General features: G+C 68.1%; 219 protein-coding genes and 2 pseudogenes (2 of these 221 only partly in view). 82 read left to right on the forward strand and 139 right to left on the reverse strand.

Annotated elements, in window-relative coordinates:
• The 9 genes from gyrA to dnaA all read right to left on the reverse strand — a co-directional run.
• Nucleotides 1–1527 carry the 5' portion of a DNA gyrase subunit A gene (gyrA, locus tag BR07_RS0113730; RefSeq protein ID WP_027505935.1) on the reverse strand. It extends 996 nt beyond the left edge of the window, so 1527 of the gene's 2523 nt are visible here — the first part of the coding sequence; it begins with the start codon at nt 1525–1527; its stop codon lies off the left edge, out of view.
• A 37-nt stretch (nt 1528–1564) separates the two neighbouring features.
• Nucleotides 1565–3604, reverse strand: a complete 2040-nt coding sequence (gene gyrB / locus BR07_RS0113735) for a DNA topoisomerase (ATP-hydrolyzing) subunit B (RefSeq protein WP_027505936.1) — start codon at nt 3602–3604, stop codon at nt 1565–1567.
• A 253-nt stretch (nt 3605–3857) separates the two neighbouring features.
• Complete coding sequence (locus BR07_RS0113740; RefSeq protein ID WP_051613423.1) at nt 3858–4952, reverse strand: PDR/VanB family oxidoreductase; 1095 nt, start codon at nt 4950–4952, stop codon at nt 3858–3860.
• Nucleotides 4953–4978: 26 nt separating this feature from the next.
• On the reverse strand, nt 4979–5842 hold the full coding sequence (locus tag BR07_RS0113745; protein WP_231476351.1) for a metal-dependent hydrolase: 864 nt from the start codon (nt 5840–5842) through the stop codon (nt 4979–4981).
• 154 nt (nt 5843–5996) lie between these two features.
• Nucleotides 5997–6542 (reverse strand): DUF721 family protein, encoded by a 546-nt coding sequence (locus BR07_RS0113750; protein ID WP_027505939.1) that lies wholly within the window; start codon nt 6540–6542, stop codon nt 5997–5999.
• Nucleotides 6539–7804 carry a DNA replication/repair protein RecF gene (gene recF / locus BR07_RS0113755; RefSeq protein ID WP_027505940.1) on the reverse strand — a complete coding sequence of 422 codons (1266 nt, stop codon included), beginning with the start codon at nt 7802–7804 and terminating at the stop codon, nt 6539–6541. The genes BR07_RS0113750 and recF overlap by 4 nt, the downstream gene beginning before the upstream one ends.
• Nucleotides 7805–8710 carry a phosphogluconate dehydrogenase (NAD(+)-dependent, decarboxylating) gene (gnd, locus tag BR07_RS0113760; protein ID WP_027505941.1) on the reverse strand — a complete coding sequence of 302 codons (906 nt, stop codon included), beginning with the start codon at nt 8708–8710 and terminating at the stop codon, nt 7805–7807. It abuts the gene before it with no gap.
• Nucleotides 8711–8756: 46 nt separating this feature from the next.
• Entirely contained in the window at nt 8757–9941 is a 1185-nt protein-coding gene (dnaN, locus tag BR07_RS0113765) for a DNA polymerase III subunit beta (RefSeq protein ID WP_027505942.1), read from the reverse strand.
• 498 nt (nt 9942–10439) lie between these two features.
• Nucleotides 10440–12002, reverse strand: a complete 1563-nt coding sequence (dnaA, locus tag BR07_RS0113770) for a chromosomal replication initiator protein DnaA (protein ID WP_027505943.1) — start codon at nt 12000–12002, stop codon at nt 10440–10442.
• A 549-nt stretch (nt 12003–12551) separates the two neighbouring features.
• Between dnaA and rpmH the strand changes: the two genes are divergently transcribed.
• The 9 genes from rpmH to BR07_RS0113815 all read left to right on the forward strand — a co-directional run bounded on the left by rpmH (nt 12552) and on the right by BR07_RS0113815 (nt 19153).
• A complete protein-coding gene (gene rpmH, locus BR07_RS0113775; protein WP_027505944.1) occupies nt 12552–12695 on the forward strand; it encodes a 50S ribosomal protein L34 in 144 nt (47 codons plus the stop codon).
• Between the two features lie 24 nt (nt 12696–12719).
• Complete coding sequence (gene rnpA / locus BR07_RS24585) at nt 12720–13142, forward strand: ribonuclease P protein component (protein ID WP_051613399.1); 423 nt, start codon at nt 12720–12722, stop codon at nt 13140–13142.
• Nucleotides 13143–13207: 65 nt separating this feature from the next.
• On the forward strand, nt 13208–13531 hold the full coding sequence (gene yidD, locus BR07_RS0113785; RefSeq protein WP_037186004.1) for a membrane protein insertion efficiency factor YidD: 324 nt from the start codon (nt 13208–13210) through the stop codon (nt 13529–13531).
• A gap of 4 nt (nt 13532–13535) precedes the next feature.
• A complete protein-coding gene (yidC, locus tag BR07_RS0113790) occupies nt 13536–14639 on the forward strand; it encodes a membrane protein insertase YidC (protein ID WP_027505946.1) in 1104 nt (367 codons plus the stop codon).
• Between the two features lie 71 nt (nt 14640–14710).
• The gene (locus BR07_RS0113795; protein ID WP_081821301.1) at nt 14711–15316 is read left to right on the forward strand and encodes a Jag family protein; all 606 of its coding nucleotides are present in this window, start codon (nt 14711–14713) and stop codon (nt 15314–15316) included.
• Between the two features lie 187 nt (nt 15317–15503).
• Entirely contained in the window at nt 15504–16208 is a 705-nt protein-coding gene (gene rsmG, locus BR07_RS0113800; protein ID WP_027505948.1) for a 16S rRNA (guanine(527)-N(7))-methyltransferase RsmG, read from the forward strand.
• Nucleotides 16209–16245: 37 nt separating this feature from the next.
• Nucleotides 16246–17241 carry a ParA family protein gene (locus BR07_RS0113805; protein ID WP_027505949.1) on the forward strand — a complete coding sequence of 332 codons (996 nt, stop codon included), beginning with the start codon at nt 16246–16248 and terminating at the stop codon, nt 17239–17241.
• Complete coding sequence (locus tag BR07_RS0113810; protein ID WP_027505950.1) at nt 17238–18230, forward strand: ParB/RepB/Spo0J family partition protein; 993 nt, start codon at nt 17238–17240, stop codon at nt 18228–18230. Before BR07_RS0113805 ends, BR07_RS0113810 begins: the two co-directional genes overlap by 4 nt.
• Before the next feature lie 212 nt (nt 18231–18442).
• Entirely contained in the window at nt 18443–19153 is a 711-nt protein-coding gene (locus BR07_RS0113815) for a hypothetical protein (protein WP_027505951.1), read from the forward strand.
• Between the two features lie 30 nt (nt 19154–19183).
• Here the strand turns inward: BR07_RS0113815 and BR07_RS0113820 are convergent, their stop codons facing one another.
• The 5 genes and pseudogenes from BR07_RS0113820 to BR07_RS24590 all read right to left on the reverse strand — a co-directional run.
• Complete coding sequence (locus tag BR07_RS0113820) at nt 19184–20368, reverse strand: N-acetylmuramoyl-L-alanine amidase (RefSeq protein ID WP_027505952.1); 1185 nt, start codon at nt 20366–20368, stop codon at nt 19184–19186.
• 187 nt (nt 20369–20555) lie between these two features.
• On the reverse strand, nt 20556–20888 hold the full coding sequence (trxA, locus tag BR07_RS0113825; protein WP_027505953.1) for a thioredoxin: 333 nt from the start codon (nt 20886–20888) through the stop codon (nt 20556–20558).
• 45 nt (nt 20889–20933) lie between these two features.
• Entirely contained in the window at nt 20934–21923 is a 990-nt protein-coding gene (gene trxB, locus BR07_RS0113830) for a thioredoxin-disulfide reductase (RefSeq protein WP_027505954.1), read from the reverse strand.
• Nucleotides 21924–22057: 134 nt separating this feature from the next.
• A complete protein-coding gene (locus BR07_RS0113835) occupies nt 22058–22735 on the reverse strand; it encodes a hypothetical protein (protein ID WP_027505955.1) in 678 nt (225 codons plus the stop codon).
• Nucleotides 22736–22795: 60 nt separating this feature from the next.
• Nucleotides 22796–23119, reverse strand: a pseudogene (locus BR07_RS24590) (sigma factor-like helix-turn-helix DNA-binding protein); the annotation flags it as partial.
• 246 nt (nt 23120–23365) lie between these two features.
• Between BR07_RS24590 and BR07_RS0113845 the strand changes: the two are divergent.
• Both BR07_RS0113845 and BR07_RS27390 read left to right on the forward strand, forming a co-directional pair.
• The gene (locus tag BR07_RS0113845; protein ID WP_027505956.1) at nt 23366–23563 is read left to right on the forward strand and encodes a hypothetical protein; all 198 of its coding nucleotides are present in this window, start codon (nt 23366–23368) and stop codon (nt 23561–23563) included.
• A gap of 14 nt (nt 23564–23577) precedes the next feature.
• A complete protein-coding gene (locus tag BR07_RS27390) occupies nt 23578–23919 on the forward strand; it encodes an SHOCT domain-containing protein (protein ID WP_197027803.1) in 342 nt (113 codons plus the stop codon).
• Between the two features lie 61 nt (nt 23920–23980).
• Here the strand turns inward: BR07_RS27390 and BR07_RS26640 are convergent, their stop codons facing one another.
• Nucleotides 23981–24226, reverse strand: a complete 246-nt coding sequence (locus BR07_RS26640) for a helix-turn-helix domain-containing protein (protein WP_081821303.1) — start codon at nt 24224–24226, stop codon at nt 23981–23983.
• Nucleotides 24227–24507: 281 nt separating this feature from the next.
• Between BR07_RS26640 and BR07_RS0113860 the strand changes: the two genes are divergently transcribed.
• Nucleotides 24508–25329, forward strand: coding sequence for a hypothetical protein (locus BR07_RS0113860; RefSeq protein ID WP_027505958.1), 822 nt, complete (start codon nt 24508–24510; stop codon nt 25327–25329).
• 809 nt (nt 25330–26138) lie between these two features.
• On the opposite strand, the gene BR07_RS0113865 is transcribed toward BR07_RS0113860, so the two are convergent.
• From BR07_RS0113865 to BR07_RS24610, 12 genes are all read right to left on the reverse strand, one after another.
• The gene (locus BR07_RS0113865) at nt 26139–26813 is read right to left on the reverse strand and encodes a DUF3800 domain-containing protein (protein ID WP_027505959.1); all 675 of its coding nucleotides are present in this window, start codon (nt 26811–26813) and stop codon (nt 26139–26141) included.
• A gap of 103 nt (nt 26814–26916) precedes the next feature.
• A complete protein-coding gene (locus tag BR07_RS27395) occupies nt 26917–27264 on the reverse strand; it encodes an HNH endonuclease (protein ID WP_051613401.1) in 348 nt (115 codons plus the stop codon).
• The gene (locus BR07_RS27400) at nt 27261–27506 is read right to left on the reverse strand and encodes a hypothetical protein (RefSeq protein WP_027505960.1); all 246 of its coding nucleotides are present in this window, start codon (nt 27504–27506) and stop codon (nt 27261–27263) included. The genes BR07_RS27395 and BR07_RS27400 overlap by 4 nt, the downstream gene beginning before the upstream one ends.
• 167 nt (nt 27507–27673) lie before the next feature.
• Nucleotides 27674–28297, reverse strand: coding sequence for a hypothetical protein (locus BR07_RS0113880; RefSeq protein ID WP_027505961.1), 624 nt, complete (start codon nt 28295–28297; stop codon nt 27674–27676).
• 26 nt (nt 28298–28323) lie between these two features.
• Entirely contained in the window at nt 28324–32862 is a 4539-nt protein-coding gene (locus tag BR07_RS27640; RefSeq protein WP_081821305.1) for a transglycosylase SLT domain-containing protein, read from the reverse strand.
• A 20-nt stretch (nt 32863–32882) separates the two neighbouring features.
• Nucleotides 32883–33287, reverse strand: coding sequence for a hypothetical protein (locus BR07_RS0113890; protein ID WP_155957039.1), 405 nt, complete (start codon nt 33285–33287; stop codon nt 32883–32885).
• On the reverse strand, nt 33277–33582 hold the full coding sequence (locus BR07_RS0113895) for a hypothetical protein (protein WP_027505964.1): 306 nt from the start codon (nt 33580–33582) through the stop codon (nt 33277–33279). The genes BR07_RS0113890 and BR07_RS0113895 overlap by 11 nt, the downstream gene beginning before the upstream one ends.
• 286 nt (nt 33583–33868) lie before the next feature.
• Nucleotides 33869–34804 (reverse strand): AAA family ATPase, encoded by a 936-nt coding sequence (locus tag BR07_RS0113900; protein ID WP_197027804.1) that lies wholly within the window; start codon nt 34802–34804, stop codon nt 33869–33871.
• A 272-nt stretch (nt 34805–35076) separates the two neighbouring features.
• Entirely contained in the window at nt 35077–35793 is a 717-nt protein-coding gene (locus BR07_RS24605; protein ID WP_051613402.1) for a bifunctional DNA primase/polymerase, read from the reverse strand.
• 365 nt (nt 35794–36158) lie between these two features.
• The gene (locus BR07_RS0113915) at nt 36159–36425 is read right to left on the reverse strand and encodes a hypothetical protein (protein ID WP_027505966.1); all 267 of its coding nucleotides are present in this window, start codon (nt 36423–36425) and stop codon (nt 36159–36161) included.
• On the reverse strand, nt 36425–36967 hold the full coding sequence (locus BR07_RS0113920; protein ID WP_155957041.1) for a hypothetical protein: 543 nt from the start codon (nt 36965–36967) through the stop codon (nt 36425–36427). The genes BR07_RS0113915 and BR07_RS0113920 overlap by 1 nt, the downstream gene beginning before the upstream one ends.
• 86 nt (nt 36968–37053) lie before the next feature.
• On the reverse strand, nt 37054–37230 hold the full coding sequence (locus BR07_RS24610; protein ID WP_155957042.1) for a helix-turn-helix transcriptional regulator: 177 nt from the start codon (nt 37228–37230) through the stop codon (nt 37054–37056).
• Between the two features lie 124 nt (nt 37231–37354).
• On the opposite strand from BR07_RS24610, the gene BR07_RS0113930 reads away from it, so the two are divergent.
• Together BR07_RS0113930 and BR07_RS0113935 are read left to right on the forward strand one after the other, a co-directional pair.
• A complete protein-coding gene (locus BR07_RS0113930; protein WP_027505968.1) occupies nt 37355–37933 on the forward strand; it encodes a helix-turn-helix transcriptional regulator in 579 nt (192 codons plus the stop codon).
• A gap of 1 nt (nt 37934) precedes the next feature.
• A complete protein-coding gene (locus tag BR07_RS0113935; RefSeq protein ID WP_081821307.1) occupies nt 37935–39104 on the forward strand; it encodes a tyrosine-type recombinase/integrase in 1170 nt (389 codons plus the stop codon).
• A 20-nt stretch (nt 39105–39124) separates the two neighbouring features.
• On the opposite strand, the pseudogene BR07_RS24615 reads toward BR07_RS0113935, so the two are convergent.
• The 4 genes and pseudogenes from BR07_RS24615 to BR07_RS24620 all read right to left on the reverse strand — a co-directional run.
• A pseudogene (locus BR07_RS24615) lies at nt 39125–39391 on the reverse strand (sigma factor); the annotation flags it as partial.
• A gap of 76 nt (nt 39392–39467) precedes the next feature.
• Nucleotides 39468–43406 carry a murein biosynthesis integral membrane protein MurJ gene (gene murJ / locus BR07_RS0113945; protein ID WP_027505970.1) on the reverse strand — a complete coding sequence of 1313 codons (3939 nt, stop codon included), beginning with the start codon at nt 43404–43406 and terminating at the stop codon, nt 39468–39470.
• 9 nt (nt 43407–43415) lie between these two features.
• Nucleotides 43416–45830: a DUF6049 family protein gene (locus tag BR07_RS0113950; RefSeq protein ID WP_027505971.1), complete on the reverse strand. Its 2415-nt coding sequence runs from the start codon at nt 45828–45830 to the stop codon at nt 43416–43418.
• Complete coding sequence (locus BR07_RS24620; RefSeq protein WP_051613403.1) at nt 45827–46459, reverse strand: NUDIX hydrolase; 633 nt, start codon at nt 46457–46459, stop codon at nt 45827–45829. The genes BR07_RS0113950 and BR07_RS24620 overlap by 4 nt, the downstream gene beginning before the upstream one ends.
• A 78-nt stretch (nt 46460–46537) precedes the next feature.
• On the opposite strand from BR07_RS24620, the gene BR07_RS0113960 reads away from it, so the two are divergent.
• Nucleotides 46538–47989, forward strand: coding sequence for a CCA tRNA nucleotidyltransferase (locus BR07_RS0113960; RefSeq protein WP_027505972.1), 1452 nt, complete (start codon nt 46538–46540; stop codon nt 47987–47989).
• On the opposite strand, the gene BR07_RS24625 is transcribed toward BR07_RS0113960, so the two are convergent.
• Nucleotides 47934–49274 (reverse strand): MFS transporter, encoded by a 1341-nt coding sequence (locus tag BR07_RS24625; RefSeq protein ID WP_231476355.1) that lies wholly within the window; start codon nt 49272–49274, stop codon nt 47934–47936. The two genes, BR07_RS0113960 and BR07_RS24625, sit on opposite strands and share 56 nt — an antisense overlap.
• A 73-nt stretch (nt 49275–49347) precedes the next feature.
• On the opposite strand from BR07_RS24625, the gene BR07_RS0113970 reads away from it, so the two are divergent.
• Nucleotides 49348–49953: a YqgE/AlgH family protein gene (locus BR07_RS0113970; protein ID WP_027505973.1), complete on the forward strand. Its 606-nt coding sequence runs from the start codon at nt 49348–49350 to the stop codon at nt 49951–49953.
• A gap of 14 nt (nt 49954–49967) precedes the next feature.
• Here the strand turns inward: BR07_RS0113970 and BR07_RS0113975 are convergent, their stop codons facing one another.
• Both BR07_RS0113975 and BR07_RS0113980 read right to left on the reverse strand, forming a co-directional pair.
• Nucleotides 49968–51344 (reverse strand): glutamate decarboxylase, encoded by a 1377-nt coding sequence (locus BR07_RS0113975; protein WP_027505974.1) that lies wholly within the window; start codon nt 51342–51344, stop codon nt 49968–49970.
• A gap of 49 nt (nt 51345–51393) precedes the next feature.
• Nucleotides 51394–52023: a UdgX family uracil-DNA binding protein gene (locus BR07_RS0113980; protein ID WP_027505975.1), complete on the reverse strand. Its 630-nt coding sequence runs from the start codon at nt 52021–52023 to the stop codon at nt 51394–51396.
• Nucleotides 52024–52096: 73 nt separating this feature from the next.
• On the opposite strand from BR07_RS0113980, the gene BR07_RS0113985 reads away from it, so the two are divergent.
• Both BR07_RS0113985 and BR07_RS26295 read left to right on the forward strand, forming a co-directional pair.
• Nucleotides 52097–52990: a glucose 1-dehydrogenase gene (locus tag BR07_RS0113985; protein ID WP_027505976.1), complete on the forward strand. Its 894-nt coding sequence runs from the start codon at nt 52097–52099 to the stop codon at nt 52988–52990.
• Between the two features lie 82 nt (nt 52991–53072).
• Nucleotides 53073–53474, forward strand: a complete 402-nt coding sequence (locus BR07_RS26295) for a hypothetical protein (RefSeq protein WP_027505977.1) — start codon at nt 53073–53075, stop codon at nt 53472–53474.
• On the opposite strand, the gene BR07_RS0113995 is transcribed toward BR07_RS26295, so the two are convergent.
• Nucleotides 53449–54447 (reverse strand): bile acid:sodium symporter family protein, encoded by a 999-nt coding sequence (locus BR07_RS0113995; RefSeq protein ID WP_231476357.1) that lies wholly within the window; start codon nt 54445–54447, stop codon nt 53449–53451. The two genes, BR07_RS26295 and BR07_RS0113995, sit on opposite strands and share 26 nt — an antisense overlap.
• Nucleotide 54448: 1 nt before the next feature.
• On the reverse strand, nt 54449–54862 hold the full coding sequence (locus BR07_RS0114000; protein WP_027505979.1) for an SdpI family protein: 414 nt from the start codon (nt 54860–54862) through the stop codon (nt 54449–54451).
• A gap of 66 nt (nt 54863–54928) precedes the next feature.
• Between BR07_RS0114000 and leuS the strand changes: the two genes are divergently transcribed.
• A complete protein-coding gene (gene leuS / locus BR07_RS0114005; RefSeq protein WP_027505980.1) occupies nt 54929–57784 on the forward strand; it encodes a leucine--tRNA ligase in 2856 nt (951 codons plus the stop codon).
• 11 nt (nt 57785–57795) lie between these two features.
• Here the strand turns inward: leuS and BR07_RS24630 are convergent, their stop codons facing one another.
• The 4 genes from BR07_RS24630 to BR07_RS0114025 all read right to left on the reverse strand — a co-directional run bounded on the left by BR07_RS24630 (nt 57796) and on the right by BR07_RS0114025 (nt 61779).
• Nucleotides 57796–58590, reverse strand: a complete 795-nt coding sequence (locus BR07_RS24630) for a DNA/RNA non-specific endonuclease (protein ID WP_037185960.1) — start codon at nt 58588–58590, stop codon at nt 57796–57798.
• A 155-nt stretch (nt 58591–58745) separates the two neighbouring features.
• Nucleotides 58746–60251, reverse strand: coding sequence for a tripartite tricarboxylate transporter permease (locus tag BR07_RS0114015; protein WP_027505981.1), 1506 nt, complete (start codon nt 60249–60251; stop codon nt 58746–58748).
• Nucleotides 60251–60799: a tripartite tricarboxylate transporter TctB family protein gene (locus BR07_RS0114020; protein ID WP_027505982.1), complete on the reverse strand. Its 549-nt coding sequence runs from the start codon at nt 60797–60799 to the stop codon at nt 60251–60253. Before BR07_RS0114020 ends, BR07_RS0114015 begins: the two co-directional genes overlap by 1 nt.
• Nucleotides 60796–61779, reverse strand: a complete 984-nt coding sequence (locus BR07_RS0114025; RefSeq protein ID WP_231476358.1) for a Bug family tripartite tricarboxylate transporter substrate binding protein — start codon at nt 61777–61779, stop codon at nt 60796–60798. The genes BR07_RS0114020 and BR07_RS0114025 overlap by 4 nt, the downstream gene beginning before the upstream one ends.
• A gap of 177 nt (nt 61780–61956) precedes the next feature.
• On the opposite strand from BR07_RS0114025, the gene BR07_RS0114030 reads away from it, so the two are divergent.
• The gene (locus BR07_RS0114030) at nt 61957–62343 is read left to right on the forward strand and encodes a universal stress protein (RefSeq protein WP_027505984.1); all 387 of its coding nucleotides are present in this window, start codon (nt 61957–61959) and stop codon (nt 62341–62343) included.
• A gap of 24 nt (nt 62344–62367) precedes the next feature.
• Here the strand turns inward: BR07_RS0114030 and BR07_RS0114035 are convergent, their stop codons facing one another.
• Together BR07_RS0114035 and BR07_RS0114040 are read right to left on the reverse strand one after the other, a co-directional pair.
• Nucleotides 62368–63039 (reverse strand): SDR family oxidoreductase, encoded by a 672-nt coding sequence (locus tag BR07_RS0114035; protein ID WP_027505985.1) that lies wholly within the window; start codon nt 63037–63039, stop codon nt 62368–62370.
• Between the two features lie 9 nt (nt 63040–63048).
• On the reverse strand, nt 63049–63507 hold the full coding sequence (locus BR07_RS0114040) for a MarR family winged helix-turn-helix transcriptional regulator (protein WP_027505986.1): 459 nt from the start codon (nt 63505–63507) through the stop codon (nt 63049–63051).
• Between the two features lie 99 nt (nt 63508–63606).
• On the opposite strand from BR07_RS0114040, the gene BR07_RS0114045 reads away from it, so the two are divergent.
• Genes BR07_RS0114045 through BR07_RS0114055 form a run of 3 tightly spaced genes read left to right on the forward strand, consistent with a single transcriptional unit; the run spans nt 63607 to nt 65571 of the window.
• Nucleotides 63607–64113: a VOC family protein gene (locus BR07_RS0114045; protein ID WP_027505987.1), complete on the forward strand. Its 507-nt coding sequence runs from the start codon at nt 63607–63609 to the stop codon at nt 64111–64113.
• Between the two features lie 45 nt (nt 64114–64158).
• Nucleotides 64159–64758, forward strand: coding sequence for an NAD(P)H:quinone oxidoreductase (gene wrbA, locus BR07_RS0114050; RefSeq protein WP_027505988.1), 600 nt, complete (start codon nt 64159–64161; stop codon nt 64756–64758).
• Nucleotides 64759–64788: 30 nt separating this feature from the next.
• The gene (locus BR07_RS0114055; protein WP_027505989.1) at nt 64789–65571 is read left to right on the forward strand and encodes a pirin family protein; all 783 of its coding nucleotides are present in this window, start codon (nt 64789–64791) and stop codon (nt 65569–65571) included.
• A 14-nt stretch (nt 65572–65585) separates the two neighbouring features.
• Here BR07_RS0114055 and BR07_RS0114060 read toward each other — a convergent pair whose 3' ends face one another.
• Both BR07_RS0114060 and BR07_RS26300 read right to left on the reverse strand, forming a co-directional pair.
• Nucleotides 65586–67016, reverse strand: coding sequence for an amino acid permease (locus tag BR07_RS0114060; protein ID WP_037185962.1), 1431 nt, complete (start codon nt 67014–67016; stop codon nt 65586–65588).
• A 23-nt stretch (nt 67017–67039) separates the two neighbouring features.
• Nucleotides 67040–67981 (reverse strand): universal stress protein, encoded by a 942-nt coding sequence (locus BR07_RS26300; protein ID WP_155957043.1) that lies wholly within the window; start codon nt 67979–67981, stop codon nt 67040–67042.
• 133 nt (nt 67982–68114) lie between these two features.
• Between BR07_RS26300 and ggh the strand changes: the two genes are divergently transcribed.
• A complete protein-coding gene (gene ggh, locus BR07_RS0114070) occupies nt 68115–69452 on the forward strand; it encodes a glucosylglycerate hydrolase (protein ID WP_027505991.1) in 1338 nt (445 codons plus the stop codon).
• A 27-nt stretch (nt 69453–69479) separates the two neighbouring features.
• Here ggh and BR07_RS0114075 read toward each other — a convergent pair whose 3' ends face one another.
• Nucleotides 69480–71534 carry a PhoX family protein gene (locus BR07_RS0114075; protein ID WP_027505992.1) on the reverse strand — a complete coding sequence of 685 codons (2055 nt, stop codon included), beginning with the start codon at nt 71532–71534 and terminating at the stop codon, nt 69480–69482.
• 153 nt (nt 71535–71687) lie between these two features.
• Here BR07_RS0114075 and BR07_RS0114080 point away from each other — a divergent pair, with 153 nt between their 5' ends.
• The gene (locus BR07_RS0114080) at nt 71688–72518 is read left to right on the forward strand and encodes an alpha/beta fold hydrolase (RefSeq protein ID WP_027505993.1); all 831 of its coding nucleotides are present in this window, start codon (nt 71688–71690) and stop codon (nt 72516–72518) included.
• Nucleotides 72519–72564: 46 nt separating this feature from the next.
• Here the strand turns inward: BR07_RS0114080 and fdhA are convergent, their stop codons facing one another.
• From fdhA to BR07_RS0114095, 3 genes are all read right to left on the reverse strand, one after another.
• Nucleotides 72565–73785 (reverse strand): formaldehyde dehydrogenase, glutathione-independent, encoded by a 1221-nt coding sequence (gene fdhA / locus BR07_RS0114085; protein WP_027505994.1) that lies wholly within the window; start codon nt 73783–73785, stop codon nt 72565–72567.
• Between the two features lie 112 nt (nt 73786–73897).
• Nucleotides 73898–74653 carry an amino acid ABC transporter ATP-binding protein gene (locus BR07_RS0114090; RefSeq protein ID WP_051613405.1) on the reverse strand — a complete coding sequence of 252 codons (756 nt, stop codon included), beginning with the start codon at nt 74651–74653 and terminating at the stop codon, nt 73898–73900.
• 3 nt (nt 74654–74656) lie between these two features.
• On the reverse strand, nt 74657–76480 hold the full coding sequence (locus tag BR07_RS0114095; RefSeq protein WP_037185965.1) for an ABC transporter substrate-binding protein/permease: 1824 nt from the start codon (nt 76478–76480) through the stop codon (nt 74657–74659).
• A gap of 190 nt (nt 76481–76670) precedes the next feature.
• Here BR07_RS0114095 and BR07_RS0114100 point away from each other — a divergent pair, with 190 nt between their 5' ends.
• A complete protein-coding gene (locus tag BR07_RS0114100) occupies nt 76671–78035 on the forward strand; it encodes an ammonium transporter (protein ID WP_027505997.1) in 1365 nt (454 codons plus the stop codon).
• 3 nt (nt 78036–78038) lie between these two features.
• Here the strand turns inward: BR07_RS0114100 and BR07_RS0114105 are convergent, their stop codons facing one another.
• From BR07_RS0114105 to BR07_RS0114120, 4 genes are all read right to left on the reverse strand, one after another.
• Nucleotides 78039–78806, reverse strand: a complete 768-nt coding sequence (locus tag BR07_RS0114105; RefSeq protein WP_027505998.1) for an LLM class F420-dependent oxidoreductase — start codon at nt 78804–78806, stop codon at nt 78039–78041.
• A 52-nt stretch (nt 78807–78858) separates the two neighbouring features.
• Complete coding sequence (locus tag BR07_RS0114110; protein ID WP_027505999.1) at nt 78859–79377, reverse strand: TIGR04338 family metallohydrolase; 519 nt, start codon at nt 79375–79377, stop codon at nt 78859–78861.
• A complete protein-coding gene (locus BR07_RS0114115) occupies nt 79374–80189 on the reverse strand; it encodes a DUF2786 domain-containing protein (protein WP_027506000.1) in 816 nt (271 codons plus the stop codon). The genes BR07_RS0114110 and BR07_RS0114115 overlap by 4 nt, the downstream gene beginning before the upstream one ends.
• Before the next feature lie 113 nt (nt 80190–80302).
• Nucleotides 80303–83752: an ATP-binding protein gene (locus BR07_RS0114120; protein WP_155957044.1), complete on the reverse strand. Its 3450-nt coding sequence runs from the start codon at nt 83750–83752 to the stop codon at nt 80303–80305.
• A 134-nt stretch (nt 83753–83886) separates the two neighbouring features.
• Between BR07_RS0114120 and BR07_RS0114125 the strand changes: the two genes are divergently transcribed.
• On the forward strand, nt 83887–84429 hold the full coding sequence (locus BR07_RS0114125) for a hypothetical protein (protein ID WP_027506002.1): 543 nt from the start codon (nt 83887–83889) through the stop codon (nt 84427–84429).
• Between the two features lie 67 nt (nt 84430–84496).
• Here BR07_RS0114125 and BR07_RS0114130 read toward each other — a convergent pair whose 3' ends face one another.
• From BR07_RS0114130 to BR07_RS24640, 4 genes are all read right to left on the reverse strand, one after another.
• The gene (locus tag BR07_RS0114130) at nt 84497–85588 is read right to left on the reverse strand and encodes an inositol-3-phosphate synthase (protein ID WP_027506003.1); all 1092 of its coding nucleotides are present in this window, start codon (nt 85586–85588) and stop codon (nt 84497–84499) included.
• A complete protein-coding gene (locus BR07_RS0114135; protein WP_027506004.1) occupies nt 85581–86219 on the reverse strand; it encodes a PadR family transcriptional regulator in 639 nt (212 codons plus the stop codon). Before BR07_RS0114135 ends, BR07_RS0114130 begins: the two co-directional genes overlap by 8 nt.
• 127 nt (nt 86220–86346) lie before the next feature.
• Nucleotides 86347–87186, reverse strand: coding sequence for a DUF1707 SHOCT-like domain-containing protein (locus BR07_RS0114140; RefSeq protein WP_027506005.1), 840 nt, complete (start codon nt 87184–87186; stop codon nt 86347–86349).
• A gap of 9 nt (nt 87187–87195) precedes the next feature.
• Nucleotides 87196–88011, reverse strand: a complete 816-nt coding sequence (locus BR07_RS24640) for a DUF1707 SHOCT-like domain-containing protein (protein ID WP_081821308.1) — start codon at nt 88009–88011, stop codon at nt 87196–87198.
• A 120-nt stretch (nt 88012–88131) separates the two neighbouring features.
• Between BR07_RS24640 and BR07_RS0114150 the strand changes: the two genes are divergently transcribed.
• From BR07_RS0114150 to BR07_RS24645, 3 genes are all read left to right on the forward strand, one after another.
• Entirely contained in the window at nt 88132–88551 is a 420-nt protein-coding gene (locus tag BR07_RS0114150; RefSeq protein WP_081821309.1) for a DUF5318 domain-containing protein, read from the forward strand.
• 655 nt (nt 88552–89206) lie between these two features.
• Nucleotides 89207–91297, forward strand: a complete 2091-nt coding sequence (locus BR07_RS0114155) for a transglycosylase domain-containing protein (RefSeq protein WP_081821327.1) — start codon at nt 89207–89209, stop codon at nt 91295–91297.
• Between the two features lie 125 nt (nt 91298–91422).
• The gene (locus tag BR07_RS24645) at nt 91423–92940 is read left to right on the forward strand and encodes a glycosyltransferase family 87 protein (protein WP_081821328.1); all 1518 of its coding nucleotides are present in this window, start codon (nt 91423–91425) and stop codon (nt 92938–92940) included.
• Here the strand turns inward: BR07_RS24645 and BR07_RS0114165 are convergent.
• From BR07_RS0114165 to BR07_RS0114195, 7 genes are read right to left on the reverse strand one after another with little or no spacing between them, the layout of a single operon-like run.
• Nucleotides 92903–93370, reverse strand: a complete 468-nt coding sequence (locus tag BR07_RS0114165; RefSeq protein WP_027506008.1) for a universal stress protein — start codon at nt 93368–93370, stop codon at nt 92903–92905. The genes BR07_RS24645 and BR07_RS0114165 overlap by 38 nt on opposite strands.
• 22 nt (nt 93371–93392) lie before the next feature.
• Nucleotides 93393–94622, reverse strand: a complete 1230-nt coding sequence (locus tag BR07_RS0114170) for a TerD family protein (RefSeq protein WP_231476359.1) — start codon at nt 94620–94622, stop codon at nt 93393–93395.
• Between the two features lie 38 nt (nt 94623–94660).
• On the reverse strand, nt 94661–95488 hold the full coding sequence (locus tag BR07_RS0114175; RefSeq protein WP_051613428.1) for a hypothetical protein: 828 nt from the start codon (nt 95486–95488) through the stop codon (nt 94661–94663).
• A gap of 44 nt (nt 95489–95532) precedes the next feature.
• Nucleotides 95533–96642: a cysteine protease StiP family protein gene (locus tag BR07_RS0114180; RefSeq protein WP_027506011.1), complete on the reverse strand. Its 1110-nt coding sequence runs from the start codon at nt 96640–96642 to the stop codon at nt 95533–95535.
• Nucleotides 96639–97913 (reverse strand): phosphoribosyltransferase family protein, encoded by a 1275-nt coding sequence (locus BR07_RS0114185; protein ID WP_027506012.1) that lies wholly within the window; start codon nt 97911–97913, stop codon nt 96639–96641. Before BR07_RS0114185 ends, BR07_RS0114180 begins: the two co-directional genes overlap by 4 nt.
• On the reverse strand, nt 97910–99094 hold the full coding sequence (locus BR07_RS0114190) for an HpcH/HpaI aldolase/citrate lyase family protein (protein ID WP_027506013.1): 1185 nt from the start codon (nt 99092–99094) through the stop codon (nt 97910–97912). The genes BR07_RS0114185 and BR07_RS0114190 overlap by 4 nt, the downstream gene beginning before the upstream one ends.
• A 16-nt stretch (nt 99095–99110) precedes the next feature.
• The gene (locus tag BR07_RS0114195) at nt 99111–100403 is read right to left on the reverse strand and encodes a hypothetical protein (protein ID WP_231476360.1); all 1293 of its coding nucleotides are present in this window, start codon (nt 100401–100403) and stop codon (nt 99111–99113) included.
• A 77-nt stretch (nt 100404–100480) separates the two neighbouring features.
• Between BR07_RS0114195 and BR07_RS0114200 the strand changes: the two genes are divergently transcribed.
• Nucleotides 100481–101056, forward strand: a complete 576-nt coding sequence (locus tag BR07_RS0114200; RefSeq protein ID WP_027506015.1) for a TerD family protein — start codon at nt 100481–100483, stop codon at nt 101054–101056.
• Nucleotides 101057–101226: 170 nt separating this feature from the next.
• Nucleotides 101227–102342, forward strand: a complete 1116-nt coding sequence (locus BR07_RS0114205) for a DUF475 domain-containing protein (RefSeq protein WP_027506016.1) — start codon at nt 101227–101229, stop codon at nt 102340–102342.
• A 10-nt stretch (nt 102343–102352) separates the two neighbouring features.
• Here BR07_RS0114205 and BR07_RS24650 read toward each other — a convergent pair whose 3' ends face one another.
• The 3 genes from BR07_RS24650 to BR07_RS0114220 form a co-directional block, all read right to left on the reverse strand.
• A complete protein-coding gene (locus tag BR07_RS24650) occupies nt 102353–102664 on the reverse strand; it encodes a helix-turn-helix transcriptional regulator (RefSeq protein ID WP_081821310.1) in 312 nt (103 codons plus the stop codon).
• Nucleotides 102665–102831: 167 nt separating this feature from the next.
• On the reverse strand, nt 102832–103413 hold the full coding sequence (locus tag BR07_RS0114215; RefSeq protein ID WP_027506017.1) for a GNAT family N-acetyltransferase: 582 nt from the start codon (nt 103411–103413) through the stop codon (nt 102832–102834).
• Complete coding sequence (locus BR07_RS0114220) at nt 103410–104819, reverse strand: glycosyltransferase 87 family protein (protein WP_027506018.1); 1410 nt, start codon at nt 104817–104819, stop codon at nt 103410–103412. Before BR07_RS0114220 ends, BR07_RS0114215 begins: the two co-directional genes overlap by 4 nt.
• Before the next feature lie 171 nt (nt 104820–104990).
• Here BR07_RS0114220 and rpsF point away from each other — a divergent pair, with 171 nt between their 5' ends.
• The 6 genes from rpsF to dnaB all read left to right on the forward strand — a co-directional run bounded on the left by rpsF (nt 104991) and on the right by dnaB (nt 112488).
• Nucleotides 104991–105278 (forward strand): 30S ribosomal protein S6, encoded by a 288-nt coding sequence (gene rpsF / locus BR07_RS0114225; protein WP_027506019.1) that lies wholly within the window; start codon nt 104991–104993, stop codon nt 105276–105278.
• A 79-nt stretch (nt 105279–105357) separates the two neighbouring features.
• Nucleotides 105358–105909 carry a single-stranded DNA-binding protein gene (locus tag BR07_RS0114230; protein WP_027506020.1) on the forward strand — a complete coding sequence of 184 codons (552 nt, stop codon included), beginning with the start codon at nt 105358–105360 and terminating at the stop codon, nt 105907–105909.
• A 47-nt stretch (nt 105910–105956) separates the two neighbouring features.
• Complete coding sequence (gene rpsR, locus BR07_RS0114235) at nt 105957–106199, forward strand: 30S ribosomal protein S18 (RefSeq protein WP_027506021.1); 243 nt, start codon at nt 105957–105959, stop codon at nt 106197–106199.
• Nucleotides 106200–106213: 14 nt separating this feature from the next.
• Complete coding sequence (rplI, locus tag BR07_RS0114240) at nt 106214–106666, forward strand: 50S ribosomal protein L9 (protein WP_027506022.1); 453 nt, start codon at nt 106214–106216, stop codon at nt 106664–106666.
• A gap of 338 nt (nt 106667–107004) precedes the next feature.
• Nucleotides 107005–109278 carry a bifunctional SulP family inorganic anion transporter/carbonic anhydrase gene (locus BR07_RS24655; RefSeq protein ID WP_051613409.1) on the forward strand — a complete coding sequence of 758 codons (2274 nt, stop codon included), beginning with the start codon at nt 107005–107007 and terminating at the stop codon, nt 109276–109278.
• A 570-nt stretch (nt 109279–109848) separates the two neighbouring features.
• Nucleotides 109849–112488 carry a replicative DNA helicase gene (gene dnaB, locus BR07_RS0114250; RefSeq protein WP_027506023.1) on the forward strand — a complete coding sequence of 880 codons (2640 nt, stop codon included), beginning with the start codon at nt 109849–109851 and terminating at the stop codon, nt 112486–112488.
• Here dnaB and BR07_RS0114255 read toward each other — a convergent pair.
• Nucleotides 112485–113045 carry a YceI family protein gene (locus tag BR07_RS0114255; protein ID WP_027506024.1) on the reverse strand — a complete coding sequence of 187 codons (561 nt, stop codon included), beginning with the start codon at nt 113043–113045 and terminating at the stop codon, nt 112485–112487. The genes dnaB and BR07_RS0114255 overlap by 4 nt on opposite strands.
• Nucleotides 113046–113086: 41 nt before the next feature.
• On the opposite strand from BR07_RS0114255, the gene BR07_RS24660 reads away from it, so the two are divergent.
• Nucleotides 113087–113794 (forward strand): YoaK family protein, encoded by a 708-nt coding sequence (locus tag BR07_RS24660; protein ID WP_197027806.1) that lies wholly within the window; start codon nt 113087–113089, stop codon nt 113792–113794.
• A 6-nt stretch (nt 113795–113800) separates the two neighbouring features.
• On the opposite strand, the gene BR07_RS0114265 is transcribed toward BR07_RS24660, so the two are convergent.
• Nucleotides 113801–115216: a GGDEF domain-containing protein gene (locus tag BR07_RS0114265; protein WP_197027807.1), complete on the reverse strand. Its 1416-nt coding sequence runs from the start codon at nt 115214–115216 to the stop codon at nt 113801–113803.
• Nucleotides 115217–115458: 242 nt separating this feature from the next.
• Between BR07_RS0114265 and yczE the strand changes: the two genes are divergently transcribed.
• On the forward strand, nt 115459–116154 hold the full coding sequence (gene yczE / locus BR07_RS24665; protein ID WP_081821313.1) for a membrane protein YczE: 696 nt from the start codon (nt 115459–115461) through the stop codon (nt 116152–116154).
• Here the strand turns inward: yczE and BR07_RS0114275 are convergent.
• Nucleotides 116097–116489, reverse strand: coding sequence for a hypothetical protein (locus tag BR07_RS0114275; RefSeq protein WP_027506026.1), 393 nt, complete (start codon nt 116487–116489; stop codon nt 116097–116099). The two genes, yczE and BR07_RS0114275, sit on opposite strands and share 58 nt — an antisense overlap.
• Nucleotides 116490–116624: 135 nt before the next feature.
• On the opposite strand from BR07_RS0114275, the gene BR07_RS0114280 reads away from it, so the two are divergent.
• On the forward strand, nt 116625–117326 hold the full coding sequence (locus BR07_RS0114280) for a type 1 glutamine amidotransferase domain-containing protein (RefSeq protein WP_027506027.1): 702 nt from the start codon (nt 116625–116627) through the stop codon (nt 117324–117326).
• 181 nt (nt 117327–117507) lie between these two features.
• On the opposite strand, the gene nuoN is transcribed toward BR07_RS0114280, so the two are convergent.
• The 17 genes from nuoN to BR07_RS0114370 all read right to left on the reverse strand — a co-directional run bounded on the left by nuoN (nt 117508) and on the right by BR07_RS0114370 (nt 134905).
• The gene (gene nuoN / locus BR07_RS0114285) at nt 117508–119037 is read right to left on the reverse strand and encodes an NADH-quinone oxidoreductase subunit NuoN (protein WP_027506028.1); all 1530 of its coding nucleotides are present in this window, start codon (nt 119035–119037) and stop codon (nt 117508–117510) included.
• Nucleotides 119034–120581 carry an NADH-quinone oxidoreductase subunit M gene (locus BR07_RS0114290; protein ID WP_027506029.1) on the reverse strand — a complete coding sequence of 516 codons (1548 nt, stop codon included), beginning with the start codon at nt 120579–120581 and terminating at the stop codon, nt 119034–119036. The genes nuoN and BR07_RS0114290 overlap by 4 nt, the downstream gene beginning before the upstream one ends.
• Nucleotides 120578–122464 (reverse strand): NADH-quinone oxidoreductase subunit L, encoded by a 1887-nt coding sequence (nuoL, locus tag BR07_RS0114295; protein WP_027506030.1) that lies wholly within the window; start codon nt 122462–122464, stop codon nt 120578–120580. Before nuoL ends, BR07_RS0114290 begins: the two co-directional genes overlap by 4 nt.
• Before the next feature lies 1 nt (nt 122465).
• Nucleotides 122466–122765 (reverse strand): NADH-quinone oxidoreductase subunit NuoK, encoded by a 300-nt coding sequence (gene nuoK, locus BR07_RS0114300; protein WP_027506031.1) that lies wholly within the window; start codon nt 122763–122765, stop codon nt 122466–122468.
• A complete protein-coding gene (locus BR07_RS24670) occupies nt 122762–123460 on the reverse strand; it encodes an NADH-quinone oxidoreductase subunit J (RefSeq protein ID WP_051613412.1) in 699 nt (232 codons plus the stop codon). The genes nuoK and BR07_RS24670 overlap by 4 nt, the downstream gene beginning before the upstream one ends.
• Entirely contained in the window at nt 123457–123981 is a 525-nt protein-coding gene (gene nuoI / locus BR07_RS0114310) for an NADH-quinone oxidoreductase subunit NuoI (RefSeq protein WP_027506032.1), read from the reverse strand. The genes BR07_RS24670 and nuoI overlap by 4 nt, the downstream gene beginning before the upstream one ends.
• Entirely contained in the window at nt 123974–125248 is a 1275-nt protein-coding gene (gene nuoH, locus BR07_RS24675; RefSeq protein ID WP_051613413.1) for an NADH-quinone oxidoreductase subunit NuoH, read from the reverse strand. The genes nuoI and nuoH overlap by 8 nt, the downstream gene beginning before the upstream one ends.
• The gene (locus tag BR07_RS0114320; RefSeq protein WP_051613414.1) at nt 125245–127620 is read right to left on the reverse strand and encodes an NADH-quinone oxidoreductase subunit G; all 2376 of its coding nucleotides are present in this window, start codon (nt 127618–127620) and stop codon (nt 125245–125247) included. The genes nuoH and BR07_RS0114320 overlap by 4 nt, the downstream gene beginning before the upstream one ends.
• Nucleotides 127617–128933: an NADH-quinone oxidoreductase subunit NuoF gene (gene nuoF, locus BR07_RS0114325; RefSeq protein WP_027506034.1), complete on the reverse strand. Its 1317-nt coding sequence runs from the start codon at nt 128931–128933 to the stop codon at nt 127617–127619. Before nuoF ends, BR07_RS0114320 begins: the two co-directional genes overlap by 4 nt.
• Nucleotides 128930–129778, reverse strand: coding sequence for an NADH-quinone oxidoreductase subunit NuoE (nuoE, locus tag BR07_RS24680; RefSeq protein WP_081821314.1), 849 nt, complete (start codon nt 129776–129778; stop codon nt 128930–128932). Before nuoE ends, nuoF begins: the two co-directional genes overlap by 4 nt.
• On the reverse strand, nt 129775–131085 hold the full coding sequence (nuoD, locus tag BR07_RS0114335; RefSeq protein ID WP_027506035.1) for an NADH dehydrogenase (quinone) subunit D: 1311 nt from the start codon (nt 131083–131085) through the stop codon (nt 129775–129777). Before nuoD ends, nuoE begins: the two co-directional genes overlap by 4 nt.
• On the reverse strand, nt 131085–131732 hold the full coding sequence (locus BR07_RS0114340; protein WP_027506036.1) for an NADH-quinone oxidoreductase subunit C: 648 nt from the start codon (nt 131730–131732) through the stop codon (nt 131085–131087). Before BR07_RS0114340 ends, nuoD begins: the two co-directional genes overlap by 1 nt.
• Nucleotides 131729–132283, reverse strand: coding sequence for a NuoB/complex I 20 kDa subunit family protein (locus tag BR07_RS0114345; RefSeq protein WP_027506037.1), 555 nt, complete (start codon nt 132281–132283; stop codon nt 131729–131731). Before BR07_RS0114345 ends, BR07_RS0114340 begins: the two co-directional genes overlap by 4 nt.
• Before the next feature lie 27 nt (nt 132284–132310).
• The gene (locus BR07_RS0114350; RefSeq protein WP_027506038.1) at nt 132311–132670 is read right to left on the reverse strand and encodes an NADH-quinone oxidoreductase subunit A; all 360 of its coding nucleotides are present in this window, start codon (nt 132668–132670) and stop codon (nt 132311–132313) included.
• A 178-nt stretch (nt 132671–132848) separates the two neighbouring features.
• Complete coding sequence (locus tag BR07_RS0114360) at nt 132849–133241, reverse strand: Rv3143 family two-component system response regulator (RefSeq protein ID WP_027506039.1); 393 nt, start codon at nt 133239–133241, stop codon at nt 132849–132851.
• 87 nt (nt 133242–133328) lie between these two features.
• Complete coding sequence (locus BR07_RS0114365) at nt 133329–133958, reverse strand: MSMEG_1061 family FMN-dependent PPOX-type flavoprotein (protein WP_027506040.1); 630 nt, start codon at nt 133956–133958, stop codon at nt 133329–133331.
• The gene (locus BR07_RS0114370) at nt 133955–134905 is read right to left on the reverse strand and encodes a ring-cleaving dioxygenase (RefSeq protein WP_027506041.1); all 951 of its coding nucleotides are present in this window, start codon (nt 134903–134905) and stop codon (nt 133955–133957) included. The genes BR07_RS0114365 and BR07_RS0114370 overlap by 4 nt, the downstream gene beginning before the upstream one ends.
• Before the next feature lie 48 nt (nt 134906–134953).
• Between BR07_RS0114370 and BR07_RS0114375 the strand changes: the two genes are divergently transcribed.
• Nucleotides 134954–135868, forward strand: a complete 915-nt coding sequence (locus BR07_RS0114375; RefSeq protein WP_027506042.1) for a DUF5996 family protein — start codon at nt 134954–134956, stop codon at nt 135866–135868.
• On the opposite strand, the gene BR07_RS0114380 is transcribed toward BR07_RS0114375, so the two are convergent.
• The 6 genes from BR07_RS0114380 to BR07_RS0114405 form a co-directional block, all read right to left on the reverse strand.
• Nucleotides 135844–136638 (reverse strand): SDR family NAD(P)-dependent oxidoreductase, encoded by a 795-nt coding sequence (locus BR07_RS0114380; protein ID WP_027506043.1) that lies wholly within the window; start codon nt 136636–136638, stop codon nt 135844–135846. The genes BR07_RS0114375 and BR07_RS0114380 overlap by 25 nt on opposite strands.
• A 14-nt stretch (nt 136639–136652) precedes the next feature.
• Nucleotides 136653–137090, reverse strand: coding sequence for a GNAT family N-acetyltransferase (locus tag BR07_RS0114385; RefSeq protein ID WP_027506044.1), 438 nt, complete (start codon nt 137088–137090; stop codon nt 136653–136655).
• Nucleotides 137091–137097: 7 nt separating this feature from the next.
• Nucleotides 137098–138339 carry a dihydrolipoamide acetyltransferase family protein gene (locus BR07_RS0114390; RefSeq protein ID WP_027506045.1) on the reverse strand — a complete coding sequence of 414 codons (1242 nt, stop codon included), beginning with the start codon at nt 138337–138339 and terminating at the stop codon, nt 137098–137100.
• 148 nt (nt 138340–138487) lie between these two features.
• Nucleotides 138488–139330, reverse strand: a complete 843-nt coding sequence (locus BR07_RS24685; RefSeq protein ID WP_037185966.1) for an SGNH/GDSL hydrolase family protein — start codon at nt 139328–139330, stop codon at nt 138488–138490.
• A 10-nt stretch (nt 139331–139340) separates the two neighbouring features.
• Nucleotides 139341–140141 carry a hypothetical protein gene (locus BR07_RS24690; protein WP_197027811.1) on the reverse strand — a complete coding sequence of 267 codons (801 nt, stop codon included), beginning with the start codon at nt 140139–140141 and terminating at the stop codon, nt 139341–139343.
• On the reverse strand, nt 140141–141226 hold the full coding sequence (locus BR07_RS0114405) for a PLP-dependent cysteine synthase family protein (RefSeq protein ID WP_027506046.1): 1086 nt from the start codon (nt 141224–141226) through the stop codon (nt 140141–140143). Before BR07_RS0114405 ends, BR07_RS24690 begins: the two co-directional genes overlap by 1 nt.
• Nucleotides 141227–141316: 90 nt before the next feature.
• Here BR07_RS0114405 and BR07_RS0114410 point away from each other — a divergent pair, with 90 nt between their 5' ends.
• On the forward strand, nt 141317–142357 hold the full coding sequence (locus tag BR07_RS0114410) for a type III polyketide synthase (protein ID WP_027506047.1): 1041 nt from the start codon (nt 141317–141319) through the stop codon (nt 142355–142357).
• 34 nt (nt 142358–142391) lie between these two features.
• On the opposite strand, the gene BR07_RS0114415 is transcribed toward BR07_RS0114410, so the two are convergent.
• Nucleotides 142392–144011: an AMP-binding protein gene (locus tag BR07_RS0114415; RefSeq protein ID WP_027506048.1), complete on the reverse strand. Its 1620-nt coding sequence runs from the start codon at nt 144009–144011 to the stop codon at nt 142392–142394.
• 147 nt (nt 144012–144158) lie between these two features.
• Here BR07_RS0114415 and BR07_RS0114420 point away from each other — a divergent pair, with 147 nt between their 5' ends.
• Entirely contained in the window at nt 144159–145397 is a 1239-nt protein-coding gene (locus BR07_RS0114420) for an APC family permease (protein WP_027506049.1), read from the forward strand.
• A 19-nt stretch (nt 145398–145416) separates the two neighbouring features.
• Here the strand turns inward: BR07_RS0114420 and BR07_RS0114425 are convergent, their stop codons facing one another.
• Nucleotides 145417–145785 (reverse strand): histone-like nucleoid-structuring protein Lsr2, encoded by a 369-nt coding sequence (locus tag BR07_RS0114425; protein WP_027506050.1) that lies wholly within the window; start codon nt 145783–145785, stop codon nt 145417–145419.
• Nucleotides 145786–146077: 292 nt separating this feature from the next.
• Here BR07_RS0114425 and BR07_RS0114430 point away from each other — a divergent pair, with 292 nt between their 5' ends.
• On the forward strand, nt 146078–147070 hold the full coding sequence (locus BR07_RS0114430; RefSeq protein WP_027506051.1) for an LLM class flavin-dependent oxidoreductase: 993 nt from the start codon (nt 146078–146080) through the stop codon (nt 147068–147070).
• A gap of 107 nt (nt 147071–147177) precedes the next feature.
• Nucleotides 147178–147603 carry a VOC family protein gene (locus tag BR07_RS0114435; RefSeq protein WP_027506052.1) on the forward strand — a complete coding sequence of 142 codons (426 nt, stop codon included), beginning with the start codon at nt 147178–147180 and terminating at the stop codon, nt 147601–147603.
• 21 nt (nt 147604–147624) lie between these two features.
• Here the strand turns inward: BR07_RS0114435 and BR07_RS0114440 are convergent, their stop codons facing one another.
• Nucleotides 147625–148605: a sigma-70 family RNA polymerase sigma factor gene (locus BR07_RS0114440; protein WP_027506053.1), complete on the reverse strand. Its 981-nt coding sequence runs from the start codon at nt 148603–148605 to the stop codon at nt 147625–147627.
• A gap of 91 nt (nt 148606–148696) precedes the next feature.
• Between BR07_RS0114440 and BR07_RS0114445 the strand changes: the two genes are divergently transcribed.
• The gene (locus tag BR07_RS0114445; RefSeq protein ID WP_027506054.1) at nt 148697–149107 is read left to right on the forward strand and encodes a DoxX family protein; all 411 of its coding nucleotides are present in this window, start codon (nt 148697–148699) and stop codon (nt 149105–149107) included.
• Between the two features lies 1 nt (nt 149108).
• On the opposite strand, the gene BR07_RS0114450 is transcribed toward BR07_RS0114445, so the two are convergent.
• Together BR07_RS0114450 and BR07_RS0114455 are read right to left on the reverse strand one after the other, a co-directional pair.
• Nucleotides 149109–151343, reverse strand: a complete 2235-nt coding sequence (locus BR07_RS0114450; RefSeq protein WP_027506055.1) for a heavy metal translocating P-type ATPase — start codon at nt 151341–151343, stop codon at nt 149109–149111.
• Complete coding sequence (locus tag BR07_RS0114455; protein ID WP_027506056.1) at nt 151340–151549, reverse strand: heavy-metal-associated domain-containing protein; 210 nt, start codon at nt 151547–151549, stop codon at nt 151340–151342. Before BR07_RS0114455 ends, BR07_RS0114450 begins: the two co-directional genes overlap by 4 nt.
• A gap of 148 nt (nt 151550–151697) precedes the next feature.
• Between BR07_RS0114455 and BR07_RS0114460 the strand changes: the two genes are divergently transcribed.
• Nucleotides 151698–152621 (forward strand): phosphodiesterase, encoded by a 924-nt coding sequence (locus BR07_RS0114460; RefSeq protein ID WP_027506057.1) that lies wholly within the window; start codon nt 151698–151700, stop codon nt 152619–152621.
• An 87-nt stretch (nt 152622–152708) separates the two neighbouring features.
• Here the strand turns inward: BR07_RS0114460 and BR07_RS0114465 are convergent, their stop codons facing one another.
• Both BR07_RS0114465 and BR07_RS0114470 read right to left on the reverse strand, forming a co-directional pair.
• Complete coding sequence (locus tag BR07_RS0114465; RefSeq protein ID WP_373425307.1) at nt 152709–154142, reverse strand: stealth family protein; 1434 nt, start codon at nt 154140–154142, stop codon at nt 152709–152711.
• Nucleotides 154143–154428: 286 nt separating this feature from the next.
• Nucleotides 154429–155127, reverse strand: a complete 699-nt coding sequence (locus BR07_RS0114470) for a FadR/GntR family transcriptional regulator (RefSeq protein WP_027506059.1) — start codon at nt 155125–155127, stop codon at nt 154429–154431.
• A gap of 188 nt (nt 155128–155315) precedes the next feature.
• Here BR07_RS0114470 and BR07_RS0114475 point away from each other — a divergent pair, with 188 nt between their 5' ends.
• Nucleotides 155316–156305, forward strand: a complete 990-nt coding sequence (locus BR07_RS0114475) for a malate dehydrogenase (RefSeq protein ID WP_027506060.1) — start codon at nt 155316–155318, stop codon at nt 156303–156305.
• Here the strand turns inward: BR07_RS0114475 and BR07_RS0114480 are convergent.
• On the reverse strand, nt 156277–156852 hold the full coding sequence (locus BR07_RS0114480; protein ID WP_027506061.1) for a hypothetical protein: 576 nt from the start codon (nt 156850–156852) through the stop codon (nt 156277–156279). The genes BR07_RS0114475 and BR07_RS0114480 overlap by 29 nt on opposite strands.
• Before the next feature lie 63 nt (nt 156853–156915).
• Between BR07_RS0114480 and BR07_RS0114485 the strand changes: the two genes are divergently transcribed.
• Both BR07_RS0114485 and BR07_RS0114490 read left to right on the forward strand, forming a co-directional pair.
• Entirely contained in the window at nt 156916–157515 is a 600-nt protein-coding gene (locus BR07_RS0114485; RefSeq protein ID WP_027506062.1) for a TetR/AcrR family transcriptional regulator, read from the forward strand.
• An 11-nt stretch (nt 157516–157526) separates the two neighbouring features.
• Nucleotides 157527–157907, forward strand: a complete 381-nt coding sequence (locus tag BR07_RS0114490) for a YchJ family protein (RefSeq protein ID WP_027506063.1) — start codon at nt 157527–157529, stop codon at nt 157905–157907.
• Here the strand turns inward: BR07_RS0114490 and BR07_RS0114495 are convergent.
• The 3 genes from BR07_RS0114495 to BR07_RS0114505 are packed head-to-tail and all read right to left on the reverse strand — an operon-like array spanning nt 157889 to nt 160811.
• Nucleotides 157889–158815 carry an alpha/beta fold hydrolase gene (locus BR07_RS0114495; RefSeq protein ID WP_027506064.1) on the reverse strand — a complete coding sequence of 309 codons (927 nt, stop codon included), beginning with the start codon at nt 158813–158815 and terminating at the stop codon, nt 157889–157891. The genes BR07_RS0114490 and BR07_RS0114495 overlap by 19 nt on opposite strands.
• A 41-nt stretch (nt 158816–158856) precedes the next feature.
• Nucleotides 158857–159933, reverse strand: coding sequence for a PDR/VanB family oxidoreductase (locus tag BR07_RS0114500; protein WP_027506065.1), 1077 nt, complete (start codon nt 159931–159933; stop codon nt 158857–158859).
• Nucleotides 159930–160811 carry a metal-dependent hydrolase gene (locus BR07_RS0114505; protein ID WP_027506066.1) on the reverse strand — a complete coding sequence of 294 codons (882 nt, stop codon included), beginning with the start codon at nt 160809–160811 and terminating at the stop codon, nt 159930–159932. The genes BR07_RS0114500 and BR07_RS0114505 overlap by 4 nt, the downstream gene beginning before the upstream one ends.
• 215 nt (nt 160812–161026) lie before the next feature.
• Here BR07_RS0114505 and BR07_RS0114510 point away from each other — a divergent pair, with 215 nt between their 5' ends.
• Nucleotides 161027–161623 carry an Rv1733c family protein gene (locus tag BR07_RS0114510; protein ID WP_027506067.1) on the forward strand — a complete coding sequence of 199 codons (597 nt, stop codon included), beginning with the start codon at nt 161027–161029 and terminating at the stop codon, nt 161621–161623.
• 23 nt (nt 161624–161646) lie between these two features.
• Here BR07_RS0114510 and BR07_RS0114515 read toward each other — a convergent pair whose 3' ends face one another.
• Entirely contained in the window at nt 161647–162522 is an 876-nt protein-coding gene (locus BR07_RS0114515; RefSeq protein WP_027506068.1) for an alpha/beta fold hydrolase, read from the reverse strand.
• A 56-nt stretch (nt 162523–162578) separates the two neighbouring features.
• Here BR07_RS0114515 and BR07_RS0114520 point away from each other — a divergent pair, with 56 nt between their 5' ends.
• The gene (locus BR07_RS0114520) at nt 162579–163058 is read left to right on the forward strand and encodes a MarR family winged helix-turn-helix transcriptional regulator (RefSeq protein WP_231476362.1); all 480 of its coding nucleotides are present in this window, start codon (nt 162579–162581) and stop codon (nt 163056–163058) included.
• Between the two features lie 18 nt (nt 163059–163076).
• On the opposite strand, the gene BR07_RS0114525 is transcribed toward BR07_RS0114520, so the two are convergent.
• A complete protein-coding gene (locus tag BR07_RS0114525) occupies nt 163077–163553 on the reverse strand; it encodes an alpha-isopropylmalate synthase regulatory domain-containing protein (protein ID WP_027506070.1) in 477 nt (158 codons plus the stop codon).
• A 239-nt stretch (nt 163554–163792) separates the two neighbouring features.
• Here BR07_RS0114525 and BR07_RS0114530 point away from each other — a divergent pair, with 239 nt between their 5' ends.
• Nucleotides 163793–164980: an AAA family ATPase gene (locus BR07_RS0114530; RefSeq protein WP_027506071.1), complete on the forward strand. Its 1188-nt coding sequence runs from the start codon at nt 163793–163795 to the stop codon at nt 164978–164980.
• Between the two features lie 82 nt (nt 164981–165062).
• Here BR07_RS0114530 and BR07_RS0114535 read toward each other — a convergent pair whose 3' ends face one another.
• Together BR07_RS0114535 and BR07_RS24695 are read right to left on the reverse strand one after the other, a co-directional pair.
• Nucleotides 165063–166271, reverse strand: a complete 1209-nt coding sequence (locus BR07_RS0114535; protein ID WP_027506072.1) for an acetyl-CoA C-acetyltransferase — start codon at nt 166269–166271, stop codon at nt 165063–165065.
• On the reverse strand, nt 166268–166873 hold the full coding sequence (locus BR07_RS24695; RefSeq protein ID WP_051613430.1) for a TetR/AcrR family transcriptional regulator: 606 nt from the start codon (nt 166871–166873) through the stop codon (nt 166268–166270). Before BR07_RS24695 ends, BR07_RS0114535 begins: the two co-directional genes overlap by 4 nt.
• 223 nt (nt 166874–167096) lie before the next feature.
• Between BR07_RS24695 and BR07_RS0114545 the strand changes: the two genes are divergently transcribed.
• The 4 genes from BR07_RS0114545 to BR07_RS0114560 all read left to right on the forward strand — a co-directional run bounded on the left by BR07_RS0114545 (nt 167097) and on the right by BR07_RS0114560 (nt 171576).
• On the forward strand, nt 167097–169343 hold the full coding sequence (locus tag BR07_RS0114545) for a putative bifunctional diguanylate cyclase/phosphodiesterase (protein WP_197027808.1): 2247 nt from the start codon (nt 167097–167099) through the stop codon (nt 169341–169343).
• Between the two features lie 92 nt (nt 169344–169435).
• A complete protein-coding gene (locus BR07_RS0114550) occupies nt 169436–170419 on the forward strand; it encodes an NADPH:quinone oxidoreductase family protein (RefSeq protein ID WP_027506074.1) in 984 nt (327 codons plus the stop codon).
• Between the two features lie 41 nt (nt 170420–170460).
• Nucleotides 170461–170802 (forward strand): carboxymuconolactone decarboxylase family protein, encoded by a 342-nt coding sequence (locus BR07_RS0114555; RefSeq protein WP_051613431.1) that lies wholly within the window; start codon nt 170461–170463, stop codon nt 170800–170802.
• A 9-nt stretch (nt 170803–170811) separates the two neighbouring features.
• Nucleotides 170812–171576 (forward strand): deoxyribonuclease IV, encoded by a 765-nt coding sequence (locus BR07_RS0114560; protein WP_027506076.1) that lies wholly within the window; start codon nt 170812–170814, stop codon nt 171574–171576.
• Nucleotide 171577: 1 nt separating this feature from the next.
• On the opposite strand, the gene BR07_RS24700 is transcribed toward BR07_RS0114560, so the two are convergent.
• From BR07_RS24700 to BR07_RS0114590, 6 genes are all read right to left on the reverse strand, one after another.
• Nucleotides 171578–172840, reverse strand: coding sequence for a multidrug effflux MFS transporter (locus BR07_RS24700; protein WP_037185969.1), 1263 nt, complete (start codon nt 172838–172840; stop codon nt 171578–171580).
• A 50-nt stretch (nt 172841–172890) separates the two neighbouring features.
• Nucleotides 172891–173376: a DUF309 domain-containing protein gene (locus BR07_RS0114570; protein WP_027506077.1), complete on the reverse strand. Its 486-nt coding sequence runs from the start codon at nt 173374–173376 to the stop codon at nt 172891–172893.
• Nucleotides 173377–173386: 10 nt separating this feature from the next.
• Complete coding sequence (locus BR07_RS0114575) at nt 173387–174334, reverse strand: aldo/keto reductase (RefSeq protein ID WP_027506078.1); 948 nt, start codon at nt 174332–174334, stop codon at nt 173387–173389.
• A 61-nt stretch (nt 174335–174395) separates the two neighbouring features.
• Nucleotides 174396–174914 (reverse strand): VOC family protein, encoded by a 519-nt coding sequence (locus BR07_RS0114580; protein ID WP_027506079.1) that lies wholly within the window; start codon nt 174912–174914, stop codon nt 174396–174398.
• A 175-nt stretch (nt 174915–175089) separates the two neighbouring features.
• Nucleotides 175090–176052 (reverse strand): DNA-3-methyladenine glycosylase family protein, encoded by a 963-nt coding sequence (locus BR07_RS0114585; protein ID WP_442970341.1) that lies wholly within the window; start codon nt 176050–176052, stop codon nt 175090–175092.
• Entirely contained in the window at nt 176042–177073 is a 1032-nt protein-coding gene (locus tag BR07_RS0114590) for an oxidoreductase (RefSeq protein WP_231476363.1), read from the reverse strand. The genes BR07_RS0114585 and BR07_RS0114590 overlap by 11 nt, the downstream gene beginning before the upstream one ends.
• A gap of 136 nt (nt 177074–177209) precedes the next feature.
• On the opposite strand from BR07_RS0114590, the gene BR07_RS0114595 reads away from it, so the two are divergent.
• Complete coding sequence (locus tag BR07_RS0114595; RefSeq protein ID WP_027506082.1) at nt 177210–177695, forward strand: ribonuclease H family protein; 486 nt, start codon at nt 177210–177212, stop codon at nt 177693–177695.
• Nucleotides 177696–177704: 9 nt separating this feature from the next.
• Here BR07_RS0114595 and BR07_RS24705 read toward each other — a convergent pair whose 3' ends face one another.
• On the reverse strand, nt 177705–177971 hold the full coding sequence (locus BR07_RS24705; RefSeq protein WP_056695702.1) for a hypothetical protein: 267 nt from the start codon (nt 177969–177971) through the stop codon (nt 177705–177707).
• Nucleotides 177972–178019: 48 nt separating this feature from the next.
• Nucleotides 178020–178577, reverse strand: coding sequence for a DUF4190 domain-containing protein (locus BR07_RS24710; protein ID WP_231476364.1), 558 nt, complete (start codon nt 178575–178577; stop codon nt 178020–178022).
• 118 nt (nt 178578–178695) lie between these two features.
• On the opposite strand from BR07_RS24710, the gene BR07_RS0114610 reads away from it, so the two are divergent.
• The 4 genes from BR07_RS0114610 to BR07_RS0114625 all read left to right on the forward strand — a co-directional run bounded on the left by BR07_RS0114610 (nt 178696) and on the right by BR07_RS0114625 (nt 184436).
• On the forward strand, nt 178696–179511 hold the full coding sequence (locus BR07_RS0114610; protein WP_027506083.1) for an alpha/beta fold hydrolase: 816 nt from the start codon (nt 178696–178698) through the stop codon (nt 179509–179511).
• A gap of 43 nt (nt 179512–179554) precedes the next feature.
• Nucleotides 179555–179950 (forward strand): OsmC family protein, encoded by a 396-nt coding sequence (locus BR07_RS0114615; RefSeq protein ID WP_027506084.1) that lies wholly within the window; start codon nt 179555–179557, stop codon nt 179948–179950.
• 192 nt (nt 179951–180142) lie between these two features.
• Complete coding sequence (gene lon, locus BR07_RS0114620; RefSeq protein ID WP_027506085.1) at nt 180143–182461, forward strand: endopeptidase La; 2319 nt, start codon at nt 180143–180145, stop codon at nt 182459–182461.
• Nucleotides 182462–182561: 100 nt separating this feature from the next.
• On the forward strand, nt 182562–184436 hold the full coding sequence (locus BR07_RS0114625) for an ABC transporter ATP-binding protein (protein WP_027506086.1): 1875 nt from the start codon (nt 182562–182564) through the stop codon (nt 184434–184436).
• 10 nt (nt 184437–184446) lie between these two features.
• On the opposite strand, the gene BR07_RS0114630 is transcribed toward BR07_RS0114625, so the two are convergent.
• The gene (locus BR07_RS0114630; protein ID WP_027506087.1) at nt 184447–185655 is read right to left on the reverse strand and encodes a lipase family protein; all 1209 of its coding nucleotides are present in this window, start codon (nt 185653–185655) and stop codon (nt 184447–184449) included.
• 193 nt (nt 185656–185848) lie between these two features.
• Nucleotides 185849–188122 carry an ATP-dependent DNA ligase gene (locus BR07_RS0114635; RefSeq protein ID WP_027506088.1) on the reverse strand — a complete coding sequence of 758 codons (2274 nt, stop codon included), beginning with the start codon at nt 188120–188122 and terminating at the stop codon, nt 185849–185851.
• 109 nt (nt 188123–188231) lie between these two features.
• On the opposite strand from BR07_RS0114635, the gene BR07_RS0114640 reads away from it, so the two are divergent.
• Both BR07_RS0114640 and BR07_RS24715 read left to right on the forward strand, forming a co-directional pair.
• On the forward strand, nt 188232–188660 hold the full coding sequence (locus BR07_RS0114640; RefSeq protein WP_027506089.1) for a type II toxin-antitoxin system Rv0910 family toxin: 429 nt from the start codon (nt 188232–188234) through the stop codon (nt 188658–188660).
• 3 nt (nt 188661–188663) lie between these two features.
• A complete protein-coding gene (locus BR07_RS24715) occupies nt 188664–189035 on the forward strand; it encodes an SdpI family protein (protein WP_155957045.1) in 372 nt (123 codons plus the stop codon).
• 51 nt (nt 189036–189086) lie between these two features.
• Here the strand turns inward: BR07_RS24715 and BR07_RS0114650 are convergent, their stop codons facing one another.
• Genes BR07_RS0114650 through BR07_RS0114660 form a run of 3 tightly spaced genes read right to left on the reverse strand, consistent with a single transcriptional unit; the run spans nt 189087 to nt 190800 of the window.
• Complete coding sequence (locus BR07_RS0114650; RefSeq protein ID WP_027506090.1) at nt 189087–189518, reverse strand: hypothetical protein; 432 nt, start codon at nt 189516–189518, stop codon at nt 189087–189089.
• On the reverse strand, nt 189511–189891 hold the full coding sequence (locus BR07_RS0114655) for a hypothetical protein (protein ID WP_027506091.1): 381 nt from the start codon (nt 189889–189891) through the stop codon (nt 189511–189513). Before BR07_RS0114655 ends, BR07_RS0114650 begins: the two co-directional genes overlap by 8 nt.
• A 12-nt stretch (nt 189892–189903) precedes the next feature.
• The gene (locus tag BR07_RS0114660; RefSeq protein ID WP_027506092.1) at nt 189904–190800 is read right to left on the reverse strand and encodes a DUF3626 domain-containing protein; all 897 of its coding nucleotides are present in this window, start codon (nt 190798–190800) and stop codon (nt 189904–189906) included.
• A gap of 170 nt (nt 190801–190970) precedes the next feature.
• On the opposite strand from BR07_RS0114660, the gene BR07_RS0114665 reads away from it, so the two are divergent.
• From BR07_RS0114665 to BR07_RS0114700, 8 genes are read left to right on the forward strand one after another with little or no spacing between them, the layout of a single operon-like run.
• On the forward strand, nt 190971–191495 hold the full coding sequence (locus BR07_RS0114665) for an MSMEG_0572/Sll0783 family nitrogen starvation response protein (RefSeq protein ID WP_027506093.1): 525 nt from the start codon (nt 190971–190973) through the stop codon (nt 191493–191495).
• Nucleotides 191496–191507: 12 nt separating this feature from the next.
• Nucleotides 191508–192611 carry an MSMEG_0568 family radical SAM protein gene (locus tag BR07_RS0114670; protein WP_051613417.1) on the forward strand — a complete coding sequence of 368 codons (1104 nt, stop codon included), beginning with the start codon at nt 191508–191510 and terminating at the stop codon, nt 192609–192611.
• A gap of 1 nt (nt 192612) precedes the next feature.
• Entirely contained in the window at nt 192613–194010 is a 1398-nt protein-coding gene (locus tag BR07_RS0114675) for an MSMEG_0567/sll0787 family protein (protein WP_037185974.1), read from the forward strand.
• Nucleotides 194007–194915 (forward strand): carbon-nitrogen hydrolase family protein, encoded by a 909-nt coding sequence (locus tag BR07_RS24720; protein ID WP_037185976.1) that lies wholly within the window; start codon nt 194007–194009, stop codon nt 194913–194915. The genes BR07_RS0114675 and BR07_RS24720 overlap by 4 nt, the downstream gene beginning before the upstream one ends.
• Complete coding sequence (locus BR07_RS24725; RefSeq protein ID WP_037185978.1) at nt 194908–195192, forward strand: MSMEG_0570 family nitrogen starvation response protein; 285 nt, start codon at nt 194908–194910, stop codon at nt 195190–195192. The genes BR07_RS24720 and BR07_RS24725 overlap by 8 nt, the downstream gene beginning before the upstream one ends.
• A complete protein-coding gene (locus BR07_RS24730; protein WP_037185980.1) occupies nt 195189–196442 on the forward strand; it encodes an MSMEG_0569 family flavin-dependent oxidoreductase in 1254 nt (417 codons plus the stop codon). The genes BR07_RS24725 and BR07_RS24730 overlap by 4 nt, the downstream gene beginning before the upstream one ends.
• Nucleotides 196443–196449: 7 nt before the next feature.
• Nucleotides 196450–197313 carry a carbon-nitrogen hydrolase family protein gene (locus tag BR07_RS0114695; RefSeq protein ID WP_027506096.1) on the forward strand — a complete coding sequence of 288 codons (864 nt, stop codon included), beginning with the start codon at nt 196450–196452 and terminating at the stop codon, nt 197311–197313.
• Nucleotides 197295–198398: an MSMEG_0565 family glycosyltransferase gene (locus tag BR07_RS0114700; RefSeq protein ID WP_027506097.1), complete on the forward strand. Its 1104-nt coding sequence runs from the start codon at nt 197295–197297 to the stop codon at nt 198396–198398. The genes BR07_RS0114695 and BR07_RS0114700 overlap by 19 nt, the downstream gene beginning before the upstream one ends.
• On the opposite strand, the gene BR07_RS27015 is transcribed toward BR07_RS0114700, so the two are convergent.
• Nucleotides 198399–198548 (reverse strand): hypothetical protein, encoded by a 150-nt coding sequence (locus BR07_RS27015; protein ID WP_155957046.1) that lies wholly within the window; start codon nt 198546–198548, stop codon nt 198399–198401. It abuts the gene before it with no gap.
• Between the two features lie 199 nt (nt 198549–198747).
• Between BR07_RS27015 and BR07_RS0114710 the strand changes: the two genes are divergently transcribed.
• Complete coding sequence (locus BR07_RS0114710; RefSeq protein WP_027506098.1) at nt 198748–200163, forward strand: sugar porter family MFS transporter; 1416 nt, start codon at nt 198748–198750, stop codon at nt 200161–200163.
• A 37-nt stretch (nt 200164–200200) separates the two neighbouring features.
• On the forward strand, nt 200201–200557 hold the full coding sequence (locus BR07_RS0114715) for a universal stress protein (protein ID WP_027506099.1): 357 nt from the start codon (nt 200201–200203) through the stop codon (nt 200555–200557).
• Nucleotides 200558–200582: 25 nt separating this feature from the next.
• Here BR07_RS0114715 and BR07_RS0114720 read toward each other — a convergent pair whose 3' ends face one another.
• Together BR07_RS0114720 and BR07_RS0114725 are read right to left on the reverse strand one after the other, a co-directional pair.
• Nucleotides 200583–201188: a lipocalin family protein gene (locus BR07_RS0114720; RefSeq protein WP_027506100.1), complete on the reverse strand. Its 606-nt coding sequence runs from the start codon at nt 201186–201188 to the stop codon at nt 200583–200585.
• The gene (locus BR07_RS0114725; RefSeq protein WP_231476366.1) at nt 201185–203317 is read right to left on the reverse strand and encodes an MMPL family transporter; all 2133 of its coding nucleotides are present in this window, start codon (nt 203315–203317) and stop codon (nt 201185–201187) included. The genes BR07_RS0114720 and BR07_RS0114725 overlap by 4 nt, the downstream gene beginning before the upstream one ends.
• Before the next feature lie 183 nt (nt 203318–203500).
• Between BR07_RS0114725 and BR07_RS0114730 the strand changes: the two genes are divergently transcribed.
• Complete coding sequence (locus BR07_RS0114730; RefSeq protein ID WP_051613432.1) at nt 203501–203932, forward strand: MarR family winged helix-turn-helix transcriptional regulator; 432 nt, start codon at nt 203501–203503, stop codon at nt 203930–203932.
• On the opposite strand, the gene BR07_RS0114735 is transcribed toward BR07_RS0114730, so the two are convergent.
• The 9 genes from BR07_RS0114735 to BR07_RS0114775 all read right to left on the reverse strand — a co-directional run bounded on the left by BR07_RS0114735 (nt 203933) and on the right by BR07_RS0114775 (nt 214166).
• A complete protein-coding gene (locus BR07_RS0114735; protein WP_027506103.1) occupies nt 203933–204367 on the reverse strand; it encodes a VOC family protein in 435 nt (144 codons plus the stop codon).
• Nucleotides 204368–204376: 9 nt separating this feature from the next.
• Nucleotides 204377–205822, reverse strand: a complete 1446-nt coding sequence (gene thrC / locus BR07_RS0114740) for a threonine synthase (RefSeq protein ID WP_027506104.1) — start codon at nt 205820–205822, stop codon at nt 204377–204379.
• A 110-nt stretch (nt 205823–205932) separates the two neighbouring features.
• On the reverse strand, nt 205933–206775 hold the full coding sequence (locus BR07_RS0114745; RefSeq protein WP_027506105.1) for a type IV toxin-antitoxin system AbiEi family antitoxin domain-containing protein: 843 nt from the start codon (nt 206773–206775) through the stop codon (nt 205933–205935).
• Nucleotides 206776–206866: 91 nt separating this feature from the next.
• Nucleotides 206867–207670 carry a DNA-formamidopyrimidine glycosylase family protein gene (locus BR07_RS0114750; protein WP_027506106.1) on the reverse strand — a complete coding sequence of 268 codons (804 nt, stop codon included), beginning with the start codon at nt 207668–207670 and terminating at the stop codon, nt 206867–206869.
• Between the two features lies 1 nt (nt 207671).
• Nucleotides 207672–208763: a spore photoproduct lyase family protein gene (locus tag BR07_RS0114755; RefSeq protein ID WP_027506107.1), complete on the reverse strand. Its 1092-nt coding sequence runs from the start codon at nt 208761–208763 to the stop codon at nt 207672–207674.
• Nucleotides 208764–208772: 9 nt separating this feature from the next.
• Nucleotides 208773–209822 carry an adenylate/guanylate cyclase domain-containing protein gene (locus tag BR07_RS24735; protein WP_051613418.1) on the reverse strand — a complete coding sequence of 350 codons (1050 nt, stop codon included), beginning with the start codon at nt 209820–209822 and terminating at the stop codon, nt 208773–208775.
• Nucleotides 209815–211263, reverse strand: coding sequence for an HAD-IB family hydrolase (locus BR07_RS0114765; RefSeq protein WP_027506108.1), 1449 nt, complete (start codon nt 211261–211263; stop codon nt 209815–209817). The genes BR07_RS24735 and BR07_RS0114765 overlap by 8 nt, the downstream gene beginning before the upstream one ends.
• Complete coding sequence (locus BR07_RS0114770; protein ID WP_027506109.1) at nt 211260–213533, reverse strand: glycerol-3-phosphate 1-O-acyltransferase; 2274 nt, start codon at nt 213531–213533, stop codon at nt 211260–211262. Before BR07_RS0114770 ends, BR07_RS0114765 begins: the two co-directional genes overlap by 4 nt.
• 138 nt (nt 213534–213671) lie before the next feature.
• Nucleotides 213672–214166 (reverse strand): pyridoxamine 5'-phosphate oxidase family protein, encoded by a 495-nt coding sequence (locus BR07_RS0114775; RefSeq protein WP_027506110.1) that lies wholly within the window; start codon nt 214164–214166, stop codon nt 213672–213674.
• A gap of 170 nt (nt 214167–214336) precedes the next feature.
• Here BR07_RS0114775 and BR07_RS0114780 point away from each other — a divergent pair, with 170 nt between their 5' ends.
• Together BR07_RS0114780 and BR07_RS0114785 are read left to right on the forward strand one after the other, a co-directional pair.
• Complete coding sequence (locus BR07_RS0114780) at nt 214337–215098, forward strand: DUF6319 family protein (protein WP_027506111.1); 762 nt, start codon at nt 214337–214339, stop codon at nt 215096–215098.
• A 59-nt stretch (nt 215099–215157) separates the two neighbouring features.
• Complete coding sequence (locus BR07_RS0114785; protein ID WP_027506112.1) at nt 215158–215829, forward strand: S1 family peptidase; 672 nt, start codon at nt 215158–215160, stop codon at nt 215827–215829.
• Nucleotides 215830–215915: 86 nt separating this feature from the next.
• On the opposite strand, the gene BR07_RS0114790 is transcribed toward BR07_RS0114785, so the two are convergent.
• A complete protein-coding gene (locus tag BR07_RS0114790; RefSeq protein ID WP_037185983.1) occupies nt 215916–216383 on the reverse strand; it encodes a DUF6764 family protein in 468 nt (155 codons plus the stop codon).
• Nucleotides 216384–216521: 138 nt separating this feature from the next.
• Nucleotides 216522–218255, reverse strand: a complete 1734-nt coding sequence (ilvD, locus tag BR07_RS0114795) for a dihydroxy-acid dehydratase (RefSeq protein WP_027506114.1) — start codon at nt 218253–218255, stop codon at nt 216522–216524.
• A gap of 231 nt (nt 218256–218486) precedes the next feature.
• On the opposite strand from ilvD, the gene BR07_RS0114800 reads away from it, so the two are divergent.
• Nucleotides 218487–219065, forward strand: coding sequence for a sigma-70 family RNA polymerase sigma factor (locus BR07_RS0114800; protein ID WP_027506115.1), 579 nt, complete (start codon nt 218487–218489; stop codon nt 219063–219065).
• 3 nt (nt 219066–219068) lie between these two features.
• Here the strand turns inward: BR07_RS0114800 and BR07_RS0114805 are convergent, their stop codons facing one another.
• Together BR07_RS0114805 and lppU are read right to left on the reverse strand one after the other, a co-directional pair.
• Nucleotides 219069–220496 carry a DHA2 family efflux MFS transporter permease subunit gene (locus tag BR07_RS0114805; RefSeq protein ID WP_027506116.1) on the reverse strand — a complete coding sequence of 476 codons (1428 nt, stop codon included), beginning with the start codon at nt 220494–220496 and terminating at the stop codon, nt 219069–219071.
• A complete protein-coding gene (lppU, locus tag BR07_RS0114810) occupies nt 220493–221104 on the reverse strand; it encodes an LppU family putative lipoprotein (RefSeq protein WP_037185985.1) in 612 nt (203 codons plus the stop codon). Before lppU ends, BR07_RS0114805 begins: the two co-directional genes overlap by 4 nt.
• Before the next feature lie 53 nt (nt 221105–221157).
• Between lppU and BR07_RS0114820 the strand changes: the two genes are divergently transcribed.
• Nucleotides 221158–222210: an ATP-dependent DNA ligase gene (locus BR07_RS0114820; protein ID WP_027506118.1), complete on the forward strand. Its 1053-nt coding sequence runs from the start codon at nt 221158–221160 to the stop codon at nt 222208–222210.
• A gap of 2 nt (nt 222211–222212) precedes the next feature.
• Nucleotides 222213–223298, forward strand: a complete 1086-nt coding sequence (locus BR07_RS0114825; protein WP_027506119.1) for a DNA polymerase domain-containing protein — start codon at nt 222213–222215, stop codon at nt 223296–223298.
• Between the two features lie 6 nt (nt 223299–223304).
• Here BR07_RS0114825 and nhaA read toward each other — a convergent pair whose 3' ends face one another.
• Together nhaA and BR07_RS0114835 are read right to left on the reverse strand one after the other, a co-directional pair.
• The gene (nhaA, locus tag BR07_RS0114830; protein WP_027506120.1) at nt 223305–225179 is read right to left on the reverse strand and encodes a Na+/H+ antiporter NhaA; all 1875 of its coding nucleotides are present in this window, start codon (nt 225177–225179) and stop codon (nt 223305–223307) included.
• Between the two features lie 85 nt (nt 225180–225264).
• The gene (locus tag BR07_RS0114835) at nt 225265–225825 is read right to left on the reverse strand and encodes a Dps family protein (RefSeq protein ID WP_027506121.1); all 561 of its coding nucleotides are present in this window, start codon (nt 225823–225825) and stop codon (nt 225265–225267) included.
• Nucleotides 225826–225977: 152 nt separating this feature from the next.
• Here BR07_RS0114835 and BR07_RS0114840 point away from each other — a divergent pair, with 152 nt between their 5' ends.
• On the forward strand, nt 225978–226988 hold the full coding sequence (locus BR07_RS0114840; protein ID WP_027506122.1) for a zinc-binding metallopeptidase family protein: 1011 nt from the start codon (nt 225978–225980) through the stop codon (nt 226986–226988).
• 11 nt (nt 226989–226999) lie between these two features.
• On the opposite strand, the gene BR07_RS24740 is transcribed toward BR07_RS0114840, so the two are convergent.
• Nucleotides 227000–227649, reverse strand: the final stretch of a protein-coding gene (locus tag BR07_RS24740; protein ID WP_231476370.1) for an EAL domain-containing protein. 652 nt of this gene lie beyond the right edge of the window; 650 of the gene's 1302 nt are visible here — the last part of the coding sequence; its start codon lies off the right edge, out of view — the gene reads right to left on this strand; the stop codon is at nt 227000–227002.

A 227649-nucleotide genomic window follows, 5' to 3' on the forward strand; every position in this document is an offset into this window, starting at 1 on the left:
GACGTCGCCGTCGGCCGCGATGATCCGGGTACGACGATCGTCGCCGAACTTGTCGACGATCTCCTTCAGCTCCGAGCGCACGATCTCCCGCTGACGCTCCGGACGGTCCAGGATGTCCTGCAGGTCCGCGATCTCGATCTCGATCGCGGCGAGCTCGTCGACGATGCGCTGCCGTTCGAGCGCGGCGAGGCGACGCAGCTGCATCGCGAGGATGGCGTCCGCCTGGATCTGGTCGACGTCGAGCAGGTCCATCAGGCCCTGGCGTGCGACATCGGCGTCGGCGGACCGGCGGATCAACGCGATGACCTCGTCGAGGGCGTCGAGCGCCTTCACCAGTCCGCGCAGGATGTGGGCCCGCTCCTCGGCCTTCCGCAACCGGTACCGCGTACGACGGACGATCACGTCGAGCTGGTGGGTCACGTACAGCTTGATCATCTGGTCGATCCGCAGGGTGCGCGGAACGCCGTCGACGATCGAGAGCATGTTGGCGCCGAAGCTCGTCTGCAACTGGCTGTGCTTGTAGAGGTTGTTCAGCACCACCTTCGCTACCGCGTCGCGACGCAGCTTGATGACGATGCGCATACCGACGCGGTCGGACGACTGGTCCTCGATGTCGGAGATGCCGGCGATCCGGCCGTCCTTGAGCTGCTCGGCGATCGAGGCGATCATGTTGTCCGGGTTCACCTGGAACGGCAGCTCGGTGACGACGATCTGCGTGCCGCCGCGCTCCCCCTCCTCGATGTCGACCACGCCGCGCATGCGGATCGATCCGCGACCGGTGCGGTACGCGTCCTCGATGCCCTGCGATCCGACGATGAGACCGTGAGTGGGGAAGTCGGGTCCCTTGATCCGCTCGATCATCGCCTCGAGGGCGACCTCTTCACTGGCCTCGTAGTTGTCCAACATCCAGTACACACCCTCGGCGAGTTCCCGAAGGTTGTGCGGCGGAACGTTGGTCGCCATGCCGACCGCGATTCCGCCACTGCCGTTGGCGAGCAGATTGGGGAAGCGGGCGGGCAGCACGGTCGGCTCGAGGGTGCGGCCGTCGTAGTTCGCGATGAAGTCGACGGTCTCCTCCTCGATGTCCGCAAGCATCTGCATCGCGAGAGGAGTGAGCCGACACTCGGTGTACCGCATGGCCGCCGGGCCGTCGTTGCCGCGGGAACCGAAGTTGCCCTGACCGTCGACGAGCGGGTACCGCATGGACCACGGCTGCGCCATGCGCACGAGGGTGTCGTAGATCGAGCTGTCGCCGTGGGGGTGGTAGTTACCCATGGTCTCGGCCACCGGTCGAGCCGACTTCACGTATCCGCGATCGGGCCGATATCCGTTGTCGAACATGGCGTACAGCACGCGGCGGTGCACGGGCTTGAGACCGTCGCGCACCTCCGGGAGTGCTCGACCGACGATGACGCTCATCGCGTAGTCGATGTAGCTGTTCTGCATCTCCTGCTGGATGTCGACCAGCTCGATGCGGTCGGACGTGGGTCCGTCGCCGCCGGTGGGGGGCAGGGTGGTGTCTGTCATTGCATTCTCCTAGCGCGGCGCTCGGGGCGCGGAGCGCCTATACGTCGAGGAAACGAACGTCCTTGGCATTACGGGTGATGAAGCTGCGGCGGGCCTCGACGTCCTCACCCATGAGGATGGAGAAGAGTTCGTCGGCGGCGGCAGCGTCGTCCAGAGTCACCTGACGCAGCACGCGCACGCTCGGATCCATCGTGGTCTCCCACAGTTCCTTCGCGTTCATCTCGCCCAGGCCTTTGTAGCGCTGGATGCCGTCGTCCTTGTTGATCTTCTTGCCCGACGCCAGGCCGGCCTCGATCAGTCCGTCGCGCTCCCGATCGGAGTAGGCGAACTCGGGATCCGCACCTCGCTGCCACTTGAGCTTGTACAGCGGCGGCATGGCCAGGTAGACGTAGCCGTGCTCCACGAGAGGCCGCATGAAGCGGAACAGCAAGGTGAGCAACAGAGTCGAGATGTGCTGGCCGTCGACGTCGGCGTCGGCCATCAGCACGATCTTGTGATAGCGCAGCTTCGCGATGTCGAACTCGTCGTGGATGCCGGTGCCGAACGCCGTGATGATCGACTGGACCTCGGTGTTCTTGAGGACACGGTCGATGCGGGCCTTCTCGACGTTGATGATCTTGCCGCGCAACGGAAGAATGGCCTGATACATCGAGTCGCGACCGGACTTGGCGGAGCCGCCGGCCGAGTCGCCCTCCACGATGTAGATCTCGCACTTCGACGGATCGTTGGAACGGCAGTCCGCGAGCTTGCCCGGCAGTCCACCGATGTCGGTGGCGCTCTTGCGCCGCACCAGATCTCGCGCACGACGAGCAGCCGTGCGCGCCTGCATCGAGGCGACGGCCTTGGAGATGATGAGCTTGGCCTCGGCGGGATTCGCCTCGAACCAGTGCGTGAGGTGTTCGCCGGCGGCCTTCTGCACGAAGGACTTCACCTCGGTGTTGCCGAGCTTGGTCTTCGTCTGGCCCTCGAACTGCGGCTCACCGACCTTGACGGAGATGATGGCGGCGAGACCCTCGCGGATGTCGTCTCCGGTGAGGATGCCGTCCTTCTCCTTGACAAGCTTCTTCTCGTTGGCGTACTTCTTCACGACGTTGGTCAGCGCAGAGCGGAAACCCTCTTCGTGCGTACCGCCCTCGTGCGTGTTGATCGTGTTGGCGAACGTGTGCACGGACTCCGCGTACGTCGAGTTCCACTGCATCGCGATCTCGAGTTCGTGGCCCGGGCCCTTGGCCGAGAAACCGATGACCGACGGATGCTGCGGCGTCTTCGCACGGTTGATGTAGCGGACGTAGTCCTCGAGACCACCGGGGTAGTGGTAGGTCCGGGTCTTGATCTTGGCCGGTGCTCCCGACGGCTCCTCGGCGTCCGCCTTGGGCGTCTCCGCCAGCTCGCTCTCGGAGGCCTCGTCGGCGATGCGCTCGATGTCCGAGGCGCGCTCGTCGGTGAGGACGATGGTGAGTCCCTTGTTCAAGAACGCCATCTCCTGCAGGCGACGCGCGACCGTGTCGAACTTGAAGACGGTCTCCTCGAAGATGTCCGCGTCCGGCCAGAACGAGATCGCCGTACCCGTGCGCTTCGTCGGCTCGCCCTTGATCAGCTCGCCGGGGACGGATCGCGTGTAGGTCTGCTCCCAGTGGAAGCCGTCGTTGTCGACCTGCGCGAGCAGGGTCGTCGACAGAGCGTTGACCACGGAGATACCCACGCCGTGCAGGCCGCCGGACACCGCGTAGGAGTCGGAGTCGAACTTGCCGCCGGCGTGCAGCTGAGTCATGACGACCTCGATGGTCGGGATGCCCGAGGAGTGCATGCCGACGGGGATACCGCGACCGTCGTCGACGACCCGCACGCCGCCGTCGGCGAGAAGGGTGACCTCCACCGTGGTGGCATGACCTGCCATCGCCTCGTCGACGGAGTTGTCGACGACCTCCCAGATCAGGTGGTGCAGGCCGCGCTCTCCGGTGGAACCGATGTACATACCGGGTCGCTTGCGTACCGCCTCGAGTCCTTCGAGGACGGTGATCGACGACGCGTCGTATTCCTTCGGCTTGTCGCTCTTGCCTGCCTTGGGGTCAGCCACGGTCAGCTGTTCTCCTTCTCGACTACGCTCCCCCGACACTCACCTCGCTCGGTGAGGACGGCAGAGGACCTCGACCCGAAAAAATGCGCTCGGGGACGCATGCCCCTCGCGCTCGGTGGTCTTTACCGGTCCATCGTACCGGTAAAGCGTGGGTCGCGGCTCACGTCGACACCCGAAACGGCCCCTCATTGCGTCGGAGACGGACTTTTCTCGTGTTCCGCGGTTCATTTCGTGGGTACGAGGGCTCCGCGCGTCAGAGATCGAGCGTCAGCCGCTCGCCCGCGGAGCGCGACACACAGATCAGCATGTGATCCTCGCGCTCGTCGTCGGCGAGGCGTCGGTCCCGGTGCTCGGGAGCGCCGGCCAGAACCTTCACCTTGCACGTTCCGCAGAAGCCCTGGCGGCACGAGTACGGCACACCCGGGACGACCTCGCGGATCACGTCGAGTGCCGTCCGGTCCGCCGCGACGTCGAGCACCGTCCCGGACGACGCGAGTTCGACACTGAACGGGGATCCGGCGACGACGGGCGGCGGCGAGAACCGCTCGTAGTGCAGACGCGTCGCTCCCGTCGCCGGGACACCCTCGCGCACCAGAGCCAGCATCGGGGGCGGACCGCAGCAGTAGACGGATCCGCCGTCCGGCGCGTGGCGGAGAAGATCCGCTGCGGTGGGCAACCCGTCGACGTCGTCGGTCCGGACGGTCACACGCTCCTGGTCCCACGTCGACACCTCGTCGAGGAACGGCATCGACTGCCGTGAGCGTCCGCTGTAGACCAGATGCCAGTCCATGCCGAGGGCACGGGCCCGCCGCACCATCGGGATGATCGCGGTGATGCCGATACCACCGGCCACGAACAACGCGGATCCGGACGCGTAGAACGGAAAAGCGTTGCGCGGACCGGTGACCGAGAGTCTGTCTCCCACCTCGAGGGTGTGCATCTCGGCCGAACCGCCGCCGCCGTCCGGTACCAGTCGCACCGCGATCGAGTACGCGTCCTTCTCGAGCGGGTCACCGCACAGCGAGTACTGCCGGCGACGCCCCGAGGGGAGCACGAGGTCGAGGTGGCTGCCCGGATGCCACGGCGGGAGGTCGCCGCCGTCGACTCGGCGAAGCGTCAGCCCGACCACGTTCTCGTCCCGGCACAGCGTGAAACGCTCGGAGACCGCCATCGTGTGCGTCCGCGTCTGGACCGGCGCCGCACGCGCCTTGTACTTCGAGTGATCCAGGATGGCGAACAGCTTGTCCAGCCCGTCCGTGATCTGCGCCAGCGACTCGTCCATGCCGCCCTTGCCGAGCAGATCCTCGGGAATCGTCCGGGACGCGCGGTACTCGCGCACGGCCGCCATGGCTCGTGCGAACGTGCGATCGCCCATCAGACCGTGGCGGCCCTCGCCGCCGGGGAGGTGGCGAGGTACGCGACTGCCAACGAGGTGGATCCCTCCTTGGACGGGTGGTAGTCCTTCCGCAGGTACCGCACGGACGCCTTGCCGACGGCCTTGGCGGTGGGGAACAACCCGCGCTGCGTGACGGCCCTGATCTGCTTCAGCGTGTAGCTGCGCTGATCGTCCGTCAGCGTCGGATCGTTCTTCATGAGGAAGCGGAGACCGCGGCCCCACATGACCACGACGGTCGGTGCGACGAGAAGGTAGGTACGCGTGCGGCGGAACCGACGCGTGTCGAAGTACTGCAACACGTCGTAGGCCACGGCGCGGTGCTCCACCTCCTCGGCCCCGTGCCAGCGCACGAGGTCCAACATGCGGGGATCCACGTCCGCCTCGTCCAGGCCCTTCTCCGTCAGCACCCACATGCCGAGGAACGACGTGAGGTGCTCGATGGCGGCGATGAGAGCCAGGCGCTCGACGAGGCTGTTCTTGGTGTTCGTCGACCTCTTGTCGAGAGCGACCCGGAAGACGTACTCCATCTGCTTCACGTACGGCGCCGGGTCCAGGCCCTGGTCGGCCAGGAACGTGTGAATGCCGGAGTGCGCCTGCGCGTGCATGGCCTCCTGGCCGATGAAGCCGATGACGTCGGCGCGCAGCTTCTCGTCGTGGATCAACGGCAGCGCCTCCTTGAACACGCGCACGAACCACTCCTCGCCCTCGGGAAGGAACAGGTGCATCACGTTCATGAGGTGCGTGGCCAGGGGGTCACCGTCCATGTAGTGCATGCGCATGGACTCCCAGTCGAACGAGACGTTGCGCGCCTGCAGGACGACGGGTCCTGGATCGTCGTTCATCATCGGGTCCTTTCGTGGCTGATCATTCGATCATTCGCCGCAGAGCGCGAGTTCGGATCGGATCCACCGTGACGCTGTCCCCGATCACCACGTCCGGTCGTTTCCCCGTGAAACGCTACGCACCCTCGTGACATCGATCAATGGGCCCGGGGGTTCACCCGTAGGTGTCACGAGGTCCGCGACCCGACACGTGACGGTCGCCCTTCTTCCAACTGGGCGCAGCTGGGCCGGTGATACGGAGCGACGTGACCACACCGTGGCCCACGGACGCGGCGATCTTCGCGAGGATCTGCGACTGCATCAACCGCAACTGGGTCGCCCACGCCGTGGACTCCGCCGACACCGCCAGCACGCCGTCCCGGACGGACACCGGCTCCGCGTGTGCCGCGATGTCCTCACCCACCACCTGGGGCCACCGGCCGAGCACCGTGCCCTCGTCCACCTTCGCCGACCAGCCACGCGACGCGGCGAGCGTCTTCGCGAGCGACCCGAGTGCCTGCGGATCACGGTCGTCGGGCCTCGAACCGGACCAGGTGCGCGACCGTCGCGGCCGGCGTTGCGTCGACGCGCGACCCTGCCCCACGGCCTTGCCGTTGGCCTTGGCCGCCGCACGCGCGTTCTCGAGCGCACGCCGCGCGATGTCCGCTCCGCGCAGCGGGGGCTCGGCCGGATCGCTGCCGGACGGCGTCTCGTCCGTCATGACTCCTCCTCCACGTGGCTCGTGTCGACATCAGTATCGGACGTGCCTCCGACAGAATCCGACCCGGACACCTCGGTCAGTTCCGATCTGCGTGCACCCTCGGTCTCGTGGGCACGGACGTCCATGCGGCGCGCTCGCAACTCGGGCGGCACGTCCTCGGACACTGCCGCGGTCACCAACACCTGCTCCGCCGTCACCGCGACCCCCGCCAGGGCGGTCCGCCGCGCACGATCGAGTTCGGCGAAGACGTCGTCGAGGAGGAGCACGGGATCCGAACCCTCGGAACGCAGCAACTCGAAAGCGCCGAGCCGCAGGGACAGTGCGAAGGACCACGACTCGCCGTGACTCGCGAACCCCTTGGCAGGATCGGTTCCGAGTACGAGGTCGAGATCGTCACGATGCGGGCCGACGAGGGTGACACCGCGTTCGATCTCCCGTGTCCGCATCACCGAGAGCTGTTGCAGGAAGGCTGCTTCGAGCACCTCGACGTCGTCCGGTTCCTCCGTTCGATCCAGCGCGAGCATCTCGGGGGGCATGGCGTCGGCGAGACTGCTCCGGTACGCGATGGCCGCAGGCCGCGACGACGGTGCGATCCGGCGGTAGGCGTCGACGACGAAGGGACCGACGTCGCGTACCGCGCGCAGCCGGTGCTCCACGATCTCGGCACCGAAGCCGGCGAGCTGCCCGTCCCACACGTCGAGCGTGGCCAACGCGTTCGCGCCGTCGCTCGACGACGATCCGCGTCGCAGAACCCCGCTCGCGCTCTTGAGTAGCGCGGACCTCTGCCGGAGAACGCGGTCGTAATCCGCACGGACAGCGGCCATTCGAGGAGACCGCGCGACGATCAGCTCATCGAGGTAGCGGCGCCGCTCGCTCGGATCGCCGCGCACCATCGCCAGATCCTCGGGTGCGAACAGCACCGTGTTCAGGATGCCCAGCACCTCCCGTGTCCGCCGCACCGGAGAAGTGTTGATGCGAGCGCGATTCGCCCGCCCGTCGTTGATCTCCACGTCGACGGTGAGCTCGCGACCGAGGTTGACGACGGACGCCCGCACGAGAGCGCGTTCCGCACCCGTCCGGACGAGCGGAGCATCGGCCGACACCCGGTGCGACGACAGCGTCGCGACGTACCCCAGTGCCTCGAGAATGTTGGTCTTCCCGTGGCCGTTGGGACCGACGAACACCGTCACCCCCGGCGCGAGATCCACCGAGAGTTGTTGCCAGGAACGAAAATCGACCAGGGTCGCCGAGCGGACGAACACTTACGCGCCGGTGCTCTCCGTGTTGGGGGCACGCTGTACCGCGTGTCCACCGAACTGGTTGCGCAGCGCGGACACCGCCTTCATGGCGGGCGAATCCACCTGTCGCGACGCGAATCTCGCGAACAGTGCCGCGGAGATGACGGGAGCCGGCACCGAGTGTCGGATCGCCTCCTCGACGGTCCAGCGTCCTTCACCGGAATCCTGTGTGTAGCCGGAGATGTCGGTGAAGCCCGGATCTTCCTGCAGAGCCTTCACCAGGAGATCGAGCAGCCACGACCGCACGACGGTGCCCTTGGTCCACGCACGCACCACACCGGTGACGTCCTCGATGAGATCCTCCGCGGCAAGGAGTTCGTACCCCTCCGCGTAGGCGTGCATGAGGCCGTACTCGATACCGTTGTGCACCATCTTCGCGTAGTGACCCGCGCCCACCGGGCCGGCGTGGACGAAGCCGTCCGCCCGCTCGCCCTCGGGACGCAACGCATCGAACACGGGCATGGCGCGCTCGACGTCCGCAGCAGCACCGCCGACCATGAGGCCGTACCCGTTCTCCAGGCCCCAGACGCCGCCCGAGACACCGGCGTCGACATAGCCGATGCCCTTCGCGGACAACAGTTCCGCGTGCACCGCGTCATCGGTGAAGCGCGAGTTGCCGCCGTCGATCACGAGGTCGCCCTCGGACAGCACGCCGGCCAGAGTGGTGACGGTGTCGCGTGTGACGGGACCGGACGGCACCATCACCCAGACGATGCGGGGAGCGGGGAGCGCGGCGGCGAGGGCCTCGAGCGACTCGACGTCGGTGACCTCCGGCCGCGGATCGTAACCGGTGACCTCGATGTCGTGGCGCCGCAGGCGCTCACGCATGTTGAAGCCCATCTTGCCGAGACCGACCAACCCGATGTTCATGCGTGGCTTCCTTTCGATGGACCTGCGCCGGTGCCTCGCGAGCGACTCAGCCCGGAAGGCGTACCGGCATGAGCAGGTACGTGTACGCACTCTTCGGTGCGCTGAACGTTCCGGTCTCGTCCGGCTCGAGTTCGTCCTCACCCGCCGGGCGCAGCACTGCGGGCCGGCTCGGTGTGGTGAACCCGAAGGACACCCGCTCGGAGTGCAGCGAGTTGAGACCGTCGATGAGATACCCCGGATTGAACGCGATCACCAGGGGCTCGCCCTGGAAGTTCGCCTCGATCGACTCCTCGGCCCGGCCTGCATCGTCGCCGCCGGCGGACAGAGTGACCGTGTCGGCCGAGAACTCGAGGCGGACCTGCGCCCCACGCTCGGCGAGCAGAGCGACACGCTTGATGGCCTCGAGGAGGGGAGCGATGGGCACGCTGGCGACCGCGGTGTGCTCGGACGGCAGCAACTGCCGGAACTTCGGGAACTCTGCGTCGAGCAGGCGGGTGGTGGTGCGGCGGCCGTCGCTGACGATGCCCAGGAGGCCGTCGTTGCCGATGTGCGATGCGGAGCCCAGAGCGAGCTCGACGCCCGACTCCGCGCCTCCGCCAATGCTTTTCGCGGACTCGGACAGGGTCTTGGCGGGGATGAGGACCGCCGCGGCCGTACCGGGTGCGGCCGGAGTCCAGTCGAGTTCGCGCACGGCGAGACGGAACCGGTCGGTAGCGGCGAGCACCACGGAGTCGCCGTCGATCTCCATGCGGATACCGGTGAGCATCGGGAGCGTGTCGTCACGGCCCGCGGCGATGGCCACCTGGCTGATGGCCTCGGCGAACACGTCGACCGGGACGGTGCCCGTCTGCGACGGCAGTTCGGGGAGTTGCGGGTAGTCCTCCACCGGCATCGTGGGAAGCGAGAACTTGGCACTGCCGCACGTGATGAGCACCTTGGTCCCGTCGACCGAGACGTCGACCGGCTTGTTCGGCAGCGAGCGCGTGATGTCGGCGAGCAGCTTGCCCGACACGAGCACCTGGCCTCCGCCGGCGACCTCCACGGGAACGCGTACCTGGGCCGACACCTCGTAGTCGAAGCCGGAGACCGTCAGTCCGGAGTCGTCGACCGACAGCAGCACACCGCCGAGGACGGGAACCGCGGGACGGGACGGGAGTGATCGCGCCACCCAGGCCACCGAATCGGAAAAATCTTCTCGAGCAACTCGAAACTTCACACTGCCAAGCTCCATCGCCCGGTTGATCCTCTCGCTGACCTGCTCCACACGAGTCGGTGGGCAAACCACACCGTATGCCCTCGAGCGCGTGCTGAAAAGTCGGGGTTGGTCTCGATCCGAGGCCTCGGAGGCGGTTGTGAATGGATCCGTCCCCACCCTGTTTTTAAAGAGATGTTCCTAGGAAGAAATACAAGCAGTAGTCATAGGTCCTGTGGAATCTGTGGACCGACCCTGTCCGGTGCTGGTGGCACGGCGTGGCGGCTCGAGGATGAACCCGGGCATCACGACGGGCTCGGTGCGGGTCACATGTGGACGGACGGTGGACTCGGTGCGAACTACAGATTTCATCCCCGGGGTATCCACGTTATTCACACAGTTGTCCACAGGTGTGTATCGAGCAGAATCGGCCCGGATCCCGGCCGAACTCGTCTCCCTTCGGGGCTCCGTACCGACGAGAACGGCCGCCCGCATCGCCGCGGGGGCGAGTCGAACGGCCGTGGACACTCGGAGGGGTCAGCGCTTGGAGCGCTGCTTCACGCGAGCGGTGAGCTCCTGCACCTGGTTGTACGTACGGTGCCGCTCGGCCATCTCCTTGCGGATCTTCTTGTCGGCGTACATGACGGTGGTGTGGTCACGGCCGAACGTCTGACCGATCTTGGGCAGCGACAGATCGGTCAGCTCGCGGCACAGATACATCGCGATCTGTCGCGCTTGCGCCAGCGCGCGGGCCTTGCCGGGGCCGCACAGTTCCTCGATCGAGGTGTCGAAGTACTCCGCGGTGACGGCCATGATCGTCGCCGCCGTGATCTCCAGTCCCGTCGAGTCCGGCATCAGATCTCGGAGAACGGCCTCGGCGAGCGCGGTGTCCAGGTTGTGCCCGTTGAGCGACGCGAAGGCCGTGACTCGGATGAGCGCGCCCTCGAGCTCACGGATGTTCCGCTCGATCCGGCTCGCGATGAGTTCGAGCACCTCGTGGGGCACGTCGAGGCGGTCCATCTGCGCCTTCTTGCTCAGGATCGCGATACGCGTCTCGAGCTCGGGCGGTTGCACGTCGGTGATGAGGCCCCACTCGAAGCGGGTGCGCAGTCGTTCCTCGAGGGTCGCGAGCTGCTTGGGCGGCCGATCGGAGGAGACCACGATCTGCTTGTTCGCGTTGTGCAGCGTGTTGAAGGTGTGGAAGAACTCCTCCTGGATACCTTCCTTGCCCTCGATGAACTGGATGTCGTCGACCAGCAGGACGTCCGTCTCGCGGTAGCGGCGCTTGAACGCGACCTTGCGGTCGTCTCGAAGGCTGTTGATGAAGTCGTTGGTGAACTCCTCGGTGGACACGTACTTCACACGCATGCCGGGAAACAGACGTTGGGCGTAGTGGCCGGCGGCGTGCAGCAGGTGCGTCTTCCCCAGTCCGGACGCACCCCAGACGAACAGCGGGTTGTACGCCCGCGCCGGAGCCTCCGCGATGGCGACGGCGGCCGCGTGGGCGAACCGGTTGGAGGCGCCGATGACGAAGGTGTCGAACGTGTACTTCGCGTTGAGGCTGGTGCTGCCCGTCGGAGTGGACGTCGAGCGCGGCGGCACCGTGTACGAGGTGGGCCACGAGTTCTGGACGCTGGTCAGAGCGTCCCGGTCGTCGTCGACCTCCTCGTGATCGCCGTAGTCACTGCTCTCGGAGTCGGACGGCTCGCCCGCGGTGGACTCGGTGAGCAGGCGCCGGCGATACACGGGTGCACTGTGTGCGGTGTCGGGGCGACGTTCGGTGTCGACGGGCGTGGGAACGTCCGAGAGGTCGGCGTCGGCTCCGGGCGCCAGCCGGACACCGAGCCCCTCGACCGGGCGGTCGAGGTGGCGACCGAGGGCCGCGAGGATGGGTTCACGCAGACCGCGCTCGACCGCCTCCTGCGCGATCGGCGACGGAACCGAGAGCAGAGCGAAACCTTGCGCCAGAGTGATGGGGCGGACGAGAGCGAGCCACGCCTTCTGGGCGCGAGACAGGGAGGACCCCGAATTCGACTCCGCCGTGAGCTCGGCGACGACGCTCGGCCATACAGCGGCCAAGACGTCCGGATCGTCCTCCACGGTGCCTCCCCAGGGCCGTGGCGTGACCGCGGCCGTCGATGATGCTGCGGTGCCTCGAGGGCCCCGCCGACGACACGAATATGCCACCCGACCTGTGTTTCCACATAATTATCCACAGCTGTGGACAAACGACACCGGTGTAGCTCGACGGCATCTCGCACGGAGACGGGCCGGAGCAGCGGCGTTCTGACCTGCGGCGATGCAGAGCCTTGGTGAGAGATCCCCACCGACGGGGCGAGACGTCGTCACCCGCACAGCGAAGTTAGCAGGCTCGTGGGTGCACAACAAGACGAACGGTCCTCTCCTGCCTCCGAGAGGTCGTCGTCGTGCTCGAGGCGTGTCATCGTGACAGGAGCACCGTCCCCGGGGTAGCGCGGTTTGACCTCGTTCGACGCCGTCAGTACCCTCGAACGGTCACCCGCGACATGCGTGGATCGGTCCTGCCGTTCTCCTGCGCGAGTGGCCACCGAACTCGAGTTCGCCGAACTCGCGACCATCAGCACACCACTGGCAGTCCTCGGGGCTGCCGATATTTCGAGGAGTACCACCGTGGCCAAGGGCAAGCGGACGTTCCAGCCGAACAACCGTCGTCGTGCACGCGTGCACGGTTTCCGTCTGCGCATGCGCACGCGTGCCGGTCGCGCGATCGTGTCGGCTCGTCGCGGCAAGGGCCGCGCGTCGCTGACCGCCTGATTTCCCGGTAACCGGAACGCTCGGGTGTTACCTGAGCAGCATCGGCTGCACCAGTCGTCGGATTTCCAGGCGACGGTGCGCCGCGGCCGCCGCACAGGACGCCACGACATCGTCGTGCACCTGAGGTTCCGGGGGGACGAGAACGCTCTCGTCTCTTCCGGACACCCGCGTTTCGGGCTCGTGGTCAGTAAAGCAGTGGGGCCGGCGGTGACTCGACACAGAGTCGCACGCCGGCTTCGTCATATCTGCAGCTCGATGCTTCCTCTCGTCGAGTCGGATGTCGACGTGGTCGTGCGGGCACTGCCCGGCGCAGCGACCGCGGCGTCCTCCGAACTCGAACGCCAGCTGGCGTCGGGTCTGCGACGACTCGGAGCGATGCGCGCGATGAACTCCTCTCACCCGGTTCCCGCCGAGCGCCCCCGCGCCCTCGGCCGGTCCGAGACGTGATGACGGAGTCCGCGAATCCGGTCCCGGTCGAGCCTGCGTCCGACCGGAGCCTCCTGCGTCGGCTGATGTCTCTCCCGGCCCGATCGGTCATCCTCATCATCGAGGGGTACCGGTCCTACATCTCCCCTCTTCGCCTTCCGACGTGTCGATTCACGCCGACGTGCAGTGAGTACGCCGTGGAGGCGCTCCGCACCCGTGGGTTCGTCGTCGGTGCCGTTCTGGCGGTCGTCCGCCTCCTGAAGTGCGCGCCCTGGCACCCTGGTGGGTGGGATCCCGTTCCACCCCCGCGTCGTCTCCGGGGTGGTGCCGACGCGGTGCCCACCGACACCGACCACGCTTGCCCGCAGTCTCGTGACCCCGTGAGGGTGAATCAACAGAGGAGTACATAGAGCCGTGCTCGACTTCATCTACTACCCGGTATCCGGAATTCTCTGGGTCTGGCACAAAGTGTTCGGCGCCGTGCTCGGCGCGGACAGCGGTTTCGCCTGGGCGCTGTCCGTGGTGTTCCTCGTCTTCACACTGCGTCTGATCCTCTACAAGCCCTTCGTCAAGCAGGTGCGGACGACGCGCCAGATGCAGGAACTTCAGCCGCAGATCAAGGCTCTGCAGAAGAAGTACGGCAAGGACCGTCAGAAGCTGGCCGTGGAGATGCAGAAGCTCCAGAAGGAGCACGGCTTCAACCCGATCATGGGTTGCCTCCCCGTGCTCGCACAGGCGCCGGTGTTCATCGGCCTGTTCCACGTGCTCCGGTCGTTCAACCGCACCGGCACCGGAATCGGGCAGCTGGGTCTGAGCCCGGAGGTCAACGCCGAGACTCCGAACTACTTCTTCAGCGTCGAGGACGTCCAGTCCTTCCTGTCGGCACGTCTGTTCGGTGCGCCCATCTCGGCGGCCATCACGTCACCCGAGTCGCAGCTGCGCGCGTTCGAGCCGTTCGGCGGCATCCCGTCGATCGGTCCGATCCTCGCCGTCTCGATCCCGCTGATGATCATCGCCAGCATCGCGACCCACCTGAACTCGCGCGCGTCGGTGGCGCGTCAGAGCGAGGCAGCTGCGGCCAACCCGCAGTCCGCGATCATGAACAAGCTCGCCCTGTACGTGTTCCCGCTCGGCGTGCTCGTCGGTGGCCCGTTCCTCCCCGTGGCCATCCTCCTGTACTGGGTGAGCAACAACGTGTGGACCTACGCGCAGCAGCACCTCGTCTTCGGTCGCATCGACAAGGAAGAGGCGGCGAAGAAGGAAGCCGCTCTGGAGCGCCGGAACGAGAACGCTCCGAAGCCCGGTGCGCGCCCTGACGCTCTGAAGAAGAAGCCGGCACCGGGAGCCAAGCCCACCCGCGCCGTCGCGGCAGAATCGACCACGGACACCGGCAGTGACACGGCATCATCGGAGTCGAACCCGACACCGGGCACCGCGGCCACCAACGGCGCCACCACTCCTCGGAAGAAGAAGACTCCTCCCGGCAAGGTGCGACCCAAGCAGCAGAAGCGCCGCTGATCCGGCCGTCGTGACCCTGCCGGTCCGCCCGCGGACCAGAACCACGTGAAGTGATACGAGTGCGAACGGAAATGGACGACAACGTGACCATCGATTCGAAGACGGACGAGCAGAGCACACCCGAGGTCGAGGCCTCGGCAGACGACACGGTGGTGGCCGCTGCTCCCGTGACCCCGGAATCAGACACAGAGGCGGACGAGCCCGAGGGTGACGCCGAGGACTACCTCGTCGAAGAGGGCGAGATCGCGGGCGACTACCTGGAGCAGTTGCTCGACGTCCTCGACTTCGACGGCGACATCGACCTCGACGTGGAGGGTGACCGTGCAGTCGTCAGCATCGACGGCGGCAAGGATCTCAACAAGCTGGTCGGTCGCAAAGGTGAGGTACTCGACGCACTGCAGGAACTGACGCGTCTCGCTGTGCAGCAGTCGACGGGCGACCGCAGCAAGCTGATGCTCGATGTGGCGGGATGGCGTGCGGGCCGCCGCGAGGAGTTGACGCGACTGGGAACCGAGGCCGCTGAGCGCGTCGCGGCGTCCGGTGACAGCGAACCTCTGGAGCCGATGACCCCGTTCGAGCGCAAGATCGTGCACGACGCTGTGGCGACGATCGCCGGTGTGACGAGTGAGAGTGACGGCGTCGAGCCGAATCGACACGTGGTCGTCGTCAAGGAGTGATCTGACGAGGGAGTCGACAAGGGGCGCGGTCCACGGACCGCGCCCCTTTCTCGTGCCCGGGGTCGGACGACGTCTCGGCGGGTGAGGAATGTCTGCGGTCGTCACTAGACTGCCTCCAGCGCGTGGCGCCCGGCGTCAGCAGAATTACACGAGTGTGGTTCACGACCACTCAGGACGACGCGAGAGGATGTTTCACGTGGAACATGAGGAAGAGTCCGCGACTCCAGCGTGGGTCGACGATGCCATCGTTCGAGTGTTCGGTGACCGTGCCGACACGGCTCGGGCGTACTACGACTCCCTGAAGGGTGACGGTGTCGTCAGAGGATTGATCGGTCCGCGCGAGGTCCCTCGGCTGTGGGAGCGTCATCTCTTGAATTGCGCCGTGATCGGAGAGCTCATCCCCGAGGGCGCCAGCGTGGTCGACGTCGGCAGTGGTGCCGGGCTGCCAGGGATCCCTCTCGCGATCGCTCGACCGGATCTGTCCGTGTTCCTCGTCGAGCCGCTCCTACGGCGCACGGTGTATCTCGCAGAGATCGTGGAGCAACTCGGTCTCGACGTGACGGTGGTGCGCGGACGAGCCGAGCAGCCGGGCGTCATCAAGGAAGCCGGCGGTTGTGACATCGTCACGTCGCGTGCGGTTGCCCCGTTGGAGAAGTTGGCGCGCTGGTCCCTGCCCCTCGTGCACGAGGGCGGCGTGATGCTCGCCTTGAAGGGCAGCACGGCGCAGGAGGAGATCGATCGCGACTCCGGGACGCTCACGCGGATAGGCGCGAAGAACTTCCAGGTGTTGCAGTGTGGTGAGGGCGTCGTTCCCACACCGACTATCGTTGTACGCGCGGAGCGCGCTGTGCGTGGTAACCGCGTCCCCAAGTTCTCCGCCGGCTCACGCTGACGTCTGCGTGGATCGATCGTTGTCGAAGGAGCAAGTCATGTCGGGTGAATCCGAAGCCGCTGTTTCACGTGAAACACCCGCCGTCGACGTTTCACGTGAAACACGATCGGCATCGGAGTCCTACGGCTACTCCCCCATCACGTCGGACGACACCCCCATCGGTGCGGCGGCGCAGCGCGCGAGCCAGGTTCTGCACAAGAGCGGCGTCGCTCTGCCGCGACCCCCGGTTCGGAGAGTGCTGACGATCGCCAACCAGAAGGGCGGCGTCGGCAAGACGACGACGGCGGTGAACATCGCCGCGGCACTCGCTGTGCAAGGACTGTCTGTTCTGGTCGTCGATCTGGATCCCCAGGGCAATGCGTCCACGGCTCTCGGCGCCGTCCACACGTCGGGCACCCCGTCCAGCTACGAGCTGCTCCTCGGTGAGATCACCGCCGTGGAGGCCATTCAACGCAGCCCGAAGAACGATCGCCTGATGTGCATCCCGGCGACGATCGATCTGGCAGGCGCCGAGATCGAGCTGGTCTCCATGGTGGCTCGCGAAGGTCGACTCAAGACCGCGTTGTCCAGCGCGGCGCTCGACGATCTGCAGATCGACTTCGTCCTCATCGACTGCCCGCCGTCGCTCGGACTCCTGACCGTCAACGCGATGGTCGCGGCAACGGAGGTGCTCATCCCCATCCAGTGCGAGTACTACGCACTGGAAGGCGTCGGTCAGCTGCTGCGCAACATCGAGTTGGTCCAGGCGCACCTCAATCCGCGTCTGCACGTGTCCACCGTGATCCTCACGATGTACGACGGCCGAACCAAGCTCGCCGACCAGGTGGCCGACGAGGTGCGCAAGCACTTCGGTGATGCCGTACTCAAGTCGGTGATTCCTCGCAGCGTGAAGGTCTCCGAAGCTCCCGGATACGGAATGACCGTCTTGGACTACGACCCGGGTTCACGTGGCGCCATGTCCTATCTCGACGCGGGGCGTGAGATGGCAGCGCGGAGCGCGAGCATGAACGCAGCAACGGAGGGAACGGCATGAGTTCGACCAAGAAGGGCGGTCTCGGCCGCGGTCTGGCGGCTCTCATACCGACATCCCCCGGTCAGAGTTCCGGCCTGGGATCGGCGGCCGCGGACGTCGTCATCGGTGGCGAGTCCCGCACGGCGACGGCTCCGTCCCCCACTCCGCCGTCCATCGTGGAGGACGACCTCTCGCCCGCCGGCGCGGTCTATCGGGAGATCGCACCCAGCAAGATCGAACCGAATCCGAAGCAGCCGCGCTCGGTGTTCGAGCAGGAAGCGCTCGACGAACTGGTGCACTCGATCCGCGAGTTCGGCCTCATGCAGCCGATCGTGGTCCGCCAGATCGGCGACGAGCGCTACCAGTTGGTCATGGGTGAGCGCCGATGGCGGGCGAGCCAGGAAGCCGGACTCGACGCGATTCCGGCGATCGTGCGCGAGACAGCCGACGACACGCTCCTCCGCGACGCGCTCCTCGAGAACATTCATCGGGTCCAGCTGAACCCACTCGAAGAGGCGGCTGCGTACCAGCAGCTCCTCGAGGAGTTCGACGTGACGCACGATCAGCTCGCTGCGCGGCTGGGTCGATCACGCCCCGTCATCACGAACATGATCAGGCTTCTACGGCTCCCCATTCCCGTACAGAGGCGCGTGGCGGCGGGCGTTCTGTCCGCCGGTCACGCTCGAGCACTGTTGTCGCTCGAGGCGGGCGCCGCGGCACAGGAGGAGTTGGCGGCACGCATCGTGGCCGAGGGCATGTCGGTGCGAGCCACCGAAGAGGCGGTGACTCTCGCGAATCGGGAGGACCCGGCTGCGCCGGCCCCGGCTCCGAAACGCAAGCCGATCCAGATGCCGGGTCTGCAGGACGTCGCGGAGCGGCTCTCCGAATCGTTCGACACCCGTGTCACCGTGAGCCTCGGCAAGCGTAAAGGCAAGATCGTGGTCGAGTTCGGCTCCGTGGACGACCTTCAGCGCATCGTGGAGATGATGGAACGCCAGAAGTCGTCGTGACCGCGTCGATCGCGGGTACGGCCACCCACGCTCTTTTCGTCACTGTGACGTAACTTCGCCATCGAAACCGAAAGTCAGTGCACTGCTTCGACTTTCGTCTGGCAGGCGACGTGGTGTCCTCGGGAGAGGCCTATCGCTTATCCTGAAGGGGCACACACAGTCGCGGAGGCTCGTCGCCGCCGCGAGTCGGGGTACGGAGGCTGAGTCAACGCGTGTCGATCGTCGTCTCCACACTCACCCTCGGCGGATTCGATGCGCTGCCGGCACACGACCGCCAGTGCGTCTTCTGGACCATGGATCCCGCGGCCCCCTCCACGGCAACTCTCGTCGACACCGAATTCGAGAAGGAAGCGTGGCTGTCGATGGTCATGCTCGAGTGGGGTCCGTGCGGACAGGTCGCCACCGATGTCGCGGGCGCCGATGTACCGGCATCCTCCGACTCGGTGGGGTGCGCTCTGTACGCACCTCCCGGCGCCGTGCCCCGAGTCGCGCACTTCCCCACCGCACCGGTCAGCCCGGATGCAGTCCTGTTGACGTCGCTCTACTCACCGCTGTCCGAGGAGGACGGTGACGGAATTCGGGACACGCTCCTGCACGCAGTGGTGCGCGATCTCGTCAACCGTGGTGTGCGAGCTCTCGAGGCGTTCGGAGTCCGGCTCGAGGATAACGAGGTCGACGAACGCCGGTCCCTCATCGACACCCCCCCGTGCGGGGAGGCGACCTGCATGATCGACGCCGACTTCCTCGAGAAGTACGGCTTCGAGGTCGTGGCTCCGCATCACCGGTTCCCGCGGCTCCGGTTGGAGCTCGATCGGGACCACGGGTGGAAGGAAGACGTGGAGGCTGCGCTCGAGCGGTTGCTGGAGGCTGCAGCACTCACCGTGGTGGAGGCCGATGCTCGCGTGCCCGTCGGGGCTCGCTGAGCGACGTCCGGCCGGCCGGACGGACGAGTGTCAGGCGCCCTCGGCGACAGACAGCTCGTAGGCGAGCAGCTCGGCGAAGGTGAACGTTCCCGTCGGCTGATCGTCCTGGCCGAGGAGATACAGGCGCTTCACCGCGACGAGGACGGCCTCCGCGATGATGTCGCGCATCCGCGGATCGGCGAGCACCTCGACGTCCTCGTGGCTGGTGAGGTAACCCAGCTCGAGCTGCACGGTCGGCATGTTGGTCAGACGCAGCAGGTCCCACGTGCGACCGTGACTCCGGCAGTCCTGCAACGAGGTCCGTGCCACGATCTCACGCTGGATGTAGCTGGTGAGCACCTGACCGATGAGCGACGCGGAGCCGTGTGAATTGCCGAAGTGGAAGCTGGCCACACCGTGCGCCACCGGCGACGGGTAGCTGCTGCAGCGCAGCGAGATCATGAGGTCGGCGCCGATACCGTTGGCGGTCTCGGCACGCTCAGCCGTGCTGGGATCCGCGGACCGGGCACGCGACAGGTACGTCTCCATACCGGTCGCCGCCATGCGCCCCTCGAGCCGTCCGGCGAGATCCCACAGGATCGCCTCCTCGGTCAGCGGACCGTCGGGGGTCTGGACGACCATGCCGGAGTTCACGCCACCCAGTCCCGGGTCGATCACGATGCGCTTGCCCGTCAGCTGCGGTCCCGACCGACGGACGAGCTCCTCCTCGGAGATCGCGTGCGGCGATCCGCCGGTGACCCTGGTGCCGAGCAGGTCGAGGGCACGCAGGGTGGCGGGTCCACAGATGCCGTCGGGCGACAGTCCGATCTCGCTCTGGAAGGACGACAGACCCTCGTGCGTCTCGCCACCGAAGTAGCCGTCGACCCGTCCGTTGTAGAACCCGAGGTCCTGCAGGCGACGCTGCAGGGTGGCGACGTCGTCTCCGTACAGCGGAGCGGAGAGCTGGTAGATCAGGGTGCGGGCGCCGAGTCGGAAGGATGCCTCCTTCACCGAGCGGTACGTGGCGGTGTCGACCTCGCCGGTGACCAGGAGACCGCGCTGCTGTTGGAACGCGCGGACGGCCTCGTCGAGAGCGGCGTCGAACAGGACGTCCGGCTCCGCCCAGGCAGTGTCGCCGTCCACCGCGGCCGAGGGAGGCAGGAAGCCGAGACCCGAGAGGATGTCCCGGACCTCCGCGACGGCTGGACCTCGATCGCCGTGGCGGAGTGGCTTCATACTGTCGTCGACCCTTCTTCGTGACCGGTCGCAACGGCGACCGGCGGTACACGTCCCCGGTGGGTGTTCCTGATGGACGATTGTCTCAGAAGATCATGCTCCTCCCACAATCGTCCCGGCCGCAGAACGCACACACGCCCGGCGTGTCATGGACAGGCCGGGCGTGTGGTGGTGCGGGAATGTCAGGTCAGGCGAGGACGCCGTCCAGGTCGCGCAGCAGCGCGGCCTTACCCTTGGCTCCGACGATGGTCTTCACGGGCTCACCGTTCTGGAACAGGATCATGGTGGGGATGGACATCACCTTGAAGTCACGCGCTGCCTGCGGATTCGCGTCGATGTCGAGCTTGGCGACGGTGATCTTGTCCGCGTGCTCTCCGGCGATCTCCTCGAGCACCGGTGCGACCATCTTGCACGGTCCGCACCACGTCGCCCAGAAGTCGACCAGGACGGGCTTCTCGCTCTGCAGGACCTCGGTGGCGAAGGTGTCGTCACTGATGGTGACGGTGTTCTTGTCGGTCATGTTCTCGTGCCTCTCGTGTGCCGGACGTAGCGGGATGGACGGTGCTCAGACACTCACGACGTCGACGTCGCGGTCGGCGTTCTCGATCGTGTTCTCGGTGATGTCGCCCTGGTCGGCGAGCCAGCGCTCGGCGTCGATGGACGCGGCGCAGCCGGTACCGGCCGCGGTGATGGCCTGCTGGTAGACGTGATCCACCAGGTCGCCGGCCGCGAAGACACCGTCGATGGAGGTGGACGTGGTGGGCGCCTGAACCACCACGTAGCCCGCGTCGTCGAGCTCGACCTGTCCGCGGACGAGCTCGGAGCGGGGGTCGTGGCCGATGGCGACGAACACGCCGGTGACATCGAGGACGCGCTCCTCACCGGAGCGGGTGTCGCGGATCTTCAGACCCGTCACGCCGGACTCACCCTGTACCTCGACCACATCGGCGTTGGTGACGAACGTGATCTTCTCGTTCTCCTTGGCGCGCTCGAGCATGATGCGCGACGCACGGAACTCCTCGCGGCGGTGCACGATGGTGACCGAGCGCGCGAAACGGGTGAGGAAGGTGGCCTCCTCCATGGCGGAGTCGCCACCACCGATGACGGCGATGTCCTGGTCGCGGAAGAAGAAGCCGTCGCATGTCGCACACGCGGAGACGCCGCGGCCGAGCAGCGTCTGCTCTCCGGGAACACCGAGGTAGCGTGCGGCGGCACCCATGGCCAGGATGATCGCGCGGGCACGGTACTCGGTGCCGTCGACGGTCACGGTCTTGACGTCACCGGTCAGTGACAGCTCCTCGACGTCCTCGGTGCGGATGTCGGCGCCGAATCGCATGGCCTGCTCGCGCATCTGCTCCATGAGGTCGGGGCCCATGATGCCGTCACGGAAGCCGGGGAAGTTCTCCACCTCGGTCGTGGTCATCAGCGCGCCGCCGAACTGGGTGCCCTCGAACACCAGGGGCTTCAGCTCCGCGCGAGCGGCGTACACCGCAGCGGTGTAGCCGGCGGGACCGGACCCGACGATGATCAGGTCGTGGATGTCCGAAGTAGTCATCTTCGCCTTCCGAGATCGTGTGTGGAACCAGGGTCGGCGCTCCAGCGCTCGCCCTCTGATGCCCTCAACACTAGGTCAGGAGACGTTGTTCCCTCACTCGAGGCAGGCGGCCCGAGGCGACGGCACCGGGCGTGTCAGCCGATCTCCGCGCGCGAGACCGTGTCCGGATCGTCCGGACCGCAGGAGTCGCCCACAGCGACCGCGACGAGCGAACCGGGCGTGGTCCCGGCCGTGACGAGAAGGGTCGCCTCGATGCCGTCCAGGGTGACCGGGCCGGATCCGACCACCGTGGCCGACGCCGGGATGCCGTTGGCCTCGAGGCAACCGGCCAGCACGGCGGCATCGACGAAGCGGCCTCGATCGACCGACCCGACGACGGACAACACCGTGCGGTCGTCGAGTGGCGGGGCCGAGGCGATCACCTGATCACCGCCCCCGACCGTCTCGATGGACGCGAGTGCCAGGCCGGCACCGGCCCCCACCAGCGCGACGATCGCCGCGGCCGCCGCGATGATCGGGATCCGAGTGCGTCGGCCCGAGCGTCGTTCCGCCAACTCGTCCCGCGGTACTCCGGTGAGTGCGCCCTGCAGTCGCGCGGCGACGTCGGGCGGCATCGTGACACCGGCGGTGAGATCGGCGCCCCGTGCGCGCACCATGTCGACGACGGCGTCCAGGTCGGCCAGACGGGCCGCTGCCTCGGGATCGGTCTCGACGCGCTCGCGGATGCGGGCGGCCTCGTCCTCCGGGAGCAGGCCCGCGTGCAGGTCGGCGAGGAGGTCGGGAGTGAGGGGAGCGCGGTCGGTCACGGACACGTCACCGCCTCGTCTGTCGCCATGACAGATTGGACGCCCGCGGAGGGTCCCCGGTTCCCCTCACTCGTCCGAGTTCTGCACACGGACGGAGGCGAGGACGACGGCGAGCTTCTGACGGCCCCGGGCGCAACGGCTCTTGATCGTGCCGACGGGAACCCCGAGCGCCGCGGCGGCATCGGCGACGGAGTACCCCTCCATGTCGACGGCGACGATCGCGGCGCGCTGGTCGGGAGGGAGTGAGAACAGTGCCTTCTCGACGACGAGGGAGAGATCGACGTCGGCGTAGCGGTCGAAGGGATCACGTGGCTCGCGGGTCTCCTCCCCGAGCGGCACGGTGGGTCGGACGCGATTGCGGCGGATGCGGTCGAGGCACGCGTTGACGACGAACCGTTTCCTGGGTGTCAGTTGGTGACAGCCGGAGACAGTCAAGCCGCCGGACCTGCACCGACTCGGCGAGCTGAGGTCACTACGCGGCAGTGCGGTACAGGTCCACTGCGGACGCAGTGCGGACGCGATAAGGACGCACGACGGTGCCCGCCTGTCCCCTACTCGCTAGTTCCGCGTGTCCGCGCGCGCGTGGGTGGAGCGGTAACCGGGTACGCGCCCCATCTCGTCTCGTAGGTTGTCGTGATGACGAAGTGCTCGAAGACGTCGGCCGCCGAGCGCGTTCTCGAAGAGGAGATGGAGTATCGGCAGTACCTGAAGACGCAGTGGAAGGTGCCTCTCTCCGAGGAGCAGTACGCCATCATCCGCGCCGGTCTCGGTCCGATCGTTCGGGCACGTGCGGAGGCAGCGCAATGTGCTGCAGTTGGCGACGAGACGGAGTGACGCGACGGTCTCAGATGGATTTGGCGGAGTTGCTTGCCTTGCCGGTCGCGGTGGATCTCGTGACGGCGTCGCGTGCACTCGGGATCGCTCGGACTACCGGCTACGAGCTCGCTCAGCGCGGTGAATACCCAGTGCGGACAATCCGGATGGGTGCTCGCTACACCGTCCCCACAGCCGAGATATTGCGTGCTCTCGGGGTGACAGACGGGAGCAGTTCTGTCAGCGAACGCTTTGTCGATGCCGGCAAGTCATCGCTGACCGACGACCTAGAACGACTGGCTGCGTTGCATCAAACCGGTGCGCTGACAGAGGCGGAGTTCTCCACTGCAAAGCAGCGAATGCTCGATATGAGCTAGCCAGGTGGTCGACGTCGACCACCTGGCTGCAACCAGGGTGATGATGACCTCGGTTCGGACGTCACTCGCGACTACATGCGTTCTTTGGGAACACCCGGCGCAGCGGCTTCGGCTCCGGGGGCCGCTCGCCACGAATCCACTCGTCGAGGTCATCGCGGTGGATCCGCCACCGGCCTCGCTCGGTATCGGGGCGAACCGCTCCCTGGGTCGCTTTGAGCTCGCGGGTGCGGAGTGCTCGGTACATGCTCTGCTGCCCCACGCGTGCGTAGGCGCAAGCTTCTGCGAAGGTCATCCAGGGCGTTTCCATGGGGCGTCACTCAACCACGGAGTTGAACTCCGTGCATGAGCAGCTTGTCGGGATCGGCAAGCTGGTCGTGATGGACAACCTGATGGCGCCGGCGCGTCATCGGGTCACCTCGATGTTCGCACACGTGTTCGATCGGCTGATAGAGTCGGCGGCGCGGACCGGGTGGAGATCACCGACCCCGGCGATCTCGGGAAGCACTCGGTCCGCGTCGGCAGACGCCGTCCAACCCGCCCAGGTATATATGGAGTCTTTTCAGTAGGACCCCATGGTTTACTTCTGCGATGACTGTCGCCTTGTACGTCAAAGTCTTCGACGGCATCGTCCTAGCCACGGACTCCGCAACAACCTTCTCGCTCGGCAACAACCAGTACCAGGTGTACAACAACGCGGACAAGATCTTCCACTTGCATCGGAACCTTCCGATCGCCGCTATGACCTGGGGTCTTGGAACGGTAGGGCCAGCCAGTATCTCAACTATCTCCAAGAGTTTCCGGCAGAAGTTGATGGGCCGAGATGCCAGTGAGCCCGGACTGGATGTCGACACCTACACGGTCGAAGAGGTCGCGAAGCGGGTGTCCAGCATGTTCCACACCACAGCGGACGAGGCCGGCCTGACCAGTTGGCCGGACGAACTCGGTTACCTCATAGCCGGGTTCTCTTCCAACTGTGCTCAAGCGGAGGCTTGGCTGCTGAAGTTCACGGGCGCTGAGCTGGAACCGGTACCCATTCAGGAACTCAGCGACAACGACTACGGATTCCGCGCGTATGCCCAACCGGGTGCGGTCAACCGCCTGTTCAACGGTTACGACGAGATGCTGGAGCAGGCAATACTGGCCGGCAACCCGGATCCGGCGGCCGCCAAGTCTGTGCTTCAGTCCCTCCACCTCGACCCGGTCCAGGCTGGCATGCCACTCCCGGATGCGATCGCCCTAGCAAAGTTCATGGTGGAAGTCACGGAGGGCTATACGCGTTACCGCTTCGGAGCGGATACTGTAGGGGGGCCGGTAGAAGTTGCCTCATTGAACCCCCACGAAGGCTTCAAGTGGATTCAGCGCAAGCACTACTTCAATCCGGCACTCAACCAGGGAGAGCAGACGACATGAGTGAATGGGTGACAGCGAGCCTCAAGATTTCGAACGCAGGTTCTGGAGACAAGCCGACCAAGTCGGTCTTCAGTTCAGCAGGCCAGACGAAGCAGTTTTCGAAGCGGCCATCGATAACCCCATCTCGCCCTACTCAATCAGGCCAGGCATCGCAGCCGGCCAGCGGTAAGCCGTCAAAGTAAGGCAAGACCCGGACGCCCCCTGACTCACTGTCAGGGGGCGTTTGTGTGTAGAGCCGCTAGGACGTTGGTGCCACAACGCCGACGCAGTCTGAGCGAGACCGGCAGTCGTACTCGCCGGCCCTCTCGATATTCCCCGTGTTCCACCCACTGAAGGTGCGGTAGACACGCCAGAGCGGAGCCCCGCACTGGATGCACTCAACCGAAGTACGCCGCCACTGCTCCGTTGTCGCCATACCGTGAAGTCTAGTTTGCGACGGTGACAGGCTGGTGTAACGACTTGAGCGCCCTGACCAGCGAATTTGCTGGCGCCGACAACATGGTCTCTAGTGCCCGCTCAGCGAACTGCTCCCGCTTGGAAGACAGGTTCACCACGAACCGCTCTACCCGAACGCGGCCTGACCAGCGAGAACGCCAATAAAGAGCAGGAGCGCACGTACCCAGAACCGGGCACATCCCAGGGATCACGTACGTAGGACCTCAACTGCTATGCGGTCCGGGGCTACCCTGCCGGCGACCTCAAGACCCCCGCCAGGGGTACCCGAACGGCGTGCGCTGGGGTAACCTATTGACAAACGTTCCACCCCGCCGACAAGAGCCCCTGGGCTTTCCTTCGGGTAGGCGGGGTGGTCACTTCTTCCAGTAAACCGTGTGGCCCATCCGGAACAGGTTGAACTTCGTCCAAGTGGTGTCGTTGAGCTTCGTCGCCGGCGCCAAGTCTTTGCTCTCAAGTGCGCGAAACGCGATCCACGAGTAGTAGTCGGCAATCTGACCATTCAGGTCGCTCTTGACCGGGTGGAACAACAGCCTGAAGGATACCTTCATCTCCTTCAGCTTGGGCTTCACAGCAGCTTTGAAAGCACCCTGCTGTTTCCCCGTCAGCACTGAGTCGAAGATCATGATGACCTGGTCGTAGTCGTGTGCGACCACACTCGCAAGCCACTTACCCATGGCCGTACCGAAGATTGTGAAAAGCTTCACGGCATCCTGCTTCGACGGGTGCGTGTACCCCTTGTCGATGAAGAGGGTGTGAGCCCTGATATTGGTCATGTCCGCGATGCACTCCAAGACGCGTTGGCGCGTGCCGTAGCTGTTCTGGGTCGCATGAAACTCTAGGTCTTCGCTACCGGCCGCGAGGAGTTCATACTTCAGCGCCTGCATCTTCTGGGCGGACTCGCACGGATCAGAGGTGTACACCGCGGTGACGAGGAAGTACTGAGTTCCCTTGGCGGCGAACGTCATGTCGCCGGACTCATCCATGAAGACGTACAGCGTGCGCTTCTGTGTGTCGGGGGGGTTTGTCACGAGACACGCACCAGACAGGGACGTGCGGAATAGTTGGTTTCATTCATGGCGCGACGAACTCTACGTGGCTCGCGTGTCCGCGTGAATATCCAACCAACACGCCCTAGAAGTCGGGCTTGTCCCAGGGGTCTGATCGTCGACGTAGGCCGGGAGTGGAGACTGTGCCGGGGTGCGGTTCCTTCGGGATCCGCAGTGATGCCTGCCGACGTGCGATGCCCTCACGGATCTCGACGGACGTCTTCGCGTCGTGGTGTGTGCGGCACAGGGTCTGCAAGTTCGCGAGGTCATCAAGACCTCCCGCCGCCTTGTTGACGACGTGGTCAGCGAACAGCGAGCCAGGGGTACCGCCGACGTACCCGCACTGGACGCAGGCCCAGTTGTCCCGCTTGAAGCACCGCTGCTGCAGCTTGTACGGGACGTGGCGGGTGTTGCTGTTGCTGTCCCAGGTCATCGGGCAGTCACAGCGGGGAGCTCGCTGCGGAGCAGTGAGAAGAACTCGGGTGCGGTCTCGAACATGCCGGCGCTGCTGAATGTGGCCTGCTTGATGAGCATGGACATCCTCCACACCAGCGCTGCGGCCGGTGAGTCCGTGTCGGCGTACTGGTCGACGATGTCGTGGAAGCGGGCGTAGTCGCCGGTGTAGAAGGACTCGCAGATGTCGATGGCGTCTCGCTCGACCTGGGTGTCGTCCATGTTTCCTCCGGTGGTGTGTGGCCTCGGTGCCCCGACCCGCGATGTGTGTCCGAGACGCACCGCGGGCCGGGGTGTTCCCGGCTGGGACGGGAGGGAGAGGCGGCCCCCGTGACGCTCGGCCGCACGCCATGAGTGCGTGTGAGCGTGTCCCAGCCGGGAAGTGTGTGTCAGCGTGGTCCGCGGTGGACGTTCGCCGGAGTGGAGACGTTCTCAGGTGCGCGGTACGCGTTGGCTCTGCGGTCGTAGACGAGGCCGTCCGGGCCGTGTGTGCGTCCCTGGTCGTAGGGGCGCCCGATGGTGATGGCTGCGTCGCGGGCTGCCTTCTCCTGCTCGTGGCGGGCGCGCTGCTGCTCGGCGAGGATGCGCTGCTCGTCGGACATCTCGGTGGTGTCGTCGCCGAACATCGCTTCGATGGTGTCGGAGAGGACGCTGCCGGCGGACTGTCCGGTCATGGCTCGGTACGCGCCGTCCTTGAGGAGCTTGCGGTACGCCTGGGCGCATTCCTTCTCGGTGACCTCACGGGGCTCGAGCTTCGCCGAGACGTCTCGGGTCCGGTTGGCGGCCTTGATGGTGACGTCGAGTTCGCGCTGCGCGGTGGAGGCGGCGAGCGCCTGCAGGTACGCCTTGTCGCGGTCGTTGGTGGGCTGGCCCTTGGCGTCGACAACGACACTGCGGCCGTTGACGTTGACGGTGTCGACCATGTCGGGGTCGGGCTGTGTGCGTCGCTCGGCGAGCTCACGGCCGGCGACAATGGCGGCTTCGAGGTTGGCGGAGATGTTGCTGGTGACCATGGCGGCCTCTTTCGTTGGAAGGTGAGTCATCGGCCGCTGAAGGCCATGGCGGCCTTCTGCTGCTCGAACTTGTGCTTGCGGAATGCTTCGTCGAGGTTGGTGACGTGGAAGTGGGTGTGCTCCTCGACGATTCGTCCACCGTCTGCGGTGGTAAGGCTCGAAGAGGGAGCAGTTGCCGGTCCGTAGCTGGGGCCGGGGGTCGGCGCTGTCGACGCGAACGACGACTGCAGGTCCATCGCGGCCTGGATGTACCGGTTGTTCGTCGGATCCAATGGAGTCCCCGAGATGCCGAGGATTTCCGGGATGGCCGACTTGACGATCCCGCCGACCTGCTCCCCGTACTTCTGGAACCTGTTGCGGGCGTATTCCTGTGGATCGACGACCCCACCGGCAGCGAACTTCCCCAGGTTCTTGTTGAACCCGTCGAACAACTGCCACTGCGTGTTCGTCAGAACCGCTTCCGGCTTACCGGAGGTGTTCCAGCCGACAGTGCCGTCCTTGAAGATGCCGCCCGAGTCGTACCCTGCGCCGGTCAGTGCTGACACACCGCGGCCACCGAACTTCGGGTCACGGATCAGGTAGTTGAGCGACGCCCGGATGTTGTCCTCCGGGTTCCAGATGTCGTCGTGACCGGGGTCCTTGTACGACTGGAACGTTGGGTCGATGACCTGAGCGATGCCCTTCGACGGCGTGCCTGCCACCGCGTTGGAGTCGGTCAGGTTGATGGCGTTCGGGTTGAACGTCGACTCGCGCTGCAACTGGTACAGGTACTTGTCGACGTACGTCCGGTCGATGCCCTTCTCGTCGAACAGTCGCTCCACCAACGGCCGGTATTGATCGGCAGTCCCGATGAGAGGGCCACCGGGAGCAGCCCCGGAACCGTCGGTGGTGCCGGCGACCTTCGACCGCACGTACTCGACGGCCTTGTTCTTCAGTTCGTCGTACGCCGCCCGCGGCAGTTGCCCGATCTTCGATGGTCCGAAGTCGGGGATCTGCGACCCGAGAGCGTTGAGGGGCTTCTCGAACAGGCTCGCCACCTGGTCTGCGACGCGGTTACGGACCGCGCCGAGGATGCCACCGCCACCCACCGAACCACCGGCGTCGGAGACCACACCGGGCTCGACGCCTTCCAGCGAACGGTCGGCGGCGATGTGAACGTGGTCGTAGTGACCGGGGAGGTCGTCCGCGTACACCTGATTGCGGAGTTGGTTCTGGTCGGTGATCGAGTTGCCGCCCACGTTGTACAGCAGCGGACCCGGTCCCCAGATCACCTGGGCGAGCTTGTTGCCGAGAGTGCCGACAGCCCAGTCCGCTACCTGCTGCATCGGGCCACCGACGTCGATGGCCTGCCCCTTGCCGTGGTACCCGGAGTGACCGGGACGCAGCGCGGAGTTCAGGGTGGCGTTCGGGAAAGCACCCGACACCGCATTCCACAGTGACTCGTCGACGACGCCACCAAACGCGAAGTTCGCGTCCCGCTGCATCTTCCGCACACCTGCGACGCCCTGAGTGCGGGCGACCTTGTTGGCGGCGTTGATGTAGTTCGGACCCATCGCACGCTGCCACTCGGGGCGCATGACAGCCTCACCACCGGACACGCCGATGGTGTACGGGTCACGGCCCGGTGTGTAGCCGGGGATGATGCCACCGGTAGCGAATCCCTTCGGGGTGACGCCGGCACCCTTACCTGCCTCCGGTGTCTCGATTCGAGCCACACCATCCCACGGCGACAGTCCGGGGATGACCGCTGCGACAGCGTTCCAGGCGTTCTTGAGGGTGTCGTTGATGACGTTGTCGATCACCCAGTTGATCGGTGTCGCTGCGAGATCCTTGAGTTCCGACCACTTCTGACCGATGCCGTCGACGACGTTCCCGAAGAACGTCTGCACACCCGACAGGGCTGTGGTGAGACCGGGGAACGCGGTGTCGACCATCGTGGTGATGACCGACCCGATACCGCCACCGAAGTTGTCCCAGGAGATGCCCATCTCGGACAACTTCGTGGAGACGTCGTCGCGCAGTTCCCCACCGCGGGTCATCAACTGACCGATGCGATCGGAGACGCTTGTCTTGATGGCGTCGACCTTGTCCCCGAAGTTCACCCAAGCGGTGGCCGCGGTCGTGCCGATATCGGCGGTGAGTCCGACTGCGAGCTCCTTGGCCTTGTCTTTCAGGCCACCGACCGATGCTCCCGCACGACGCATAGCGGCCTCGAATGGCGACTCCCCCTCCTTCGGGTCGAGGAACGACCACGCTTCTCCGGAGAAGAAGTCACCGAGATCTGCCAGTCCGTTCCAGACCTTGCCGCCGGGGCTGGCGTCGAAGCCTCCCGGCTTCATGGGGATGTCGAGGCCGGGGATGTCGGTGGGGATTGTGTAGCCGTCGCGGTTCGGGTCGTTCTTGTCGGTCCGGCTGTCGGGGCGCTGACCGTAACCGGTGGATCCTCCGTCGCTGCCCTGAGGGTCAAGTACCGGGTCTGGGTTGTCCTTGAAGATGCCCCACGTCGGATGATTGAGGATAGTGGCGACCTTGTCCGCGAACACCACGGCGCCCTTGACGAGCGAAAGCATGAGTGTCGCAGCGTCTTTGGCGGACTCCCAGAAGTCCGTCATCTTGAGCTTGCCCTCTTCGGAGTTCAGCCAGTCCGCGAACTTGTTGAGCTCGGTGGTGAGACCGGAAACCATCGACTGCCCGGTCGCGTCGGAGGTGGAGAACAAGCCGCCGATGACGCGGCCGATGGAGCCGAACAGATCGAGGATGTCCTTGAGGGCGTCGATCGACTCCTGCATGAACGTGCGAATCTTGTTCTGACCCTCTTCGGACTCCGTGAACTCACGGAACTCCTGCATCACATTCGAGAACGAATCGCCGAATCCGGGGAGGAACTCCGACCCGATCGCGGCGATGTTCGTCAGCGAACCCCATAGGTCGTTGAGACCGTCGAGGAGCGGGCCGATGGCCTGCCGAGTGTTTTCGAAGATCTTCGACCAGTCGAGGGCGGAGGACTCGGAGCTCAGGTCGGCGAGGGAGCGACGCAGCCCGCCGTTGATCTCCGTGGCGATGCCGCCCAGTCCGGTGCGGAGGGTGGGGAAGTACCGATCTGCGAGCTCGGTGATGGATGTACCGAGGCCGTCGAACAAGTTGTCCTGGACCTCGAGACGAAGGTCCTTCCACGCACCGCCGAGGTTCCGGGTCTGCTCGACGAAGTCGCGAGCGTTCGGGGAGAGGTTCGCGAGAGCTTCGGAGTACTTGTCCGCTGCAGTGGCCGCGCTGGTGGTTGCAGTTGCTGCCGCGGTCTGCGCGTCGGTGAGAGCGCTCTGAGCGTCGAGGACCGCTGTCTGGGCGTCGACCAAGGACTGTTGTGCGTCGACGACTTTGAGGTCTGCATCGGCGACGGCGGACTGGGCTTCGACGACCTGCTTGGACCCGTCGACGCCGGCCTTGTTCGCCGCGTCCGTCTCCGCCTTCAGGTCAGCGTTCCGCTCACGCACCTCGTCGATGCGCTGCTTCGCCTGATCGACCCCGAGAACAGCTTCGTCGAAGTCGAGCATCGTGACGGGCTGACCGTCCTTGCCGAGGTCGGACAGACGCTGCTGTGCGCGGCGCAGGGCGAGCTCGGCGTCACGCTCGTCGAGGGAGGATCCCTTCATCGCGAGGTTGAGATCCTCGATCTGTTCCTGGGCGTCCTTCATCGCGGACGTGAGGTCTTCCTGCGCTCGCGTGCGCTGCTTCTGCGCGTCGACGATGCCGCGCTCTGCCCGGCCAACGCCGGCCTGCGCTGTGGTCACACCACGGGTGGCGGACTCGACCTGCTTCGCTGCAGAGGCCTGAGCCTTCGATGCAGCGGCGGCGTCGGTGGATGCGGACTCGGCGGCCTTGGACCCGGCAGAGAAGGCGTCGAAGACACCGGTCGATCCGATGACGATGGTGGCGATACTGGACGCTGCGGCGGCGCCCGCGGCGGGGAGAAGCGAGAGGACGCCGGCGGCTTTGGCGAGCTGTCCGACGAGGGGCACCATATTGACGGCGGCCAGGCCGAGCAACGCGGTCTTGGCGATGCCTGCGGCCGGCCCGATAGCGCCGAGACCGCCACCGACCGAGCCGGCCCCGCCACCGATACCGCGGCCGCCGATGTTCCCTCCGATGTCGGAGGCGGCAAGCCGGAGCGCGGCGATGCGGGCCAGGGCGCCCGTGATGTCGAGATCGAGGTCGACATTGAGGTCGCGTCCCATCTCGGTGCGGAACACGGCCATCTGGGCGCGAGCCGCAGTGAAGTCCAGGTCGACCGGGACCGTGATGGAGTGGCCGCTGTGCGCGCCGGTGAATGAGCGGATCTCGGAGTTGAAGCCGGTGAAGTTCGGCTTGACCGCTACGTCGATGGACGCCCGGTATCGCCGCAACCCTTGTTCGAGCTTGGGCGCGAATCGTTCGAAGTCCGGAACGATGATGACCGGCGCTTCGATGCGCTCGCCTGCGCGGAGGTCCCGCTTCACCTTCCGGTGAAAGCCAGTCAGATCAGGGACGATGGGTAGCTTCGCGCTACTCACGCTGTAGGTGACTGCCATGGCGGGACCTCCGGGTCAGGTCATGCTGCCGCGTCCTCACCACTTCGGTACGCCGCAACGATCCTTCTGTCGAACACCCAGGAAGTCCCAGTCCGTGAGCGCTGGCCGTCGAGCGATCGGGCGATACGCTGGACGTGCCTACGGGTGCAACCGAGGATCTCGGCGGCGCCCGCACTATCTACGGCATACTCTGCAGGACAGGGGGATTCGGCGACGTCGTCCTGTCGTTCGTCCTGCTCCATGCGTGTCGCCGCAGTGATCTCGTCGAGGATATGCCGGACGTAAGGTGTTGCTGCTCGACGCATTTCGGCTTCCCGCTTGCGGACCCCGATGTGATAGTAGAACTGCACAGCCCGGAGCGCTGACCCCTGCAGCAGGACCGCGCTACCGAACCGTTGCACATCGGGGCCGCGGTCAGTCGTCACCGAGGACACCATGCTCGGCTGCCGATGCGATGGCGATGATCGACTGCAAGGCGTCGGAAAACTTCTCGGTGTCCTCCGCCCCTGTGACGATCCCGAAGACGGCGTACACCGCAGCGACGGTCATCTCCGGGACGCGACCAACTTCGCCGGCCTCGGTGACGATGGTGCAGACGGCTTCGAGATCCTGCCGTCCTGCGTGGGTTATCGCGGCGAACGCTCGACGCAGATCGGCAGGGTCGATCATCTGGAAGAGCTCCGGCGTGAACACCCGTGCGTAGTTGTGGTCGTCGGTCATGATGCCTCTTTCTGGGTGGCTTGCCGGTTCCTGGAGGGAACTCGCCCCCCGACTACCGCGGTGAGTGGGGACGGGAACGCCTTCATCGAGTACGACCGGCACGGTTCTCGCTCTGGGCAGCGACGGCAGATCGACGCTGCGATCTCGTGGCGCTTCGCTGCCTGCGTCCTGGTCTCGCCAGCTTCGAAGTCGACGCCGTCGAAAAGCGCGTGATGTCCACGACACAGGGCTTCGGGGAGATCCGGCGCCGCCGTCAGGGCCGCGACGAGATCGACCCAGGTGGCGCTCAAGAGGCTTCCCGTTCGCGCCAGGTGCGCATCGCTCGGGCGGCCCGATCCTTGCGCCAGGACAAGCGTTCTCGCGCTTCGTCGACCGTCCTGGGTGGCGGATCAAGTGCTGCGATTTCCTTCACGTCGGCAGCGGGGGCGTTCTCGTCCTCGTTGCGTTCATCGGCGCTCGGGGCGATTACCCGGTACACAAGCTGGTCATCGTCGAGCGCGGTGAGGGTGAAGGTGCCGGCAACTGGTTCGTGGTCGCCGACCGGACTGAACTGTCGAACACCGCCATGCCGGTCCTTGTTGATGGTGAGGACCGCAGATCCGCCCTTTCCGGGAGTGAACGGGACCTTAACCTTCACCCGTAGTGAGACTCCGCCGATTGCCCGACGCTTGGCCGCTGTACCGCCAGGCCCCTGGGAGCGTGAGTCGGACCCCTTCGCCAGGTGGTCGATCGCAAGCACCGCGGCACCGGTGCGAGCGAGCGGCTTGAGGACCTTGGTGTGTACGGCGGTGAACTCGTCGGCAGAGTTGCTGTTCGACCCGAAGAGCGGGAGCAGTTCTCCGATGGAGTCGATGACGGCGACCGTCGGCTTGAACTTCTTCATGTCCTCGACGACCTGGATGAGCTCGAGACGGTCTTCCGGTTCGGTGTAGCGAAACCGGCTGGGATCTCTCAGTGCCGTGATGGGAGCTCCGAGACTCAGGAGTCTGCGGACAGTTGCCGGCGCTCCGTTGTGGTCCAGGTCAATGACGATGCACCGACCGCTGTCAATCAGTGACTCCACTGCAGCGGCCAGGCAGACGAACGTCTTCCCCGACTCTGGGTCGCCGAAGATGAGATTGACCTGTCCCTCGTAGGTGATGGCGTTGCCGTCCGTTCGACGCAGGACCGTTGGTCGAGGCGGTTCCGGCAGTTCCCCGTCGAGCAGAGCGGCGATGTCCACGTACGGTCCGGTTCCCGGTTCCCGCATAGTGGAGGCGGAACCGGGAACTAACGAAAGTCCCTGGTCGTGCGGTTCCGGGTCGGTTCCGGGAACCGGGGAACTAGTCGGAGTTCCCGAGGTGCCAGCGGCGGTTCCCGGTTCCCGACCCCCTATGCGGGAACCGGGAACCGTGGTCCCGTCGGTGGGTCGCCCAGCTCGTGTCCGGCGGCGCTCACGTCGGGTTCCGGTCATGTGTGACACCTCTGTAGGCGTCGGGTACGGCTTGGCGTCCATCAGGCACTCACCCGCACCACGGTTCGTCGAGCCGACCTCATGCACGTCTCGATCTCACGCTCGGGCAGGCCGGTACCAAGGGAAGCCTCCCGAATGGAGTCCAGCAACCACTGCTCCCCTCCCCGCTCGTAGGCGCGGCAGAACGCCCAATAGGTGATCGCGTTACGACCCCCGCCGGAAGCAGAGGCGACCTTGTCCACGAGGCCGTTGGATCGACGCTCAGGGCTGACCACGGTGGGCTGCGGAACGTACCGGGGTGCTTCGACGAGCGGGAGCAGTTCTTCGGGCAGTGGGGCGATCGGGGCGTCGATCTCCACCCGGTAGAACTCACCTGTGTCGGGGTGAACCGAGCCTGGCATCACGGTGTAGCCGGTGCGCCACGTCTTGATGTCGACACCAGGGTGCCGGTCGACCTTTCCGCGGAGCGGACCCCAGTGCTCGAAATAGGCGTGCCTGCCGCCCGATCCGGTGCGAACCGTCAAGGTCGGCACGGTGATGTTCAGGGCGTCGAGGTCGCCCCCATTTCGGGGGTCCTCGTCGAGGACGACGACGCCGGCGCGAATGCCTCCCCAGTTGGCGTGCGGGTACCTGCGTGCCTGGGACTCGATGACGTCGCGGGCGGCGGTGAAGGAGTGAAACCCGCCGGGGAGGAATGCACGCTTGCCGTGCAGCGGGCCGATCGCGAATCCGAGGTCGAGCATCGGTGTGGGAATCATGCCGTGCCTCCGTCCTGCTGTCGCTTGGCGCACCTGGGACCGAGGTGGCGCCGGATGCTAACCGGGTTCACGAGCCAGGCTCCGCACGCACTGCACTGGGATGCGAGCCGGTAGGTGCCGTTGCGAAGTGCTGCGGCCATCAGTCGGTCCGCCGGGTCGATTAGCTTCTCGATCTGTTCGTCGGGGTCTAGGGGAGCTACCATTGAGGTGTTCCTTTCGGTGGTATGCGGCGGGGCTCCGGGTTGGCGGAGCCCCGCCGTTCTGCGTTGTCGCTCAGCGCTTCTCGCTGTACCAGCCGAATCCGGCGAGCATGATGACGAAGTTCTCAGTGATGAGGAGTGCCGAGAGGGCGAACTCGGTGACGCTCACAGCGCCTCCCTGACCTCGACGGCGGCGCGCACTGCGGCCTCGTCTCGTTCGATCCGTCTCGGGTTGACCCCCAAGGGGGTCCGTCGAACGGACACCCTTGGCTGTTCGGCGAGGGTGGTGGCAAGGGCGTCGACGAGATCGACCGCCTCCGCGACGCTGAGCTTTACCGTGGTCGCACCCCAACGAATCCGGATCTCGGTCCTCTTTCGGTCAGTGGTGACCTGGACGGGGTCGGTATTCATGTCGTCCATGACGGCGAACATCAGGCGTCCACCTCCGTTGCGATGTCGAGCAGGAGCAACAGTCCATGGGCGAGCTCTGCCGCTTCGCTGAGTGTCAACTTGATGGTGTCGAGCTTCTCCAAGGCATTGGCGGCGTCGTGCGGGTTGGCGTGGTGAGTCACCTGGATGTACGGCTCGGTGCCGATCAGCGTCCGCATCAGCGTTGCGTCCAGGTGGGCCAGCGCGAGGGTGTTGACGCCCTCGTTCGTGTAGCCCCACTCGCTACGAAGCAGTACTCGCAGCGGCGCCGATACCCACTTGCTCAGGGCCGGGATCACGCAGTTGCGAGTTTCTTCTTCCTCCGCCCAACGGGGGCACTGAAGCTCCGGGTAGAGCTCCTCGACGACGCTGGTTGCCTTGACGAACCGGGCCTGATCGGAGGCGCGTTCCTTGGCGTAGAGCTGCCAGAGGGCCGATCCCGGCCGCACCTTGCCGTAGTTTCGCGCCATGTAGTCGGCGAACTCCGACTGCGTGGCATCCTCGATCTGGTTCTTGTCAGTGGTGTCAGATACGCTCTTAGACATCAGGTACTCCTCGCTAGGGATGCTCTGGTTCGAGCCCTCGAAGCCGGTTGCCGCCGGCTCGGGGGCGTTTTCGTGGGTGCACCGCATCAGGCGGCACCGCCTTTCGACGTCTCGGCCTCCTGCTCCGCGAGGAACCGTTCGATCTCGGCTCGCCGGTAGAGGACCCTTCGTCCGGCCACGAACGACGCAGGCCCGCGGTCTGTGTTGCGCCAGTACTTGAGGGTGCGAATACCGAAGGGGTACTCGGTAGCAACCTCTCTCATCGTCAGAATGTCCCGCTGCTGCAACGGAATCACCTCCTGTGTCGGTGTGTCAGTACATTCTGATAGTACACACCTCGTGTCAGTTAGCAACGCCATTCTGTGATTCGTGTGAGAGGATTCGTCCATGACCGATACGACAGGCGAGCTCGACGGCCGCTTCGCGGAGAACGTCCGTCGACTTCGGGAGGGCAACGGCTGGAGCAAAGCGGAGTTCGTACGGATCTTGAACGACGCCGGCTGGACTCAGGCGCACCAGACCACACTCACCCGACTCGAATCTGGCCAGCGCGCACCACGTTTGGGCGAGGCCAATCTCATCGCGAAGGTATTCCGGACAAGCATCGACGCGATGCTGCTCCCGCCCAGTCAGGCGGGTATCGAGGATGACCTCGAAAGTTGGAGCAAATTGGTTCGACGGGCGTACAACCTGCTCGTCGGCAGTACCGCGGAGTTCGCGACCAATCACGGCTCCCTGCAGGACGTTGTGGCCGAGGCAGGAGAGCAGTTCCGGGAACTCAAACGGATCGACGCGGAGGACCGCAGTATCGCCAGGCTCGACCTGGCCATCCAGCGAGCGCAAGCTCATCTGGACCTCACCCTCGACCAAGCGAGGGAAGCGGGATTGAGCGCCTACGAGGACGGCAACAATGTCCCGGACCACCAGGATCTATACCTGCTCGACGCCGACTATCCAGGGATCTGAGATGACACAACGGCGCAATCGTCGAGCAGGCGTGGAAGATCGCTGGAAGAAGGCCGACGGCTCGAAGTCCGCTTCGCACAGTCTGGGTAAGCGGTGGCGTGCGCGTTACGTGGATGACAACGGCCGCGAGGTGGCCCGCGGGTTCGACCGCAAGGTGGACGCGCAGTCTTGGCTCGACTCGATCGTCTCTCAGCAGGTGCAGGGGACGTACATAGACCCAAAGCGTGGGCGTATGACCTACCGCCAGTTCTACGCCGAGTGGTCCTGTCTACAGACGTGGGTGCACCACACCCGCCGAGCGATGGATGCGGGCGCCGCTGAGGTTCCGTTCGCGGACACTGCTTTGACGGACATCAGGCGCAGCCACGTCGAGGCATGGGTAAAGGAACTCGTCGAACGCCCGCTCAGCCCGCAGACTGTGCATCAGCGCATCAACAACCTCAAGACAGTTCTGAAGGCTGCTCGCCGGGATAGGCGCATGATCGACGACCCCGTTGACGGAGTCTCTTTGCCGCGCATCCGCCGGGCAGAGATGGCGATGGAGATTCCCGACCCGACCGCTGTTGGCAGGCTTGTCACCAACGCTGACCCATCGTTCTCGGCGTACATCGCGCTGTGTGCTTTCGCCGGCCTACGCCGCGGTGAGGCGGCAGCGTTGCAACCTGGGGACATCGACTTCCTCAGGAAGCGGATATCGGTCAACCGCCAGGCGATCGGAATCTCAAGTGGTGTCGTCGACGTCAGAGCTCCGAAGTATGGGTCAGAGCGCAACGTTCCAGTCGCTAGCGGACTTTTGGAGATCCTCTCCGAACACTTACGCCTGCACGCCCCCGGTGACGATCCTTCCCGCTGGTTGTTTCCGGGACTCGGCGACAACCCGCTGAACGGCAACATGGTCTTCGGCCGTTGGCGTAAAGCTCGCACCGCGGCCTGTGTTGAGACGAAGCTGCATTCCCTGCGCCACTACTTCGCCTCCAGCTTGATCGCGGCCGGCTGCGACGTCGTAATGGTCCAGAGGGCGATGGGCCACTCGTCGGCGTCCATCACTCTCGACACGTACAGCCACTTGTTCCCGAGCGGGGAGGACCGCACCCGCGCTGCTGCCGAGCGGGCGTTTTCGGAGGCACTGCACCCTACTGCGGACGCACTGCGGACGATCAAGGGTGTTTAGCCCGCTGAGCTGCGCGGACGTGCGTTGACGACGATCCGGTGCAGCCAACTGCGGACGGCGGCGTCCGCACGGAACGAGGCGGCGGTGCGGTGCGCGGACAGCAGCGCCTCCTGGAGGGAGTCCGCCGCGTCCTCCGCGGAGTAGCTGGCCCTCCGTGCCGTGAGCCAGAGATGGTCCTGGTGGCGCCGTACGAGCACGGCGAAAGCCGTCGCGTCCCCCGCGATGTGCGCCGCGAGCAGCTCGCCGTCCGTGGCCTCACCACCCGCGACTCCCCCGATTTGTCGCACCCGCGGAGGCTAGCCCAGAAACGAACCGTCCGAGCTGGTCACGAAATCTGTTGTGACAGCGCACGACACGCGGCGATCAGGATGCTGCGGAGACCCCGATGTCCGCGATGGTGCTCTGGTTGCCGCCACCGGCTGTGCTGAGATCCGTGATCCAGAACAGCACGTACCGGACGGGTCCGTCGGGTGTGACGGCGATGTCGGTGAGGCCGTTGCCGAGCGTCGCGGACCCGATCACCTGGGTCTCGTCCAGGCTGGGTGTCGCGCTGGTGGCCGACCGGATCTCGACGACCGTGCCGGGCGACGGCGAGTTCACGTAGACGCTGGCGGGAGTGGTCTCCTGGTCGAGCGTCGCCATGATGCCGACGCCGGACTTGAGGGACGGGAACGGGTTGAAGTACGAGTCCGTCTCCCACACCGTCCCCGCGTCGTTGTCGGCCACGTTGTCGACGGTGCCCGGGTTGTCCGGGGTGCCCTGCGGCGAGAAGACGTCGACGGACGACAGAGCGACGGGCACGGTGGTCGGCGCGGGTGCCGCCTCTCCGGGCGCGGCCGGAGCCGACGCGGACGTCGTGAGCCCGAAGTTCTGCTCGGTGAGAGGTTCGTCGGAACCGCCGCCGGCGAACAGGTTGGCGAGCCACCAGCCGACGAGGCCGAGCACCACGACAGTGAGGACTCCGAGGCCCACCAACGCGGCGACCATGACGTTGGAGCGGTCCGCGGGCGGCTCGTCGTCGGGGTCGGCGAGTGCGTGACCGGTCGATCCGGGCGGCCGTTGACCCAGCCGCAGTGCGGGGATCATCTCGGTCTTCTCGTTGACCACCGCGGCCTGGCCGAGGATGTGCTGCACGGTGGCGGCGGTCCGGATGCCGCTGTTCTGCTCGAGGGCACGCACGGCGACGGCGGAGATCTCGAACGGCACGTCGGGGCGGATCTCGCGGGGCTCGACGGCCGCACCGGACGCCGTGCGATCGGCGATGCGCATCCCGCCGACGGTCGCGGGGCCCGACGGGTCGCCCAGGGGCCACCGCGCGGTGATCAGGGCGTAGAGCATCGCGCCCAGTCCGCGTACGTCGGAGCCGGGATCGGCATCACCGAAGGTGGCCGGGAACGCGAGAACGGCGTCACCCTTGATGCTGATGCGCACACGGTCCGGGTGGTCGATGGACAGTGCGCCGCCGCCGCGATGGGCGGCCTCGGCCGCAGCGGCCAGCGACTTGATGGCGTTGGCGGCGCCCAGGGGCGACGGTTCCGTGTCGGCCATCTCGCGCAGGGATCGTCCGCGAGTCCACTCCGCGACGACGATGCCGCCCGAGCTGCCGCGGACGACGTCGAGGACGCGGGCGAGGCCGGGCGAGTTGATCCGGCCCAGGCGCAGAGTCCGGGACAGCACGGCCTGCGGGCCGTCGGCGCGCTCGGGGGCGTCGCCGGTCGATCGTTGGTCGGCGTCGACGAACGTCAGGGCCACCTCGCGGTCGAGCTTGACGTCGTGGGCCTGCCAGAACTTGAGGCCGCGTGCGCCGCCGTGCGGTGCGAGAAGACGGTAGCGCCCGCCGGCGACCGACGCGCCGGGGATGAGCTTCGGTCCGCGCAACGGTGTGCGGGGCGACTCGGCGACGGGGACGGCCGGGGGCAGCGTGGGCGATCCGACCGGCATGACACCGGTGTCGACGAGTCCGGACTCCGTCTCGTCGGCCGTGCGCTCGGTCTCGGTGACGTCGCCCTGGTCGGACACGTCAGGGCCTGACTCGATCGGATCCGTGGTGGACGCGTCGGGCTGCCGGTCGGTGTTCTCGGACGACCCGGTGGCGGCATCGGAGTCGGCGACGCGACGGTCGTCGGTGGACACGCCACCGGGCTGAGCGGCGTCCTCGGCCTCGGACGGCGTACGCCCCCGTGCACCCTCGTCGTCGGTCACTGACACTCCTTCGTCACTACTGGTCGTGAACGCGCCGGTGTACGCGGGGATGATCGTCGTCTCCGACTCGTCTCCGGTGTACATCGGCGCGCGGGACCCGCCGTGTGCTCGCGGGTCCACTCGCCTGTCAGGGTACGGGAGCCGACCCGCGCCGGTGGCCCGACCGAACCCCTCGGTCGGCCGACCCACCGGGGGCATGTCGGGGCCGCCGATCGCGGGGATCAACTCGGTCTCCGCGTACATGGGATCGGTCCCGACATGCGCTGTCGTCACAGGTCCGGACGTCACGGCCGGGGCGCGGCCGAGGCGACGCGCCACCGCGACGGTGATGGATTCGATTTCCGGGATCCGTGCCCGGTACAGGCACAGACCGGTGATCAGCAGCATGACTGCGCCGTCGAAAGCGACGCGGAGCAGCGCGCCCGGTCCGGTCAGACGGTCGAGCCCGAGGGCCGTGTCGGCCGCGAACACCGCGAGCATGCCGATCGCGGTGGAGATCAGCGTCGCCGCGACCGTGCGCCGGACTCCCGCGAGTCGTAGTTCGCCGAGGCTGCGACGCAGCAGCATCCATCCGATGATCGCCCCGGTGATGTAGCCGAGACCGTTGGCCGCGCCGAGCAACAGGACCACGGATCGATCCGACGTCGCCAGGAACGGCGTCAGGGCGGACAGCGCGATCTTGACGCCGGTGATGCCGAGAACGATCCACGTGGGCGTCCACGCCTGCTCGCGGGCGTAGAAGACCCGCAGGTGGATCAGGACGAGCGAGTAGGGAACGAGGGTGAAGGCCGACCAGCTGACGGCTTCACCGAGTCGCTCGGCGTCGGCTGCGCCGAAGTTGCCGTAGCCGTACAGAGCCTCGCCGACCTGCGGGCCGGCCACGGTGAGGAAGCCGATGACCGGGATGAGCGCGAGCATGGTCATCCGGGTGGCAACCGACAGGTCGTCGACGACGGCCGGGGTGTCCTTGGCGGCGGCGTTGCGGCTGAGCCGGGGCATGATCGCCGTCAGCACCGTCACGCCGAGCACGCCGTACGGCAGCTGCAGCAGGATCCAGGCCTGGTTGTAGATGAGCGGGCCGGCGGGGTCGACGTGCGAGGAGATGCGCGTCGCGAACACCATGCCGGCCTGACTGATGACGACGTAGAGCACGATCGCGACGGCCATGCCGCCGAACTGACGCAGCCTGTCGTCGAGCCCCCACAGCGGGCGCAGATCGATCTTGTTTCGCCGCAGCGCGGGCACCAGACTCAGGGCCTGGACCACGACGCCGAGCGTGATGCCGACGCCCAGCACCAGCAGCTTCGGGTCGCTGATGCGCACCGGATCGAGAGAGATCTCGCCCGGTACGACTAGGTAGATCACCAGGACGGCGAGCACCACCAGGTTGTTGAGCACGGGTGCCCAGGCACCGGGCTTGAAGTTCTGCCGAGTGTTCAGGATCGCCGTGAACAGTGCGGAGAGGCCGTAGAACAGGATCGCGGGCAACAGCAGGAGAAGGAGTGCGGTGGTGAGGCCCGTGTTCACCTGGCCGTCCTCCGACAGGAAGACGTAGCGCGTGAGCAGTGGCGCCGCGGCCGTCGCCAGCACTGCCGCGAGGATCAGCATGGTCAGCGCAGCCGTGAAGAGCCTGCGCACGAAAGCACGGCCGTTGTCGGCGTCCTCGCTCTCCGCCCGCACCAGCACCGGCACGACGATGGCCGTCAGCACGGCACCGAGGACGAGCTCGGCGATCATGTTGGGGATGACACTCGCGACGGTGTACGACGTGGCGACGGTGGTGCCCAGCACCGTCACCAGCAGCAGTTGCTTGGCGAATCCGGTGATGCGGCTGATCAACGTCGCGAACGCGATCGCACCCGTCGCGGAGAGCAGGCGGGAGGAGCTGGAGCCGGACGCCGGCTGCGGTGACGCCGCGGCCGGGGGGATGCGGGTCGGGGCGGCAGGACGGACCGGGGGCGCGACGCTCGTGGGCACCATCATCGGATCCTGAGCCGCGTCGGAGCTGCGCTGCTGCGCCCCATCGGAGCTGCGCTCCCAGGGCGCGCGAGGCGCCCGCGGTACGGCGTCCCGTCGCCCGTGAGGAATGCTCCCCGTCATCGAGAATCCTTACTGTTCGTCGGCGGGATCCGGTTGGCCCCGGAACCGGTGCCACAACCGTCGGCCCGCGAGCAGCAGCAGGAGCGCACCGGCGCCTGCTGTGATGATCGCCAAAGCACGACCGTACGCATTGGACCGCACATTGACGGTCGCAGCCTGCCCGAGTCGCGTCCCGTCGGTGGTGCTCAGGGAGAACTCCACCACCATCTTGCGCGAATCGCTCACTCGAGCGGGGATCTGCAGAGAACGACTTCCCCGTGGGGGCAGCTGCTGCGGGCCGATGTTCTCGATCTGCATCGCGTCGGGCGCGTCGACCGCCAGGTCGACGGTGATGCCGATGGGCAGATCGTTCCGCGCGACCAACAGCAGCGGGCTGGCCTCCGAGGCGAGGGTGAAGACACCGCCGGGCGCGAGGATCGTCACGGATCCGTACAGCCGGTCCAGGCCGGCGGCAACGTCGGCGGCACGGCGGCGCGCGGCCTGTTCCGACTCCCCGCGCTGCCCGCCCCGACGATCCGACGTGGTCATCGCCCGCAGGAGATCCTCCCGGAGCGGAGCGACGTACAGCGCGGGCGAGATCGCGGCACGCGAATCGTCGATCAGCGCGGCCGCCAGCGCACCGATGCGGGCGTTCTGGGCAGCCACGACATCGCGGACGTCGGCCGGTGCGCCGTCCTCCACGGCCGCGTCCGGGTAGTCCGACTCGGCCGCCTCCAGCGGAGGCGGGACCGCCAGCAGGTCGGACAGGGAGCGCGGCGTCGCGAGTCCGCTACGGAACAGGCCCGCGATGGTGCCGAGCACCGCGGAGGCCTCGTCGCGGTCGGGAGTCCAGGTCTGTGGCGGCGCGACGGTGAGTGATCGTGGGCCGTCCGTGGCAGCGACCGTGTCCGGGGCGCCGGCGTTCAGCGCGTCGAAGTGCAACGCGCCGAGCGCGTCCTGCAATCGGGCCGTGCGCGAGTCCTCGGCGACGTCGTACACCTGCTCACGCGGTGTCACGGACGGGGTCGTCGGGTGCTCGCCCACCGCGGACAGCGCGGTGGAGACCTCGGTGTCGTAGAGCGCGGCACGCAGCGGAGGGGTGCCCGCATCGGTCGCGATGGTCACCGTGTCGGGCGTACTGACGGTCTGCACGGCGTCCTGTGCGAGCAGTGCGACCGTCCGGCCCGACGCCGCGACCATGGCCGCCCCCGCATCGTCGAGAGCACCCGCGTCCGGCCACAGGACGTCGCGGCGGGACGTGACTCCGAGGATCGAGTCGGCGACGTCCGCCGGAGTCGTGATCGCGGCAGAGGTCAGAACCGGGTCGGCCACGGCGGCGACGGCCGCGAGATCGGTCTGGGCGAACGGCACCGCGGTGACACACATCGAGGACGCGAGGGTGCGGACGCGATCGAGCCACGACGCGGCGGCGGCGGCGCCGCTGCCCTCGGAGGCAGGGCCGGTGGGATCGGCCGGGTCGTCGACCACGAGGTAACCCCGCGTCATGCTCGAGACGGTGACCAGCAGGTCGGGATCGACGGCGAGACACGTCGAGGACGCGAGTGCGCCCTCGGTGTCGACGGTCGGTCCGGTCGCGAACTCCAGTGCCGACACCAGTCCTTCGAGTCGACCGCCGGCGGAGAGCGAGGCGGCCAGGTCGTCGTCGTTCAGTCGCACCTCCTCGTCGACGGTGCCGGGCAGGCCCGCCGCCAGGTGTGGGCGGTCGGCCAGCGGCCAGAGCAGCGTCGTGGCGACGGGGCGTCCCGTGTCCGGTGGAAGCGGAACGGCATCGGGAGCGGCCGGATCGACCACCGTGGTGTCCCGCGGCAGACCCGCGACGGGAAGCAGGAACGCGGCGTCGTCGAGCCGTGCCTCCTGCCCGTACTCGGGGTTGCCGTTGACGTTCACCATCATCGGATAGACACCCGGCCGATCCAGACCCAGCGACGGTTCGGTGGTCGAGCGCAGCGGCAGGGTCAGCTCGAACGGCAGCGTGTCGCCGCGTTGCAGCGCGGTGTCCGATCCGTCGCCGGTGAGCGACTCGAAGGGCCCGACCGTGTCGAAGCGGTCCTGATCCTCGGTGAGCGAGGTCCGGAGTTCGTCGGCCGTGCGTACCGCGGGTGCTCGCTGCAGCCGGACCGAGATGTCGCTGACCGCGCGGTCCCCGACGTTGGTCACCGTTCCCGTGACGGTGACGACCGGCGCACTGCTGGTGGAGACGGTGGTCGGCGTGACCTCGTCGACGGAGATCGACAGGAACGTGCCGTCGATCGAGGTGTCCGGTGGCGCCAGCGTGGCCGAGGGCGACGGTGTGCTCCGCGTCGTGGTGGGGTCGCTGGGCGGGGTGGAGGGTTGCGCTCCCGCGGGGACGGTCAGCCAGGCGAGCACGGCGAGGATCGCCTGGACCACGGCGAGGCGCCGGGCCGTCGGTGCGGACCGGGTCATTCGGCGGCGGGAAGGTCGGAGACCGGTCGGGATGGTGCGGGAAGGTCGGAGACCGGTAGGGGATTCTGCGTGTCGGCGGACTTCTCGCGCGCCATCGAGTCGATCATCTCGCCGGCTCGCTCGGCGAGCTTGCGCTCGTCGGCGTACGCGAGCCGGGAGTGCAGTTCGCTGAGCGGCACCCAGGCCACCTCGGTGACCTCGACGTCCTCGTCCGACAGTTCGCCGCCGAGGGATCGCAGCAGGTAGTGGTGGACGGTCTTGTGGACGCGTCGTCCCTCGGTCACGAACCAGTAGTCGATGCTTCCCAGGGGCGCGAGGACGGACCCGGTGATGCCGGTCTCCTCCTCCACTTCCCGCTCGGCGGTCTGCTCGGGCGTCTCGCCCTGCTCGATGTGACCCTTGGGCAGCGACCACAGCAGGCGGCCGCGTCGGTCGGTGCGACCGATGAGGGCGGCGCACAGTCCGTCGCGGGGTCCGTCGAGTCCGTCGACGACCAGGCCGCCGGCCGAGGTCTCTCGAACGGTGCGCAGTGTGGGTTTGTCGGCCCCTCGTGTTCCGGGGTCGGCGGCGGCACGAGGACGCCGTCGCACACCGCGACGTGTTCTCTTGGCTCGCTCGGCACCGGACACCCGATCGATACTAGTTCCGTCCGCCCTGCTCCCGGTGGGACGCACCGCGAAGTGCGCGCCTCGGTAGGGTGTGACGTCGTGCCTCCCCCGCCTGCCACCGATCCGGACCGCCGCGCACGGCTCCTCGCGTCGGGTGCCGTGGCCCTGCGCGCGCACGACGACATCCTCGGTCCACTGGGGTCGCTGTTCGCTGCGGCGGGCCACGAGTTGTACCTCGTCGGCGGGAGCGTCCGGGACGCTCTCCTGGGCCGCTTGAGCAGTGACCTCGACTTCACGACGAACGCTCTACCCGAGCACGTGCAGGCGCTGCTGGCGGGCTGGGCCGACCATCAGTGGGACACCGGCATCGACTTCGGCACCGTCAGTGCGGTCAAGCACGGTCGGCAGATCGAGATCACGACGTTCCGGAGCGACAAGTACGACCGGGTGTCCCGGAATCCGATCGTGCAGTACGGCTCGACGCTCGAGGACGACCTGGTCCGGCGCGATTTCACGCTCAACGCCATGGCGGTGCGGATCGGGCCGGACGGGGCCGGCGAGTTCGTCGATCCCCTGGGTGGCCTGGACGCGCTGCTCGAGGGAGTCCTGGACACTCCGACCACCCCGGAGGCGTCCTTCGACGACGATCCGCTCCGGATGCTGCGCGCTGCGCGGTTCGTCGCCCAGCTCGGCTTCACGATGCTGCCGCGGGTCCGCGCGGCGATCGAGAACATGGCGGAGCAGATCGACCGGATCACGGTCGAACGCGTCACCGCCGAGCTGGACAAGCTGATTCTCGGCGAGTTCGCCGTCGACGGCATCGACGCCCTGTGCGAGACGGGGATCGCGGCACGCATCCTCCCGGAGGTGCCGGCGATGACGCTCGAGATCGACGAGCATCACCAGCACAAGGACGTCTATCAGCACTCCCTCACGGTTCTGCAGCAGGCGATCGACCTCGAGGACGGCGATCCGGACCTGGTGCTCCGATGGGCGGCGCTGCTCCACGACATCGGCAAGCCCGACACCAAACGCAACGAGCCCGGCGGCGGGGTGAGCTTCCACCACCACGAGGTGGTGGGCGCCAAGATGGTGCGTCGCCGCCTGCGCGCACTGAAGTTCCCGAAGAAGCTGACCGACGACATCGCGCAGCTCGTCTTCCTGCATCTGCGCTTCCACGGCTACGGCAAAGGTCAGTGGACCGACTCGGCCGTGCGTCGTTACGTCACCGACGCCGGCGATCTGCTGCCCCGGCTGCACAAGCTGGTCCGCGCCGACTGCACCACCCGTAACAAGCGCCGTGCAGCGTCCCTGCAGGCGACGTACGACGATCTCGAGCGGCGTATCGCGGCACTCGCCGAGCAGGAGGACCTGGCCAGGGTGCGTCCGGATCTGGACGGCAACGCCATCATGCAACTGCTCGGCATTCCGGCCGGCCCGCAGGTGGGAGAGGCGTGGAAGTTCCTGAAGGAGCTCCGCCTCGATCGCGGGCCGCTCAGTCGTGAGGATGCGGAGAAGGAGCTCCTGGCGTGGTGGGCCGCGAGGTCCTGACGCCGATCCGGAGCGCGATAGCCGCTGCCGCCGCGTAGGCGACGACGCCGGCGACCACGCAGACGATGGCTGCGGACGTGTCGACCGCGGTCGACCCCGGACCGATCACGAGGGCCGCGCCCGCCACGGCGCCGACGAACGCCACGTTGAACACGGTGTCCTGCACTCCGAAGACGCGTCCGCGAGTGTCGTCGTCGATGTCCGTCTGCATGGCCGCGTCGGCGGTCAGCTTGACCGTCTGACCTGCGAACCCCAGGAGGAAGGCCGCGAGCATCAGCAGGTCCGGCACCAGTGCGACGACGAGGGTGGCCTGGGTGAGCGTGGCCAGGACCAGCGCACCGACCACTGTGCGCGTGCGGCCGAGGCGCGGCAGGAGAACGGGCGTGCCGAGTGCGGCGAGGAACATGCCCGCCGCGGCGGCACCCACCGTCAACCCGAAGCCCGCCACACCGCCGGGCAGGACGGACGAGCGCGCGCCCTCGCGCAGCACCAGCACCATGACGAGGGTGTCGATGCCGAAGGCAACCCGGTGGGCACCCACTCCCACCAGCGCGGCGGCGACGGACGGGGTACGGCGCACCGCGACGAAGCCGGACACCCAGTCGGCGAGAACGCGGCGGGTCGGGGCGGACACCGAGGCGGCGCCGGGACCCAGCCGTCCGGAAGCGAAGCCGCGCGCGAGGAGAGTCGCCGCGACGGCACCGACGGCGGACACGGCCGTCGCGAGGGCCGTGGCCCGATCCGACGGCCCGACGAGTCCGAGCACCAGGACAGCCACCGACGCGCCGACGGCGGAGACGACTGCGCCGACGGTGACCAGGGCGGCGTTGGTCGCGACGAGCGATCGCACCGGAACGACGTGCGGTAGCGACGCGGACAGGCCCGCCAGGACGAACCGGCTCACTCCGACGACGGCGAGGGCCGTGATCAGGACGGCCGTCGTCGAGGCGCCCGCGACGAGTTGCCCGGTGGCGCAGAGGATGAGGAGCGACTTCACGATGCCTGCGCGGGCGAGAACGGTCGCTCGATCGACGCGGTCGAGGATCCGCGCGGCGAACGGGCCGATCAGCGAGTACGGCAACAAGAGCACCGCGAAGCCGGCGGCGATCGCAGCGGGATCGCCGCCGCGCTGTGGGTCGAAGAGAATGGCGCCTCCGAGGGCGGCCTGGAACATGCCGTCGCCGAACTGAGAGGCGACACGCAGCGCGACCAGACGAGGTGCTCCGGGCTCGTGTCGGACGGATCGCAGCGCGTCGACGGCGCCGGTCCGCTCCGTTCGGGTCACGCGGGTGACACTAACCGCCGCCTCGGCGCGTCATCTCTCGCACTGTCGAGGCTGCCGGTGCCATGATGAGGAGGTGGCACACGCAGAAGAACCGGAGGACCGGACCGCGTCGGCCGATCAGGTGGTGCGGCCGGGATCGCTGCTGGTCTCGTCCACGGAACTCGTCGAACCGACGTTCCGTCGCACCGTGGTCTACATCATCGAGCACAACGACGCCGGCAGCCTGGGCGTCGTCATCAATCGGCCGAGCGAGACCGCTGTGCACAACGTGCTCCCGCAGTGGTCGGATCTCGCTGCGTCCCCGAAAGCGCTCTACGTGGGCGGACCCGTCAAACGCGACTCCGCACTGTGTCTGGCCACGCTGCGGTCCGGCGTGGACGTCGACGACGTGCGGGGCATCCGTCGAGTGGACGGCCGTGTCGTGATGGTCGACCTGGACTCCGACCCGGCTGCGATCGCCCCGCTGGTGGAGGGCATGCGCATCTTCGCCGGCTACTCGGGATGGACGCTCGGGCAGCTCGAGGGAGAACTCGAGCGGGACGACTGGATGGTGGTGTCCGCGCTGCCGTCCGACGTCGTGGGCCCGCCGCGCGTCGATCTGTGGGCGCAGGTGTTGCGCCGTCAGCCGCTGCCGCTGGCGATGCTGGCGACCCACCCGATCGACGTCGACCGGAACTGAGACCGAAGTTCTCGTCAGTGGGCGAAGTGCCGAGCGTGCGAGTGCCCGTCGCCGTCGGTGGAGAGCGACGCCAGGACGGCGTCGATCGCTTCGCACAGCATCCTACCCAGGTCTGCCGAGAAGCCCTCTCGCACAACAATTCTCAGGACCGAGACCGACTCGGCACGGGCCGGCATGGTGTACGCGGGAACCTGCCACCCGCGGGCGCGGAGTTCGTGAGAGACGTCGAAGACGGTGAAACCGCAGTTCTCCCGCAGCGCGAATGCCACCACCGGGATGTCGGACCCGTCGGAGATGACGTCGACGTCGCCGTGCTCGCGCAGGTGGTCGGCGACGCGGGTCGCGGTCGAGCGCAGCGAGGTCATGACATCCGTGTAGCCGGCGCGGCCGAGGCGGAGGAAGTTGTAGTACTGACCGATCACCTGATTGCCCGGGCGTGAGAAGTTCAGGGTGAACGTCGGCATGTCACCGCCGAGGTAGTTGACGCGGAACACGAGGTCCTCGGGGAGGTCCTCCTTCTCGCGCCACACGACGAATCCCAGGCCGGGGTACGTCAGTCCGTACTTGTGACCACTGGCGTTGACGGACTTCACGCGCGGCAACCGGAAGTCCCACACCAGATCCGGGTTCAGGAACGGGACCACGAAACCGCCGCTGGCACCGTCCACGTGGATGGGGACGTCCGGCCCGCCGGCCGCGGCGATCTCGTCGAGCACGGCCGAGATCTCCTCGACCGGTTCGAGTTCGCCGGTGAACGTGGTCCCGAGAATCGCGAGCACGCCGATGGTGTTCTCGTCGACGGCGTCGCGCACCTGGTCGGCCGTGACGACGTAGCGGCCCGGCTCCATGTCGAGGTACTTCGGCTCGACGTCGAAGTAGCGACAGAACTTCTCCCAGACCACCTGGACGTTCGTCCCCAACACGAGGTTGGGCCGACCGGTGTCCGCACCGGCCGCGGTCCGACGTGCGCGCCACCGCCATTTCAGTGCCAGACCGGCGAGCATGACGGCCTCGGACGAACCGATGGTCGAGACGCCCGTCGCGGTGGACGGATCGGTCGGGTCGAGCCCGGGCGCGTTCCAGAGATCCGCCACCATGTTGACGCACCGCTCCTCGATCGCCGCGGTGGCCGGGTACTCGTCCTTGTCGATCATGTTCTTGTCGAACGTCTCGGCCATCAGCTTCTCGGCCTCGGGCTCCATCCACGTGGTGACGAACGTGGCGAGGTTGAGGCGGGAACTGCCGTCGAGCATCAGCTCGTCGTGGATGAAGCGGTAGGTGACGTCGGGATCCATGCGGTCGTCCGGCAGTCGCAGCGCCGGAACGGGATCGTTGGCCAAGCGCCCGGTGTAGGCAGGAGAGATCGTTCCGTCGCGCGGGATTCTCGTCACGACGCCACGCTACTGCGGTGACCGGGGCGGTGCCTGTGAACTTCCGGTGTCATTCCAGGAGTGATGCGGCCACTCGTAGATCGGCGACGAGTGCGTCGAACGCGGCATCGCGTTCGTCGTCCGGCGCTCGGAGGACGGCTGACGGGTGCGCGGTGGCAACAGCTCTCGCCTCGCCCACCTCGAGGACGCGCCCCCGGTCGACACCGATCCGGAACGAGGTCCCCAGCATCGCCTGCGCCGCCGTCGCGCCGAGGAGGACCACGACGGACGGGTCGACGGCGCGGATCTCCGCCTCGAGCCACGGGTGACACGCGACGACCTCCGAGCGCAGCGGCTTCTTGTGGATGCGCCGCGGGCCGCGGTCGGCACGCGTGAATTTGAAGTGCTTGACCGCGTTGGTGACGTAGGTCAGCTCCCGGTCGATGTCCGCCTGCGCCAGAGCACGATTCAGGAGCGCACCCGCCGGGCCGACGAAGGGCTGTGCCCGTCGATCCTCCTGATCCCCCGGTTGCTCGCCGATGAGCATCATGCGAGCGGACGGGGTGCCGGCTCCGAACACCGTGTTCTCCGCGGGCTCCCACAGGTCGCATCCCCGGCAACTGCGGGCGGCGTCGGCGAGAACGCGGAGATCGTCGGACTCGGGCACGAAGGTGCCTGCGCCGGGAAACTTCGGGGCCATGTCTTCGGTGGTACCCGCCACGGACCCGGTGACACCTGTTTGGCACCCCCCACGGCCGGGGCATGCCACGGCGATGACCGACCAGTACACGTTCACCGATCCCGTCACCCAGTACCGACAGGACGGGTACCCCGAGCAGCACCAGGATCCGCCGGGCCTCGCCGCGGAACTCGAGCCCAAGGCCGACCACGGTGAGGGCAGCTACCGCGGCACCGGCCGGCTGACCGGGCGCAAGGCACTGGTCACCGGTGCGGACAGCGGCATCGGCCGCGCCGTCGCCATCGCGCTGGCCCGCGAGGGCGCCGACGTCGTTCTCAACTACCTGCCGTCGGAGGAGAAGGACGCGCAGGAGGTGGCCGACCTGGTGCGCACCGCCGGGAGGACCGCGGTACTCGCTCCCGCCGACCTCACGGACGAGTCCGCGGCTCGCGGCATCGTGCGCACCACAGTCGAGAAGTTCGGTGGCTTAGACCTTCTCGTGAACGTCGCCGGCAAGCAGCAGTACGTCGAGAAGCTCGAGGATCTGAGCCCGGAGCAGTTCGACGCCACGTTCAAGACCAACGTGTACGCGCTGTTCTGGATCATCCAGGAAGCGGTTCCGCACATGCCGGCAGGATCGACCATCGTCAACACCAGTTCGATCCAGGCGTACACGCCGTCACCGGGACTCGTGGACTACGCGACGACCAAGATGGCGATCAACACGATGAGCAAGGCGCTGGCGCAGCAACTCGCTCCTCGTGGGATCCGCGTCAACGTCGTTGCTCCCGGTCCGTTCTGGACGCCCTTGCAGGCGTCCGGCGGACAGCCCACGTCGGCGCTGCCCGAGTTCGGCCAGGAGACGCCGCTCGGTCGTGCGGGTCAGCCCGCCGAGTTGGCCGGTGCCTACGTGTACCTCTCGTCGGCCGAGTCCGGGTACGTCACCGGCGACACGCTGAACGTCAACGGCGGCATGCCGACGCCGTAGTCGCCCGATCGTGGACTTCCGGCCCCGCATTCCGGGGTCGGGAGTCCACGATCACCGGAGCTCTCAGGCCTACCCTGGTGACATGACCGACTTCTCGTCCGACCAGGCCGCGTCGTTGCCCGATGCGGAGGTACTCGATCTCGTCGTTGCACTCACGAGTGCTCGCCCGGCGCTGCGGGCGGTGTACGACGCCGCGCTGGGCCTCACCCCGGAAGCGTCCGTCGACCCCGACATCGTGCCGCGCACGCCGTCGGTGACCGACATCCCCCAGGTTCCGACGGACCCGGGGTTCACCGATGCCGGAGTGCCCACCTTCGACGCGGTGCGCGAACGCATCGACGGGCGTTCGGGGCGCGCGGTGGGTTCCACCGAGCTGGACGCCGAGAGCGCGGTCGGACGCACCGAGGCGGAGAAGTTCGCCGAGCGGGAGCGGGCCGGCAAGGCGCGCCTCGACGAGATCAGGAAGTCGATGCAGCGTCCCTGATCGCCTCGCGCTCGTAGCGGCCCGCCAGGACGGCGCACACCACGAGTTGGATCTGGTGGAAGATCAGCAGGGGAAGCACGATCACTCCCACGGGTTGCCCGACGAAGAGCACGGAGGCGATCGCGATGCCGCTGGCCAGGCTCTTCTTCGACCCGCAGAACACCACGACGATGCGGTCGGCGCGAGACATGCGCAATGTTCGCGCGATCCCGGCTGTCGCCGCGAGAACAACAGCGAGCAGTGCACTGCACAAGACCACCACTGCGACGATCTGCCACGGCGTCGTGGCAGCCCAGACTCCCTCGACCCGTGACGCACTGAATGCGGCGTAGACGATCAGGAGGATCGATCCGCGGTCGACGAGCAGCGTGGTGGACCGATGCCGCTCCACCCGTCCTGCGAGCCATCGCCTCGCGAACTGTCCGGCCACGAACGGCAGCAGGAGTTGGAGCATGATGTCGACGATCGATCCGGCATCGATGCTCGCACCGCCCGTCGTGCTCATCAGCAGGACCACCAGCAGCGGCGTCGCGAACACTCCGATGATGTTGGACAGCGACGCGCTGACGACGGCGCCGGCGACGTTGCCGCGGGCGATCGAGGTGAAGGCGATCGACGACTGGATCGTGGACGGAACGAGGCAGAGGTAGAGCATCCCGGTGTACAGATCGTCGGTCAGCAGTCCCGGCGCGAGCACCCGTACGCCGAGCCCGAGGAGCGGGAACAGCAGGTACGTGCAGGCGAGAACCACTCCGTGCAGCCGCCAGTGCCGGACGCCGTCCATGGCGTCACGCAGAGACAGTCTGATTCCGTACAGGAAGAACAGCAGGGCGATGCCGATCGTGGTGACCCACGACAGGACGTCCGCTGCGGTGCCGGAGACCGGGAACACGGTGGCCGCGATGGCAGCAGCGAAGATCGCGAGGACGAAGCCGTCGAGCGCTCTGATGGTGCCTGTCAGGGAGAACGCCACGTCAGGACGGCTGGCACGCGTCCTTGAGGCTGCACGAGATGCAGCTGTGGCCGCATCCACCGGTCTCCTCGACCGGCACTGCGGCCGCGGCGCGGGTGCCCATGGCACCGCCGTACGCAGCGGTGACGAGCGCGGCGACGGTGGTCAGCACGGCGGCGACCACGCCGAAGATGCCCCCCGGCGCGAGGGTCGCCACTGCGCCGACCAGCAGGAAGACCGCGGCGGCGGCCGTCGTCGGGCCGGCGACTCGGTTGGCGACGGTGAACGTCTCGTCCGAGCGCATGCTCGCTTCCGTTCGGACTCCGGCGACGGAGTTGCGCTTCAAGCGGCCGGTCAGACCGAGGAACGCCACCGCGCCCAGCGCCACGGCGCCGACGAGGAGTACGAGCAGAAGGATCACGGACACGACAATCACGAGCACCACTTTACGGCGTCGTGGCCGGGCGTCCGCGTGCGGATCGTCACGCTTTACGCTGGTCGGGTGAGTGAACACGGCGACATCTCCCCCGACACGACCCCCGGCCACCGCTACACGGCGGATCTGGCGGGTTCCCTCGAGTCGCGCTGGCAGGAGCGGTGGGCCGCCGAGGGGACGTTCGACGCACCCAATCCGGTGGGCGAGCTCAGCACCGGCGATCCGGTTCCGACCGACAAGTTGTTCGTGCAGGACATGTTCCCGTACCCGTCCGGCAGCGGTCTGCACGTCGGCCACCCGCTCGGTTACATCGCGACGGACGTGTTCGCCCGCTACCACCGCATGCAGGGCCGCAACGTGCTGCACACGCTGGGTTACGACGCCTTCGGCCTGCCCGCCGAGCAGTACGCGGTGCAGACGGGCACGCACCCGCGCACCACCACCGAGGCGAACATCGCCAACATGCGCCGGCAGCTGGGGCGGCTGGGACTCGGTCACGACACCCGTCGCTCGCTCGCCACGACGGACGTCGACTTCTATCACTGGACGCAGTGGATCTTCCTGCAGATCTTCGATTCCTGGTACGACACCGAGGCCGGTAAGGCACGACGGATCGTCGAGCTCGAGGAGGAGTTCACCTCCGGTGCTCGGACTCTGGACGACGGGCGTGCGTGGGCCGATCTCTCGGTCTCCGAGCGTCGCGACGTCATCGACGGTCATCGTCTGGTCTACCAGTCCAACTCGCTGGTCAACTGGTGCCCCGGTCTGGGCACCGTGCTGGCCAACGAGGAGGTCACCGCCGACGGTCGCAGCGACCGCGGCAATTTCCCGGTGTTCCGGAAGAACCTGCGCCAGTGGATGATGCGGATCACCGCGTACTCCGACCGGTTGATCGACGACCTGGATCTGCTGGATTGGCCGGACAAGGTCAAGACGATGCAGCGCAACTGGATCGGGCGCTCCCGCGGCGCCGAGGTGACGTTCGTCGCCGGTCTGCCGCACGGGTCCGGCACCGCCGACATCGACGTGTTCACCACCCGCCCCGACACGCTCTTCGGCGCCACCTACGTGGTGCTGGCACCCGAACACCCGCTGGTGGACGACATCACGGCGGCGGCATGGCCGACGGACACCGACGAGCGCTGGACGCACGGTGAGGGAACTCCCGTGCTCGCGGTCGGTGCGTACCGTCGTGCGATCGCAGCCAAGTCGGACCTCGAGCGCCAGGAGAACAAGGAGAAGACCGGTGTGTTCACCGGCGCCTTCGCCGTCAACCCCGTCAACGGCGCGTCGGTGCCGGTCTTCATCGCAGACTACGTCCTGACCGGCTACGGCACCGGTGCCATCATGGCCGTCCCGGGTCACGACCAGCGTGACTGGGAGTTCGCCACGAAGTTCGGACTGCCTGTGGTGCAGGTCATCTCGGGTGGCGCTGTCGACGAGTCCGCGTGGACCGGCGACGGCGAGCTGATCAACTCCGATTTCCTGGACGGCCTCACCGTCGACGCGGCCAAGGCGCGTGTCATCGAGCACCTCGAGTCCGAGGGCCGCGGCAGGGGCACCATCCAGTACAAGCTGCGCGACTGGCTGTTCGCCCGTCAGCGGTACTGGGGCGAGCCCTTCCCGGTGGTGTACGACGCGGAGGGCAAGGCGCACCCGTTGCCGGATTCTGCGCTGCCGGTCGAACTTCCGGAGGTGGAGGACTACGCACCCGTGTCGTTCGACCCGGACGACGCGAACAGTGAGCCGTCTCCCCCGTTGGCGAAGGCGACCGACTGGGTGAACGTCGAGCTCGACCTGGGCGACGGGCTGCAGACGTACACGCGCGACACCAATGTCATGCCGCAGTGGGCCGGTAGCTCGTGGTACCAGCTGCGCTACATCGATCCGACCAACTCCGAGCAGATGTGCGCTCCGGAGAACGAGGCGTACTGGATGGGACCGCGCCCCGACGTTCACGGCGAGAACGACCCCGGCGGCCTCGACCTCTACGTCGGCGGCGTGGAACACGCTGTGCTGCACCTGCTGTACGCGCGGTTCTGGCACAAGGTGCTGTTCGACCTGGGGCACGTCAGCTCGAAGGAGCCGTACCGCCGCCTGTACAACCAGGGGTACATCCAGGCGTACGCGTTCACCGACGCGCGCGGCGTCTACGTCGCGGCCGACGAGGTGGAGGAGCGCGACGGCGGGTACTTCCACGACGGGCAGCCCGTCACTCGTGAGTACGGGAAGATGGGCAAGTCCCTGAAGAACTCCGTCTCCCCCGACGAGATCTTCACCGAGTACGGCGCGGACACCCTGCGCATGTACGAGATGTCGATGGGTCCGTTGGACACGTCCCGGCCGTGGGCGACCAAGGACGTCGTCGGCGCGCACCGTTTCCTGCAGCGCGTCTGGCGTCTGGTGGTCGACGAGGAGACCGGCGCCGTCCGGACCACCGACGCGACGCCGAGCGACGCCACGCTGAAGGCTCTCAACCGGACCGTCGAGGGTGTCGACGCGGATTACGCTGCGCTGCGCGACAACACGGCCGGCGCGAAGCTCATCGAGTACACCAACCACCTCACGAAGGAGTACCCGCAGGGCGCACCTCGGGACGCCGTCGAGCCGTTGGTGCTGATGCTGGCTCCTCTCGCACCGCACATCGCCGAGGAACTGTGGAAGACGTTGGGACACAGCGAGTCACTGGCTCACGGTCCCTTCCCCACGGTCGACGAGAAGTGGCTCGTGGACGACACGGTGGACTACCCGATCCAGGTCAACGGCAAGGTGCGCAGTCGCATCACGGTGGCGGCCGACGCGTCCCGTGAGGACGTGCAGGCGGTGGCCCTGGCCGACGAGAAGATCGTCGCGCTTCTCGACGGCAAGGATCCGAAGAAGGTCATCGTCGTACCGGGCAGAATGGTGAACATCGTTCTGTAGCTCGACCGACCTCACCACACCAGGTCGTCGGCTCCCTTGATCTCGCGCCATTCGACGGGCCGGACGCCGGGAACCAGGGCGAGGCGATCGGCCGCCGTCAGCTCGGCCATCGCTAGGCTGGTCGCAGCGGCGATGTCGGTGATCGGCACCTGATACGTGCGGTACGCCCCGAGCGGAGGGATGTCGCTCGCCAGGGCGCCGCGTTCGAGAATGGGTGCCAGCGACTCCGACTGGTCGAGCACGTAGCCGGTCGCGGCGAGCACGTCGTTCTGCCACCAGGCCGCGATCTTGAAGAAGCGCCGCGGGATCGCGACACCGCGGTAGACGGGATCGTCCTCGGCGAACACGCAGCCGCTGAAGACGGAGATCGTCTGCCCGTACGTCCGCGCGTGCTCGAGCACGTAGTCCTCGAGGCCCAACCACAGTTCCTTGGACTGGTTGAGTGTCGCCGTCTGCGGTCCGCACACGGTGTAGTGGAAGGTGTCCTCGTTGGCCTGCTCCGCGACGTCGAGCGTGCCCCACACGGGATCGCGTCGTCGTACGAGGTGCCCACGGTCGATGTCGTTGTTCGCGTACAGCTCCGGGCCCGCCTGCGCGGTCGCCGGCAGTCGCGGATCGAGGCGCCAGTCGTCTCCGCGGTCCACCTCCTGCAACGCGCCGCCGTCGATGTTCACCGCGGTCACGGCGGCGAGGCGCCGTTCGGGGTCCATCGACACGGAGAAGTGCGTGTAGGTCAGGACGGTCAGGTCCGGCCGGGCGGGGAGCGGCAGCGGAGTGGTGGACAGGAAGGTCTCGTCGTATCCCATGCCGTCATTCAGCCACGGTGGGGTGACACGGGGGTGAACACCCACGAACCCCCCGCGAGTACGTCCTGACTGTCGTGATCAGCAGCTGGATCACGACACTGTCGACGTACTCGCGAGGGGCGAGGGGCGAGGGGTGAGGGGTGAAGCGGGGTGCTCTAGAAGTCCACCTTCGCCCGCGACCGCACCTTCGTCACGATGGAGAAGACCACCGCGATGACCATCAGCGTGTACAGCACGACGGTGATGCCACTGCCGACGAGGACGGAGACGTCCCCTTCACTGACGGCCAGGGCTCGTCGCAGCGAATCCTCGGCGAGCGGTCCCAGGATGACGGCGATGAGCACCGGCGCCAACGGGATTCCGAAACGGCGCAGCATGAATCCGATGATGCCGAGTCCGAGCATGGCGATGAGGTCCACTATCGAGGCGCTCACCGCGTAGACGCCGAGCGAGGCGAACACGGTGATGCCGGCGTACAGGTAGTTCTTGGGGATCTTGAGCAGCTGCGCCCACAGTGGGGCGAACGGCAGGTTCAGGATCAGCAGGACCACCATGCCGACGAAGAGGCTGGCGAGCAGTGCCCAGACGACCTCACCGTTCCGCTCGAACAGCAACGGTCCCGGTTGGATCCCGTACTGCTGGAACGCTGCGAGCAGGATCGCTGCCGTCGCCGACGTGGGGAGCCCGAGGGCGAGAAGTGCACCCATCGCGGTACCGGCGGTGGAGTTGCCGGCGGCTTCCGGTCCGGCGACGCCGCGGATCGCGCCCTTGCCGAACATCGGGTTCTTGCTGCGTCGGTCCAAGCGGCGCTCGGTGCCGTAGGCCAGGAAGCTCGGCACCTCGGCGCCGCCGGCGGGGATGACGCCGAAGGGGACACCGAATGCGGTGCCGCGCAACCATGCAGGCATCGCTTCGCGGAACTCTGCCTTGCTCAGGAAGGGTCGACCCTTCGACGGGATCAGCGTGTTGTCGTCTGGCTTGCCGATCTTCGAGGCGATGAAGATGACCTCGCCGAGGGCGAGCATCGCGACGGTGATGACCACCACGGAGATGCCGTCGAACAGTGCGGGTACCTCGAACGTGAACCGTGATGCGCCGGAGGGTCCGTCGATACCGATGACGGCGAGTGTCAGGCCGATCAGCAGTGCGCTCAGACCCTTGAGGACGGAGTCGGACACGACTGCGGACGTCGCGATGAAGGCGAACACCGCCAGGGCGAAGTACTCCGCGGGTCCGAAGTTCGTGGCCAGGTCGGCGAGCGTCGGGGCGAAGAACACCACGAGGGTGGTGGCGATGATGCCGCCGATGAAGGCGCCGATGGCGGAGGTGGCCAACGCTTGTGGGGCGCGGCCGTTCTTCGCCATGCGGTGCCCCTCGAACGTTCCCGCGATCGCCGTGCTGTTTCCGGGGGTGTTCATGAGGATGCCGGAGATCGAGTCACCGAACAGGCCGCCGAAGTAGACGCCGGCGAACATGATGAGCGCCGAGGTCGGCTCGAGGGTGAACGTCACGGGCAGGAGCAGGGCGACAGCCATGGCCGATCCGAGTCCGGGGAGGACACCCACCGCGGTGCCGAGCAGGGCGCCGACGACGACCCACACGATGTTCATGGGCGTCAGCGCGGTGCCGAAGCCGTCGATGAGATTGGAGAGTGCGTCCATCAGAACACCGCCGCGAGGATGCCGCCGGGCAGCGTGAGCCCGAGTCCACCGGAGAAGACAAGCTGGACGACGGACGACATGACCAGCGCCACACCGGCGTCGAAGACGTACCGGGTGCCGCCGAGTCCGATCGAGACGCCCCAGAACAGCAGCGCACCGGCGAGCACCCATCCCAGCGGATTCAGCAGGGCGATGAACAGGGCGATCGAGCCGACGGTGATGCCGACGGAGCGCCAGTTGGACACGGTCCCGGTGTTCGGCTCGCCGGCCTCGTCGACGCCGAGGTCGACCTCGTCCGGAGTGCGCAGCAGTTGAACCGCGACGAGCACGGCGATCACGAAGCACAGCCCCGCGATGATGGCCGGGAAGACCTGCGGGCCGGGCGATGTCGCGGTGTCGGGTACGTCCATGGTGACGGTGCCGTAGATCAGGAACAGGCCGAGGGCGACGAGAAGCCCCGACACCACCAGTCCGCTCCGGCCGTGGAGGAAACCACGATCGGTATCGGGCGGCGTTTCCGCCCGCGTGGTCGAAACACTCTCACTCATACCAGGCCCAACTCTCGGAGGATGTCGGTGATGCGGGTCTGTTCGACCTCGAGGAAGTCACCGAAGTCGTCCCCGGTGACGAAGGACGGCTTCCACCGGTTGCGCTCGATGGCGGTGTCCCACTGTTCGGTCTCCTGCATCTCGGTGACGATCTCGATCAACGTCTGCCTGTCGGTGTCCGAGATGCCGGGAGGTGCGACGAATCCGCGCCAGTTGACCAGGTCGACGTCGTACCCGAGTTCCTTGAACGTCGGGGTGTCGATCCCCTCGACGGGCTCGGGTGCCGCCACCGCGAGGGCGCGGACGTTCCCGGATTCGATCTGGTCGCGGAAGTCGTTGTATCCGCTGACGGCGATGCCGACGGTGTTGGACAACAGCGAGGTCAGCACCTCACCACCGCCGGAGAACGCGATGTAGTTGATCGCTGCCGGATCGATGTCGACCTGCTGTGCCAGCTGGCCGGAGACGATGTGGTCGATACCGCCGAGCGAGCCGCCGCCGATGGGGAGACCGCCGGGGTTGGCCCGCCATGCGGCGATGAAGTCCTCGAGGTTCTGGTACGGCGAGTCTCGCGGTACGACGAAGACCTCGAAGTCCTCGGCCATCTTGGCGATGGGCACGGTGTCCTGCAGGGTGATGTCGGAATCGTTGATCGCGATACCGCCGAGCATGACCGTGCCGGTCACCATGACCGTGGTCGACTGGCCCGTGAGATTCTCGAGCTGACTGAGCCCGATGGTCCCGCCGGCTCCGGGGACGTTCACCACCTGGGCGTTGTTCACGATGCCGTCGGAACGGAGTGCTTGCTGCGACTCACGCGCCACCAGGTCCCATCCACCTCCCGCGGCGGCGGGAGCGATCAGGGTCAACTTGGCGCGGGCGTCGGATCCGCTGGCGCTGCCGGCCGCGTCGATGCCGGCGACGGCGACGACGGCGACGACAGCGAGCGTGCCGAGCGCGCGCTTCACTGTGATCTGCATGGGCACGACAACTCAGAAGTGGTTTCGGTCACATCAGGAGGCTAGGTTCTGGATGTCCGAATAGTCCAGGGAATCCGAGTTGTGGCCATAGTGTGCACGGACGAATACCGCGAAACGTACGTCGCCGCGACGGAATCTCGGTGAACCTGGAGTCTCCCCGATGTGAAAGGCACCGTCATGACCGTTGCAGTAGCGATGAATTCGACACCCGAAGGCCGTGAGGCGCTCGTGCAGGGACAGGCGGAGGCGACGCTGAGGGGAACCGATCTCGTCGTCCTGTCGGTGATCGACGCCGATTCGGTCACCACCGCCCACCGGGACGCAGCCGAGGCGCAGGCACGTCAGGTGCTGGGAGAGAACTCCTTCACGGTGCGCGTCGAACCCGACGGCGGCGATCCGGCGGGGGCTCTCGTCGATCTGGTCTCGGATGTCGGTGCCACGCTGGTGATCATCGGATCACGTCGCCGAAGCGCGGTCGGAAAGTTCCTGACCGGCAGCACGGTTCAGCGCGTGTTGCTCGACAGTCCGGTCCCCGTGCTCGTGGTCAAGGCGAACGAGCACTGAGTCACGCTCGCCCCTGATCCCCGATCACCGTGTGCGCAGGACGATCTCGGTGGGATGCGCATCGGCAGGGGTGTCCACGGCCTGGCGGACGGCGCGGGCGACGGTCTCGACGGTGAGGTACTTCGAGGCGTCGTACTCGTCGCCCTCGCCCGCGACGATCGCGCGCTGCATGTCGGTATCGATGCGCCCCGGGTGGACGGACGTCACGCGCAGGGTCGGCTCCTCGAGGCGCAGTGCGTCGCCGAACGCCCGCAGCGCGAACTTGCTCGCGGCGTAGGCACTCCACCCCGGGTTGGCCCTGATGCCGGCGCCCGAGTTGATCAACACGACGTGGCCGCCGGCTGCTCGGAGCGCGGGCAGCAGGAGGCGGGTGAGCTCGGCCACCGCGAAGACGTTGGCCTCGAACGTGTGTCGCCAGTCCGCGAGCGTCAGCGTCTCCACCGTGCCGAGATCGGCGACGCCCGCGTTGTGCACCAGGACGTCGAGGCTCGTGATGTCCGCGGTGGCCGCGGCGAGAGCGTCCGCATCGGTGAGGTCGACGGGCCACGGCCGCGCGCTGATCAGTTCGTCGGAGATGCCCGCGACGGAGTCGGCCGTCGATCCCCCGACCCAGACGTCGTGATCGGCGGACAACAAGCGAGCGATTCCCGCTCCCAGTCCGCGGGCGGCTCCGGTGACGAGTGCTGTGCGTGGCATACAGCGAGGCTATCCGGCGCCCTTCTGGATGTGCGTCCGCATGTCGGAGTACGCCCTCGCGAAGGTCGCGACGTCGTCGTCGGTGAGGACGTCGAACATCGACGCCCGGACGGCGCCGACATGGCCGGGGCTCGACGCCGCGAGCTTGTCCATACCCGCGTCGGTGAGTTCCGCGAGCATCCCCCGACGGTCGTCCTCGCACTCGACGCGGACGACCCAGCCGGCGTCGACGAGTCGGGTGATCGCCCGGGTGACGCCACTGCGGGTGGTGGTCACCGCATCGGCCAGGTCGCGCATCCGCATCTGTCGGCCTGGTGCCTCCGAGAGCACGACGAGCAGCTCGAAGTCGGTGAAGGAGATCCCGGAATCGCGCGTGAGCTGCCGATCGAGCGTCTGCATCAGCAGACGCGTCGCGTCGAGGTACGAGCGCCAGGCGCGCTGCTCGTCCTCGGTCAGCCACTGAGTCATGACACGAGTCTACCCAAGTAGTTGACAGCGCAACCATGTGCGGTACTGTTGCCGATAGTTGACAACGCAACGATTCGATCGAAGGCGGAGACGATGAGCATGACAGCCGACGAGCAGCAGCGCTCGGACGAGTTCGAGGCCCGGCGCGACCGACTGCGGGGCCTGCACCTGCAGCCTGCGGAGTCCCGCCCGACGTCCTCGGCGCGCGGACTGCACCACACCGCGCTGATCAGCAGCGACGTCGAGCAGACCATCCTGTTCTACCAGGGTGTGCTCGAGTTCCCACTGACCGAGTTGATCGAGAACCGCGACTACCCCGGCTCGTCGCACTTCTTCTTCGACATCGGGAACAGCAACCTCCTCGCCTTCTTCGACTTCCCCGGCCTCGACGTCGGCCCCTACGAGGAGGTGCTCGGCGGACTGCATCACGTGGCCATCAGCGTGGAACCCGACCGCTGGGAACACCTGCGCACCAAGCTGACGGATGCGGGCGTCGAGCTCACGGAGCACAGTGGAGTCTCGATCTACTTCCGTGATCCCGACGGTGCACGCCTCGAACTCATCGCCGACCCGCTCGGCGAGATGTACGGCCACCACGTTCTCTGAGTCCGAATCACCCCCGAACCACGTCCCTCTTCCGAAAGGTCACTCATGACGAAGCTCGCGATCCTCTACTACTCCTCCACCGGCCACGGCACCACGATGGCGGCCGAGCTCGAGAAGGCCGCTCAGGCGGCCGGCGCCGAGGTGCGCGTCCGGCACATCGCCGAGACCCGTGACCCGGCCACCTTTGCCGAGAACCCCGCCTGGACTGCCAACTACGAGGCCACCAAGGATCTGCCGGCCGCCACCGGTGACGACATCGTGTGGGCCGACGGCGTCATCTTCGGCTCGCCGACCCGTTTCGGCAGCGTCGCGTCCCCGTTCCAGACCTTCTTCGACACGCTCGGTGGCCTGTGGGCCCAGGGCAAGCTCGCCGACAAGGCCTACGCCGCGTTCACCTCGAGCCAGACGGCCCACGGCGGCCAGGAGACGACCATCGTCAACCTGTACACCTCGCTCATGCACTTCGGCGGCATCCTCGTTCCCCCCGGCTACACCGACGGACTGAAGTTCGCCGACGGCAACCCCTACGGCGTCGGCCACGTCACCGGACCCGACAACCAGAACGAACTGGACGACGCGACCCGCGCCGCCCTCGGACATCTCGCCACCCGCGTCGTCACCATCGCGGGCAAGCTCGCTCGGTAGTCTCACTCCCCATCCCGAGAAGGGACCCCCATGACGACCTCCACCGCACCCGAACTCGACGTCCGTCGCGCCGACGACCGGCCGGCCACGAACATCGGCTGGCTCGACTCGCACCATTCGTTCTCGTTCGGACATCACTACGATCCCGACAACACCCACCACGGGGTGCTGATGGTGAACAACGACGACATCGTGGACGCGGGTACCGGTTTCGACACGCACCCGCACCGGGACATGGAGATCGTCACGTGGGTCCTGCAGGGATCCCTCGTGCACCAGGACTCCATCGGGCACAACGGGCTCATCTACCCGGGGCTCGCCCAGCGGATGAGCGCCGGCACGGGAATCCTGCACTCGGAGAAGAACGACTCGTGGCGTCTCGCGTCGACGGAGAACCCGTCGCAGAAGCATCGGGACCCGGTGCACTTCGTGCAGATGTGGGTCGTGCCCGACGAGGCCGGCATCACCCCCGGGTACGAGCAGCTCGAGATCGACGACGAACTGCTCTCGGGCGGGCTGGTTCCGGTCGCGTCGGGAATGGACGCCTACAAGGACCACTCGGCGATCCGCATCAAGAACAAGTACGCCGCGATGCACGTCGCACGGTTGCGTTCCGACACCCCGGCTCAGGACCTTCCGGATGCTCCGTTCCTGCACGTCTTCGTCGCCCGCGGCGAGGCCTCGCTCGAGGGCGTGGGCCTGCTGCGCGAGGGTGACGCGGTCCGCATCAAGGGCGGTGGCGGACAGACACTGTCGACGACGTCCGCAGCCGAGGTCATCGTCTGGGAGATGCACGCCACCATCGGTCGCTGACCGTCACGCTTCGATCAGCCCTGGAGCCTGTTCGGCTCCAGGGCCGATCGCCGTCGTGAGTAGGTGAAGTAGAGCACCGACGTGGCCGCCAGCCAGACCGCGAAGAGGATCCACGTCTGGATGTGCAGGGTGCTGATGAGGTACAGGCATGCGCAGATCGACAGGATCGGGAGCACCGGGTACAGCGGAACCTTGAAGCCGCGCTCGATGTTCGGCTCGCGGCGGCGCAGGATGATCACTCCGGCGGAGACGACGATGAAGGCCACGAGCGTGCCCATCGACACCAGGTCCGCCAGGAAGTCCAGCGGCAGGAAACCCGCGAGCAGGGACACGAAGAACGCCACGATGATCGTGTTCTTCACCGGTGCGAGGCTGCGAGGGTTCACCTGCGAGAACACCGTCGGGATCAGACCGTCGCGGCTCATCGCGAACAGGATCCGAGTCTGCCCGTAGAGGGTGACCAGCGTGACCGAGAAGATCGAGACGACGGCGCCCGCCGACAGCACGATCGACGGCCAGCTCGATCCTGTGACGTACTGCAGGATCTCGGCGAGACCGGCCTCCTGGCCCTCGAACTCGGTGTACTTCTGCGCGCCGATCGCCGACATCGTCACCAACAGGTAGATCAGCGTGACCACCACCAGCGCGCTGATGAGCGCGATGGGCAGCGTGCGCTTGGGATTGCGCACCTCCTCGCCGGCCGTCGACACCGCGTCGAGTCCGATGAACGAGAAGAAGATCAGGCCGGACGCCGCACCGACACCGGCGACTCCGAACGGGGCGAACGGTTCCAGATTCTCGAGACTGAATCCTGTGAAACCGACGATGGCGAACATCGCGAGGATGCCGATCTTGATGACGACCATGACGGCGTTCGCACGAGCGGACTCGCTCGTTCCGCGGATCAGCAACACGGCGCACAGCGCGACGAGAACGATGGCGGGCAGGTTGACGCCGAAACCGGCGCCGTCTCCGGGTGCATGCGACAGCACGTCCGGAATGCGTAGTCCGACAGTACGATCGAGCAGGTCGTTGAGATACTGGGACCACAGCACCGACACCGCGGCCGTCGACACGCCGTACTCGAGAATGAGGCAGGCGCCGACGAGGATCGCGACGAACTCGCCGATGGTGGTGTACGTGTAGGTGTAGGTAGACCCGGAGGCCGGGATCGACGACGCCAGCTCGGCGTAGCAGAGCGCCGTCAGGCCGGCCGTGACGGCGGCGATGACGAACGAGAAGATGACCGCGGGGCCCGCCACCGGGACGGCGGACGAGAAGATGAAGAAGATGCCGGTGCCCACGGTCGAGCCGACGCCGATGCACGTCAGCTGGAACGTGGTGATCGACCGCTTCAGCCGACCTTCGCCCGTCGTTTCCAGTGCCGCGATGTCGCTGATCGACTTGCGTCGCAGCAATCCCGAACCGTTGCTCGGATCGCTCATGTTTCCTCCACTATCGGCGTGGTTCACCGAGCGAATCGGCTTCCACGGGGAACGACCAGAATCGGAACAGGGCTGTGCCGCAAAATCTTCGACGCGGTGGATCCGAGGAACACCCGTGCGAGAGGTCCGAGGCGGGACGAACCGAGCACCAGCAGGTCCTCGGGCCCCAGCTCGACCGAGTCCACCACGTGCTGCCAGTCCCCGCCGGATCCCACCGCGCACGTAGGGGACAGGGCCGGGTAGGCGGACGTGACGTCCGACGCCGCGGAGTGCAGCATCTCGGTGGCCTGCTCGCGCCACTGCGACGTCACCAGATCCTCCGCGTCGTAGCCACCGAAGGGGGGATACGTCGTCGAGCGTCGTGGTGCGAACGCCACCAGGCGCAGCGCGATGTTCCAGCGCACCGCGAGAGCCGCCGCGGAGTACAGAGCATCCTTGGCTTCCGGGGTCCCGGTGTAGGCGCAGGAGATGCGGGAGACGGCGTCGGTGCGGCGGCGCGCGCCGCGCGGCGCCAGTGCCAGCGGAACAGCCGACGAGTGCAGCAGCGTCTCGCTCGTGCTCCCCGGCGTGAAGCGATCGTCGGGACCGTCGGAGCTCCCCAGCACCACCAGGTCGGCATGGTGAGTGGCCGCCGCCGCGGTGAGTGCGGCCGACTCGGCGGCGTTCTCGGCGAAGAAGGCGGAGGGCGATCCCAGATCGGCCGGAGTGAGCAGGTCCGCCATCGCCGCATCGGCCCGAGCGGCCGCATCCGTGCCGCGCTCCTCGAGCCAGCGTCGGTACTCCGCGTCCACGTGCGCCATCGACGGGAACGGCCACGTCCGCGGCAGGACGGTGCACGTGCGGACCGTCATCGCGCCGCCCGCGGCCCGAGCGGTGGTCGCCATGCGCGCGGCCAGACCCAGCGCATCGTGACCGGAGTCGTCCGGCAGCCACCCGACCAGCGCGGACATCGACGCGGTCGACACACCCACCACCCCCGACCAGTTGCCCCGGCGCGTTCGACGCCGATGGCTCAGTATGCGACCGACGCGCCGGGCCCGCACCCCGACTCACCGGCGCGTCCTGCAGGATCGCGCCGTCCGACGGATGATGTCTCCCATGGCCGCCCCCGGATTCACCCCGACTCAGCTCGCGGCACGGGCCGCCTATCTCCTGCGCGGCAACGATCTGGGCACCATGACCAGCGCGGCTCCGCGTCTGTACCCACACATGTGGAGCTGGGACGCCGCCTTCGTGTCGGTCGGGCTCGCCCCGTTGAGTGTCGAGCGGGCCGTCGTCGAGCTCGACACCCTGTTGTCCGCTCAGTGGTCCAACGGCATGATCCCGCACATCGTCTTCGCCAGCGGTGTCGACGGATACTTCCCCGGGCCCGCCCGCTGGCAGGTGAACGAACTCGCCGGGCACGCACCCGTCGGCGTCCACACCTCGGGCATCACCCAGCCCCCCGTGCACGCGATCGCCGTGCAGCGCATTCTCGATCACGCCCGTCGACGTGGGCGGACCACGCGGCAGGTCGCCGGTGAGTTCCTCGATCGGCGATGGCCGGATCTGGTGCGGTGGCACCGCTGGCTGGCACACGCACGCGATCAGAACCACACGGGGCGCATCACGCTGTACCACGGGTGGGAATCGGGCATGGACAACTCGCCGCGCTGGGACGCGGCGTACGCGAAGGTGATTCCGGGGGCGGTGCCGCCGTACATCCGGGAAGACACGTCCATCGTCACCGACTCGTCGCAGCGCCCGAGCAACATCGAGTACGACCGCTATCTCTGGCTGCTCGAGGAGATGAAGCTCGCGCGGTACGACGATCTCGCGCTGAACAGCGCCATGAGCTTCGCGGTGGAGGACGTGTTCGTCAGCGCGATCTTCGCTGTCGCCTGTGACGTGCTGGCCACCATCGGCGAGGACCATTCCCGGCCTCATGCGGACGTGCGGGACCTGCGCGCCTGGGCCGACCGGTTCCGGAGCGGCGTCGTCGCCACCACCGACGCGCGTTCCGGCGCGGCTCGGGATCGCGACGTGCGGTCCGGGGAGTGGATCAAGACCGACACGATGGCGATGTTCGCGCCGCTGCTGTGCGGTGGGTTGCCTCGTGACACCGAGCGGGCGCTGCTGCGACTCTTCGAGGGTCCGCGCTTCTGCGGGCACCCGGACTTCAAGTACGCCGTTCCCCCGTCGACGTCGCCGATCTCGAGGGACTTCCGACCTCGCGAGTACTGGCGCGGTCCCGTGTGGCCGGTGGTGACGTGGCTGTTCTCGTGGGCCTTCGCCCGACGCGGGTGGTCGGAGCGGTCGGCGATGTTGCGCGAGGAGGGGTTGCGGCAGGCGAGCGACGGCAGCTTCGCCGAGTACTACGAGCCGTTCACCGGAGAGCCGTTGGGAAGCATGCAGCAATCGTGGACCGCGGCCAGCGTGCTCGACTGGCTGGGCTGACCGCGGTCCACGACGGCAGGGAGAAGGTCAGACCTTCCACACCGCGACGACCGACGGACGGGGCTGCGAGTCGCCACCGTCGGGCCAGTGCGAGGCGGGGGCGTCGGCACTGGCGTCGTCCTCCTCGCCCGGGTGCTGCACGCTCACGACGACACGCTGCTCCTGCACGATCGGACCGCAGGTCTCGGCGCCCTTCGGCACGGTGAGGAACTGCTTCGTCTGGCCGCGGCGGTCACCGTCGAGAACCACCGAGAACAGGCCGTCGTTGGAGTCGAGGGCGTTACCGTCCGTCGACACCCACAGGTTGCCGTCGGCGTCGAACGCCAGGTTGTCCGGGCACGAGATCGGGCTGACCTGCGACTTGTCGAAGCCACCGAAGTAGGTGTCGGCGGCTGCGGGATCGCCACAGACGAGCAGAAGGTTCCACGTGAAACTGGTCCCGGCGTGGTCGTCGTCGAGCTCGAGGACCTGGCCGTTCTTGTTCTTGTCCCGCGGATTCGCCTCGTCGGCGGCAGCCTTGCCCTCGGTGCCTCGGTTCGAGTTGTTGGTCAGCGCCACGTACACCTTGCCGGTGACGGGGTTCGGCTCGAAGTCCTCCGGCCGGTCCATCTTGGTGGCGCCGACCTTGTCACCGGCGAGGCGCGTGAAGACGGCGACCTCCTCGGCGGACATGCCGTCGACCAGGGACTCGCCGCGGCCGTCCTCGCCGGTACGCAACAACGGGATCCACTCGCCCTTGCCGGCGAACTGTCCCGTCGTCGGGAGCTTTCCGGAGCCGTCGATCTGGTCGGGCGCGTCACCGGAGAGCGTCGCGACGTAGAGGGTTCCGGCGTCGAGAAGCGTCACGTTGGACCGCAGTGCCGCAGCGCCGGTGCCCTGCATCATCTTCCGGCTGGAGACGAACTTGTACATGTAGTCGAAACGCTCGTCGTCACCGCTGTAGGCGACCACGGTGCCGTCGTCGGTCACGTGGATGGTCGCGGCCTCGTGCTTGAACCGGCCGAGTGCCGTGTGCTTGATCGGCGCTGCGGTGGGATCCCACGGGTTCACCTCGACGACCCAGCCGAAGCGATTCACCTCGTTCGGCTCCTGCGCCAGATCGAAGCGCTTGTCGAATCGCTCCCATTTGCGCTCGGACGCAGCACCTTCCACGCCGTAGCGCGCCAGACGCTCGGCGACCACGGGGTCGGTCACACTCTCGGCGTTGGCGAAGTACTGGTTGATGTTCTCCTCGCCGGACAACACGGTGCCCCACGGGGTGACGCCACCGGAGCAGTTGTTGAACGTGCCGAACACCCTGGTGCCGGTGGGATCGGCGGAGGTCTTGAGGAAGTCACTGCCGGCCGCGGGTCCGGTGAGGACGAACTCGGTCGATCCGGTGATGCGACGGTTGTAGCGGCCCATCTGCGGGGTGAGCTTGCCCGAGCCGTTCTCACCGGCCACCTGGACCACCGAGAGACCATGGGCGGCAAGGCCGATGGCGACCTGCTCCGCGGTGGGGTTCTCCGCGTCGTACCCCTTGAAGAGGAACGGTTCCGTCGTGTACTCGTGGTTGACCACCAGCAGGTACTCGGTGGACGACCCGTCGATCGGCAGCAGACCCGCGAAGTCGTTGTTGAATCCGAACTGCTTCTCCTGGGCCGCCGAGGTCTGGTTGTCGAAGTCGAAGGCAGGCGCACCCTCGACCACCGGGTCGCCCCACCGGATGACGACGGCCTGCTCGTACCCCTCCGGGACGACGACCGCGTCCTCGGTGTTGGGCGCGACGGCGGCGAAGTCGAGTCCACGCGGCTCCGGGGTCGGGGTGGCCGACGCGGTGGTGGCCGTGCCCGAGTCCTCTGTGCCGCACGCGGCGAGGGCGCTGGTGGCGCCGACGGCCAGCACGGCCATCGCACTACCGCGCAGGATGCCGCGGCGCGTCATCGCCGTCTTGACGATGTCGCCGAAGTACTCGCTCGACGACGTGTTGGGCACCTCGTGGAAGCAGGCGTCGCCGCACTTGTACTTGCACGTCAGCGACGACCGCGAGGAGCTGCCGTCGTGCTGATGGGAGACGATCAGGGGAAGCGGAATCGTGGTCACCGGTCGACCGTAGAAGTGCCGGGCAAAAGGCAAAGGGAAGGTAAGCAACTCCCCGGGTGCAGGAAGGTGAACGGTGGGCGAACGTGTGTCGTCGGGGCACGCTCCGGGTAGACCGAGAGCGACGCGGAGACACCGCGACGAAGGAGGCACGACATGCCGATGCTCTCGGTGGGAGTCGAGAACGACGCCCCGATCGACCTGCACTATCAGGACCGAGGCGAGGGCGCGCCGGTGGTGTTGATCCACGGCTGGCCGCTCAACGAGCGGTCGTGGGAGCCCCAGATCGTCGCACTGCTCGACGCGGGCCACCGCGTCGTCACGTACGACCGGCGTGGATTCGGCAGCTCGTCGCAGCCCGAGTCCGGTTACGACTACGACACGTTCGCCGCGGACCTGTCGGTCCTGCTGGAGACGCTCGACCTGCGGGACGTGACGCTGGTGGGTTTCTCCATGGGCGGCGGCGAGGTGGTGCGCTACCTCGCGAAGTACGGCAGCGACCGCATCGCGAAGGCGGTGCTCGCCGGTGCTGTTCCCCCGTACCTCTACAAGTCCGAGGACAACCCCGACGGCGGCTTGGACGACGAGACGATCGCGGGTTTCGAGAACGGCGTCGAGGAGGACCGCAACGCCTTCCTCGACGGCTTCGCCACCAACTTCTTCAGCGCGAACGGCGAGCTGAAGGTCTCGGAGGAGGATCGTCAGTACGCGGTGGACATGGCGGCCGAAGCGTCGACACCGGCGATCCTCGGGTGCATCGAGACGTTCGCGCGCACCGACTTCCGTGAGGACATGCCGAAGATCGACGTCCCCACCCTCGTCATCCACGGCGACGCGGACGCCATCGTTCCGTTCGAGGTGAGCGGCAAGCGCTCACACGAGGCGATCGCGAACAGCACCCTGGTACTCGTCGAGGGCGGCCCGCACGGGTTCAACACCTCGCACCCGGATCGGTTCAACCAGGAACTGCTCGCGTTCCTGGGCTGACGCGCACTCGCGAGGTGGGCGCCACAGCCCACCTCGCGAGAGTCGGTCAGGCCGCGCCGAGGAGCCCGTGGGGGTCGAGCACGAACTTCGTGGCCTCACCGGAGTCGAAGTCGGCGTAGCCCTGCGGAGCCTGCTCGAGCGAGATGGCGCGTGCGTTGACGGCCTTCGCGATCTGCACGCGATCGTGCAGGATCGCCATCATCAGCCCGCGGTGGTACTGCATCGTCGGGCACTGTCCGGTGGCGAAGGACAACGACTTGGCCCACCCGGTGCCGAGGCTCAGCGACAACGCGCCGACCTTGGCGGCTTCGTCGGATGCGCCGGGATCGCCGGTGACGTACAACCCCGGAATTCCGAGCGAACCACCCGCCGTCGTGATGTCCATCAGCGAATTCAGCACGGTGGCCGGCGCTTCCGTCGCCGACCCGTCACCGTGGCCGCGTGCCTCGAAACCGACGGCGTCGACGCCGCAGTCGACTTCCGGTACCCCGAGCAGCTGCTCGATCTGATCCTTCGGATCGCCCTTGCTGACGTCGACGGTCTCGCAACCGAAGCTTCGGGCCTGCGCGAGCCGGCTCTCGTTGAGGTCGCCCACGATGACGACGGCGGCGCCGAGCAGTTGCGCGCTGGCCGCCGCGGCGAGTCCGACGGGTCCGGCGCCGGCGATGTAGACCGTCGACCCGACTCCTACTCCGGCCGTCACGCAGCCGTGGAAGCCGGTGGGGAAGATGTCCGACAGCATCGTCAGGTCGAGGATCTTCTCCATGGCCTGATCGCGGTCGGGGAACTTCAGCAGGTTCCAGTCCGCGTACGGCACCATGACGTATTCGGCCTGGCCGCCGACCCAGCCGCCCATGTCGACGTAGCCGTAGGCGGCGCCGGGACGATCAGGATTGACGTTCAGGCAGATGCCGGTCTTGCGTTCCTTGCAGTTCTTGCAGCGACCGCACGCGATGTTGAACGGCACCGAGCACAGATCACCCTGCTTGATGAACTCCACGTCGCGGCCCACCTCGATGACCTCGCCCGTGATCTCGTGCCCGAGCACCAGGCCCTCGGGTGCCGTCGTGCGGCCGCGAACCATGTGCTGATCGCTGCCGCAGATGTTGGTGGACACCACCTTCAGGATCACTCCGTGCGGGCACTCGCGGCCCACACTCGCCGGGTTCACGCCGGGCCCGTCTTGCAAGGTGAAGCTGGGGAAGTCGATGTCGACGACCTCGACCTTCCCGGCTCCGGCGTAGGCGACGGCTCTGTTGTCGGCCATGTTTTCAGCTCCCGTTCGAGGTAGAGCGCCGACATTCTCGAGTGCGAATGTCGGCATCTCTCTCGACCGTACGCGAGATGCTGTGCGCCGCGTCACATTCGCGGCTCGGGGATCAGAGCACTTCGGACAGGAACCTCCGCAGTCGCTCGGTCTGCGGGTCGTCGAACAGCGCTGCGGGCGGGCCCACCTCGACGGCGCTGCCGTGGTCCATGAACAGCACGCGGTCGGACACCGAGCGGGCGAAGCCCATCTCGTGCGTGACGACGACCATCGTCATGCCGCCGGTCGCGAGGTCCGCCATGAGGGCGAGCACGCCCTTGACGAGCTCCGGGTCGAGGGCGGACGTGGCCTCGTCGAAGAACATCACCTGCGGTTCCATGGCGAGTGCTCGCGCGATGGCCACGCGCTGCTGCTGACCGCCGGAGAGGTTGCCGGGGCGCGAGCCCGCTTTCTCCTTCAGGCCCACCTTGTCGAGCTGGGCGAGCGCGGCGGCGTGTGCGTCGTCCTTGCTCAGTCCCTTCAACTTCCACGGACCGAGCGCGACGTTGTCGAGGACGGTCCGGTGCGGGAACAGGTTGAACTGCTGGAACACCATGCCGATGCGCTGGCGCAGCGCGTCGGGATCGTCCTTCAGCACCGAGCGTCCGTCGAGCAGGATGTCGCCCTGCTCGGGCTCGTGCAGTCGGTTGAGCACGCGCAGGAGCGTGGACTTGCCCGACCCGGACGGTCCGATGACAGTGGTGGTGGCTCCTGCGGCGACGTCGATGTCGACGCCGCGCAGGACCTTGTTGGTGCCGAAGGACAGGTGCAGGTCACGGCCGGCGAGTGAGACGCCGGTCAACGGCTCGGTCGAGGGTGCGGTGGTCATGTGTCAGCCTCTTTCCACGACGATGGCCTGCTCGACCGGGTCGAGTGTCTGCTCGGCCTTGCCGACGCGCAGACGCTTGTCGATGTAGTTGACCAGGTGGGTCAGCGGGACGGTCATCGCGAGATAGACGAGTCCGGCCGCCACCAGGGGTGACAGGTTTCCGGTCTGCGCGTTGAGGTCTCGGCCGACGGCGAACAGTTCGCGCTGCGTCGCCAGCAGACCCAGGAAGTAGATCAGCGACGAGTCCTTGATCAGCGAGATGAACTGGTTGACGAGTGCGGGAAGCACGCGCCGGACACCCTGCGGCACCACGACCAGGCGCATCGAGCGTCGGTAGCTGAACCCGAGAGCACGCGCTGCCTCGATCTGCCCCTTCTCGACGCTCTGGATGCCGGATCGGAAGATCTCGCCGATGTACGCGGCCGCGAGCAGCGACAACGCCACCGCACCGAGCCAGTACGGGTTGTTGCCGGTGAGCCCACTGACGACGGGTCCGATGCCGAGACCGATGACGAGGATGATCACGACGGCGGGCAGTCCGCGGAAGATGTCGGTGTAGACGCGTGCCGGCCAGCGCAGCCAGCGGGTGCGGGACAGGCCCGCCAGTGCGAGCAGCATGCCGAGAACCGTGCCGATGATGCCCGATGCCAGCGCCAGGATCAGTGTGTTCGGCAGGCCGGTCTTCAGCAGGTCCGGCAGCGCCTGCTTGTAGAGGTTCCAGTCGAAGAACGTGTCGCCGAGCTGCTCGAACGTCGACTTCGGTGCGACGGCCTGCGCGGCGGGAGCGTTCGCGTCGTTCTCGGCGGCGATGGCCGCGAAGTCGGGAAGCTCGGGCTGCGGCGCTGCCTTGCTACCGGGCTTGAATCCCTCCGGGAGTTCGCGCGGCACCCAGTCGGAGTACAGCTGGGCCCAGGTCCCGTCCTCGATGATCGCGTCGAGGCCGGAGTTCAACGCGTCGATCAGCGGCTGGTTGTCCCGCGCGACGGCCCACCCGACGAAGTTGTTGAGGCTGAACGTGTTCTGCGTGATCGCGGTCCCGTCCTCCGGCTTCACCAGGCCCTCGGCCTGCTGCGACGGTGCGACCCAGGCGTCGATCTGTCCGGTGCGGAGATTTGCGTACGCGGTGTTGTAGTCGGGGAACTTCACCGGGTCCAGGCCCAGGGTGTTGACGACGTAGTCGTCCTGCACCGTTCCCTGCACGACGCCGATACGGGTGTCCGGCCCCAGGTTCTCGAAGGCGGTGATCGGTCCGCCGGCCTTCGCGACCAGGGAGAAGTAGCCGAAATCGTAGCCGTTGGTGAAGCCGACCGTGTTGCGCCGCTCGTCGGTGGTGGTGATGGACGACGACCCGACGTCGAAGCGTCGGCCGGCGACCTGCGCGAGCAGACCCGAGAACTCGGTGCCCGAGAAGTTGATCTGCAGGCCGAGCTTCGCGGCGACGGCCTTCAGCAGCTCGTTGTCGTAGCCGGTGTAGGTGCCGGAGCCGTCGACGCAGATGCTCGGCGGCGCGTCGGAGAGCGTGCCGACGGTGAGCTGGCCGGGCGTGATCAGTCCGAGCTGCGAGGTGTCGATGCGATCGAGCGGCGTGACCGACGGCGTCGTGTACCGATCCTCGGTCGCGGCGGCGGCCGCGGCGTCGAAGTTGGTCGGCGTTGACGACGCGCTGTCCACACCGGGAGGTGAGCACAGTTCGGTCGGTGCCGCGGCAGCGGACGAGGAGCCGTCCGACGAGCCGCCGTCCGAGGTGCCGCAGGACGCGAGGAGGACGGCGAGGAGAAGTGTGGAGACGAGGACGATGAGTTTCCGTCCCACGCGGTGCGCAAGCATGAGATGAACACTAGGGCTCACGTGCCGGGATCACCGAAACGTCGAACGCGCAATGGTTGTGCTCAGTGATCTGTTGCCGGTGATCGCCGTGGGGACCGCTCCGACCAGGGGTCTAGTCTCCGTCGGGGCGCACGTCACCGACTATCCAGGACGCCTGGAGGGTGTGCGCCGGGGGACGGAAGGTGTTCGTATGTACTCCAGTCTCGAGTACCCGTTGACGGGCGCTCCGGATGCCGGCAACACGGCGTGGGTTCTGGCCAGTGCCGCGATGGTGCTGTTGATGACTCCGGGGCTCGCGTTCTTCTACGGCGGCATGGTGCGCGTGAAGAGCGTGCTGAACATGATGATGATGAGCCTGTCGGCCATCGGGGTCGTGTGGGTCCTGTGGGTCCTGTTCGGATACTCGATGGTGTTCGGCGACGACAGCGTCGGTGGGTGGATCGGGGACCCGACGCAGTTCGCCGGCCTCACCTCGTTGATCGGCGGCAGCTTCGGAGCCGGGGGCGGCGCGGTCGAGATCCCGCTGGTGGGAACCGTTCCGGCGCTCGCCTTCGTGGCCTTCCAGGCAGGCTTCGCGATGGTCACCGTGGCGCTCGTGTCCGGCGCCGTCGCCGACCGGATGCGTTTCATGCCGTGGGTGATCTTCGCCGGCCTCTGGGCGACACTCGTCTACTTCCCCGTCGCACACTGGGTGTTCGCGTTCGACGGTGTCACCGCGGAGACCGGGGGCTGGATCGCCAACCAGCTGAAGGCCATCGACTTCGCCGGGGGCACCGCGGTGGAGATCAATGCGGGCGCGGCCGGACTGGCGCTCGCCCTGGTCGTCGGCAAGCGTCGTGGGTGGCCCCGGGAGGCGATGCGGCCGCACAACCTGCCCGCCGTCATGGTGGGTGCCGGGCTGCTGTGGTTCGGCTGGTTCGGCTTCAACGCCGGATCGTCGCTCGCGGCGGACGGCGTCGCCGCGGTCGCGTTGGTCAACACGATGGGCGCGGGCGCGATGTCGATGGTGGCGTGGCTGGTGGTCGAGAAGATCCGCGACGGGAAGGCCACATCCTTCGGCGCGGCGTCGGGTGTCGTCGCCGGTCTGGTGGCCATCACGCCGTCGTGCACGGCCGTCACCCCGATCGGCGCTCTGGGCGTCGGCGCTGCCGCCGGTGTCGCCTGCGCCCTGGCGATCGGCCTCAAGTACCGCTTCCGGTACGACGACTCGCTCGACGTGGTCGGAGTGCACCTGGTCGGTGGCATCGTCGGCACGCTCATGATCGGCCTCCTCGCGAGCAGCGACATGCCGCCCGGTGTCGACGGCCTGTTCTACGGCGGCGGCGTCACGCAGCTGGGTCGACAGGTGGTCGCCGTCGTCGTCGTTCTCGCCTATGCGTTCCTGGTCACCGCGGCCATCGCCACGGTGCTGAAGCTGACCATCGGGATCAGAGCGGATCCGCAGCACGAGACGGACGGCATCGACGAACACGAGCATGCCGAGTCCGCGTACGAGTTCGCCTCCTCGCACGGCGGACACGGCAGCTCGGGGCTGTTCGGAAAGCAGTCCGGCTGACTGTCAACCCTGGTGCGACCGCGCCCAGGAGATCGCGCCGGTCAGCTCGGTGAGGTCGTAGTCGGGGCCGTTGACGCCGACGGTGAAGAGGGTGGCTCCGGCGTCGACGAAGGCCTGCGCGTCGTCCGCGCCCGGCCACGCCACCGATCGCTCGATCTGCGACACGTCGCGGCCGACGGTCTCACCGTGTCCGGCCAGGACCTCGGACTTGTGCTTCAGCGCGTCCAGGTCGGCGAAGCTGTGCCAGACGTCGGCGTAGCGGGCGACCATCTTGAGCGTCTTCTTCTCACCGCCACCGCCGATGAGAATCGGGATGTGGCGAGTGGGCGCCGGATTGCCGACGGCGAGACGCGAGGTGATGCGGGCGAGACTCTCGTCGAGCAGTGCCAGGCGTGAGCCGGCGGTACCGAAGTCGTAGCCGAAGTTGTCGTAGTCCTTCTGGTTCCACCCGGCGCCGATGCCCAGGATCAGCCGTCCTCCACTGATGTGGTCCACGGTGCGCGCCATGTCGGCCAGCAGGTCGGGATTGCGGTAGCCGCCGCCGGTGACGAGCGCGCCGATCTCGACGTTCGAGGTCTGCTCGGCCCAGGCGCCCAGCATCGTCCAGCACTCGAAGTGGGCGCCGTCGAGGTCGCCGTACAACGGGTAGAAGTGATCCCAGTTGAAGACGATGTCCACGCCGGCGTCCTCGGACCGCAACACCGCGTCGCGGATGAGGCCGTAATCGGGGGCGTGTTGGGGCTGAAGCTGAACTCCGATGCGAACGGACATGTGTGATCCTTCGGTGAGTGCGCTGGCTGTCGCTTCCATGGTGCCCGGCCTGTCAACCGATGCGCACTCCACACGCGTGCATCGTCGCGCGGAGGACGAAACCTGCCTCGGCGCCGATGATCTCCGAGACCAGGGTGAGATAGCGATCGACGAACGCGCCGCCGTGGGCCGGTTCGGGGTGGTCGTCCGGATCGCCGGGTTCCAGATGGTGCGCGATCTCGTGCAGCACCACCATCTCGCGCAGGGCCCAGGCGCGTCCCCGTACGTGGAGTGGGACAGCGATGGTGGCGGTGTCGACCTCGTAGTGCGCGGCGCCCGCGCCCGAGCGGGCCCGGACCCGTACCGGGACCGCCGCGCGTGGCCACTCGCTGCGCACCCAGTCCAGAGCGGTGACGCCGTCGACGTAGGTCTGGACCGAGTCGAGCGAGGCGAAGCGCCGCTCGATCGGCAGGGTGACCGTGGACCCGAGGAGCTCGACGGTGCGCAGGCCCCGTTCGTCCGCGCGGTCGAACATGGTGCGGACCTGATGCTCGGCGTCGTAGACGCGGGAGCGCTGGCTGTCGCGGGTCACCGTTCGAGTTGTCCTCGGGGGCCGCCGATCTCGCTCTGATTGCCCAGGCGTGCACGTCGACCGGCGTGGTCTCCGGCTCGCCGAGCCTCCGACGAGTACGAGCGACCCGAGCTGCCGCGCCAGGTACCCCGGGCGGTGGAGGCGGACCGGTAGAAGTCGCGCAGCTCGATCTCCTTGTCACGCAACACCAGTGAGGTGCCGGCCTCGGGAGCTTCCGTGGCGACCGCCTCGGCCTCGGCCTCCTTCTTGACGGCGGCCAGGCGCTCGCCGACCCGGTGCGCGAACGCGGTCTGGAACTCGATCCTGGCAGTGACGCCGGCGAGCGGCGCCCGCTCGACCGTGCGATAGCGCCGGCGTCCTCGGACGACGGTGACCTCACGGTCCACGGTGGCGTCCCGGTACGCACCCGACGAGATGTACGTGTCGCTCGCGCGCACCATCTGCACGAGCAGGCTCGCGTACAGGGCCTCGCACGTGTCGATGTCGCTCTCGAACCCGTACGCGAAGACCTGCGTCGACGACTGCGCCACGTCGCACTGCACGTCGTTCGCGCGGGCGATGGCCACGAACAGCAGGACGTAGGTGCGCAGGCCCTTCTTGCCGTGCTCCCCGATGTGGACGACGCGCTGCACCGGCGTCGCCCGCTTCTCGCGCGAGGCGGTGTGCGAGCGTGCCACGGCCAGATCGACCGAGGCGGCGGTCGCGAGACGCTGCGCGGCCTCCATGAACGCCTCGGCCTCGTGGGGATTGTCCGTGGACTCGGCCTGACGCAGAAGCCCACCGATGCGGGCCACCATCCTGTCTGAACTCACGGGCCGAGAGTACGCCCGGACCAGCCGTGAGCCGGGCCCACCGAGCGTCCCCGGGGACGGCCGTCCACAGGCGCTCGCAGGGTCTTGCGGACGACCGCGTCGGCGAGTAGCAGTCAGCGCTCGGAGTTCTCCACCAAGGCCGCGACGGCGTCGATGCGCCGCCGGACCGCCGAGGCTCCGATGACGTCCGCACGGGTGCGGGCCGACGCCAGAGCGCGGGCCGTGAGCCGTCCGGTGCGGGCGTGCTCGATGCGGAGACCGAGATACGCGTCCTCCGCGCTCCATCCCTCGAAGCCGCGGGCGACGTGCAGGCGCCGCGCGGCGTGCAGATGGCGACCCGCTCGCTCGACGTGACCGGTGGCCAGGGACGCGTCGGCCAGGTGGTGGTGCACCACGCCGAAGACGCTCGGGGCGACCGACACGGTCTGCTCCGCGTAGGGCAGCAACCGTTCGTACACGTCGGTGCACACCAGTGTGTTGCCCACCGTGGCACCGGCACGGGCGATGAAGGTCATCGACATCAGCCAGAGCATGTCCGGGGCGATCGCCGCGAGCCGTTGCTCGTCGTACCAGTCCATCAGCTCGCGCGCCTCGTCCATGCGTCCGACGTCGGCGAGCGAGGACGCCACGACCGGGCGGAACGCCGGGATCAGGTCGAACATCGTGGCCATCTCGTCGCGCCGATCCGCGAAGTGCCGGAGATCTCCGCGCATCGTCCGGAGGGTGAGGATCGACGTGTGTTCGCGGCCGTAGGTGTGGCTGCCGAGCGCGGCGTCGGGCGTCTCGCAGATCCGTGCCAGCACGGTCTCCGCGCGCACCAGTCGTCCTGCCGACACGTCCACGCCGAACTTGGAACACACCATGGCCCAGGTCATCTCGGGGTCGTCCGCGAGATCGGCCCGGGTCACCGCCGCGAGTGTCGAGTCGGCGCCGCCGAGGTCGCCGAACGCCTGCTGGGTCCTGGCCAGGATGGTGGCGGCGGACGGATCGCGATGCCGCCGAGACGATGTCGACTCCAGCTCGACGAGGCGCGTCATCGCCTCCTGGCGCAGATCCCAGCACTGGGGCACCAGGAGGCACCACAGCATCGCGCGCAGCGCCGACTCGAGGGCACTGCGGTCTCCCACCGAATGCGCCAGCGTCACAGCCTGTTCGAGAAGGTCGCGGCGTTCCTTCCAGTCATCGGTCCAGCTCAGCTCCATGGCCAGCAGTACCAGGACCTTGGCCGTGGCGGCGCTGTTCGAGCGGCCGGAGTCCTCGAGGACGTGCAGTGCGTCGTGCAGGCTGTCGAGTCGTTCCGGCAACGGGTCGAACATCTGGAACAGGCCCGCACCACTGATCGTGTCCGCCAGCGTCGCGTCGACCTGCAGGTCGACGTCGCCCAGTCTCCGCGCCATGGCGATCGCGTCGAAGAGAGTGGCCCGGTAGGACCGGTCGATGCACTTACGCTGCGCCCGGCCGAGGTCGATCAGCAGTCGGCACCGCTCTCGGGAGTCGCCGTGCGGCACCATCTTCCGAAGCGCGGTCCGGTACCCCACCACCGCGTCCTCGTACGCGGACACCGCGTAGGCGGCGTCGCCGGCACGCCGCGCGTAGAGCGCGGCCTCGGAGCGGTCGGAGTCCAGCGCCCTGCCGAAGTGGTACGCGATGCGCGCGAGTTCGTCGGCGGTGGTGTCGGCACCGAGATCGACCAGGGCCCGAGCCACGTCGGAGTGCATCTGCGCTCGCCGCGCCCCGGGTATCGCGTCGTACAGAGTCGACTGCACGAGAGCGTGTCTCATCACCAGCTCGTCGTCGGTGTCGCCGGCGACCAGGAAGTTCACGGCCAGCAGTTCGTCGAGGGTCTCGGCGAAACGGAGATCGGACGGGATCGTCGAGGCGGCCCGCAGCAGCGGGCGCGAGACCGTCACCCCGGTCACCGCGCAGAGTTCGAGCAGAGTGACTGCGTCACAGCTGAGTTCGCGACTCGCGAGACGCACCGCGTCCGTGACCGTGAAGGGGAGCGAGCCGCCGGGTTCGCGCTCGTGTGCCGCGATGACGGCTGCGACCAGCAGGGCGGAGCCACCCGTCCGTGCCACGATGGCCTCGGGGTCGAGGGTCGAGTTCTGCTCGCGAAGGAGGTCGTGCACCGCGGCCAGAGACAGTCCGCCCAGGGTGATCTCGCGGAACCCCGCCGACAACCGGATGACGTCGAGGGTCGCCTGGAGTTCCGGGGACACGAGGTTCTCGTCCCGCATTGTCGCGAGGATGCAGAGTCGGTCGTTCTGCGTCGACCGCGCGAGATGGCGGACCAGGGCGGCCGTCGCGCCGGAGGCCCACTGCAGGTCGTCGATCACGAGCAGGGTCGGGGCCTGTCGAGCGGGCCCGACGAGCCACCGCTGCACCGCGTCGGACGCCCCTGTGCGGTCGTCGTCCACGTGCGGGGGGATGAGGTCCCCGAATCGACGTGCGGCCCCGGGGATGATGCCGAGGATGTCGGCGCCGTTGGTCCGCAGCCACTGACGCGCTCCGATGACGCCGCGCGAGTCGAGGTCGCGGGTGACTGCCTCCACGAACGGTTCGTACGGGATGGTCGAGTGTTCGCTGCAGCGACCCGACACGACGTCCGTGCCGGCGGCGCGGGCACGCTGCATCACGGCGCGGGCGAGTGACGTCTTCCCTGCCCCCGGCGGACCCGAGACCAGGAGAAACCGTCCATGACCGGCAGCGGCCGCCTCGAGGTCCTCGACGATGCGGCTCATCTCGACATCGCGTCCGACGAAGGCGGATCCCACCGGCGGCTCCTCGCGCTGCGCTGGGGTGGTCTCGGTATCGTCCTCCAACAACTCCAGGTACAACGACTGGGTCTCGCGTGAGGGGCTCACCCCGAGCCGGTCCGCCAGCACCGCTCGGCATCGCGCCGCCGCCCCGAGAGCCTGTCCGCGGTCGCCCAGTGCCACGTAGCCACGCATGGCGATGCGGTACGCGCTCTCGCGCAGGGGGTCGGCTGCCAGCAGGGACTCCGCGGAGGACACGGCGTTCTCGAACGCACCGAGATCCATCGACGCGGTGGCGTCCGCTTCGAGGGCCGTGAGCCGCAGGTCGTCGAACTCTCGCCGGACGTCGTCCGCCCACGCGCCGTTGGCTCCGACGAGCACGGGTTCGGCGAGCAGACGCAACGCCGTCCGGGCATCGCGGGCACGGTCCGCGGGTGATCCCTCCGTGCGGCGGCACGCGTCCCGGATCTCCTCGAGATCGACCGTGGTGTCCGGCGGAAGAGTCAGACGCACCATGCCGGTACGGGACACGATCGACGTACCCGCGATGTCCGCGGCGTCGAGAACGTCCCGCACCTTCGAGATCACCCCACGCAGCACAGAATTCCAGGTGCGCGGCCGCTCCTCGGGCCAGAGCAGGTCCGCCAACTCGTCGTGCGAGACCTCTCGATGGCGATTGAGCGTCAGATACGACAGCAGTTCGACGCAGCGCGGCCCACCGATGATGCGGGGATCGACCACCCGAGAGCCACGCTCGACGGTGACGGCACCGACGAGTCGGACGGAAGCGGGTGAGTCACTCGTCACCTGACAAGTCTAGTCAGCTGTGCGTATTCGCGCCGCACGCAGGCACTTTTGCACTTCTTGTGCACGCGTCGGGCACGGTGAGTACAGGAGAATCCGGCCGACCCGGCCGGCGCACGACCCTCAGGAGCGACCCCATGCCTCGAACCTCCGTCACGGCCTGCCTGCTGGCGGGGTCCGTCGCCTCGCCCCTGTGCACACAGCGGAGCCACCGACTGGGTTCCGGCCCGTCCTGCGGTACCGCGGACGTCGCGTCCGACGGGATGTTCACCTACTCGCGTACGGCGTCCGTGGACCGGTGGGAGGACGACCCGTCGTCCTTCGGCTCCGATCGCTTCACCATCGTCGTCACCGACGGGGACCACGAGGTGGGGGAGATCGTGATCACGCCGGTGTTGTCCACGAGTGCGACGGAACCGATCACGGCCGTCGGCGTGGTCACCACCGAGGGCACCGTCGTGACGTACGAGCACGACGCGGCGGCGTCCGCACGTCGCCGGCCGCTCACGGAATCGTCTCCTCCGCGGGGGCCGCGCGTGACGGGTGCGCATCATCGACTCGCCGTCGTCCGCTTCGGTACCGAGACCTGCGATCAGACGTTCCAGGTGTTCGTGTCCGACGGTGTCCGCGGCACCACGTCGTACCTGCTCGGCGTCCCCGACGGCCCGCTCGACCGGTGAGACGCCGACGGGGTCGCCGCGGCCGAGTGATCGACCGTGACGACCCCGTCGGGACGTTCGCGAGTGGCTACTGCTCGTCGGAGCCGATGATGAACGCCTCGAGCTGCTGACGAGCGATGTCGTCGGCGAGCTGCTTCGGCGGGCTCTTCATCAGGTACGCGGACGCGGGCACGACAGGTCCGCCGATTCCGCGGTCCTGAGCGATCTTCGCGGCGCGCACGGCGTCGATGATGACGCCGGCGGAGTTCGGGGAGTCCCAGACCTCGAGCTTGTACTCGAGGTTCAGCGGGACGTCACCGAACGCGCGACCCTCGAGGCGGACGTAGGCCCACTTGCGGTCGTCGAGCCAGCCGACGTGATCGGACGGGCCGATGTGCACGTCCTTCGCATTGAACTCACGCTGCAGGTTGGACGTGACGGCCTGCGTCTTCGAGATCTTCTTCGACTCGAGGCGCGTGCGCTCGAGCATGTTGAGGAAGTCCATGTTGCCGCCGACGTTCAGCTGCATCGTGCGATCGAGCTGGACGCCGCGATCCTCGAACAGCTTGGCCATGACGCGGTGGGTGATGGTGGCACCGACCTGGCTCTTGATGTCGTCGCCGACGATGGGCACACCGGCGTCGGTGAACTTCTTGGCCCAGACCGGATCGGACGCGATGAAGACGGGCAGCGCGTTGACGAACGCGACCTTCGCGTCGATGCAGGCCTGAGCGTAGAACTTGTCGGCTTCTTCGGATCCGACGGGCAGGTAGGAGACGAGCACGTCGACCTTCGCGTCACGCAGTGCCTGCGCCACGTCGACCGGCTCCGCGTCGGAGATCTCGATGGTCTCCGAGTAGTACTTGCCGATGCCGTCGAGTGTCGGGCCGCGCTGGACGCTGACGTCGCTCGGGGGCACGTCGGCGATCTTGATGGTGTTGTTCTCGCTGTTGAAGATGGCTTCGGACAGATCGAAGCCGACCTTCTTGGCGTCCACGTCGAACGCGGCGACGAACTCGACGTCGCGGACGTGGTACTTGCCGAACTTCACGTGCATGAGGCCGGGAACGGTGGTGTTCTCGTCGGCGTCCTTGTAGTACTGCACGCCCTGAACCAGGGACGACGCGCAGTTACCCACGCCCACAATGGCCACGCGCACCGCAGTGCTGTTGTCACTCATGGTCGGGTTCTCCTTCTTTTCCGTATCGGGTGGCCGGAGCCGACGTGCTCTCCGGGTGTGCCACGGCCGAGGTGTCGGTCGTGGGTGCGGGCGGTGGACTCTCCGAAGTGATCGCCATTGCCTCGGCAGCGATCAATTCGTTGAGCCACCGCACTTCGCGCTCGCTCGACTCGAGGCCGAGCTGATGCAATCCGCGCGTGTACCTGTCCAACGACCCACTTGCTCGGCCGATGGCGTCGCGGAGCCCCTCACGGCGCTCCTCGACCTGGCGACGCCGACCTTCGAGTATCCGCATCCGCGCCTCAGCGGGGGTGCGCCCGAAAAAGGCCAGGTGTACGCCGAATCCATCATCTGTGTAGTTCTGCGGACCCGTGTCCGCGACCAGCTCGGTGAACCGAGCTCGGCCGGCCGGCGTGAGTTCGTAGACACGACGTGCCCGACGCTTGACGGCGCCCTGGACTCCGGGGTTCTCGACGATGAGCCCGTCCGCCTGCATACGACGCAAGGTGGGGTAGAGCGAACCGTACGAGAAGGCCCGGAAGGCACCGAGAAGTCCGGTGAGTCGCTTACGAAGCTCGTAACCGTGCATGGGTGTCTCCAGGAGCAGGCCGAGGATCGCCAGTTCGAGCATGTGCGGTCCCCTTCCTGTTCCGACCCGAGTCCGCGTCGAGATGACGCTCGCTCACTATAACCGCCACATGTATCGGGCCGATATATGGGGGTACATGTAACTGTCGAGAACATGAACACGGGCCCCGTCAGGGATGGTGGGGGCTGACCCGCGTGACCTCACCGGCCAGGGTGGCCTGCAGGTATCCACCGCGGCCGTCCGCATCCGCGGCGTAGACCAGTACCTCCGGCACTCCCTCGTTGCGCACGATCACGTGGGTGACCGACGCGTCCGGTACCTCGACGAACGACGCGGACCCCGCCATCAGGCCCGCCAGTGCCGCGACGTCGAGCGCGGTGAGGTCGAAGGGCAGCTCGTCCGTCTCCCTCGGGCTCGTGTCGGTGGACTCCTCGAAGCCGCCGCGGACCGACACGTCGCGCACGCGGTTGCTCTCGGCGAGGCGGGTCAGAGAGGCGCGATCGTCCGACGGGTACAGCACCAACTCGGTGACCTCGGGGTCGCCGAATCGTGTGATCCACCGGTCGCGGAAGTCGGCCAGGCCCTCCGGGGTGTCGAACACGAAGGGTCGCGCGACGATCGGCGTCACGGTGCCCGCGGCCGTCGCTCCCGGGCCGACGGACGACGACGGAGCCGCGACGCTCGGCGACGACGGCGCATCGGATCCGCGGACCGCCAGCACGACGGCGAGTCCGAGGACGAGGACCACGACGAGCAGACCCACGATCACCGGGCGCCGGGACGGTCCGGGTGCGGGCCGTATCGCCTCGGGCAGCGGTACGTCCGCCTGCAGATCGGCGGCCAACGCGTGGAGATCGCCCAGTGTCGTCGCCGTTCTCGCCGCCGCCACCCGTGACCGGTGCTCGTCGAATGTCAGCTGCCCGTCCGCGTACGCGGTGTCGAGAGCGGTCGCGACCACGGCGCGATCGATGTCACGGGCGCGCAGTCGTCGATCCTGTCCGGTCGCCATCGTCGTCTCCTACGCGGTCGGATCGAACGGGGTGACGCTGAGGAAGTCGCCCGACAGGGACGCCTCGAGGTATCCGTCCTCGTTCGCGGCCTCGTTGCTCGCGTGCAGGCTGATCGCGGGGCCGGCGCCGGTGTTCCGGACGAACAGGTACAGCGAGTCGATCTCGGCGATGTTCAGGCTCGCGCCGGCGCCCAGGACCAATCCGCCGAGCACGCCGGGGCCCAGGTCGGCGAGGTCGACGATCGCCGTCTCTCGGTCCCTGTCCGCGTCGTCCGACTGTCTCCACTCGCCGTCGCGGTACTGATAACGCCTCTCCCGGCCCGGATCGTCGGGACTCGGCGCCCTCAGCAGCGCGTACTCGGAGTAGAACATCAGCTCGTCGACGACGGTGGTTCCCAGCAGGATGCCCGTCGACGCCACGATGTCGTCCATCGCGCGCGGTTCGAGGTAGCCGGCCGAGCCGTAGGTGCCGGTCGCGCTGTCGTCGGACGCACAGGCGCGGACACCGAGGAACAGGAGTGCGGCGACGACCAGGAGAACGGCCCACCGGATCACCGCGCTCAGCACGCTCGGCCGACCCCGACGGGAGAGCCCCGCGGCTGCCGTCCCGGGCGACGCCATCGGAGCCAAATCCGACTCGCCCTGCAGATCGCCGATCAGATCGTGGAGGTCCTCGAGCGCACGTGCATCGGTGGCGAGGGCGATACGGGTGGCGTGCTCCTCGGCGTCGATCTGGCCGTCCGCGAGCGCACGGTCCAGCGCGGCGCACGCGTGCACTCTGTCCTGGTCACGCGCTCTGACACCCACAGATCGGACCGTCGGCATCGCCAGATGGTAGGCCCGTGGACCGGGTCCCTCAAGTGCTCCGGCTCCACGGCTCCGCTCCAGCGCACGGGACGGGGTCGAGCACCACCCCACCTCGACGGCGCACGTACTCTGGTCACCGTGAGATCACAGCGGCAGGTGGTGGACTACGCGTTGCAGCGCAAGTCGCTGCTCGCCGAGGTCTACTCCGGACGAACGGCGATGGCCCAGGTCTGCGACGCCGATCCCTACCTCCTCCGAGCGGCGAAGTTCCACGGTCGGCCGTCCACCGTGGCGTGCCCCATCTGCCGGAAGGAGCAGCTCACGCTGGTCTCCTGGGTGTTCGGGGAGAAGCTCGGGACGATGAACGGCTCGGCCCGGACCGCGGACGAGCTCACCCGCCTCGCCGGCACGCAGGAGGAGTTCTCCGTGCACGTCGTCGAGGTCTGCCGAACCTGCAGTTGGAACCACCTCGTGCAGTCGTACGTCCTGGGCGCCGTTCCGGCGCCCAGGAGCCCCCGCACACGCTCCGCCTCCCGCCGACGCACGGCCAGTGAGTGACGGACGCAGGTCGTCGGCGGTACCGTCCGTCGGTGGTCCCCCGCGCAACCGAGTCGAACGAGCCCGACGCACACGTGACCGTCGCCACCTGGTCACACGTGCGTCCTGACAGTGGAGTACGTGAGTGAGTTCCCCCTACGACAGTTCCGGTGACGATCGCGGGCGTCCGTCCGGCCGCCACGGTCGACCCGACGGGCCCGGGGAACCACCGCGTCACGGGCGCCCGAGCCACGAGCCGGTCCGCGATCCCCAGCAGCGGCCGTCGGGCCCACCCCCACCGCGTGCGCCTCGCCGGGACGGCCCCGGTGGTCCCCCGCCGAGCTGGCCGCCGGCCGATCACCCGCGGCGCCCGGCCTACGGTCCGCCGTCCTACGACGATCGTGGACCGGACACCACCCAAATTCCCCCGACCGCGCCTCCGCCGCGGTCGCAGGCGTTCTCGCAGCCGCGCCCGTACTCGGACGATCCACGGGCGACCGACGTTCCACCCTCCCGGCCCGTGACGTCCCACTCGCGTGGCGACGCCGACGGTGACCGGGACCGGTTCGGTGGAGGACCCACCGAACCGCCATCAGGAGGTACTGCCACGAAGACGAAGAAGAAGTCGAAGTGGAAGGTCCTGCGGCGCACGCTGTACGGCTTGATCGCGCTGGGCATGGTCGTTCCGGTCCTGGTGTTCATGGTCGCGTACGTCGTCGAGGACGTTCCGCGCCCCGGTGACATCAAGACCAACCAGGTCGCCACCGTCCTCGCGTCGGACGGAACGTCCGTCCTCGGCACGGTGGTCCCTCCCGAGGGCAACCGCACCGACGTCGAGATCGGACAGATCCCCGAGCACGTCCGCAACGCGGTGTTGTCGGCCGAGGATCGCGACTTCTACTCCAACCCCGGATTCTCGGTCACCGGCTTCGCACGCGCCGCTCGCGACAATGTGCTCGGGCGCGACAGCGCCGGTGGTGGATCCACCATCACGCAGCAGTACGTGAAGAACGCGCTCGTGGGGTCCGAGCGGACGCTCACCCGCAAGATGCGCGAGCTGGTCATCTCCTCGAAGATGGCGCGTCAGTGGACCAAGGACGACATCCTCGCCGCGTACCTCAACACCATCTACTTCGGCCGCGGCGCGTACGGCATCGCGGCGGCGTCGAAGGCGTACTTCGACAAGCCCGTCGAGCAGTTGAGCGTCGAGGAGGGTGCCGTGCTCGCGGCCACCATCCAGCAGCCCTCCGGACTCGATCCGGAGAACAACCCGACGGGTGCGCAGAGCCGCTGGAACTACGTCCTCGACGGCATGGTCACGATGGGTGCGCTCGATCAGACCCAGCGTCAGGCGATGCAGTACCCGCAGTGGCGACCGCTCGCCTCGGTGGACAGCGGCGACGCCGCCGACGCCGGCCCGAACGGACTGATCAAGAACCAGGTGCTCAAGGAGCTCACCGCGTCGGGCATCAGTGAGCAGGACCTGAACACCGCCGGACTGCAGATCACCACGACGATCGATCCGCAGGATCAGCAGGCCGCCATCGACGCCGTGAACTCCAACATGGAGGGTGAACCGTCCGAGCTGCGCACGGCGTCGGTGTCGATCGACCCCCGCACCGGTGCGGTGCGCTCGTACTACGGCGGTGTCGACGGCCGCGGCTTCGACTTCGCGCAGTCCGGCCTGCAGACCGGTTCGTCGTTCAAGGTCTTCGGCCTGGCGGCGGCTCTGGATCAGGGCATCCCGCTGTCGCAGATGTACGACAGCTCGCCGCTGACGGTCAACGGCATCTCCATCGGCAACGTCGAGGGCGAGTCCTGCGGCACCTGCACCATTGCCGAGGCGCTCAAGCGGTCGCTCAACACGAGCTTCTACCGGTTGCAGCTCAGCCTCGACGGCGGCCCGCAGGCAGTGGCCGACATGGCCCACCGACTCGGTATCCCGACCGAGGTCGAGGGCATCGGCGAGACCCTGACCGAGCCGAACGGCGCCGGCCCCAACAACGGCATCGTGCTCGGGCAGTACCAGTCTCGTGTCATCGACATGGCCAGCGCGTACGCGACGCTCGCCGCATCGGGTACCTACCACGCACCGCACTTCGTGCAGAAGGTCGTGACGGCCGACGGCACCGTGTTGCTCGATCGCGGAGCGGACCCCGGCGAGCAGCGGGTCGACCCTGCCGTCGCGGACAACGTCACGGCGGCCATGCGTCCCATCGCGGGCTACTCGAACGGCCACAACCTGGCCGAGGGACGCGCCTCCGCCGCGAAGACCGGCACCGCGCAGCTCGGTGACACCGGCGAGAACAAGGACGCCTGGATGGTCGGGTACACGCCGTCTCTGGCGACGGCCGTGTGGGTCGGTACCGAGCAGGGCCTCCCGCTGGAGAACAGCTACGGGGGACCCATCTACGGCTCCGGACTTCCGTCGGACATCTGGAAGGACACGCTCGACGCGTCCCTCGAGGGCTCGCCCGTCGAGTCGTTCCCTGCACCGGGTGCGATCGCCGGCCAGGCCGGTGTGCCGCAGTACTCGGCACCCGCGCCGACACGGACCGCGGCGCCGCCCACATCCTCTTCCGCAGCGCCGGAGCCCACGACGCCGGAGCCCGTCGCTCCGCCGGTCGTCGTCCCGTCGCAGGTCGAGATCTTGCCGGGCATCACCATTCCGGTTCCCGGTCTGGCCCCGGCGCCGGCGGAACCTTCCGCCGTCACCCCGCCCGACGACGGGGCGGCTCCGGAGCCGGCCACGCCGCCCGGCGGCTAGGGGTGACGGGCAGGCCGGAGGCCGGTCGGGACGACTCGTCCGACGAGTTGTTGGCGAGTCCGGGTGAGTTGGCGACGGATCGACGCTCCGCTCGTCGGCGCGATCGGCCGAGTCTGACCGACCCCATGGTTGCGGAGTTGTCGACGGTGGTCGGCGGCCCCGTCGGCAAGCACGCATTGGTGGGGCGGCAGCGCCACATCACGCCACTGCGCGTGATCTTCGCGTTCACGGTCGTGTTTCTCGCGCTGGGCTGGTTCGGCAAGGCCGCGTGCATCCAGCAGGCCCCGAACGGCCCCGGCGGCGAGCTGGGACTCGACTGGAGCGGGAGCCGTCAGTACGTCGCGATGTGCTACTCCGACGTGGTCCCCCTCTACGGCGCGGAGCGCCTCGATCAGGGCGCGTTCCCGTACAAGAAGTCGTGGGAGGAAACGGGTTCCGACGGTTCCACGATCACCCGGTACATGGAGTATCCGGTGGTGGCGGGGCTGTACCAGTACGTGTCGATGCAGGTGGCCCACGCGTGGTCTGCGGTCCCGTGGTTGCCGCAGGCGCTCACGGTCGCGCTGTATTTCAACGTGGTGGCGTTCGGCTCCGCCCTCGCCTGGATCGTGACGATCTGGGCGACCACGATGTTGGCGGGACGTCGGGTGTGGGACGCCGCGCTGGCCGCGTGTTCCCCTCTGGTGATCGTGCACGTCTTCACCAACTTCGACGCCCTCGCAACGGCATTCGCCTCCGGTGGGTTGCTGGCGTGGGCGCGACGCAGGCCGGTGCTGGCCGGTGTCCTGCTCGGCATCGGGGGCGCGACGAAGCTCTACCCGCTGTTCCTGCTCGGTCCGCTCCTCGTGCTGTGCATCCGCACGGGGAACATCAGGGACTGGTCGCGGACCACGGCGGCGGCGCTCTCGGCGTGGGTTCTGGTCAATCTGCCCATCGCACTGCTGTTTCCGCGTGGCTGGTCGGAGTTCTTCCGACTGAACTCCGACCGCGGCGCCGATCCGGACTCGCTCTACAACGTGGCCCGGTCGTTCACCGGCTGGGCCGGATTCGACGGCCCGCTCGGTCCCGGCGAGAAGCCGGTGATCCTCAATCTCGTGACGGCGCTGCTCTTCGTGGTCGTGTGCCTCGCCATCGGCTGGGTGGCGCTGACGGCTCCGCGGCGTCCTCGCCTGATGCAGCTGTGTTTCCTCGTGGTCGCCGGTTTCCTGCTGACGAACAAGGTGTGGAGTCCGCAGTACTCCTTGTGGCTGGTGCCGCTCGCGGTCCTGGCTCTGCCGCACCGGCGAATCCTGTTGGCGTGGATGACCATCGACGCACTCGTCTGGGTTCCGCGGATGATGTACTACCTGGGCGTGGCCGACAAGGGTCTGCCCGAGCAGTACTTCACGGCGACCGTCCTGGTGCGCGATCTCGCCGTCGTCGGATTGTGTGTCCTGGTGGTGCGGCAGATCTACCGGCCGGTGGACGATCTGGTGCGTCGCAGCGGCGACGACGATCCGGCCGGTGGTGTGCTCGACGGAGCACCCGACGCGTACCCGTCGTGGGTGCCGGCGATGGTGCGTCCGCGGCCCGTCGAGGTTCCGATCGCGGATGCGGCGCCACCGCCTAGGGCACCACGGTCACCGGCCACCGACCCAGCTTGACCAGTCGGACGGCGACGGAGCCGAAGATGCGGTGCCCGGCAGACTCGGACGTGCCCACGACGATCGCGTCGGCACGCAGTTCGTCGCCGACGGCGGCGAGTCCCATCGCCGGGTCGCCGCGGAACGTCCGGAACTCCCAGTTCACGTGCTGGTGCTCGCCGAAACGCACCACGTGGTCGCGGATCTCGGTGAGCAGCTGGTCCGCCACCTGGCTCCCCGAGTCGTAGACCACGCCGCTCGCCTGCGCGAAGGCGCCGGCCGCCAGCGTCTGCACGTAGACCAGCACGAGCTTGGAGTGCTGCCGGCGCGCCAGTCCGGCGGCGTACGCGGCCGCCCGCCAGGAGGAGTCGGAGCCGTCGAGGCCCACGACGATCAGCTTGGGGCCGTCCACTCCGTACTCGAAGACGGAGGGATCGTTCGACGAGGTCACGACCCGAGCCTACGACTCCTCGTCAGGAGAGGTACGGACGGAGCTGCGGCAACGCTTCGCCCGCGTGCTTGGCGTTGATGCCGTCGCCGATCGCCTGCAGCTTCCACTCGCTCCCGGCTCGGTACACCTTGGCCATGACCAGCCCGGTGAACGGCATGCCGCCCTGCAGCGTGAAGCGTGCCAGCTCGGTGTTGATCGTGTTGTCGACCAGGCGGGTGAAGGCGTTCGCCACCTGCTCGAAGGTCTGCCCGCGGTACGAGGTCACGATGAAGACGATCGAACTCACATGGGCGGGCACCCGCGTCAGGTCCACCGTGATCACCTCGTCGTCGCCCTCGCCCTCGCCGGTGAGGTTGTCGCCCTGGTGGACGATCGACCCGTCCTTCGACCGCAGCTGGCCGAAGTAGACGACGTCGGCGTGCTTGTCGCCGGAGAACATCAGCGCCGAGGCGTCGAGATCGACGTCCGCGCTGCGCCCGCCTCCGAAGAAGCCGGCCTTCTTGATGGGGTCCCAACCGAGGCCCATGCGGATGGTGGTCAGTGCGACGCCACCGTCCTTCTTCAGCGTCACCTTCTGACCCTTGGTGAGGCTGACGGGCCGAGCCTTCGTCAGGCTCACCTCGGCGGGGGCCGCGGGCGCAGAAGGTGCCGGGGGTGCCGCGGGCGGCGGCGTGGGGGCCGGCGGAGGTGTGGGAGCGGCAGGCGGAGGTGTGGGTGCAGCAGGCGCAGGCGCCGCTGCGGGAGCGTCGTCCACCGAGACCCCGTGGTCACCGACGAGAGCGGCGAACCCGCCCGCGTAACCCTGGCCCACGGCACGGACCTTCCAGCCGTCGCCGCGCCGGTACAGCTCGAGCGCGATGACGATGGACTCCGTCGTGAGGCCGTCCACGGTGTACGAGTAGAGCGTCGCACCGGTGCCGCCGTCGATCACGTGGGCGGTGGGCGCGGAGACGCGTCCGAAGCTGCTCGACGAGTCGTCGAGCGTGACGACGACTCGGATCTGCGTGATGTCGGCCGGGACCGCGGCGAGGGTCACGGCGACTTCCTGCGGCCCACCCTGGCCCGGAACCAGCTGCACACCGGGGCCGGAGGGCTGGTTGAAGAAGACGAAGTCGGCGTCGGAGCGAACCTTGCCGCTGTCGGTGACGAGCAGGGCGGAGATGTCCGCCGGTGCGGTCAGCTCGAGACCGATGCGAACGGTGGCGGTGGACAGAGGAGCATTCTGTCCCTTGGTCAACGGCTGTGCAGCCACGTCTCGTCCTCTTCCGGGGTGGTCGGGTACGTCCGAATTCAGCGTACGTGTGTCGGCGGGGCAGCGGCGGAGCCCGACGTGCCGGCCGTTGCCCGGAACCAGTGCAGGATCTCCTCGCTCGCAGCACCGCCGGACCGTTCGGTGACCACGAGCCCGGGGGCGTCCCACTGCAGCAGTTCCAGTTCACCGTGCCGCGGACGGATGGCGGCGGTCGCGGCACGAAGCATCTCCGCGTCGAGGGCGCCGTCCCCGGCGGCGAGCACCGGGGCGTCGGCCTCCAGCGTTCCCGCGTTCACGCACCGTCGGCGCACCTCGGCGACGGCATGCGACTTGCACACCGCGTCGGGCATCGCATAGACCTTGCGGCCCTGCCGGGACACGCCCCAGCCGCGCTCGGTGCACCAGTGTGCGAATTCGTCGACGAAACCCTCGGGCATCGTCTCCACGTTCACGACGAGGTAGCAGAACAGTTCGTCCGCCGTCCTTTGCGTGAGCACCCACGAGTCGTCGCCCCGCCGTGTCATCTCCGCGGTCACCTCCGCGAGCGGCACCGCGGACCCGGCGACGGCGTCCTCGACGGCGCGGCGCCAGTCGAGATCCGGCTCACCGTCGACGAGGATGGTGGCCCCGTTGGTCGTGATCGCGTGCCGCCAGGGTGCTCCCGGCAGGGCGATGCGTCGGAACTGCTCGACGGTGCGCGTCGTGGTCGGCACCACCACCACCTCGGACGCGAGGCTGGTGAGCAGGTCCGCGGCGCGTGTGGTCATGTACGACAGCGGAGCGCCCTCGTAGTACTCGACGCAGCGCACGTCGTCGTCCTGTCCGTCCGTGCGACCCTCCGCCAAGGCGGCGGCGCTGTAGATCATCGTGCGGTCGAGATCGGTCGCGACCAGTGCGGTCCTCGCCTCGGTCACGAGACGTCCCGGACGAGACCCATGCAGGAGTAGGCGAGATCGGGAACGACGTCCACGGGCACTCCCCTCGCCTCGGCGAGCATCCGGATGTGGCGGTGCTCCGGCGCCCGCGCGTCGCGCACGAGAACGCGCCACGGGACCCGGCGGAGCAGCACGCGGGTGGTCTCTCCCACTCCGGGTTTGACGAAGTTGACCGTGCTGATGCCGTACTCCTCCCGTACACGCTCGACCGAGGCCCAGCCACTCCACGTCGGTGTCCGGTCGGCGGACCGTACCGTCGACAGTCCCTCTGCCACGGCGTCCGCGACATCGTCGAATCTGGCGGACACGCTGTCCAGCAACAGGTTCGACACGTCCACCGCGGCGAGGTCGGCGTAGAACTTGGCGCCGTGGAACTCACCGGGCCCGATGAGCGTGTCGTTGAGCACGGTGCGGGAGATCAGGCCCGACACCGTCGAGTTGAGGCATGCCGACGCGATGAGGAAGTCGTCGCGGGTGCCGTAGGTGGTCACACAGTGCCCGGGGTCCGCCAGTACCGCGAGCCGGTCGTCGAAGCGGGGGCCTCCCGCCCGGTGCACCGCGTCGAGGGCGGCGGTCAATTCCCGAGTGATGGCGCCCTTGCCGGTCCACCCGTCCACGAAGACGACGTCGGCCGGGTCGTGGTGACGGGCGAGATGATCCAGTGCGGCCGAGTCGATTCCGCGATCGCGCACGATGGACACGGCGTAGTGCGGCCACGTCAGACCGCGCACGTCCCGCGCCCAGCGGCGCATCAGGATGCCGATGGGGGTGCCGGCGCGGGCGAGAGAGGCGAGCACCAGGTTCTCACCGCGCTCGGCGATCACCAGATCGGTGACGACGCCGACCGCGGTGGCGAGGCGCGTCGCGCTCTCCTCCAGGACGGTGGCGAACAGGTCGCGGTAGGCGGCATCGGGTTGATACTCGACGGGCAGGCTCTCGGCGTAGTGCGCTGCGCCCGATTGGATCTGCTGCTCCCGCGACGCGGTGTCCGCCTCCAGCGAGACGTGCGAGAGATCCTTCAGGAGCCAGGACACCTCGCCCGCCGCGTAGGACCCGAATGCCGGACCGTGCAGCGGTGCCGTCATCGAGACCCCGTCCGCAGCGAGTGCGGATCCGCCGCCACCACGGCGACGGTGACGTCGATACCGGTGCGGGTGAGGGCGTCCACGAGACCGTCCGGACCCGTCAACGCCTCGGTGTCCGCGGGCGGATCCACGACGAGAAGAACGGGGCTCGGCGCCGCCTCGTCCGGTACCCGAGCGTTGTAGAGATGACGTCGGCCACCCGCCGCGGGTTCCGGCGCGACGAACGAGAAGCCGCGCCGCAGTGGGTAACCCGGCTCGTCGAGCACATGAGCGGGTGAGCGGGTGGTGGTCTGGAACAGTGTCGGCGTTCCGCGGTCCGACAGTGCGCGGGCGATGCGGAGCGGGAGGTACATCAGTTCCTCGTGCCCGATCACGACGGTGGTGCCCGAGCCGAGGTGCGGTCGCAGCAGATCGGCCGACTCCTCGACCGCGGCGTCGAAGGCGGCGACGTCCTCGGCCCGGAAACCGTGGCGACCGCCGTCGGGCACTCCGGCCGGCCAGGGCACGTCGACCCTGGTGACGGTCCCTCGGTGTGGAGCATCCACCGGTGCAGGTGCAGCGGGTAGCGCTTCCACGACGGCGATGATGTCGTCGGGCAGATGCACGGTGCCCGTCGCGAGCGACACCGAGTCGATGACCACCCCGAGTTCCGCAGCGACGCGGTCGGTCTCGCGGCGCTGATCCGCCGAGCGCATGTCGACGAGCGAGGCGATCACGTAGCGCGCCCGCGGCGCGAGTGCGTGCACCGCGCGAATGGCACCGAGGGCCGTCGTTCCTGTGGAGATCTCGTCGTCGACCAGAACCATCGGGAGGTAAGAGGGCAGGTCGCGCTCCGGATCGGTGGGTAGGAGGCGATGATCCGTCGCGTGCGAGTGGCCCTCCTCGAACTCGCCGTGCACGGCGAATCCCTCGACGGGTCGACGGGTCGAGTGGATGTAGGACCGTGCGCCGAGGCGCGTCGCCACGCAGTGGCCGAGTCCCGTCGCGGTCTCGGCGAATCCGAGTACCACCACGCCGTCGTCGTGCCCGGCGAGCACGTCGGCGCACAGGGAGCCCAGGAGCTCACCTGCTCGGATCACCTCGGCCGGGTCCTGCGGGATGTGTTTGCCCAGAACGGTCGACACCAGCAGGTGTGCTCGGCGTGGGTTGCGCCGCAGCCCCGGCTGCACCAGGTCGCCCACCCGCCGGCCCACCGACGAGGTGCCGTGCTCGAGGACGAGCCCCAGTTCCGCTGTCGCCCAGGGCAGTCGCCGGTCCATCGCGCGGCTCATCGTGCAGTGCCGGTCGTGGACGCGGGACGCCTGGCCAGTGCCTGCATCACGTCGACGAACGACACACCCTCGGCGGTGACGCCGAAGACGGCGGCCCGGCGCAGCGTCTGCTCGGCCCACGGCCGGTGCGGGCCGAGTTCGTTCATCTTGTTGCCGTAGCCGGAGGCGAGGACGCCGCCTCCGTCGGAGGACGACGCGATGGCCTGTGCATCCTGATACTCCTCGTGGGTGACCACCGACAGCGAGTGCACGGCGGCGACGTGGGACGGGTGGATGACGGTCTTGCCGTGCAGCCCGTTGGCACGGTCGAGCGCGACCTCACGGAGCAGACCGTCGATGTCGCGGCTGACCAGCTGCTGGCGGAAGCGGACGGCGTCGTGCTCGGCGAAGGGCGTGGCTCTCAGCATCGGGCGGAACAGCCGCTCGTGGTCGGCGAAGTACTCCCAGACCGGGCCGGTGACGACGAAACCCGTTCCGTCACTGCGCCCGAGGTGGTTGACGATGGCGCCGATGGTGTCCGCGACCACCCGCACGTCGTAGATCGTCAGGTCGCGGTCGCGTCGGATCCCGAAGGCGCCGCTCATGTCGGTGGCACCGACTCGCACCGCCAGGACGCTGTCGCGGTATCGGTCGAGCACGTCACGTGCACCGGCCAACTCGTCGTCACGGGTCTCCCGGTAGACCATCTCGCGGGACTCCATCACGGGCATGACCACCAGGTGTCTGCCCGCTGCGGCCGACCGAGCGGCCACCTCCTCGAGAAACTTCTCGCCGCTCTCCGGCCGGAACTTGGGAAGAACGAAGCCGTGCAGGACGTCGATGCCGGTGGTGAGACGGTCGCAGACGTGGTGCATGTCCTCCGCCGTGCGGACGCGGACGAAGACGGCGGCCTCGGGCGGATCGACGGCGAGTGCGTCCAGCGCGGCGACGACGTGTCCGCGCGCCGCTTCGAGGTCGGCGTCGGCAACGGCGTCCTCGAGATCGAGCACGACGGACCGGGAGCCCTCGGCCGCGCGCTTGCGTACCGTCTCCACCAGGTTTGCCCTGGTGGCCGGGACGTAGAGCGTGGCGCCCAGGGCGAGCGCCCGCGTCGTGAGGTCGCTCTCCGCGGTCACGGCGACGGGCGGGCGGTGGAACAGGTACTCGAGTGTGGCGGGTTCCAGGTGAGAGAAGTGCTGCACTGCAACCCCTTTCGTATCAGGTCCGACTCTGTCGGCCGCGGATGCGGTCGACCACACCGGAGATGAAGTCCTCGACGGAATCGAGTTCGCGCAGGTACGCCCAGTAGTCGGGCCGGCCCGTTCCGAGTGCCGCGGCGGCCCTCTCGATCCGTGCGAGCTGAGCATCCAACACCGAGCCCCATTCGGCAACCAGTCCCCGGTCGACGGCCAGCAGCTGCGCGTCGCGCAGCCGGAACCGGACGCGCCGATCCACGGCCCCGGGGTCGTCCCGCACCTCGCGCAGGCGTGCCAGGCGTCCGGTGACGGCCTCGATGTCCGCCTCCGCGTCGGCCAGATGCTGCCGTGCGGCGGTGATCCGGTCGAGTGCCTCCTCCGGGTCGCCTCGGTCGCGTGCGGTCGCCGCGTCGTCGATGTCGCGGGCCGCCTCGACCATGTGGGTCTCGCAGTTCTCCCGAGCTCGGGAGAGATCGTCCGAGCTGGCGGCCACGAACTCGCGCAGCAGGGCGGAGTAGGCGGGCGCGATGTACTCGGCCTTGGTGCCGACCGCCTGGAGCCGGGTGCGGACCGATGCCAGGGCGGTGGACGCCGATCCGGCGCGGCCGGGTGCCTCGGCGAGTGCCCTCCGGAGATCGTCCGCGGCGGAGCGCACCTGCGCTGCGCGGCCGGTGACCGCGGTGCCGCTGCCACCGGATTCCGCCGCCGCGAGACCGTCCAGTGCACGGTGTACCGCGGCGACGGCGTCACGCACGGAGCGATAGGAGTGGTGCGGTTCCGATCCGGTGACGGTTGCCAGCACCGAGGTCGCCGCGGTGCGTGCGTCGTTCGCCAGGCGCGGGACCGCGGCGTACTCGAGCGTCGCGTGCTCGAGCCGGGCCCGATGCGCCTCGTAGAACTGGTCGACCGCGACGCTGGCGGCGGAGAGATGGGCGATGGCGGTGGCGAAGGCGTCGTACGCCTCCTCGCTCGCGTCGGACTCGGGGCGCTCCGTGGCCGCCAGATACGAGGCACCCGCTGCGAAGCACTGCTCCTCCACCGGCCGCCAGCGCGCTCGCAGACTGTCGTCCGACCTGCCCAGTCGTTCCAGCGCGTCGACCCCCGCGGATGCGATCGACTGACGCTTGTCCATGTCGAGGAAGGTCCGGACCGTGTCGGCCCGGATGGCGGCGACCGCCTCGGTGCGCGCCCGGCCGCGGCTCAGGCGCCCGGGCCAGCGGTGTGTCACCCGCCCGATGGTACTGGCGGCGCCGTTCTCGGACGCGCCGGCGATCTCGAGTCGCACCGGCTCGCGGGAACGCTGGTGCGATGCCACACGTTGAGGGTATGAACGCGAGTGGACAGCACTTTCCAGCACGCGACCGGTAGCACGCAACCGAAAGGACTCGAGCCATGGGCGTCAGCCTGACCAAGGGTGGCAATGTCTCCCTCACGAAAGCCGCACCGAACCTCACGGCCGTCTCGGTGGGTCTCGGATGGGACATCCGCACGACCACCGGTACCGACTTCGACCTCGATGCCAGCGCCATCGCGCTCGGTACGGACAAGAAGGTGGTCAGCGACCAGCACTTCGTGTTCTTCAACAACCTGAAGAGCCCCGACGGGTCGATCGAGCACACCGGTGACAACACCACCGGTGAGGGCGACGGCGACGACGAGGTCATCAACGTCGAGCTCTCCGCCGTGCCGCCGAACATCGACACCATCAACTTCCCGGTGTCCATCTACGAGGCCGACGCACGCTCGCAGTCGTTCGGCCAGGTCCGCAACGCCTACATCCGCGTCGTCGACAAGTCAAACGGCACCGAACTCGCCCGCTACGACCTCAGCGAGGACGCCTCGACGGAGACCGCCATGGTGTTCGGCGAGCTCTACCGCAACGGTGCGGAGTGGAAGTTCCGCGCCGTGGGCCAGGGCTACGCCTCCGGTCTGGCCGGCATCGCCCGCGACTTCGGAGTGAACGTCTGACCCCTGTGAAGGAGTAATGTCCCGCTCGACGGGGCATTCGGTCCGAGTACCGGAGAGTGTTGCGCGTCGTCCTCGTCGGACGGCGCTGCGACACTCTCCGTTGCATGTCGGGGCAACGACGCCCGTCGCCGGAGCCCGCAGGGATCGACACCAGAGAAAGGCCACCACCCGTGGTTCTACGCATCTTCGGATGGTCGTTCGCGATCACCGCGCTCGCCATCGTGGTGGCCTTCATCTACGGGAGCTGGCAGGCCGTCGCTCTCGTCGTGATCCTCGGCATCCTCGAGGTGTCGCTGTCCTTCGACAACGCGGTCATCAACGCGACGGTCCTGCGCCGGATGAGCGAGTTCTGGCAGAAGATCTTCCTGACCATCGGCATCATCATCGCCGTCTTCGGTATGCGGCTGGTCTTCCCGCTGGTCATCGTCTGGGCCGCGTCCGGCCTGGGCCCCGTGGCGGCGCTCCGTCTCGCGCTCAACCCGCCCGCGGACGATGCCGCCTACTTCCCCGACGGCAGCCCGTCGTACGAGACGCTGATCACCGACGCGCATCCGCAGATCGCCGCGTTCGGTGGCATGTTCCTGCTCATGCTGTTCCTCGGCTTCATCTTCGAGGAGCGCGAGCACACCTGGCTCTCGTGGATCGAGAAGCCGCTGGCCAAGGCCGGCAAGCTCGACATGATGTCCGTGATCGTCGCCGGCATCCTGCTGGTTCTCGCGGCCGAGTTCATGGCGGAGGACGACAAGATCTCCACGGTCATGGTGTCCGGCGTGCTGGGCATGGTCACCTACATCGCGGTGAACGGCCTCGGCAATCTGTTCCACGTCCCCGGTGAAGACGAGGAGGAGGAGACCTCCGGCGGGCCGTCGGACCTCGCGAAGGCCACCGGCAAGGCCGGTTTCTTCCTGTTCCTCTACCTCGAGGTCCTCGACGCGTCCTTCAGCTTCGACGGCGTCATCGGTGCGTTCGCCATCACCGCCGACCCCATCATCATCGCCCTGGGCCTCGGCTTCATCGGTGCGATGTTCGTGCGGTCGCTCACGGTCTATCTGGTGCGCAAGGGCACGCTCGACGACTACGTGTACCTCGAGCACGGCGCCCACTGGGCCATCGGCGCACTGTCGATCATCCTGCTGGTCTCGATCGGCGTGCACATCAACGAGATCATCACCGGACTCGTCGGTGTGGTCCTCATCGGACTGTCGTTCCTGTCCAGCGTGCGCCGTAACCGGCGCCTCGCGGCCGAGGGGCATGCCGACGACGCCAAGGTGCACATCCAGGAGTGACGGGCGGACCTCAGAGTTCGTCGATGTCGATCAGGCCGTCCTGCAGGGCCCGCGCGACCAGGGATGCCTTGGTCGGTGCGGGCCGGCCGACGGCCGCGTACTTCTGACGGATCCGCGTCAGGTGGGTGTTCACCGTTCCGAGCGAGAGGAACATGCTGGCCGCGACGGCCGGCTTGGAATCGCAGCGGAACCAGCTGATGAGCACCTCGATCTCACGAACCGTGAGGTTGGGGCGCTGGTAGGTGGTGCTGTCGGTGTGGCCATGCGTGCGAACGGTGGCCGAGCCGTCCTGATCCGGACGGCGCCATGTCGTGGTCGTCACTGGTGTGCCCTTGTTTCTCGTGTCCCTGGTTTCGGTCGAACTGCCGGTTTCTTCAACAGTCTCTCACCGAACAGTCGGTTTTGTCATCGTCCCCCGGAGGATGACTCGTCACGAACTCTGCAGGACGACTGCACACATTCTGTAAAAGGCGCAGGTCGACGGACGGCTCAGCTGTCGATGCGGCTGCGCAGAACGTCCCGGGCCGCCGGCCATTCGTCGTCGGTCATCGAGAACAGTGCCGTGGTGCGCCACGTTCCGTCGACGCGGCGACGATGCTTGCGCAGCAATCCCTCGAACTGTGCGCCGAGCTTGCCGATCGCCGCACGGGACTGCTCGTTCAGTGCGTCGGTGTGCCACTCCACCCGCACCACGTCGGCGGAGCCGAAGGCGTGCTCGAGCAGAAGGAACTTCGACTCGGGGTTGATCCTGGTTCCCTGGGCCGAGCGCGAGAGCCAGGTGTATCCGATGGCGACGCTCCGGTTCGAGGCGTCGATCTGGTAGTAGGACGTGGTGCCGACCGCGACGCCGGTACGCGCGTCCCGCTGCAGGAATGCCCGCCGCGCCGTGTCCGCGAGGGCGGTGTCGATGTACGCGCGGGCGGTCGTGTCGTCGGACACGACGGATCCGGTCCAGCGGAAGATCGCGGGGTCGTCCGCGGCCGCCGCGAGCTCGCCCGCGTGATCGGGCGTCAGCGGCTCGAGGTGCACGTGCTCGCCGAGCAGGGGGACGGGATCGAACGGCGTGCTCACACGGGTACCTCCGCTTCGGCGTCGGTCCGGCGGCGCGGGGACCGGGTGGGACGGGCGTCGAGAGTGCGGCGACGGGACCGTGCGAACAGGACGACGAGAACGACCAGCAGCACGGCGCGCACCCACACCCCGAACACCACGACGTTCTCCTCGGTGGTCGCGTCGCTGCCACTCGACAACGCGGCGAAGTACCGGAAGACGCCGACACCGAGTACGACGTCGGTGATCAGGTAAGCCGTCACCACGTGCCAGGGAACGTGCAACAGGACGAAGAACGGGACGAGCCACAGCGTGTACTGCGGTGAGTGCACTTTGTGGAACAGAAGGAACGCCACGAGCATCACCGCGCTGGTCTGCACCCAGGGGTAGGTGCCCTCCGCGAGACGTCGACGCCAGCCGAACCACAGCGCGGCGGCGAACGACACCAGCACCAGCAACGGCGAGAGCACCGAGACCAGGCTCTGGTACGCCTGGTCGTTGGCGGCGCTCATGTCCGGCGTCGCCGACGGCACGTCGTAGAGGATCCGCAGTCCCCAGTACCAGATCGAGTTGGTCGTGATGTCGGCCTGCCGCATGCCCTGGAAGGCGAACGACGCCCGCCATCCGTCGTAGCCGAGGATCGCGAAGGGCAGGTTGACGGCGGCCACCACGGCAGCGGCGACGGCGATCACTCCGGCCGCCCCGCGCACGTCGAGTCGGCGCGGCGACCGGCGTGCGGACACGGGGGACTCCACCCCGCCCACGCCCCCGGCCAGGACGTACGACGCGAGCGGGAGAACGAAGGCGCCCGGATAGAGCTTGAGGCAGAAGCCCACCGCCAGGAGTGCCGACGCAAGATACGCCCGACGTCGGAGCGGCATGCGGGTGGACATCACGTACACGGCGCCGACGGTCGTCGCCACCACGGGGAGTTCCCAGTTGTGGAACGCGTAGAGAACCAGCGCGGGGCCGGCCGACCAGAGCAGCGCGACGCGGCCGCCGAGGCGTCCCAGCATCCAGGCGGTCACCGCGCCGAACGGCGCGAGCAGGAGCGCCGAGTAGAGGAGGAACTGGGCGTCGGTGTGGCTCGCCAGACCGCCGACCCACATGAGGAGACCGCTGAGCACCGGGTACTCGACGGTTCCGCCGGTGAGTGTGCCGTCGGCGGAGATACCGCCGGTCAGGTAGGGGAACAGGTGCTGATCGATGCCGCGGTCGAGCCACAGGAACTGGATGTCGGAGTAGCAGACGGACGAGTCCTTGATGCGGTCGAAGGCCAGACTGCGTCCGGTCTCGTCGAAGGGTGCTCCCGCGCACCGCGCCTTGTTGACGTAGCCGAGCACCATCGTGATCACCGAGATCGCGGTGACAGTAGCCGCCGTGGCGACCCCGGCGCGGCCGGAGATCGTCGCGCGGCCGGTGGTCATGAGGACAAGAGTAGGTGCCCCGGACCTCGCGCCGTGCTGTCCGCACCGTCGATCCGCCGATTTCGTGGTGAGCCGCGGTCCAGGTACCCTGGACAGGTTGCTGACGCAACGACCCTCCTGTCACGGATCGTCCGTGACCGTTTCACAGTCCATAGGAGGTGATGAGGTCTTATGCGTCATTACGAACTGATGGTCATCCTCGACCCCAATCTCGACGAGCGCACGGTCGCCCCGTCGCTGGATACGTTCCTGAACGTCATCCGCAAGGACGGCGGCAAGGTCGACAAGGTCGACGTGTGGGGAAAGCGCCGTCTCGCCTACGAGATCGAGAAGCACGCCGAAGGCATCTACGCGGTGATCGACATCAACGCGGAGCCCGCCACGGTGTCGGAGCTCGATCGCCAGCTCGGCCTGAACGAATCGGTGCTGCGCACCAAGGTTCTGCGCCGCGGCAAGTGATCCCTCGTGTCACCGTCTCGCCCTAGGCTGACGGCAACCGAGAAGATCATGCGCTGACAAGGCACGAGAAAGAGGAATCATGGCAGGCGAAACCGTCATCACCGTCGTCGGGAACCTGACGGCCGATCCCGAACTCCGATTCACCCCCGCAGGTGCAGCGGTCGCGAACTTCACCGTCGCGTCCACGCCCCGCACGTTCGATCGTCAGTCCAACGAATGGAAGGACGGCGACGCACTCTTCATGCGCTGCAACATCTGGCGCGAGGCTGCGGAGAACGTCGCGGAGTCGCTCACCCGCGGTGCGCGAGTCGTCGTGACGGGCCGGTTGCGGCAGCGTTCCTACGAGACGCGTGAAGGCGAGAAGCGCACTGTCGTCGAACTCGAGGTCGACGAGGTCGGTCCCTCTCTGCGGTACGCGACGGCCAAGGTCAACAAGGTCAGTCGTGGCAGCGGCGGAGGCGGCGGCAACAGCGGCGGCGGGTTCGGTGGTTCCTCCGGTGGATCGGGTGGCTCGTCGAGCCGTTCGTCCGGTGGCAGCTCGGGCGGTGACGATCCGTGGGGCAGTGCCCCGCAGGCATCGGGATCGTTCGGTGGCTCCCGTGGCGGCGGCGACGACGAACCGCCGTTCTGATCCGGTACGCACCACACATGCAGTGAATCAAGATTCGGAGATTGTCCATGCCTAAACCGCCGTTGCGCGACAAGGTGATCAAGAAGAAGGTCTGTGCCTTCTGCAAGGAAAAGAACACGTCCATCGACTACAAGGACACGACGTTGCTGCGTAAGTACGTCAGCGACCGCGGCAAGATCCGCGCTCGTCGTGTCACCGGCAACTGCGTCCAGCACCAGCGGGACATCGCCATCGCAGTCAAGAACTCGCGTGAGGTAGCACTGCTGCCCTACGCCGCGACTGCGCGATAAGGGGAAAGGTAACCATGAAGCTCATCCTCACCGCTGATGTCGACAACCTCGGCGCACCCGGAGACACCGTCGAGGTCAAGGACGGCTACGGACGTAACTTCCTGCTGCCCCGTGGACTGGCCATTGCGGCCACCCGCGGAGCACAGAAGCAGGTCGAGGGCATCCGTCGTGCCCAGGAAGCTCGCGCCGTGCGCGGGCTGGACCATGCCAACGAGCTCAAGCAGGCCATCGAGGGCCTGACGTCCGTGACGCTGTCGGTGCGAACCGGCGGCTCGGGCAAGCTCTTCGGTGCGGTCACCGCAGCCGACGTCGCCGCTGCCGTCAAGAGCGCCGGTGGCCCGGTGCTCGACAAGCGCAGCATCGAACTGCCGAAGTCGCACGTGAAGTCCACCGGAACGCACCGCATCACCGTGGCGCTGCACCCCGATGTGACGGCGTCGTTCGACCTCGAGGTCACCGCCTCGTAAGCATCACCGACTCGCAGTACCGAATGCCCCGGCCGATTCTCGGCCGGGGCATTCTGCGTTTGCGTTCGTTCTTTTCCTGCCCGTCTCGGCCGTCCTCCGGCGCGGGCGAGGTGGTGATTCTGTGCGCGGCGAGTGTTTCCGGGTGGGTCCACTGGCACCGTCCCCAAACCTCGGAGCAGACGCGGCCCGAGCACCGTCCGACGCCGAGGGTGCGCCGAAACCTTTACGTACTCTTCGAGATGTCTTGACCAACGATGCGCCCCGAGGAGAGACCGGGCGTTCTGCACCGACGAAACCGCACAGACCCACACCATCCGTGTCCGCCTGGAGGCTTCACCGTGACTGCACAACTCGATCGCTCGTCCCCCGCCGAACCACCCGTACCCGCCCCGAGCCCCACACCGCGCGACCGGCTGGCGAGCATCGCCCGGTACGACGTGCCCGCGTCTCTCGTGGTGTTCCTGGTGGCGGTACCGCTCTCCATCGGAATCGCGGTGGCCTCCGGCGCTCCCGTCATGGCGGGCCTCATCGCGGCCGTCATCGGCGGCATCCTCGCCGGTGCGCTGGGTGGGTCCCCGCTGCAGGTGAGCGGGCCGGCCGCCGGCCTGACCGTGGTGGTGGCCGAGTTGGTGAACCAGTTCGGTTGGCGCATCACGTGTCTCATCACGGTGTTCGCCGGTGTGCTGCAGGTGGTGCTGGGTCTGAGCCGTATCGCCCGCCAGGCGCTCGCCATCTCGCCGGTGGTGGTGCACGCGATGCTGGCCGGTATCGGTATCACCATCGCGCTGCAGCAGATCCACGTGCTGCTCGGTGGGGAGAGCCGGAGTTCCGCCGTCGCCAACATCACGTCTCTGCCTTCGTCGATCCTGAACGCCGAGGCGGCGCCGGTCGCCATCGGCGGCGTGGTCGTTGCGCTGATGCTGCTGTGGCCGCGCATCACCGGCCCACTCGGTAAGGTCCCCGGCCCGCTGGTGGCCGTGGTCGCGGGAACCGGCCTCTCACTGGCCTTCTCGATGAACCTCGAACGAATCGATCTGCCCGGCAACCTGATCGAGGCCGTGGAGTTGCCGGCATTCCCGGACGGGCAGTGGGCAGCGTTCGCGACCGGTGTGCTGACCATCGCGTTGATCGCGAGCGTCGAGAGTCTGCTCTCCGCCGTCGCCATCGACAAGATGCACTCGGGCAGACGCACCAACTTCGATCGCGAACTCATGGGTCAGGGCGCCGCCAACATGGTGTCCGGTGTCGCCGGCGGACTGCCCGTCACCGGCGTCATCGTGCGCAGCGCCACCAACGTCCGATCCGGCGCCCGATCCCCCGCTTCGGCTGTGCTGCACGGTGTCTGGGTTCTCATCTTCTCGGTCCTGTTCATCGGTGTGGTCGAGCTGGTCCCCTACGCCGCACTGGCAGGTCTGCTCGTCATGATCGGTGTGCAGCTGGTCAAGCTCGCGGACATCCGCTCGGCGACGAGGACCGGCGACGTGGTGGTGTACGCGGCGACGGTCGTCGGTGTCGTCACCCTCAATCTGCTCGAGGGTGTGCTGATCGGGCTCGCCATCTCCGTCCTGCTGGTGTTGCGCCGCGTGCTGTGGGCACGGGTGCGTGCCGAGCAGCTCACCGAGGACTCCTGGCGCGTCGTGGTGGAGGGATCGCTCAGCTTCCTGTCGCTTCCTCGCCTCACGCGGGTGCTGCAGTCCGTTCCTGCCGGCCGATCCGTGACGATCGAGCTGACCGTCGACTTCCTCGACCACGCGGTGTACGACGCGCTGCACGAGTGGACGAAGCAGTACGAGGCGACGGGCGGCACCGTCGTCGTCGACGAGGTCGGCGCCGTGGACATGGCGTCGGCCACGGCCGGGCCACCGAGACGCATGCCCCACATGCTGTCCGCGCGCACGTTCATGCCGTGGTCGCAATGGCAGACCGTCGACAGCCACTCCGGGCCGTTCACCGCCGACGCCGTCACCCCGGCGGCGCTCCGGCCGGTCCTGGCCGGTGTCGAGGAATACCACCGTCGCAGCGCGTCGTCCATGCGCCCGCACCTCGAGAAGCTGAGCGAGTTCCAGGACCCGGACACGTTCTTCCTGAGTTGTGTCGACTCGCGCGTGCTGCCGAACACGATCACCAGCGCCGGACCCGGAGACCTCTTCACCGTCCGCAACATGGGCAATCTGATCCCGGTCGGTGATCCGGACACGTCGCTCGAGGCCGCTCTGGAGTACGGCGTGAACACGCTCGCCATCAGTTCCGTCGTGGTCTGCGGGCACTCCGGCTGTGGAGCCATGCGGGGGCTGCTCGCGGACGCCCACGACGCCGACGGGGTGGTGGGTGAGTGGCTCTCGCACGGCCGGGCGAGCCTCAGTGCGTTCCGGAGTGGCCACCCCGTCGCGCGGGATGCCGCGGAGCTGGGGTTCTCCGAGATCGACCAGCTCGCCATGGTGAACGTGGCAGTACAACTGCAGACCCTGTCGCGTCACGCCGTGGTGGGCAAGGCGGTCGCCGAGGGGAGGCTCAAGGTGGTCGGACTCTTCTTCGACATTCCCACGGCGCGGGTCGTGCTCGTCGACGCGGCCTCGGTCACCGAGCTCGATCAGGAGCAAGCGCAGAACTGACCAGGGCTCCACGGGGCGCCGCGATGCACTGCATCGCGGCGCCCCGTCGCGTGTCCGGCGGCTCTTATCCGGACCGGATCAGAATCACTCGGCGGTTTCACCGGCGGATACCGACATGTGACCCAGGTCATGTTGATAACTCCAGCCATGGAGACCTGACACGCCCGACATGTCAAGTCGGCAGGACACGCCGAGTGCGGATTCATCCACAGAGAGAAAAATTGCGAAATCGCCCTGACGTGCACTGATGGGCTGTGTGATCTTGTTGCTGCACAGGTTCTGCACAGGTGGTCAACACGACTCGCCTGCGTTGTCCACACCCCGTCCACAGATTGCTCAACAGGCTCGTTTGGTGCTGGCGGACCGAGCACCTAACGTCCCTCCGGCACATCATCGACGGGCCTCGTCGACCGCCGGACAGCCGCTCGCGCACGCGCGTGCAGTCACCTGTTCGGACCGTGTCGGAGGCCGGGGGTACAACGTGGTGAGCACGGACTCGGCCGACACGGCCGAGGACGGACGAGATCTCCGGGGGCGAGCTTCGGTCGAGCGAGAGGGCGGCGAACTTCTGTGGCAGTCGTGGACGATCGGGGAACGAACGACTACCAGGGGCCGTCCGAGGCGCCCGGTGAGGACTTCGGTCGTCAGCCCCCTCAGGACATGGCTGCCGAGCAGTCCGTTCTGGGCGGCATGCTGCTCAGCAAGGACGCCATCGCGGACGTCCTGGAGGTTCTGCGTCCCGGTGACTTCTACCGCCCGGCCCACCAGATGGTCTACGACGCCATCCTCGATCTGTACGGCCGCGGCGACCCCGCCGACCCGGTCACCGTCTCCGCGGAGCTCGAACGGCGCGGCGAGCTCAAGCGCATCGGCGGCCCGCCCTACCTCGTCACGCTGACGCAGACGGTCCCCACGGCGGCCAACGCGTCGTTCTACGCCGAGATCGTCGTCGAGAAGGCGATCCTGCGTCGCCTCGTCGAGGCCGGTACGCGCATCGTCCAGTTCGGCTACGCGGGCGCGGACGGTCAGGACGTGTCCGAAGTCGTCGACCGGGCTCAGGCCGAGGTGTACGAGGTCACCGAGCGGCGTACCGCGGAGGACTTCGTCCAGCTCGAGGAACTGCTGCAGCCCACGATGGACGAGATCGACTCCATCGCCAGCCGCGGCGGCATGTCGAACGGTGTCCCCACCGGCTTCACCGAGCTCGACGAGGTGACCAACGGTCTGCACCCGGGCCAGATGATCATCGTCGCGGCAAGGCCTGGTGTGGGCAAGGCGCTCGCCCTCGACACGCCGTTGGCGACGCCCACTGGGTGGACGACGATGGGTGAAGTCGAGGTCGGGGACCATCTCATCGATGCGTCCGGATCTGCGACTCGGGTCGTCGCTGCGACCGACGTGATGGTCGGTAGGCCGTGTTACGAGGTCGAGTTCTCCGACGGCACGGTCATCGTGGCCGACGCGGAGCATCAGTGGCTCACGGATACCCGCGCATCGCGAAAGTCGGCGCAGGCTGCGGCTGCTCGATACAACAGGACCAAGAACCAAGGAACGTTCGCCGAGGTGCGCACCACCGAGCAGATCGCCGGTTCGGTCAGGTGCGCGACCAAGGACGCTCGACTGAATCACTCGGTGACCAACGCGAAGCCGATCCAGCGTCCGGACGCGGTCCTTTCCGTCCCTCCCTACACGCTGGGCGCGTGGTTGGGGGACGGCACCAGCGCTTGCGCGCAGATCACCTCCGACGATCCCGAGATCATTGCTCGGATCGAAGGTGAGGGGTTGGTGGCTGTTCGATCCGCAGCTGCTGAGTTGCGATACTCGATTCAGCTTCCCGCACCCGAACCTGTACCGGCCAAGTTCTGTACGGTGTGCGGAAAACGCTTCGTGCCGTTCTCTTCTCAGGTGCGTACCTGCGGCCGTTCATGCGGTGGCCGGGCTCGGTTCCAAGATGACGTGGTGGATCAGCCGCTGTGCCCGCTCTGCGGTGAGCTGTGCACCGGACTTCGGATGTGCCAGAAGTGCCGAAACGCCACGGGGACGGTGCAAGCTCGCCTCCGAACACTCGGTGTGTTGAACAACAAGCACATTCCCATGGAGTACCTCAGGTCGTCGGAGTCGCAGCGGCGAGCTGTACTCGCCGGCCTGCTGGACACCGACGGGACCGTCACGGCAGGCGGATCCGCGCAGTTCAGTGTCACCAATGAGCGACTGGCACTCGACGTCGAGGAACTCATCGTCAGTCTGGGGTACCGAGTACATCGATCGACGAAGAGGGTGGCAGGACGCACCGAGGCGTCGTCGACGGCGTTCACACTCACCTTCTCGACCGATGATGTGGTCTTCGGTCTGCGTCGAAAGCAGTTGCTGCACAAAGAGCGTCGTGCCTCGTCGAATGTGTCCAGGTCTTCGAGTCGCTTCATCGTCGACGTTCGTCGCGTCGACTCGGTGCCGGTCAGATGTGTCGAGGTCGATAACACGGACCACCTCTATCTCGCCGGTCGTTCGATGGTGCCGACACACAACTCCACTCTCGGAATGGATTTCATGCGCTCGTGCTCCATCAAGCACGGCATGGCCAGCGTCATGTTCTCGCTCGAGATGAGCCGCACCGAGATCGTCATGCGTCTCCTCTCCGCCGAGGCCAAGATCAAGCTCGGCGACATGCGCTCGGGAAAGATGACGGACGACGACTGGACCCGCCTCGCCCGCAGGATGAGCGAGATCAGCGAGGCACCACTCTTCGTCGACGACTCCCCCAACCTCACCATGATGGAGATCCGCGCCAAGGCGCGGCGACTCAAGCAGCGACACGATCTCAAGCTCATCGTCATCGACTACCTGCAGCTGATGTCGTCCGGCAAGAAGGTGGAGTCGCGTCAGCAGGAGGTCTCGGACTTCTCGCGATCGCTGAAGCTGTTGGCCAAGGAGCTCATGGTTCCGGTGGTCGCCATCTGTCAGCTCAACCGTGGTCCCGAGCAGCGCACGGACAAGAAGCCGATGGTCTCCGACCTGCGTGAGTCCGGCTCGCTCGAGCAGGACGCCGACATGGTCATCCTGCTCTACCGTCCGGATGCGACCGAGCGCGACGATCCCCGCGGCGGCGAGGCCGACCTGATCCTCGGCAAGCACCGCAACGGCCCCACGGCCACCATCACGGTGGCGCACCAGTTGCACCTGTCGCGCTTCGTCGACATGGCGCGCGGCTAGTCCGCCGAGGCCGGCAAGGAGATCGAGGCGGAGAAGGACACGTCGACGTCGTCGACGACCTTCATCGATCCGAGCAGCTGGGAGTAGGGCTTCACGCCGAAGTCCGTCTGCGTCACCACCGCGTCGAAGGCGACGTGCGTCGTCCCGTCGGAGGTGGAGACCGAAAGGTCGACGGTGTGCTCGCGTGTCACGCCGTGGATCGTCAGCGTGCCGTCGAGACGGTAGCCGTCCTTCGTCGACTCGACGGTGGTCGCGTCGTAGCGGATCTCGGGATGGTCCGACGCGTCCAGCGTGCCGAGGGCGTTGGACCGCGCGAGCATCTTCTCGGGGCCGAACATCGGTGTGACGCCGCCCTCGCCACTGACGACCTCCATGGAGTCGACGCGCACCCGAACCGTGACGGCCGTCGGAGCGCCGTCCGACTCGTCGACGGTGACGCTCCAGTCGCGGAACGCGATGGTCAGCCGGTGCCCCATCTTCGACGCTCGACCGGTCACCCCGGTGTGGACGTTCAGCGTGCCGTCCGCCGCGGTCAGGGTCCTGCTCGAGGTGGTCATCACCCGACTGTATCCGCGCTGCTGGGGCAGAATGCGTGGCCGTGACCACACATGGCTTCTCGGACTACGTCGCGCATCCCCGCCACGGGCCGCTGCCGATGATCCTGCTGGCCGTCACGGTCGTCACCGGTGCGATCGACGCGCTCAGCCTGCTGGCTCTCGGTCGAGTGTTCGTGGCCAACATGACGGGCAACGTCGTGTTCATCGGTTTCGCACTGGGCGGGGCGGCCGGTTTCTCGTTGTGGGGCTCGGTGCTCGCCCTGGTCGGATTCCTGGTGGGCGCGATGGTCGGTGGAACACTGATCACGCGGGCCGGTGGTCGACGAGATCATCTGCTACGCAACGCACTCGGGGTCGAGTTCGTCCTCGCGCTCGCATCGCTGATTGCCGCGATTCTCATGGTGGACGGTCCCGGCCGCGGATACGTCATCGTCGTGCTGCTCGCGCTGGGCCTGGGGCTGCAGAACGCGGCGGTGCGACATCTCGCCGTCCCGGACATGACCACCACCGTGCTGACGATGGCCCTCACCGGCATCGGGTCCGATCTCCGGAAACGGGACGGGGCGGCTGTACTGCGTCGGCTCTCCTCCGTCGTCGCCATGTTCCTCGGTGCGATCCTGGGCACCGTGCTGGTGTTGCATTCGGGTGTGGTGGCGACGCTGGTGCTCGTGGCCGCGCTGTTCGCGGCGATCCTCGTGGTCGTGTGGGCGGTGGGGCGCCGCGAGCGACCATGGCAGGTCGCCGCCTGACGTCGGTCAGTCGAGGCTGACCGCGACCACCGTGTTCCGGCCGCGTCGTTTCGCGTCGTACAGCGCATGATCCGCGGACACGAGCAGCGGCGAGACGGACTGCGGGGCGTAGCTCGTCCAGGCCAACCCGATGCTCACCGTCGCCGTGCGCGACGAGAGGACGTGCAGCCGTTCGTGATCGCGGCGGATCGAGTCGGCGATGGAGGCGGCGTCCTCCTGATCCGCGTGCGGGAGGAGGATCGCGAACTCCTCACCGCCCATGCGCCCGGCGATCGCGTCGTCCGGTAGGGCACCGAGGATGCAGGCGGCGCTGCGGACCAACGCGATGTCGCCCACGGCGTGGCCGAGCGTGTCGTTGATGGACTTGAAGTGGTCGAGGTCGAGCATGAGCAGCGCGACCGGCCGCGAGTCGGTGATGAGGGTGTCGAGGCGCTGCTGGCTCCGTCGTAGGAAGGCGGCGCGGGAGAGGACGCCGGTGAGACTGTCGTACTCGAGGGCCTCACGGAGCTTGTTCTGCACGGCCATCCGGTCCAGCGACACGGCGGCGACCAGCAGCGGTCCGAGTGCGACCAACGCGACGGACAGCACCGCGGAGGCGCCGTCCTGGCCGTCCGCGCCCAGCAGCCCACCGGTCTGGAGTTCCCCGCGTCCGAGGAAGAGCAGCGTCCACGCGGACCACAGCGCGGTGAGCAGCGCGGTGCCGAAGATGGGGATGCGGGTTGCGCACCAGAGCAGCGCGGGCAGCGGCAGCGCGAGCAGCAACGGGCCCTGGACGATGAGACCGGCCAGCATCAGCAGGACGGTCAGCGCGATCGGTGCCGTCTCACCCGTGATCAGGCGCCGGAGCGAGGCGGGGCCGGTGCGGCGGCGCGGCGTCGACGCGCGGAAGGACAGTAGGACGGGGACGATCAGCAGGTAGCTCGTGAGCTCGGATCCGAACCAGCTCAGAGCCTCGACGGCGGGTGCGTGCGGTCCCAGCCGGCCGCCCGAGAGGGTGGCGACGGTCGTCGACAGGAGGGCGGCGACGACGATGCCGAGGCACATTCTGGCGAAGTCCGCGGATCCCGCGAGGGTCATCGGCTCGGGGTGCCGCCGCCGGATCACCAGCGTGCCTCCGAGGACCCCGACGATGTTCGCGACATTGAACGCGACCGCAGCGTAGACGTCGGTACCCGAGACGAGGTCCGCGGTGACGAGGGCGAGCAGCGCTGCGACGGCCGCCGGCGCGGTGAAGGTGCGGGGCCAGCGTACGAAGACGCTCAGCGCCACCGCGTTGGCCACCCACACCGAGGCAAGAAGTCCCGGTGGCCGCGAATGGATTCCGATGATCGCCGCGATGAAGACGGCGGCGGTCAGGAGGGCGATGTCGGTCGCGGCGCGCGCGGCCGGACTGCGCATGTCCGGCTCGGGTGTCGCAGGCAAGGTCGTCCTTCGCATGGACGGGAACCCCCTGTGACATCTCAGTCGTCCCCAACGGCTTCGTTGTTATCGAGTGCAGTATCTACTACCGCAACCGCACGTGGCGACCGATGCGACAGACTGCTCACTCGCGCTGAGGCGCCGCGCTCGCCCACGTCTCCGGTTCCGGTACGGGGACCGATATTCAGTCCACTGCCGGTCGGTGGACTGGACTCGAGCAGCGGACGGGCGGACAGACTCGAGACATGAACGCCCGCGACCTCGCACTCCGGACCACCCTGCTCGTGGGTGGCCTCACGCTCTACGGCACGTCGATGGCCATGATGATCACCGGTGGTCTCGGGCTCAACCCGTGGGACGTGTTCCACCAGGGGCTGGCCGCACGGCTCCCGATCAGTTTCGGGGCGATCACGGCGGTGACCGGCGTGATGGTGCTGCTGCTGTGGATCCCGTTGCGTCAGCGGCCGGGCATCGGAACCGTCGCGAACATCGTCATCATCGCAGTGAGCGTCGACCTCGCGCTGGACTGGTTGCCCGAAGTCGCCTCGATCCCGTCACGCGTAGCGCTGCTCACCGGAGGAGTCGTGCTCAACGGTCTCGCCACGGCGGCCTACATCTCGGCCGGCCTGGGCGCGGGTCCGCGCGACGGCCTGATGACAGGACTCGTCGCGCGGAGCGGACTGTCCGTGCGCCTGGTGCGCACGGCCATCGAACTCGCGGTGCTGGGAACCGGATGGCTCCTCGGCGGCACGGCCGGTGTGGGGACGGTGCTGTACGCGCTCGCGATCGGGCCGCTGGTGCACTTCTTCCTCGGCGTGATGCCCCAGAAGTTCACGGCCCAGAAGTTCACGGCCCGGAAGTGCGCGGTGCGAGCAGGAGGAGATCACTCCTCGGTGGAGAGCTCCGAACCGGCCGACAGGATCCCGACCGAGACACCGTAGGGAAGGAAGCGGACCTTGCGATTCGGATCCACGTTGTCCCGGTGGGCACGCAGAGCATCGAGTTCGGTCGCGAAGACCTGATCGACGCTCGCCGACCCGTCGGAGTCGACGGAGTAGACGGCCCACACCCCGTCGCCCTTCTGACCCGTGGTCTCCGGCTCCGGGGTGGACTTGGTCGCGGCGGGCGTGAACATGCCGACCCACGGAGCGCCTCCGCCCGACTGATCGGCCATCTTCATGGCCTGGCCCAGCATGTCCCGCAGGCCCTCGCCCGCTTCGCGAGCGACGCGCTCGAAGTCCTCGGGATCGAAACCGAACTGTCCTTTACCGCTCATGGTGTACCTCGCAGAGTGTGGTGTGACGGGCTTTACTCCCCCAACGACCGGTGAGCTTCATCCGTTCCCGGGTCAGTACGGCGCGGACGGGTACACCATGAAAGCAAGTACCCCTCGACGAACGGACATCACCGCATGACGAAGCTTCTGTACGTGGTCACCGGATCGGATCACTGGACGCTGAAGGACGGAACCGCGCACCCCACCGGGTACTGGGCGGAGGAGCTCGTCGAGTCGCACCGGACCTTCACCGAGGCCGGCTGGGACATCGTCGTCGCGACGCCCGGTGGTGTGACCCCGACCGTCGACGAGGGATCGCTGGCCGTCGAGGCGAACGGCGGCGACGAGGCCAAGGTCGCCGACCTGAAGTCGTACCTGGAGTCGGTGAAGGACGTGCTCGCGTCACCCGCGCGCCTCGAGGACCAGACGGCGTCGTCCTTCGACGCGGTCTTCGTCCCCGGTGGCCACGGTCCGATGGAAGACCTCGCGGTGTCGGACGACTTCGGCGCCCTGGTCACCGAGTTCCTCGACTCGGGCAAGATCGTGTCGGCCGTGTGCCACGCACCCGCCGCGCTGCTGTCGGCGAAGCGCGACGACGGCAGCTGGCCCTTCTCCGGCTACCAGCTCACGGGCTTCACCAACCAGGAGGAGGAGCAGGCCGGACTGGCCGACAACGCGCCCTGGCTGCTCGAGACCCGTCTGCGCGACGGTGGAGCGAGCTTCTCGGCGGCGGATGCCTGGTCGCCCCACGTCATCGTCGACCGCACCGTCTACACCGGCCAGAACCCGGCATCGACCAAGGCATTGGCGGATCGGCTCGTCGCTGCTCTGAGCTGACGGCACCCTCGCTGACTCCCGGCGCCCGCTGACCCTCCCTGCCGCCCCCGCTGACCCTCACTGATCCCCGCTGATCCCCCCGCGAGTACGTCCATACTGTCGCGATTCCGCGCCGGTTCACGACGCTTCGGACGTACTCGCCGGGAGCGGGCGGGCCGGGAGCGGGCGGGGGGGAAGGGGGTCAGACCATCGCGGCTGCAGCCCGCTCGGCGAGGTCGAGCAGCGGTTGCGGGAAGACCCCGAGCACCACGGTGGCGACGGCCGACACGGCGACGGCCACGGTCGCGCCCGTTCCGTGGGTGATCGTCGCCGAGGGTCCCTCCGTTTCGGTGAAGAACAGCACCACGATGACGCGGATGTAGAACGACGCGGCGATGGCACTGCTGACGACGCCGACGATCACCAGCGCGGCACCGCCGTCCTCGAGTGCGGCCTGGAAGACGGCGAACTTGCTTGTGAAGCCGCTCGTCAGCGGGATGCCGGCGAAGGCGAGCAGGAACAGCGCGAAGGCCGCCGCGGTCAGGGGCGACGATCGTCCGAGGCCCGCCCACCGGGACAGTTCGGTGACCTCGCCGCCCTGATCCCGCACGAGGGACACCACGGCGAAGGCGCCGAGTGTGCTGAAGGCGTAGGCCGCGAGATAGAACAGCGTGGCGGACACGCCCGCCGCTCCCGCGGAGACACCCGTGAGGATGAAGCCCGCGTGGGCGATCGACGAGTACGCCAGCATCCGCGTGACGTCGGTCTGCGTCACCGCGATCACGGCTCCCACGAGCATGGTGACGATGGCGACGGCCCACAGCATCGGCCGCCACGCGTCCTGGAGATCGGGCACGCCCACGACGAGAATGCGCAGCAGCGCGCCGAAGGCCGCCACCTTCGTGGCCGAGGCCATGAACGCGGTCACGGGCGTGGGTGCGCCCTGGTACACGTCGGGGATCCACGAATGAAACGGCACCGCACCGACTTTGAACAGCAGGCCGACGGCCACGAGACCGACCCCCAGCACGCCGAGAACCTGGTCCCCGTCGGCCACGTCGGCGATGTCGTCGAGTCGGACGCTGCCCGCGTAGCCGTAGAGCAGCGCCGTGCCGAACAGGAAGAAGGCCGACGAGAACGCTCCGAGGAGGAAGTACTTGAGCGACGCCTCCTGGGACAGCAGACGCCGACGACGCGCGAGACCGCACAGCAGGTACAGCGGGAGCGAGAGCACCTCCAGCGCGACGAACATGCTCAGCAGATCGTTCGAGGCCGGCAACACCATCATGCCGCCGACGGCGAACAGGGTGAGCGGGTAGATCTCGGTACGGGTGACCCGGGCAGTGACGGCACGGGCCTCGGCGACCGTGCCCGGCACCGTGGACGCCGCGGGCGTGAAGGCATCGACCGCAGCCACTTCGGGATGGTCGGACGAGCGATGCGCCATCAGTACGACCGACGCCGCGGACACCGCGACGATGACCCCCTGCAGGAACAGTGTGGGCCCGTCCACGGCCACCGACCCCACCGCGGCGACGGTGCTGGTTCCGGCCAGCGCGACGACGGCGGCGAACGCTGCCGCGAGTGCGCCGAGGGCGAGCACGAGATGGGTGACGCGGCGCCGATCGGCGGGAACGAACGCCTCGACCAGGACGCCGATCACCGCGGCCGCCAGCACGATGATCATGGGCGACAGCAGGCTGTACTCGAGGGACGGGGTGTCGATGGTCATGGCGCGGCCACTCCTGTCTCGAGTTGCTCGACCGATGTGCGTTCGACGGCCGGCGTGAGGATGTCCAGCGCGGGTCTCGGGTACACGCCCAGCGCGATGACGAGCACGAGAAGTGGAGCGACGACGGCGATCTCGCGCGGCACGAGATCGCGGATCCGTTCCGAGCCGGCGGCGACGGGCCCGGTCATCACCCGTTGATACAGCCACAGCACGTAGATCGCCGAGAGCACCAGCGCCGACGCCGCGATCACCGCCGCGACGCCGTAGCGCGGGAACGTTCCCACGAGGACCAGAAATTCGCTGACGAACGGGGCGAGTCCGGGAAGCGACAGAGTGGCCAGTCCGGCGACGAGGAACGTGCCGGCGAGCACGGGCGCCACCTTCTGCACACCCCCGTGGTCGGCGATGACCGCGCTCCCGCGCCGGGTGACGAGGAACCCTGCGACGAGGAACAGTGCGGCCGTGGCGATCCCGTGGTTCACCATGTACAGCGCGGACCCCGCCTGCGACTGGCTCGTCATGGCGAAGATGCCGAGGATGATGAACCCGAAGTGCGAGATGGAGGTGTACGCGATGAGGCGCATGATGTCGGTCGCGCCGATCGCCAGCACCGCGCCGTAGACGATCCCGACGACGGCGAGCGTGATCACCGCCGGCGCGAAGGTCGCCGACGACTCCGGGAACAGCTGCAGGCAGTACCGCAGCATCCCGAAGGTGCCCACCTTGTCGACGACGGCCATCATCAGTACCGCGGTCGCCGGGGTGCTCTCGGTCGCCGCGCCGGGCAACCAGGTGTGCAGCGGCCACAGCGGCGCCTTCACGGCGAAGGCCACGAGGAATCCCAGGAACAGCGCGTTCAGCACGCCGGGCGAGGCGCCGAGTTCGCCGGCCGCCGCGGCGTCCGCGATGGCGCGCAGGTCGAACGTGCCCGCCGAGAAGGGACTCGCATCCGAGGCGGTGACGACGTACAGGCCGATGACGGCCGCCAGCATGACGAGCCCGCCCGCGAGGTTGTAAAGCAGGAAGGTCACCGCGGCGGAACGCGCTCGTCCGGCATCACGGCCGAAGCCGCCGATGAGGAAGTACATCGGCACGAGCATGGCCTCGAAGAAGAGGTAGAAGAGCAGGATGTCGAGGGAGACGAACGAGACCATGACCATCGACTCGACGACGAGGATCAACGCGACGTAGGTGTGGGTGCGGCGTGAGCGCGACGCGGGCGGGGTGTCGTTCCACCCGGCCAGCAGGAGGATCGGGACCAGGACAGCGGTCAGCAGTACGAGAGTCAGTGCGATGCCGTCGATCCCGAGTGTGTAGCCCGCACCGAAGCTGGGGATCCACTCGTGCTCCTCCACGAACTGGTATCCCGGCGCGCCCGCCTCGAACCCGATCGCACACAGCACGGCGAGGATGAGCACGACGCACGATGTCGTGAGTCCCACCGCGCGGGCGGCCGCAGACCGGGTGGGCGGCACGGCGATCACTGCCAGCGCTCCGATCAGCGGGAGGAGCCAGAGCGCGCTCAGCACGGGAAGGTCGGTCATCGCGTCACTCCCAGTGCCACGGTCAGGGCGACGACCACCAGGACGGCCCCGGCGAACATCGAGAGGGCGTACGACCGGACGAACCCGTTCTGCCACCGGCGTAGTCGTGTGGAGGACTCCCGGACCGCGGTGGCGACGGCACCCACCACTCCCTCGACGCCGACGCGGTCGGCGGTGACCACCGCGGCGGTCGCCCGCTGACCCGGCCGCATGAAGACGGCCTCGTTCACCGCGTCTCCGTACAGATCTCGGCGGGCGGCCGCGGTGAGGACCGACCCCGTGGGTGCGGTCATCGGGATCGCCGATCGGCCGTACATGCGCACGGCCACGCCCACTCCCGAGGCGACGGTCACCAGCACCGCGAGGGTGACGGCCCACGCGGGTACGAGGTGTGCGGGGTCGTGTTCACCGACGACCGGGGCGAGCCATCCCTCCAATCGGGCGCCGATCGCGAGAAGCGCACCGGCACCGACGGATCCGACGGCCAGCACGATCATCGGGCCGGTCATGCTCGCGGGTGCCTCGTGCGGGTGGACTCCGCTCCGCCACCGCCGCTCGCCGAAGAACGTGAGGATCATGACCCGCGTCATGTAGAACGCTGTCAGTCCCGCGCCGACCAAGGTGGCCGCGCCGAGCGCCGCACCCTTCGCACCGCCGGCGTCGATCGCGGCCTCGATGATGCCGTCCTTCGAGAAGAACCCCGAGAACGGTGGGACACCGATGATGGCGAGATAGGCCAGCCCGAACGTCACGTAGGTGATCGGCAGGACGGTGCGCAGTCCGCCGTACCGCCGCATGTCCGTCTCGTCGTTCGTCGCGTGCATCACGGACCCCGCGCCGAGGAACAGGCCGGCCTTGAAGAATCCGTGCGTGAGCAGGTGCAGGATCGCGACCGCGTACCCGGCGGGGCCGAGACCGGCCGCGAGCACCATGTACCCGATCTGGCTCATCGTCGACGCTGCCAGAGCCTTCTTGATGTCGTCCTTCGCGCAGCCGATGACGGCCCCGAAGAGCAGCGTCACGGCGCCGACCAGCACGACGACGTTCTGGGCGGCCGGGGACGCCTCGAAGACGGGCCCGGACCGGACGACGAGGTACACACCGGCGGTGACCATCGTCGCGGCGTGGATGAGCGCCGAGACGGGCGTCGGGCCCTCCATCGCGTCGCCCAGCCACGATTGCAGCGGCACCTGCGCCGACTTGCCGCACGCGGCGAGCAGGAGGACGAGGCCGAGGGCGGTCGCGGTGCCATCGCCCATGCCGTCGACCCCGGCGAACACGTCGTCGTACGAGACGGATCCGACGGACGAGATCATGATCATCAGCGCGACGGCCAGTCCGATGTCGCCGACACGATTGACGACGAACGCCTTGCGTGCGGCCGAGGCCGCCGACGGCCGGGTGGACCAGAATCCGATCAACAGGTACGACGCGAGGCCCACGCCCTCCCATCCGACGTACAGGCCGAGGAAGTTGTCCGCCATGACCAGCAGCAGCATCGCGGCCACGAACAGATTGAGGTACGCGAAGAATCGGCGGCGCGCGGGATCGTCCCGCATGTACCCGATCGAGTACACGTGGATGAGGGTTCCGACGCCGGTGATGAGCAGGACGAAGCACACCGACAGCTGGTCGAGGCGGAGACCGAACTCGATCTGCAGCGACTCGACCGGAACGTAGGTGAAGACCGTCTGCGAGAGCGCGCGGTCCTCCGCCGCCCGCCCGGCCATGTCGACGAAGGCGACGACGGCCAGCGCGAACGACGCGAGCATCGCCGCGCACGCGAGGAGGTGGCCCCACGCATCGCTCCGGCGTCCACCCAGCAGCAGCACGACGGCTCCGGCGAGGGGAATGAGCGGCAGCAGAACCAGAGTCGTCGCCATGTCAGTACTTCAACAGACTGTCGTCGTCGACCGAGACCGATCGACGAGAGCGGAAGATCGCCATGATGACGGCCAGACCCACCACCACCTCGGCGGCGGCGACGACCATCGTGAAGAACGCGAAGACCTGTCCGTCCAGGCTTCCGTGCATCCGCGAGAACGTCACGAAGGCCAGGTTCGCGGCGTTGAGCATCAGCTCGATGCACATGAAGACGACGATGGCGTTGCGGCGCAGGAGGACACCGGCGGCGCCGATGGTGAACAGGGCCGCGGACAGGTACAGGTAGTACTCCGGGTTCATCGGCTCGGCCCGTCGCGGAACTGCCGACTGACCGACGACTCGGCGTCGCTGCCGTCGGGGAGACGAGCGGGCCGGTCCACACCGTTGTGGCGTGCGTAGACACCCGGGCTCGGCAGCGGTGTCACGCGGTCTCCGAAGCGGAACCTGTCCTGCGACAGCTCCTTCTGGGTTCTGGTCCGGCCGACGGCGTCCCGGTGGGTCAGCACCATGGCACCGATCGTGGCAGTGATGAGCAGCGCTCCGGTGAGCTCGAAGGCCCACACGTAGCGCACGAACACCAGCTCGGCGAGCCCCTCGACGTTCGCCGGCGACTGCGCGGTGAAGCCGCGGAAGTCGCTCAGCGCGGCATTGCCGAGCCCCCCGATCAGCAGGACACCGAATCCGAGACCCACGACGATGGCCGCGATGCGGTGCCCCCGTAGCGATTCGACGAGCGAGTCCGACGAGTCCACCCCCACGAGCATGAGTACGAAGAGGAAGAGCATCATCACGGCGCCGGTGTAGACCACGATCTGGACGACACCGAGGAAGACGGCACCCTGGACGATGTAGAAGATCGCGAGCACCACCATCGTCGATGCCAGGAACAGAGCCGAGTACACGGCTTTCGCCGACGCCACGACGCCCAGCGCGCCGATGAGAGCGAGCGGGGCGAGGATCCAGAAGGCGATGGCCTCGGAGGTCGAGACGATCATCGGTCCGCCTCCCGCCGGGCGATGACGGCCCCGCGGTAGTAGTCCTCGTCGGTGGCGCCGTCGGCCATGGCGTGCGGGGGCGCGTCCATCCCCTCGGCGAGCGAGGCCAACAGATCGGTCTTCTCGTAGATCAGATCGGCGCGGTTGTCGTCGGCCATCTCGTACTCGTTGGTCATGGTCAGGGCGCGGGTGGGGCACGCCTCGATGCACAGACCGCACCCGATGCACCGCAGGTAGTTGATCTGGTAGACGCGCCCGTACCGTTCGCCGGGCGAGTACCGCTCGGTCTCCGTGTTGTCGGCGCCCTCGACGTAGATGGCGTCGGCGGGGCACGCCCACGCGCACAGTTCGCAGCCGATGCACTTCTCCAGGCCGTCCGCGTAGCGATTCAGCTGGTGACGGCCGTGGTACCGCGTCGCCGTCGGTACCTTCTCCTCCGGATACGACTCGGTCTCCGGCTTCTTGAACATGGTGGCGAAGGTGACGCCGAAACCCGCGACAGGTCCCAGGAATTCAGGCATCGGTCGTCTCCTTGGTGATGGGTCGAGGGCGTGCCGGACCGGGTGAGCGGTCCGGCATCGGAGGCACGGGGAACCCGCCCGCCGCGGCATCGACCCCCTGCTGGTCCGCCGTCGCACCGGAGTGGGTCCGTTCCAGGCGCCCACGCCGTAGCGTCCGGGCGAGCACGGCGATCAGGGCGGCGGTGTAGACCAGTGACACCACCACGGTGACCGGGCGGACGTGCGGGGAGTCGAGGAGGAGGACGCGCACGGCCGCGATGACCATGATCCACAGCAGCGCAGCGGGAATGAGCACCTTCCACCCGAAGTTCATGAACTGGTCGTAGCGCAGGCGTGGCAGGGTGCTGCGGAGCCAGACGAAGACGAACAGGAAGCCCCACACCTTGATCGTGAACCAGAGAACGGGCCACCAGCCCTGATTGGCGCCGTCCCACAGGCTGATCGGGAAGGGGGCGCGCCAGCCGCCGAGAAAAAGCGTGGTCGCGAGCGCCGAGACGGTGACCATGTTCACGTACTCCGCGAGCATGAACATGGCGAACCGGAGCGAGGAGTACTCGGTGTGGAATCCGCCGACCAGTTCGCCCTCCGCCTCGGGGAGATCGAACGGCGCACGGTTGGTCTCGCCCACCATCGAGGTGATGTAGACGAGGAACGACGGCAGCAGCATCACGACGAACCACAGGCGCTCCTGCGAGGCGACGATGCCGGACGTCGACATGGTGCCCGCGTAGAGGAACACGGCCGCGAAGCTCAGGCCCATGGCCACCTCGTACGAGATCACCTGCGCGGTCGAGCGCAGTGCTCCCAGAAGCGGATACGTGGAACCGGACGACCACCCGGCCAGGACGATGCCGTACACACCGATCGAGGTCACGGCCAGGATGTAGAGCACCGCGACGGGCATGTCGGTCAGCTGGAGCGGGGTGATGTGCCCGAACACCGACACGGTGGGGCCGAACGGGATCACGGCGAAGGCCATGAAGGCGGGGACGACCGAGATGATCGGTGCCAGCAGGTAGATCGGACGGTCCACGCCCCTCGGGACGATCCCCTCCTTCAGGGCGAGCTTCACACCGTCAGCGAGGCTCTGCAGGATGCCCCACGGCCCGACCCTGTTGGGGCCGATGCGCATCTGCATCCAGGCCATGACCTTGCGCTCGGCGTAGATCGCGATGAGCGGTGTCAGCACGAGGAAGCCGAAGACGGCGAGCGCCTTGGCGACGACCAGCCACAGTGGGTCGATCCCGAAGACGGAGAGGTCGGTCATGACGGTGCTCCTGCCGAGAGACGCACGGCGGCACCGGGTGCGACGTGGAGGGTCGCACTCACTCGGGACGGTGCCGAGTTCCACGGCAGCCACACCACGTGGTCCGGCATGGCGGTGACGCGGAGCGGGAGCGTGATCGACCCCGAGTCGGTGGAGACGGTCAGTGGCTCACCGTCGGACACCCCGGTGTCGGCCGCGGTCGCGGGCGACAGCCGGGCGACGGGGGTCCGCGCCGTGCCGGCGAGATCGGTCTCCCCGTCCTGCATCCGCCCGGCGTCGAGCAGCATCCGCCAGCCGGCCAGTACGGCGGTTCCTGCGCCGAGGGCGGTCGGTGCCGCGCTGCCGCGGTCCGGAACGTCGGGGGATCCGGGTGCCGACCCGGCCGCGTCGAGTTCGCGGCGTGCCGCGTCGGCGTCCGGCAGTCGGAGGCGGTGACCCATCTCGGTGGCGATCGCGTCGAGGACCCGCAGGTCGGCCATCATGGACGGCGTCGGGAGTGCTGCTCCGAACGTGCGCCGGCGGCCTTCCCAGGTGGTGAACGATCCGGCTTTCTGCGCGACGGCGGCGACCGGGAACACGACGTCGGCCCGGTCGGTCACCTCGCTGCTGCGCAGATCCAGTGCGACGACGAAGGGGGCTCGGTCGAGCGCGGCGCGGGCCGCGTCGGGATCGGGGAGGTCGTCGAGCTCGACACCGGCCACGACGAGCGCGCGGAGGTCGGCGCCGAGGATGCCGACCGTGTCCCGGCCCGGTGTCGCCGGCAGATCGTCGACACCCCACGCCGCGGCCACCGCGTGCCGAGCCGCGGGGTCGCCCACCCGGCGACCTCCGTGCAGGAGGGTGGGGAACGCACCCGAGTCGAGGGCGCCGCGGTCACCGGCACGGCGGGGGATCCACGCGACGCGGGCGCCGGTGTTGTCGGCGGTGCGCGCGACCGCGGCGAGGGTGCCGGGGCTCGACGCCGCGCGCTCGCCGACGAGGATCACCGCGCCCGGCACGCGCAGCTGGTCGAGCACGTCCGGGTCCGCCAGCCCCGCGGCCTCCGTCCCCGGCACCGTGGGACGCACGTCGGCTCTCAGCTTCGTGCTGCCGGGCGACGCGAAGGGCGCCAGTGTCAGTACGCGAGTGTGTCCCCCGCGCACTGCCTTCCGCAGGCGGAGGAAGACGATGGGGCTCTCCTCCTCCGGTTCGAAGGACACGAGGACGACGATCGGTGCGGCCTCGAGTGCGGCGTACGTGACGTCGATCCCGCGGCCGGCCACCCGAGCGGACAGGAAGTCGGTCTCCTCCTCGGACGTCGGGCGGGCTCGGAAGTCGATGTCGTTGGTACCCAGCGCGATCCGCGCGAACTTGCTGTAGGCGTACGCGTCCTCGACGGTGAGACGGCCCCCGGTGAGCACGCCGGCGTGTCCGCGAGCCTCCGCCAGGCCCCGAGCGGCCACCGCCAGGGCCTCCGACCACGACGCGGGCTCGAGGGTGGTTCCGCGTCGGACCAGCGGGGTGTCGAGGCGATCGGGCAGCGTGCCGTACGCGAACGCCCAGCGGCCCTTGTCGCAGCTCCATTCCTCGTTGACCTCGGGATCGTCGCCGGCCAACCGACGCAACACCTTTCCGCGGCGATGGTCCGTGCGCTGGGCGCACCCACTGGAGCAGTGCTCGCAGACGCTGGGAGTCGACACCAGGTCGAAGGGCCGCGCGCGGAATCGGTAGGCGGTGTTGGTGAGTGCACCCACCGGACAGATCTGCACGGTGTTGCCGGAGAAGTACGACTCGAACGGCTCGGCGCCGTAGATGCCGACCTGTTGCAGCGCACCGCGTTCGAGCAGATCGATGAACGGGTCACCGGCGATCTGCTCGGAGAAGCGCGTGCACCGGGCGCAGAGGACGCACCGCTCCCGGTCGAGCAGGACCTCGGTCGACAGGGGGATCGGCTTGGGATACGTGCGTTTGGTCTCCGTGAAGCGCGACTCGGTGCGGCCGGTGGACATGGCCTGGTTCTGCAGCGGGCACTCGCCACCCTTGTCGCACACCGGGCAGTCCAGCGGATGGTTGATCAGGAGCAGTTCCATCACTCCGCGCTGCGCCTTCTCGGCGATTTCCGAGCTGTGCTGCGTCCGGATCACCATGCCGTCGGACACCGTGGTGGTGCACGACGCCAGGGGCTTGCGTTGACCCTCGACGTCGACCAGGCACTGCCGGCACGCGCCGACCGGGTCGAGCAGCGGGTGGTCGCAGAACCGCGGGATCTGCACACCGAGCATCTCGGCCGCCCGGATCACCAGGGTGCCTTTCGGGACCGACATCGGGACGCCGTCGAGGGTGATGTCCACCGTCGTCTCGGCGCGCGCGCCGTCGTTCTGCACCGTGGTCATGTCAGTTGTCCTGCCATCAGGGTGGAGAGGTGCGGATCGAAGGGGCATCCACCCTGCTCCACGTGCGCCACGTACTCGTCCCGGAAGTGGGCGATCGACGAGACGATGGGGCTGGCCGCCCCGTCTCCCAACGCGCAGAACGACTTTCCCAGGATGCTGTCGGCGACGTCGAGCAGCTTCTGCAGGTCACCCTCCGATCCGGTACCGTTCTCGAGGCGCGCGAGTATCTGCACCAGCCAGTAGGTGCCCTCGCGGCAGGGGGTGCATTTCCCGCACGATTCGTGCGCGTAGAACTCGCTCCAGCGACGGACCGCGCGGACCACGCAGGTCGTCTCGTCGAAGATCTGGAGTGCTTTCGTGCCGAGCATCGATCCCGCGGCGCTCACACCCTCGTAGTCGAGCGGGACGTCGAGGTGCTCGGCCGTGAAGATCGGGGTGGAGGATCCGCCGGGTGTCCAGAACTTCAGCGTGTGCCCGGCGCGGACACCGCCCGCGTGCTCGAGCAACTCGCGCAACGTGATGCCGAGCGGCGCCTCGTACTGTCCGGGGCGGATGACGTGGCCGGAGAGGGAGTACAGCGTGAAGCCGGGTGACTTCTCACTGCCCATCGAGCGGAACCACTGCGTCCCGCGCGCCAGGACCGTCGGCACACTCGCGATGGACTCGACGTTGTTGACGACGGTGGGGCTCGCGTAGAGGCCCGCCACGGCGGGGAACGGTGGCCGCAGCCGGGGCTGGCCGCGGCGCCCCTCGAGAGAGTCGAGCAGTGCGGTCTCCTCGCCGCAGATGTAGGCGCCCGCCCCCGCATGGACGACGAGGTCCAGATCGAACCCGGAGCCCTGGATGTCCGTGCCCAGGTACCCCGCGGCGTAGGCCTCGGCGACCGCGGCCTGCAGCCGCCGCAGCGCCGGCACCACCTCACCGCGGAGGTAGACGAACGCGTGCGACGAGCGGATGGCGTACGCCGCGATCACGATGCCCTCGACCAGCGCGTGGGGTGTGGCCATCAGCAGCGGCATGTCCTTGCACGTGCCCGGCTCCGATTCGTCGGCGTTCACCACCAGGTAGTGCGGCACGGTCTGGTCCGCGGGTGTCGGGCCGTCCTGGGGGATGAAGCTCCACTTCGTGCCGGTGGGGAAGCCGGCGCCGCCGCGACCACGCAGGCCGGAGTCCTTGACCGTGCCGATCACCTCGTCGGGTGTCATCGCCAGGGCTGCGGCGAGACCGTCGTACCCGCCGTGGCGGCGGTAGGTGTCCAGAGTCCAGGACTCGGGCTCGTCCCAGTAGCGGCTCAGAACCGGGGTGAGTGTCACGGCCGGGCCTCCTTCGCTGCAGTGCCGTCCGGGCGGGGCACATCGGCCGACGGGGCGGGCGCGGGCTTGTCCGGGGTGGAGTCCGTCGGTGGCTCGGCTGCCGCCGCCGCGTCGGGTTCCGCGTGATCGGGGGCGCGCATGTCCTTCTCCCGCGCGACACGCAGGCCTGCCAGCGTCGCCTCGCCTGCGGTCGGTGCGTCGAGCGCGCCGGGCCGGGTGTCAGGGAAGCCCGCCAGGATGCGCGAGGTCTCGCGGAAGGTGCACAGGGTCGCACCGCGCGTCGGGGTGACCGGGCGCCCGGCGCGGAGTTCGTCGACCAGCGTGCGCGCCGACTCGGGAGTCTGGTTGTCGAAGAACTCCCAGTTCACCATCACCACCGGTGCGTAGTCGCAGGCGGCGTTGCACTCGATGTGTTCGAGCGTCACGGTGCCGTCCGTGACGCCGTCGAGGTGGTCGACGAGGGCCTCGTGAATGGCGTCCCCGCCCATCACGGCGCAGAGAGTGTTGGTGCACACGCCGACGAGGTAGTCGCCTGTCGGCTCGCGGCGGTACATCGAGTAGAACGTCGCCACCGCAGCGACCTCGGCACCCGTGAGGTCGAGTGTGTGCGAACAGAAGTCGATCCCGGCGGGGGTGAGGTACCCGTCCTCGGCCTGGAGCAGATGAAGGATCGGGATGATCGCGGACCGGGCGCGCGGGTAGCGGGCCACGATGGTGGCGGCGTCCGCCTCGAGGCGAGCCAGCACGTCCTCGGGGTAGGTCCGCCGGGCGCCTGGTCGCACGAGTTGGACGCGTTCCTCCGGACGGGGTCCGAAGGGTATCGCCACCGGTTCCCGTGCGCTCATCGGTCCACCCCACCCATCACGGGATCGATGCTCGCCACGGACGCGATCACGTCGGACACCATGCCGCCCTCGCACATCGCCGCGACGGCCTGCAGATTGGTGAACGACGGGTCCCGGAAGTGCACCCGGTAGGGCCGGGATCCACCGTCGGAGACCATGTGCACACCCAGCTCGCCGCGGGGTGACTCCACCGCGACGTAGACCTGTCCCTCGGGCACGCGGATGCCCTCGGTGACGAGCTTGAAATGGTGGATCAGCGATTCCATCGATCCGTCCATGATCTTCTGCACGTGCTCGCGGGAGTTGCCCAGTCCGTCGGGGCCCGAGACCAGGTCCGCAGGCCACGCGATCTTCTTGTCCGACACCATCACGGGCCCCGGCGCCAGTCGGTCGAGGCACTGTTCGACGATCTTCAGCGACTCGCTCATCTCGTCGACACGGATGAGATACCGCGCGTAGCAGTCACTCTCCTGTTCGGTGATCACGTCGAACTCGTAGGTCTCGTAGCCGCAGTAGGGCTCCGCGCGACGGAGATCGTGGGGCAAGCCCGTGGCACGCAGCACCGGACCGGTGATCCCGAGTGCCATGCACCCGGTGAGATCGAGGTACCCGATGCCGCGGGTCCGACCCTTCCAGATGGGGTTGTCGTCCAGCATCGCGCTCATGTCGCGCAGGCGGATCGGCAACAGGTGCAGCAGGTCCCGGATCTTCGGCACGGCGTCGTCGGGCAGGTCCATCGCCAGCCCGCCCGGCCGGACGAACGCGTGATTCATCCGCAGGCCCGTGATCGTCTCGAAGATGTCGAGGATCAGTTCACGTTCCCGGAATCCGAAGAGCATGGCGGTGACCGCGCCGAGCTCCATGCCGCCGGTGGCCAGAGCGACCAGGTGCGAGGAGATGCGGTTGAGTTCCATCAGCAACACCCGGATCACGGTCGCGCGTTCCGGCACGTCGTCGCTGATGCCGAGCAGCTTCTCCACGCCGAGGCAGTACGCCGTCTCGTTGAAGAAGGGCGACAGGTAGTCCATCCGCGTCACGTAGGTGACGCCCTGCGTCCAGTTCCGGTACTCGAGGTTCTTCTCGATACCGGTGTGCAGGTAGCCGATTCCGCACCGCGCCTCGGTGACGGTCTCCCCCTCGATCTCGAGGATGAGGCGGAGGACCCCGTGCGTGGAGGGGTGCTGCGGTCCCATGTTGACGACGATGCGCTCCTCACCGGCGGTGCCGGCCAGGTCGACGATCTCGTCCCAGTCCTGGCCCGACGCGGTGTAGACGGTCGGCGTGGTGTGATCCTTCTCGAGTGTCATCAGTTGTACGACCTGCGCTGATCGGGGGGCGCGATCCGCGCGCCCTTGAACTCCACCGGGATGCCGCCCAGCGGGTAGTCCTTGCGTTGCGGGTGCCCCACCCAGTCGTCGGGCATCTCGATGCGTGTCAGGGACGGGTGCCCGTCGAACTCGATGCCGAAGAAGTCGTACGTCTCGCGCTCGTGCCAGTCGGTGGTGGGGTAGATGCCGCACAGCGACGGAATGTGCGGGTCGGACTCCGGCACTGACACTTCGAGACGCAACCGACGACCGTGCGTGATGGACTGCAGATGGTAGACGGCGTGCAGCTCGCGTCCGGTCTCGCCGGGCTGGTGGACGCCACTGACGCCGAGACACAGTTCGAAGCGGAGTGCCTGATCGTCGCGTAGCGCGGACGCGACAGCGGGCAGGTGCGTACGCGCGATGTGCAGAGTCAGCTCACCGCGGTGCAGCACGGCACGCTCGACGGCGTCGTCCCAACGTTCGCCCCGAGCCGCGAGCGCCGACTCCAGTGCGTCCGCCATGACGTCGTGGTCCCCACCGAACGGTCGACTCGCGTTGTCGTGTCGGGGTTTCGGCGGCGCCAGTCGGCCGTAACCCGACGTGTCGCCCGAACCGCGCACTCCGAACATGCCCCGCGCTCTCATCGCAGCAGCGTCTTCGCGTCGATGACGGACGGAGAACTCAGCGCGGCCTTCTCGGTCTCGGCGATGGCCCTCTCGCGGTCGACGCCCAGCGGCATCGCCTGGATCGACGCGTGCAACTGCAGGATGGCGTTGATCAGCATCTCGGGCCGCGGCGGACAACCGGGCAGATAGATGTCGACCGGTACCACGTGGTCGACGCCCTGCACGATGGCGTAGTTGTTGAACATTCCTCCCGAAGACGCGCAGACACCCATCGCCAGAACCCATTTCGGCTCGGCCATCTGGTCGTACACCTGCCGGAGCACCGGTGCCATCTTCTGGCTCACCCGTCCCGCGACGATCATGAGATCGGCCTGGCGGGGGGAGGCGCGGAAGGCCTCCATACCGAATCGGGCGAGATCGAACCGGCCGGACGTCGTCGACATCATCTCGATCGCACAGCACGCCAGTCCGAAGGTCGCGGGCCACAGAGACCCCTTGCGGGCGAAGCCGGCGAGGCCTTCGACAGTGGTCAGCAGGAAGCCGCTCGGCAGCTTCTCTTCCAATCCCATGCGATCACTTCTTCCACGGCGAGTGGATCAGTCCCAGCTGAGACCTCCACGACGCCACTCGTATGCGTAGGCGACGGAAACGTTGACGATGAACAGGGCCATCGCGGCGAGACCGAACACACCCAGTGCCTCGAAGTGCACAGCCCACGGGTACAGGAACACGATCTCGATGTCGAAGATGATGAAAAGCATTGCGGTGAGGTAGAACTTGACCGGAAAGCGACCGCCGCCGATGTGCTGCGGGGTGGGCTCGACGCCACATTCGTACGCGTCGAGCTTGGCGCGGTTGTATCGCTTCGGTCCCACTTCCGATGCCACGAGGACCGAGAACAGCGCGAAGGCGACCGCGATCGCGCCGAGAACGAGGACCGGCACATATGCGTTCATGCCACTCGAACTCCTGCCCGTGTCGTGGGTTCCGACCGGAACCGCCCTACGCCTCGAGGTGATCTGTGCCACACAGTAGGACTTTTTCGTCGCGATGGGTCCGGTTTGGTGACTCGGGCTCACAATCGTCGCGAATCGGTTATCCCCCGGCGTTAGAGATCGGAGATCCGGCGGGGCCTCAGGCAGGGTCGCGGAGCAGTCCCACCACGGCGCGGCCGAGTTCGAGTGGGTCGATCGGGTGCGACACCGACGCGTCGGCACGCGACCAGGTGGCCAACCACGCGTCGTCGGGGCGGCCGGTGAGCACGAGAAGTGGTGGACACGGGTCGATCTCGTCGCGCAGTTGCTTCGCGAGGCCCATACCGCCGACGGGAGCGCTCTCGCCGTCGAGGATCACCAGATCGACACCGCCGCGATCCAGGTGCTCGATCACGACGGGCGCCGTCGCCACGTCGAGATACTCGATCTCGGGCAGGTCGGGGTGCGGGCTAGGGCCCAGCGCCTGGTGGACGAGCGCCCGCGTGGACGCGTGGCTGCTGTAGATCAGCACCGACAATGTTGCGTCCGCCACGGGTGGGACGTTACCCAGTGCGCTTCGCGCCCGTGCGCCTTTTGCGTATGCCTGGATGCGCAAGAGGCGCACAGGCGCGGAGCGCATCTACGACCGGTACAGCGACTCCTCGTATGCCGGCCCGTAGTACGCCCGCAGTTCCTCGAGCGATTCCGGCGAGTCGGGGATCAGCGTCTTGGAGATCTCTGCGACCGTCGGCAGCACCGACGGATTCCAGGTGTCCGGCTCCCACAGCCGTGACCGCAGGAACGCCTTGGCGCAGTGATGGAAGACCTGCTCGATGTCGACGACGAGCGCGAGGATCGGGCGGTGTCCCTTGACCACGAGGTCGTCGAAGAACGGCGCGTCGGAGATCAACCGCGCGCGGCCGTTGATGCGCAGCGTGTCCCCGCGTCCGGGAACCAGGAAGTCGAGACCCACGAACGGGTTGCTCAGCACGTTGCGGTACCCGTCCATCCGCTTGTTGCCGGGCCGTTCCGCCAGCGCGATGGTGGCGTCGTCGAGGACGTGCACCAGCGAGCCGGGCGGGTCTCCCTTCGGCGAGACGTCGCACCGTCCGGTCTCGTCGGCGGTGGCCACCAGGCAGAACGGCGAGGCCGCGAGGAAGTCGCGGTCGAGCGGATGCAGCCGGGGGCGATCCTTGTGGGCGGCGCGGAAGCTCGGCGTGCCGAACATCGCCGTCAGCGTCTCGCCGTCGGTCACCTGTGTCCACGTCACGACGCGTCACCCACCGGGAGTGCCGGGAGATTCTGCTCGATCTGCTCCCGCGTCGGCTCGAGCCACGGCGGCAGCTTCAACGAGCGCCCGAGTTCGAGCAGTGGCTCGTCGACGTCGAATCCCGGCGCCTCGGTCGCGATCTCGAACAGCACGCCGCCCGGCTCCCGGAAGTAGATCGACTGGAAGTACTGCCGGTCCAGGATCTCGGTGACGTGCGCTCCGCTGTCGACCAGCTCGGTGCGCCAGGCGGTGAGGGTCTCGTGGTCGGGCGCACGGAAGGCGACGTGGTGAACGGTGCCGCCTGCCTGCAGACCACGGTCGCTGCGGTCGGTGACGACGTCGACCAGCGCGCCCGCGCCGCCCGCGGCCATGGCGAACCGCGCGCTCGCGGCACCGTCCGCGGCGACGGTCATGCTCATCCGGTCGGTGAGCAGCTCGGCTGTCGCGTCGAGTGTCGTCTCGGTGAGGGTGACCGAGTGCAGTCCGCGCACCGCGTGTTCGGTGGGCACCGATGCCACGCCGTCCCAGCCGGAGCGGGTGTCCCCGTCGGAGGCGATCAGGTCGAGGACCATGCCGTCGTGGTCGTACAGGCGCAGGACCTCGTCGTCGCCGCGGGTCACCGGCGCCTCGACGCGCACGTTCAGCTCCCGGAGCCGGTCGTGCCAGAAGGACAGCGACGAGCCCGGAACGCTGAACGCCGTCGACGTCACGAGACCGGTTCCCTGTCGTCCGCGCTCGACGTCCTTCCACGGGAAGAAGGTGATGAGCGACGACGGGCTACCGTGCTCGTCCCCGTAATACAGGTGGTAGGTGCCGGGGTCGTCGAAGTTGACGGTCTGCTTCACCAACCGCAGGCCGAGCACGCGCGTGTAGAACTCCACGTTCCGGCCGGGGTCCGACGCGATGGCGGTGACGTGGTGAAGACCGAGAGGGGCGAGTGTCGTCATGGGACCATCGTCCTACGTGTGCGCCGATATCTCCGTGAAAGGGATGCAGTGACCGATACGAACGATGCCTGGCCGGAACTCGTCGTGGACTCGTGGCAGGACACCCGCGACACCGTGCACATGTGGACGCAGATCGTCGGCAAGGTGCGCATGGCTCTGGCGCCACCGCTCAACCACTGGTGGGGCGTGACGTCCTACGTCGATGCGTCCGGACTCACCACCTCGCTCATGCCGTACCGCGGCGGCGGAGTCGAGATCCGCTTCGACTTCCTCCGACACCGGCTGACCATCGAGACCACGTGGGGCGACGCACGCGAGATGGAGTTGCGGCCGCGCACGGTCGCGGACTTCCACGACGAGTTCTTCGCCCACCTCGAGGCGCTCGGGGTCCACGTCTCGATCATGGGCTCCCCCGTCGAGGTCGACCCGTCGATTCCGTTCGCCGAGGACACCGTGCATGCCAGCTACGACGCCGAAGCGATGACGCGATACTGGCGCTCGCTGGTGTCGGCTCATCGGGTGTTCTCCGCGTTCCGCGGCGGGTTCCGCGGGAAGTCCAGTCCGTCCCACTTCTTCTGGGGGGCCTTCGACCTGGCTGTGACCCGGTTCTCGGGTCGCCCCGCGGCGCAGCATCCGGGCGGGGTGCCCAACTGCCCCGACTGGGTGATGCACGAGGCCTACAACGAGGAGGTGTCGAGCGCCGGGTACTGGCCCGGCGGGGCGTCGGAGGGCATCTTCTACTCGTACGCCTACCCGCAACCCGACGGCTTCGACACCGCGGTCGTCGAGCCGGCGCAGGCGTACTTCGATCGCGATCTCGGCGAGTTCGTGCTCCCCTACTCGGCGGTGCGTGAGGCCGAGGACGGCGATGCCCTGCTGCGGGAGTTCCTCGAGAGCACTGCACGCATCGCCGCGGACCTCGCGGAGTGGCCCGACGGTCAGGGCAGGATCGAGTCCACGTAGCCGCCGTCGACGCGCAGTGCGCCGCCCGTGGTGGCCGACGCGAGAGGTGAACTGAGGTAGACCACCATGTTGGCGATCTCCTCGGGCTCGATGAGTCGCTGGATCAGGCTCTGCGGGCGGTACTTCACCATGAACTCGTGCTGCGCCTCGTCCCACGGCAACTCGTCGCCCACCAGATCGCGGACGAAGGTCTCGACACCTCCCGTGTGTGTCGGTCCGGCGATGACGGAGTTGACGGTCACGCCCGAGCCGGCCGCCTCCTTCGCGAAGCCGCGCGACACCGCGAGCAGCGCGGTCTTGGACATGCCGTAATGGATCATCTCGGCCGGAATCACGACGGCCGAGTCGCTGGCGATCGACAGGACCCGTCCCCAGCCCCGGTCCTTCATACCCGGAAGGTAGGCGCGGATCAGACGCACGGCGGCGAGGACGTTGACCTCGAAATAGCGGCGCCACTCGTCGTCGTCGATCTCCAGAGCCGGTGTGGCGCCGAAGATTCCGAGATTGTTCACCAGGACGTCGACATCGGGGTGTGCCTGCACCAGGGCGCGTGTGCCGTCCTCCGTGCTGACGTCCGCCGGGGCCGCGACGACCGTCGCGTCGGGTACCTCCGCGGTGAGACGGTCGAGTGCCGCACCGACGGACGCGTCGGACCGGCCGTTGATCAGCACGGTCGCTCCCGCTCGGGCGAGGCCGACGGCGATGGCGTAGCCGATGCCCTGCGTGGAACCCGTGACGAGGGCTGTCCGGCCGCTCAGATCGATCTGCATGTGTCCTCCTGGTGTCAGGTACGGGTCAGCAGCATCGGCAGGTGGTCTATTCCTGCCTCCAGATAGTTCGGCCCGGTGCGCACGAAGCCGAGGCGCACGTACCACTCCTCCAGGTAGGCCTGGGCGGAGATCGCGACGTCGGTGCCCGCGAACTCGATCGCCGCCCGCACCAGGTCGGCGGCCAGCCCGCGTCCGCGTGCCGCCGACGCCGTGGCGACGCGGCCGATGTGGGCCGGCACCTCGTCCTGCAACACCCGCAGTGTCGCGAGCACGTCGCCGTTCGGCTCCTCCGACCAGAACAAGGTGGTCGTGGGTTCGAGATCGCGCCCGTCGATCTCCTGCTCGCCGACGATGCCCTGCTCGTGAATGAACACCTCGGTGCGCAACTGCAGGACGCGGTACAGCGCAACGGGATCGACGTCTCGAACGGTGGCGTGATGGATGCTGGTCACCGCACCACTATCCCAGGGCCGCGAACCCCACCGGATCCGAGAGCAGGGTCGCGACGGTGGACAGGAACTTGGAGCCCTGTTCGCCGTCGACGAGCCGGTGGTCGAACGACAGACTGAGGGTCGTGACGTGTCGCAGCGCGATCTCCCCGCGGTACTCCCACGGCTGACGCCGGACGGCCCCGAAGCACAGGATGGCGGCCTCGCCGGGCGTGAGGATCGGGGTGCCCGAATCGATGCCGAACACGCCGATGTTGGTGATCGTGATGGTCCCGTCGGCGAGCTCCGCCGGACCGGTCTTCCCCTCCTTGGCGACGGCGGTGAGCGCGGACAGTGACGAGCACAGGTCGCGGAATCCGAGGGTCTGCGCGTTCTTGATGTTGGGAACCATCAGCCCGCGCGGTGTCGCCGCGGCGATACCGAGGTTCACGTACTTCTTGGTGACGATCTCGTTCGCCGCCTCGTCCCACGACGAGTTGAGGCTCGGGTGCTCCCGGACGGCGATGAGCAGGGCCTTCGCGACGAGAGCGAGCGGCGTCACGCGGACGCCGGCCAGCAGTGGGCTCGCCTTCAGCTCGTCGAGCAACTCCATCATCGGTGTGACGTCGACGGTGACGAACTCGGTGACGTGCGGCGCGGTGAACGCGCTGCGCACCATGGCCTCGGCGGTGTGCTTGCGGACGCCTTTGATCGGCGTGCGCTCCTCGTCCGCGTGCGGCGCGGAGGAGACGGCCAGGTCGTCGCGGGTCACGTTGCCGTGCGGTCCCGTCGGGGCCACGGTCGCGAGGTCGATACCGCGCTCACGCGCTTCCTTGCGTACCGGCGGCGCGGCCAGGGGCCGACGACTCGATGTCTCCTCCGCGACGCCGTAGCCGACGAGGACGGGCGTCCGCGTCGGCGCGGCCCCGACCGTCTCGGACTCCGCCTTCTCGACCGACGGCTCGGGACGCGCGTCGGCTGCCGCCTCGTCGGCGGTGTCGGGCGAGGCCTGACCGGTCGTCGCCGGACCCGCCACCTCGATGTCGAGGAACGGTGCGCCCACGTCGATGGTGGTGCCCTCCTCGGCGTGCCGCGCCACGACCACGCCGGCATAGGGAGACGGCAGTTCGACGGACGCCTTCGCGGTCTCGACCTCGGCGATGGTCTGGTTGAGCGTGATGGTGTCGCCGACGTCGACCGACCAGGTGAGCAGCTCGGCGTCGGCGAGCCCCTCGCCGAGGTCCGGCAGCAGGAATGTCTTGACCGTGGACATGGCGGATGCTCCTCGTGAGTGCACTCGTGAACGCTGTGTGTCAGGTCACACAATCACCACGCCGCACAGTGCGCAAGAGACAGCCGACCGAGTGAGCACGATGACCAACGGCGGCGGTCGAGCGAGGCAGTCGGTCGTGCACCGTGCGTCAGCGCAGTGCGGCCACGATCTCGCGCGCGGTGTTCTCGTGACTTTCCGCCGTGGGGTGCAGCGGCACCACCGCGTCCGGAGACGTCGGCACCGCGCCGACCATCCAGCTGTCGGCCGCACACACGTCGTGGTCACGGGTGGTCGGCGCGAGGTCGACGAACGTGTCGTCGTGCGCGGCGGCGGCGCGACTCATCACCGAGTTGAGCTGATCGATGCGGGCCTGTAGGTAGGTCGCGTCCGCGGGCCGCACGGGCTGCGAGTCGAGGCAGCCACCGGGCCGGATGCCGGTGGGATACCCGACCATCACCACCTGCGCGGCCGGCGCCCGGCGGGCGATCTCGTCGAGGATCGTGTCGTACGTCGCGGCGAAGGCGTCGATACGGTCGCTGTAGGTGTCCGGACGATCGGAGCACGACGGCGTCAGAGGAGCCGGGAGCACGCTGATACAGCCCGCCGCGAGCTGAACCAACTGGATGTCGTTGCCGCCGATTCCCAGGGTGACGAGCGTGGTGTCCGGACCGAGCGCGTCGAACTGCGGTGCGGCGACTCCGCCGCCGAGCCCGGTCTGCGGTCCCGCGAGGTTCTCGCTCTCCGCGGCGCCGCACGTCACGTCGCGCACCGTGTCGATGCCGAGTTCGCGAGCGACGAGCGTGGGGTAGTTCACCGCGGACCGGCCGCAGATCCCGGACGGTGTCTGCGGTGCGATTCCGCTGCCGGCGGAGAACGAATCTCCCAGCGCGACATACGCACCGGGTGCCGGCGCGGCGGACGCGGGAGCGGCGGACAGAGTGCTCGCGGCGGCGGCAGCCGCCACTGCGACGACGAGTCGGCGTGTCGACATGCGCGCAGTCCTAGTCGGCGTCGTTCGATGCTTCCGACTCCGCGACGTCGGGTGCGTTCTCCCGCGTCGCCATACCGCCGGCGCCGCCCTGATCGGCGGGTCCGGGTCGACCGCCCTTGGGCTCGTCGGTGGAGTCGTTCGTCGTCGTCTTCTCGGCCATGGACTCAGCGTAAACGGCCGTGGCGCCGTCGGACGTCGAAAGGTCGGGACCGGGTGCGCGCATCCCTACCGCCGCCAGTTCGAGCGCCGCGAGCGAGCGGACCACGGCGGGGTCGCCCGCGCGCCAGGCGCCGGCGGGATCGGGATGGATGTGCGTCAGTTCCGTCAGCGGTCGCCGCGCGAGAGCACGCAGCGCGAAGAGGTCGAGGTCGGCGCCGGACCGGAGAAGCGCCGCCGCGGCGGTGGCCTGCCGGGCGAAGCGGATCCGCCGCGGCAGCCACAGGAGCAGCAGCGCGACGATGGGGAGCAGGGCGACGGTGACACCGAGGAACGACGCCAGCGCCTCGACCGCCGCGACCTGCGCCTCACCTGCGCCGCGTAGTGCGGCGCCGGCGTCCCCGGCCCGGTCGAACGGTGTGCGGACGTCGTCACCGATGAGTGGGACGGCGGACACCCGTTCGCCCGCGGACCGGAGGTTGTTCTCCAGTCCGCTTCCGGCGTCGGCGATCTCGCGTCCGGGCGCCGCCAACGCCATCACCGCGTCGTGCAGCGCCAGGCCCACCCGGATCCAGACCACGGTCCACACCGCGACCACCACGTCGGCGACCACCTGGCGGGTCCGGCGGGCGGGCAGCTCCGAGTAGAGGGTCATCACACGGATTCCGACCAGACGCCTGTCGCGAGGAAGTGGTCGATGCAGGCGCGGTGTGCGTCGAGGTTCATGCCGTGGCTCGACACCCAGGCGTCGTCGTAGTAGGTGCCCTCGTAGCGCTCTCCCCCGTCGCACAGCAGCGTGACGATGCTCCCCTGCTCTCCGCGAGCCTTCATGTCCGCTGCCAACCGGAACGCGCCGACGAGGTTGGTCCCGGTCGATCCACCGGCGTGCAGGCCCGTCACCTGGTCGAGCATGCGGACGGCCGCCACCGAGGCGGCGTCGGGGATCTGCACCATGTGCTCGATGACGGCGGGGACGAACGACGGCTCGACGCGGGGCCGACCGATTCCCTCGATGCGCGATCCGGTGCCGACGGCGTCGCGGGTGTCGTCGCGCCACGCCTCGAAGAACGCGGATCCCTCGGGGTCGACGACGCACACCCGGGTGGGCACGCGCCGGTAGCGGCAGTACCGGCCGATGGTCGCGCTGGTGCCACCGGTGCCGGCGCCGACCACCACCCAGGTGGGGACGGGGAACCGTTCGAGGGCCATCTGATCGAAGATGGAGGCGGCGATGCTGTTGTTGCCACGCCAGTCGGTGACCACCGACGCATTGGTGAACTGGTCGAGATACAGCCAGTCCTTCTGCGCACCCAGTTCCTCCGCGACGTCGTACACGGCACCCGAGTGCTCGACGAGGCGACAGATGCCGCCGTAGCGCTCGATCAGCGCGATCTTCGTCGGGCTGGTGGTGGCCGGCATGACCGCGACGAACTCGAGGCCGATGAGCCGGGCGAAGTACGCCTCCGACACGGCGGTCGACCCGGACGACGCCTCGACGAGCGTGGTGCGGGGCCCGATGTCCCCGTTGGCCAGGCCGAAGAGGAAGAGCGACCGTGCGAGCCGATGCTTGAGCGATCCGGTGGGGTGGACCGACTCGTCCTTGAGGTAGAGATCGATGCCCCACTCGGCCGGCAGTGGGAAGGGATGCAGATGAGTGTCCGCGCTGCGGTTCGCGTCGGCCTCGACGATGCGCAGCGCGTTCTCCACCCAGGAACGGTCCTCGATTCTCATGACGGTCATTCTGTCCGACGCGCGGCCCCGCTCGGTGGTTGACTGCGGTGGTCAGGGGGAACTCGACCTGTCGAGCCCCCACCTTCACGAGAGGCACCTGTGACGATCGCATACATCAATGCCATCTCGACCGCCGTTCCCGAGCACGACGTCCACGACGACTTCGTCGCCTACGCCGACAGCACGTTCACGCTGCGACGTAAGCAATTGCTGTTCCGCCGCATGGCGGATCGCGCGCAGATCTCGCACCGGTGGTCCGCGTTCCCGTCCATCGCCAGTTTCTACGGCGACGATCCCAACGCCGTCGACACGCAGGCGCGGATGCAGGAGTTCGAGCGCACCGCTCCCGGACTCGCCGTTCGTGCCGTCGACGGGCTCGGCCTCGGCGAAACGGCAGGGGACATCACCCATCTCATCGTCCTTACATGTACCGGGTTCTACACTCCGGGAATCGATTTCGAGATCATGAAGCAGTGCGGCGTGCCCACCACGGCAGAGCGCACCCAGGTCGGCTTCATGGGCTGCTTCGCCGGCATCAACGGTCTCAAGCTCGCCCACCACATCGTGCGCTCCGAGCCCGCCGCGAAGGTGCTCGTGGTCAGCGTCGAACTGTGCTCGCTGCACATGCAGCAGACCGACGATCTCGAGACGATGCTGTCGTTCCTGGTGTTCGGCGACGGCGCCGCGGCCGTGCTGGTCACTGCCGAGTCCACCGGTCTGGCCATGGACTCCTTCCAGGCCCTCATGATCGAGGACTCCCGCGACCTCATCACCTGGCGCATCGGCGGCATGGGGTTCGACATGGTGCTCTCCGGCAAGGTGCCGGGCTCGTTGTCACGCGCGTTGGACGAGACCACGATGAAGACGGTGCTCTCGGGGGCGGAGACTTCGTCGATCGACCTGTGGGCCGTGCATCCCGGTGGTCGCTCGATCCTCGACGCGGTGGAGGGCGCGCTGCACCTCGACGCAGACGCTCTGACGTCGTCGCGCCGCGTGCTCGAGAACTACGGCAACATGTCGTCGGCCACCGTGCTGTTCGTGCTCGCGGACATGCTCGAGCGGGGTGACACCGGGTCGGGATGCGCGATGGCGTTCGGCCCCGGACTCACCGCCGAGACCATGCTGTTCCACGCAGCCTGATCACCCCAGCCGTTCGATGGACCCAGCCGTTCCGTCAATCCAGCAGGCGCGTGGCTTCCTCGCGTAGTTCGATCTTGCGGATCTTGCCGGTCACGGTCATGGGGAAGGCATCCATGACGCGCAGGTAGCGCGGGATCTTGTATCGCGCGATGCGGCCGTCGCAGTAGCTCCGGAGATCGTCGACGGTCATGGCCGCCGCGCCCTCACGCAGACGGACGCAGGCCATCAGTTCCTCGCCGTACTTGTCGTCGGGCACACCGATGACCTGGGCGTCCAGGATGTCGGGGTGGGAGTACAGGAACTCCTCGATCTCACGGGGGTAGATGTTCTCGCCGCCGCGGATCACCATGTCCTTGATGCGCCCGGTGATGGCGACGTAGCCGTCGTCGTCCATGGTGCCGATGTCGCCCGTGTGCATCCAGTGCTCGGAATCGAGTGCCTCGGCGGTCTTCTCGGGGTCGTCCCAGTAACCGAGCATCACGGAGTACCCCCGTGTGCACAGTTCACCGGGCTCTCCGCGGGGAACCGTCTCCCCGGTGACGGGGTCGACGATCTTCACCTCGAGATGCGGTCCGACTCGTCCGACCGTGGACACGCGCTGCTCGATCGTGTCGTCGGAGCGGGTCTGCAGTGACACCGGGGAGGTCTCGGTCATCCCGTAACAGATGGAGACCTCCGCCATTCCCATGACGTCGATGACCTGCTTCATCACCTCGGTGGGACAGGGTGATCCGGCCATGATGCCCGTGCGCAGCGACCGAAGATCGTGCTCCGCCAGGTCGGGAACGGCCAGTTCCGCGATGAACATGGTGGGAACTCCGTAGAGCGAGGTGCACCGCTCGGCGGAGACCGCGGCCAGTGTCGCTGCCGGATCGAACGACGGTCCCGGGATCACCATGGTCGAACCGTGCGAGGTGCAGGCGAGGTTTCCCATCACCATCCCGAAGCAGTGATAGAACGGCACGGGAATGCAGACACTGTCCGCCTCGGTGTAATGGCAGAGCTCGCCGACGAAGTAGCCGTTGTTCAGTATGTTGCGGTGGCTCAGCGTCGCGCCCTTGGGGAATCCCGTGGTGCCGGAGGTGTACTGGATGTTGATGGCGTCGTCGGGACCGAGTTCGGCAGTGCGCCGGTCGAGTTCGTCCACATCGACGGACTCACCGTCGGTGACGAGGTCGCTCCAGTCGTCGGTGCCGATGTACACGACGTGGGCCAGATCGGTGCACTCGCCGCGCACGGCGTCGATCATCGAGGCGTAGTCCGAGGTGCCGTGCGCCCGGACCGCCACCAGCATGGTGGCGCCGGACTGGTCGAGCACGTACTGCAGCTCGTGCGCACGGTAGGCAGGGTTGATGGTCACCAGCACCGCGCCGATCTTCGCGGTGGCGTACTGGACGATGGTCCACTCCGGGCAGTTCGGTGCCCAGATCCCCACGCGATCCCCGCGACGGATTCCGCGCGCGAGCAGGCCGCGGGCGAGATCGTCGACGTCGGATCGCAACTCGTCGTACGTCCACCGGCGACCGGACGCGACGTCCACGAGAGCGTCCGACGAGCCCACCCGCGCGGCGGTGCGATCGAAGTTCCGTCCGATCGTCTCGTCGAGCAGCGGCGTGTCGGTCGGGCCGGACGAGTAGGAAGTCTGCGGTGACAAAGTCGCTCCTCGAGGCTCGGGTACCTCCGCGACGGTAATCCATGGGACGGCCGCCCGTCTGCGGTTTCCCCGATTTCGGTTAATCATGATTCATCGAAGTGGCGGTGGTTTCGTTCGGCGTTCACCGGGGGTCCCTATGCTTCGTCGATGCCGCTGCAACGACGACTGAGCACGCGCGACGCCGTCGTCATCGGCGTGGGGTCGATGGTCGGCGCCGGGGTGTTCTCCGCCTTCGGCCCGGCCGCGGCGGCCGCGGGTGGCGGGCTGCTGGTCGGGCTCGCCGTCGCCGCCGTCGTGGCGTTCTGCAACGCGACGTCGACTGCCCAGCTCGCCGCGGTGCACCCCACGTCCGGCGGCGCCTACGCCTACGGGCGAGCGCGACTCGGTGACCGGTGGGGCTTCCTGGCGGGCTGGAGCTTCGTGGTCGGCAAGACCGCGAGTTGTGCCGCCATGGCCCTGACGTTCGGCGCGTACGCGTGGCCCGAGCACGCACGGGCGCTCGCCGTGATCGCGGTGGTGGCGCTGGCGGCGGTCAACTGCCTGGGCATCACCCGCACCGCGTCGGTCACGCGCGTGCTCGTGGCGGTGGTGCTCGTCGTGCTCGTCGCGGCACTGATCGTCGGTGCGACCGGCTCGTCCACCGTGACGGGCGCCGGGTTCTCGGCGACCTCGGGTCCGGTGGGCGTTCTGCAGTCCGCGGGCATCCTGTTCTTCGCCTTCGCCGGGTACGCGCGCATCGCGACGCTCGGAGAGGAGGTGCGGGACCCGGCGCGCACCATCCCGCGCGCCGTGGTCGGCGCCCTCGCGTGCGCGATCGTGATCTACGCGGCCGTCGCAGTGATGCTGCTGCACGTTCTCGGGGCGGACGCACTCGCGCGCTCGACGGCTCCGGTGGCCGCGGCAATGGACGCGGTCGGGGCACACTGGGCGGGCCCGGTGGTGCGCGTCGGGGCATCGGCCGCGGCTCTCGGAGCCCTGCTGGGACTGATCGCGGGAATCGGCCGCACCACGATGGCGATGGCGCGGGAAGGGGACATGCCGCGATACCTCGCGCACGTCGACGAGCGCCGTTCGGTTCCGCGCGCCGCGGAGATCACCGTGGCCGCCGTGGTGGTGGTCGTGGTTCTCACGCTCGACGTGCGGAACGCGATCGGATTCTCGTCGTTCGGAGTTCTCGTCTATTACGCCGTGGCCAATGCCGCGGCATTCACGCAGACCGGTTCCGATCGCCGGTGGCCGCGGGCACTGCAGATGCTCGGGCTCTGCGGCTGCGTCCTGCTGGCGGTCACACTGCCCGCGGCGGCGGTGGTGGTCGGAATCGGGGTTCTGTCGGCAGGGTCGGCCGGACGGTGGATGCTGCAGCGCCGGCGCGCACTGCGGTCATGACATCACTACTGCCCTGACGTCACTGGGCAGAGTTGTACGCCTCTTCGACCTCGGCCGGAATACGTCCGCGGCTCGAGACCGTGTACCCGTTCTGATTCGCCCACTCGCGAATGGCTCTGGTCTGCAGAGGATCTCGCGGAGACGAGCCGACCTGCGTCGCCGTTCCGGTCGCCTTCTTCGCCGTGGCCTTCTTGCCACGTGACGACACCTTCGTGGCGTGCTCGGCCCAGTAATCGAGTTGCTTGCGGAACTCCTTGGCATTCTTCACACCGAGGTCGATCTCGTACTCCACACCGTCGACCGAGAAACCGATGGTCTCCCCTTTACCCGATTTGATGGGTGCGCCGTCGATATCGTCGACCAATTCCACGAAGACCTGTTTCGCCATGACGCTGTGGTTCCTTTCGATGATGAGTTCCCCGACCGAACCGGACATGGATTCATCGAGCCGTCGTCGACTCGTGGGTCCGACCACCATCGCGGTTCTTCCGCCAGAGTTTATCCATCTCGAAGCCCGATTAGCGAGTCACCGCCAATTCCGGTTCGATGTCGTGTACTCGTGCCGGTCCTTCGATACCGCACGGTTCGGTCGTTCGAGGTCACGCGGCTCGGGAAATATTCTCCGCCGGGCGGGCGTTCGCACCTGAGAAGTCTTCTTTTTCTCGAAAGGGTGAACGCACGTGGCCGTACCACTGTCCGTACTCGATCTCGCACAGGTCGGCGAGGGTGAAACTCCTCGAAGCAGTTTCGATGCCAGTGTCGCGTTGGCCCGCCTCGCGGAGGAGAGCGGATATCGGCGAGTCTGGTACGCGGAGCACCACAACATGCCCTCCATCGCGTCCTCGGCGACGTCGGTCCTCATCGCACACGTGGCCGCGCACACCTCGTCCATTCGCCTCGGATCGGGTGGAGTGATGTTGCCTAACCATTCTCCGCTGACCATTGCCGAGCAATTCGGAACGCTGGCCACACTCCATCCGGACCGTATCGATCTCGGTCTCGGCAGAGCGCCGGGTTCCGATCAGACCACCATGCGTGCTCTGCGCCGTGACCCGTCGTCGGCCGATTCCTTTCCGCAGGACGTTCTCGAACTCCAGGGCTACCTGTCGGGTTCGAGTCGGGTTCCGGGAGTGCAGGCAGTGCCGGGCGCGGGAACCGATGTGCCGCTCTACATTCTGGGATCCTCGCTCTTCGGTGCTCAGCTCGCAGCACATCTCGGCCTTCCGTATGCCAACGCGTCGCACTTCTCTCCCGACTCGCTCGAGGAGGCCGTGGCCGTCTATCGGGACACGTTCCAGCCGTCCGCACAGCTCGCCGAGCCCTACGTCATCGCCGCCGTCAACGCGACGGTCGCACCGACGTCCGCTCGCGCGCACGAGCTGTTCACGGCCGGTCTGCGGCGCCGGGTGGTGCAGATGGTGGGACGCGGCCGTTCCTTCTCCGAGGAGGAGGTCGACATGATCATGGACTCGCCCGCTGGCCGACAGATTCAGGGAATGGTGAAGTACTCGGCCGTCGGAACGCCGGCGGAGGCGTCGGACTACATCGATCGTTTCGCCGCGCACGCCCGGGCCGACGAGGTCATCGTCGCCAGCGGTATCGACGACACCGACGAGCGACTGCTCTCCTACCGCCTGCTCGCCGAGCAGCACCTGCACGCCACCGCGGCCTGACGCCGCACGACCGACGCCGCCCGCGCGATGACTTTTCCGCCCGGGCGGTGTCGGTAGTGGTGAGTGGCCCTGACGCCGGGGCCGACGACACCACACCAGGAGACACCATGTCCGGCATGATCTTCGTCAACACCTTCGTCCAGGACGTCGCCGCGAGCCGCGCGTTCTTCACGTCGCTGGGATTCTCTTTCAACGACACCTTCAGCGACGAGAACACCGCGTGCCTGATCGTCAACGAGCAGGCCGTCGTGATGCTGCTGAACGTCCCGCGCTTCAAGGATTTCATCCGCGACGACGTCGCGGACCTCTCCACCTCGCGCGAGATGCTGTTGGCAGTGTCGGCCGACAGCAAGGAGGCCGTCGACGCCATGGCCGACGCGGCGCTCGCCGCGGGCGGCAGTGACTGGATGGATCCGCAGGACCACGGCTTCATGTACGGGCGGTCGTTCCGCGACCTCGACGGTCACGTGTGGGAAGTGACCTGGATGGACCCGGCCGTCGCCTCGGGCGAGGCCACGCCTCCCGACATGTGAGCCGCGGCAGGTGACCCGGGCTCAGCCCGGGTACACCGGTGGCAGTCCGAACCGATCGAACAGCGTGAGATCGAAGAAGCACGCCACATGCGCGACGCGGGCGTCGATGATCTCGAGGACGTGCAGCTGGAACGGGCGGTGCACCCCGTCCTCTCCGAGCATGTAGAGGCCGAAGGCCGGCTGCCCGTTGGCGGTGGTCGCCATCATCCGCATCGACTCGGGGCCGGTCGCGGGACACTTCGTCGAGATGAGGGCGCCGATGTCGGCCGGGCCGCGGTACCACCCGGTGAACGGCGGCATCTCCCAGACCGCCTCTGCGGCGAAGAGTTTCACGATGCCGTCGATGTCGTACGTCTCGAATCCCTCGACGTAGCGTCGCAACAACTCTCGAGTCTCCGGTGACTCCGGCTCGGACACGGAGTTCTCGTCGGGCATGATCGCCTCGATCTGGCCGCGCGCACGTTGCAGCAGGCTGTTGACTGCAGCAGTGGAGGTGCCGAGCAGTTCGGCCACCTCGGACGCCCTCCACTGCAACACCTCTCGGAGTACGAGGACGGCTCGCTGCCGGGCGGACAGATGCTGCAACGCGGCCACGAACGCGAGCCGCACCGATTCACGCGAGCCGATCAGCGATGCCGGGTCGTCGTCCACCGGATCGCCGAACGGCGGCGCCGGCTCGAGCCACGCGATCTCGTGGCGCTCGACCAGCTCGTCCGACGGATCGGACGACGGCGTACCCAGCCCCGACGGCATCGGTCGGCGCTTGCGGCCCTCGAGCGAGGTGAGGCAGGTGTTCGTGGCGATGCGGTAGAGCCACGTGCGCAGCGACGAGTCGCCCTTGAAGTTCGCGTACCCCTTCCACCCTCGGACCAGGGTGTCCTGCACCAGATCCTCCGCGTCATGGATGGATCCGGTCATGCGGTAACAGTGCGCGAGGAGCTCGCGGCGGTACGGTTCCGCGAGAGTCATGAAGTCGTTGCCGAGCTCCTGCGTCGCAGTCATGCGAGGAGGATAGTCCTCGCAGGGACGACTCGCCGAGGAAAATTTCGGGGCTTCGTGATGAGTTTCCGTGGCGTACGCGGTCGACAGTCACATGACCACACACCTCACCCGCGCCACCACCACCGCACCGTCCCGCGGAGCCGTTCGAGCAGGATGGATCGTCAGCGCGCTGGTGGTCGTCTTCATGCTGTTCGACGCCGTGATCCATCTGCTGAACCTGGACGTCGTGAAGGACGCGTCCGCCGAACTCGGACTCCCCGTCGACATGGCCCCGAAGATCGGCGTCGTCTGCCTCGTGATCGTGACCCTGTACGTGATTCCGCGGACCGCGCCGCTGGGTGCCGTCCTGTTGACCGGCTACCTCGGTGGAGCGGTGATCACGAACTGGCGCACCGACCAGCCACTCGTCAGCACGGTGTTCTTCGCGATCTACGTCGGCATCGCCGCGTGGCTCGGACTCTGGCTGCGTGACGGCCGAGTCCGAGCCTTGCTCGCAGGCTGAGTCACACCACCGAGGACCGGAAGGATCGGAGCCGCAGGCTGTTGGTGACGACGAAGACCGACGACAGCGCCATCGCGGCACCGGCCAGCATGGGGTTGAGCAGTCCGGCGGCCGCGAGCGGGATCGCCGCGACGTTGTAGGCGAAGGCCCAGAAGAGATTGACCTTGATGGTGCGGAGGGTTGCGCGCGAGAGGCGCACCGCGTCGACCGCGACGCGCAGATCTCCCCGCACCAGCGTGAGGTCGCCGGCCTCGATCGCGACGTCGGTGCCCGTGCCCATCGAGAGTCCGAGGTCCGACGTAGCCAGTGCCGCAGCATCGTTGACGCCGTCACCGACCATGGCGACGACCTTGCCCGACGCCTGCAGCTCGCGGATCGCGTCCACCTTCTGCTCCGGCAGCACACCGGCGATGACGGTGTCGATACCGACCGTGGCGGCCACCGTGCGGGCTGCGGACTCGTTGTCACCGGTGAGCATGATCGGGTCGAGACCCAGTGCGCGGAGCTCCGAGACCGCCTGCGCGGACGTCTCCTTCACGGTGTCGGAGACCGCGATGACGGCGCGGGCCTCGTCGTCCCACCCGACGACCACCGCGGTGGCCCCGGTGGCCTCGGCGTCCTCGAAGGCCGTCTGCAGAGCGCTGGGCAGTGCGCCGCCCACCAGGCCGGGGCGTCCGACGACCACGCGGTGGCCGTCGACCGTCGCGGTGACACCGCGTCCCGCCGTGGTGGTGAAGTCGGTGGCGGCGACGGGCTCTCCGTGCGCGGTCCGGTACGCGTCGACGATCGCGCGGGCGACCGGGTGCTCGGAACCGGACTCCGCCGCCGCGGCGAACCGCAGCGCGTCGTCGCGAGCGTCTCCCACGACGGACTGCACGCTCATGACACCGCTGGTGATGGTGCCCGTCTTGTCCAGCACGATGGTGTTCACGCGGCGGGTGCGCTCGAGCACCTCGGGTCCCTTGATGAGGACGCCGAGTTGGGCGCCGCGTCCGGTGCCCACCATCAGGGCTGTCGGAGTGGCCAGGCCCAGCGCGCACGGGCACGCGATGATGAGGACCGCGACGGATGCGGTGAACGCGGCGGACCAGCTGCCGCTGACGAGGACCCAGCCCAGCAGGGTGGCCAGGGCGAGACCGATCACGACGGGGACGAAGACGCCCGAGATGCGGTCGGCCAGGCGCTGCGCCTCGGCCTTGCCGTTCTGCGCGTCCTCCACGATGCGGGCCATGCGCGCGAGCTGCGTGTCCGCGCCCACGCGGTCGGCGACGACGGTGAGCGCGCCACCCACGTTGACGGTCCCGCCCGTGACCGTGGCGCCCGGACCGACCTCCACGGGGATGGACTCACCGGAGATCATCGAGGCGTCGACGGCGGACGTGCCGCTCTCGACGGTGCCGTCGGCGGCGATCTTCTCGCCCGGTCGGACGACGATGCGGTCTCCGACCACGAGCTCGTCGGCGGGCACGCTGACCTCACTGCCGTTGCGCAGCACGGTCGCGTTCCTGGAGCCGACCTCGAGCAACGCACGCAGAGCGGCGCCTGCGCTGCGCTTGGACCGCGCTTCCAGATACCGACCGGCGAGCAGGAACGTCGTGACGCCGGCCGCCGCCTCGAGATAGATGTTCGCGCTGCCGTCGCCACGCGAGACGGTGAACTCGAAGGCGTGGCGCATGCCGGGCATGCCCGCGTGGCCGAAGAAGAGCGCGTACAGCGACCAGCCGAAGGCGGCCAGAGTGCCCACCGACACGAGCGTGTCCATGGTGGTCGCGCCGTGCCGCGCGGTGGTGACGGCGGCGCGGTGGAACGGCAGCCCGCCCCACACGACGACGGGCGCGGCGAGGGTGAGCGAGAGCCACTGCCAGTTGTCGAACTGCAGCGGCGGGATCATCGCCATCGCGATGACGGGAACGGACAGCAGCGTCGACACGAGCAGACGCGTGCGCAGGGGATCGGACTCGGCTGCGGCGGCATCGGACTCGGCTGCGGGAGGGCCGGCCGGTCGGTGCGGTTCGTGCACGGTCGCTGTGTAGCCGGCCTTCTCGACGGTGCCGATGAGGTCCCCGGTCTCGACGGTCGCGTCCGTGGCGATGCTCGCCTTTCCGGTGGCGTAGTTGACCGTCGCGGTCACACCGTCGAGGCGGTTGAGCTTCTTCTCGATGCGGTTGGCGCACGACGCACAGGTCATGCCGCCGATGTCGAGCTGGATGTTCGCGGCCTTCTCCCCGGTGGTCACGGCTGAGCCAGCTCGTACCCGGCCTCGTCCACCGCGGTTGCGAGGGCAGCGTCGTCGACAGGTGTGTCGGACTCGACATCGACGCGTCCGGACTCGAGGTCGACGTGGACCGAGGTGACTCCCTGCAGGGCGCTCACCTCCTCCGTCACCGCTGCGACGCAGTGCTGGCAGGTCATTCCGACGACGGTGACAGTCTTCGTGGTCATGAGAACTACCATACCCCCCTACGGTATGCCGTCAACCCCGTGTCGCCCGGCGTTCGGCGGCTCGACACCTCCTGTGGTTAGGGTGGACGAGCCCGGTACACACAGGGTGACCGAGCTCCGATCCGGGAGCACTGGGAAGCGAGAACTCATGGAGCCAGTCGAGCAGACCTGGCGCACCGCCGAGCATCCACGGCCGGACCATTTCCTCCTGCACATCAGTGACACGCACCTGGTCGGCGCCGGCGAGTTGTACGACGCGGTCGACAGCGAGGCGCGTCTTCGCCAGATCTTCGCGGAGCTCGAGGCGACGGGTGCCCGGCCGGAGGCTCTGGTGTTCACGGGTGATCTCGCGGACAAGGGCGAGCCCGACGCGTACGACTCGTTGCGCGCACTGGTCGATCCGGTCGCCGCAGCCCTGGGGTCCGAGGTGATCTGGGCGATGGGCAACCACGACGACCGAGCGGCGTTCCGTCGCGGCCTGCTCGACGAGCGCGGATCGACCGAGCCCGTGGACAGGGTCTACGACATCGGTGGGCTGCGAGTCATCACGTTGGACTCGACCGTCCCGGGCCACCACTACGGCCAGATCTCCGCGGAACAGTTGCGGTGGCTCGCAGCAGAACTGGCGATGCCGGCGCCGGACGGCACAGTGCTCGCGCTGCACCATCCACCGGTTCCCTGCGTGCAAGATCTCGCGGTGTTGGTGGAACTCCGCGACCAGGACTCGCTCGCGGAGGTGCTCGCGGGCAGCGACGTGCGGGCGATCCTCGCGGGCCACCTGCACTACTCCACGTCCGCGACCTTCGCCGGAATCCCGGTGTCGGTGGCGTCGGCCACCTGCTATACCCAGGACCTCAACGTCCCGGTGGGTGCGCAACGCGGGCGCGACGGGGCGCAGGCCTACAACCTGGTGCATCTGTACCAGGACACGGTGGTCCACTCGGTGGTGCCCATCGGGACGGGCGACACCGTCGGCACCTACGTGTCGGCCGACGAGGCCGCCCAGCGCCTGCACGATGCCGGCGTCGTCATCGCCGACGCTCCCCAGAAGGCGATCAGCCGGCAGTCGTAGCTGTGGCGATCAGCCGGCAGTCGTAGCTGTGGCGATCAGCCGGCAGTCGTAGCTGTGGCGATCAGCCGGCAGTCGTAGCTGTGGCGATCAGCCGACCGGTGTGACGGCGTGTTCCCAGGGCGCCGGCACCGGGAAGTAGGTGCTCAGGAACGTCGTCACCGCCGCTGCGCGCTCGTCGGCGTCGATCTCGGGGAAGCTGCCGTCGTTGAGGCAGAAGAAGTCCATCGACCGCTTCGCGAGCAGGCGGTCCATGTCCCGCAGTCCACTGCGCATCGTCGTGTCGACGTACTTGACCGAGGCCTGCGTCTGCACCACGGCGCGGCCGGTGAGCAGGGCGTAGTAGTGGTACAGCGAGTTGGTCACCGAGATGTTGGAGCTCGCGCGGAACCGACTGGCGGCCGTGGCCGCGAACTCGTCGGGGAACTCCTTCTCGAGCTCGAACATCACACTGCGCCGGAGCGGCACGGGAGCGTGCTCGAGGTGGCGCGTGGTGATGCGACCGAATCGGTCGTGGAGCAGGCGACGGTTGACCCGCGCGGCGTTCTCGAATCCGCTGCGCTGCTCGTCGTTGGCGCCCAGTCCGATCCGGGTTCCCGCCTCGACGAACATGCTGATGCCGCCGGGTGAGAAGAACATCTGGGGACCGACCGGGCGGCCGAAGAACATGTCGTCGTTCGAGTACAGGAAGTGCTCGGCGAGACCGTCGATGTGGTGGAGCTGGCATTCCACGGCCTGCGAGTTGTAGGTGGGCAGCACGGAGGTGTCGGTGAAGAACTCCTCGCTGCGCACGAACGTGACGTCGGGATGATCGTCGAGCCACCCCGGCTTCGGTGAGTCGGTGACGACGAAGATGCGCCGAATCCACGGCGCGTACAGGTGTACCGAGCGCAGGGCGTACTTGAGTTCGTCGATCTGGCGGAAGCGGGCCTCGTGATCGTCGCCCTCGCCCACGACGACCTCACGCAGCATCGCCGCGCGTTCCGCCTGCCACTCCACGTCGGTGCCGTCGACCCAGGAGAAGATCAGGTCGATGTCGAAGTCGATGTCCGACGCGTGGTCGGCGAACATGTTCTCGATGGTCGGCCAGTGTCGGCCAAAGCGCTCGACCGTGCCACGCACCGCCTCGTCCTGACGGATGGTGCGTCGGGTCAGCGAGTTCTCGACGGGGAGAACGATCGTGTCGTCCGAGAACTCCCACAGTTCGATCTGGATGCCCTTGCCGGATCCGTAGAAGAGCCCGCTCGGGCGGTGCGCACGAGGGCGGAACAACCGGAAGATCCGCGCCTGCGTGGCCGACGCCAGGAGTCCGTCCGCGATGAGCAGGGCCGGGGATCCCTTGACGTCCATCGGCTTGGAGTAGAACGGCTCGTCCGCGCAGGCCGCGACCAGGGCGTCGCGCAACGTCGGCCTGTCGTGCCTGTCGATGGCGATGACGGGCCGCTCGTCGTTGCCGCGGACGAGCAGGTACTCGATCGCGGTCGCGTCCAGCACATCGCGGACGAACAGGAGGTCCTCCACCATCGCCTCGTGGGGCGTCGTGGTGGTGATGGACAGTGCGAACTTGTCCTTGACCCACACGATGTCGGAGCGCTCGGTCAACCGATGTCGGGACGCCGCGGACGCGACGCGCGCCCGTTCGATCTCGCCGCTGTCGGGCGGGACGAGGTAGACATCGGGCGTCTCGACGTTCTGCAGGGCTGGCGGCTGTGTGATGGTGGACCTTCCCGACGTGCTGGTGGGCGAGCCTGTACGGCGCTGTGACCTGCTCATTCTAAGTGATGCCGAGGGTGGGTCCGGACCACGGGAGTCATCGGCCGCGAAGCTGGCCGAGTGCGTCCTGCACGTGCGTCAGGTGTCGGCTCATCGCCTCGGACGCGGCCTCGCCGGACCCCGAGTCGATGGCGTCGACGATGCTCTCGTGCTCGACGTTGGACCGGTGCCGACGGTCGGGCAGCAGGTTCACCATCTCGGACTGCTGCGACAGGGCCTCGCGGATCTCGGTGATGACGGCGGCGAAGACGTCGTTGCCGCTCGCGGTCGCGATGAGCAGATGGAACTCCGCGTCGAGACGGACCCACTCCTTGGGATCGTTCTCGGCGATCATCCGATTCAACAGGCTGCGGATCGCGTCCATCTGCTCCGGCGTCCGCCGTTCGGCAGCGAGTGCGGCGGCGGGAATCTCGATGTGCGGGCGGGCCTCGCGCAGGGACTCGACGGAATGGTTGCCGAAGACTCTGTCGGTCTCGACGGTCTTCGCCAGGACGAACGTTCCCTTGCCGGTGTGCGTCTCCGTAAGTCCGAGCGCCGTGGTCGAGCGCAGTGCCTCGCGGACCACCGACCGGCTCACGCCGAAGCGCGTCGCGAGAGCGGCCTCGGACGGGAGCTTGGTGCCGACCTCGAGTTCGCCGCTCTCGATCGCCGAACGCAGCTCGCGCAGGACGGCCTCGGCCGCCCCCACGCGCGTCACCGTGGCCTGTTTGCTGGCCCAACTGTCCGACAGGGTCATGGCGTCACTGTGAACGAGGAATGGTGGTCAGGCAAATCGGACGTGCACAGGACGATATTCGCGGTTCTAGTCTCAGCGCTAGAGATCGAGAGAGAGCCCGATGGAACGGTGATCGGGTGCAGTCCGACACACATCCGTGCACTCGGTCGACTGCCGGATCTACGGTCGAGGGGAACGAAGGAGTTCACATGGCTCACAGCATCGTCACCGTCACAGGCGCGGCCGGCAGCATCGGCTACGCGGCACTGTTCCGCATCGCATCGGGTGCGATGCTCGGTCCGGACACGTCCGTCACGTTGCGGCTTCTCGAGATCCCGCCGGCACTGCGCGCAGCCGAGGGCACGGCCATGGAACTGCACGACAGTGCGTTCCCCCTGCTGCGGTCGGTGGAGATCCACGACGATCCGGTCGACGCCTTCGACGGCGCGAACGTCGCGCTGCTGATCGGGGCTCGCCCTCGTACCGCGGGGATGGAGCGCGCCGACCTGCTCGAGGCCAACGGGTCGATCTTCGGGCCGCAGGGCGCCGCTCTCGAGGCGGGCGCCGCGTCCGACATCCGGGTGGTCGTCGTGGGCAATCCCGCCAACACCAACGCGGCCATCGCCGCGGCGCACGCACCCAGCATCCCCGCAGACAGGTTCACCGCGCTGACCCGGCTCGATCACAACCGCGCCGTCGCGCAACTGTCCGCTCGTGCGGACGTCCCGGTGGGTGAGATCTCGCGGGTCAGCATCTGGGGCAACCATTCCGCCACTCAGTACCCGGACATCTTCCACGCGCGAGTCGGTGACCGGTCGGGCGCCGAGTTCGCCGCGGACACCACCTGGCTCGAGGACGTCTTCGTGCCGACGGTGGCGCGCCGCGGTACCGCGATCATCGAGGCGCGCGGTGCGTCGTCCGCTGCCTCCGCGGCGAACGCCACCATCGATCATGTGCGCGACTGGGTCCTGGGCACTCCCGCCGACGACTGGACATCCGTCGCACTCCCGTCGACGGGTGCGTACGGCGTGCCCGAGGGACTGGTGTCCTCGTTCCCCGTGCGGTCCTCCGGCGGCGCCTGGCAGATCGTGGAGGGCCTCGAGATCGGCGAGTTCTCCCGGCGCCGTATCGACGCATCCGTCGCGGAACTGCAGGCCGAGCGCGAGGCTGTCACGAGACTCGGGATGCTGCCGAACTGACTCGACCGTCCATGTCCCGCCGTCGAGGCTGTCGTGGCCACACCGTGTAGGTGATCGCGGCGACGACGTCGACGGCGAGCACGACGAGGGGCACGGGCATGAAGGCCGTCAGCGCCTCGGTTCGCTCGGGAGACCCGACCAGCGCGACGAGGCCGGCGAGCAGCCCGACGGTGACGGCCACGGCGATCAGGGTTCTGACCACGTCCGCCCAGCACGCTCTCGCATAGGCAGCGCCGTGGAGACGAACCGGCGCGGGCCCGCCGCGGAAGTGGTGGGCCACTCGCACGTCTGCCCAGCGAATCATGCGGTGTCCGTACGCGATCGAGAAGCCGATGTAGGCAGCGGCCAGCGCGTGATGCCACGTGGCGGTACTGCCCGACCGCAGGTCGATGACGGTGGCGCAGAGCAGGACGAGATCGACGACCGGGGCGCAGGCCAGAACCACGGCACCGGCACGAGGTCGCCGTGCGCCGTACCGGAGCGTGAGGCCGGCGGCGATGGCCACCCAGAATCCGATCTCGCACGCGACGATGACTGCCAGAACCATGAGCGCTCCTTGTTGGTACGATCGTGTTCACAACAAAGTAGCACAACTGTGTACATTCAGGGAGTGCCGAAACTGATCGATCACGACCAGCGGCGACGCGACGTCGCCGACGCCGCCTGGCGCATCATCGGTCGAGACGGCCTGCTCGATCTGTCGGTGCGCAACGTGGCCGAGGAGGCCGGGCTGGCGACGGCCTCCCTCCGTCGCTCCTTTCCCACTCAGGACGACCTGCGAGCGTTCTGCCTCGAACACGCAGCCGAACGCGTCGTCGAACGCCTGGAGCGCATCGACCCGCAGCTGTCACCCCGCGAGTACTGCGAGGCGAGCCTGCGAGAGTTGTTGCCGCTCACCGACGAGAGTCGCCTCGAGATGGAGGTGCAGATGTCGCTGGGCGCTCTCGCCTTCACGAACGCCGCGATGCGCGTCGCCTACGACCGGGCGCACCAGTACCTGGCCGCGGGGTGCAGGCGACTGGTGAACCTACTCGCCGAGAACGACACCGACTACGCGTCACTGTCCGACCGGGTACCCGACGAGGCGCGTCGACTTCATGCATTCCTGGACGGACTCGCGCTGCACCTGGTCCACGCGCCACACGACGAGAACCGCGCGTGGGCCGAGGCGGAGCTGGCGGCACATCTCGACTCGCTGCGAGGGCCGTAGGGTCTACAGCCATGCCCGACACCTGCCCGTGCGGCACTCCCCTACCGATGTCCGAGTGCTGTGGACCCTTGCTCGAGGGACGGATCGGTGCGCCGACCGCCGAGCGGCTCATGCGCTCGCGGTACACCGCCTTCACGGTGCTCGACGCCGAGTATCTGCTGCGCACATGGCATCCCGATACTCGACCGTCGGCGCTCGACCTCGACGACCGCCGCCGGTGGACCGGGCTCGAGATCCTGGGCACCACCGGAGGCGGCATGCTGCACACCACGGGTACGGTCGAGTTCGTGGCTCACTTCCGTGACGCGGGTGCCCGGCGACCGGGTTCGCAGCGGGAGAACAGCACGTTCTCCCGCTGCGATGGAGCCTGGGTCTACGTCGACGCGGTCTGACGCCGCGACTCGATGCCGTCGACGAACTCGGACGTGATGCGCGCGATGTCCCACGGATGCGACAGCGGCGACCAGTGTCCTGCATCGAGATCGGTTCGCGACAGGTCGGCCACCCAGCGCGGCGTGTCCTCGTAGTGGAACGGACGCACCGCGGCGTCACGGGTGTTGACGATCAGATGCACGGGCACGGTGACGTAGCGACGCCGCGGAGAGGTGAAGCGCGGCAGAAGATTTGCTCGATAGATGCGCAGGCCGTTCCACGCGTCGTCGAGAAGTGTCGGTGACTCCTCCACCATCGCGGCGGGGACGTCGGAGAACTCGCCGATGAACTGGGTCCAGCCCTTGCGCTTCATGCGGTACATCCGCACCCGAGCCAACGGCGGGACGTGGAAGGTGACCGTGTACCAGGACGCTCGCGTCTGGGCGAACACCTGTGCCAGGTTGCGCGGTGTGGGCCTACGGAGTCGCGAGCGGGCCCACAGTGCGAGGTGGTCGAGGTTGGGTCCCGACACGGACGTGTAGGACGAGATGCGGAGCGGCGCATCGGCTTCGGCGACGAGCTCCCAGGCCTCCACCGCGCCCCAGTCGTGACCGAGCACGTGGACCGGGGCGTCGGGACTGACCGCGTCGATCACCGCTCGCAGATCGGAGGCCATCGCGTCGAGTCGGTACCCGCGGGTCCGTGCGGGGACCGTGGAGTCACCGGCGCCGCGTGAGTCGTAGGTGACGACGCGGTAGCGGTCGGCGAGAAGTCCGACGACGTGGTTCCAGAGGGCGTGATTGTCCGGCCACCCGTGCACCAGCACGAGAGTGGGGCCCTCGGACACGCCGGCGGTGTACACGGCGAGATCGACGTCACCGTTCCGCACGGTGGAACGCTCGGACTCGAACGGGCGGGTGACGGTCATGGACGCTCCGGAATCGGTGGACGTGGAGTGTGCGGGGGACATCAGACGTCGAGCGTGAGGTGGTCGGAGTCTGCCCGAGACACGCACGGCAGCATGTGTTCCTGCTGCTCGGTGGGACTCAGTCGAGTCTCGCGGTGCTCGGGCGTCCCCGCGAGAACACGCACCTTGCAGGTGCCGCAGAAGCCTTGGCGACAGGAGTACGCGACTGTCGGGTCCTCGTCCACGATGACGGACAGTGCAGACCTGTCGGCGGGAACTGTCAGCGTGCGCCCGCTTCTCGCGAGAGTGACCGTGAACGGCCGACCGCCCACCACGGGTGGGGCCCCGAAACGTTCGAAGTGCAGAGCAGACGCGCCGCAGCCCGCGAACGACGTGCGCACGGTGTTCAGCATCGGCGTCGGTCCGCAGCAGTACACCGCGCCGCCACGGGCGGCCGGACCCAGAAGGTCCGTGGCAGTGGGCAGTCCGTCCTCGACGTCGGTGCGGACGGCGACACGCGGCGAATTCCAGCTCTCGATCTCGTCGAGAAAGGGCATGCTCTCGCGGGAGCGTCCGCAGTAGACGAAGGTCCAGTCCAGGCCGAGATCGCGAGCGGCGCGGACCATCGGCAGGATCGGGGTGATGCCGATGCCGCCGGCGACGAAGTGCACCGAGCGTTCCTGCGCGAACAGGAAGGCGTTGCGGGGGCCGCGCACCGTCACCGTGTCGCCGGGGCGCAGGGCGTGCATCCGCTCCGAGACGGTGCCGATGCGTCGGACGGCGATGCGGTACCGCGTCGTGTCGGCGGGGTCGCCGCACAGCGAGTACTGCCGCCGGAGCGGTCCCGACGTCGCGTCACCCTCCAGGTGCACGTCGATGTGGCAGCCCGGCTGCCAGGCCGGCAGGGACGATCCGCCCGCGTCGACGAGATCGATCTGCGCGACATCGCCGTCGCTGGTCACCGGCGTGACACTCGCGACCGTCAGTGTGGCCGCGGTGTCCGGGGGACGCAGGGCCACCCGAGGGTCGTAGGGGACACGCGACATCGCACCGAGGTAGTTGCCGACGACCAGGCCGATCAGGCCGAGGGCCCGGTCGCCCCGAGGTCGTCCGCGGAGGTCGCGTGGTGCGTCGATCATCGCGACGCTGCCCGCGCGGCGGGCGAGGAGGCCAGATAGGCGACGGCCTGCGCCGTCGAGCCCTCCTGGCTGGGGTGGTAGCTGCGACGGAAGTAGCGCGAGAGCCGCAGGCCGAGATCGACAGGCCCCGGCACGGTGCCCTTCTTCGCCGCGCGGCGCCAGGCGAGTGGCGTGGGACGGCGCCGGGACGCCGGTCCGTCGGCGAGAAGCGGATCGTTTTGCATGAGGAAGCGGGTTCCGCGGATCCACAGGTAGACCAGCAGCGGTGCCGCGAGTGCCTGGGTGCGAAGGCGTCGGACCTCGCGGCGATCGAAGTAGCGCATCGTCTCGTAGGCGACAGAGCGGTGCTCGACCTCCTCGGACCCGTGCCATCGCAGCAGGTCGAGCATGGTCGGGTGGATGTTGGCGCGGTCGAGCCCCTCGGCGTTCAGAACCCAGTCGCCGAGAAACGCGGTGATGTGCTCGATGGCCGCGATGATCGCCAGGCGCTCGACGAGGTAGTTCTTCTCGCGGCTGCTGGTGATGGGTCGAGGGCCGATGACCTTGCCGAAGACCCAGTTCATTTGGTCGGTGAACGGCGTCGGATCGAGTCCGCTGCGCTGCAGGTGCTCGAGGACACCGGAGTGCGCCGACGAGTGCATGGCCTCCTGGCCGATGAACCCGATGACGTCCTCGCGGAGCTTCTCGTCCTCGATGAACGGGAGCGCCTGGCGGAACGTCTCGACGAACCATTCCTCCCCGGCGGGGAGGAGCAGGTGCAGCACGTTGAGCGCGTGTGTGGAGAACGGCTCACCCGGGATCCAGTGCATCGGCAGGTCGTCCCAGTCGAAGTGCACGTCGCGCGCCTGCAACACGAGATTGTCGGCATCGGCGGTCATGTCGGGTCCTTCCGGTGTGGCTTCGTTCACACAAATCTTAGTATGACAACTGGTAACAGTAAAGCACCTCGGGTAAGCGAGAACACATGTGACGTGACGCGAACGACCTTGCCGAGGTCACACGCTGCGCGGACGCTGGACAGAAGGTCGGACACGCAGGACACCCGCCGCCGTCACGGCGTACGGGGTCCGTGACGCAGGCAGGACACGAGACGATGGCGGACAATTCCAAGAGGGCGGAGCGCGGGACCGACGACACTCGGCGGCCCGTGGCGCGCACACCGCGCAATCCGCTCGTTCGAGGCGTCGACCGCGCGGAGGCTCGACTGCACCGTCTTCTCGTGACGCTGTTCCTGCTCGCCGTCCCGTTCGTCGCCGTGATGGGCGTCAGCCTCTACCACGATCAGCAGACCATGGCGGCCGACGCCGTGACGTCGTCCTCGTCGGTGCTCGCCACGACCACCGCGGACGCCGTGGCGCCGGTGGCGTCGGACGAATTCGCGGCGGTCACTCCCACCGTGTTGGCTCCCGCGACCTGGTCCTCCGACGGCGTGAAGCACGTCGGGTCGGTTCCTGTTGCGGCGCAGAGTCCGTCGGGTACCGAGGTGACCATCACCGTCGACGCGGACGGTCGTCGCATCGCACCCCCGCCCACCGGGGTCGACGTCGTGGTGGTCAGCATCTTCGGCGCTGCAGCACTTCTCGCGCTCGTGGCGATCGTGCTCGTGATCGTGCGCAGCGTCTTCGCCCGCGTCTACGACCGTCGTCGGGACCGGGAGTGGGACGACGCGATCGCGCGATTCCTGTCCTGACGGACGTGTGCAGACGGCTGTCGCTACCTCGTCAGAGCGTCGTGAATCGCGACGCCGAGTTCTGCTCTCGGTGAGTCCGGGAACGTGTGATGGGTGGCGCCGTCGAGGATTCGGGTACTGATCGACGGCCAGTTCTTCTGGATGCGATCTCGCACCGCAGCACTGTCGTGAATCCGGCTGGACCCGGCGAGAACGACCGTCGTGGTCGCCTGGAGCGAGTGCAGCGCCGAAGAACTCGGCCGCCTCGGAACGATGGGTCGACGACGAGGGTGATGGGCTGTTCCGAGTTCGGACAGTCGGGACAGGTCGGCGTCGAGAACTGCGTCGCCCGTCTCCCACGCCGTGAATCGTCTCTGTCGCTCTTCCGACGGTCGCAGCAGGAGCGGTAACGCATGAGCCAGGTAGGCGGCGCGCATGCCGGCGAAGCACGAATTCGGATCGAGCAGGACGAGGCGGTCGACGTCGGCCGGCCGACGGAGAGCGAACGCCAGAGCGATCATCGCGCCGTACGAGTGAGCGAGAATCGACGGTCGCCGCAGTGCCGACCCGGCGAACACATCGTCCAACCACAGCATGAGGTCGTCGACGTTCCTCGCGGGTTCACCCGCCGGAACCGATCGCCCCACGTCACCGAGAATGTCCACCGCGACCACTCGGTGGCGACGACTCAGTTCGGTCGCCTGGCCGGTCCAGGCCATCGAGGTCGCCCCGGATCCGGGGAGCAGTACGACAGGGCGACCGTCGGTGGGACCGGCCGAGGTGACATGGGTGTCGCCGAATCGTGTCGGCACCATCGTCGTGGTCGTTTCCGCCGGCCACGTCCCGAGTACGCGGTCGTAGGCCGCAGCGAACTCCCGCCCCTCGGGCGATCGATGGAACGTCTGCATCGCGTCTGTCATGCGGCACCCCCGTTGTCTCGATGGTCGAGTAATACGATAGGTGACATACTGATGCCGTGGACGAAGTCGATGCAACCCCTTCGGTGGACACGGACGTCATGGACCTGGTGCACGGCCTGCGTGCGCTCGTCGTCGAGCTCGATCTGCTGGGTGCGGGATTCGCCGAGAAGCACCGCATGCACAGCACCGACGTGCGGGCATTGATCGTTCTTCTCGATGCTGCTCGTGCCGGTCGAACGGCTACTCCGTCCTGGCTGCGGACGCAGCTGGGAATCACCTCGGCGACCGCGACGGCACTCGTCGACAGGCTCGAACTCGCCGGCCACGTCGAACGGCAGTCGGTCGTCGGTGACCGCCGCAAGGTGGCCCTGAGGGTCACCGACAAGGCACAGCGACTGGGCACAGAGTTCTTCGGCCCGCTGATCCTCAGGGCGGCCACGCAACTCTCCGAGTTGTCGGACGACGACCGAGCAACCATCCGTCGGTATCAGTCCGCGATGCTGGCCGCCATCAGATCGACTGCGCCGGGCTCGTGAGAGCCGTGTGATCGCCGACTACTGGTTCTGCATCCGATTAGCCGCAGCGACAAGGGCTTTGGCGGTCGACTCTGTCGGATCCGAGCCCGTCCCCATGGCCCACGCGGTGCGGTGATCCTGCTGTCCGCGGATGTAGGTGACGTATCCCGTCTCGGTGATCTGCTGGTGGAACGACAAGATCTCGAGGTTGACGCCGGCGTCGTAGAGCATCGACGTCATGGCCTCGGCGGGCCCGTGGCAGACGATCGACGAACTGCGGATGGTGTCGCCGATGGCGAGGGTGGCCGTGAACTCGAACCTGCCCGCACCCTTCGGCGCGCACTCTGCGGAACCGAGCCGGATGGGGCCCGAGGTGGGCGAGTAGGTGTGGACGAACTCCGCGAAGGACATGCCGTCAGCCTCCGCGCGCAACCCGTGCGGCAGAGCCGACGAGGCGTGAATGGCAGCGGAACTGTGTGAGAAGTGTTCGGTGAGGGAATGTGCGCTGGTGCTCATGTCGCTGGGGTCTTTCCGGTGAGAGGAAGGACCGACGGGCGCTCGTTCGACCCGCAGCGGGGGGTCGGTCCGAGATCAGACCCCGCTGCGGTGAACTACGAGAAAGCGCGACATGGCCCCAGAGTAGCTGCGTCGCGGCGTCACAGGCAAGGGTCCGGTTCTCGATTGCTCTCTGTTCGGTTCTAGGACACGCGCTAGAGAAGGGCAGAGAACGCTACCGACGTTGCTACCGTCACGCCATGGACCCCGTTCGCAATCCGTACGCACCCGGCGCCGGCCAGCGGCCACCCGAGCTCGCCGGCAGGTCCAAGCAACTCGACGCGTTCGACGTGGTGCTCGAGCGCATCGCGCGCGGTCGGCCCGAACGCAGTGTCGTGCTCACCGGGTTGCGCGGCGTCGGCAAGACGGTGCTGCTGAACCACCTGCGATCAGCGGCGATCTCGCGGAAGTGGGGAACCGGGAAGATCGAGGCCCGCCCCGACCAGGACCTGCGGCGACCGCTGTCGTCGGCGCTGCACATGGCAGTGCGGGAGATCGCGGTGGCGCATCGCGATCCCGAACGCGTGGACCAGTTCCTCGGTGTGCTGAAGTCCTTCGCTCTTCGTGCGTCCGCAGACAAGGGCATGCGGGACAAGTGGCAGCCCGGCATCGACGCGCCCGCTCTCAAGGGGCGCGCGGACACCGGTGACATCGAGATCGATCTGGTCGAACTGCTGCTCGACGCCGCGTCGCTGGCTCGGGACGTCGGCGTCGGTATCGCCATCTTCATCGACGAGATGCAGGATCTCGCGGCGGAGGACATCTCCGCGATCTGCGGCGCGTGCCACGAACTGAGCCAGGACGCGGCGCCGCTGATCGTCGTCGGCGCCGGTCTTCCCCACCTGCCTGCGGTGCTGTCCGCGTCGAAGAGCTACTCCGAGCGACTGTTCAGCTACCACCGCATCGACCGCCTGGACCGCGCTTCGGCGGACCGCGCCCTCATCGCACCGGCCGAGCGGGAGGACGTCGAGTACACGAGCGAGGCACTCGACGCGCTGTACGAGGCCGCGGACGGGTACCCCTACTTCGTTCAGGCGTACGGCAAGGCGACGTGGGATCTGGCCGCGGACAGCCCGATCACGGTCCACGACGTGCGGGTCGCAGCACCGACGGCCGAGGACGAGCTGGCCGTCGGGTTCTTCGGATCCCGTTACGAGAGAGCAACTCCCGCCGAACGCGAGTACATGCGAGCGATGGCCGACCTGTCCGGCGACGACGGTCCCGTCTCCACGTCGAAGATCGCCGTGGAACTCGGCCGGAAACCGGCGTCGCTGTCCCCCGCACGCGACGGGTTGATCAAGAAGGGACTGATCTACTCCGCCGAGCGCGGGTCGATCGGCTTCACCGTCCCCCACTTCGGGCGGTACCTGAGGGCGCAGGCCGACTAGCGCCGACCTGCACGCTTTCGGTGTGTCGACACCCCTTGCAGCAGGCCGCTCGGGGTGTGGGTGGCTGGAAAGTGTGCGCCGGCTACTCGGCTGCGGGAACCCGCAGGATGAGGGCGTCGCCCTGTCCACCGCCACCACACAGTGCTGCGGCGCCGACTCCGCCGCCGCGTCGCTGCAGCTCCAGTGCGAGGTGCAGGGCGATGCGGGCGCCGGACGCGCCGAGGGGGTGACCGATGGCGATGGCGCCGCCGTTGACGTTGACCTTCTCGGGGTCGATGCCCAGTTCGCGGGTGGAGACGATGCCGACGGCGGCGAACGCCTCGTTGATCTCGACGAGGTCGAGGTCGGTCGGGGCGATGCCCTCCTTGGCGCAGGCGGTGGTGATGGCGTTGGCGGGCTGGGACTGCAGCGAGGAGTCGGGTCCGGCGACGACGCCGTGGGCACCGATCTCGGCGAGCCACGTCAGTCCCAGTTCCTCGGCCTTGGCGCGGCTCATGACGACGACGGCGGCGGCGCCGTCGGAGATCTGCGACGCGGAGCCGGCGGTGATGGTGCCGTTCTTGTCGAACGACGGGCGGAGCTTGGCGAGGCTCTCGCTGGTGGTGTCGGCGCGGATGCCCTCGTCGCTGGTGACGACGACGGGATCACCCTTGCGCTGCGGAATGCTGACGGGAACGACCTCGTCGTCGAAGACGCCGTTCTTCCAGGCTGCGGCGGCGCGCTGGTGCGACGCGGCGGCGAAGGCGTCCTGCTCCTCGCGGGTGACGAAGCGGGTGTCGGCGTTGCGGTCCTCGGTGAGGGCGCCCATGGCCTGGTCGGTGAAGATGTCGTACAGGCCGTCGTAGGCCATGTGGTCCTTCATCGTGACGTCGCCGTACTTGAATCCGCTGCGGCTCTTCTCGAGCATGTGCGGGGCGAGGGACATCGATTCCTGGCCGCCGGCGACGACGATGTCGAACTCTCCGGCGCGGATCATCTGGTCGGCGAGGGCGATGGCGTCGACACCGGACAGACACACCTTGTTGATGGTCAGGGCAGGAACGCTGAGGGGGATGCCGCCGGCGTGGGCGGCCTGGCGTGCGGGAATCTGGCCTGCGCCGGCCGTGAGGACCTGGCCCATGATGACGTACTGGACCTGGTCACCGCTGATCCCGGCCTTCTCCAGGGCGCCGGCGATGGCGACGCCGCCGAGGTCCGAGCCGGAGAGGGTCGACAGCGATCCGAGCAGACGGCCGATGGGAGTGCGGGCACCGGCCACGATGACGGACGTGGTGCCGGAAGGTGCGGTCATGCTGTTTCCTCACTGGTGGGGGCAGATGTGATGGTGGATGCGGCGGGGTCGATCCCCAGAGCGGTCAGAGCCATGGTGGACAAACGGTGTCGGAGCAGCGACGCGGGCACGCGGCCCATCGACTGCGGAGTGGAGTTGAGCAGACCGAACGCCGCGTGAGCCTGGACGCGAGCGTCGTCCTCGGAGCAGTCCGAGTCCAGTTCCCGCAGGGTGCGGACCCAGATCTCGACGTAGCGGCGCTGCAGCGAGCGCACCGAACGCTGGGCGTCGGTCGGCAGGTTCGCGAGATCGCGGAACTGGATCTCGATGAGGCGCGGCGAGGTCATGGCGAAGTCGAGGTGGAACGCGACCAGTTCGTGCAGCGTCGGCAGCGGTGCCGACCGTCGCGCCAGGACCTCTTCCCCACCGGCGTGGAGGTACTCGGAGATTCCCACCAGCAGTTCGACGAGGACGGCTTCCTTGTTCGGAAAGTGGCGATATACGGCGGGACCGCTGATCCCCACCGCGGCGCCGAGGTCCTCGAGTCGTAGACCGTGGTACCCGCGCTCCGCGACGAGGACGGCGGCCGCGTCGACCAGTGCGCTGCGGCGCTCGGCCTTCATCCGTGAACGTTCGGTGGACGCGGAGCCCGCCGCGATACGGTTCACCACCCGGGCCTCCCACCTGTCGTCGGTCGCGAGCAGCCAGTTTACCGTATTCGGTTAGTGACCATTCACTTGGTGACCGCGCTCTCTTCGCGGGATTTCCGCGATGCGCGCCGGTCGGCGGCGGTACATTCATTCCGTCCATGTCGGTCGGGGTCACGAGAGAGGCAGCATGGTCTCGATGTCCTCGCCGACCCGTTTTCTCGTGGTCGGTGCGCTCGCGATAGCCGTGTACGCGACGCTTCCGCCCGGCGTGGTGTCCAGCGTGCTGTACTGCGTCATCGCCGTGGGTGCGGTGGCGTCCATTCCTGTCGGCATCCGCGCACACCGCAAGGTGAGCACCCATTCGTGGTGGATCGTCGCGACGGCGCTGTCGTTCTGGGTCGCCGGCGACATCGCGATCGCGGTGATGGAGAACTCGGGCGGCGGCGTACCTCTCCCGTCGGTGGCGGACGCCGCCTACGTCCTGGGGTACCTCCTCATCGTCGTGGCCCTGCTGTCGGTCCGCAGTTCGGGGACCCCGATGCTGAGTCCGGCGGACGGACTCGAAGCCGCGATCATGACCGCGGGGGTGGGTCTCGCGTCCTGGGTCGTGGTGTCCGGTCCCCGAGGCGAGCGCGTGCCCGACGCCGGAACGTGGCTCGGCATCTTCTACACCGAGATCGACGTCTTCCTGCTGGTACTGCTGGTCTTCGTCGTGTTGAAGCGACGCGCGGGCTCCACCACCCACTGGCTGCTGGGTGCGGCCACGGCACTGATGGTGGTCGCCGACTACACCTCGTACGTGGTGGTCGCGGACGGTCCCGCCGAGAGCACGATCCTCAACGTCTGCTGGCTCGCGTCCTACGTGCTCTTCGGTGCGGCGGCGTTGCGACACGACGAGCGTCCGCGTGTCAGCACCATCAGTCGTGCGCAGACGGGGATGGCTCGACTGGTCCTGCTGACCTCGGCCGTGGCGATGACGCCGGTCGTCATGAGCATCGAACTGATGCGCGGCACTCCGGTCACTCGCTGGGGGCCCGCGGTGGTGATCGCCGCCTCGATCATCGTCGTCCTCGGCGCCGTGCGGATGACCTCGTTCCTGACACTGCTGCAACGACAGTCGCGGGCACTGCGCCTTGCGGCCGACACCGATTCCGTCACGGGACTGGCGAACCGCGGCCGGCTCGGGCGTCGGCTGCACGAGATCCTCGGTCCGAAGGGCCGCGACGGAGTGGCCCTGGTGCTGGTGGATCTCAACCGGTTCTCCGACATCAACCAGACCTTCGGCTACGCGGTGGGAGATCAGGTGCTCACCGAGATCGGTCGCCGACTCGTCGACACGGTGGACTCGTCGGCGACGGTGGGACGTCTCGGGGGTGACGAGTTCGCCCTCGTCCTGCCGGGCCCCGTCGACAGGCACGACGCCGTGGCGGTCGCGATCGCTGCGCAACGCGCGGTCGGGGCCCCGCTCGAGGTGCGGGACATGAAGCTGACGCTGGAAAGCAGTGTGGCCGTGGCACTGTCGACCGACACGCCGCACCCACGATCCGAGGAGCTGGTGCAGCGGGCGTACGCCGCCGTGGTGGCCGCGAAGTCCCGGCAACCGCGACTGGCCGTCTACGACCACACGATGGACATCGACAGGATCGATCAGCTCCGCAGGATGGGCGAGTTGGAGGACGCCATCACGGGAGGTGAGCTCGAGGTGTTCTTCCAGCCCCGCCTCGACCTGCGCACCGGAGCCGTGTCGGGAATGGAAGCCCTTCTGCGGTGGCGACACCCGCGCGAGGGGCTGCTGCTGCCGGCCGCGTTCCTGCCGAGTGCGGAGCAGACCGGCATGCTCCCGGCCGTCACCTCGTTCGTCATCGACACGGCGATGGCCGCGTGCCGACGCTGGCGGCTGGCGGGACTGGACATCGACGTGGCCGTCAATCTCTCCGTCCGGGATCTCGTGGACTCCTCCCTGGCGTCCCGAGTGCGAACGGCTCTGGACGACCACGGCCTTCCCGGGCACGCCGTCGTCTTCGAGGTCACCGAGTCGTCCGCGATGACCGATCCCGAACGATCCATCGACACGCTCGAAGCGCTTCGCGCGCAGGGAGTCTCACTCTCCATCGACGACTTCGGCACGGGGTACAGCTCCTTGACGTACCTGGCGTCGCTTCCGGTGCAGCAGCTGAAGATGGACCGGTCCTTCGTCACCTCGCTCGCGTCGGACTCCGCCAACCTCGCGATCGTCCGATCCACCATCGCTCTCGCGCACAGCATGGGTCTGCACATCGTGGCCGAGGGCGTCGAGGACGAACACACCCTCGACGTGCTGCGCGGACTCGGATGCGACGCGGTGCAGGGCTTCCACATCGCGCGGCCGGTTCCCGCGGGCGACGTCGTGCGCACGGTGAAGGCCGTGAACTCTGCAGTGGGCGCCGCTCGTACTGCTGTGTGACCCAGCGCACCGGCGACGGCGGGTTCTTTGTAACCTGAGGCCCGAGTCGACTCGCACCACCCCTCGACCGTCGACCGGCGAAAGGACAGTCCGTGCGCGCAGTGCAGGTGACCACCCTCGAAGGCCCCGAAGCCCTCACCCTCACCGATCTCGACGAGCCCACCGGCGACGGCGTGGTGATCGACGTGCGTGCGGCCGGCGTGGCCTTCCCCGACGCACTGCTCAGTCGTGGGCTCTACCAGTACAAGCCGGACCTGCCGTTCGTGCCCGGAAGCGAGGTCGCCGGTGTCGTGCGGTCCGCGCCCGAGGGCTCGGGATTCGCGCCCGGTGACCGAGTGGCGGCGCTGACCGGATTCGGCGGCGGTATGGCCGAGGTGGCGGTGGCGACCCCCGACCTCGTCTTCGCGCTGCCCGACGCCGTCTCGTTCGAGGCCGGTGCGGGACTGCTCTTCAACGATCTGACGGTGCACTTCGCCCTCCGCGAGCGCGGACGTCTGGCCGAGGGCGAGACCGTCCTGGTCCACGGCGCCGGTGGCGGCATCGGGACATCGACGCTGCGACTCGCCCCGGTACTGGGAGCGTCACGCACCATCGCGGTGGTGAGCAGCGAGGCCAAGGCCGAGGTCGCTCGCGCCGCGGGCGCCACCGATGTGGTGATGCTGCAGGGCCCGAACGGCGAGGGCTGGAAGGACACGGTCAAGGAACTCACCGGTGGCCGCGGAGTCGACATCGTCATCGACCCCGTCGGTGGGGATCGCTTCACCGACAGCATCCGATCGCTGGCGCCTGCGGGTCGACTCGTGGTCATCGGCTTCACCGGTGGCGACATCCCGACGGTCAAGGTCAACCGACTGCTGCTGAGCAACGTCGAGGTCGTCGGCGCCGGATGGGGTGCGTGGTGGATGAGCCGGCCCGGTTACACGACGACGCAGTGGGCCGAGCTCGAGCCGCTGTTCGCCTCGGGCGCGCTGGTGGCGCCGGAGCCGGTGGTGTACCCACTCGACAAGGCCGGCGAGGCCATCGCATCTCTCGAGAACCGGACCGCCACAGGCAAAGTCGTGGTGACGCTGCAGTGAGTGATGCCTATCGGGACGGTCTCGCGGTCCGCCGCGAGGTGATGGGCGATACCTTCGTCGCGGCCGCCCTCGAGAACAGCACGGGCACCGACTCGGAAGCGTTGCAACGCCACGTCACCGAGCACGTGTGGGACGCCGTGTGGAACAGGCCGGGCCTCGACCGACGGAGTCGGAGCCTGCTGAACATCGGCATGCTGATCGCCCTCCGGGCCGAGCAGGAGCTCGGCGGGCACATCCGGGGCGCACTCACCAACGGTCTGACCCGCGAGGAGATCGTGGAGTCCGTGGTCCACGCCAGTGGCTACTGCGGCGCGCCGGCGGCGCTCGCAGCGATGCGGGTGGTGCAGCGAGTACTCGACGAGGAGCTGGGTCCGCTCGAGTAAGGTCGGGACATGCGTATCGGTGCACACGTCCGCAACTCGGAGAACCCGCTCGGCGAGGCCGAGGATCTCGACGTCGACCTGGTGCAACTGTTTCTCACGGACCCGCAGAAGTGGAACAAGCCCGTTGTCGGTTCGGGGTTGGAGGCGGTCCGGGACAGTGCGGTCGACATCGTCGTCCACTCGTCCTACGTCATCAACGTCGCGAGCCTGAACAACCGCATCCGCATCCCGTCCCGCAAGGCCGTCGCGCAGCAGGCCGACGTGGCCGCAGAGATCGGTGCCCTCGGGTTGGTGGTCCACGGTGGACACGTTCGCGACGGGGAGGATCCCGCCGAGGGAGTGGCCAACTGGCGCAAGCTGTTCGAACGGCAGGCCGAGTCCGGTGGATTCGCGGTTCCGATCTGGATCGAGAACACCGCCGGCGGCGACTTCGCGATGGCGCGGCGCTTCGACGCCATCGCTCGCCTCTGGGACGCCGTCGGGGAGTTCGGAGCAGGGTTCTGCCTCGACACGTGCCACGCCTGGGCCGGCGGTGAGGACCTCGTGGACGCCGTGGAGCGCGTCAAGGCGATCACCGGACGCATCGACCTGGTGCACCTGAACAACTCTCGTGACGAGTTCGATTCGGCTCGCGACCGTCACGCCAATCTCGAGAGCGGCGAGATCGAGGCCGAGGTGCTGGCCGCCGTCGCCGCCGCGGCGGACGCTCCGGTGATGCTGGAGACGCCCGCCGACGGCATGAAGGACGACGTCGCGTACCTCCGCTCGCTCTGAGTCAGACCGCGTCGGCGGGTACCGGCTTCTCGGACCGGACGCTCGCGAGAGCGAGCAGCGCGATGGTCGCGCCACCGGTCATCGCGATGGCCATGGCCGGGCCGTCGTTGCCGAGGACGCCCACCAGGGGCGCGATGAGCGCACCGATGCCGAACTGCGCGGCACCCAGCAGAGCGGCGGCGGTGCCGGCGGCCTCACCGTGGCGTGACAGGGCGAGCGCCGGGGAGTTGGGCATGACGAATCCTGCCGACGCCAGCACGAACAGCACGGGCACCATGAATCCGACGATGCCGCCGAATCCGGTGGTCGTGGTGATGATGAGGGCGGCGCCGGACGCGGCCATCGCGACCAGTGCCACGGTGACGATCCGCTGCGGGGTGAAGCGCTGCAGCGCCAGGACGTTGAGTTGCGACGCGCTGATCAGTGCGACGGCGCCGATGCCGAACACCAGGGCGAACTGCTGCTCGCCGAGTCCGTAGCCGTCCTGCAGCACGAACGAGCTGCCGGAGATGTAGGCGAACAGCGCGGACATACCGAGGCCGGCCACGAGAACGAGAACCACGAACCGTCGGTCGCCGAGCAACGATCCGTAGGTGCGCAGGACGGGCAGGAACTCGTTGGGTCGACGACGCTCCTCGGGGAGCGTCTCCTTCAGCAGGAACATCGCCACGAGCATGAGGGCGGCACCCACGACCGCGAGCCCGGCGAACACGCCGCGCCACGACCCGTGGATGAGGACGAGGCTGCCGAGGCTGGGTGCCACGATCGGCGCGACGCCCATGACCAGGACCAGACGCGACATCACGGTGGCGGCGGCCCTGCCGTCGAACAGGTCGCGGACGATGGCGATCGCGATGACCATGGCGGCGGCGGCACCGAAGCCCTGCAGGGCTCGGGTCACACCCAGGACGCCGACGGTCGGAGCGATCATGCACAGGAGCGACGCGACGATGTGGATCATCGTTCCGGCGATGAGGGGCCGTCGACGTCCCAGGGAGTCCGAGAGCGGCCCGATCACCAGCTGTCCCACGGCCAGTCCGATGAGGGTGCCGGTGAGGGTGAACTGCACCGCGGCATCCGTGGACCCGAGGTCCTCGGTGATCGCGGGCAGCGCCGGGAGGTAGACGTCGATCGTGAGCGGCCCCAGCGCGACGAGGGCGCCGAGAACCAGGATGGTGCGAAGCCTGGAGGGTGCGGCCGGCTGGTCGGAGGTACCGACTGCCGTGCCGGGAGTCGCCGAGGTGGTGCGGGAGTCTGTCGTCACCCGGGGTGCAGCACCGTGCGGCCGCGATGTGTTCCCGATCCGTGTGACGGTCAGGTGAACTGTCGGCGATGCGTGAGGTGCGGGACTGTCGGAAGCGGGGACTCCCCGCGGTCCAGCGCAGCCACCAGAAGGTCGGCCCACCGCATCAGGCCCGCGATGTCGATGTCGTGGGGTGCGTCGGCGTACGTCCCGATGCGATCACGTCCCTGCGTCAACAGCGAGGTGGCTCCCACGCTATTCCCCCGCAGCAGGTGGGTGAGACCGACGGCGAGCTGGGCCAGGCCCTGCCACAGTGCACGTTCCCCTGGCGTACTGATCTTCCACGTGCCTTCGAGGATCTCGTGCGCGTGGAAGGGCATGCCGTCGTCGAGGAGTTGCTGGGCACGGACCAGGGACTCGACCGGCGGGAGCTGGACGTCGTCCGGAATGCGCTCGACGCCCTCGGCTCCGCGGGGCAGGGGACGTCCGAGCCCGTCGCGGGGCCGGCCGTTCTGCGGCCGGCCCTCGGGGTTGCGCTCTCGTCTCGGCGTGACCACCGAGACGACGCTACTCGCCGACCTTGTCCGACAATGCGGTCAGACGGTCGAGCTCGTCGGCGGTCAGCGACAACGTCGGGGCGTCCGTCAGGGACGCGAGCTGTTCGAGACGGCTCGCGCTGGCGATGGGTGCCACGATGCCGTTGCGGGAGAGCAGCCACGCCAGTGCCACGGTGGGGATCGCGGAGCCGTGTGCGTCCGCGATGTCGGCGAGCGCCCCGACGACCTCGAGGCCGGCGTCACTGAAGTAGCCGGACGTCATCGCTGCACGGGGTGTGCCCTCGATGTCCTCGCGCGTGCGGTACTTGCCCGTCAGGAAGCCCGAGGCGAGCGCGAAGTACGGGAAGACGCCCAACTGATTCTTCTCGGCGACCTCCATCAGCTCCGGCTCGTAGCTGCGGCGATGCACCAGGTTGTAGTGCGGCTGCAGCGCCACGGGTGCGTCGAACCCCTCGCGCTGTGCGATGTCGATCCACTGCCGCGCGCGCTCCGCCGTGTAGTTGGAGATGCCGACATACCGCACCTTGCCGGCCTTCACGAGTGCGTCGAAGGCGGCCACCGTCTCCTCGAGCGGGGTGTCCGCGTCATCGAAGTGTGCGTAGTAGAGGTCGATGCGATCGGTCTGCAGGCGCTGCAACGACGCGTCGGCCGCAGCAGCGACCGTGCCCGCGGCCAGACCCTTGAACTGGGGGTGCTGGCTCACCTTGGTGGCCAGGACGACGTCGTCGCGCCGGCCCGTCGAGGTGAACCAGTTCCCGATCACCGTCTCCGACTCGCCGCCCGAGTTACCGGGGGCGAAGGCGGAGTACGAGTCCGCGGTGTCGATCAGCGAACCACCGGCTCCGAGGAAGGCCTCGATGATGCGGTGCGAGTCCGGCTCGTCGCTCGTCCATCCGAAGGTGTTGGCACCGAGTGCGAGCGGGAAGACGTCCAGGTCCGAGGTTCCGATACGAGTCATGTTCGGTGCAACACCTGTGAGCCGTCGCTATTTCCGCCCGGCACCGGGTGAGAGGCGTCCGTCAGGACAGCGCCGCCGTGCTGACGCCGATGCCGCCCGTGGTGTCGGCGCCGTAACGAGCGATCTCCGCGTCGAGGTCCAGCGGAGCGATGCTGGAACGACCGTGGAGGACGGCGTCGTCGATGCGGTCCGCGGGCACTAGCCAGGCGATCTCGAACTCGATGCCGTCGGGATCCTGGCCGTAGAGACTCTTGGACGTCGAGTGATCGGATGCGCCGACCAGTGCGCCCGCGGTGGCCAGCTTCTCCCGCAGGTCGACGAGATCGGACAGCGTCTGCACCTCCCAGGCCAGGTGGTAGAGCCCGACGGTGCTGCGGCCGGCCGGGGACGCGCCCGCTCCGTCGCCGACGGAGAACAGGCCGAGGTCGTGGTCGTTCGTGCTGTCCGGCGCCTGCACGAACACGGCGCGATCGCCCATGGACATGACGACGCGGAAACCGAGCACGTCCGAGTAGAAGCGTGCGCTGCGCTGGGCGTCGCGCACGTAGAGCACGGCGTGGTTCAGACGGGAGATGGCCATGAGAGGTCCCTTCGGATCGAGGCGTTGTCGTTAGCTTGAAGCTTCAACTTCAACTGTACCCCGGTTGTTCCCGCAGCCGCGTGGACACAGCCTGCGTGAACCGAACACCCGCTCCTGCGTGCGGGAGATCGTGTGGGCTCACGGGTGCCTGTGTGCACACGCCTTGCAGCGTCCGTCAGTGATGGCGGTGGTCGGTGACCACGGTGCGCGGACCGAACTTCGGGCGCAGGGCCGTTCCGCTGACCTCGAGCAGACGTACCGCGCGATAGCGGTGCGGCCGGATCGGCGCCAGGTACTCGAGCATCTCGTCGTCCGTCATCGGTGCCCCCGTCAACGTCCATCCGATCACCGACGCCAGGTGGTAGTCGCCGACGGACAGAGCGTCCGCATCTCCCAGCGCCCGTTGCATCACCTCGGCCGCGGTCCACACGCCGATTCCGGGAACGTGGCGCAACCGGCGCTCGGCATCCTCCCTCGTCATGGACACGATCGGTTCGAGCTTGTCGGCCAGGGCCGCGCTCCGCACGATCGTCTTGGAGCGCTTCGGATCCACGTTCGCTCGGTGGAACTCCCAGGACGGCACCCGCCGCCAGACCTCGGCGGGCGGCGGTACCCGCATTCCCGCGGGCGCCGGTCCCGGTGCCGGCTCGCCGAACTTCGAGAGCAGGTAGCGCCATGCCGCGAAGGCGGCGACCCCGTGCACCTTCTGCTCCAGAACGGCCGGGACCAGCGCCTCCATGACCTGCCCGGTGCGGCCGATGCGCAGATGGGGAAATCGACGATGCGCCTCCGCGAGGATGCGGTGCTCGGGCGCGAATCCGTCGGCGTCGTCCTCCATGCCCACGAGCCCCGGAAGAGAGTCGAGGAACTCCGCGGAGCCGGCGCCCCAGGCCTCGCAGGTCACCTCGAACCGGTCCACCTGGCGCAGGCGATACGTCACCGGCCCCGTGCGAAACCGTGAGGTGCGCCAGATGGATCCGTCGGCCTCCACCCGATGGGCGGGATCGCCCGCTCCGCGGCGGTGTGGCGACAACGAATACCGCAGGGCGAGTGGGCGATCCGAGGTGAGAGTGATCTCCACCGCGCCGCCGCGGGAAGTGTGTCCGGGGTCGAGCACGGGAAACGAGCTAGCCGACACGGACGAGGGTGCGACCGATGGTGGCCCCATCGCGCAGAGAGTCGAGCACTCCCGCCACCCCGTCGAGAGTCACCTCGGTGGTGACCTCGGCGAGCCGACTCGGGCGCAGGGAACCGGCCAGGTCGTTCCACAGGGTGCGTCGGGCCTCGATGGGCAACTGCACCGAGTCGATGCCCAGCAGGGCCACTCCCCGGAGAATGAAGGGCAACACCGTGGTCGAGAGCCCGGCTCCCCCGGTGAGCCCGCTGGCGGCGACCGCGCCGCCGTACCTCGTGGTGCTGAGTACGTGCGCGAGGGTCTTGCCGCCGACACAGTCGACCGCGGCGGCCCACTGCGCCTTCCCGAGGGGACGCGGCGCCGCGTCGGGGTCCTCGGGGAGGCGGCCGATGATCGAGGACGCGCCGAGTGTGGTCAGCAGGTCGTGTGCCGACTCCTTGCCGGTGGAGGCGACCACCTCGAACCCGGCCTGCGACAACAGGTCCACGCTGACACTGCCGACCCCGCCGCTCGCTCCGGTGACCAGTACCGGACCGTCGGACGGGGTGAGGCCACGCGCCAGCAGGGCCTGCACGCTGAGTGCGGCGGTGAAGCCCGCGGTGCCGATGGTGGCGGCGTCGGCCGTCGACAGTCCGTCCGCGAGCGGCACGACCCACTCGGCCGGAACGCGCGCGTACTCGGCGTAGCCGCCGTGACGTCCGGTGCCGATCTCGTAGCCGTGTGCCACGACGCGGTCACCGACCGACACCCCGTCGGACGTCGAGGAGACCACCACACCGGCAAGGTCGATGCCGGGGACGATGGGGTACTCCCGCACCACTCCGCCCTTCGGGGTGACGGCCAGGGCGTCCTTGTAGTTGGCGCCCGAGTACTCGACGCGGACGACCACCTCGCCCTCCGGCAGGAACGACAGGTCGACCGTCTCGGACGTCAGATCCACACCGTCGTCGGTCTGCCGGGCGACCAGGGCGCGGAAGTTCTCCGGGATCTCGGTGGCGGATCGATCGTCGGTCGGCGAGGTCACGTGGCGTCTCCCTGTGTCGGTCCAGATCGAAGTCTGGGCTGATGGTTCACGTTCGAGAGTAGGCCGAGCCGTGGACAGGGTGTGCGCTCGGCGCGGGACCGCGGAATTGTCGGTCCTCGGCCGTACTGTCTCGAGGGTGATCATCGTGAGTACCGACGGTTCGTGCCTGAAGAACCCCGGCGGGGCCATCGGCTGGGCCTGGGTCGACCACACCGGCCCGTCCGCCTCCGGCGGAGAAGCGTCCGGCACGAATCAGATCGCCGAGCTCAGGGCGTTGTACGAGGCCGTGGCCGCGCATCCGGGTCCGGAGCCGATGCTCATCGAGTCGGACAGTCAGTACGCCATCAAGTGTGCGTCGGAGTGGCTCGCCGGATGGAAGCGCAAGGGCTGGCGCACGTCCACGGGTGGGCCGGTGCGCAATCTGGAACTGGTCCGCGCGATCGACCGTGCCATCACCGAGCGCGAGGGTCCGGTGCGGTTCCGCTGGGTCCGCGGACACGTGGGCAACCAGTTCAACGAGATGGCGGACGAGCTTGCAGGAATCGCTGCGCGGGCGATCCGAGACGGTTCGCTGACGCCGTGCGAGCCGGTGGGCGCACAGGAACCCGTCACGCTCTTCTAGAGCAGAGGCTCATTCCTGGCGAGCGGTCTGCTTGTCGTCCTTGTCGCCGGCGGTCACGTCGCGCGGACTCGGGGCGGGCAGATCCTTGCCCTCGTCCACGGCGGCTTCACTCCGATCGAGGGTCGGCGCCGGCTCGGCCTCGGCATGGTTGTCGAACTCGCGCACGGCCTCGTCGCGCTCGTCCGGACTCTGTGCAGTGTCCGCACCCGTGCCCTTGGACTCCTCGCGCGGGTCGATGGATGCGGTGTCGACGGGCTCGTTCACGGAATCACTCATGAGCACCGGTGTGCCCGATCGACCGCGCGGTCAACCCTTCCGCACCTGTCACGGCGTCGGAGCGGGCGTCAGGGTCACCGAGAACTGGTTCTCCAGATTGTCGGTGAACTGCTGCTGGCACTGCTCGACCCGTGTCGCGTCGCCACCGGCGTCGCTGAGGCAGGTCGCGAGGTCGCCGACTCCCACCTCGTTGAACACCCATACGGTCAGGGCGATGAACACCGCGCCACCGATGATGCCGAGGACACCCAGCACCAGCCCCGTCGTGGCGACGCCGCCGTTCGTGGCTTCGCGGCGCTTGACTCGGCCGCGGCCGAGCACGCCGAGCACCACGGCGATGATGCCCAGGAAGATGCCGAATCCGAAGGTCCAGAAGGCCAGGATCGACAGGATGCCGAGAATCAGCGCCGCGATTCCCACGCCGTTCTTCGGGCTGACCGGGGGCTGGCCGTAGCCGCCGTCGTAGCCGCCGGGTGGTGGGTACTGCCCGCCGGAACCGGGCTGCTGACCGTACTGAGGCTGCTGACCGTACTGAGGCTGCTGGCCGTACGGGGGCTGCTGACCATATTCGGGCTGCTGGCCGTACTCGGGCGTGGGACCGCTCACTGGTCTCTCCTGACGGGCGACTCGGCTGGTGTCTCGCACTGTAGCGCCGGACGGCACCTCCGGCGTGAGTGCGTGATCGCACCGTTACCGCAGGTGTCCGGTGGGGTATCTCAGCAGGATGAGTACGTGGACCGTCAGCGACGGCACAGTCCTGCACTACACCGACCAGGGAACGGGACGGCCGCTCGTGATGCTGCACGGGTGGGGATTCAGCGGCCGTTTCTTCGACGGCAGTGTCGATCGGCTCGCCGAGCATGCCCGTGTGATCACCGTCGATCTGCGCGCACACGGTGATTCGGAGGACTCGGGCCACGGTTACCGGGTGTCGAGGTTGGCCAAGGACCTCCGCGATCTGCTCGTGGGGCTGGAGCTGACGGACGTCACAGTCCTGGGGTGGTCACTGGGTTGTCCCGTGATCTGGAGTTACCAGGAGCTGTTCGGCACCGACCTGTTGGCGCAGGCGATCTATGTCGCGCAGACTCCGCGGCAGTACCGGACGCCCGAGTGGACCCTGGCGCACACCAGCATCTTCGACGACGCGTCGCTGGCCGCGGTGCAGGGCCGTGTGACGTACGACCGCGAGAACTTCGACCGCGAACAGCTCGACGAGATCACCGCCACCGACCTCCCCGCCGAGCGTGTCGAGGTCCTCCTCGCGGAGATGGCGAAGATGTCCTCAGAGGCGCGCAACGCGGTGATGGCGGACCACACCCACCACGACTGGCGCGATCTGCTGCCGGCACTCGAGCTGCCGTCACTGGTCATGGTGGGCAAGCACGACAAGGCGTTTCCGTGGGAAGCGGCACAGTACGTGGGTGACACGATTCCCGGCGCGCGCACCGTCGTGTTCGAGAACAGCAGTCACGCACTGTTTCTGGACGAGCCGCGGAAGTTCGAGGACGAGGTGCTCGGCTTCCTTGCCGAGCACTCCTGACCTCGGTGGTTTGCGGACAGCGGTTCGCGGACACCCGGCAGACATGAGCCAAGACCTGTACACCGCCACTGTCACCGCCACCGACGGATCGATCTCCTCGAGCGACGACGTGCTCTCCCTCGATGTCCACGAGCCCTCCGACCTCGGGGGTCCGGGTGGGGCGACCAACCCCGAACAGTTGATGGCCGCTGCGCTGAGCTCCTGCCTGCTCGAGTCGCTGCGCATCGCCGTCGGTACCGCGGGGGGATCCCTCGACGGCGCGTCGGTGGAGGGACAGGTGACGCTGTCCTCCGCGGACGGCGCGGGCTACGACGCGGCCTACCGCCTCGGCGTGACACTGCCGGGCGTCGACAACCCGGGCGACGTGCTCGAGCAGGCACGGTCGATCTGCCCGTTCCTCAAGACCGTCACCGGCGTGGACGTGACGCTGAGCGAGTGAGCGCCGCCGGCTGACCGTTCCCGCGGGTGTTCCGCCTCGCGGTAGTGGTTGCAGCCGCTGCGGGAGCATGGAATGCCTGCGGGAACCACTCTCGGCCCCCGCCGTGTCCGCCTCCAGCGAACGCCCTCATCTGCGGGAACACCGGGGACCGCCGCCAAGTTGAGCTGACCACGCTGAACTTTGGAGGACCCCATGAGCGAATCGACTCGCTTGCCCGTTCTGTTCCTGACCGACCCCGTCGTCCTGCCCGGCATGGTCGTGCCGGTCGAACTGGACGACGCTGCCCGCGCTGCGGTCGACGCCGCGCGGACCAGCGCCGACGGCACTCTGCTGATCGCCCCACGACTGGACGACCGCTACCCCGCCTACGGTGTCGTGGCGACGATCGTGCAGGTCGGCCGTCTCGCGACCGGTGAGCCGGCTGCGGTGCTGAAGGCGGAGAAGCGTGCGCACATCGGGTCCGGCGTGAGCGGCCCCGGCGCGGCCCTCTGGGTGGAGGCCGAGCCGGTGTCCGAGCCGGAGCCGACGGACGCCGTACGGACTCTCGCCGCGGAGTACAAGAAGCTCGTTCTGGCCATGTTGCAGCGCCGCGAGGCATGGCAGGTCATCGACTCGGTGAACAAGCTCTCGGACCCGTCCGCGCTGGCCGACACCGCCGGCTACGCGTCGTGGCTCACCGATGTCCAGAAGCGGCAGTTGCTCGAGACCCCGGACGTGGCAGCACGATTGACGGTGCTGACCGAGTGGACCACCGACCACCTCGCCGAGGTAGAGGTGACGGACAAGATCGCGGGCGACGTCCGCGACGGCATGGAGAAGACGCAGAAGGAATTCCTGCTGCGCCAGCAACTCGCCGCCATCCGCAAGGAGCTGGGCGAGGGCGAGCCCGACGGTGCCGACGACTACCGCGGACGCGTCGAGTCCGCAGACCTGCCCGACTCGGTTCGTGAGGCGGCGCTGCGCGAGGTGGGCCGGCTGGAGCGCTCGAGCGATCAGAGTCCCGAGAGTGGTTGGACCCGAACGTGGTTGGACACGGTCCTGGAATTGCCGTGGACGGTGACGACCGACGACAGCACGGACATCGTGGCAGCGCGCGCCGTTCTCGATGCCGACCACCACGGACTCGACGACGTGAAGGACCGCATCACCGAGTACCTGGCCGTCCGATCGAGGCGCGCTTCACGCGGTCTGACGGTGGTGGGCGGACGCGGATCCGGTGCCGTCATGGTGCTGGCGGGTCCCCCCGGCGTGGGCAAGACCTCGCTGGGCGAGTCGGTGGCGAAGGCGTTGGGCCGCAAATTCGTTCGCATCGCCCTCGGTGGCGTGCGCGACGAGGCCGAGATTCGCGGACACCGGCGTACGTACGTCGGAGCCCTGCCGGGCCGGATCGTGCGTGCGATCGCCGAGGCAGGCTCGATGAATCCTGTCGTCCTGCTGGACGAGATCGACAAGATCGGCTCGGACTTCCGCGGTGACCCCGCGGCGGCGCTGCTCGAGGTCCTCGATCCAGCTCAGAATCACACGTTCCGGGACCATTACCTGGACCTCGATCTCGACCTGTCGGACGTGGTGTTCCTGGCGACCGCCAACGTGATCGACCAGATTCCGACGGCGCTACTGGACCGTATGGAACTGGTGACCATCGACGGCTACACCGAGGACGACAAGGTCGTCATCGCACGGAACCACCTGCTTCCGCGGCAGGTCGACCGCGCTGCACTGACCGATGCCGAGGTGACCGTCACGGACGCTGCACTCCGCACGATCGCCGCCGACTACACCCGTGAGCCCGGTGTCCGTCAGTTCGAGCGACTGCTGGCGAAGGCGTTGCGCAAGGTGGCGACCGTGCTGGCGCAGGACGAGCGGCCCATCACGGTGGACGAGCCCGATCTGGTCACCTACCTCGGACGGCCCCGCTTCACCCCCGAGGCACACGAACGCACCGAGGTCCCCGGTGTCGCGACGGGCCTGGCCGTGACCGGTCTGGGCGGCGACGTCCTGTTCATCGAAGCGAGCTCGACGGGTGACACCGCCGGTCTCACCCTCACCGGTCAGCTCGGCGACGTCATGAAGGAGTCGGCGCAGATCGCGCTCTCCTACGTGCGGTCGCACGCGGCGGAACTCGGGGTGGACCCCACGGCGTTGGACAAGGCGATCCACATCCACGTGCCGGCCGGCGCCGTACCGAAGGACGGCCCGTCCGCGGGCGTCACGATGGTCACCGCGCTGGTGTCGATGGCGACGGGGCGACCCGTGCGGTCCGACGTCGGCATGACGGGCGAGGTCTCCCTGAACGGTCGGGTACTCCCGATCGGTGGGGTGAAGCAGAAGTTGCTCGCCGCTCAGCGCGCCGGACTCACCACCGTGTTCGTTCCCGCGCGGAACGAGCCCGATCTCGACGACGTGCCGGCCGAGGTACGGGCTGCCGTCGACGTCCGGCCCATGTCGGACGTCGCCGATATCGTCGCCCAAGCCCTCGAACCTGCGCGGGAGCAGGTCGCCGCGGCCTGACCACGGAATGAGCGGGGCAGCGCGGGGGTTGCCCTCAGTGCAGGTGAACGGGCCGCGCCGTGGGTGTGCAGAGATCGTGACGAGTAACAGGAGGTTCCACATGAGTATGGAAATGACCGCGTGGAACCAGATGTACCGATCGATGCACACCAACGGCGACGATCACCGACCGTTCTCCCGGGTGACCGTGCGGCGGATCATGGTGTTCGCGCGGCCCCTGCGCTCCCTGCTCGTCGGGTTCCTGATCCTCAGCGTCGTCGCGGCGGTCCTGGCCGTCGCGACGCCCGTACTGGCCGGCCGTGTCGTGGACGCGATCGTGCAGGGCCGCGCGTACGGGACGGTCCTCGTGCTGGCCGTCATCATCGCGGTCGTGGCGTTGCTCGATGCCGGTACGGGGCTGGTGAACCGGTGGCTCTCGGCGCGGATCGGCGAGAACCTCATCCTCGACCTCCGTACTCGCGTGTTCGACCACGTGCAGAAGATGCCCATCGCCTTCTTCACACGCACGCGCACCGGTGCCCTGGTCTCGCGGCTGAACAACGACGTCATCGGGGCGCAGCGCGCCTTCAGCGGCACGCTGTCGGGTGTCGTCAGCAACCTCGTGACGTTGCTGCTCACCCTCGTCGTCATGCTCGGGATCTCCTGGCAGATCACCCTGCTGGCACTGTTGCTGTTGCCGATCTTCGTGCTCCCGGCCCGCAGGATGGGCACTCGGCTCGCCCGCCTGCAGCGTGAGGCCGCCGCGCACAACGCGGCCATGTCGACGCAGATGACGGAGCGTTTCTCCGCTCCCGGCGCGACACTGATCAAGCTGTTCGGACGCCCGGGCCACGAGTCGGCCGAGTTCGCGTTGCGGGCGGGCCGCGTCCGCGACATCGGCGTGCGGTCGGCCATGGTCCAGACCGTCTTCGTGACGGCGCTGACCCTCGTGTCTGCGCTGGCACTCGCGCTCGTCTACGGCCTCGGTGGCTTCTACGCGCTGCGGGGGCAGCTCGACGCAGGGTCGGTCGTGACGCTCGCGCTGCTTCTGACCAGGCTGTACGCGCCGCTCACCGCACTGGCGAGCGCCCGCGTCGACATCATGAGCGCCGTGGTGAGCTTCGAGCGGGTCTTCGAGATCCTCGACCTCGATCCGCTCATCACCGACAAGCCCGACGCCCGGGCGGTTCCGGAGGGCCCGGTCACCGTCGAGTTCGACGACGTCCGCTTCGCCTATCCATCGGCCGACAAGGTGTCACTGGCGTCTCTGGAGGACGTGTCCGTCCTGGATGCTCGCGGCGGCGAGGAGGTGCTCCACGGGGTGTCCTTCCGCGCCGAGCCCGGACACATGGTGGCCCTGGTCGGCTCGTCCGGTGCAGGAAAGTCGACCATCGCGCAGCTCGTCTCGCGGCTGTACGACGTGGATTCCGGTGCCGTGCGCATCGGCGACGTCGACGTGCGGGATCTGACGGCCGAATCGATCCGTCGCACCGTCGGCATGGTCACGCAGGACGGCCACCTGTTCCACGAGACGTTGCGGTCCAATCTCACCCTGGCGCACCCGGATGCGACGGAGGAGGAGATCTGGTCCGCGCTGCGGCGTGCGCGTCTCGAGGAGTTGGTGCTGTCGCTGCCGGACGGCCTGGACACGGTGGTCGGCGAGCGCGGCTATCGCTTCTCCGGTGGTGAGCGTCAACGCGTCACCATCGCCCGCCTGCTGCTGGCGCGTCCCACCGTCGTCGTGTTGGACGAGGCCACCGCGTCACTGGACTCCACTTCCGAGGCCGCGGTGCAGGAGGCACTCGCCGAGGCACTGGAGGGACGGACGTCCATCGTCATCGCGCACCGGCTCTCCACCATCCGGGCGGCCGATCTCATCCTGGTCATCGAGAACGGCCGCGTCGTCGAGCGCGGTACGCACACCGAACTGCTGGCGAACTCGGGTCGTTACTCCGAGCTCTACCGCACGCAGTTCGACGAACCGGTCCGCGCCTGACCCTCCGCGATCAGCAGGTGCTGGGTGCAGGCAGACCGGCGAAGCGATCGTTCAGCCACTGCAGTGCGGACGGCAGCCCGAGCAACGCGCCACTGAGGTGGTCGGGGGTCGGGGTGAGCAGCGTCTGCACTCGAGCGCCGGCGCTGCAGTACCGGGCGGTGGTGCTGTCGATGGCGTCGACGGGGATGAGCCCGTCGGTCGGGCTGTGCCACTCGAAGATCGGTGCGCGCGGAACGCCGGGGTAGAGCTCGACACTGTTCTCTTCCACGACGGCACGGCCCTGCGGATCTGCGAACACCGACTTGTTCGCGGTGATCTCCGCGGCGCTGTGGTTGGCGCCCACGGCCAGGATGTCGTTGGTGCAGGAGTCGGCGATCTGATTCATCATCGACGTGCCCTGGGGAGTCAGGTTCTGCGACACGGGCATCCGGTCCGGGTACTCGCGGCCGAGACCGATCGCCGCGGCCAGTGCCAGCCCGAACACGGGGTGCGGTGTGTTCTCGCCGAGCATGTAGGCCATCTTCAACAGGTTCATCGGAACGCCACCCTGGGCGCTGCCCACGATGTTCAACTCGGGTGCGTACGAGGGTGCCAACGCGGCTGCCCAGGCAGTGGCCATGCCGCCGCCGGAGTAGCCGCCCATGCCGACGGGGCTGTTGCGCAGCTGCAGCGGATCGAAGTTCTTGGCAGCGCGGATACCGTCCAGCGTGATCTGACCGCCCAGCTTGGCGGCACCGTAGGCACTGTTGGGGCCGAGGTGGTCCGGCATCGAGACCGACCAGCCGCGGGTGAACACCGCGTTCAAGGCGGCGGCGTCGCGGATGACGACGTTCGGGTCGGTCGACCACAACGCCTGCGAGGGCGCGCACTTCAGGCCGAGAGCATTGACGATCTGCTGGTAGGAGAGCAGCGGGCCGTCGGGCGCCTTCCCCAGTGGGACGAAGACGGTGGTGACACCGACGATGGGGTTGCCCTCGCTGCCGGTGCTGCGGAACGCCAGTTGCCACGTCGACACGCCGATGAAGTTGGGCGGGTTGGGCATCGGACGGCTGGCGAGGATCGTGCCCGGTGCGAGCCCGGAGATGTCGCCCGGCGCGGAGTAGAACGGGTCGGCACTGGGGGTCGGGTACTGGGCGTCTGCGGCTGCGGTCCCCGGAAGGGCGGCAGCGACGACGGCTGCGGTGACCGCGGCGAGCACGAGGCGACGAATGGATCTCACTGGAACACTCCTACGAACCGACTGTGCGGTTATCGAACGACAGCCACATTGAACACTGCCCGAGCGCTCGGTTCCACTCGGGAAACGGCGCCCCGGCCCCGTGATCGAACCGTAAGCAAGCGACACGACGGCGACAACCGTATTCGGTGGTTCTTGTGTAAGGTCCAAACTTTGTCCACTCGAGTGGGAGCGCTCAGTCCTCGCGGTGAACGTCCTCGACGGTCTTGTCCTCACGCAGGCCCCGCCAGCTCGGATGGCGCAACGAGCCGCCGTCCGTCCACTCGAAGAACCGCACCTCGCCGACGACGGTGGGGGCCACCCACGTCGCATCGCGGCGGTCGGCGGTGGGGAGAGGGTCGTCGAACGGTGACTCGTCGACGACGCTCGGGCGCAGCAGTGTCAGCAGGTCCGCGCGCTGGCGCTCGGTGAACCCGGTGCCGACGCGCCCGACGTAGTGCAGTCCGTTCTCCGACGGGATGCCGAGCAGGAGCGACCCGATGCTCCCGGTGCGGGAACCCTTGCCGGCGCGCCATCCGCCGATGACCACCTCCTGCGTCCGCCAGTTCTTCACCTTGATCCACGAGGTGCTGCGTCGGCCCACCTCGTAGGTCGAGTCCCGCCGCTTCGCGACGATGCCCTCCCACCCGCGGCGTTCGCTCTCGGACAGTGCTCCCGCCGCTGTGCCGGGCAGGAGCGGCGAGACGGTCGCCGTCTCGAGGCCGGTCAGGAGCAGTTCGAGGATCATGCGCCGGTCGGTGAACTTCTTGCCCGTCAGATCCGTGCCGTCGAGGTGGAGGATGTCGAAGCAGATGAACTGCACGTCGTCGGGATGCGCGTCCTGCAGTGCCTGAAAGCTGGTGACTCCGTCCGCGCGGTAGACCACGGCCTCACCGTCCAGTACGACCGCATGGTCGGACAGATCCGCGGCGAGCGCCGTGATCCCCGCGTAGCGGCGCGTGAGGTCCTGTCCGGTCCGACTCTCGAGCACGACGTCCCCGTGGTCGAGGGTCGCGACGATGCGGACGCCGTCCCACTTCCCCTCGAACGACCACTCGTCGGCTTCGAGTCCGGACAGCGTTCCGGCGGACGCCAGCATCGGCCGCAGGTGCTGGGGCAGTTCCGTGCGTGTCGGCTGGGGGCGCGATGTCATCCGGTGCACGAGCCACTGGTCCCGGTCGGTCCGGATCAGTGCGTACCGGCCCGCGACGCGCTCACCCGCGAGTTCGACGATGACCTCGTCGTCCCGCCACTTCTCGGTGATGAAGGTGCCGTGATCCCAGACGCTCACCTCGCCGCCGCCGTACTCGCCCTGCGGGATGGTCCCCTCGAAGGATGCGTAGTCCATCGGATGGTCCTCGGTGTGCACGGCGAGATGGTTCTTCTTCTCGTCCGTCGGCAGATTCTTCGGGACCGCCCACGAGACCAGCACGCCGTCGCGCTCGAGTCGGAAGTCGTAGTGGAGTCGACGTGCGTGGTGTTCCTGGATGACGAAGATCGGGTCCGCGGATTCCCGAGTCGTCGATGTCGTCGGGACGGGTTCCGGTGTGCGCGAGGCAGTCCGCTTGCCGCGGTACGGACCGAGGCTGTCGGTGATCGTCGACGCCTCCGGCTCCGGATCGAGGCCGGCGAGCAGATCGCCGTCCCGGTGGAAGCGAGCGAGCACCTCCTCGAAGCTCAGTTGGGCGAGACCGCCGCCGGAGAGCTCGTCCCACGTCCGCGGAGCCGCGACGGTAGGGCGGTCGCGTCCGCGCAGCGAGTACGGCGCGATGGTGGTCTTCTTGCCGTTGTTCTGACTCCAGTCCAGGAAGATCTTCCCGGGCCGCAGAGCCTTCGACATCGATGCGGTGACCAGATCGGGCATCTTCTCCTCGAGAAGCGTCGCAACGCGTTTCGCGACGGTCGAGGCACCGGACGACGAGACCGGCTTCTCCAGCGGGACGTACAGGTGTATGCCTTTGCTACCACTGGTGAGGGGGTGGGCGGTGAGCCCGATGTCGGTGATCATCGCCCGTACCTCACAGGCCACGGTCGCGCAGGTGTCGAGGTCGACGCCCTCGCCCGGATCGAGATCGAAGACGATGCGGGTGGCTTTGCCCTGCTCGTCGCCGTCGAAAGTCCATTGCGGCACATGGGCTTCCAGCGCAGCCTGCTGTCCCAGCCACGCGAGATCGGCGGCGGTGTGGAAGACGGGGTAGACCACGACGCGGTCGGAGTGGTGCAGACGTCGTCGATCGAGCCAGTCCGGGGCCGACGCGGCGAGGTTCTTCTCGAAGAACGAGCCTGCCTGGACCCCGTTCGGCCATCGCTTCCGCGTGACCGGGCGTCCGAGAAGGTGGGGGAGCATCGCGGGCGCGATGTCGACGTAGTAGTCGATCACCTCGCCCTTGGTGGTGCCCGTCTCCGGCCACAGCACCTTGTCGACGTTGGTCAAGGCGATCTGTCGCCCCGCGACCTCCAGCGATGCCATGGGTCCAGGATAGATTGCGTGCTTCGCGAGCTGGGTATGTTCGAGAGCGGTGCCACGCTCGGTGGCAGGACCCGCGCGCGGGACCGACGAGGCAGGAAGCGAGGGCCGCGTGGCCGGAGTGAACGTGACGGTGGATTCGACGATGACACCGGACGAGGCGTGGGCCAGGGCGTCCGATCTGTCCAGCTTCCAGGAGTGGATGACCATCTTCGGTGGATGGCGCAGTCCCGTGCCGGACACGTTGAAGGAAGGCGTCACTATCGATTCGCTGATCAAGGTCAAGGGTTTCCGCAACGTGATCACCTGGACGATCACCGAGTACGAGAAGCCCTACGAGATCGCGCTGCTCGGCAAAGGCAAGGGCGGCATCAAGATCGATCTGAAGATGTCCGTCGCGCCGAAGGGCGCCGGATCGGAGTTCACCCTCGACGCGAACTTCCGCGGCGGGTTGCTGTCCGGCCCGATCGGCGGGGTCGTCGCGAAGGTGCTGGAGTCGGACGTGCGCACGAGTGTGACCAACCTGGCGAAGCTGGGGTAGTTCGTGGAACCTGCTCCGGTGCTGTCACTTCTCGTCGGGGTGGTTCTCCTCGGGTCCCTGTCGCTCGTGATGCGGACGCCGGGCACGAACGTGGACGTGAATTCGGCCGTGGGATTGCGCACGAAGGCGACGACGGCGTCCCGCGATGCCTGGCGAGCCGGTCATCGAGCTGCCGCGGCGCACTTTCTCGCCGTCGGTGTCATCGCTGTCGTGGTCGTCGTTCTGACGAGCACGCTCTGGCTGATCGCGTCGATCACCGAGGCCGACATCGGGCCCGCGGTGGTTTCGGTTCCCGCCGCAGGTCTCGCGGTGCAAGCTGTGATCCTGGTGGCCGCCACCGTGCGTGCGGATCGGGTGGCCAGACGTCACGCGTGATTCCGTACCCGCTGCGAGGAGGCTCGTTCGTGTGGCCGCAGCGTGGACGAATCAGCCCTTCCCCGCCCTACCGGTGTCCGTCCGGCGCAGCCACCACAGCGCCGCGATCGGCAGGATCACCGGGATGAACAGGTAGCCCGATCCGAAGTGCGACCACACCGTGGGCTCCGGGAACTCCTGCGGCACGGCGTAACTGGCGATCGAGACGGCGAGCACACCGACTATCTCGACGACGCAGGAGATGGTCGCGATGCGGCGCGACACCACGGAGGCTCGTGCGAGACACACGGTGCCGACGATGTAGACCAGGGCGGCGAACGCGGACAGCAGGTACGCGACCGGTGCGTCGTCGAACCGGGTCCCGATCTGCACCGCCGAGCGCGACGCGGCGGCGACGGAGAACAGGGCGTAGAGGGCGATGAGGACGCGCCCGATGCCGGACCGGGTGGCCGTCTGCAGGTCCGTGCGTGCGGTGTCAGGCATGGCCGGCCCAGATCTGGTTCAGACGCAGCACCATCACCGCGAGGGTGAGGGTGACGACGATCAGGACGGCGGTGCCGCCGCGACTTCGGTCCCCGAGGGACCACCACACACCGATCGGCAGCAGCAGCGCGAGACCGATGAGGTACGCGCCGAAGGTGACGGTGTGCACATCGCGGTCGGTGGTGGCCAGGGCGACGAAACCGACCACGGCCTGCGCGAGCACGAGCAGCTCGATGCCGACGAGAAACCGGAAGAACACGCGGTCTCCGCGGTTCGCGAGGAGCAGCGCCTGATTGCGGATCAGCTTCACCAGTGCCCAGACCGCGGCGACGAGTGGCAGCACGTAGAGGGCGACCGTGATGGGTGTGAGCATGGTGATCCCAGTTTATCCCCGTCCGATTCGTCCCTCGGCAGGTGAGGTTGCGGCCCCCGGACGGTCGGACCAGTCGTGTCCGAAGCGCGCGACGCAGTGCCAGAGCTGTTTGACGTGCTGATCGTCGTGCTCACCGGTGTTCGCGGCCTGACCGACGATGTACGCGGTGAGACGCCCGTCTCTCGCCACGGACCGTGCGAGGTCGGCGATGTGTGGTCCGCGGTAGTCGGCGCAGTGATCGAACCGACTCGATGTCAGCTCGAACCCGTGGTGCCACCGCACCGGAACTGGTGCCCGGCGTGCGATCGCGTCCAGCTCGGTCCCGCGGAACGACGGGTCGAGAACGAGTGCCTCGACATCGGTGTCGAGTCGTAGCGGTCCGTGGACATGGGCCTCGATGTAGTCGTCGAGCACGTCGACATCGTGGTGGGTGAGTGCCGTCTCGACGAGTGGCATGCGCTCACCGGTGCCGAAGGCTGTCGGCTCGTGGACGGAATCGGGGTAGCAGAAGGTGGTCCGGGGCAGCACGTCTCCGCGGAGCACCAGGTGGGAGGAGCCGAAGCGCACCGATCCGCCCGCGGGCTCCAGGCGGTGATTCAGCGAGCCGTAGATCGGGCGCTCCGATGCCGGGCCGTGGTCGTACGCCCCACCGAACATCCGGGACTCCCATGCGTGGCGACGACCGCCGGGCGCAGGATCGAACCCGCCGTTGCTCGTGCCGGTGACGAACTGCGATCGGTACAGGTTCTCCTCGATCAGCACCTCGAGCAACGGTCGGCCGGCCACGAGCCGATCGGGATGGAAGTGCACGGTCACTCTCGTCGCCGGCGGCACGGGTGGGCCCGCCTCGACTCGCGACGCGACGTGCGCGAGTGCGAGGAGGCGTCGGGCACCCGAGGCGTCGACCACACTCCGACGGTAACGCGGCGGTGTGTCGTCGGGGTTACGCGAGTGAGCAGGACGAAACAGGGCGTTGTTCCGCGGGTGACCATCCGGACATCGAGCGGGCCTGTACTGGTGTCAGCGGGACGGACGTCTCCGCACCCGAGTACTCGCTCACTCATCTTCCGGAGGTTCCCGTGGCCGCGTTCGATCAGACCATCCTCGACAACATGTCCGCCTCACTCGCTGAGATCCCGCACCCGTCACTCCCCAAGGGCAGCAACATCTACGGCGGAACCAAGATCTTCCCGGACTACAAGGCGGAGGACGGCGAGTCGTACTTCACCCTCGTGCACGGCATCGCCCACGAGTCGTCGGTGAGCTTCGTCGCCGTGCTGCAGGCGACGCGCGCTCTGCGCAAGGGCTACGAGTCGGCGATGTACTTCTACGGTCCCGGTGCCATCAACTGCCTGGCGACCCGCGGCTTCCCCACCACCGGAGACTCCGGTTTTCCCGGCGAGCAGAACATCAACGACGCTCTCGCGACGTTCATCTCGGAGGGCGGCACCGTGTTCTGTTGCCGATTCGGGCTCGCGCTGCACGGCGGCCGCGAGGAAGACCTCATCGAGGGCGTAGTGCCCGCGCACCCGCTGGACGTGCAGGACGCGTTGATCCACTACGCCCGCAAGGGCGCGATCATCAACTCCACGTACATGGTCTGAGGTGAGACGGCGATGTCCGACGTTCGACTGCAGACCCCGACCGGCCTCCGGCCTTCCCGCTCGACCAGGAACCACCGGGTCGATCTGGCCCTGCTCGGCATCCGTGGGACCCCACCGGTGCGCCGCACCGCGGGTGCGGGACCGAGCGACGACGGCCATGTGAGCATCGACGGACTCGGTGCAGCGCTGCCCCGCAATCCGTCGAGCCCCTACGTCCTGGACGGCGATCGGGTGCTGTTCGACGGGGACGACATCAGACTGGACATCGCCGCCATCGCCCGGCCGGCCTTCTACGACCTCACCACCGACGACGGTGTGCCCTACGAGAAGCTCGCCAAGCTCCACGGCAAGGGGGTGCTGGCCACGACCGTGGTCCAGACCTGCATTCGCTACGACGAGTCGCAACGGTGTCGGTTCTGCTCCATCGAGGAGTCGTTGCGCAGCGGCGCCACCGTGGCGGTGAAGAAGCCCGCCGATCTCGCCGCCGTGGCCGAGGCGGCGGTGCGACTCGACGGCATCACCCAGATGGTCATGACGACCGGGACCTCGGCGGGCCGAGATCGCGGGGCGTTGCACCTGGCACGCTGCGTCCGCGCGGTGCGCGCCGTGCTCCCCGACCTGCCGATCCAGGTGCAGTGCGAACCGCCCGGTGATCTCGCGACCCTCACCGAGTTGTACGACGCCGGCGCACGGTCCATCGGTATCCACGTCGAGTCCCTGGACGAGGACGTGCGGCGCCGCTGGATGCCGGGCAAGGCGTCGGTCTCGCTCGACGAGTACCGCGCGGCATGGGCGGAGGCGGTGCGTGTCTTCGGACGCAACCAGGTGTCGACGTATCTGCTGGTCGGGCTCGGCGAGGACCCGGACGAGGTGGTTCGCGGCGCCACCGAGCTGATCGCGATGGGGGTCTATCCCTTCGTCGTCCCGTTCCGGCCACACCCGGGGACCCTCGCGGTGGACGTCGACGGGGCCGGGGCGCCGTCCGCCGAGCTGTTGACGGACGTGAGCACTCGGGTGGCCGCGGCACTGGTGGACGCGGAGATGCTGGGGACCGACCAGAAGGCCGGGTGCGCAGCGTGTGGTGCGTGCAGCGTCCTGCAGACGATGGGTGGCTGACATGAGCACCGAACTGTCGATCCTCACCGGGGCACCCACCGTCGGCGCCGCCCCGTTCCTCGTCCGGCCGGCCGAGTCGGCGGCCGATCTCGCCGCCTATCACCGTCTTCGACGCGAGTCGTTCGTCGTCGAGCAGGGCTTGTTCTCGGGTACCGACCGGGACGGCGTCGACGACGATCCGCGCGCGGTCGTCCTTCTCGCGACCGCCCCCGACGGCACCGTCCTCGGCGGGGTCCGGGTGGCTCCCTGCACGGACGTCGACCTGGGATGGTGGTCGGGCAGCCGCCTCGTCGTCGCGCGGGAGAAGCGTAGTCGCGCAGTGGGACCCGCTCTGATCCGAGCCGCCTGCGCTCATGTGGAGACGGCCGGGGTGGTGCGGTTCGACGCCACCGTGCAGTCTCGCCACGTCCCGATGTTCACGGCGCTCGGGTGGACCGCCACCGGCCCCACCGTGCTGGCCGGCGCCCCGCACGAGACGATGCGCTGGACCATCGACACGGTGGCACGTCTCGTCCGGTCGACCAAGGCCGTGCTCGCAGATGTGCTGGCACCCCTGGCCACTGCGCCACTGGGGTTGGGGGCGAGTGGTTTCCGAGGCGACGACGGAGTGCCGGTGCCCGGCTCCGACATCATCGCCGCGTGCGACGCCATCGTGCCCTCGATGGTCGAGCGCGACCCGGAGTGGGCCGGATGGTGTGCCGCCCTGGTGAATCTGAACGATCTGTCCGCCATGGGTGCGACCCCGGTGGGCATGCTGGACGCCGTCGGCGCTCCGACGACGTCGCTCCTCACCCGCGTGATCCGGGGCCTCGCCCGCGCCGGTGACGCGTGGGGGGTTCCCGTGCTCGGCGGCCACACCCAGGTGGGTGTGCCGGCGGCGCTGTCGGTCACGGCACTCGGACGGACGTCGTCGCCGGTGCGTGCGGGCGGCGGTGAGGTCGGTGACGAGCTGAGTCTCACCGCCGACCTCGGGGGCGGCTGGCGACCCGGTTACCACGGCCTGCAGTGGGACTCGACCTCCGCACGCTCCGGGTCGGACCTCCGCGAGATGGGCTCGTTCGTGGCCCGGGCAGCTCCTCGTGCGGCGAAGGACGTCAGCATGGCGGGGCTCGCGGGCACCGTCGGCATGCTGGCCGAGGCATCAGGTACGGGCGCCGAGATCGACGTCGCCCGCATACCCCGACCCGGCGGTGCCGACCTCGGCCGATGGATCACGTGCTTCCCCGGGTTCGCGATGATCACCGCGGACCGCCCCGGACGTCGGCTCCCGCCGGCCGGTCCGGCGACATCGGCCGCCTGCGGCCGCCTCACCTCGGAGCCGGGAGTCACCTTGCGGTGGCCCGACGGCGCCACCACCTCGGCGGTCTCCGCCGCAGTCACAGGATTGGGACCAGCATGAACGACGTAACTCTCTCGGTGGCGTCCGAGCGCTTCGGCCGCGACATGGACGAGTCGTACGCCACCATCGAGCGCACCATCGCGGAAGCACGGCGACGCGGCAGCGCGCTGCTGGTCCTGCCGGAGGCGTGCCTCGGGGGCTACCTCCCGAGTCTGGGAGGCGGAGACGAGTCGGAGGAGAAGCGCCGCACCCGGCTGCAGAACCTGCCGCCGGCCCTCGAGCTGGACGGTCCGGAGATCGCGCGAGTGTCGGCGATGGCCGGAGACATGGTGGTGACCTTCGGTTTCTGTGAGGCGGACGGTCTCACGCGGTACAACGCCGCGGTGACGGTGCACGGTGACGGGGTGCTGGGCTCGTACCGCAAGGTGCACCAGCCGCTGGGCGAGAACCTCTGCTACTCGGCGGGTTCCGAGTACCGCGCCTTCGACACCCCGGTCGGCCGGATGGGCATGCAGATCTGTTACGACAAGGCGTTTCCCGAGGCGGCGCGGGAGATCGCACTCGACGGGGCCGAGATCATCACCTCGCTGTCGGCATGGCCGACCTCGCGGACGGGTCGTGCACCGAACATGGCCGACGATCGATGGAAGCTGCGCTTCGACATCTACGACCAGGCGCGAGCACTGGAGAACCAGGTCGTGTGGATCGCGTCCAATCAGGCGGGGTCCTTCGGGTCGCTGGACTTCGTGTGCAGCGCCAAGATCGTCGGTCCGGGAGGGGAGATCCTCGCCGGCACGGGCGTCGAACCCGGCCTGGCGACAGCGACTCTCGATGTGCAGAAGGCGATCGCGGCGGCTCGCGGAGGTGGCATGTACAACCTTCGGGACCGCCGTCCGTCCGTGTACGGGACCCTCGTCGACGGCGACAGCATGTCTCGGGTGGACCGGGTGATGAGCCGTGCCTGAGATGACCTTCACCGTCCAGTGGCCCAACGGGTGCCGCCAACAGTGCTACTCACCGTCACTCGTCGTCCGTGACCATCTCACGGTCGGGATGCGCTACGAGATCGCCGACTTCGTGCAGCGCAGTCGACTCGCGCTCACCGAGGCCAGTGACCGGGTGCGGGCCAAGTACGGCTTCGCGTGTACCTCGGCAGCGGCGACTCTGCGCGAGATCGAGACCACCGCAGCGGCGTTCGACCACGGCACCGTGCACGTGCTCGACCTGGGAGGAGCGCGATGACCGAGCATCACACCGTGATCGTGATCGGCGCGGGCCAGGCAGGGCTGTCCATGAGCTGGCACCTGACCCGACGCGGTGTCGACCATGTCGTCCTCGAACGGGACACCATCGCCCACGAGTGGCTGGACGGGCGGTGGGACAACTTCACCCTGGTGACACCGAACTGGCAGTGCGTCCTGCCCGGGTACGCCTACGACGGCGACGATCCCGACGGATTCATGACCCGAGACCTGGTGTACGACTTCGTGCGGCGCTACGCCGACTCGTTCGGCGCTCCGGTCCGCGAACACGTCGCGGTGCTGTCGGTGCAGCAGGCACCCGGCGGCGGCCACGTCGTGTCGACCTCCGCCGGGTCGATGACCGCGGATCAGGTCGTGGTGGCCGTCGGTGGCTACCACGTCCCGTCGATTCCACGCCTCGCCGAGCGGGTGCCGGAGACGATCACGCAGATCCACTCGTCGGGGTACCGCAGCGCGGCGGCGCTTCCTCCGGGTGGGGTCCTGGTGGTCGGTACCGGGCAGTCCGGCGCGCAGATCGCCGAGGATCTGCACCTCGAGGGCAGGCAGGTGCACCTCGTCGCGGGGTCCGCGCCTCGTGTCGCCCGCTTCTACCGCGGACGGGACTGCGTCGCGTGGCTGCAGGACATGGGGGTGTACGACGTGTCGATCTCCGAACACGCCGGCGGACTCTCCAAGCGGGAGAGCACGAACCACTACGTGACCGGGCGGGACGGCGGACGCGACATCGACCTGCGTGCCTTCGCGCTGGACGGGATGCGGCTGTACGGGCGGTTGACCGACGTCGGTTCGGACGGTGTCCTGCGTTTCGCGCCGACTCTCGAGCAGTCACTCGACGCGGCGGACGCGGTGTCGGAGGGCATCAAGAACGACATCGACGCCTACATCACCAGGGCGGGACTCGACGCTCCCGTCGAGGAGCGATACACACCGGTCTGGCGGCCCGAGTCGGAACCCACCGAGCTCGATCTCGAGGCGGCGGGCGTCACGTCCGTCGTGTGGGCCGTCGGCTTCCGCCGGGACTATCGCTGGCTGAAGGTCGGGGTGTTCGACGGTGAGGGCCACCCGGCTCACACCCGCGGTGTGACCGCGGCGGAGGGCCTGTACTTCCTGGGTCTGCCATGGCAGAACACCTGGGGCTCGGGCCGATTCGCGGCGGTGGCACGGGATGCGGAGTACCTCGCGGAGCAGATGTCCCCGGCGGTCGGCGCCCGCGTGCCCGCGGCGGTCTGACCGCGAGATGGCGCCGATCCGGGCGGCGGCGCTCGCGGGACACTTCGGCCGTGACGTCGAGCGGTCCGTCGAGAAGATCGTGGGCATCATCGAGCAGGGCCATCAGCGGGGCATCGACCTGTTGGTCCTGCCCGACGCCTGCCTCGGCGGTTACCTCGGTGATCTCGCGCGGCCCGATCTCGAGGAGCTGCCGCCGGCGCTCGACGAGGACGGACCCGAGCTCGCGGTGATCGCTGCTGCGGCCGGTGCGATGACCGTGTGCGTGGGCTACACCGAGAGGGCGGCCCTGGTCCATTACAACGCCGCCGTGTGCCTCACGGGCGACGGTGTGTTGGGTCGTCATCGAAAGGTGCACCAACCGGCGGGGGAGTCGTTGGCCTATGCGGCGGGAGATCGGTTCTCGGCGTTCGACACGCCGGTGGGCAGGATGGGCATGCTGATCGATTACGACAAGACATTCCCCGAGGCGGCGCGCACCTTGGCTCTGGACGGTGCGCGCATCATCGCGGCGCTGTCGGCGTGGCCGGCCAGTGTGACGGACAGGGCGTCGAAGTTGGCCAACGACAGACAGTCTCGCCTGTTCGACCTCTACGACGCCGCCCGGGCAGCCGAGAATCAGGTGGTGCTGCTGTCGTCCAATCACACGGGGGTGACGGGATCTCTGCGCTTCCTCGGGCAGGCGAAGATCGTCGGTCCCGGCGGCGAGGTCCTGTGCCGGACGCGAGACAAGGGTGGCCTGGCGTGCTGCGACATCGACGTGGACGCGGAGGTGGACCGGGCCCGTCGGGTGCTGCGTCACCTCGACGAACGACGACCGGACACCTACCACTCACAGGCATCGAAGGAGACCACGTGCGTGTCGCCCTCCTGACCTACTCGACGAAACCGCGAGGGGGAGTGGTCCACACCGTCGAACTGGCGGAAGCACTGGCGCGCGCGGGAGCGGACGTGACGGTGTGGTCCCTGGCGCGCGGCGGCGACGAGGGCTTCTACCGTGCGATCGATCCCGCGGTGACGGTTCGTCTCGTTCCGTTCCCGGCGCGCGAGGACGAGTCGGTGGGCGATCGCATCCTGCGGTCGATAGCACTGATGCGCAGTGCATTCGACCCGGGTGACGCCGACGTCGTGCATGCCCAGGACTGCATCACCGCGAACGCCGTCGGACGCTGTGTCCGCACGATCCACCACCTCGAGGAGTTCACGACACCGGAACTCGCCGCCTGCCACGAGCGCGCGGTCGTCGAGCCCCTCGCCCGCATCTGTGTCTCGCGCGCCGTGGCCGACGAGGTGCGTGCGGGATGGGGGCTGTCGCCGACGGTCATCCCCAACGGGGTCGACCATGCTCGGTTCGCGGCGGCACGCGGCGACGAGTGGCGCACCCGTCTCGGCCGATACGTCCTCGCGGTCGGTGGCATCGAGCCGCGCAAGGGGAGCATCGACCTGCTCGAGGCCCACGCCGCGCTTCGAGAGCGGTGTCCGGACGTGGGTCTGGTGTTCGCCGGCGGTGAGACGTTGTTCGACTACCGGGGGTACCGGGCGGAGTTCGACACCCGACTCGCGGAACTGGCGGGCAGGCCGGAGGCCGGTCGGTCGACAGGCGACGAGGGGCCCGTACCGCGGGTGCTCGGCACCGTCGACCACGACGTGCTCCCGTCTCTCGTCGCGGGCGCGTCGGCATTCGCGTTCCTCTCCACCAAGGAAGGCTTCGGGCTGGCCGCGATGGAGGCTCTCGCCGCCTCGGTTCCCGTCGTGGTGCGGGATCTCCCCGTGTTCCGCGAGGTGTTCGGGGACGCGGTGCGATACGGCGGCGACGCGGAGGGGACGGCTGCCGCACTCGAGGACGCTCTGACGTCGGACGACCGTGCCGCTGCCGGGCGCGCACTGGCTGCCCGCACGAGTTGGGACGACGCCGCGGCCGCTCATCTCGCGTTCTACGCAGGGCTCGCGCATCGCTGATCAGCGCAGGGGCGATGTGCCCGCGTCGTCGGGTCCGTCGTCGGGGAGGTGTCCCGGCGACGTGGTGTCGACCGTCGCGTCGAAGAACAACTGGACGAACGACAACGGAGCCGCGCGTTGCTCGCTGTCCCGCTCGGGCTCGTCGGACATGGTGGCACTCCCTTCTCGTCGTGGATCGCCGGACCAATCATCTCAGATTCTGAATAGTTGAACAACTGAGAGATACACCGGTGTCGAGGGGAAAATGATGTGATCCACTTCTCAGGGCGCGGAAACTATGTTAAGACATACAGACATGGTTCGAGCGTCGCTGGGCGGCTCGGACCCGCCACGCCGACGATGGGATGTCATGTCTTCGCAAGTCAGCACCACGGGAAGTGCACTACCGCCGGACGCACCCGGTCCCCACTCGCGTCGCCTCGGCGTCATCGCCGTGGTGGCGACCTTCGGTGGCCTGCTGTTCGGATACGACACGGGCGTCATCAACGGCGCGCTGGAGCCGCTGAAGGAGGACCTGTCGCTCACGGCCTTCACCGAGGGCTTCGTCGTCAGCATCCTCATCTTCGGGGCGGCCATCGGCGCACTGGTCGGGGGTCGACTGTCGGACAAGTACGGCCGTCGGCACAACATCCTGATGCTGGCCGGCATCTTCGTCCTCGGCACTCTGGGCTGCGTTCTGGCGCCGTCGTGGGAGGTGCTGGCAGTGTTCCGCTTCATCCTCGGCCTCGCGGTCGGCGGAGCGTCCGCGACCGTGCCGGTGTACCTCTCGGAGGTCTCACCGTTCGAGCGCCGCGGTTCCCTGGTGACGCGCAACGAGGTCATGATCGTCAGCGGCCAGTTCGCGGCCTTCGTGATCAACGCCCTCATCTTCAACATCTGGGGCGAGCACGACTCCGTCTGGCGCTACATGCTGCTGGTCGCCGTGTTGCCCGCGTTCGCACTGTTCTTCGGCATGCTGCGGATGCCCGAGAGTCCGCGCTGGCTCGTCTCGCAGGGCCGGGACGACGACGCCCTGGCGGTGCTGAAGCAGGTGCGGTCCCCCGAACGTGCGGAGGCCGAGATGGCTGAGGTGCACGCGCTGGCCGAGGAGGAGAAGCTCTCGCAGACCGGCGGCGCGGCCGACCTGTCGGTGCGGTGGATCCGACGGTTGATCTACATCGGTGTGGGACTCGGTGTGTTCCAACAGTTCACGGGCATCAACTCGGTGATGTACTACGGCACCCAGCTCCTCGGCGACGCCGGATTCTCGAGCAGCTCCGCCATCATCGCGAACACGCTCAACGGCCTCTTCAGCGTCCTGGGCATCACGGTCGGCCTGCTCATCATGAATCGGATCGATCGCCGAACGATGCTGATCGCGGGCTTCTCACTGACGACGCTCTTCCATCTCCTGGTCGGACTGTCCGCACTGCTGCTGCCGGACGGCACCGCCAAGGCATACTTCATCCTCGTCTTCGTCGTGCTCTTCGTCTTCTGCATGCAGGGTACGATCGGGCCGCTGGTCTGGCTGATGCTCGCAGAGATCTTCCCGCTCAAGATTCGCAGCTTCGCCATCGGTGTCTGCGTGTTCATGCTGTGGATCGCCAATGCTGCCGTCGCACTGGCCTTCCCGCCGGTGGTCGACGCGCTCGGCATCGCGCCGACGTTCTTCATCTTCGTCGGACTGGGCATACTGGCCCTGGTCTTCATCCTCACGCAGGTGCCGGAGACCCGCGGTCAGAGCCTGGAGGAGCTCGAGGCCCGGTTCCGCCGCGAGTACTCCTGACACGATCACCCCACTTCGAGAAGGACGGCGAGACATCATGGCAGTACTGGTGGCAGTGACCGACAGCGACGAGGGCCGACACGCACTGTCGGAGGCGGTGTCGGAGGCGCGCATGCTCGAGACCGACGTGATCGCGGTGAATCTGACCCTCGGCGCGCTAGACACGAGCGACGTGGGCGGTGACGTGGCGGTGCGAGTGATCGACCGGGCGGGGCGCGAGGACCGCGACCCGGTGATCGCGGTGATCGACGAGATCGAGGCGCACCCGGAGGTGACGCGACTCGTGATCGGGATCAAGAAGCGCAGTCGGGTGGGAAAGGCGTTGCTGGGCAGCGTCAGTCAGCGTCTGCTGATGACGTCACCGGTGCCGGTGCTCACCGTTCGACCCAGCTGAGCCGAACGGTGAGCGGTGGCGGAGGTCAGACGGTGCAGAGCGGGCGGATCTCGTTGCTGCCCTGAGTGGTCGGCGACGTCAACAGCAGGCAGGCGTTGTAGCCGCGGCTCTCGACGACGCTCCGGATCTGCTTCCACTGATCGGCACTCACCTGCGGCGACCGCGACAGGACGAAGCCGGACGTGCGGAACGGATCGCCCACCAGCGCCCACGAGTAGTCGTCGGCGATGTAGGTGACGATGTAGTTGGTGGGTCCCTCGGGATTGTCCTGGGTGGGCACACCGGGGAAGCTCACGTGCAGCTGCGCCTGCGTGACCGGATCGTTCACCCGGGCGTTGCCGATGATCTCGTTGGCTCCGCCGTCCCAGCGGGTGCAGTTGTTCTGCACGCGCACGTTGCTGGGGTCGAGCACCTGGTAGTTGGCCCGGGTGTCCTTGGCGCAGTTCAGGTTGAACGGCTGCGGGACGGCCGCGATCTGCCACCAGTCACCCGCGTAGCGCTGGACGTCCAGCTGAGCGATGGGCTGCAGCGGCTCGAACAGGGGCTGCGCGGACGCGGCGCTACCGCCGGCGAGCAGAGCTCCGGTGACCAACGCTCCGGCGACTGCCGTGCGGATGATGCTGCGGATCATGAGGTGACTCCTTCTTTCGTGGCGTTCGGACTGTCTTCGGAGTGCGGGTCGAGTTCGGTCGGCCACCAGATGCGGGGACCGATCAGGGTGAACAGGGCCGGAATCACGATCGTGCGGACCACGAAGGTGTCGAGCAGGATGCCGAGGCCCACGACGATCCCGAGCTGCGTGAGCAGAATGAGGGGCAGGACGCCCAGCACGGTGAACACCGCGGCGAGCACGATGCCCGCACTGGTGATGACCGCGCCCGTCGACGCGACGGCGCGCACGATGCCCGTCCGCGTCCCGTAGGACGGTGTCTCCTCGCGTGCCCGGGTGACGAGGAAGATCGTGTAGTCCACACCCAGGGCCACGAGGAACAGGAACCCGAACAGCGGCACGTTGTCGCCGAGGGCGGGGAAGCCGAAGATGTTCTCGCTGGCCCAGCTGCCGATGCCCAGAGCCGCCAGCGTGCTGAGCACCGTCGTGGCCACGAGCACCAGGGGTGCGAGGGCCGACCGGAGCAGAACGAACAGCACCAGCAGAACCACCAGCAGGATCACCGGGATGATCACCAGGCGGTCGCGAGCTGCGGCATCGGACGTGTCCAGCGCCTGCGCATCGCTGCCGCCCACCAGAGCGTCGGCACCCGTGATCGGAGCGACAGATGCACGCAGGTTCTCGACCGCGGCGAACGCGCCGTCGGAGGACGGTTCCGCGTCGAGCACGACGGACCACTCGGTGAGACCGGTGTTTGAGGTGCCGGGCCGGGAGTCCGCAGTTCGGGACACCGACACCACGCCGTCGGTGTCCTGCAGCGCTGCCTCGACCTCCGAGGCCGCCGCGGTCCGGGCGACGACCACGGTCGGATCTGACTGCCCCGCCGGGAAGTGCTCGGCGAGCGTGTCGATGCCGGTGACGGATTCGGCGGTGACGCGGAACTGCTCGGTCTGCGACAGGCCCACGTTCGTTCCGACGAGGCCGAGAATGCAGACGGCCAGCGCGACCAGCGACACCGCCGCGGCGCGGCCGGGTCGACGACCGACGGCGTTGGCGACGCGGAAGAACACGCCCTTGTCCGTCGGCTCGGGATCGCCCACGCGAGGAACGAACGGCCAGAACAGCTTCCGGCCGAACAGCGAGAGCAGTGGCGGAAGAACGAAGAGCACGAAGACGGCGGCGACCACGAGACCGGCCGCGGCCAGACCGCCCAGGCTGCGCGTACTCGGCAGAGTGCCCAGCAGCAGCGTCAGGAGCGCGAGCACCACCGTCGCGTTGCTCGCCACGATGGCCGGGCCGGCGCGTCGCACGGCATGGTGGAGGGCAACCCGGTGGTCGCTCTCGCGGCGCAGTTCCTCGCGGTACCGGGAGATGAGCAGCAGCGCGTAGTTGGTCCCGGCGCCGAACACCAGGACGCTGGTGATGCCCGAGGTGCTGCCGTCGAACGAGAGCCCGGTGAGCCCGGACACTGCGGTGCCGACCGTCGAGGCGACCCGGTCACCGAAGCCCACGACGGCGAGCGGCACGAGCCAGAGAACCGGTGACCGGTACGTGGCGATCAGCAGCAGGGCCACCACCAGCGCGGTGACGCCGAGCAGCGTGACATTGGCCCCGGAGAAGGAGTCGGCGATGTCGGCGGCGAACGCGGGACCGCCCGTGACCTGCGCCGTCAACCCGTCGGGGAGGCCGTCGGTGGCAGAGGTGCGCAGCTCGGTGACCAGATCGGCCAGTCCCGTTCCGGACTCCGACGTCGACACCTGGACGGGGGCGATGGCCGCCTCGCCGTCGGGTGCGGGAACGACCGGGGCGTCGGGCGCACCCGCGTCCACCCCGCGCTCGACACCGTTCATCCGCATCCTCGCGGCAGCGACGTCGGCGAGGTCCTGTTCGGACAGGGCGCCGCCGTCGGCGCGCGTCACCACGAGGATCACCGGCGAGAGGTCGGAGTCGGGGAATTCCTCGAGCAGGGCGTCGACCCGTGCCGATTCCGCGTCCGAGGGGAGCGATGTCGGCGAACTCTCGGCGGCGGAGTTGCTCCCGACGCCGCCGATGAGCGCGCCGGCGGCAAGGACGACGAGCAGGGCGACGATCCAGGACCGAGGCCCCGAGACGAGGCCGGCCACGCGGTTCCACACAGAGTTGTCGCTCACCGGAAAAGTGTCTCAGTTAGTTGATCGTTAAGCAACTGAGACATTGCTCGGAGGTCCGGCGAGTACGCTGACACCCGAGTTTTCGAAGGAGAATCTGTGTCAGCACACGAACGGTCGGAGCGGTCCGACGCGACCGACGCCGACGGTGCCCGGCGCGATCTCGAATCCACGATCGCCGCCGACATGCGCGCCATGACAGCCGAGTCGGATCAGCTCGGCCGTGTGTTCGGCTCTCGACACCACCTCAGCGCGAACGACTTCCGAGCCCTGCTGCACATCATGGTCGCCGATGTCGGTGGACGTCCGGTGTCGCCGGGCGAGCTCGGCTCTCTCCTCGGACTCTCCTCCGCCGCCATGACGTATCTGGTGGAGCGGATGATCGCGTCGGGTCACATCCGCCGCGAACCCGACACGCGGGACCGACGGCGGGTCATCCTCCGCTACGACGAGCCGGGAATGGACGTCGCACGGCAGTTCTTCGGCCCGCTCGGACAGCACGTCCACGAGTCGCTGTCCGCGCTGCCGGACACGGATCTCGCTGCGGCGCACCGTGTGTTCGGAGCTCTCACCGACGCCATGCAGACCTACCACCAGGAGATCAAGAGCACCGGGTGATCAGGCCCCGAGCTTCTGAGCGAGCATGACGATGATGCCGCTGGGTCCGCGCACGTAGGTCAGTGCATAGACACCCTCGTAGTTCGCGACACCGCGCAACGGGTGGCAGCCGTGCCGAGCGGCCACTGCCAGAGCCTGCTCGAGGTCGTCGACCTCGAAGGCGACGCGGTGCATGCCGATCTGATGCGGGAGCGTCGGTTCCGTCTCGATCATGGTGGGATGGCGGTTCTGGAACAGCTCGATGCGGCCCGCCCCGTCCGGCGTCTGCAGCATCGCGATGTCGGCGTGATTGCCGTCGAGACCCACCGCCGTGTCGGCCCACTCGCCCTGGACCGTGTCACGGCCGAGGAGTGTCAGACCCAGATCGGTGAAGAACGCGATGGCCTCGTCGAGGTCGCGTACCGCGATCCCGACGTTCTCGAGTCGTATCGACATCGCTCGACTCTAACGACCGGTGTGCTCCACGATGACGTCCTTCACGCGATCGACGTCCGCGGGGACGACATCGAAGCGCTGCGGCAGGTCCTCGATGCCCTCGAACGCCGGCGGACGCTCGGGTTCGGTTCCCAGCGCCTCCCGCACGATGTCCGCGAACTTCGCGGGCAACGCGGTCTCGAGCACGATCATGGGCACGCCCTCGCGCAGGTTCCGGCGGGCGACACTCACGCCGTCGGCGGTGTGCGGGTCGATGGTCACGCCGTAGCGCTCGGACACGTCGCGGATGGTCTCGACGCGGTTCGCGTGCGTGCTGCGGCCGGACACGAAGCCGAACTCCTGGATGCGATCGAACTCGGGAGTACCGGAGAAGTCGAAGCCGCCGTCGGTGTCGAGCGCGCGGAACAGCTCACCGAGCCGGACCGCGTCCTGATCGACGAGGTCGTAGAGGAAGCGCTCGAAGTTGGACGCCTTGGAGATGTCCATGCTGGGGCTCGAGGTGTGGTGGGTCTCGGCGGCCGCGCGGGGACGGTAGACACCCGTGCGGAAGAACTCGTCGAGGACGTCGTTCTCGTTGGTCGCGACGACGAGCTGGTCGATCGGCAGGCCCATGCACCGGGCGATGTGTCCGGCGCACACGTTGCCGAAGTTGCCGGACGGCACCGAGAACGACACGCGCCGGCCCGGCCCGTCCGTCGCGAGGAGCCACCCGTGCACGTAGTAGACGACCTGCGCGACGACTCGACCCCAGTTGATCGAGTTGACGGTGCCGATGGCGTGGTGCGCCTTGAACTCGGCGTCCTTGGAGACGGCCTTGACGATGTCCTGGCAGTCGTCGAAATTCCCCTCGACCGCGAGGTTCACGATGTTCTCGTCCTGCAGGCTGAACATCTGGGCCCGCTGGAAACTGCTCATCCGGCCGTGCGGGCTCAGCATGACGACGCGGATGTTCTTCTTGCCGCGCATCGCGTGCTCGGCGGCGCTGCCGGTGTCACCCGATGTCGCGCCCAGGATGTTGAGCTCCTCGCCGCTGCCCGCGAGGGAGTACTCGAACAGGTTGCCCAACAACTGCATCGCCATGTCCTTGAATGCCAGCGTCGGGCCGTTGGACAGCCCCAGGAGATGGAGCGAGGTGCCCTGCTCCTCGCCGAGTGGACGCAGCGGGGTGATGAGTGACGTGTCGTCGCCGGGTCGGCCGTTCGAGTAGACCTCGGCGGTGTACGTCCGGCGCGTGATGTCGCGGAGGTTCTCCGCGGGAATGTCGTCGGCGAACTTCGAGAGCACCTCGAAGGCGAGGTCGGCGTAGGACAGTGAGCGGAACGACTCGAGCTCGTCGGCGGTCAGCTGCGGGTACTCGGCAGGCAGGTAGAGACCACCGTCGGGGGCCAGGCCGCCGAGGAGGATGTCCGAGAAGTGCTGGGGCAGGTTGTGACCCCGCGTCGACTGATACTGCATCTTCGTCTCTCTCGTCCGGTGGCGCGCCCGGCTGACAACTGTGCCACATCCGCCGGTCCGGACCGGATCTGGTGCAGTGAACCGTGGAGAGCACGGTTAGCTGCACCGGGTCAGCCGGTGACGAAGCGTCGCACCTCGGCCGCCACCTCGTCGGGCCGTTCGACGAGGTCCCGCCACGTGTACCGCAACACCGTCCACTCCCTGCTGAGGACGTTCTGCCGGATCCGGTCGCGGTGGAACGCGGCGCTGTCCGAGTGGAAGGCCCACCCGTCGATCTCCACGCAGACCCTGGCGTGCGGGAACGCGAAGTCGAGGATGTAGCCCGCGTACGGCAGGTTCACCCGCAGTCCGGTGATGTGTGCGGATCTCATGATCCTGCGGAACAGCCGTTCGGCCTCGGACCGGGCACCGCCCTCGGCGGCGCGCAGGAGCTGCTCCGCTCGCACGTACCCGCGACGTCCGGGGTTGCGAGCGTGCGCTCGTCGGAGATGGTCGAGGGTCATCGTCTTCTGCAGGGCGCGATCCATGACCTCGGGGCCCAGCACCGTGGACGCCTCCAGAACGGTCAGCGGCGTCCTCGTCACGAGGACACGGCGCACGATCACGACGTCGATGCTCGGCAGGTCGCGCCGGCGCACCCGGACGCCGGTGATTCCGCGACCGGAGCCTGTCCGGGGCACGGTCACCTCGATCGTCTCCGGGGCCCGCGGAAGCATGCGATACCAGTACGCGGCTGCAGGACCGGACAGCGCGCCCGTACTCGTGGACCACACCGCGCACCGGATCCGCGCGTCGTCGGTGAACGGTCGGTCGACGGCGAAGAACACTCCGCGACTCGTGCGCCGCCAGCGGCCGGTGTGGACGCGCCACTCGATGGCCTCGGGGGTGAGTCCGGCGGTGCGGGCCTGCGCGGTGGTCACCACCCCGTCCTGCTCGGCCAGCAGTCTCTCGATCGTCTCGCACTGGACGCGCGCGCCTCCGCGGCAGTTCCGTGGATCGGATCCGGTGCAGTGAACCGGGTACAGCACGGTCGGCTGCACCGGATCACGGCCGCTCCGGCCCCGGCTGGCAGTGCGGGCACCACCAGGTCCGCCGTCGTTCCGGATCTCCCGGCACCTCGGCGACCACGCGGACGGTGGTGCCGCATCGCAGGCACGGCTTGCCCGCGCGACCCGCCACCCAGTGCTGCCGACCTGGCCGGGTGTCTCCGGTGGTCACCTGCATGGCCCGCGGGGTGGACACCGAGTGGCGCATCGCCTTGCGAGTGAGGGCGACCAGTCGAGTGGCATCCACGTCGCACGCCGGCACCCACGGCCCGAGACCACGAAGGAAACACAGTTCGTTGGCCCACAGGTTGCCCGGCCCGGCCATGACGCGCTGGTCGAGCAGTACCGCGACGATCGGGCGCGGGTCCCGCGCGATGTTCGCCGCCGCCTGCGCGGCGTCGAAGTCGTCGTGCAGCGGATCGGGGCCGAGATACGACAGCGCCGCGTCGGCGTCGCGAGTGGTGGAGAACTCGACCACCGGGAGCAGCAGCCCGTACGCGGTGGGCCCGTCGCGCACGGCCAGCCGCACGCGCACGTCGGGATCGAGGCGACGGGGCAGTCGTCGGCCGGGGGCGGTGACGGTCCACGACCCCGTCATCCTCAGATGCGTGTGGAGCGTCAGGTCGCCGTCGAGATCGGTGAGCAGGTGTTTGCCGTGCGTCCGGTGCCGTTGGATCGTGCGTCCCGCGAGGTTCTCCGTCGCATGTGCGGGGACGTTCAGCCGGCCCTCGGCCAGTTCCCGGCCGTCCAGCGCCGCCCGCAGACGTGCTGCGAGCGCGTGGACCGTGTCCCCCTCCGGCACGTCAGGTCCAGTACAGGAGCTGCGCCGCGGGCAGGACGTCCCGTAGTTCCTCGGTGAACCAGCTCTTCATCTCCGCCATGGTGTCCTTCGGGTAGACGTACTTGACGCCCCCGAACTTCGACCGCTTGGCCGAGCGCGAGTCCTCGTCCATCTCGAGCTTCGTGGCCGGGTACCAGCTCAGCAGCACGTCCTTGCTCGACGGAGTGAACCGGTGCGTGATGATCTCGGCGGTGAGGTCGACGTCCGGGACGTCGGCCAGCGCCGCCGCGATGTCGGCGAGGAGCTCGCCGTACTGCTCGCGCCAGCCGGGCACGGGCATGATCGGAGCGATGGTCACGCCCACCGGGTACCCCGCCTGCGCGAGCGCACGCAGCGCCGCGATGCGCGCGGGCATCCGAGCCGTGCCGCCCTCGAAACGGTTCCCGATGTCGCGGGCGTTGACCGACAGTCGCACCCGGGTACGCCCGCCGTGGTCGAGGCCGACCAACTCGGTGACATCGTCGAACTTGGTGGTGAAGCGGAGGGAGGCGCCGGGTCCGAACTCGCCGGCACCGACCCGCGAGATAGCGGCGGCCAGTGATCCGGTGACGTGCTCGATGCCGAGAGGGTCGGTGTAGCAGGACATCTCGAAGGTGGTGCCCTCGTGTCCACGCTCGACGGTGCCGCTGGTGATGGTGCCGCGGCCGACATGCGTCGCGATCGGGGCCAGGACGTCGTCGAGATTGGCGTACACCCGAGTGACAGGTGGGCCCGACAGCGAGCCGGCGAGGTAGCAGTACTGGCAGTGCGCCGGGCAGCCCTTCGCCAGGTCGATGCGCCAGTCGGCGCTGGGTGGGATGGGTTGCGGCTTCAGCGCACTGGGCGGAGCGACCACGACCGCGAGCGTCGACTTCGCCCGCGCGTAGGTCTCCCGCTCGGACTCGCCGCGCAGCCCCGTGAGGCGATCCGCCGGGAGGACGTCGATGTCCGACACACCCGCCGCCTCGCACCGCCGCACGATCTCGGCGGTGTGTGGCAGTTCGGCCGCCGACTTGGTGATCATCACCCGCCGGGGTGTCCACAGGCGGGTCGGAGTGAGCAGTGCATCCGTCATCACCCGATGTCAACGCTCGGTGTCGCGCGATCCTTCCCGCTGGTGATCGCGATTGCGACGCAGCGCGTAGGTGCGTAGCTTGCTGAAACCGCGCACCCGCAGGGGGCGTAGCGACTTGAGGTAGAACTCGTCCTCGCCCGACAGCGCGTCGGCCGTCTCGCTGTCCACCAGCACCGTGCCGGGGTGTGCGTTGCTGGTCAGGCGGGCGGCCATGTTGACCACGGACCCGTACAGGTCGCCGAAGCGGGCGAGCACCGGACCCACGGCGATGCCGACGCGCAGCGCGGGAACGTCGTCCCGGTCGGCGAAGGCGTCGTGCAGCTCCAGGGCGATCCGTGCCGCGTCCCGGGGGTCGGTGGTCTGGAACATCACCTCGTCGCCGACGTTCTTCACCACCGATCCGTGGCCGCGGGCGATGATCGTCGTGGCCACCGACTCGAACTCCTCGAGCAGTGAGGTCAGCTCGGAGACATCGAGTCGACGGGTGAGCGAGGTGTAGCCGACCATGTCCGCGAAGCCGACCGCGAGCACCGTGTCGGTCTCCCCGCTCGACTCGACGGACAGTGCGCGCCCGGCCACCGCGGCGAGATGGCGCCGCCACACGTAGTTCTGCAGTTTCTCCATGGTGGGCACCGTGTCTGCGGCGGTGACCCGGGACTCCGATCGAATGGCGTCCGGATCGGCGGCGTCGGCAGCGATGCGCGAGCGGATGTAGGAGTTGACGACGCCCACCTGCCACTCGGCCAGTCGTGACATCGACTGCCCCAGCGTCCGCGCGACCGCCACCTCCATCGACTTCTCGACGACGTTCTCGTCGACGAGTGTCGTGAGCAGGCGCAGCGCCTCGATGTCGGCATCGGTGAACATGACGGCGTCCGGATCCGGGCTGACCGGGAAGCCCATGGCGATCCACAGTTGTTGCGCGCGTTCGAGATCCACGTTCGCCAGCTCGGCGACCTGATCGCGGGTGTACGTGGGTTCCTCTCCCAGCAGAGTCTGTTCGACCTCGTTCTGCCGGAAGGTGGGCCGGCCGGCGTCCGGTGGGCCCTGGTCAGGCATGGTCGAGAGTCCGCTCGTAGACCGCCCGGACCTCCGCGATGTGCTCGTCCAGTGTCTCCGCCGTCCAGTCCGTCGTCGGGATCGGTTCTCCCACAGTGACGGTGACGGTGCCGGAGTGCGCGGTGAACGAGGACTTCCACATCACGTCGCCCGCTCCCTGGAGGATCAGGGGAACCACCGGGACCCCGGCCGCCATGGCCAGATGGAACCCGCCCTTCTTGAAGCGCCCCAACCGCTCCGTCGGCATGCGGGTGCCCTCCGGGGCCACGGCCACCGACACGCCGCTGTGGAGCTTGTCGATGGCCGGCTTCATCGCTTCGCGCGCCGCGGCGTTGTTCGATCGGTCGACGTAGGCCACGTCGAAGAGAGCCCCGAGGGGGGCGAACCGGGGGTCGCGGCTCAGTTCCTTCTTCGCGACGGCCGTGATGTCCCGACGCAGGACGCGGGCGACGACGATCATGTCCATCGTGGACTGATGGTTGAACAGGAACACCGCCGGTCGGTGGCTCCAGGCGTTCTCCTCGTTCACCACGTTCACCGTGATGCCGGTGAGGGCCAGAGCGACCTCCGGTGCGACGGCGTTGGTGACGTTGGCGCCCACTCGGCGGCTGCCGCTCAGCACGCCCAGGGTCGCACCCAGTCCGGCACTCGCCAGGACCGAGCCGAGGGCGGCGACGCTGCGCACGGTGGACGTCAGATCGGCTCCGCGAGTGGGCCTGCGCAGCTGGACACGGGACCAGCCGCGGTCACGCGCTGTGCGGTCGAGTTCGGGGTCCGCGTTGAGCGCGACGGGACGACCGACGGTCTCGAGCATCGGGACGTCCTCGATGCCGTTGGAGTAGCCGAAACACACGGACGTGTCGACGCCCTCGGCCGTCGCCCAGTCCTCGATTCCCTCGGCCTTGCGCGGACCCCACAGCGACCGGCCGTCGAGGAGGCCGGTGAGGACGCCGTCCGGCCCGATCTCGGGGTGGGTGCAGATCAGGTCGTCGAAACGGAGGTCGTCGACCACGGGCTGAGCCTGGTACGGGGTTGCGGACGTCGACATCACGACGCGGTGACCGGCCCGGCGATGCGCGGCGACGAGGGTGCGGACCTGCGGAAAGATCTGCGAAGCGATCTCGGAGCGGAAGAGCCGCTGCGCCTGCTCCATCAACTCGTCGTGCGTCTTGCCGGCCAACGCGTGCACGGCCTTGTCCATCAGGTTGTCGACGGTGGTCCCGCGCACCCTCATCTCCACGACGGCGCTGCTGATCTCCCACAGCTCGAACAGGTCGACGTCGAAGCGGCGAAGACGTTCCTTGAACACGGCGGTCGCGGAGTAACCGTCGATCACGGTGCCGTCGAAATCGAAGAACGCCACCACGTCCGGACCCTTCGGAGCCTGTGCGACCTCGTCGAGTAGATCCTGGAACGTGTGTGCTGGGTGAGTGCTGGTCACCGGTGTCCTCCGGAAGCGTTGTCTGGTCGATCGGGTGCGTCCGCACCGTCGACGGAGTCGAGGGCCACGTGCACCATCGTGCGGATACGTCTGCTCACACGTCCCCACGCCGCGATGTCCGCAGCGAATTCCTGACGGCGGGAGGCGATGTCGTCGTCCTCGGTGGACAGGAGACCACGATTGTCGGCCAACTGCAGGGCGGTGTCGAAGAGCTCGTTCGAGATGGCCTCGCTGTGCTCGAGCTGCTGTCGGAGTCGCCGCGACTGCGCGACGCCCAGGCAGTCGTCGAGGAACGACACCTTGTCGAACTTCGCACCCGGTGTGAGGGTGAGCAGCTGGTCGGCCACCACCTGATACGCCTCGAAGATCGGCTGCAGTACCCGGTGCGCCAGATGAAAAGGCTGCGACTGCAACGACTTCAGCGCGTATCCGGGTCGATCGAGACCGGTGCGCCAGTGCGGATCGATGAGATCGACCTCGGCTTCGAGGCGCTCCCCGAACTCACGCTTCTCGCCGAAGAAGAACTCGAACTTCAGCATGTCCCGCAGTTCCAGCGCGGACTTCCACAGATCGTCGGCGGCCACCTCGCCCGTGGGGCAGTCCTCGGTGCGTAACACCACCAACTCGCCGATCGCCCGCATCACGAAGAAGTGAATGGCGTTGTTGCGGAAGAACGACGCGACGAGATGCTTGTCCTGCGCGAGCAGGAACAACGGCTCCGGGCCGTCGTCGAAGCGCCGCACCACACCGGCCGCGACCTGCGCGCGAACAGCGGCCGTCATGACGTCGATGTCGGTCAGATCCACCCCACCCGCCGTCGGGAGACCACGCTGCTGGATGTACGACGCCAACGGCTCGATGATCGACCACATCTCACGCTTGTTCAGCGCGCGGTCCTCGATACCGAGCATCGCCATCGCCACCAGCGCCGCCGGCGTCACCGGAGTGGACTCGTTGATGGCGTGCGACACCGCCAGCGCCGCACGCTGCACCGCGACCCGCTTGTCGTCGTACTCGTCGAGGAACTGCCGTGCCGACATCGGAGTCCCGAACCGCAGGTAGACGGTTCCGCGTAACTGGCCCTGGGCGCGGACGTACCCGATGGCCATCCGGATTCCCTCGGCCTGCTTCGTCGCACCGTGCGACTCCTTCGCCATCTCGCCGACCTCGTGCAACCGGTCGTAGGTGATGGACGTCGGGACGAGGTACGCATCGGCCGCCGTGCTGTTCTCGAGCGCGTCGAAGAGGTAGGTGAGCAGGCCGAAGCGCGGAGGCCGGAGCTTGCCGGTGCGAGACCTGCCACCCTCGATGTACCACTCGAGGTTGAACTTTTTGCTCAACAGGAAGCTCATGTACTGGCGCAGGGTCCACTTGTAGACCGCGTCGGAGAACTTGCGCTGGATCAACACCACACCGCTGCGCTTCGCGAGCGGGCCGATGGGCCAGAACCCGACGTTGATGCCGCCCATGACGTGATTGAGCGGGAAGCCCTGCTCGAGCAGGGCGGGGCGCAGAACCAGCGGGTCGAGGTAGGAGCGGTGGTTCGGCAGGAAGACCAGGGGGAACGACTTGTCCAGATCGCGCAGCTCGGCGAGCTTCTCGGTGTCCACCTCGACGCGGTAGGCCCGCGAGAAGAAGGCACCGAGCTGGCCCCAGAGTTCGACGGCACCCTTGTTCTCGGTGGCCACCATCTCGTCGAGGATCTCGTGAACCCGAGCATTGACCGCCGACACCGGGGTGTCCACCGAGGCCGCCAACTCCGCCAGATCGGCGCGGAACTGCGAGCGCTCCGTCATCTCCTCGACGACGAACCGCGGCACCTTGTACTCGCTGCCGATGACCTCACGCTCGGCCTTGTCCAGCGTGAGGCTGGCCTGCCGCGCGATGTAGGACGACAGGGAGCGGCCGGCCGTCGCCTCGAACCGCTCACGCAGCGCCGACAACGAGGCGGGCTCACCCTCGATGATGCGCGGCTCACCGCGGCGTGCCCGGCCCACCCGGAGACCGAATCCCTTACGCGGAGCCTTGGTCCAGCTCACCCGCAACGGAGTGATGAGTGGATCAGCGCCACCGGCCCGCTCGGTGAGTTCGTCGAGGGCCTTGCCCGTCATGACGACCGACTCCGGACGGCCGTCACCGTGGTGGCGGTCGATCCAGTCGTCGGCCGCGTGGACGTCGACGTCGGAGACCGCGTCGATGAGGAAGACCTGATCGTCGGAGGACGAGGATCTCCCCGTCAGCGGATGCTCGGTCGAATCCAGTTGAGACATGTCCGCTCGCCTTCCCCCTCCGATGCGCCACCGGTGGTGGGCCGTGCACGTGATGGTCCGCAACGCTACGCCCGGGACAGGTACCCCGGTGCCACTTTCACGAGCCGCCCCGGCCGCGGAACCGAAGTGGTGCCTCCGTCACGACATGTCGACCTTCTCGTTGTCACCCACGTCCGGCTTGTCGCCCGTGATGCGCGACTTGGCGTACGCGATGAGCGTCGAGACCTTGGACCCCGGCGCCGACCAGAACTCGGCTCCCTCCGACTCCACCCGGATGAGGACGACCTCGTCGGACTCGGGACCGTTCTCGAACCACGCGGCGACGCCCTGGCTCCAGAGATCCTTCTTCTTCGCGTCGTCCAGCACCACGCTCGCGCGCCCCGACAGCGAGACCCACGACGTGCCCGACTGGAACGAGACGTTGACCGACGGATCGGAGCGGATGTCGGCCACCTTCCTCGAGTCGTTCGCCGCGAAGAACCACAGATCGCCGTCGAACTCGGTCTCCTGCAGAGCCATCGGCCTCGCCTTCAGGTGGCCGTCGGTGCCGTGGGTGGTGAACATGCAGAGCTTCGCGTCGGACAGCAGTTCTGCGACGCGGGCGGTGCCTTCGGTTCTCTCGTCAGTAGTCATGGGGCACGGCTACCCGCGGTGGTGGTGGCGCAACCGGACGTGCAGGACTCGGTGCGTCGAACGGTGTCGGTGGGTCGTGCAAAACTTCTGTCGCGTCCGTTCTGCCCCACGCCCGGACTCGCCGATCCCCAGCCACGACCCGCTCCACTCACGACGAGAGGCACCCGATCATGAGCGCTCCCGCCCGGCGCCGCGCCCCCCGACCCGGCGAGGCGCTGTCCGCCGAGGACCTCTCGACTCTCGAGGCGGGGCTCGCGGCCGGTCGCCGCGTCACCGTCTACCTGCGGGAGGCGACGCCGTCCCTCGGCCTCGAGGCGGGCGCCTCGGCGCGGGTGATCTCGGTCGACGGCACCACGGTGACGGTGAGCCCCAAGGGCATCGACGACCAGCTGCCGTACGAGGCGGACGAGTTGCGTCTGAGCAAGGACGCGCCGGCGCCGGCGCGCAAAGCCACGAAGGTCGCTCCGCGCACGACGGCGGCGCGCCCGACAACCCGCCCCGCCGTGGTCCCACCCCCCGTCGTCCCACATGCAGCGACGCCCCGATCGGAGACTCCCGTGCCCGAGAAAGCAGCACCCGAGAAGTCGGTGGCCACGCCGGCTCTCGCGCCGGAGACGTCGGTGAAGCCCGCGGCTCGGCCGGCTCGGCGCACGAAGGCGCAGCCCGCGCCGGTGTCGGTGACCGTGACGTCGGGGCCCGACGATCAGTGGACCGTCACCGTGTCGCACGGTGCGAAGAAGCTGGCCAAGCCGTCGGACGTGACGGCAGACCGGGTCCTCCGCGCGATCCGCGAACTGGGCGACGATGTGGCTTCCGCTGCCGTCGAGGACAAGATCGAGGCGGCTCGTGCTGCCGCGCTCGAGCGGGTCGAGGCCCTGAGTCGGGAACTCGACGAGGCACGCCGCGCGCTCGATCGACTGAAGAACCAGTAGAAGCGTCGCGTTCCGGGTCCCGCGTATTGCTACGGTGTGCGTGACCTCGGAGGGGATACATGCTCAAGAAACTCGTGCTCGTTGCCACCACAGCGCTGGCGCTCGCCGGCGGGATCGGCGCCGGAACCGCGTCGGCCGCACCCGTCGCCGTGCTCGGTGGCGGATCCGGAGTGCTCGTCGCAGACAGCACCGGCAAGGGCAAGTTCGACTGCACACTGACCACCATCGGCAACGACGCCGCCGGTCGACTCGTCGGCATCACCGCAGGTCACTGCGGCGTTCCCGGTGATCTGATCGGCGCCGAGTACCTGCCCGACGCGGGCGCCGTCGGCCGCATCGTGAGCTCGGTCCCCGGCCTCGACTACGCCGTCATCGAGTTCGATCGGGGCCGCGTCGCACCGACCAACCGCGTCGGCAACGTGACCATCACGGGCGTGGGGGCGCCCGCGACCTTCCCCGGCATCATGTGCAAGGAGGGCCGCACCACCGGTAACACGTGCGGCATCACCTACGGGGAGCTCTTCCAGAACGACCGCACCTACACGCAGATCTGCGTCCAGCAGGGTGACTCGGGCGGCCCGGTCGTCGCCGGCACCACGTTGGTGGGCATGGTCAACGCGTACCTGGGCATCCCGTGCATCGGTCCCGAGGTGGGCACCAACATCCAGACGGTGCTCGACGACATCAACCGCGGCGGCGGCGTCGGTACCGGGTTCACCGTCACGGGCTGATCGCCGGACCCCAGCCACACGACGAAGGCCGTGACTCCCGAGAGGGGGTCACGGCCTTCGTCGTGTCGGCTGGGTGGAGCTGTGGATCAGTTGACGCGCAGGCACGCCTTCAGCGTGGTGAGGTCGCCGGCGAATCCGGGGCCGTCGCAGGTGACGCCGCCGAGGGAGTCGACCGTGACGGTCGAGCCCGGTGCCGCGATGGCGATGGACAGACCCGGGTTCAGGCCGAGTGCCTCGGCGACGGAACCCGGTCCGAACGCGATGGCGGCCGGTGCCGCGTAACCGACGGCCGAGCTGCTGGCGATGCCGCCGTTGAGGCCGAGCGCCAGGGCGAGGGCGTTGCGGCTGGCGTCGGCGGACGCGTCACCGTAGGCGGCAGCGGCGCTGGAGGCGTCACTGGTCGCCGAGCACAGGCCACCGGCGGGCACGGCGTCCGCACCGAATGGTGCCTGGCATGCCGTGACCGGTGCGGCCGAGGCGGTGGCGGGCAGGAATGCGGCGACACCGAGTGCGACGGTGAACGCTCCGGCGATGGTTCTCTTGACGACTGACATGACGTGGGTTGCCCTCTCCCGAAAACGATCGACGGCAACGATCGTTGCCGCGTCTTGTCCTCGAAGAATGCCCCCGCCGGGTATCAGCCAACTCTGCCGACGGTCACGGTCAGGTCACGGTCTTGTCACCGCGCGGTCTCAGCTGCAGACGGCGCCCTGCGACGCGGACCCCACGAGCTTGGAGTACTTGGCCAGCACGCCACGGGTGTAGCGAGGCGGAAGCGGTGCCCACTCCGCCTTGCGTGACTCGAGCTCGGCGTCCTCGACCAGCAGGTCGAGCGTGCCGTTCGCGACGTCCAGGCGGATGCGGTCGCCGTCGCGGACGAACGCGATCGGTCCGCCGTCGACGGCCTCGGGAGCGATGTGCCCGACACACAGGCCCGTCGTGCCACCCGAGAACCGACCGTCGGTCATCAGCAGGACGTCCTTGCCGAGGCCCGCGCCCTTGATGGCTCCGGTGATCGCCAGCATCTCGCGCATGCCCGGGCCGCCCTTGGGGCCCTCGTACCGGATGACGACGACGTCGCCGGACGTGATGGTGCCGTCCTCGAGAGCGTCCATCGCGGCGCGCTCACGCTCGAAGACGCGGGCGGTGCCCTCGAAGACGTCGGAGTCGAAGCCTGCCGACTTCACGACGGCGCCGCCGGGAGCCAGCGAGCCCTTCAGGATCGTGATGCCGCCGGTCGGGTGGATCGGCTCGCTCATCGCGCGCAGCACCAGACCGTCGGGATCCGGCGGGGCGATGTCGGCGAGGTTCTCCGCCACCGTCTTGCCGGTGACCGTGAGGCAGTCGCCGTGCAGCAGGCCGGCGTCGAGCAAGGCCTTCATGACGACGGGAACGCCGCCGATGCGATCGACGTCGGTCATGACGTGGCGGCCGAACGGCTTCACGTCGGCGAGGTGCGGCACCTTGGCGCCGACGCGGACGAAATCGTCGAGGGTGAGTTCGACACCTGCCTCGTACGCGATCGCGAGCAGATGCAGCACGGCGTTCGTGGAACCGCCGAAGGCCATGACGACGGCGATGGCGTTCTCGAACGCTTCCTTCGTCATGATGTCGCGCGTGGTGATGCCGCGACGCAGCAGTTCGACGACGGCCTCGCCGCTGGCACGAGCGAATCCGTCGCGACGCTTGTCGGGAGCGGGCGGGGCGGCGCTGCCGGGGAGCGACATGCCCATGGCCTCGGCCGCGCTGGCCATCGTGTTGGCGGTGTACATACCGCCACAGGCGCCCTCGCCGGGGCAGATCGCGCGTTCGATGGTGTCGACGTCCTCACGCGACATCAGGCCGCGCGAGCAGGCGCCGACGGCCTCGAACGCGTCGATGATGGTGACCTGGTGCTCGCTGCCGTCCGAGAGCGTCGCGAAACCGGGAAGAGTGGAGCCCGCGTAGAGGAAGACGCTCGCGAGGTCGAGGCGCGCGGCCGCCATGAGCATTCCGGGCAGCGACTTGTCGCAGCCGGCCAGCAGCACGGAGCCGTCGAGGCGCTCGGCGCTGATCACGGTCTCGACCGAGTCGGCGATGACCTCACGGGAGACCAGCGAGAAGTGCATGCCCTCGTGGCCCATGGAGATGCCGTCGGACACGGAGATGGTGCCGAACTCGAGGGGATAGCCGCCGCCCGTGTGCACACCCTCCTTGACCGCCTTCGCCAGGCGATCGAGCGAGAGGTTGCACGGGGTGATCTCGTTCCACGACGACGCGACGCCGATCTGGGACTTGCCCCAGTCCGCGTCGCCCATGCCGACCGCGCGCAGCATGCCGCGCGCTGCGGTCTTCTCGAGACCGTCGGTGACGTCGCGGCTGCGGGGCTTGACGTCGGCCGTGTCGGCGCTGGTGGAGGTGGTGGCGTCTGCGGGGGTGCTGCTCATGGCAAAAACCCTAGACCGCACCGGAATCACCGATCATCGGGTACCGGACTCGACCTCAGCCACCGTGACCGTTCCGTTATCAACCAGTGACCCGATCGCGACACTCGCGATGCGCTACCGCGTGGTAGCGCTGGCATCGTCATGCCTATCGAGAGCACGTCCCGCGTTCGACGGATCGAGGTGAAGACCGTGAATACACTTGTTGCACAGCCGCTTACGGATGATTCTGCGGTGTCTCCCGCGCCTCGGCCCGCGGCTCGCTCGACGGCGGAACTGTCGGCTCTGCTCCAGGCCGTCGGCCGTGGTGACCGTCAGGCGTTCGCCCGGTTCTACGACGCGACGTCCTCCCGCGTCTACGGAGCCGTGCTCCGGGTGCTCCGCGATCGTGGATTCTCCGAGGAGTGCGTCCAGGACGTCTACCTCGAGGTGTGGCAGAAGGCCCCCACGTTCTCGCCCGAACAGGGGTCGCCGGCGGCGTGGTTGGTGACCATGGCGCACCGGCGAGCCATCGACCGCGTGCGGTCCGAGCAGTCGCGGACCGATCGCGAGTCGAAGTACGCGATGCTCGACGCCGCCGTGGGGATCCACGACACGTCGGACCGCTTCCTCGACCGCCGTCCGGTGCTCGACGCGATGCAGGAACTGAGTGGCCGGCAGCGGGAATGCCTGTTCATGGCGTTCTTCGAAGGTCTCACGTACGCGGAGGCCGCCGATCGTATGGGCGTGCCGGTGTCGACGATGAAGTCGCGGATCCGCAGCGCACTCGCGAAGATGCGCGTCGATCCCCGCGTGGCCTGCCTGGCGGAGTGACCGTCAGCGGCCGTCCGTCACGGGCGGCCCGGACACGTCGCAGTGCATCGGTGTGCGACCCGTCGGGCGATGTGTGCGGATCGAGACGGCGGCGAGTGCCCCGGCGAGAGCCAGCATGGCCGCACAGATGAGCATCGCGGCGCGGAATCCCGACGAGAACTGCGCGGGATCCAGCTGCCCGGAGATGCCGACGATGCCGGGAATCGCGGCGACCGAGAGCAGTTGAGCCGTGCGCGCGACCGCGTTGTTCACCGCGGACGCGGTACCCGCGTGCGATGCCGGTGCCGCACCGATGACGGCCGCGGTGAGTGGCGCCACGAGCAGGGAGAGCCCCACGCCGAACACGACGACGGCCGGCAGCACGGCACCGAGGTAGGTCGATCCCGGCTCGATGCGGATCATGAGTACCAGCCCGACCGCGGCCACCAGTGGTCCCACCGTCATGGGCAGACGAGGTCCGATGCGGCCGGCCAGCGCGCCGGCGCGCGCCGACAGCAGGAGGAGCGCCGCGGTGATCGGCAGTGTCGCCGTGCCGGCGGCGAGGGCCGAGTAGCCGAGCGCGACCTGCAGTTGCAGCAGCAGCAGGAAGAACACGCCGCCGAGCGCGGCGTAGGCCGCGAAGGTCACGATGTTCGCCGCGACGAAGACCCTGGACGAGAAGAGCGACGGCGGCACCAGAGGGTGGGCCGTCCGGCGCTCGACGACCACGAACACGGCCAGCCCGACCAGGCCGATCGCGATGATCGGCCACCGTCCGTCGATCGCCCCGTAGGTCAGTGCCGCGAGAGCGAGGGCGACGACGGCAGCTCCGGGGACGTCGAGTCGGCCGGAGGTCTCGGGGTCTCGCGTCTCGGGCACGTGGCGCAACGCGACGACGACGACCGCGACGGCGAGCGGCACGTTGAGCAGGAAGATGGACCGCCACCCGGCGATCTCCACGAGCCAGCCGCCTAGCAGCGGGCCCACCGCGGACCCGATGCCACCGAAGCCCGACCACAGGCCGATGGCCGCACCCCGATCCTTCGGGTCGATCGAGGCCGACAGGATCGCCAGCGAACCCGGCGTCACCAACGCAGCGCCGATGCCCTGCACGACACGAGCGAGCACGAGGAACTCGACGTTCGGCGCCAGACCGCACGCGACCGACGCGACCGCGAACCAGATCGTGCCCAGGACGAAGATGCGCCGCCGTCCGACACGGTCGCCGAGCGAGCCGCCCAGCAGCACGAACGCGGCGAGCGTCAGGGTGTAGCCGGTGACCGTCCACTGCAGCCCGCTGACGTCGGCGCCCAGTTCGGTCCCGATGTCGGGGAGGGCGATGGTGACCACGGTTCCGTCGAGCAGCGACAGGGTCGATCCCAGCACCGTGGCCAGCACGATCCACCGGCCGCGCGCCGACGACAGGGGGACGGTCGGCGAGGGCGAGGTCACTGGTCGTCGAGACAGACGACGAAGGCGCGCTCGTCGTAGACGTAACTGCGTGACGACGGGCATTCCGACGCGTCGGTCGTGCCCTGCAGGACGTCGACGACCCGGACACCGCCGATCATCGGGGCGTCGCAGTCCGAGCGCTCCGGGTCGGGCGTGCCCAGATCCATGCATCCCCCGACCACGAAGTCGATGTCGAGGCACAGCGCGCCCTGCTCGATGCCGGCGAGCGTCTCGTAGTACGTCTGGTCGACGTCACCGGGACAGAAGTCGGTGGAGACCTCGGCAGACACCACGCGGTAGTTCGATTCGGGAGACCCGCACGCGGCCTCCTCGATGGTGGCCTCGTCGACCGTGCCGCCGAGACGCACGCAGTCACCCGCCTGCGCGTCGATGGAGACGTCGCCGCCGGTGCCGGACGCAGTGGTGGGGACCGGCGGGAGGATCGAATCGTTCGGCAACTCGGGCACCTCGGACGCGGGTACGGAGCCCTGCTGAGCGACGGGGGTACCGGTGATCGTCGACGAGCACCCTGCCAGCAGGGCGACCGCCGTCAGCACGAGGAGAACGGCCGGAGCGCGCCGCGTTCCCGGTCGCCGAGAAATCGTCATGGACGACACTGTAAGCCCGTTGCGCCGTTTGTCCGACGTGTAAGTATTGAGCGGTGGACCTCCCCGTTTCACCCCCGTTGCAGCCCATGCTCGCCAAGGCCTCCAAGACGGTCCCCGACCAGCCCGACTCGGGGGATCCGGCGTGGTCCTACGAGCCGAAGTGGGACGGCTTCCGCACGATCGTCTTCCGTGACGGGGACGAGGTGGTGCTCGGGTCACGCGGTGGTAAGGACCTGGCCCGGTACTTCCCGGAGATGGTCGACGCCGTGCGCGAGGAACTGCCCGAACGATGTGTCGTCGACGGCGAGCTGGTGGTCGCTCTCGAGACCGACGGATCGTGGCGGCTCGACTGGGACTCGCTGTCCGAGCGGATCCACCCCGCCGACAGTCGCGTGCGGATGCTGGCCGAGAAGACCCCCGCGCAGTTCATCGGATTCGATCTCCTGGCTCTCGGTGACGAGGACCTGACCGGTCTTCCCTTCGCCGAGAGGCGTGCCCGCCTGGAGACGATCCTCGACACGGGTCGGACCGAGCCGCGGTGCCACGTGACGCGCGTGACCGCGGACGCCGCTCTGGCCACCGACTGGTTCGACCGGTTCGAGGGAGCGGGACTGGACGGAGTCGTGGCCAAGCGGCTCGACGGCGTGTACATGCCGAACAAGCGCGAGATGATCAAGGTCAAGCACGCCCGCACGGCCGACTGCGTTCTCATCGGGTACCGCATTCACAAGAGCGGCAACGGTATCGGGTCGATGCTGCTGGGTCTCTACAACGGTGACCAGCTCCAGATGATCGGCGGCGCGTCCGCGTTCACGGACGCGAAGCGGTTGTCCTACCTCGAGGAACTGGAACCGTTGCGGCTCGGTGACGACATCGTCTCCGACGGCGAGCAGACCCGCTGGCGCTCCGGCATGGACCGTACGTGGATCCCGGTGCGGCCCGAGCGGGTTCTCGAGGTGGCCTACGACCAGATGGAGAAGTCCAGGCTGCGCCACGCCGCGCGCTTCGTCCGCTGGCGCCCGGACCGGGATCCGCTGAGCTGCACGTACGACCAGCTCGACGTGCCCGCGGACTACGACGTCTCCGACATCCTCGAGAGGTCCTGACCGTGGCCGCGAAGTCGACGCCCGTGATGCTGCAGGTCGGCGAGCGTGAGGTGAAGGTCTCGAGTCCGGACCGCATCATCTACGAGGCCACGGACCGCACACCGGACATCACCAAACTGCAGGTGTGCGAGTACTTCTCGACGGTGGGCGAGCCGTTGATGCGCGCCCTGGGGGACCGTCCCACCGCGATGGAGCGCTGGCCCGACGGGTATCGCGACGGGATGCGCCTGGCCACCGGCCCGCAGGACAAGGGTGGCGACGGCTTCTATCAGAAGCGATTGCCCAGAGGTGCACCCGATTTCGTCGAGACCGTCGAGATCACGTTCCCGAGCCGGAGGCGCGCAGAGGAACTGTGTCCCACCGAGCCGGCGTCGCTGGTGTGGGCCGCCCAGATGGGCACCCTGACCTTCCACCCGTGGCCGGTCCGTCGGCCCGAGGTCGACCGTCCCGACGAGTTGCGCATCGACATCGATCCCCAGCCGGGAACCTCGTTCACCGACGCCCGCCGCGTCGCTCTGGTGACGCGAGAACTGTTGGAGGAACTGGGTCTTCGTGGCTACCCGAAGACCAGTGGCAACCGCGGCATCCACGTGTACGTGCGGATCCGGCCGGAGTGGACGTTCGAGGACGTGCGTCACGCCGCGATCGGCCTGGGCCGTGAACTCGAACGCCGCGACGACGGCGTGACCACGGCCTGGTGGAAGGAGGAGCGCGGTGCGCGCCTCTTCATCGACTACAACCAGAACAACAGGGACCGCACCATCGCGAGTGCGTGGAGTCTGCGGGCGCGTCCCGGCGCCCCGGTGTCGACGCCGCTGACCTGGGAGCGCCTCGCCGAGACCAGCGACCCCCGTGAGTACTCCCTGGTCACCGTCCCCGACTACCTGCAGGACGGCGATCCCTGGGCGTCGATGGACGACGAGGCGTACTCGTTGGCTCCGCTGCTCGATCTGTGGGAGACGCTGCCCGGCGGCGAACTCAACTTCCCCCCGGACTACCCCAAGATGCCCGGCGAGCCGCCCCGCGTCCAGCCGTCGAAGAAGGTGGCCGCCCATTGGGACGAGGACGGCAACCGGGCGCAGGAGTAGGCGACGTCAGTCGGCGACAGGCCGGCGGGCGGCTGCGCGCATCGCCTCGAGCTCGCGGATGATGGTCGCGGCGTCGTGTGGGCCGCTGTGGCGCTGCGGAACCCGGCCCTCGACGCCGAGATAGAACATCGGTGTCCCCGGTAGCTCGCTGGTGAGCGCGTCGAGTTCGTCGTCCTCGACGCGGGTGACGAAGTCGCCGGTCCGGAGGTCGTCCTCGAAGCGATCCATGTCGAGCCCGAGGTCCGCGGCGTAGCGGTCGATGTCGTCGCGCTCGAGGGCGTCGCTGTGCAGGAACAGCGTGTCGTGCATCTCCCAGAACTTGCCCTGTGCCGCAGCAGCTTCCGACGCCTCGGACGCGTACCGGGCATGCGGGTGGTAGTCGTCGAGCGGGTAGTGGCGGAAGATGTAGCGCACCTGGTCTCCGAAGTGTTCCCGCACCTCGCGCGTGCTTCCGGTCGCCTTGCTGCAGAACGGGCACTCGAAATCGCCGTACTCCACGATGGTGAGCGGCGCGTCCACCGGTCCGCGGATGTGGTCCCGCTTCGGGCTCACGCGGCGGAGGAGGTCCAGTGACGGTTCCGCGGGCGGCGGCGCGAATCGGTTGCCGAGCGAGAACACCAGCCAGCCGAGCAGCGCGGCGATCACGGAGGCACTGAGCACGCCGACGCGGGCTTGATCTGCAAGAGCCGGGTCGTCCAGCGCGAGATCGACGATGAACAGCGAGATGGTGAATCCCACGCCGGAGAGCGCGGCGCCGCCGGCGATCTGGGGGAAGGTGAGCCCCGGCGTCATGGATCCCGGCCGGAGCTTCGCGAACGCCACGCTCGCCGTCGTGATGCCGACGAACTTGCCGAGCACCAGGCCGACGACGATGCCCCAGGTCAGCGACGACGTGGCGGCGGCACGCAGCGTCTCCGAGCTCAGGACCACACCCGCGTTCGCGAGGGCGAAGATCGGCACGATGATGAAGGCCGTGTACGGCTGGTAGAGCCGCATCAGCCGCTCGTTCACCGAGACGGCGCGCTCGAGTCCGAGCCGCGCGGCGCGGGCGTACTCCGGATTGGGGGACTGCCGGAACGCGCGGGTCAGCGCGGCGGCATGTTCCACCTCACGCCGTTGCGGCGGGTAGACGGGCAGGATCAGGGCGATCATGACGCCCGCGAGAGTGGGGTGGACGCCGGACTCGTACATGGCGACCCAGGTGACCACCGAGACGAGTCCGTAGCCCGCGCCGCGCCACACCCGCAGGCCGCGCAGCGACGCGATCAGAGCGAGGCCCGCCACGGACACGAGCAGGGGCCCGATCCGCAGTTCGTCGGTGTAGAACACCGCGATGATGGCGAGTGCGCCGACGTCGTCGGCGACGGCGAGGGTCAGCAGGAAGATGCGCAGACGCACGGCTCGGGCGGGTCCGACGACCGCGAGGAGCCCGACCACGAACGCGGTGTCGGTCGAGATCACGACACCCCACGCCGCGGCCTCGGGCCCGGTGGGATTGAGGAGAAGGAACAACGCCGCGGGCAGTGCGAGCCCGGCGATCGCCGCCACGATGGGAACGGCGGCGCGGGACCGGTCGCGGAGCTCGCCCATGGCGAACTCCCGCTTCACCTCGAGCCCGACGACGAAGAAGAACAGCGCCATCAGACCGTCGTTGACCCAGTGCTGCAGGTCGAGCTCGATGCCCTGATCACCCAGCGTGATCGACAGCGGGGTGTGCCAGAACGACTGGTAGGTCTCACCCCACGGCGAGTTCGCCCAGATCAGCGCCACCACGGTGGCGACGAGGAGGAACGCGGCAGCGACGGTCTCGCTGCTGTCTCCCCGACGCGCGTCGGCGATCTTGTCGACCAGGCCTCTGAACCGCGTCCGATGCGCGGTGATCGACTCCGTCACCGCACGAAACTACAGCAGCGCCGCACCCCTCGCGGGGTGCGGCGCTGTGAGCTCGTGCGGTGGAGACGGAGTGTCAGCTCGCGTCGCGTGCCGCTTCTTTCTCGGAACCGGCGCCGGCCGTCGAGAGCTGGCCACCCGCGTTCTCGAGGTGCGCACGCACGAACCAGTGGAACAGCTCCAGCTGGCCGCTGTGTCCGATGAGCAGGTCCTCGGTGACGGGGTCGACCTTGCCGACCTCCTCGATCGCCGCGCGGTAGTCCGAGATCACGCCGGAGTAGACGAGGTCGAGCGCGCCGAGGTGCTCGATGGCCGGCGCGCGGCCGATGCTGTAGTCGTCCCACTTGCGCTGCGAGACGATGGTGCCGGGGGTGCCGAGTGCGGACGAGCCCAGCGTCGCGATGCGCTCCGCGACGTCGTCGGCGAAGCCGCGCACGGCCTCGACCTGGGGATCCAGCATCTCGTGGACGGAGATGAAGTTGGGTCCGACGACGTTCCAGTGCACGTGCTTGAGCGTCAGATGCAGGTCATTCAGGGCGTTGAGGCGGTCCTGGAGGACCTCCGCCACATGGGCACCGTCGGCGACGTCCATGCCGGGAACGGTGTACGAGGCCGTCTTCTGCGTCGTGTCAGTCATGCACCGTGGATTCACCGTCGGCCCCTCGTTCAAACCCCCCGGCGTCGCAGGTCACACCGGCTCGGGGGCATGGTCTCGGTGTGGTCCGGAGCGACCCCGCATCTGCGTAGGCTGAGCGTCGTAGCGTTGTCGAGAAGGGTGTTCCACGAGTCATGCGAGTCTTCTTCTGCCGCAAGTGCGGTCAACAGCTGTCGTTCGAGAACTCCATCTGCCTGAGCTGTGACAGCAGGCTGGGATTCCACCTGCCGAGTCGCAGCATGCAGGTGCTCGACGACGATCTGTCCGTGGTCGTGGACGGCACCACCTGGCGACGCTGCGCCAACATCAAGTTGGCGCAGTGCAACTGGTTGGTCGACGCGACGGACGGGGACACGCTGTGCCTGTCCTGCGCCCTCACCCGCACGCGGCCCGCCGACTCCGACCAGGAGGCCATCGCCGAGTTCGCGTCCGCGGAGACGGCGAAGCGCCGGGTGGTGCTCGAGCTCGACGAGTTGCACCTGCCGATCATCGGGCGGGACGAGAACCCCGAGGGTGGTCTCGCTTTCGACCTGCTCTCGAGCGCCAACCGCAACGTCATCACCGGTCATGCCAACGGTCTGATCACGCTGGACCTCGCCGAGAGCGACGACGTGCACCGCGAGCAGCTGCGGGTGTCGATGGACGAGCCCTATCGCACGCTCGTCGGCCACTTCCGGCACGAGATCGGCCACTTCTATCAGATGGTGCTGATCGGCAGCGGTGAGCATCGCGCGCGGTTCGAGGAACTCTTCGGCAACCCGGACGACGATTACCAGGCGGCACTGGATCGGCACTACAGCGAGGGTGCACCGGACGGCTGGAAGAAGAACTACGTGTCGTCCTACGCGACGATGCATCCGGCCGAGGACTGGGCGGAGACGTTCGCCCACTACCTGCACATCCGGGACACCCTGGACACCGCTGCGGCCTACGCCTTCGCGCCCGCCGGATCCACCTTCGAGGCGCCACTGGCCGGCGACGTCGGTTTCAGCCGGATCATCGACTGGTGGCTACCGCTCACGTGGGCACTCAACCAGCTGAACAGGTCCATGGGACACCAGGACCTCTACCCCTTCGTCCTGCCGGCGAAGGTGCTGGAGAAGATGCGCTTCGTCCACTCCGTCATCGTCCCCGACGAGGTCTGAGCAGGCGCCTTCTACCAGGAACCGCTTCGTTCGGGAGGCAGCCGGGCGATGAGGGACCGCGCGCACTCGATGGTGAGCGTCGTGTCGTGGGACAGCACGTAGTCGTACCGACGTTCCATGTCGGGTCCGGTGTCGCCGAGGTCGCGGGCAGCGAGCACCGCGGAGAAGTGGGGCGTCAGCACGACGACGTCCCATTCCTCGCGCAACGCGTCCGACGCGGCGAGGTTGGCGCCGCGGATCTTCGGGGCAGGCTCGGTCCCGATGTCCTCCGCGAGCGCGCCGACGAGCGTCGCGTTCATGGCCATCAGCTCCCACCGTCGTCCGGTGATGGGCGTGAAGTGCTTGACGTGCTGGAACGCTCCGAGCATCAGCGCGGTCTGCTGGCTGTCGGTCGCCATCGCCTCGAGGTTCTTGCTGATCTCGATGAGCAGACGCTTGCTCGCGCGGCGTACGTCGCGACCGCCGGCAGCCAGGTTGTACGGCGTCGACATCGGGGTGAAGCCGCGATCGCGCGCGATCTCGAACTCGAGGGGTGATCCCACGGGACTGTCGACGGAGAGGTCGGTGGTCGATCCGTAGAGGGAGCCCTCGCCGACACGCGCTCCCATGGCCTGCGCCGTGAGCGCTGCTCGTGGGGTGTCGATGCCCTCGGCCATTACCA

Source organism: Rhodococcus sp. UNC23MFCrub1.1 (assembly GCF_000686025.1).
Taxonomy (GTDB): Bacteria; Actinomycetota; Actinomycetes; order Mycobacteriales; family Mycobacteriaceae; genus Rhodococcoides.

What these genes read in the sequence shown, in the direction of transcription:
- BR07_RS0114290 (WP_027506029.1), bottom strand. Translation starts at nt 120,581, where the DNA reads ATGACCGACCTTCCCGTGCTGAGCGCGCTCTGGCTCCTCCCGCTGATC.
- rpsF (WP_027506019.1), top strand. Translation starts at nt 104,991, where the DNA reads ATGCGTCATTACGAACTGATGGTCATCCTCGACCCCAATCTCGACGAG.
- fdhA (WP_027505994.1), bottom strand. Translation starts at nt 73,785, where the DNA reads ATGGCCGACAACAGAGCCGTCGCCTACGCCGGAGCCGGGAAGGTCGAG.
- BR07_RS0114060 (WP_037185962.1), bottom strand. Translation starts at nt 67,016, where the DNA reads ATGAGCGATCCGAGCAACGGTTCGGGATTGCTGCGACGCAAGTCGATC.
- BR07_RS0113745 (WP_231476351.1), bottom strand. Translation starts at nt 5,842, where the DNA reads ATGAACGACGATCCAGGACCCGTCGTCCTGCAGGCGCGCAACGTCTCG.
- trxB (WP_027505954.1), bottom strand. Translation starts at nt 21,923, where the DNA reads ATGACTACTTCGGACATCCACGACCTGATCATCGTCGGGTCCGGTCCC.
- BR07_RS24690 (WP_197027811.1), bottom strand. Translation starts at nt 140,141, where the DNA reads ATGACCCTCTACTCGGAGCTGCCCGCCCGCCGGACCCGCCAGGTGGTC.
- BR07_RS0113795 (WP_081821301.1), top strand. Translation starts at nt 14,711, where the DNA reads ATGGACGACAACGTGACCATCGATTCGAAGACGGACGAGCAGAGCACA.
- BR07_RS26640 (WP_081821303.1), bottom strand. Translation starts at nt 24,226, where the DNA reads ATGGAAACGCCCTGGATGACCTTCGCAGAAGCTTGCGCCTACGCACGC.
- gnd (WP_027505941.1), bottom strand. Translation starts at nt 8,710, where the DNA reads ATGAACATCGGGTTGGTCGGTCTCGGCAAGATGGGCTTCAACATGCGT.
- BR07_RS0114105 (WP_027505998.1), bottom strand. Translation starts at nt 78,806, where the DNA reads ATGTCCGTTCGCATCGGAGTTCAGCTTCAGCCCCAACACGCCCCCGAT.
- BR07_RS0114480 (WP_027506061.1), bottom strand. Translation starts at nt 156,852, where the DNA reads ATGGTTCTGGCAGTCATCGTCGCGTGCGAGATCGGATTCTGGGTGGCC.
- BR07_RS0114275 (WP_027506026.1), bottom strand. Translation starts at nt 116,489, where the DNA reads ATGAGCGGTAAAGGACAGTTCGGTTTCGATCCCGAGGACTTCGAGCGC.
- BR07_RS0114670 (WP_051613417.1), top strand. Translation starts at nt 191,508, where the DNA reads ATGTCCGACGTTCGACTGCAGACCCCGACCGGCCTCCGGCCTTCCCGC.
- BR07_RS0114320 (WP_051613414.1), bottom strand. Translation starts at nt 127,620, where the DNA reads ATGACCACGGTGCAGAACGACGGCGCGCGCGCCGAGACGACGGTGGAC.
- BR07_RS0114515 (WP_027506068.1), bottom strand. Translation starts at nt 162,522, where the DNA reads ATGACAGACGCGATGCAGACGTTCCATCGATCGCCCGAGGGGCGGGAG.
- BR07_RS0114720 (WP_027506100.1), bottom strand. Translation starts at nt 201,188, where the DNA reads ATGATCCGCAGCATCATCCGCACGGCAGTCGCCGGAGCGTTGGTCACC.
- BR07_RS0114220 (WP_027506018.1), bottom strand. Translation starts at nt 104,819, where the DNA reads ATGACCACCGGCCGCGCGACGATCTCCGGCCGCGCCGGGGTCGCCACG.
- BR07_RS0114835 (WP_027506121.1), bottom strand. Translation starts at nt 225,825, where the DNA reads ATGACTGACACGACGCAGAAGACGGCCTCGTACACCGTTCCCGGCATG.
- BR07_RS24630 (WP_037185960.1), bottom strand. Translation starts at nt 58,590, where the DNA reads ATGGGATACGACGAGACCTTCCTGTCCACCACTCCGCTGCCGCTCCCC.
- BR07_RS0114135 (WP_027506004.1), bottom strand. Translation starts at nt 86,219, where the DNA reads ATGCTCGAACTGGCGATCCTCGGCCTGCTCCTGGAGACACCCATGCAC.
- BR07_RS0114475 (WP_027506060.1), top strand. Translation starts at nt 155,316, where the DNA reads ATGGCTCACAGCATCGTCACCGTCACAGGCGCGGCCGGCAGCATCGGC.
- nuoE (WP_081821314.1), bottom strand. Translation starts at nt 129,778, where the DNA reads ATGAGCGCACGGGAACCGGTGGCGATACCCTTCGGACCCCGTCCGGAG.
- BR07_RS0114125 (WP_027506002.1), top strand. Translation starts at nt 83,887, where the DNA reads ATGCCTCGAACCTCCGTCACGGCCTGCCTGCTGGCGGGGTCCGTCGCC.
- BR07_RS0114445 (WP_027506054.1), top strand. Translation starts at nt 148,697, where the DNA reads ATGACCACACACCTCACCCGCGCCACCACCACCGCACCGTCCCGCGGA.
- BR07_RS0114505 (WP_027506066.1), bottom strand. Translation starts at nt 160,811, where the DNA reads ATGACCGCCGATGCCGACAATCTCGTGTTGCAGGCGCGCGACGTGCAC.
- nuoK (WP_027506031.1), bottom strand. Translation starts at nt 122,765, where the DNA reads ATGAACCCGGAGTACTACCTGTACCTGTCCGCGGCCCTGTTCACCATC.
- BR07_RS0114710 (WP_027506098.1), top strand. Translation starts at nt 198,748, where the DNA reads ATGTCTTCGCAAGTCAGCACCACGGGAAGTGCACTACCGCCGGACGCA.
- BR07_RS0114040 (WP_027505986.1), bottom strand. Translation starts at nt 63,507, where the DNA reads ATGACTCAGTGGCTGACCGAGGACGAGCAGCGCGCCTGGCGCTCGTAC.
- BR07_RS0114465 (WP_373425307.1), bottom strand. Translation starts at nt 154,142, where the DNA reads ATGGTGGAGGACCTCCTGTTCGTCCGCGATGTGCTGGACGCGACCGCG.
- BR07_RS0114185 (WP_027506012.1), bottom strand. Translation starts at nt 97,913, where the DNA reads ATGAGCCGCGCGATGGACCGGCGACTGCCCTGGGCGACAGCGGAACTG.
- yczE (WP_081821313.1), top strand. Translation starts at nt 115,459, where the DNA reads ATGAACGCCCGCGACCTCGCACTCCGGACCACCCTGCTCGTGGGTGGC.
- BR07_RS27400 (WP_027505960.1), bottom strand. Translation starts at nt 27,506, where the DNA reads ATGGACGACACCCAGGTCGAGCGAGACGCCATCGACATCTGCGAGTCC.
- BR07_RS27390 (WP_197027803.1), top strand. Translation starts at nt 23,578, where the DNA reads ATGGATTTGGCGGAGTTGCTTGCCTTGCCGGTCGCGGTGGATCTCGTG.
- yidD (WP_037186004.1), top strand. Translation starts at nt 13,208, where the DNA reads ATGTCTCTCCCGGCCCGATCGGTCATCCTCATCATCGAGGGGTACCGG.
- BR07_RS0114090 (WP_051613405.1), bottom strand. Translation starts at nt 74,653, where the DNA reads ATGACCACCGCACCCTCGACCGAGCCGTTGACCGGCGTCTCACTCGCC.
- nuoL (WP_027506030.1), bottom strand. Translation starts at nt 122,464, where the DNA reads ATGGCGACGACTCTGGTTCTGCTGCCGCTCATTCCCCTCGCCGGAGCC.
- BR07_RS0113985 (WP_027505976.1), top strand. Translation starts at nt 52,097, where the DNA reads ATGACCGACCAGTACACGTTCACCGATCCCGTCACCCAGTACCGACAG.
- BR07_RS0113935 (WP_081821307.1), top strand. Translation starts at nt 37,935, where the DNA reads ATGACACAACGGCGCAATCGTCGAGCAGGCGTGGAAGATCGCTGGAAG.
- BR07_RS24695 (WP_051613430.1), bottom strand. Translation starts at nt 166,873, where the DNA reads ATGAAGGCCGAGCGCCGCAGCGCACTGGTCGACGCGGCCGCCGTCCTC.
- rsmG (WP_027505948.1), top strand. Translation starts at nt 15,504, where the DNA reads ATGTTTCACGTGGAACATGAGGAAGAGTCCGCGACTCCAGCGTGGGTC.
- BR07_RS0114100 (WP_027505997.1), top strand. Translation starts at nt 76,671, where the DNA reads ATGTACTCCAGTCTCGAGTACCCGTTGACGGGCGCTCCGGATGCCGGC.
- BR07_RS24610 (WP_155957042.1), bottom strand. Translation starts at nt 37,230, where the DNA reads ATGAGAGAGGTTGCTACCGAGTACCCCTTCGGTATTCGCACCCTCAAG.
- BR07_RS0114770 (WP_027506109.1), bottom strand. Translation starts at nt 213,533, where the DNA reads ATGTCTCAACTGGATTCGACCGAGCATCCGCTGACGGGGAGATCCTCG.
- BR07_RS0114175 (WP_051613428.1), bottom strand. Translation starts at nt 95,488, where the DNA reads ATGATCTACAGCGCCGCCGCCTTGGCGGAGGGTCGCACGGACGGACAG.
- lppU (WP_037185985.1), bottom strand. Translation starts at nt 221,104, where the DNA reads ATGACGATTTCTCGGCGACCGGGAACGCGGCGCGCTCCGGCCGTTCTC.
- rpsR (WP_027506021.1), top strand. Translation starts at nt 105,957, where the DNA reads ATGCCTAAACCGCCGTTGCGCGACAAGGTGATCAAGAAGAAGGTCTGT.
- BR07_RS0114695 (WP_027506096.1), top strand. Translation starts at nt 196,450, where the DNA reads ATGGCGCCGATCCGGGCGGCGGCGCTCGCGGGACACTTCGGCCGTGAC.
- BR07_RS24720 (WP_037185976.1), top strand. Translation starts at nt 194,007, where the DNA reads ATGAACGACGTAACTCTCTCGGTGGCGTCCGAGCGCTTCGGCCGCGAC.
- BR07_RS0114840 (WP_027506122.1), top strand. Translation starts at nt 225,978, where the DNA reads ATGCGAGTCTTCTTCTGCCGCAAGTGCGGTCAACAGCTGTCGTTCGAG.
- BR07_RS0114715 (WP_027506099.1), top strand. Translation starts at nt 200,201, where the DNA reads ATGGCAGTACTGGTGGCAGTGACCGACAGCGACGAGGGCCGACACGCA.
- BR07_RS0113930 (WP_027505968.1), top strand. Translation starts at nt 37,355, where the DNA reads ATGACCGATACGACAGGCGAGCTCGACGGCCGCTTCGCGGAGAACGTC.
- dnaN (WP_027505942.1), bottom strand. Translation starts at nt 9,941, where the DNA reads ATGGAGCTTGGCAGTGTGAAGTTTCGAGTTGCTCGAGAAGATTTTTCC.
- BR07_RS0114490 (WP_027506063.1), top strand. Translation starts at nt 157,527, where the DNA reads ATGCCCGACACCTGCCCGTGCGGCACTCCCCTACCGATGTCCGAGTGC.
- BR07_RS24730 (WP_037185980.1), top strand. Translation starts at nt 195,189, where the DNA reads ATGACCGAGCATCACACCGTGATCGTGATCGGCGCGGGCCAGGCAGGG.
- BR07_RS0114785 (WP_027506112.1), top strand. Translation starts at nt 215,158, where the DNA reads ATGCTCAAGAAACTCGTGCTCGTTGCCACCACAGCGCTGGCGCTCGCC.
- BR07_RS0113750 (WP_027505939.1), bottom strand. Translation starts at nt 6,542, where the DNA reads ATGACGGACGAGACGCCGTCCGGCAGCGATCCGGCCGAGCCCCCGCTG.
- nuoH (WP_051613413.1), bottom strand. Translation starts at nt 125,248, where the DNA reads ATGACCGACCTCTCCGTCTTCGGGATCGACCCACTGTGGCTGGTCGTC.
- BR07_RS0113915 (WP_027505966.1), bottom strand. Translation starts at nt 36,425, where the DNA reads ATGTTCGCCGTCATGGACGACATGAATACCGACCCCGTCCAGGTCACC.
- BR07_RS0114730 (WP_051613432.1), top strand. Translation starts at nt 203,501, where the DNA reads ATGCGCGCCATGACAGCCGAGTCGGATCAGCTCGGCCGTGTGTTCGGC.
- BR07_RS0114340 (WP_027506036.1), bottom strand. Translation starts at nt 131,732, where the DNA reads ATGAGAGCGCGGGGCATGTTCGGAGTGCGCGGTTCGGGCGACACGTCG.
- thrC (WP_027506104.1), bottom strand. Translation starts at nt 205,822, where the DNA reads ATGCAGTATCAGTCGACGCGGGGTCACAACCTGCCCCAGCACTTCTCG.
- BR07_RS0114155 (WP_081821327.1), top strand. Translation starts at nt 89,207, where the DNA reads ATGGTCGTTCCGGTCCTGGTGTTCATGGTCGCGTACGTCGTCGAGGAC.
- BR07_RS0114095 (WP_037185965.1), bottom strand. Translation starts at nt 76,480, where the DNA reads ATGCTTGCGCACCGCGTGGGACGGAAACTCATCGTCCTCGTCTCCACA.
- BR07_RS0114610 (WP_027506083.1), top strand. Translation starts at nt 178,696, where the DNA reads ATGAGTACGTGGACCGTCAGCGACGGCACAGTCCTGCACTACACCGAC.
- BR07_RS0114180 (WP_027506011.1), bottom strand. Translation starts at nt 96,642, where the DNA reads ATGACGGCACCGCTGCACGGTCCGGCATTCGGGTCCTACGCGGCGGGC.
- BR07_RS0114790 (WP_037185983.1), bottom strand. Translation starts at nt 216,383, where the DNA reads ATGTCAGTCGTCAAGAGAACCATCGCCGGAGCGTTCACCGTCGCACTC.
- BR07_RS0114255 (WP_027506024.1), bottom strand. Translation starts at nt 113,045, where the DNA reads ATGACCACCTCGAGCAGGACCCTGACCGCGGCGGACGGCACGCTGAAC.
- BR07_RS0114655 (WP_027506091.1), bottom strand. Translation starts at nt 189,891, where the DNA reads ATGCTCACACCCATCACGGTCGCCCTCTACGTGCTGCCACTCGTCGCC.
- BR07_RS0114510 (WP_027506067.1), top strand. Translation starts at nt 161,027, where the DNA reads ATGGCGGACAATTCCAAGAGGGCGGAGCGCGGGACCGACGACACTCGG.
- BR07_RS0114500 (WP_027506065.1), bottom strand. Translation starts at nt 159,933, where the DNA reads ATGATCGACGCACCACGCGACCTCCGCGGACGACCTCGGGGCGACCGG.
- BR07_RS0114525 (WP_027506070.1), bottom strand. Translation starts at nt 163,553, where the DNA reads ATGAGCACCAGCGCACATTCCCTCACCGAACACTTCTCACACAGTTCC.
- BR07_RS0114200 (WP_027506015.1), top strand. Translation starts at nt 100,481, where the DNA reads ATGGGCGTCAGCCTGACCAAGGGTGGCAATGTCTCCCTCACGAAAGCC.
- BR07_RS24670 (WP_051613412.1), bottom strand. Translation starts at nt 123,460, where the DNA reads ATGATCGTCTCGACCTCCGAGGCCATCGCCTTCTGGATCCTCGCCCCG.
- BR07_RS0114440 (WP_027506053.1), bottom strand. Translation starts at nt 148,605, where the DNA reads ATGACTGCGACGCAGGAGCTCGGCAACGACTTCATGACTCTCGCGGAA.
- BR07_RS0114025 (WP_231476358.1), bottom strand. Translation starts at nt 61,779, where the DNA reads ATGCAGATCACAGTGAAGCGCGCGCTCGGCACGCTCGCTGTCGTCGCC.
- BR07_RS0114370 (WP_027506041.1), bottom strand. Translation starts at nt 134,905, where the DNA reads ATGACGACACTCGCCCCTCTCGGTCTTCACCACGTCACCGCCATCGCG.
- BR07_RS0113980 (WP_027505975.1), bottom strand. Translation starts at nt 52,023, where the DNA reads ATGGCCCCGAAGTTTCCCGGCGCAGGCACCTTCGTGCCCGAGTCCGAC.
- BR07_RS0114045 (WP_027505987.1), top strand. Translation starts at nt 63,607, where the DNA reads ATGACAGCCGACGAGCAGCAGCGCTCGGACGAGTTCGAGGCCCGGCGC.
- BR07_RS0114030 (WP_027505984.1), top strand. Translation starts at nt 61,957, where the DNA reads ATGACCGTTGCAGTAGCGATGAATTCGACACCCGAAGGCCGTGAGGCG.
- BR07_RS0114280 (WP_027506027.1), top strand. Translation starts at nt 116,625, where the DNA reads ATGACGAAGCTTCTGTACGTGGTCACCGGATCGGATCACTGGACGCTG.
- BR07_RS0114635 (WP_027506088.1), bottom strand. Translation starts at nt 188,122, where the DNA reads ATGGCATCGCTGGAGGTCGCGGGGCGACAGATCGCCTTGACCAACGTC.
- BR07_RS0114455 (WP_027506056.1), bottom strand. Translation starts at nt 151,549, where the DNA reads ATGACCACGAAGACTGTCACCGTCGTCGGAATGACCTGCCAGCACTGC.
- BR07_RS0114425 (WP_027506050.1), bottom strand. Translation starts at nt 145,785, where the DNA reads ATGGCGAAACAGGTCTTCGTGGAATTGGTCGACGATATCGACGGCGCA.
- BR07_RS0114435 (WP_027506052.1), top strand. Translation starts at nt 147,178, where the DNA reads ATGTCCGGCATGATCTTCGTCAACACCTTCGTCCAGGACGTCGCCGCG.
- BR07_RS24605 (WP_051613402.1), bottom strand. Translation starts at nt 35,793, where the DNA reads ATGATTCCCACACCGATGCTCGACCTCGGATTCGCGATCGGCCCGCTG.
- BR07_RS0114350 (WP_027506038.1), bottom strand. Translation starts at nt 132,670, where the DNA reads ATGAACGCATATGTGCCGGTCCTCGTTCTCGGCGCGATCGCGGTCGCC.
- BR07_RS0114020 (WP_027505982.1), bottom strand. Translation starts at nt 60,799, where the DNA reads ATGAGTGAGAGTGTTTCGACCACGCGGGCGGAAACGCCGCCCGATACC.
- BR07_RS0113895 (WP_027505964.1), bottom strand. Translation starts at nt 33,582, where the DNA reads ATGACCGACGACCACAACTACGCACGGGTGTTCACGCCGGAGCTCTTC.
- nuoD (WP_027506035.1), bottom strand. Translation starts at nt 131,085, where the DNA reads ATGACACTCGAGAAGGATCACACCACGCCGACCGTCTACACCGCGTCG.
- BR07_RS0114405 (WP_027506046.1), bottom strand. Translation starts at nt 141,226, where the DNA reads ATGACCGTCATGAGAATCGAGGACCGTTCCTGGGTGGAGAACGCGCTG.
- BR07_RS0113845 (WP_027505956.1), top strand. Translation starts at nt 23,366, where the DNA reads ATGACGAAGTGCTCGAAGACGTCGGCCGCCGAGCGCGTTCTCGAAGAG.
- BR07_RS0113740 (WP_051613423.1), bottom strand. Translation starts at nt 4,952, where the DNA reads ATGGCGGCCGTGCGCGAGTACCGCGCGTCCCGGACGATTCCCGAGGAT.
- BR07_RS0114130 (WP_027506003.1), bottom strand. Translation starts at nt 85,588, where the DNA reads ATGAGTGACAACAGCACTGCGGTGCGCGTGGCCATTGTGGGCGTGGGT.
- BR07_RS0113880 (WP_027505961.1), bottom strand. Translation starts at nt 28,297, where the DNA reads ATGGTCACCAGCAACATCTCCGCCAACCTCGAAGCCGCCATTGTCGCC.
- BR07_RS0113805 (WP_027505949.1), top strand. Translation starts at nt 16,246, where the DNA reads ATGTCGGGTGAATCCGAAGCCGCTGTTTCACGTGAAACACCCGCCGTC.
- BR07_RS0114390 (WP_027506045.1), bottom strand. Translation starts at nt 138,339, where the DNA reads ATGTCCACGGTCAAGACATTCCTGCTGCCGGACCTCGGCGAGGGGCTC.
- rplI (WP_027506022.1), top strand. Translation starts at nt 106,214, where the DNA reads ATGAAGCTCATCCTCACCGCTGATGTCGACAACCTCGGCGCACCCGGA.
- BR07_RS0114625 (WP_027506086.1), top strand. Translation starts at nt 182,562, where the DNA reads ATGAGTATGGAAATGACCGCGTGGAACCAGATGTACCGATCGATGCAC.
- BR07_RS0114575 (WP_027506078.1), bottom strand. Translation starts at nt 174,334, where the DNA reads ATGACTCGTATCGGAACCTCGGACCTGGACGTCTTCCCGCTCGCACTC.
- BR07_RS0113820 (WP_027505952.1), bottom strand. Translation starts at nt 20,368, where the DNA reads ATGAAGCCACTCCGCCACGGCGATCGAGGTCCAGCCGTCGCGGAGGTC.
- BR07_RS0114055 (WP_027505989.1), top strand. Translation starts at nt 64,789, where the DNA reads ATGACGACCTCCACCGCACCCGAACTCGACGTCCGTCGCGCCGACGAC.
- lon (WP_027506085.1), top strand. Translation starts at nt 180,143, where the DNA reads ATGAGCGAATCGACTCGCTTGCCCGTTCTGTTCCTGACCGACCCCGTC.
- BR07_RS0113810 (WP_027505950.1), top strand. Translation starts at nt 17,238, where the DNA reads ATGAGTTCGACCAAGAAGGGCGGTCTCGGCCGCGGTCTGGCGGCTCTC.
- BR07_RS0114470 (WP_027506059.1), bottom strand. Translation starts at nt 155,127, where the DNA reads ATGACCCTGTCGGACAGTTGGGCCAGCAAACAGGCCACGGTGACGCGC.
- BR07_RS0114230 (WP_027506020.1), top strand. Translation starts at nt 105,358, where the DNA reads ATGGCAGGCGAAACCGTCATCACCGTCGTCGGGAACCTGACGGCCGAT.
- BR07_RS27640 (WP_081821305.1), bottom strand. Translation starts at nt 32,862, where the DNA reads ATGGCAGTCACCTACAGCGTGAGTAGCGCGAAGCTACCCATCGTCCCT.
- BR07_RS0114420 (WP_027506049.1), top strand. Translation starts at nt 144,159, where the DNA reads ATGCCGCTGCAACGACGACTGAGCACGCGCGACGCCGTCGTCATCGGC.
- BR07_RS0114530 (WP_027506071.1), top strand. Translation starts at nt 163,793, where the DNA reads ATGGACCCCGTTCGCAATCCGTACGCACCCGGCGCCGGCCAGCGGCCA.
- BR07_RS0114780 (WP_027506111.1), top strand. Translation starts at nt 214,337, where the DNA reads ATGAGCGCTCCCGCCCGGCGCCGCGCCCCCCGACCCGGCGAGGCGCTG.
- BR07_RS0114345 (WP_027506037.1), bottom strand. Translation starts at nt 132,283, where the DNA reads ATGGGATTGGAAGAGAAGCTGCCGAGCGGCTTCCTGCTGACCACTGTC.
- BR07_RS0114545 (WP_197027808.1), top strand. Translation starts at nt 167,097, where the DNA reads ATGTCCTCGCCGACCCGTTTTCTCGTGGTCGGTGCGCTCGCGATAGCC.
- BR07_RS0114495 (WP_027506064.1), bottom strand. Translation starts at nt 158,815, where the DNA reads ATGACCGTCACCCGCCCGTTCGAGTCCGAGCGTTCCACCGTGCGGAAC.
- nuoI (WP_027506032.1), bottom strand. Translation starts at nt 123,981, where the DNA reads ATGCCTGAATTCCTGGGACCTGTCGCGGGTTTCGGCGTCACCTTCGCC.
- BR07_RS24645 (WP_081821328.1), top strand. Translation starts at nt 91,423, where the DNA reads ATGGTTGCGGAGTTGTCGACGGTGGTCGGCGGCCCCGTCGGCAAGCAC.
- BR07_RS24735 (WP_051613418.1), bottom strand. Translation starts at nt 209,822, where the DNA reads ATGCCTGACCAGGGCCCACCGGACGCCGGCCGGCCCACCTTCCGGCAG.
- ggh (WP_027505991.1), top strand. Translation starts at nt 68,115, where the DNA reads ATGGCCGCCCCCGGATTCACCCCGACTCAGCTCGCGGCACGGGCCGCC.
- BR07_RS0114755 (WP_027506107.1), bottom strand. Translation starts at nt 208,763, where the DNA reads ATGACGGATGCACTGCTCACTCCGACCCGCCTGTGGACACCCCGGCGG.
- BR07_RS0114080 (WP_027505993.1), top strand. Translation starts at nt 71,688, where the DNA reads ATGCCGATGCTCTCGGTGGGAGTCGAGAACGACGCCCCGATCGACCTG.
- trxA (WP_027505953.1), bottom strand. Translation starts at nt 20,888, where the DNA reads ATGACCGACAAGAACACCGTCACCATCAGTGACGACACCTTCGCCACC.
- BR07_RS0114535 (WP_027506072.1), bottom strand. Translation starts at nt 166,271, where the DNA reads ATGACCGCACCTTCCGGCACCACGTCCGTCATCGTGGCCGGTGCCCGC.
- BR07_RS0114460 (WP_027506057.1), top strand. Translation starts at nt 151,698, where the DNA reads ATGGAGCCAGTCGAGCAGACCTGGCGCACCGCCGAGCATCCACGGCCG.
- BR07_RS0113920 (WP_155957041.1), bottom strand. Translation starts at nt 36,967, where the DNA reads ATGTCTAAGAGCGTATCTGACACCACTGACAAGAACCAGATCGAGGAT.
- BR07_RS0114580 (WP_027506079.1), bottom strand. Translation starts at nt 174,914, where the DNA reads ATGGCCATCTCCCGTCTGAACCACGCCGTGCTCTACGTGCGCGACGCC.
- BR07_RS27015 (WP_155957046.1), bottom strand. Translation starts at nt 198,548, where the DNA reads ATGTCCGACGAGCCCGAGCGGGACAGCGAGCAACGCGCGGCTCCGTTG.
- BR07_RS0114735 (WP_027506103.1), bottom strand. Translation starts at nt 204,367, where the DNA reads ATGTCGATACGACTCGAGAACGTCGGGATCGCGGTACGCGACCTCGAC.
- BR07_RS0114650 (WP_027506090.1), bottom strand. Translation starts at nt 189,518, where the DNA reads ATGCCTGACACCGCACGCACGGACCTGCAGACGGCCACCCGGTCCGGC.
- BR07_RS0114615 (WP_027506084.1), top strand. Translation starts at nt 179,555, where the DNA reads ATGAGCCAAGACCTGTACACCGCCACTGTCACCGCCACCGACGGATCG.
- BR07_RS0113950 (WP_027505971.1), bottom strand. Translation starts at nt 45,830, where the DNA reads ATGACCCGGTCCGCACCGACGGCCCGGCGCCTCGCCGTGGTCCAGGCG.
- ilvD (WP_027506114.1), bottom strand. Translation starts at nt 218,255, where the DNA reads ATGAGCAGCACCCCCGCAGACGCCACCACCTCCACCAGCGCCGACACG.
- BR07_RS0114035 (WP_027505985.1), bottom strand. Translation starts at nt 63,039, where the DNA reads ATGCCACGCACAGCACTCGTCACCGGAGCCGCCCGCGGACTGGGAGCG.
- BR07_RS0114775 (WP_027506110.1), bottom strand. Translation starts at nt 214,166, where the DNA reads ATGACTACTGACGAGAGAACCGAAGGCACCGCCCGCGTCGCAGAACTG.
- BR07_RS24685 (WP_037185966.1), bottom strand. Translation starts at nt 139,330, where the DNA reads ATGTCGACACGCCGACTCGTCGTCGCAGTGGCGGCTGCCGCCGCCGCG.
- BR07_RS0114675 (WP_037185974.1), top strand. Translation starts at nt 192,613, where the DNA reads ATGAGCACCGAACTGTCGATCCTCACCGGGGCACCCACCGTCGGCGCC.
- murJ (WP_027505970.1), bottom strand. Translation starts at nt 43,406, where the DNA reads ATGACGGGGAGCATTCCTCACGGGCGACGGGACGCCGTACCGCGGGCG.
- nuoN (WP_027506028.1), bottom strand. Translation starts at nt 119,037, where the DNA reads ATGACCATCGACACCCCGTCCCTCGAGTACAGCCTGCTGTCGCCCATG.
- BR07_RS26295 (WP_027505977.1), top strand. Translation starts at nt 53,073, where the DNA reads ATGACCGACTTCTCGTCCGACCAGGCCGCGTCGTTGCCCGATGCGGAG.
- BR07_RS27395 (WP_051613401.1), bottom strand. Translation starts at nt 27,264, where the DNA reads ATGACCTGGGACAGCAACAGCAACACCCGCCACGTCCCGTACAAGCTG.
- wrbA (WP_027505988.1), top strand. Translation starts at nt 64,159, where the DNA reads ATGACGAAGCTCGCGATCCTCTACTACTCCTCCACCGGCCACGGCACC.
- BR07_RS0114560 (WP_027506076.1), top strand. Translation starts at nt 170,812, where the DNA reads ATGCGTATCGGTGCACACGTCCGCAACTCGGAGAACCCGCTCGGCGAG.
- BR07_RS0114555 (WP_051613431.1), top strand. Translation starts at nt 170,461, where the DNA reads ATGGGCGATACCTTCGTCGCGGCCGCCCTCGAGAACAGCACGGGCACC.
- BR07_RS0114140 (WP_027506005.1), bottom strand. Translation starts at nt 87,186, where the DNA reads ATGGCGACCGGACAGGATCGACGACTGCGCGCCCGTGACATCGATCGC.
- BR07_RS0113860 (WP_027505958.1), top strand. Translation starts at nt 24,508, where the DNA reads ATGACTGTCGCCTTGTACGTCAAAGTCTTCGACGGCATCGTCCTAGCC.
- BR07_RS0114380 (WP_027506043.1), bottom strand. Translation starts at nt 136,638, where the DNA reads ATGCAGATCGATCTGAGCGGCCGGACAGCCCTCGTCACGGGTTCCACG.
- BR07_RS0114015 (WP_027505981.1), bottom strand. Translation starts at nt 60,251, where the DNA reads ATGGACGCACTCTCCAATCTCATCGACGGCTTCGGCACCGCGCTGACG.
- BR07_RS24705 (WP_056695702.1), bottom strand. Translation starts at nt 177,971, where the DNA reads ATGAGTGATTCCGTGAACGAGCCCGTCGACACCGCATCCATCGACCCG.
- BR07_RS24640 (WP_081821308.1), bottom strand. Translation starts at nt 88,011, where the DNA reads ATGCCGACGGTCCGATCTGTGGGTGTCAGAGCGCGTGACCAGGACAGA.